209 protein-coding genes, 4 tRNA genes, 3 pseudogenes and 2 riboswitches (1 of these 218 cut by a window edge) are annotated in these 214,808 nt (G+C 68.5%); of the genes and pseudogenes, 99 read left to right on the forward strand and 117 right to left on the reverse strand.

The window, feature by feature from the left end:
* The 5 genes from LCL87_RS02415 to LCL87_RS02435 all read right to left on the reverse strand — a co-directional run.
* Positions 1-920, reverse strand: the 5' portion of a protein-coding gene (locus LCL87_RS02415; protein ID WP_225016266.1) for a long-chain-fatty-acid--CoA ligase. Its footprint begins 625 nt before the window's first position; only the first 920 of its 1,545 coding nucleotides appear in the window; its start codon is at positions 918-920; its stop codon lies off the left edge, out of view.
* A 35-nt stretch (positions 921-955) separates the two neighbouring features.
* Positions 956-1,549, reverse strand: coding sequence for an alpha/beta fold hydrolase (locus LCL87_RS02420; RefSeq protein WP_225016268.1), 594 nt, complete (start codon positions 1,547-1,549; stop codon positions 956-958).
* Between the two features lie 102 nt (positions 1,550-1,651).
* The gene (locus LCL87_RS02425) at positions 1,652-2,707 is read right to left on the reverse strand and encodes a beta-keto acid cleavage family enzyme (RefSeq protein ID WP_225016270.1); all 1,056 of its coding nucleotides are present in this window, start codon (positions 2,705-2,707) and stop codon (positions 1,652-1,654) included.
* A gap of 43 nt (positions 2,708-2,750) precedes the next feature.
* Complete coding sequence (locus LCL87_RS02430; protein ID WP_225016682.1) at positions 2,751-3,599, reverse strand: TauD/TfdA family dioxygenase; 849 nt, start codon at positions 3,597-3,599, stop codon at positions 2,751-2,753.
* 83 nt (positions 3,600-3,682) lie between these two features.
* Complete coding sequence (locus tag LCL87_RS02435; RefSeq protein WP_225016272.1) at positions 3,683-4,660, reverse strand: quinone oxidoreductase family protein; 978 nt, start codon at positions 4,658-4,660, stop codon at positions 3,683-3,685.
* Positions 4,661-5,016: 356 nt separating this feature from the next.
* Between LCL87_RS02435 and LCL87_RS02440 the strand changes: the two genes are divergently transcribed.
* From LCL87_RS02440 to LCL87_RS02460, 5 genes are all read left to right on the forward strand, one after another.
* Positions 5,017-6,045: an AraC family transcriptional regulator gene (locus tag LCL87_RS02440; RefSeq protein ID WP_225016274.1), complete on the forward strand. Its 1,029-nt coding sequence runs from the start codon at positions 5,017-5,019 to the stop codon at positions 6,043-6,045.
* Between the two features lie 182 nt (positions 6,046-6,227).
* Positions 6,228-6,611 (forward strand): carboxymuconolactone decarboxylase family protein, encoded by a 384-nt coding sequence (locus LCL87_RS02445; RefSeq protein ID WP_225016277.1) that lies wholly within the window; start codon positions 6,228-6,230, stop codon positions 6,609-6,611.
* Positions 6,612-6,674: 63 nt separating this feature from the next.
* Positions 6,675-8,039, forward strand: a complete 1,365-nt coding sequence (locus LCL87_RS02450) for an MFS transporter (RefSeq protein WP_225016279.1) — start codon at positions 6,675-6,677, stop codon at positions 8,037-8,039.
* Between the two features lie 40 nt (positions 8,040-8,079).
* Complete coding sequence (locus LCL87_RS02455) at positions 8,080-8,844, forward strand: CoA transferase subunit A (RefSeq protein ID WP_225016281.1); 765 nt, start codon at positions 8,080-8,082, stop codon at positions 8,842-8,844.
* Complete coding sequence (locus LCL87_RS02460) at positions 8,841-9,488, forward strand: CoA transferase subunit B (RefSeq protein WP_225016283.1); 648 nt, start codon at positions 8,841-8,843, stop codon at positions 9,486-9,488. Before LCL87_RS02455 ends, LCL87_RS02460 begins: the two co-directional genes overlap by 4 nt.
* Positions 9,489-9,531: 43 nt before the next feature.
* On the opposite strand, the gene LCL87_RS02465 is transcribed toward LCL87_RS02460, so the two are convergent.
* The 4 genes from LCL87_RS02465 to LCL87_RS02480 all read right to left on the reverse strand — a co-directional run bounded on the left by LCL87_RS02465 (position 9,532) and on the right by LCL87_RS02480 (position 13,762).
* The gene (locus LCL87_RS02465) at positions 9,532-11,166 is read right to left on the reverse strand and encodes a substrate-binding domain-containing protein (RefSeq protein WP_225016285.1); all 1,635 of its coding nucleotides are present in this window, start codon (positions 11,164-11,166) and stop codon (positions 9,532-9,534) included.
* A 69-nt stretch (positions 11,167-11,235) separates the two neighbouring features.
* Complete coding sequence (locus LCL87_RS02470; RefSeq protein WP_225016287.1) at positions 11,236-11,667, reverse strand: type II toxin-antitoxin system Rv0910 family toxin; 432 nt, start codon at positions 11,665-11,667, stop codon at positions 11,236-11,238.
* Positions 11,668-11,762: 95 nt separating this feature from the next.
* Entirely contained in the window at positions 11,763-13,403 is a 1,641-nt protein-coding gene (locus LCL87_RS02475; RefSeq protein ID WP_225016289.1) for a monocarboxylic acid transporter, read from the reverse strand.
* The gene (locus tag LCL87_RS02480; RefSeq protein WP_225016291.1) at positions 13,400-13,762 is read right to left on the reverse strand and encodes a DUF485 domain-containing protein; all 363 of its coding nucleotides are present in this window, start codon (positions 13,760-13,762) and stop codon (positions 13,400-13,402) included. The genes LCL87_RS02475 and LCL87_RS02480 overlap by 4 nt, the downstream gene beginning before the upstream one ends.
* A gap of 355 nt (positions 13,763-14,117) precedes the next feature.
* Here LCL87_RS02480 and LCL87_RS02485 point away from each other — a divergent pair, with 355 nt between their 5' ends.
* Both LCL87_RS02485 and LCL87_RS02490 read left to right on the forward strand, forming a co-directional pair.
* Positions 14,118-15,404, forward strand: coding sequence for a YncE family protein (locus LCL87_RS02485; RefSeq protein WP_225016293.1), 1,287 nt, complete (start codon positions 14,118-14,120; stop codon positions 15,402-15,404).
* A 241-nt stretch (positions 15,405-15,645) separates the two neighbouring features.
* On the forward strand, positions 15,646-17,382 hold the full coding sequence (locus LCL87_RS02490; protein ID WP_225016295.1) for an amidohydrolase family protein: 1,737 nt from the start codon (positions 15,646-15,648) through the stop codon (positions 17,380-17,382).
* A 29-nt stretch (positions 17,383-17,411) separates the two neighbouring features.
* Here the strand turns inward: LCL87_RS02490 and LCL87_RS02495 are convergent, their stop codons facing one another.
* From LCL87_RS02495 to LCL87_RS02545, 11 genes are all read right to left on the reverse strand, one after another.
* The gene (locus tag LCL87_RS02495) at positions 17,412-17,774 is read right to left on the reverse strand and encodes a Rieske 2Fe-2S domain-containing protein (protein WP_225016297.1); all 363 of its coding nucleotides are present in this window, start codon (positions 17,772-17,774) and stop codon (positions 17,412-17,414) included.
* A 109-nt stretch (positions 17,775-17,883) separates the two neighbouring features.
* On the reverse strand, positions 17,884-19,638 hold the full coding sequence (locus LCL87_RS02500) for a sodium/solute symporter (protein WP_225016299.1): 1,755 nt from the start codon (positions 19,636-19,638) through the stop codon (positions 17,884-17,886).
* A 10-nt stretch (positions 19,639-19,648) separates the two neighbouring features.
* Positions 19,649-19,954 carry a hypothetical protein gene (locus LCL87_RS02505; protein ID WP_237691668.1) on the reverse strand — a complete coding sequence of 102 codons (306 nt, stop codon included), beginning with the start codon at positions 19,952-19,954 and terminating at the stop codon, positions 19,649-19,651.
* Positions 19,955-20,019: 65 nt separating this feature from the next.
* A complete protein-coding gene (locus LCL87_RS02510; protein ID WP_225016302.1) occupies positions 20,020-20,817 on the reverse strand; it encodes a LytR/AlgR family response regulator transcription factor in 798 nt (265 codons plus the stop codon).
* A gap of 61 nt (positions 20,818-20,878) precedes the next feature.
* A complete protein-coding gene (locus LCL87_RS02515; protein ID WP_225016684.1) occupies positions 20,879-22,024 on the reverse strand; it encodes a histidine kinase in 1,146 nt (381 codons plus the stop codon).
* Positions 22,025-22,083: 59 nt separating this feature from the next.
* Positions 22,084-23,286, reverse strand: coding sequence for a lipase family protein (locus LCL87_RS02520; protein ID WP_225016304.1), 1,203 nt, complete (start codon positions 23,284-23,286; stop codon positions 22,084-22,086).
* 29 nt (positions 23,287-23,315) lie between these two features.
* Entirely contained in the window at positions 23,316-24,926 is a 1,611-nt protein-coding gene (locus LCL87_RS02525; protein ID WP_237691671.1) for a Na+/H+ antiporter, read from the reverse strand.
* Between the two features lie 90 nt (positions 24,927-25,016).
* A complete protein-coding gene (locus LCL87_RS02530; protein ID WP_225016307.1) occupies positions 25,017-25,208 on the reverse strand; it encodes an antitoxin in 192 nt (63 codons plus the stop codon).
* 40 nt (positions 25,209-25,248) lie between these two features.
* Entirely contained in the window at positions 25,249-25,935 is a 687-nt protein-coding gene (locus tag LCL87_RS02535; protein ID WP_225016309.1) for a PaaI family thioesterase, read from the reverse strand.
* A 68-nt stretch (positions 25,936-26,003) separates the two neighbouring features.
* Positions 26,004-26,654, reverse strand: a complete 651-nt coding sequence (locus LCL87_RS02540; protein ID WP_225016311.1) for a ScbR family autoregulator-binding transcription factor — start codon at positions 26,652-26,654, stop codon at positions 26,004-26,006.
* 106 nt (positions 26,655-26,760) lie between these two features.
* Positions 26,761-29,226 carry an HAD-IC family P-type ATPase gene (locus LCL87_RS02545; RefSeq protein ID WP_225016313.1) on the reverse strand — a complete coding sequence of 822 codons (2,466 nt, stop codon included), beginning with the start codon at positions 29,224-29,226 and terminating at the stop codon, positions 26,761-26,763.
* 79 nt (positions 29,227-29,305) lie between these two features.
* On the opposite strand from LCL87_RS02545, the gene LCL87_RS02550 reads away from it, so the two are divergent.
* Positions 29,306-31,681 carry a glycoside hydrolase family 3 C-terminal domain-containing protein gene (locus LCL87_RS02550; protein ID WP_225016316.1) on the forward strand — a complete coding sequence of 792 codons (2,376 nt, stop codon included), beginning with the start codon at positions 29,306-29,308 and terminating at the stop codon, positions 31,679-31,681.
* A gap of 18 nt (positions 31,682-31,699) precedes the next feature.
* Here LCL87_RS02550 and LCL87_RS02555 read toward each other — a convergent pair whose 3' ends face one another.
* Together LCL87_RS02555 and LCL87_RS02560 are read right to left on the reverse strand one after the other, a co-directional pair.
* Positions 31,700-32,797 carry an MBL fold metallo-hydrolase gene (locus LCL87_RS02555; RefSeq protein ID WP_225016318.1) on the reverse strand — a complete coding sequence of 366 codons (1,098 nt, stop codon included), beginning with the start codon at positions 32,795-32,797 and terminating at the stop codon, positions 31,700-31,702.
* A gap of 16 nt (positions 32,798-32,813) precedes the next feature.
* A complete protein-coding gene (locus LCL87_RS02560) occupies positions 32,814-33,545 on the reverse strand; it encodes an enoyl-CoA hydratase (protein WP_225016320.1) in 732 nt (243 codons plus the stop codon).
* 170 nt (positions 33,546-33,715) lie between these two features.
* On the opposite strand from LCL87_RS02560, the gene LCL87_RS02565 reads away from it, so the two are divergent.
* Positions 33,716-34,786: an NAD(P)-binding domain-containing protein gene (locus tag LCL87_RS02565; RefSeq protein WP_225016322.1), complete on the forward strand. Its 1,071-nt coding sequence runs from the start codon at positions 33,716-33,718 to the stop codon at positions 34,784-34,786.
* A 22-nt stretch (positions 34,787-34,808) separates the two neighbouring features.
* Here LCL87_RS02565 and LCL87_RS02570 read toward each other — a convergent pair whose 3' ends face one another.
* A complete protein-coding gene (locus LCL87_RS02570; RefSeq protein ID WP_225016324.1) occupies positions 34,809-36,188 on the reverse strand; it encodes a DUF1254 domain-containing protein in 1,380 nt (459 codons plus the stop codon).
* A 68-nt stretch (positions 36,189-36,256) separates the two neighbouring features.
* Between LCL87_RS02570 and LCL87_RS02575 the strand changes: the two genes are divergently transcribed.
* Positions 36,257-36,736 carry a cupin domain-containing protein gene (locus LCL87_RS02575; RefSeq protein WP_225016326.1) on the forward strand — a complete coding sequence of 160 codons (480 nt, stop codon included), beginning with the start codon at positions 36,257-36,259 and terminating at the stop codon, positions 36,734-36,736.
* A gap of 84 nt (positions 36,737-36,820) precedes the next feature.
* On the opposite strand, the gene LCL87_RS02580 is transcribed toward LCL87_RS02575, so the two are convergent.
* From LCL87_RS02580 to LCL87_RS02600, 5 genes are read right to left on the reverse strand one after another with little or no spacing between them, the layout of a single operon-like run.
* Complete coding sequence (locus LCL87_RS02580; protein ID WP_225016334.1) at positions 36,821-37,408, reverse strand: HD domain-containing protein; 588 nt, start codon at positions 37,406-37,408, stop codon at positions 36,821-36,823.
* Position 37,409: 1 nt separating this feature from the next.
* Positions 37,410-38,879, reverse strand: a complete 1,470-nt coding sequence (locus LCL87_RS02585) for an MFS transporter (RefSeq protein WP_225016336.1) — start codon at positions 38,877-38,879, stop codon at positions 37,410-37,412.
* Positions 38,876-39,757 carry a VOC family protein gene (locus LCL87_RS02590; RefSeq protein WP_225016338.1) on the reverse strand — a complete coding sequence of 294 codons (882 nt, stop codon included), beginning with the start codon at positions 39,755-39,757 and terminating at the stop codon, positions 38,876-38,878. The genes LCL87_RS02585 and LCL87_RS02590 overlap by 4 nt, the downstream gene beginning before the upstream one ends.
* Before the next feature lie 14 nt (positions 39,758-39,771).
* On the reverse strand, positions 39,772-40,935 hold the full coding sequence (locus tag LCL87_RS02595) for an acyl-CoA dehydrogenase family protein (RefSeq protein ID WP_225016339.1): 1,164 nt from the start codon (positions 40,933-40,935) through the stop codon (positions 39,772-39,774).
* Between the two features lie 33 nt (positions 40,936-40,968).
* A complete protein-coding gene (locus LCL87_RS02600) occupies positions 40,969-41,808 on the reverse strand; it encodes an alpha/beta fold hydrolase (protein WP_225016341.1) in 840 nt (279 codons plus the stop codon).
* Positions 41,809-42,076: 268 nt separating this feature from the next.
* Between LCL87_RS02600 and LCL87_RS02605 the strand changes: the two genes are divergently transcribed.
* The 4 genes and pseudogenes from LCL87_RS02605 to LCL87_RS02620 all read left to right on the forward strand — a co-directional run bounded on the left by LCL87_RS02605 (position 42,077) and on the right by LCL87_RS02620 (position 45,373).
* Complete coding sequence (locus tag LCL87_RS02605; RefSeq protein WP_225016343.1) at positions 42,077-42,838, forward strand: TetR/AcrR family transcriptional regulator; 762 nt, start codon at positions 42,077-42,079, stop codon at positions 42,836-42,838.
* Positions 42,839-42,849: 11 nt separating this feature from the next.
* The gene (locus LCL87_RS02610; RefSeq protein ID WP_225016345.1) at positions 42,850-43,263 is read left to right on the forward strand and encodes a hypothetical protein; all 414 of its coding nucleotides are present in this window, start codon (positions 42,850-42,852) and stop codon (positions 43,261-43,263) included.
* Positions 43,264-43,284: 21 nt separating this feature from the next.
* Positions 43,285-44,028, forward strand: a pseudogene (locus LCL87_RS02615) (nitronate monooxygenase); the annotation flags it as partial.
* A gap of 43 nt (positions 44,029-44,071) precedes the next feature.
* A complete protein-coding gene (locus LCL87_RS02620) occupies positions 44,072-45,373 on the forward strand; it encodes an HNH endonuclease signature motif containing protein (RefSeq protein WP_225016346.1) in 1,302 nt (433 codons plus the stop codon).
* Positions 45,374-45,453: 80 nt separating this feature from the next.
* On the opposite strand, the gene LCL87_RS02625 is transcribed toward LCL87_RS02620, so the two are convergent.
* Positions 45,454-46,044 carry a TetR/AcrR family transcriptional regulator gene (locus LCL87_RS02625; RefSeq protein WP_225016348.1) on the reverse strand — a complete coding sequence of 197 codons (591 nt, stop codon included), beginning with the start codon at positions 46,042-46,044 and terminating at the stop codon, positions 45,454-45,456.
* Positions 46,045-46,084: 40 nt separating this feature from the next.
* Between LCL87_RS02625 and zapE the strand changes: the two genes are divergently transcribed.
* On the forward strand, positions 46,085-47,104 hold the full coding sequence (gene zapE / locus LCL87_RS02630) for a cell division protein ZapE (RefSeq protein ID WP_225016350.1): 1,020 nt from the start codon (positions 46,085-46,087) through the stop codon (positions 47,102-47,104).
* Between the two features lie 63 nt (positions 47,105-47,167).
* On the opposite strand, the gene LCL87_RS02635 is transcribed toward zapE, so the two are convergent.
* The 3 genes from LCL87_RS02635 to LCL87_RS02645 form a co-directional block, all read right to left on the reverse strand.
* The gene (locus LCL87_RS02635) at positions 47,168-48,667 is read right to left on the reverse strand and encodes a DHA2 family efflux MFS transporter permease subunit (RefSeq protein ID WP_225016352.1); all 1,500 of its coding nucleotides are present in this window, start codon (positions 48,665-48,667) and stop codon (positions 47,168-47,170) included.
* On the reverse strand, positions 48,664-49,272 hold the full coding sequence (locus LCL87_RS02640; protein ID WP_225016362.1) for a helix-turn-helix transcriptional regulator: 609 nt from the start codon (positions 49,270-49,272) through the stop codon (positions 48,664-48,666). The genes LCL87_RS02635 and LCL87_RS02640 overlap by 4 nt, the downstream gene beginning before the upstream one ends.
* Before the next feature lie 123 nt (positions 49,273-49,395).
* On the reverse strand, positions 49,396-50,232 hold the full coding sequence (locus LCL87_RS02645) for an aldo/keto reductase (RefSeq protein ID WP_225016364.1): 837 nt from the start codon (positions 50,230-50,232) through the stop codon (positions 49,396-49,398).
* A 136-nt stretch (positions 50,233-50,368) separates the two neighbouring features.
* Here LCL87_RS02645 and LCL87_RS02650 point away from each other — a divergent pair, with 136 nt between their 5' ends.
* The gene (locus LCL87_RS02650) at positions 50,369-50,971 is read left to right on the forward strand and encodes a class I SAM-dependent methyltransferase (RefSeq protein WP_225016366.1); all 603 of its coding nucleotides are present in this window, start codon (positions 50,369-50,371) and stop codon (positions 50,969-50,971) included.
* Positions 50,972-51,052: 81 nt separating this feature from the next.
* On the opposite strand, the gene LCL87_RS02655 is transcribed toward LCL87_RS02650, so the two are convergent.
* Entirely contained in the window at positions 51,053-52,759 is a 1,707-nt protein-coding gene (locus tag LCL87_RS02655; protein ID WP_225016373.1) for a 3-ketosteroid-delta-1-dehydrogenase, read from the reverse strand.
* Positions 52,760-52,992: 233 nt separating this feature from the next.
* Here LCL87_RS02655 and LCL87_RS02660 point away from each other — a divergent pair, with 233 nt between their 5' ends.
* Positions 52,993-53,790 (forward strand): SDR family NAD(P)-dependent oxidoreductase, encoded by a 798-nt coding sequence (locus LCL87_RS02660; protein ID WP_225016376.1) that lies wholly within the window; start codon positions 52,993-52,995, stop codon positions 53,788-53,790.
* A 61-nt stretch (positions 53,791-53,851) separates the two neighbouring features.
* Entirely contained in the window at positions 53,852-54,649 is a 798-nt protein-coding gene (locus tag LCL87_RS02665) for an SDR family NAD(P)-dependent oxidoreductase (RefSeq protein ID WP_225016378.1), read from the forward strand.
* A gap of 80 nt (positions 54,650-54,729) precedes the next feature.
* On the opposite strand, the gene LCL87_RS02670 is transcribed toward LCL87_RS02665, so the two are convergent.
* Genes LCL87_RS02670 through LCL87_RS02685 form a run of 4 tightly spaced genes read right to left on the reverse strand, consistent with a single transcriptional unit; the run spans position 54,730 to position 58,089 of the window.
* Positions 54,730-55,653 carry an SDR family NAD(P)-dependent oxidoreductase gene (locus tag LCL87_RS02670; RefSeq protein ID WP_225016380.1) on the reverse strand — a complete coding sequence of 308 codons (924 nt, stop codon included), beginning with the start codon at positions 55,651-55,653 and terminating at the stop codon, positions 54,730-54,732.
* Positions 55,650-56,462 (reverse strand): enoyl-CoA hydratase-related protein, encoded by an 813-nt coding sequence (locus tag LCL87_RS02675; RefSeq protein WP_225016382.1) that lies wholly within the window; start codon positions 56,460-56,462, stop codon positions 55,650-55,652. The genes LCL87_RS02670 and LCL87_RS02675 overlap by 4 nt, the downstream gene beginning before the upstream one ends.
* On the reverse strand, positions 56,459-57,475 hold the full coding sequence (locus LCL87_RS02680) for a TIGR03617 family F420-dependent LLM class oxidoreductase (RefSeq protein WP_225016383.1): 1,017 nt from the start codon (positions 57,473-57,475) through the stop codon (positions 56,459-56,461). Before LCL87_RS02680 ends, LCL87_RS02675 begins: the two co-directional genes overlap by 4 nt.
* Entirely contained in the window at positions 57,472-58,089 is a 618-nt protein-coding gene (locus tag LCL87_RS02685; protein WP_225016385.1) for a TetR/AcrR family transcriptional regulator, read from the reverse strand. The genes LCL87_RS02680 and LCL87_RS02685 overlap by 4 nt, the downstream gene beginning before the upstream one ends.
* A 115-nt stretch (positions 58,090-58,204) precedes the next feature.
* Between LCL87_RS02685 and LCL87_RS02690 the strand changes: the two genes are divergently transcribed.
* Positions 58,205-59,842: an ABC-F family ATP-binding cassette domain-containing protein gene (locus tag LCL87_RS02690; protein ID WP_225016387.1), complete on the forward strand. Its 1,638-nt coding sequence runs from the start codon at positions 58,205-58,207 to the stop codon at positions 59,840-59,842.
* 17 nt (positions 59,843-59,859) lie between these two features.
* Here LCL87_RS02690 and LCL87_RS02695 read toward each other — a convergent pair whose 3' ends face one another.
* From LCL87_RS02695 to LCL87_RS02705, 3 genes are all read right to left on the reverse strand, one after another.
* On the reverse strand, positions 59,860-61,053 hold the full coding sequence (locus LCL87_RS02695) for a Dyp-type peroxidase (protein ID WP_225016389.1): 1,194 nt from the start codon (positions 61,051-61,053) through the stop codon (positions 59,860-59,862).
* Positions 61,046-61,561, reverse strand: a complete 516-nt coding sequence (locus tag LCL87_RS02700) for a copper chaperone PCu(A)C (RefSeq protein WP_225016391.1) — start codon at positions 61,559-61,561, stop codon at positions 61,046-61,048. Before LCL87_RS02700 ends, LCL87_RS02695 begins: the two co-directional genes overlap by 8 nt.
* 116 nt (positions 61,562-61,677) lie before the next feature.
* Positions 61,678-62,220, reverse strand: a complete 543-nt coding sequence (locus tag LCL87_RS02705) for a hypothetical protein (protein ID WP_225016392.1) — start codon at positions 62,218-62,220, stop codon at positions 61,678-61,680.
* Positions 62,221-62,320: 100 nt separating this feature from the next.
* On the opposite strand from LCL87_RS02705, the gene LCL87_RS02710 reads away from it, so the two are divergent.
* The 5 genes from LCL87_RS02710 (at position 62,321) to LCL87_RS02730 (ending at position 66,831) form a co-directional block, all read left to right on the forward strand.
* Entirely contained in the window at positions 62,321-62,611 is a 291-nt protein-coding gene (locus tag LCL87_RS02710; protein WP_225016686.1) for a helix-turn-helix transcriptional regulator, read from the forward strand.
* Positions 62,604-63,155: a hypothetical protein gene (locus tag LCL87_RS02715; protein ID WP_225016394.1), complete on the forward strand. Its 552-nt coding sequence runs from the start codon at positions 62,604-62,606 to the stop codon at positions 63,153-63,155. Before LCL87_RS02710 ends, LCL87_RS02715 begins: the two co-directional genes overlap by 8 nt.
* Positions 63,152-64,051 (forward strand): ATP-binding cassette domain-containing protein, encoded by a 900-nt coding sequence (locus LCL87_RS02720; RefSeq protein ID WP_225016396.1) that lies wholly within the window; start codon positions 63,152-63,154, stop codon positions 64,049-64,051. The genes LCL87_RS02715 and LCL87_RS02720 overlap by 4 nt, the downstream gene beginning before the upstream one ends.
* Positions 64,048-65,250 (forward strand): ABC transporter permease, encoded by a 1,203-nt coding sequence (locus LCL87_RS02725; RefSeq protein WP_225016398.1) that lies wholly within the window; start codon positions 64,048-64,050, stop codon positions 65,248-65,250. The genes LCL87_RS02720 and LCL87_RS02725 overlap by 4 nt, the downstream gene beginning before the upstream one ends.
* Positions 65,251-65,325: 75 nt before the next feature.
* The gene (locus LCL87_RS02730) at positions 65,326-66,831 is read left to right on the forward strand and encodes a carboxyl transferase domain-containing protein (protein ID WP_225016399.1); all 1,506 of its coding nucleotides are present in this window, start codon (positions 65,326-65,328) and stop codon (positions 66,829-66,831) included.
* 34 nt (positions 66,832-66,865) lie between these two features.
* Here LCL87_RS02730 and LCL87_RS02735 read toward each other — a convergent pair whose 3' ends face one another.
* The gene (locus LCL87_RS02735; RefSeq protein WP_225016401.1) at positions 66,866-67,477 is read right to left on the reverse strand and encodes a TetR/AcrR family transcriptional regulator; all 612 of its coding nucleotides are present in this window, start codon (positions 67,475-67,477) and stop codon (positions 66,866-66,868) included.
* A gap of 79 nt (positions 67,478-67,556) precedes the next feature.
* Here LCL87_RS02735 and LCL87_RS02740 point away from each other — a divergent pair, with 79 nt between their 5' ends.
* The 3 genes from LCL87_RS02740 to LCL87_RS02750 all read left to right on the forward strand — a co-directional run bounded on the left by LCL87_RS02740 (position 67,557) and on the right by LCL87_RS02750 (position 70,333).
* A complete protein-coding gene (locus tag LCL87_RS02740; RefSeq protein WP_225016402.1) occupies positions 67,557-67,943 on the forward strand; it encodes a DUF1304 domain-containing protein in 387 nt (128 codons plus the stop codon).
* A 26-nt stretch (positions 67,944-67,969) separates the two neighbouring features.
* Positions 67,970-68,974, forward strand: a complete 1,005-nt coding sequence (locus tag LCL87_RS02745; protein WP_225016404.1) for an MDR family NADP-dependent oxidoreductase — start codon at positions 67,970-67,972, stop codon at positions 68,972-68,974.
* A gap of 312 nt (positions 68,975-69,286) precedes the next feature.
* Positions 69,287-70,333: a beta-propeller fold lactonase family protein gene (locus LCL87_RS02750; RefSeq protein WP_225016406.1), complete on the forward strand. Its 1,047-nt coding sequence runs from the start codon at positions 69,287-69,289 to the stop codon at positions 70,331-70,333.
* Positions 70,334-70,397: 64 nt separating this feature from the next.
* Here LCL87_RS02750 and LCL87_RS02755 read toward each other — a convergent pair whose 3' ends face one another.
* A complete protein-coding gene (locus tag LCL87_RS02755; protein WP_225016408.1) occupies positions 70,398-71,078 on the reverse strand; it encodes a GOLPH3/VPS74 family protein in 681 nt (226 codons plus the stop codon).
* A gap of 24 nt (positions 71,079-71,102) precedes the next feature.
* The gene (locus LCL87_RS02760) at positions 71,103-71,456 is read right to left on the reverse strand and encodes a hypothetical protein (protein ID WP_225016410.1); all 354 of its coding nucleotides are present in this window, start codon (positions 71,454-71,456) and stop codon (positions 71,103-71,105) included.
* 307 nt (positions 71,457-71,763) lie between these two features.
* On the opposite strand from LCL87_RS02760, the gene LCL87_RS02765 reads away from it, so the two are divergent.
* The 5 genes from LCL87_RS02765 (at position 71,764) to LCL87_RS02785 (ending at position 77,108) form a co-directional block, all read left to right on the forward strand.
* Positions 71,764-72,324 carry a sigma-70 family RNA polymerase sigma factor gene (locus tag LCL87_RS02765; protein ID WP_225016412.1) on the forward strand — a complete coding sequence of 187 codons (561 nt, stop codon included), beginning with the start codon at positions 71,764-71,766 and terminating at the stop codon, positions 72,322-72,324.
* 99 nt (positions 72,325-72,423) lie between these two features.
* Positions 72,424-73,197, forward strand: coding sequence for a GAF and ANTAR domain-containing protein (locus LCL87_RS02770; RefSeq protein WP_225016688.1), 774 nt, complete (start codon positions 72,424-72,426; stop codon positions 73,195-73,197).
* Entirely contained in the window at positions 73,194-73,955 is a 762-nt protein-coding gene (locus LCL87_RS02775; RefSeq protein WP_225016414.1) for a DNA alkylation repair protein, read from the forward strand. The genes LCL87_RS02770 and LCL87_RS02775 overlap by 4 nt, the downstream gene beginning before the upstream one ends.
* A gap of 164 nt (positions 73,956-74,119) precedes the next feature.
* Positions 74,120-76,033, forward strand: a complete 1,914-nt coding sequence (locus LCL87_RS02780) for a propionyl-CoA synthetase (RefSeq protein ID WP_225016416.1) — start codon at positions 74,120-74,122, stop codon at positions 76,031-76,033.
* A 235-nt stretch (positions 76,034-76,268) separates the two neighbouring features.
* Entirely contained in the window at positions 76,269-77,108 is an 840-nt protein-coding gene (locus LCL87_RS02785) for a hypothetical protein (RefSeq protein ID WP_225016418.1), read from the forward strand.
* Between the two features lie 26 nt (positions 77,109-77,134).
* Here LCL87_RS02785 and LCL87_RS02790 read toward each other — a convergent pair whose 3' ends face one another.
* Positions 77,135-78,334, reverse strand: coding sequence for an NADH:flavin oxidoreductase (locus LCL87_RS02790; RefSeq protein WP_225016420.1), 1,200 nt, complete (start codon positions 78,332-78,334; stop codon positions 77,135-77,137).
* A 95-nt stretch (positions 78,335-78,429) separates the two neighbouring features.
* Positions 78,430-78,786, reverse strand: a complete 357-nt coding sequence (locus tag LCL87_RS02795) for a hypothetical protein (protein ID WP_225016422.1) — start codon at positions 78,784-78,786, stop codon at positions 78,430-78,432.
* A 150-nt stretch (positions 78,787-78,936) separates the two neighbouring features.
* Here LCL87_RS02795 and LCL87_RS02800 point away from each other — a divergent pair, with 150 nt between their 5' ends.
* Positions 78,937-80,337 carry a DUF1254 domain-containing protein gene (locus tag LCL87_RS02800; RefSeq protein ID WP_225016424.1) on the forward strand — a complete coding sequence of 467 codons (1,401 nt, stop codon included), beginning with the start codon at positions 78,937-78,939 and terminating at the stop codon, positions 80,335-80,337.
* On the opposite strand, the gene LCL87_RS02805 is transcribed toward LCL87_RS02800, so the two are convergent.
* Together LCL87_RS02805 and LCL87_RS02810 are read right to left on the reverse strand one after the other, a co-directional pair.
* Positions 80,330-81,661 (reverse strand): cryptochrome/photolyase family protein, encoded by a 1,332-nt coding sequence (locus LCL87_RS02805; protein ID WP_225016426.1) that lies wholly within the window; start codon positions 81,659-81,661, stop codon positions 80,330-80,332. The two genes, LCL87_RS02800 and LCL87_RS02805, sit on opposite strands and share 8 nt — an antisense overlap.
* The gene (locus LCL87_RS02810; protein WP_225016427.1) at positions 81,654-82,328 is read right to left on the reverse strand and encodes a GntR family transcriptional regulator; all 675 of its coding nucleotides are present in this window, start codon (positions 82,326-82,328) and stop codon (positions 81,654-81,656) included. The genes LCL87_RS02805 and LCL87_RS02810 overlap by 8 nt, the downstream gene beginning before the upstream one ends.
* Before the next feature lie 124 nt (positions 82,329-82,452).
* Here LCL87_RS02810 and LCL87_RS02815 point away from each other — a divergent pair, with 124 nt between their 5' ends.
* The 8 genes from LCL87_RS02815 to LCL87_RS02850 all read left to right on the forward strand — a co-directional run bounded on the left by LCL87_RS02815 (position 82,453) and on the right by LCL87_RS02850 (position 91,475).
* A complete protein-coding gene (locus LCL87_RS02815) occupies positions 82,453-83,298 on the forward strand; it encodes a fumarylacetoacetate hydrolase family protein (RefSeq protein ID WP_225016429.1) in 846 nt (281 codons plus the stop codon).
* Positions 83,299-83,403: 105 nt separating this feature from the next.
* The gene (locus LCL87_RS02820) at positions 83,404-84,732 is read left to right on the forward strand and encodes a DUF1214 domain-containing protein (RefSeq protein WP_225016430.1); all 1,329 of its coding nucleotides are present in this window, start codon (positions 83,404-83,406) and stop codon (positions 84,730-84,732) included.
* A 34-nt stretch (positions 84,733-84,766) separates the two neighbouring features.
* Positions 84,767-85,219, forward strand: coding sequence for a MarR family transcriptional regulator (locus LCL87_RS02825; RefSeq protein ID WP_225016432.1), 453 nt, complete (start codon positions 84,767-84,769; stop codon positions 85,217-85,219).
* Positions 85,220-85,224: 5 nt separating this feature from the next.
* Positions 85,225-85,965 carry a response regulator transcription factor gene (locus LCL87_RS02830; protein WP_225016434.1) on the forward strand — a complete coding sequence of 247 codons (741 nt, stop codon included), beginning with the start codon at positions 85,225-85,227 and terminating at the stop codon, positions 85,963-85,965.
* Entirely contained in the window at positions 85,962-87,266 is a 1,305-nt protein-coding gene (locus tag LCL87_RS02835) for a sensor histidine kinase (protein ID WP_225016437.1), read from the forward strand. Before LCL87_RS02830 ends, LCL87_RS02835 begins: the two co-directional genes overlap by 4 nt.
* The gene (locus LCL87_RS02840; protein WP_225016439.1) at positions 87,256-89,646 is read left to right on the forward strand and encodes a lysylphosphatidylglycerol synthase transmembrane domain-containing protein; all 2,391 of its coding nucleotides are present in this window, start codon (positions 87,256-87,258) and stop codon (positions 89,644-89,646) included. The genes LCL87_RS02835 and LCL87_RS02840 overlap by 11 nt, the downstream gene beginning before the upstream one ends.
* 152 nt (positions 89,647-89,798) lie before the next feature.
* Positions 89,799-90,887 (forward strand): alpha/beta hydrolase, encoded by a 1,089-nt coding sequence (locus LCL87_RS02845; protein WP_225016441.1) that lies wholly within the window; start codon positions 89,799-89,801, stop codon positions 90,885-90,887.
* A 129-nt stretch (positions 90,888-91,016) separates the two neighbouring features.
* Complete coding sequence (locus tag LCL87_RS02850; protein ID WP_225016442.1) at positions 91,017-91,475, forward strand: nitroreductase/quinone reductase family protein; 459 nt, start codon at positions 91,017-91,019, stop codon at positions 91,473-91,475.
* A gap of 35 nt (positions 91,476-91,510) precedes the next feature.
* Here LCL87_RS02850 and LCL87_RS02855 read toward each other — a convergent pair whose 3' ends face one another.
* From LCL87_RS02855 to pdxH, 6 genes and pseudogenes are all read right to left on the reverse strand, one after another.
* Positions 91,511-91,876 (reverse strand): FKBP-type peptidyl-prolyl cis-trans isomerase, encoded by a 366-nt coding sequence (locus tag LCL87_RS02855; RefSeq protein ID WP_510850685.1) that lies wholly within the window; start codon positions 91,874-91,876, stop codon positions 91,511-91,513.
* Between the two features lie 9 nt (positions 91,877-91,885).
* Positions 91,886-92,236: pseudogene (locus tag LCL87_RS02860) on the reverse strand (FKBP-type peptidyl-prolyl cis-trans isomerase); the annotation flags it as partial.
* A 37-nt stretch (positions 92,237-92,273) separates the two neighbouring features.
* Positions 92,274-93,572, reverse strand: coding sequence for a citrate synthase (locus tag LCL87_RS02865; RefSeq protein ID WP_225016450.1), 1,299 nt, complete (start codon positions 93,570-93,572; stop codon positions 92,274-92,276).
* A 57-nt stretch (positions 93,573-93,629) separates the two neighbouring features.
* Positions 93,630-94,550 carry a carbohydrate kinase family protein gene (locus tag LCL87_RS02870; RefSeq protein ID WP_225016452.1) on the reverse strand — a complete coding sequence of 307 codons (921 nt, stop codon included), beginning with the start codon at positions 94,548-94,550 and terminating at the stop codon, positions 93,630-93,632.
* The gene (locus LCL87_RS02875) at positions 94,543-95,823 is read right to left on the reverse strand and encodes an MFS transporter (protein WP_225016692.1); all 1,281 of its coding nucleotides are present in this window, start codon (positions 95,821-95,823) and stop codon (positions 94,543-94,545) included. Before LCL87_RS02875 ends, LCL87_RS02870 begins: the two co-directional genes overlap by 8 nt.
* Complete coding sequence (pdxH, locus tag LCL87_RS02880) at positions 95,823-96,473, reverse strand: pyridoxamine 5'-phosphate oxidase (RefSeq protein ID WP_225016454.1); 651 nt, start codon at positions 96,471-96,473, stop codon at positions 95,823-95,825. Before pdxH ends, LCL87_RS02875 begins: the two co-directional genes overlap by 1 nt.
* A gap of 227 nt (positions 96,474-96,700) precedes the next feature.
* On the opposite strand from pdxH, the gene LCL87_RS02885 reads away from it, so the two are divergent.
* The 4 genes from LCL87_RS02885 (at position 96,701) to LCL87_RS02900 (ending at position 100,882) form a co-directional block, all read left to right on the forward strand.
* Positions 96,701-97,828 (forward strand): citrate synthase 2, encoded by a 1,128-nt coding sequence (locus LCL87_RS02885; RefSeq protein WP_225016468.1) that lies wholly within the window; start codon positions 96,701-96,703, stop codon positions 97,826-97,828.
* A 44-nt stretch (positions 97,829-97,872) separates the two neighbouring features.
* Complete coding sequence (serC, locus tag LCL87_RS02890; protein WP_225016470.1) at positions 97,873-98,991, forward strand: phosphoserine transaminase; 1,119 nt, start codon at positions 97,873-97,875, stop codon at positions 98,989-98,991.
* 275 nt (positions 98,992-99,266) lie between these two features.
* Positions 99,267-100,136: a septation protein SepH gene (sepH, locus tag LCL87_RS02895; protein ID WP_225016472.1), complete on the forward strand. Its 870-nt coding sequence runs from the start codon at positions 99,267-99,269 to the stop codon at positions 100,134-100,136.
* Positions 100,137-100,141: 5 nt separating this feature from the next.
* Positions 100,142-100,882: a DUF6928 family protein gene (locus LCL87_RS02900; RefSeq protein ID WP_225016474.1), complete on the forward strand. Its 741-nt coding sequence runs from the start codon at positions 100,142-100,144 to the stop codon at positions 100,880-100,882.
* Between the two features lie 6 nt (positions 100,883-100,888).
* Here LCL87_RS02900 and LCL87_RS02905 read toward each other — a convergent pair whose 3' ends face one another.
* The 3 genes from LCL87_RS02905 to LCL87_RS02915 are packed head-to-tail and all read right to left on the reverse strand — an operon-like array spanning position 100,889 to position 102,604.
* The gene (locus tag LCL87_RS02905) at positions 100,889-101,161 is read right to left on the reverse strand and encodes a DUF2537 domain-containing protein (protein WP_225016476.1); all 273 of its coding nucleotides are present in this window, start codon (positions 101,159-101,161) and stop codon (positions 100,889-100,891) included.
* Entirely contained in the window at positions 101,158-101,964 is an 807-nt protein-coding gene (locus tag LCL87_RS02910; protein WP_225016479.1) for a TrmH family RNA methyltransferase, read from the reverse strand. Before LCL87_RS02910 ends, LCL87_RS02905 begins: the two co-directional genes overlap by 4 nt.
* A gap of 34 nt (positions 101,965-101,998) precedes the next feature.
* Entirely contained in the window at positions 101,999-102,604 is a 606-nt protein-coding gene (locus LCL87_RS02915; RefSeq protein WP_225016481.1) for a TetR/AcrR family transcriptional regulator, read from the reverse strand.
* Positions 102,605-102,673: 69 nt separating this feature from the next.
* Here LCL87_RS02915 and LCL87_RS02920 point away from each other — a divergent pair, with 69 nt between their 5' ends.
* Positions 102,674-103,225 carry a hypothetical protein gene (locus LCL87_RS02920; RefSeq protein WP_225016482.1) on the forward strand — a complete coding sequence of 184 codons (552 nt, stop codon included), beginning with the start codon at positions 102,674-102,676 and terminating at the stop codon, positions 103,223-103,225.
* Here the strand turns inward: LCL87_RS02920 and LCL87_RS02925 are convergent.
* The 3 genes from LCL87_RS02925 to LCL87_RS02935 form a co-directional block, all read right to left on the reverse strand.
* Entirely contained in the window at positions 103,177-104,394 is a 1,218-nt protein-coding gene (locus LCL87_RS02925) for an MFS transporter (protein ID WP_225016694.1), read from the reverse strand. The genes LCL87_RS02920 and LCL87_RS02925 overlap by 49 nt on opposite strands.
* A 94-nt stretch (positions 104,395-104,488) precedes the next feature.
* Positions 104,489-104,920 carry an Rv0880 family HTH-type transcriptional regulator gene (locus tag LCL87_RS02930; protein WP_225016483.1) on the reverse strand — a complete coding sequence of 144 codons (432 nt, stop codon included), beginning with the start codon at positions 104,918-104,920 and terminating at the stop codon, positions 104,489-104,491.
* Positions 104,921-104,955: 35 nt separating this feature from the next.
* On the reverse strand, positions 104,956-106,446 hold the full coding sequence (locus LCL87_RS02935) for an NCS2 family permease (protein WP_225016486.1): 1,491 nt from the start codon (positions 106,444-106,446) through the stop codon (positions 104,956-104,958).
* Between the two features lie 81 nt (positions 106,447-106,527).
* Between LCL87_RS02935 and LCL87_RS02940 the strand changes: the two genes are divergently transcribed.
* Entirely contained in the window at positions 106,528-106,776 is a 249-nt protein-coding gene (locus tag LCL87_RS02940) for a DUF2530 domain-containing protein (RefSeq protein ID WP_225016488.1), read from the forward strand.
* A gap of 46 nt (positions 106,777-106,822) precedes the next feature.
* Here LCL87_RS02940 and LCL87_RS02945 read toward each other — a convergent pair whose 3' ends face one another.
* The 3 genes from LCL87_RS02945 to LCL87_RS02955 are packed head-to-tail and all read right to left on the reverse strand — an operon-like array spanning position 106,823 to position 110,954.
* Complete coding sequence (locus LCL87_RS02945) at positions 106,823-107,380, reverse strand: phosphatase PAP2 family protein (protein ID WP_225016490.1); 558 nt, start codon at positions 107,378-107,380, stop codon at positions 106,823-106,825.
* Positions 107,377-110,130 (reverse strand): sacsin N-terminal ATP-binding-like domain-containing protein, encoded by a 2,754-nt coding sequence (locus LCL87_RS02950; protein WP_225016492.1) that lies wholly within the window; start codon positions 110,128-110,130, stop codon positions 107,377-107,379. Before LCL87_RS02950 ends, LCL87_RS02945 begins: the two co-directional genes overlap by 4 nt.
* Positions 110,127-110,954, reverse strand: coding sequence for a DUF3027 domain-containing protein (locus LCL87_RS02955; RefSeq protein ID WP_225016696.1), 828 nt, complete (start codon positions 110,952-110,954; stop codon positions 110,127-110,129). The genes LCL87_RS02950 and LCL87_RS02955 overlap by 4 nt, the downstream gene beginning before the upstream one ends.
* Positions 110,955-111,005: 51 nt before the next feature.
* Between LCL87_RS02955 and LCL87_RS02960 the strand changes: the two genes are divergently transcribed.
* From LCL87_RS02960 to LCL87_RS02970, 3 genes are all read left to right on the forward strand, one after another.
* Positions 111,006-111,815 (forward strand): glutaminyl-peptide cyclotransferase, encoded by an 810-nt coding sequence (locus LCL87_RS02960; protein WP_225016494.1) that lies wholly within the window; start codon positions 111,006-111,008, stop codon positions 111,813-111,815.
* Positions 111,816-111,905: 90 nt separating this feature from the next.
* A complete protein-coding gene (locus tag LCL87_RS02965) occupies positions 111,906-113,627 on the forward strand; it encodes an MFS transporter (protein WP_225016495.1) in 1,722 nt (573 codons plus the stop codon).
* A 15-nt stretch (positions 113,628-113,642) separates the two neighbouring features.
* The gene (locus tag LCL87_RS02970) at positions 113,643-114,152 is read left to right on the forward strand and encodes a DUF2771 family protein (RefSeq protein WP_225016498.1); all 510 of its coding nucleotides are present in this window, start codon (positions 113,643-113,645) and stop codon (positions 114,150-114,152) included.
* Positions 114,153-114,225: 73 nt separating this feature from the next.
* Here the strand turns inward: LCL87_RS02970 and LCL87_RS02975 are convergent, their stop codons facing one another.
* Positions 114,226-114,639 (reverse strand): cold-shock protein, encoded by a 414-nt coding sequence (locus tag LCL87_RS02975; protein WP_225016697.1) that lies wholly within the window; start codon positions 114,637-114,639, stop codon positions 114,226-114,228.
* Between the two features lie 245 nt (positions 114,640-114,884).
* On the opposite strand from LCL87_RS02975, the gene LCL87_RS02980 reads away from it, so the two are divergent.
* The 3 genes from LCL87_RS02980 (at position 114,885) to LCL87_RS02990 (ending at position 118,344) form a co-directional block, all read left to right on the forward strand.
* On the forward strand, positions 114,885-115,787 hold the full coding sequence (locus LCL87_RS02980) for a homoserine O-succinyltransferase (protein WP_510850686.1): 903 nt from the start codon (positions 114,885-114,887) through the stop codon (positions 115,785-115,787).
* 128 nt (positions 115,788-115,915) lie between these two features.
* Entirely contained in the window at positions 115,916-116,692 is a 777-nt protein-coding gene (locus tag LCL87_RS02985; protein ID WP_225016501.1) for a cyclase family protein, read from the forward strand.
* On the forward strand, positions 116,689-118,344 hold the full coding sequence (locus LCL87_RS02990) for a thiamine pyrophosphate-binding protein (protein ID WP_225016503.1): 1,656 nt from the start codon (positions 116,689-116,691) through the stop codon (positions 118,342-118,344). The genes LCL87_RS02985 and LCL87_RS02990 overlap by 4 nt, the downstream gene beginning before the upstream one ends.
* A gap of 150 nt (positions 118,345-118,494) precedes the next feature.
* Here the strand turns inward: LCL87_RS02990 and LCL87_RS02995 are convergent, their stop codons facing one another.
* The 6 genes from LCL87_RS02995 to LCL87_RS03020 are packed head-to-tail and all read right to left on the reverse strand — an operon-like array spanning position 118,495 to position 122,507.
* The gene (locus tag LCL87_RS02995) at positions 118,495-119,493 is read right to left on the reverse strand and encodes a hypothetical protein (RefSeq protein ID WP_225016506.1); all 999 of its coding nucleotides are present in this window, start codon (positions 119,491-119,493) and stop codon (positions 118,495-118,497) included.
* Positions 119,486-120,097 (reverse strand): signal peptidase I, encoded by a 612-nt coding sequence (locus LCL87_RS03000; protein WP_225016508.1) that lies wholly within the window; start codon positions 120,095-120,097, stop codon positions 119,486-119,488. The genes LCL87_RS02995 and LCL87_RS03000 overlap by 8 nt, the downstream gene beginning before the upstream one ends.
* Positions 120,098-120,099: 2 nt before the next feature.
* Positions 120,100-120,687 carry a SipW-dependent-type signal peptide-containing protein gene (locus LCL87_RS03005; protein ID WP_225016510.1) on the reverse strand — a complete coding sequence of 196 codons (588 nt, stop codon included), beginning with the start codon at positions 120,685-120,687 and terminating at the stop codon, positions 120,100-120,102.
* Between the two features lie 45 nt (positions 120,688-120,732).
* Entirely contained in the window at positions 120,733-121,425 is a 693-nt protein-coding gene (locus LCL87_RS03010; RefSeq protein ID WP_225016512.1) for a signal peptidase I, read from the reverse strand.
* Positions 121,422-121,970: a hypothetical protein gene (locus LCL87_RS03015; RefSeq protein WP_225016514.1), complete on the reverse strand. Its 549-nt coding sequence runs from the start codon at positions 121,968-121,970 to the stop codon at positions 121,422-121,424. The genes LCL87_RS03010 and LCL87_RS03015 overlap by 4 nt, the downstream gene beginning before the upstream one ends.
* A gap of 9 nt (positions 121,971-121,979) precedes the next feature.
* On the reverse strand, positions 121,980-122,507 hold the full coding sequence (locus LCL87_RS03020; RefSeq protein WP_225016516.1) for an alternate-type signal peptide domain-containing protein: 528 nt from the start codon (positions 122,505-122,507) through the stop codon (positions 121,980-121,982).
* Positions 122,508-123,366: 859 nt separating this feature from the next.
* On the opposite strand from LCL87_RS03020, the gene LCL87_RS03025 reads away from it, so the two are divergent.
* Entirely contained in the window at positions 123,367-123,960 is a 594-nt protein-coding gene (locus tag LCL87_RS03025) for an alternate-type signal peptide domain-containing protein (protein ID WP_225016519.1), read from the forward strand.
* A gap of 311 nt (positions 123,961-124,271) precedes the next feature.
* Here the strand turns inward: LCL87_RS03025 and LCL87_RS03030 are convergent, their stop codons facing one another.
* Complete coding sequence (locus tag LCL87_RS03030; protein ID WP_225016520.1) at positions 124,272-124,901, reverse strand: hypothetical protein; 630 nt, start codon at positions 124,899-124,901, stop codon at positions 124,272-124,274.
* Between the two features lie 115 nt (positions 124,902-125,016).
* Between LCL87_RS03030 and LCL87_RS03035 the strand changes: the two genes are divergently transcribed.
* The 3 genes from LCL87_RS03035 to LCL87_RS03045 all read left to right on the forward strand — a co-directional run bounded on the left by LCL87_RS03035 (position 125,017) and on the right by LCL87_RS03045 (position 126,812).
* A complete protein-coding gene (locus tag LCL87_RS03035; protein WP_225016521.1) occupies positions 125,017-125,256 on the forward strand; it encodes a hypothetical protein in 240 nt (79 codons plus the stop codon).
* An 11-nt stretch (positions 125,257-125,267) separates the two neighbouring features.
* Positions 125,268-125,672: a YccF domain-containing protein gene (locus tag LCL87_RS03040; protein WP_225016522.1), complete on the forward strand. Its 405-nt coding sequence runs from the start codon at positions 125,268-125,270 to the stop codon at positions 125,670-125,672.
* Between the two features lie 330 nt (positions 125,673-126,002).
* A riboswitch (cyclic di-AMP (ydaO/yuaA leader) is annotated at positions 126,003-126,175 on the forward strand.
* A gap of 7 nt (positions 126,176-126,182) precedes the next feature.
* Positions 126,183-126,812 (forward strand): resuscitation-promoting factor Rpf1 domain-containing protein, encoded by a 630-nt coding sequence (locus LCL87_RS03045; protein WP_225016523.1) that lies wholly within the window; start codon positions 126,183-126,185, stop codon positions 126,810-126,812.
* A gap of 69 nt (positions 126,813-126,881) precedes the next feature.
* Here the strand turns inward: LCL87_RS03045 and LCL87_RS03050 are convergent, their stop codons facing one another.
* The gene (locus LCL87_RS03050; protein ID WP_031937314.1) at positions 126,882-127,070 is read right to left on the reverse strand and encodes a hypothetical protein; all 189 of its coding nucleotides are present in this window, start codon (positions 127,068-127,070) and stop codon (positions 126,882-126,884) included.
* Positions 127,071-127,130: 60 nt separating this feature from the next.
* Here LCL87_RS03050 and LCL87_RS03055 point away from each other — a divergent pair, with 60 nt between their 5' ends.
* The 5 genes from LCL87_RS03055 (at position 127,131) to LCL87_RS03075 (ending at position 131,659) form a co-directional block, all read left to right on the forward strand.
* Complete coding sequence (locus LCL87_RS03055) at positions 127,131-129,431, forward strand: helicase-associated domain-containing protein (protein ID WP_225016524.1); 2,301 nt, start codon at positions 127,131-127,133, stop codon at positions 129,429-129,431.
* A 230-nt stretch (positions 129,432-129,661) separates the two neighbouring features.
* Positions 129,662-130,999: a putative Ig domain-containing protein gene (locus tag LCL87_RS03060; RefSeq protein ID WP_225016525.1), complete on the forward strand. Its 1,338-nt coding sequence runs from the start codon at positions 129,662-129,664 to the stop codon at positions 130,997-130,999.
* Positions 131,000-131,044: 45 nt separating this feature from the next.
* Entirely contained in the window at positions 131,045-131,269 is a 225-nt protein-coding gene (locus tag LCL87_RS03065; RefSeq protein ID WP_225016715.1) for a hypothetical protein, read from the forward strand.
* An 11-nt stretch (positions 131,270-131,280) separates the two neighbouring features.
* A complete protein-coding gene (locus tag LCL87_RS03070; RefSeq protein ID WP_225016526.1) occupies positions 131,281-131,493 on the forward strand; it encodes a hypothetical protein in 213 nt (70 codons plus the stop codon).
* Between the two features lies 1 nt (position 131,494).
* A complete protein-coding gene (locus LCL87_RS03075; protein WP_225016527.1) occupies positions 131,495-131,659 on the forward strand; it encodes a hypothetical protein in 165 nt (54 codons plus the stop codon).
* Between the two features lie 48 nt (positions 131,660-131,707).
* Here LCL87_RS03075 and LCL87_RS03080 read toward each other — a convergent pair whose 3' ends face one another.
* Genes LCL87_RS03080 through LCL87_RS03090 form a run of 3 tightly spaced genes read right to left on the reverse strand, consistent with a single transcriptional unit; the run spans position 131,708 to position 134,058 of the window.
* On the reverse strand, positions 131,708-132,268 hold the full coding sequence (locus tag LCL87_RS03080; protein ID WP_225016528.1) for a TetR/AcrR family transcriptional regulator: 561 nt from the start codon (positions 132,266-132,268) through the stop codon (positions 131,708-131,710).
* Entirely contained in the window at positions 132,265-133,089 is an 825-nt protein-coding gene (locus LCL87_RS03085; protein ID WP_225016529.1) for an ABC transporter permease, read from the reverse strand. The genes LCL87_RS03080 and LCL87_RS03085 overlap by 4 nt, the downstream gene beginning before the upstream one ends.
* A 33-nt stretch (positions 133,090-133,122) precedes the next feature.
* Positions 133,123-134,058, reverse strand: a complete 936-nt coding sequence (locus LCL87_RS03090; protein ID WP_225016530.1) for an ABC transporter ATP-binding protein — start codon at positions 134,056-134,058, stop codon at positions 133,123-133,125.
* Positions 134,059-134,170: 112 nt separating this feature from the next.
* Here LCL87_RS03090 and LCL87_RS03095 point away from each other — a divergent pair, with 112 nt between their 5' ends.
* Positions 134,171-135,829: a DNA repair helicase XPB gene (locus LCL87_RS03095; RefSeq protein ID WP_225016531.1), complete on the forward strand. Its 1,659-nt coding sequence runs from the start codon at positions 134,171-134,173 to the stop codon at positions 135,827-135,829.
* 12 nt (positions 135,830-135,841) lie between these two features.
* The gene (locus LCL87_RS03100; protein WP_225016532.1) at positions 135,842-136,510 is read left to right on the forward strand and encodes a DUF3239 domain-containing protein; all 669 of its coding nucleotides are present in this window, start codon (positions 135,842-135,844) and stop codon (positions 136,508-136,510) included.
* A gap of 59 nt (positions 136,511-136,569) precedes the next feature.
* On the opposite strand, the gene LCL87_RS03105 is transcribed toward LCL87_RS03100, so the two are convergent.
* Positions 136,570-136,746: a hypothetical protein gene (locus LCL87_RS03105; RefSeq protein WP_225016533.1), complete on the reverse strand. Its 177-nt coding sequence runs from the start codon at positions 136,744-136,746 to the stop codon at positions 136,570-136,572.
* 264 nt (positions 136,747-137,010) lie between these two features.
* Positions 137,011-138,261: an MCE family protein gene (locus LCL87_RS03110; protein WP_225016699.1), complete on the reverse strand. Its 1,251-nt coding sequence runs from the start codon at positions 138,259-138,261 to the stop codon at positions 137,011-137,013.
* A gap of 279 nt (positions 138,262-138,540) precedes the next feature.
* On the opposite strand from LCL87_RS03110, the gene LCL87_RS03115 reads away from it, so the two are divergent.
* Positions 138,541-139,512 carry a sigma-70 family RNA polymerase sigma factor gene (locus tag LCL87_RS03115; protein ID WP_225016534.1) on the forward strand — a complete coding sequence of 324 codons (972 nt, stop codon included), beginning with the start codon at positions 138,541-138,543 and terminating at the stop codon, positions 139,510-139,512.
* Here the strand turns inward: LCL87_RS03115 and LCL87_RS03120 are convergent.
* Positions 139,439-140,041 carry a carboxymuconolactone decarboxylase family protein gene (locus tag LCL87_RS03120; RefSeq protein WP_225016535.1) on the reverse strand — a complete coding sequence of 201 codons (603 nt, stop codon included), beginning with the start codon at positions 140,039-140,041 and terminating at the stop codon, positions 139,439-139,441. The genes LCL87_RS03115 and LCL87_RS03120 overlap by 74 nt on opposite strands.
* Before the next feature lie 120 nt (positions 140,042-140,161).
* Here LCL87_RS03120 and LCL87_RS03125 point away from each other — a divergent pair, with 120 nt between their 5' ends.
* Together LCL87_RS03125 and LCL87_RS03130 are read left to right on the forward strand one after the other, a co-directional pair.
* On the forward strand, positions 140,162-141,346 hold the full coding sequence (locus tag LCL87_RS03125; protein WP_225016536.1) for a pyridoxal phosphate-dependent aminotransferase: 1,185 nt from the start codon (positions 140,162-140,164) through the stop codon (positions 141,344-141,346).
* Complete coding sequence (locus LCL87_RS03130) at positions 141,343-142,359, forward strand: AraC family transcriptional regulator (RefSeq protein ID WP_225016538.1); 1,017 nt, start codon at positions 141,343-141,345, stop codon at positions 142,357-142,359. The genes LCL87_RS03125 and LCL87_RS03130 overlap by 4 nt, the downstream gene beginning before the upstream one ends.
* On the opposite strand, the gene LCL87_RS03135 is transcribed toward LCL87_RS03130, so the two are convergent.
* The 3 genes from LCL87_RS03135 to LCL87_RS03145 all read right to left on the reverse strand — a co-directional run bounded on the left by LCL87_RS03135 (position 142,356) and on the right by LCL87_RS03145 (position 144,628).
* Entirely contained in the window at positions 142,356-142,637 is a 282-nt protein-coding gene (locus LCL87_RS03135) for a WhiB family transcriptional regulator (RefSeq protein ID WP_225016540.1), read from the reverse strand. The genes LCL87_RS03130 and LCL87_RS03135 overlap by 4 nt on opposite strands.
* A gap of 153 nt (positions 142,638-142,790) precedes the next feature.
* Positions 142,791-144,206, reverse strand: a complete 1,416-nt coding sequence (locus tag LCL87_RS03140) for a beta-propeller fold lactonase family protein (protein ID WP_225016542.1) — start codon at positions 144,204-144,206, stop codon at positions 142,791-142,793.
* A gap of 14 nt (positions 144,207-144,220) precedes the next feature.
* Positions 144,221-144,628: a hypothetical protein gene (locus LCL87_RS03145; RefSeq protein WP_225016544.1), complete on the reverse strand. Its 408-nt coding sequence runs from the start codon at positions 144,626-144,628 to the stop codon at positions 144,221-144,223.
* A 239-nt stretch (positions 144,629-144,867) separates the two neighbouring features.
* Between LCL87_RS03145 and LCL87_RS03150 the strand changes: the two genes are divergently transcribed.
* From LCL87_RS03150 to LCL87_RS03170, 5 genes are read left to right on the forward strand one after another with little or no spacing between them, the layout of a single operon-like run.
* Positions 144,868-145,017 carry a hypothetical protein gene (locus tag LCL87_RS03150; protein WP_225016546.1) on the forward strand — a complete coding sequence of 50 codons (150 nt, stop codon included), beginning with the start codon at positions 144,868-144,870 and terminating at the stop codon, positions 145,015-145,017.
* Positions 145,018-145,054: 37 nt separating this feature from the next.
* The gene (locus LCL87_RS03155; RefSeq protein ID WP_225016548.1) at positions 145,055-145,420 is read left to right on the forward strand and encodes an anti-sigma factor antagonist; all 366 of its coding nucleotides are present in this window, start codon (positions 145,055-145,057) and stop codon (positions 145,418-145,420) included.
* Positions 145,421-145,425: 5 nt separating this feature from the next.
* Positions 145,426-145,917 carry an ATP-binding protein gene (locus LCL87_RS03160; RefSeq protein WP_225016557.1) on the forward strand — a complete coding sequence of 164 codons (492 nt, stop codon included), beginning with the start codon at positions 145,426-145,428 and terminating at the stop codon, positions 145,915-145,917.
* A gap of 6 nt (positions 145,918-145,923) precedes the next feature.
* Entirely contained in the window at positions 145,924-146,355 is a 432-nt protein-coding gene (locus tag LCL87_RS03165; RefSeq protein ID WP_225016559.1) for an ATP-binding protein, read from the forward strand.
* Positions 146,356-146,358: 3 nt separating this feature from the next.
* Positions 146,359-147,144, forward strand: coding sequence for an RNA polymerase sigma factor SigF (locus LCL87_RS03170; RefSeq protein WP_225016561.1), 786 nt, complete (start codon positions 146,359-146,361; stop codon positions 147,142-147,144).
* Between the two features lie 7 nt (positions 147,145-147,151).
* Here the strand turns inward: LCL87_RS03170 and LCL87_RS03175 are convergent, their stop codons facing one another.
* Positions 147,152-148,801 (reverse strand): phospholipase D-like domain-containing protein, encoded by a 1,650-nt coding sequence (locus LCL87_RS03175; RefSeq protein ID WP_225016563.1) that lies wholly within the window; start codon positions 148,799-148,801, stop codon positions 147,152-147,154.
* Positions 148,802-148,944: 143 nt separating this feature from the next.
* On the opposite strand from LCL87_RS03175, the gene LCL87_RS03180 reads away from it, so the two are divergent.
* On the forward strand, positions 148,945-149,373 hold the full coding sequence (locus LCL87_RS03180; protein ID WP_225016565.1) for an ATP-binding protein: 429 nt from the start codon (positions 148,945-148,947) through the stop codon (positions 149,371-149,373).
* A 24-nt stretch (positions 149,374-149,397) separates the two neighbouring features.
* Here the strand turns inward: LCL87_RS03180 and LCL87_RS03185 are convergent, their stop codons facing one another.
* The 4 genes from LCL87_RS03185 to LCL87_RS03200 all read right to left on the reverse strand — a co-directional run bounded on the left by LCL87_RS03185 (position 149,398) and on the right by LCL87_RS03200 (position 153,384).
* Positions 149,398-149,841, reverse strand: coding sequence for a response regulator (locus LCL87_RS03185; RefSeq protein ID WP_225016567.1), 444 nt, complete (start codon positions 149,839-149,841; stop codon positions 149,398-149,400).
* The gene (locus LCL87_RS03190) at positions 149,838-151,460 is read right to left on the reverse strand and encodes a sensor histidine kinase (protein ID WP_225016569.1); all 1,623 of its coding nucleotides are present in this window, start codon (positions 151,458-151,460) and stop codon (positions 149,838-149,840) included. The genes LCL87_RS03185 and LCL87_RS03190 overlap by 4 nt, the downstream gene beginning before the upstream one ends.
* On the reverse strand, positions 151,457-152,638 hold the full coding sequence (locus LCL87_RS03195) for a fused response regulator/phosphatase (protein ID WP_225016701.1): 1,182 nt from the start codon (positions 152,636-152,638) through the stop codon (positions 151,457-151,459). Before LCL87_RS03195 ends, LCL87_RS03190 begins: the two co-directional genes overlap by 4 nt.
* 170 nt (positions 152,639-152,808) lie before the next feature.
* Positions 152,809-153,384 (reverse strand): TetR/AcrR family transcriptional regulator, encoded by a 576-nt coding sequence (locus LCL87_RS03200; RefSeq protein WP_225016571.1) that lies wholly within the window; start codon positions 153,382-153,384, stop codon positions 152,809-152,811.
* 231 nt (positions 153,385-153,615) lie between these two features.
* On the opposite strand from LCL87_RS03200, the gene LCL87_RS03205 reads away from it, so the two are divergent.
* Positions 153,616-154,722 carry an alpha/beta hydrolase gene (locus LCL87_RS03205; RefSeq protein ID WP_510850682.1) on the forward strand — a complete coding sequence of 369 codons (1,107 nt, stop codon included), beginning with the start codon at positions 153,616-153,618 and terminating at the stop codon, positions 154,720-154,722.
* Between the two features lie 4 nt (positions 154,723-154,726).
* Here LCL87_RS03205 and LCL87_RS03210 read toward each other — a convergent pair whose 3' ends face one another.
* The 3 genes from LCL87_RS03210 to LCL87_RS03220 all read right to left on the reverse strand — a co-directional run bounded on the left by LCL87_RS03210 (position 154,727) and on the right by LCL87_RS03220 (position 157,350).
* Positions 154,727-155,152, reverse strand: a complete 426-nt coding sequence (locus LCL87_RS03210; protein ID WP_225016573.1) for a VOC family protein — start codon at positions 155,150-155,152, stop codon at positions 154,727-154,729.
* A 111-nt stretch (positions 155,153-155,263) separates the two neighbouring features.
* Positions 155,264-155,911: an SdrD B-like domain-containing protein gene (locus LCL87_RS03215; RefSeq protein ID WP_225016575.1), complete on the reverse strand. Its 648-nt coding sequence runs from the start codon at positions 155,909-155,911 to the stop codon at positions 155,264-155,266.
* Between the two features lie 362 nt (positions 155,912-156,273).
* Entirely contained in the window at positions 156,274-157,350 is a 1,077-nt protein-coding gene (locus LCL87_RS03220) for a 3-deoxy-7-phosphoheptulonate synthase (protein ID WP_225016577.1), read from the reverse strand.
* A gap of 303 nt (positions 157,351-157,653) precedes the next feature.
* Between LCL87_RS03220 and LCL87_RS03225 the strand changes: the two genes are divergently transcribed.
* From LCL87_RS03225 to LCL87_RS03255, 7 genes and pseudogenes are all read left to right on the forward strand, one after another.
* Positions 157,654-157,995 (forward strand): ArsR/SmtB family transcription factor, encoded by a 342-nt coding sequence (locus tag LCL87_RS03225; RefSeq protein ID WP_225016579.1) that lies wholly within the window; start codon positions 157,654-157,656, stop codon positions 157,993-157,995.
* 3 nt (positions 157,996-157,998) lie between these two features.
* A pseudogene (locus LCL87_RS03230) lies at positions 157,999-158,483 on the forward strand (SRPBCC family protein).
* Between the two features lie 120 nt (positions 158,484-158,603).
* The gene (locus tag LCL87_RS03235; RefSeq protein ID WP_225016581.1) at positions 158,604-159,287 is read left to right on the forward strand and encodes a nitroreductase; all 684 of its coding nucleotides are present in this window, start codon (positions 158,604-158,606) and stop codon (positions 159,285-159,287) included.
* Between the two features lie 94 nt (positions 159,288-159,381).
* Positions 159,382-160,326 (forward strand): ABC transporter ATP-binding protein, encoded by a 945-nt coding sequence (locus tag LCL87_RS03240; RefSeq protein ID WP_225016583.1) that lies wholly within the window; start codon positions 159,382-159,384, stop codon positions 160,324-160,326.
* A complete protein-coding gene (locus LCL87_RS03245) occupies positions 160,323-161,099 on the forward strand; it encodes an ABC transporter permease (protein WP_225016585.1) in 777 nt (258 codons plus the stop codon). The genes LCL87_RS03240 and LCL87_RS03245 overlap by 4 nt, the downstream gene beginning before the upstream one ends.
* A 10-nt stretch (positions 161,100-161,109) precedes the next feature.
* Complete coding sequence (locus tag LCL87_RS25710; protein ID WP_225016587.1) at positions 161,110-162,225, forward strand: histidine kinase; 1,116 nt, start codon at positions 161,110-161,112, stop codon at positions 162,223-162,225.
* Positions 162,222-162,830 (forward strand): response regulator transcription factor, encoded by a 609-nt coding sequence (locus LCL87_RS03255; RefSeq protein WP_225016589.1) that lies wholly within the window; start codon positions 162,222-162,224, stop codon positions 162,828-162,830. The genes LCL87_RS25710 and LCL87_RS03255 overlap by 4 nt, the downstream gene beginning before the upstream one ends.
* On the opposite strand, the gene LCL87_RS03260 is transcribed toward LCL87_RS03255, so the two are convergent.
* Complete coding sequence (locus tag LCL87_RS03260) at positions 162,827-163,465, reverse strand: TetR family transcriptional regulator (RefSeq protein WP_225016591.1); 639 nt, start codon at positions 163,463-163,465, stop codon at positions 162,827-162,829. The two genes, LCL87_RS03255 and LCL87_RS03260, sit on opposite strands and share 4 nt — an antisense overlap.
* A gap of 165 nt (positions 163,466-163,630) precedes the next feature.
* Between LCL87_RS03260 and LCL87_RS03265 the strand changes: the two genes are divergently transcribed.
* The 7 genes from LCL87_RS03265 to LCL87_RS03295 all read left to right on the forward strand — a co-directional run bounded on the left by LCL87_RS03265 (position 163,631) and on the right by LCL87_RS03295 (position 173,889).
* Positions 163,631-164,866 carry a cytochrome P450 gene (locus LCL87_RS03265; RefSeq protein ID WP_225016593.1) on the forward strand — a complete coding sequence of 412 codons (1,236 nt, stop codon included), beginning with the start codon at positions 163,631-163,633 and terminating at the stop codon, positions 164,864-164,866.
* A gap of 29 nt (positions 164,867-164,895) precedes the next feature.
* The gene (locus LCL87_RS03270; RefSeq protein ID WP_225016595.1) at positions 164,896-166,041 is read left to right on the forward strand and encodes a phosphotransferase family protein; all 1,146 of its coding nucleotides are present in this window, start codon (positions 164,896-164,898) and stop codon (positions 166,039-166,041) included.
* Positions 166,026-167,138: an Rv3169 family protein gene (locus LCL87_RS03275; protein WP_225016597.1), complete on the forward strand. Its 1,113-nt coding sequence runs from the start codon at positions 166,026-166,028 to the stop codon at positions 167,136-167,138. Before LCL87_RS03270 ends, LCL87_RS03275 begins: the two co-directional genes overlap by 16 nt.
* Before the next feature lie 46 nt (positions 167,139-167,184).
* Positions 167,185-168,798, forward strand: a complete 1,614-nt coding sequence (locus LCL87_RS03280) for an ABC transporter substrate-binding protein (RefSeq protein WP_225016599.1) — start codon at positions 167,185-167,187, stop codon at positions 168,796-168,798.
* A 177-nt stretch (positions 168,799-168,975) separates the two neighbouring features.
* Positions 168,976-171,237 (forward strand): 5-methyltetrahydropteroyltriglutamate--homocysteine S-methyltransferase, encoded by a 2,262-nt coding sequence (gene metE / locus LCL87_RS03285; protein ID WP_225016601.1) that lies wholly within the window; start codon positions 168,976-168,978, stop codon positions 171,235-171,237.
* A 192-nt stretch (positions 171,238-171,429) separates the two neighbouring features.
* Entirely contained in the window at positions 171,430-172,881 is a 1,452-nt protein-coding gene (locus tag LCL87_RS03290; RefSeq protein WP_225016603.1) for an Ig-like domain repeat protein, read from the forward strand.
* A gap of 162 nt (positions 172,882-173,043) precedes the next feature.
* Positions 173,044-173,889 carry a siderophore-interacting protein gene (locus tag LCL87_RS03295; protein WP_225016605.1) on the forward strand — a complete coding sequence of 282 codons (846 nt, stop codon included), beginning with the start codon at positions 173,044-173,046 and terminating at the stop codon, positions 173,887-173,889.
* Between the two features lie 3 nt (positions 173,890-173,892).
* Here the strand turns inward: LCL87_RS03295 and LCL87_RS03300 are convergent, their stop codons facing one another.
* On the reverse strand, positions 173,893-174,816 hold the full coding sequence (locus LCL87_RS03300; protein ID WP_225016711.1) for an NAD(P)-dependent oxidoreductase: 924 nt from the start codon (positions 174,814-174,816) through the stop codon (positions 173,893-173,895).
* 82 nt (positions 174,817-174,898) lie between these two features.
* Between LCL87_RS03300 and LCL87_RS03305 the strand changes: the two genes are divergently transcribed.
* Positions 174,899-176,296, forward strand: coding sequence for an outer membrane protein assembly factor BamB family protein (locus LCL87_RS03305; RefSeq protein WP_225016607.1), 1,398 nt, complete (start codon positions 174,899-174,901; stop codon positions 176,294-176,296).
* A gap of 6 nt (positions 176,297-176,302) precedes the next feature.
* Here LCL87_RS03305 and LCL87_RS03310 read toward each other — a convergent pair whose 3' ends face one another.
* Entirely contained in the window at positions 176,303-177,727 is a 1,425-nt protein-coding gene (locus LCL87_RS03310; protein ID WP_225016609.1) for a short-chain fatty acyl-CoA regulator family protein, read from the reverse strand.
* Positions 177,728-177,898: 171 nt separating this feature from the next.
* Between LCL87_RS03310 and prpD the strand changes: the two genes are divergently transcribed.
* Genes prpD through LCL87_RS03325 form a run of 3 tightly spaced genes read left to right on the forward strand, consistent with a single transcriptional unit; the run spans position 177,899 to position 181,459 of the window.
* On the forward strand, positions 177,899-179,401 hold the full coding sequence (prpD, locus tag LCL87_RS03315; protein WP_225016611.1) for a 2-methylcitrate dehydratase PrpD: 1,503 nt from the start codon (positions 177,899-177,901) through the stop codon (positions 179,399-179,401).
* A 1-nt stretch (position 179,402) separates the two neighbouring features.
* Positions 179,403-180,341, forward strand: a complete 939-nt coding sequence (gene prpB, locus LCL87_RS03320; protein ID WP_225016613.1) for a methylisocitrate lyase — start codon at positions 179,403-179,405, stop codon at positions 180,339-180,341.
* Entirely contained in the window at positions 180,338-181,459 is a 1,122-nt protein-coding gene (locus LCL87_RS03325) for a bifunctional 2-methylcitrate synthase/citrate synthase (RefSeq protein WP_225016615.1), read from the forward strand. The genes prpB and LCL87_RS03325 overlap by 4 nt, the downstream gene beginning before the upstream one ends.
* Positions 181,460-181,689: 230 nt before the next feature.
* On the opposite strand, the gene LCL87_RS03330 is transcribed toward LCL87_RS03325, so the two are convergent.
* The 9 genes from LCL87_RS03330 to LCL87_RS03370 all read right to left on the reverse strand — a co-directional run bounded on the left by LCL87_RS03330 (position 181,690) and on the right by LCL87_RS03370 (position 191,530).
* Positions 181,690-182,715 carry a methionine synthase gene (locus LCL87_RS03330; protein WP_225016617.1) on the reverse strand — a complete coding sequence of 342 codons (1,026 nt, stop codon included), beginning with the start codon at positions 182,713-182,715 and terminating at the stop codon, positions 181,690-181,692.
* Positions 182,716-182,741: 26 nt separating this feature from the next.
* Positions 182,742-183,713 carry a putative oxygenase MesX gene (locus LCL87_RS03335; protein WP_510850687.1) on the reverse strand — a complete coding sequence of 324 codons (972 nt, stop codon included), beginning with the start codon at positions 183,711-183,713 and terminating at the stop codon, positions 182,742-182,744.
* A gap of 232 nt (positions 183,714-183,945) precedes the next feature.
* Positions 183,946-184,899 (reverse strand): LysR family transcriptional regulator, encoded by a 954-nt coding sequence (locus LCL87_RS03340; RefSeq protein ID WP_225016621.1) that lies wholly within the window; start codon positions 184,897-184,899, stop codon positions 183,946-183,948.
* Between the two features lie 175 nt (positions 184,900-185,074).
* Positions 185,075-185,872 (reverse strand): ABC transporter ATP-binding protein, encoded by a 798-nt coding sequence (locus tag LCL87_RS03345; protein WP_225016623.1) that lies wholly within the window; start codon positions 185,870-185,872, stop codon positions 185,075-185,077.
* Positions 185,869-186,909 (reverse strand): iron chelate uptake ABC transporter family permease subunit, encoded by a 1,041-nt coding sequence (locus LCL87_RS03350; RefSeq protein ID WP_225016625.1) that lies wholly within the window; start codon positions 186,907-186,909, stop codon positions 185,869-185,871. Before LCL87_RS03350 ends, LCL87_RS03345 begins: the two co-directional genes overlap by 4 nt.
* On the reverse strand, positions 186,906-187,958 hold the full coding sequence (locus LCL87_RS03355) for an ABC transporter substrate-binding protein (protein ID WP_225016627.1): 1,053 nt from the start codon (positions 187,956-187,958) through the stop codon (positions 186,906-186,908). Before LCL87_RS03355 ends, LCL87_RS03350 begins: the two co-directional genes overlap by 4 nt.
* Positions 187,959-188,029: 71 nt before the next feature.
* The gene (locus LCL87_RS03360) at positions 188,030-188,785 is read right to left on the reverse strand and encodes a class I SAM-dependent methyltransferase (protein WP_225016629.1); all 756 of its coding nucleotides are present in this window, start codon (positions 188,783-188,785) and stop codon (positions 188,030-188,032) included.
* Positions 188,782-189,738, reverse strand: a complete 957-nt coding sequence (locus LCL87_RS03365; RefSeq protein ID WP_225016631.1) for an ABC transporter substrate-binding protein — start codon at positions 189,736-189,738, stop codon at positions 188,782-188,784. The genes LCL87_RS03360 and LCL87_RS03365 overlap by 4 nt, the downstream gene beginning before the upstream one ends.
* Before the next feature lie 92 nt (positions 189,739-189,830).
* A riboswitch (cobalamin riboswitch) is annotated at positions 189,831-189,978 on the reverse strand.
* A gap of 106 nt (positions 189,979-190,084) precedes the next feature.
* A complete protein-coding gene (locus LCL87_RS03370) occupies positions 190,085-191,530 on the reverse strand; it encodes an MFS transporter (RefSeq protein WP_225016632.1) in 1,446 nt (481 codons plus the stop codon).
* A gap of 329 nt (positions 191,531-191,859) precedes the next feature.
* Here LCL87_RS03370 and LCL87_RS03375 point away from each other — a divergent pair, with 329 nt between their 5' ends.
* Together LCL87_RS03375 and LCL87_RS03380 are read left to right on the forward strand one after the other, a co-directional pair.
* A complete protein-coding gene (locus tag LCL87_RS03375; RefSeq protein ID WP_225016634.1) occupies positions 191,860-193,338 on the forward strand; it encodes an MFS transporter in 1,479 nt (492 codons plus the stop codon).
* A gap of 197 nt (positions 193,339-193,535) precedes the next feature.
* Positions 193,536-194,306, forward strand: a complete 771-nt coding sequence (locus LCL87_RS03380) for an IclR family transcriptional regulator (protein WP_225016636.1) — start codon at positions 193,536-193,538, stop codon at positions 194,304-194,306.
* A gap of 177 nt (positions 194,307-194,483) precedes the next feature.
* On the opposite strand, the gene LCL87_RS03385 is transcribed toward LCL87_RS03380, so the two are convergent.
* The 3 genes from LCL87_RS03385 to LCL87_RS03395 all read right to left on the reverse strand — a co-directional run bounded on the left by LCL87_RS03385 (position 194,484) and on the right by LCL87_RS03395 (position 196,862).
* Positions 194,484-195,644, reverse strand: coding sequence for a 3-ketosteroid-9-alpha-monooxygenase, oxygenase component (locus LCL87_RS03385; RefSeq protein ID WP_225016638.1), 1,161 nt, complete (start codon positions 195,642-195,644; stop codon positions 194,484-194,486).
* Between the two features lie 88 nt (positions 195,645-195,732).
* Positions 195,733-196,005, reverse strand: coding sequence for a hypothetical protein (locus LCL87_RS03390; protein ID WP_225016640.1), 273 nt, complete (start codon positions 196,003-196,005; stop codon positions 195,733-195,735).
* A gap of 101 nt (positions 196,006-196,106) precedes the next feature.
* Positions 196,107-196,862, reverse strand: coding sequence for an SDR family oxidoreductase (locus tag LCL87_RS03395; protein WP_225016642.1), 756 nt, complete (start codon positions 196,860-196,862; stop codon positions 196,107-196,109).
* A 189-nt stretch (positions 196,863-197,051) separates the two neighbouring features.
* On the opposite strand from LCL87_RS03395, the gene LCL87_RS03400 reads away from it, so the two are divergent.
* Entirely contained in the window at positions 197,052-197,633 is a 582-nt protein-coding gene (locus LCL87_RS03400) for a TetR/AcrR family transcriptional regulator (protein WP_225016644.1), read from the forward strand.
* Positions 197,634-197,704: 71 nt separating this feature from the next.
* On the opposite strand, the gene LCL87_RS03405 is transcribed toward LCL87_RS03400, so the two are convergent.
* On the reverse strand, positions 197,705-200,137 hold the full coding sequence (locus LCL87_RS03405) for an ATP-dependent Clp protease ATP-binding subunit (protein WP_225016646.1): 2,433 nt from the start codon (positions 200,135-200,137) through the stop codon (positions 197,705-197,707).
* A 253-nt stretch (positions 200,138-200,390) separates the two neighbouring features.
* Here LCL87_RS03405 and LCL87_RS03410 point away from each other — a divergent pair, with 253 nt between their 5' ends.
* Positions 200,391-201,836: an MFS transporter gene (locus LCL87_RS03410; protein ID WP_225016649.1), complete on the forward strand. Its 1,446-nt coding sequence runs from the start codon at positions 200,391-200,393 to the stop codon at positions 201,834-201,836.
* Between the two features lies 1 nt (position 201,837).
* Here LCL87_RS03410 and LCL87_RS03415 read toward each other — a convergent pair whose 3' ends face one another.
* Genes LCL87_RS03415 through LCL87_RS03425 form a run of 3 tightly spaced genes read right to left on the reverse strand, consistent with a single transcriptional unit; the run spans position 201,838 to position 204,309 of the window.
* Entirely contained in the window at positions 201,838-202,377 is a 540-nt protein-coding gene (locus tag LCL87_RS03415; protein ID WP_225016651.1) for a VOC family protein, read from the reverse strand.
* A 5-nt stretch (positions 202,378-202,382) separates the two neighbouring features.
* Positions 202,383-203,264 (reverse strand): oxidoreductase, encoded by an 882-nt coding sequence (locus tag LCL87_RS03420; RefSeq protein ID WP_225016653.1) that lies wholly within the window; start codon positions 203,262-203,264, stop codon positions 202,383-202,385.
* 55 nt (positions 203,265-203,319) lie between these two features.
* Positions 203,320-204,309 carry an alpha/beta hydrolase gene (locus tag LCL87_RS03425; RefSeq protein WP_225016655.1) on the reverse strand — a complete coding sequence of 330 codons (990 nt, stop codon included), beginning with the start codon at positions 204,307-204,309 and terminating at the stop codon, positions 203,320-203,322.
* A 497-nt stretch (positions 204,310-204,806) separates the two neighbouring features.
* On the opposite strand from LCL87_RS03425, the gene LCL87_RS03430 reads away from it, so the two are divergent.
* Together LCL87_RS03430 and LCL87_RS03435 are read left to right on the forward strand one after the other, a co-directional pair.
* Positions 204,807-205,700, forward strand: a complete 894-nt coding sequence (locus LCL87_RS03430) for a pseudouridine synthase (RefSeq protein ID WP_225016657.1) — start codon at positions 204,807-204,809, stop codon at positions 205,698-205,700.
* A gap of 112 nt (positions 205,701-205,812) precedes the next feature.
* Positions 205,813-206,589: an SDR family oxidoreductase gene (locus tag LCL87_RS03435; protein ID WP_225016659.1), complete on the forward strand. Its 777-nt coding sequence runs from the start codon at positions 205,813-205,815 to the stop codon at positions 206,587-206,589.
* A gap of 22 nt (positions 206,590-206,611) precedes the next feature.
* On the opposite strand, the gene LCL87_RS03440 is transcribed toward LCL87_RS03435, so the two are convergent.
* The 4 genes from LCL87_RS03440 to LCL87_RS03455 form a co-directional block, all read right to left on the reverse strand.
* Complete coding sequence (locus LCL87_RS03440; protein WP_225016660.1) at positions 206,612-207,178, reverse strand: TetR/AcrR family transcriptional regulator; 567 nt, start codon at positions 207,176-207,178, stop codon at positions 206,612-206,614.
* Positions 207,179-207,189: 11 nt separating this feature from the next.
* A complete protein-coding gene (locus tag LCL87_RS03445; RefSeq protein WP_225016662.1) occupies positions 207,190-208,809 on the reverse strand; it encodes an FAD-binding protein in 1,620 nt (539 codons plus the stop codon).
* Positions 208,810-208,844: 35 nt separating this feature from the next.
* Positions 208,845-210,020 (reverse strand): 3-hydroxy-9,10-secoandrosta-1,3,5(10)-triene-9,17-dione monooxygenase oxygenase subunit, encoded by a 1,176-nt coding sequence (gene hsaA, locus LCL87_RS03450; RefSeq protein WP_225016664.1) that lies wholly within the window; start codon positions 210,018-210,020, stop codon positions 208,845-208,847.
* 200 nt (positions 210,021-210,220) lie between these two features.
* On the reverse strand, positions 210,221-210,823 hold the full coding sequence (locus tag LCL87_RS03455) for a TetR family transcriptional regulator (protein ID WP_225016713.1): 603 nt from the start codon (positions 210,821-210,823) through the stop codon (positions 210,221-210,223).
* Between the two features lie 235 nt (positions 210,824-211,058).
* On the opposite strand from LCL87_RS03455, the gene LCL87_RS03460 reads away from it, so the two are divergent.
* Positions 211,059-211,817: a helix-turn-helix domain-containing protein gene (locus LCL87_RS03460; protein WP_225016666.1), complete on the forward strand. Its 759-nt coding sequence runs from the start codon at positions 211,059-211,061 to the stop codon at positions 211,815-211,817.
* 127 nt (positions 211,818-211,944) lie between these two features.
* Here the strand turns inward: LCL87_RS03460 and LCL87_RS03465 are convergent.
* The 6 genes from LCL87_RS03465 to LCL87_RS03490 all read right to left on the reverse strand — a co-directional run bounded on the left by LCL87_RS03465 (position 211,945) and on the right by LCL87_RS03490 (position 214,468).
* Positions 211,945-212,018 (reverse strand) — tRNA-Asp (locus tag LCL87_RS03465).
* 57 nt (positions 212,019-212,075) lie between these two features.
* Positions 212,076-212,152 (reverse strand) — tRNA-Phe (locus tag LCL87_RS03470).
* A gap of 54 nt (positions 212,153-212,206) precedes the next feature.
* A tRNA-Asp gene (locus LCL87_RS03475) sits at positions 212,207-212,280 on the reverse strand.
* A gap of 49 nt (positions 212,281-212,329) precedes the next feature.
* A tRNA-Glu gene (locus tag LCL87_RS03480) sits at positions 212,330-212,402 on the reverse strand.
* 117 nt (positions 212,403-212,519) lie between these two features.
* Positions 212,520-213,176 carry a TetR/AcrR family transcriptional regulator gene (locus tag LCL87_RS03485; RefSeq protein WP_225016668.1) on the reverse strand — a complete coding sequence of 219 codons (657 nt, stop codon included), beginning with the start codon at positions 213,174-213,176 and terminating at the stop codon, positions 212,520-212,522.
* Between the two features lie 239 nt (positions 213,177-213,415).
* Entirely contained in the window at positions 213,416-214,468 is a 1,053-nt protein-coding gene (locus tag LCL87_RS03490; protein ID WP_225016670.1) for a magnesium transporter CorA family protein, read from the reverse strand.
* Between the last annotated feature and the right edge of the window lie 340 nt (positions 214,469-214,808).

Raw genomic sequence — 214,808 nt, forward strand, 5'->3', positions numbered from 1 at the left:
AAACGCTCGAGGATCTCGACGGGCAGCGCGGCACCCCCGGAGATCGCCTTGCGGAGATTTCCGGCGATCCGCTCGACGTCCACCGAATCGTCGACGGCACCGAGCAGACCCCAGTACATCGTCGGCACGCCCGCGAACATCGTGATCGACTCGCGCTCCATGATCTCCAGCGCCGCGCCGGCGTCGAAGCGTGGCAACAGCACCAGAGTCGCACCCACCGAGAAGCCGGCGTTCATGTTGATCGTCTGCCCGAAGGAATGGAACAGCGGCAGGGTGAGCAGATGGGTGTCCGGCAGGCTCGGTGTGCTGTCGAACAACCGGTCGGCGGCGATCGCGTTCATCACCATGTTCGAGTGGGTGAGCTCCGCACCCTTGGGCTGACCTGTGGTTCCGCTCGTGTAGAGGATCACCGCGGTGTCGGTCGCCTCGCACGCCGCCGCCTCGAACGTCGTCGGCTGTGCGGGAAGCACGTCCGACAGCGAGGTGACGCCGTCCCCGGCGAGGACCGCCGAGCCGTCGATGACGAACATCGTGCGGCACGATCCGGCGGCCCGGAAGCCCTCCCGCCCGTACTCCCCGATCGGCAACTCCGGCCCACCCTCGAAGCAGAAGTACGCCGCCGCCCCGCAGTCCTGCAGGTGGTACGCGATCTCGCGACCCTTCAGCAGAACGTTGAGCGGCACGACGACCGCACCGGCCTTGAGGATCCCGTAGTAGACGATCGGGAACCACGGGAGGTTCGGACACGAGATCGCGACCCGGTCGCCGGGCTCGATCCCGGACGCGACGAGGAGGTTCGCGATCTGGTTCGCGAGGCCATCGGTCTCGGCGTAGGTGAACCGGGCATCCCCCAGCACCAGCGCGTCGCGGTTCGGGTACTTGCGGGCCGAGTCTTCCAGGAACATGGACAGATTGAGCATCGAAGCGTTCTTCTCTCGGGCGGCGATCGTGACGGTCAGTGGCTCGGCGCGGGCGCGGCGCCGATCGTGGTGAGCAGTTCGTCGAGAAGTTCGCCGGCGCGCGGCCATTCGCCGTAGCCGGAGGCCGGGTTGAGGTGCCCGACCTCACCGAGGTCGACGAGCCTGCTGCCCCACGCGTGTGCCATATCGACCACGGCGGTGAACTCGGCGAGCGGATCGTTGCGGCTGGCGGCGACAATGCTCGGGAACGGCAACATGCTGCGCGGGACCGGGTTCCATCCGTTCGCGTCGAGATCCGACAGCGTCGGATAGCCGGCAGGCAGCGGCGTGGAGAAGTCCGGCGGGGTGGCCAGGATCGCGCCCGCGACCGGGCGGTCGTGTCGGGCGGCCCAGTGCACGGTGATCATCACCCCGGCGCTGTGCGCAACCAGCACGACGGGGCCGTCGATGTCGGTCAGGACGGCGTCCAGCGCGGCCACGCGTGCGTCCAGGCCGAGCCTGTCGTGCTCGAGTGTCGGGACGATGCGGACGCTGTCCAGGCCGGCGGCCAACAGGGTCTGCCAGTGATCCTCGACGTGATCGCGCAGTCCGGGAACGATCACGACGGTCGGGGAAACGGAGCTGCTCAAGGCATGCCCTCCAGGAGAAATCGATGCGGACGGACGGGGCGGGGACACCTGTGGGCGTCCCCGCCCCACCGAGGGGTGCTGTCGCAGACGGGTGACAGCGGGTCAGGCGTGCTGGGTGAAGCCGACCTGGCCGGGCTGACGGTTCGGCGCGTAGCCGAGCTTGGCGAGGGTCTCGTCGGCGTCGGCGTACGTGGTGCCGATCCTGTAGATGTCGCGGGCCTCCTTGCCGGTAGCCACCTCGCGGCCGAGTTCCTTGGCGACGCGTACCAGCTGTCGGACCTGCTCGGCGGAGGTGATCTTGACCTCGCCGTTCGGTTCCCACAGGTTGTCCTCGTTGCCGCAGCGGGTGTGCAGACCCATCGCCATCGCCATCGTGTTGACCGGGAGCACGCTGCGCATCAGCGTCTCGAGGGTCAGGCACGCGCCGTCCGGGACCCGGTCGATGAACTGCATCATGTTGTACGGGTTGGGGCCGTCGAAGCCACCGCCGATCGCAACCCACGTCAGGTTCAACGGCCCGGTGTAGACGCCGCGGCGGATCAACCGTTCGACCGTCTCGAGCTGCGGGATGGACGAGAGCTGGAAGTGCGGCTGGATGCCGGCGGCCTGCAGACGACGCAGGTGCTCCTCGACCCACTCGGGTCCGGCGGGAACGGTCATCTCGCGGTAGGTCGCGGCGAGGTCGGCGTTCTCCAGCGAGGTGCCCTTGATGTCACCCGGCGTCATCAGCTCCATGATGTTCATCTGGCTGGTGTTGATCGCGATCGTGACCTGGTCCGGCTTCGGGTCCAGTTCGGCGAGCATGTGACGGACGTTGTCCGGCAGCCACTTCGCGTCGGCTCCGTCACCTTCCGGTGCGAACGAGATGGAGCCGCCGACCTGCAGGATCATGTCCGGCACAGCCTCCCGCAAACGGCCGAGGAGCTCGTTGAACTTCGACAGCCGCTTCGAACCCTTGCCGTCCTCCTCGCGGACGTGGATGTGCAGCACGGTCGCGCCGGCCTCGTAGCAGTCGACGGCCTGCTGGACATGCTCGTCCATCGTCAGCGGCAGGTCCTCGGGGAAGTCCTCCACCGCCCATTCCGGGCCGTACGGCGCGACGGTGATGACCAGCTTGTCCTGGTTCTCGGGGAAGAGTGCATCGTCATGGAAATGCATTGCGTAACTCCGTTTCTGAATAGGTGTGCGGCTGAAGCAAGACTCAGAAGGGACGGTCGCCGACGATCCCGGCACGCTCCATCTTTCGAACCGCCGGCCAGTAGTCCTGGACCGCGTAGTGCTGCGTCGAACGGTTGTCCCAGATCGCGACGCTGTTCCGGGTCCAGCGCCAGCGCACCTGGTATTCCGGGATGGTGGCCTGACTCTGCAGGTACCGCAGCAGCTCGCCGGCGCCGGGCGCGTAATCGATTCCGCACCTGACGTTCTCGGCGGTGTGGAAGTTCGTCAGGTGCGTCGTGAAGCTGTTGACGAACAGGATCTTCTCCCCTGTCTCCGGGTGGATGCGGACCACCGGGTGCTCCGCGTCCGGGAAGCGGTCCTTGAGTTCGAGGCGCTTGTCCATCGGCAGCCGGGCACCGAACGACGCTTCGATGCTGTGCCGCGCCCGCAGACCCTCGATCTTCTCCTTGACGTCCTGGGGCAGTCGCTCGTACGCCAGGGCCATGTTGACCCAGATCGTGTCGCCACCGACGGCGGGACCCTCGACGCACCGCAGCACGCATCCCATCGGCGGGTTCGCGCGCCACGTCGCATCGCAGTGGTAGGCGTTCTCGAACGCCTCGGGGGCGCTGTCGAGATCCTTGTAGATCCGGACCAGACCGGGATGGTCCGGATCGCTCCCGACGACGGGGTGGTCCTCGAGCGCACCGAACCGCTGTGCGAGCGCCACATGCTCGTCGCGGCTCATGTCCTGGTCGCGGAAGAACAGCACCTTGTGCTCGAGCAGACGCGACTTCAGTTCCGCGAAGAGGTCGTCGTCACGGGCGACGTCCGCGAGATCGACACCGTGAACTTCCGCACCGATACTGCAGGTCAGGGGGCGTGCGTCCATCGACGCGAGGGGCGTCGGACGAGCGTGCGCGAGGCTTTCGACGATGGTCATCGACTCTCTCCTGTTCATGCTCGGAAGAAGGATCAGAACGAGAAGACGGACGAGCCGATGCTGATGCCCGACTCCAGGTCTCGGTGAGCCTGTTCGGCCTCCTCGAGCGCGTAGTGCTGGTTGATCTCGATCCGGATGCGGCCGGCCGCGACGTGGCCGAACAGTTCGCCCGCGAGTTCGGCGCGTTCGGCCGGATCGGCGATGTAGTCGGCGAGCGCCGGGCGGGTCACGAAGAGAGAGCCCTTGACCGCGAGCTCCATGGCGTTGATCGGCGGGATCGGACCGGACGCCGTCCCGAACGCCACGAGCAGGCCGCGGCGCGCCAGCGAGTCGATCGACGACTGGTAAGTGGTCGCGCCGATGCTGTCGTAGACGACGGGCACACCGGCGCCGTCGGTGAGTTCACGGACCCGCTCGGCGACGTTCTCCCGCTTGTAGACGATGACCTCACCGCAGCCGTGGGCGCGGGCCACCTCGGCCTTCTCGTCGCTGGATACGGTGCCGATGACGTTGATCCCCAGCAGCTTTGCCCACTGACAGAAGATCAGACCGACACCGCCGGCGGCGGCGTGCAGCAGCACGGTGTCGCCCGCCTTCAGTGAAGGAGCGATCCGGCGCAACAGGTACGACGTGGTGAGCCCGCGCATCGTCATCGCGGCCGCGGTCTCGAACGCGATGCCGTCCGGCAGCGCGATCAGGTGTTCGGCGGGCATCACGCGCTCGGTGCTGTATGCGCCCAGTGGGCTGCCGGTGTAGGTGACCCGGTCGCCCTCCGCGAAGCCCTCCACCCCGACGCCGACCGCCTCGACGACGCCCGCCGCCTCGACGCCCATTCCCGCAGGCAGCGGGGCCGGGTAGAGCCCGGTGCGGAAGTACGTGTCGGCGAAGTTCAGCCCGACCGCCTCGTGCCGGACCCGGACCTCGCCCGGACCTGGATCGCCGACGTCCACGGCTTCCCACTTCAGGACTTCCGGTCCACCGGTCTCGTAGAAGCGGATCGCTTTTGCCATTGCCTTCTCCTTGATCTCGAATCGACGCCGAGCGGGCCGGCTCACCTGCGCGACTGTGCGGAACAATCCGCGCAGCAACCCCTTTCGAGTCTCGACGCCCACCGAACCGGATCCCGCGAACTCGCCTCGACCGAGAACGGCCGGCGAATCGCGGGACAACGCCGGTGTGACTCATCTGACACGACACTATCGATCCGTGACGCACCACACATGCCCTCACGGGACATATTTCTTTCCTTTTCGGGACACCAGTGTGATCCAGGCAATATGCCCGCCGACACACTCTCGACTCGACTGTGCCCGGTCGCACACTTACCCTCGGGGGACATCACGACCATCCCGAGGAGGTGGTGCGGGTGGCCAAGCCTCTCGCGCGGTACGCCGCCCTGACCGGATACATCGAGGTCAGCCGCACGCTGGGCATCGATCCGGTACAGCTGCTGCGAACGGTCGGCCTCGACCCGTCGAGCCTGGATCTCCAGGATCGATGGATCCCCGCCGCGTCCGTGGCGCGACTGCTCGAACTGTCGTCGGCAGCCTCCGGCCGTCCCGACTTCGCACTCAAGCTCGCCGAGCACCGGCGTCTGTCCACCCTGGGGCCGCTCAGCGTGAGCATCCGCGAGGAACCGGACGCGCGGAGCGCACTCCGGATGCTGATCCGGTACCAGCACATGTACAACGAGGCCCTGCACATCCGCATGACCGAGAGGGACGGACTGTCCGCGATCCAGGTCAGCATCGAACCCGGCGAACCGATGCCGGTCCGGCAGTCGATCGAGCTCGCCGTGACGGTCGTTCACCAACTGCTCCGCAACCTGCTCGGGGAGCGATGGCACCCGGTCTCCGTCTGCTTCGAGCACGGCCGGCCCGCGGACGATTCCACGCATCGCCGCATGTTCGGCACACCGCCGACCTTCGACAGCGACTTCAGCGGGATCGTCACCTACACAGGCGATCTGAACGAGCCGAATCGCCTGTCGGATCCCGGACTGCGCTCGTACGCCAAGCAGTTCCTCGACACGTTGTCGGAGCCCGCACAGCCCACGATCGAGGGACGCGTCCGCGAACTGGTCGAACTACTGCTTCCGACGGGCCGGTGCTCCATCGACCAGGTGGCCCGCAGCCTCGGGGTCGACCGGCGCACGGTCCATCGTCATCTCGCGAAGTCGGGTCAGACGTTCACCGGCGTCCTCGACACGACGCGTGCCGAACTCGCGAACCGGATGGTGCGCGGGACCCGGTACTCGTTCACGGAGATCTCCGAGATGCTCGCCTTCTCGACACCGAGCAGCTTCTCGCGCTGGTTCCACCAGCAGTTCGGCACCAGTCCGCGGGAGTGGCGCAAGCAGGCCGCGGCGAGCGGCGCCGCCAGGGTCGGCGCCTGACCGACCGGCACCCCCGGAAACGGGCATCGAGCGCACACAGGTGTCCCGAGATGCACAGAATGACGTCCCAGAGGGGTAATTAATGTGAACAGAGTCGATATAGCGTGATGTGCGCCACTTCTCATCGCGCGCTGTAGCGCGCACCACATCCGCATTCGACTTTCGGTGAAACGAGCGCTGCCATGACCATGAGCCCAGAGCCGACACCCACCCCGACGATCGACCGCATGCAGCAAGAGGGAAACTGGAATCCACTGTGGGACAGACTCTCCCAGTGGGATCCCGAATGGACCGAACAGTTCATGGCGATGAACGCCACGCCGATTCGACGCGGGGTGTTTCCGCCGGAGTTCGTCGAACTGCTCAGTATCGCGATCGACGCCGCGGCCACGCACCTGTACGCCCCCGGCGTTCGCCGGCACATCCGAGCGGCACTCGAACTCGGTGTCACCCGCGAGCAGATTCTCACGGTGCTCCAGATGGTCAGCGTCCTCGGGATCCACGCCTGCAACCTCGGGGTGCCGATCCTCGAGGAGGAACTCGCCGCGTTCGAAGCCCGGCCGTAGCGCCGCGCGCCGCCGCGAACCGCCTCTCCCTCTCCCCCAGTCCATCCGCCTTCAGGAGCAACCATGGGACTGCCTCTCACCTCGACCGACCAGCACGCCGGTACCACCGACGCCGACGACACCGGCCAGGCGGTCACCGCCGCGCCCCTCCGCCCCCGATCCCGGCTCTATCCGTGGATCGTCGCCGCTCTGGCGTTCGCGCTGCTGCTGTCGGACTACATGTCCCGCCAGGTCCTCAGCGCGGTCTTCCCGATGCTCAAGGCCGAGTGGGCGCTGTCCGATTCCCAGTTGGCATCGCTCACCAGCGTCGTCGCACTGATGGTCGGCCTGTTGACGTTCCCACTGTCCCTGCTCGCCGACAGGTGGGGTCGGGTCCGCAGTCTGGTCCTCATGGCCGTGATGTGGAGCCTCGCAACGCTGTGCTGTGCGATCGCGTCCAACTACGAACAGATGTTGGCGGCGCGGTTCTTCGTGGGCGTCGGCGAGGCCGCGTACGGCAGTGTCGGCATCGCCGTGGTGCTGAGCGTGTTCTCCCCCCGGCTGCACTCGTCGCTCAGCGGCGCCTTCATGGCCGGCGGATCCTTCGGTTCCGTGGTCGGAGTCTCGCTCGGTGGCGTGATCGCCGTGAACGTCGGATGGCGGTGGTCGTTCACCGCGATGGCGGTACTGGGACTGATCCTCGCCGCACTGTTCCGGGCCGTGGTCACCGAGTCCCGGCTCGCGAGGTACGCCGTGCACGACGATCCCGTCGCCCCGTCCGACGCCTCCGCCCCGACCGCACCGGTCATCCGCGTCCCTGTGTCGACCCTGTTCACGAATCGTGCCGTGTGGTGCGCCTACCTCGCCGGCGGCTTCCAGATGTTCACCGCGGCCGTCCTGTTGTCGTGGACACCCAGCTTCTTCAACCGGTACTACGGCATGGCACCGGACAAGGCCGGCGGGGTCGCCGCGCTGTTCGTCCTGTTGGTCGGCACGGGAATGGTGGTGTGCGGCATGATCACCGACCGCGTGAGCCGCACCGATCCGGCCCGCAAGTGGATGGCCGCCGTCGCGTACTGCACGATCGCCCTGCTGTCACTCGGCATCGGGCTCCAGCTCGGTACCGGCGCACCCCAGCTGATCCTCCTCGGGATCGGCGCCTTCTTCTCGGCCGGGTGCTCGGGTCCGACGGCCGCCATGGTCGCCGGCCTCACCCACGAATCGGTCCGTTCGTCGGCTCTGGGTACACTCACCATCGCCAACAATGTTCTCGGTTTGGCGTTGGGCCCCTTCGTCATCGGCATCCTCGCCGATCGACTGGGACTTCTCGAGTCGCTGCAGCTCGCGCCTCTCTTCTACGTCCTCGCCATCGTCGTGCTGCTCGTCGGCAAGCGCGTCTACCCTGCGGGACTGCGCAAGCTCGCATCGCAGAGCACTGCCTCCGCCTGACCCCACGATCGCCGAGACAGTCGGAGACGGAAAGGTATTCATGAGCAAGATCTATGCATCGGCCGCTGCGGCGGTCGCGGACATCCCGTCCGGAGCGTCCCTCGCCGTCGGAGGGTTCGGGCTGTGCGGCATCCCCGACATCCTGATCGCCGCCCTCGCGGCCGGCCCGGAGACGGACTTCGAGGTGTTCTCGAACAACTGCGGCACCGACGGGCACGGCCTCGGAATCCTGCTCGAGGACGGCAGGATTCGCCGGGTCACGGCGTCCTACGTCGGGGAGAACAAGGAGTTCGCGCGCCGGTACCTGTCGGGCGAACTCGAGGTGGAGTTGACCCCGCAGGGCACACTCGCAGAGAAGATGCGGGCGGGCGGGGCCGGGATCCCGGCGTTCTTCACGCCGTCGGGCGTCGGCACCCCCATCTCGGAGGGCGGACTGCCGTGGCGCTATGCCCCGGACGGTTCGGTGGCACTCGCGTCGCCGCCCAAGGAGGTGCGGGCGTTCGGCGGTCGCGACTACGTGTTGGAGGAGGCGATCACCGCCGACTTCTCGCTGGTGCACGCCATGGTCGGCGACACCGAGGGAAACCTGGTCTTCAACAAGGCCGCGATGAACTTCAACCCGCTCGCCGCGATGGCCGGCCGGGTGTGCATCGCCCAGGTCGAGGTGATCGTCGAGGCCGGGGAACTCGATCCCGAGCAGGTGCATCTGCCGGGCATCTTCGTCGACAGGATCGTCCACATCGGACAGCAGGACAAGAAGATCGAGAAGCGGACCGTCTCGGCCGCGAAGGAGGGCACCCGATGACCGCGGTGGTGGAGACCGTCGGCTGGACGCGCGAGCAGATGGCCGCGCGGGCCGCACGCGAACTCGTGTCCGGCGAGTACGTCAACCTCGGAATCGGCTTGCCCACAATGATTCCGAACCATCTGCCCGACGGCGTCGCGGTGACGCTGCACAGCGAGAACGGCATCCTCGGCACCGGCCCCTACCCCACCGAGGCCGAGGTGGACCCGGACCTGATCAACGCCGGCAAGGAGACCGTGACCGTCGACGCCGGAGCGTCGTTCTTCGACTCCGCCACCAGTTTCGGGATGATCCGCGGCGGCCACATCGACACCGCGGTGCTCGGCGGCATGCAGGTCTCCGCGACCGGCGACCTCGCCAACTGGATGGTGCCGGGGAGGATGGTCAAGGGCATGGGCGGGGCGATGGACCTGGTGCACGGTGCCCGCCGGGTCATCGTGCTCATGGAACACACCGACAAGACCGGGGCCTCGAAGGTCGTCGGACGCTGCACGCTGCCGCTCACCGGACGCGCCGTGGTCGACCGCATCATCACCGACCTTGCGGTGATCGACGTGACCGATGCCGGCCTCGTCCTCCGCGAGTGCGCTCCGGGGGTGACCGAGGACGCGGTCCGCGCGGCCACCGACACCGTCCTGATCTGACGGCATCCGGGTGGGCTGCGCACGGGGGCAGCCCACCCGAATGTCAGCTGGTGGCCCGGCTGCGCATCGCGTCGACGAACACACCGGGGATCTCGGCGGGCGTGCGCGCAACGTGGCTGGTTCCGCCGGTGGCGGCCGAGATCTTCTGCAGGACAGCCGCGTCGGCGTCCTCGGTGATGCCGATCGTGACGATGATGACCGGACGTGCCGGGTCCTGCTCCCGCTTCAGGGTCGCGAGCAGTTCGTCGAGCGAGATCGTCGACGGGTCCTCGTTGGCGCCGTCGGTGAGCAGGATGACGCTGTTGATCGCGGCCGGGTCGTAGCCCTCCTTGACCTTTCGGAACGCGGCGAGCGTCGTGTCGTACAGCCCGGTGCCGCCCTTGACGAGCGTGGGCAGCGTGCGGACCGCGTCGGTCAGGCGCTGCCGGTGGCTGACGCCGTCGACCGTCTCGTCCAGACGGCGGATCGGGGCCAGTTCCTTGTAGTCCTGTCCTCCCCCGCCCAGCCCGATCGAGAACGCCCACAGCCCCAGCTGTGCGTTGTCCGGGAACAGCCGGGCGCCGGTCTCGCTGGCCTGGACCGTCAGCGCGATCCGGGTCTCGGGACCGGCCTGCTCGGCCATCGAACCCGAGACGTCCTCCACCACGAGCGCGCGGGACGGCAACGCCAGCACCGCGTACCGGCGCAACACCTTCGCCGTCTCCGTCGGGTCCGCGACCGTCAGCACCGCGACGTCTCCGACACCGCGACCGGCGTCGAGCGGCGCCCGGTCCGGTTCACGGAACCCGCGCTGCGTCAGGGCGGCCCGGCCCGAATCGGATCCCATCGCCTCGGCCAGCGCGACGCCGGCCTTGCGGGCGTCGTCGTGCTCGGACCCGGCTGCGGTCGCCACGACCGGGTAGTCGAGGAACACCGCTCCCGAGTTCGGCGTCGTCATCTCGAGCCGAACGGTCGAGTCACCCGCGTTCTGCCCCACCACCTGCTGCTCGGTAGCGATGGCGATGCCGCCGTCCGATGCGACGGCCGCGAGCCGCGCCGCGGGATCGGTCTGGTGCATGTTGGCGGCCTGAGCCTGGGCGAGCGGGACGAGCGCCCCGGGCACCGCGTCGGCGGCGATGGTGCCCGCGTCGGCCTCCGACAGGGCGCCGACGATGGGGGCGCCCGAGATGCTGCTGGTGAGCGGGTCACCGATCTTCAGGCCCTGCAACTGCAGTGCGCTCAGCCATGTCGCGAAGAACGGCATGTCACCCTCGCGGGACGCGATGACGACCGGTGTCGCGGCGATCGACGGGGCCGCGACGTCGAAGAGGGTGCCCGTGCCGCTGCTGGCCTTCGCGACCCACTGGGTCGAATCCGGAATCCACAGGTCCGGGCCGGCCTGCTGCCCGGGCTCGCCGAGCGCGTCCATCCCGGAGGCGGCCTCGATCCGGAAGCTGCGGCAGCCGAGATCCTCGGCCGACGCCGACGAGGTGACTTCGGTGAGGACCGGCGAGATCGACGGGTCCGCGGCCACCACGTACTCGGTCACCGAATCGCACCCGCCGCCCATCCGGTCGACGACGAAATACGCGCCGACGCCCACGACGACCACCGCCGCGAGGCCGATCGCCCCGTACTTCACGAGCGGCGACGTCGCCGCCGCGGATTTCGCGCGCGGCGCGCTGTGACGACCGGCCATGTCTTCGAGACCTCCGTAGGGATCGCGTTCCGGCCGGGCCGCCGGTCGCGTTGTGCGGGTTCCGCCGGATCAGGCGTAGAGGGTGACGAACTTCTGCAGCGAGCCTTCGATGTCGCCGCGCAGCGCCTTCGCCACGCCCGACCCGATGGGGCCGAACAGCGGCGCGCCGCCGAGATCGATGTCGAGCGCGACGACCGCGCCGACCGCGGACGGCTCGACGCTGAGCACCAGGCCGAGCTTCACGCCGCCCTTGCCGTCCCCCTTCAGGACCAGGCTTCGCGGCGGGTTGTACTGCTTCAATGTCCACTTCACACGGTTACGCAGGCCCTTGACGGAGACGACCGAGCTGACGACGGTCCCGGCGCGCAGTTCCTCGGGGAGATCGCTGCGCCAGCCCTCGTGAATGCTGAGCCACTGTTCGAACTCGCTCAGATCCGACGCCCGATTCCACGCGTCCTCCGGACTCAGCGGCACGTCGACGGACACCTTCAGCTTGGCCATTGTCGGATCGTAACCAAAAGGTGACGTAGGCGACAGTGCGCCCCGCGACGCGACTGCGTCACGGGGCACACCAGAGGCTGGTGGGGCCGACGAGGCTAGTGGGACACGGCCTTCTCGACGCCGACACCGGTGAGCGAGCGGACCTCCATCTCGGCCTGCTTGAACGGATCCTCGAGCTTGTTCCGGCCCACCCAGGTGCCGACGATGCCGAGCACGAACGCCAGCGGGATCGACACGATGCCGGGGTTGGCCAGCGGGAACCAGGCGAAGTCGACGTTCGGGAACATCGACGTCTTGGCGCCCGAGACGGCCGGCGAGAAGACGATCAGCACGAGGCAGGAGATCAGGCCGCCGTAGATGCTGAACAGCGCGCCGGTGGTGTTGAACTTCTTCCAGAACAGCGAGTACAGCAGCGTCGGCAGGTTCGCCGACGCGGCGACCGCGAAGGCGAGTGCGACCAGGAACGCGATGTTCTGCCCCATCGCGAGGATGCCGAGGACGATCGCGACGATGCCGATGACGACCACGGTGATCCGCGAGACCCGGACCTGCTCCTCCTCCGACGCCTTGCCGCGCTTGATGACGCTGGCGTAGATGTCGTGGGCGAACGACGCCGACGCGGTGATCGCCAGGCCGGCGACGACCGCGAGGATCGTCGCGAACGCGACCGCCGAGATGATGCCGAGGAAGATCGTGCCGCCGAGTTCGAACGCGAGCAGCGGGGCCGCCGAGTTCTCCTTGCCGGGAGCGGCCAGGATCTTGTCCGGGCCGACCATCTTCGCCGCGCCGTAGCCGAGGACGAGCGTGAACAGGTAGAAGGCGCCGATCAGTCCGATCGCCCACGTCACCGAGCGGCGGGCCTCCTTCGCGGTGGGCACCGTGTAGAAGCGCATCAGTACGTGCGGCAGACCGGCGGTGCCGAGCACCAGCGCGATGCCGAGCGAGACGAAGTCCAGCCGCGACATGTCGCTGATGCCGTACTTGGCGCCCGGCGCCAGCACGTCGCGTCCGGCGACGGCCTCGTTGGCGGAACCGTTCACCATGGTCTGCGCGTCCGCCAGCAACTGCGAGAAGTTGCCCTTCACCGCGAACAGTACGAGGACGAACATGATTCCGGCGCCGGCGATGAGCAGGACGGCCTTGACCATCTGGACGTAGGTGGTGCCCTTCATGCCACCGATCAGCACGTACACGATCATCAGCACGCCGACGACCGCGACGACGATCGCCTGGCCCGCAAAGTCCTTGATGTTCAACAGGAGAGCGACCAGGCCGCCCGCACCGGCCATCTGTGCGAGCAGGTAGAACAGCGACACGACGAGCGTCGACAGCGCCGCCGCCATGCGGACCGGACGCTGCTTCAGCCGGAAGCTCAGGACGTCGGCCATCGTGAATCGTCCTGTGTTGCGAAGCAGTTCGGCCACCAGCAGCAGCGCGACGAGCCACGCGACGAGGAAGCCGATCGAGTACAGGAAGCCGTCGTAGCCGTAGACCGCGATCGCGCCGGCGATACCGAGGAACGACGCCGCCGACAGGTAGTCGCCGGCGATGGCGAAACCGTTCTGCGGGCCGGAGAACTGGCCGCCGCCGGTGTAGAAGTCCGATGCCTTCTTGGTCGACTTGCTGGCGCGGATCACCAGGGTCATGGTGCCGACGACGAACGCGACGAAGATCGCGATGTTGAACAGCGGATTGCCGACGTCGGTCGCAGACTCCTGCGCGAGCGTGGTGATCACTGTGCCGGTCCTTCCAGTTCCTCGCGGATCGCCGACGACCGCGGATCCAGCTCACGGTTCGCGAACTTCACGTACAGCGCCGTGATCACGAACGTCGTGACGAACTGACCCAGCCCGAGCACGATTCCGAGGTTGACGTTGCCGAACACCTTGGTGGCCATGAAGTCCGACGCATACGTCGCGAGCAGGACGTAGACGCCGTACCACGTCAGGAAGAACGCGGTCATCGGAAAGACGAAGCGCCGCAGACGGTGCCGGAGTTCCTGGAACTCCGGACTGGCCTGCATGTCGACGAAGGCCTGCGCGTCGGGAGCCGGCCGCTGCGGCGGCGCTCCCGAACCGAGGTCGGTGGTGGTCATGAGCGGGGCTCCTCCGATGGCGGGCGACCTGCGTCGCGGGGTATGCCAAGCGACGCTAGTGAGAGCCAGGTCACAGGAGAAGCATGTGGCGCCAGTCACACGCCGAGCTGTCGGCGCGTGCGCCGAACGGTCGGTCGGCCGCGACGAGCGGTTCGTGCGTGGGAATTGCAGCTAGGGCCACTGCCAGCACCAGTAGTCGACAGCACTGCCGCCTGGCGGGCATTGCTGATGTCGGACGCTGGAGGGCGCGGGTATTTCTGGACGGATGTCCGTTATGTTCTTTCCCGGTGCCCGCGTCGTCTGTGGGCTACTGCGCGCCCCGGGGCGCGGAACGCTCCGGAAGGGAACATCCTCTATGGCCATCCTCGATCGGCCACGCCCGCGGCGGCTGGCTCGCGGCGCGGCGGCACTCAGCGCCGGCGCGCTGACGATCGCCGCGGTCCTGACCACCACCGTTGCCGGTCCGGCCGGCGCGGACACCGTCACCGCGACCGTCCCGGTCGGCGCGTCTCCGTCCGGGGTGGCGGTCAGCGGCGACCGCGCCTACGTCACCAACCGGGGCAGCGGCACGGTGTCGGTGATCGACACCGCCACCAACACGGTCATCGGCGACCCCATCCGGGTCGGCGCGGGGCCGTCCGGGGTGGCGGTCAGCGGCGACCGCGCCTACGTCACCAATCTGGGCAGCGGGGGCTCGGTGTCGGTGATCGACACCGCCACCAACACGGTCATCGGCGACCCCATCCGGGTCGGCGCGGGGCCGTCCGGGGTGGCCGTCATCGGCGACCGCGCCTACGTCACCAATCTGGGCAGCGGCACGGTGTCGGTGATCGACACCGCCGCCACCACGGTCATCGACACCGTCGCGGTCGGCGCGCAGCCGTGGGGGGTGGCGGTCAGCGACGGTCGCGCCTACGTCACCAACTGGGGCAGTGGCACGGTCTCGGTGATCGACACCGCCACCAACACGGTCGCCGACACCGTCACGGTCGGCGCGGGGCCGTTCGGGGTGGCGGTCAGCGGTGGTCGCGCCTACGTCACCAACCAGAACAGTGGCACGGTGTCGGTGATCGACACCGCCACCACCACGGTCGCCGACACCGTCACGGTCGGCGCGTTGCCGGTCGGGGTGGCGGTCAGCGGTGGTCGCGCCTACGTCACCGACTGGGGCAGTGGCACGGTGTCGGTGATCGACACCGCCACCACCACGGTCATCGACACCGTCACGGTCGGCGCGTGGCCGTACGGGGTGGCGGTCAGCGACGACCGTGCCTATGTCACCAACCAGAACAGCGGCACGGTGTCGGTGATCGCGATCGAGCAGGCGCCCGCCCTCGCCGGAACCCCCATCCCGGGAACGGTAGGCCAGCCCTACAACTACGCGTTCACCGTCACCGGGCGGCCCGCCCCCATCGTGACCGCCGCCCCCGGCGCCCTGCCCGACGGCCTCACCCTCTCGCAAGACGGGGTGCTGACCGGAACCCCCACCACCGCCGGACGATTCGAATTCACCCTCACCGCATCGAACGGCATCGGCGAACCCGCCGACCTGCCCGTGGTCCTCGAAATCACCGACACCCCGACCCCGGCCGGATCCCTCGGCTCGTTCGGATCCTTCGGATCGGCGACCTGGACCTCCTGACACCGGCACCACCACACACCTAGTGGCCGCCCACCCCCATCGACGGGGTGGGCGGCCACCGGCGTTCGACCGTCGAATGCGCACCACTTCACAATCCACCGAGCAGCCCACTTCTCGAATCGACAGGCGCCGAACAAACGAACGGCCCGAAATCGCAACTCACTGACACGGTGTCCAGTTAGTCTGACGACTGTCATCGAGATGGACGACATAGCCGGTCGACGGTCAGCGAGGAGTGGAAATGGCTTTCTCTCTTGTGATCTCCAACGGGACAGTGGTGGACGGGACCGGCGGCGAACCCTACGTCGCCGACATCGGCGTCCGGGACGGCCTCATCGTGGCCGTCGCGGCGGGCGGCGAGTTGAGCGGCGCGGACGCCGACGAGGTCATCGACGCGACGGGACTGCTGGTCACCCCGGGATTCGTGGACATCCACACCCACTACGACGGCCAGGTCACCTGGGACCCGATGCTCACGCCGAGTTGCTGGCACGGTGTCACCACCGCGGTGATGGGCAACTGCGGCGTGGGTTTCGCGCCGGTGGCCGACACCGACCGTGAGTGGCTGATCGGCCTGATGGAGGGTGTCGAGGACATCCCGGGCGCCGCGCTGTCCGCCGGGATCCGGTGGGGCTGGCAGTCGTTCCCGCAGTACCTCGACGCACTCGACCGGCTGCCGCTGGCCATCGACGTGGGCACCCACGTCCCGCACGGGGCCGTACGGGCGTACGTGATGGGTGCGCGCGGTGCCCGCAACGAGGCCGCGTCGACCGAGGACATCGCGTTGATGGCCAAGCTGGTCCGCGAGGGCCTCGAGGCCGGCGCGCTCGGGTTCTCGACGTCGCGGACCATCGTGCACCGGGCGATCGACGGGGAGCCGGTGCCGGGAACCTTCGCGGCCGAGGACGAGCTGTTCGGCATCGGGCAGGCGATGGCCGCCGCCGGCACCGGGGTGTTCGAACTGGCACCGGCGGGCATCATGGGCGAGGACCTCGCCGCCCCCGACCGGGAACTCGACTGGATGCTGCGGCTGGCCGAACTGACCGGCCGGACAGTGTGTTTCGGCCTGATGCAGCACGACAACGTGCCGAACGACTGGAAGCGACTGCTCGACGCGGCCGCCGCCGCGTACGAGTCCGGCATTCCGCTCCGGCCGCAGGTCCCGGCGCGCCCACTGGGCCTGCTGACCGGGCTGCAGTCGTTCAACGCGTTCAACACCCGGCCGAGCTACGTCGCGGCCGCCGCGCGCGCCGGCGGCGACCTGGACGCGCTGGTGGCGGCGCTGCGGGACCCGGCAACCCGCAGGGCGATCCTCGACGAATCCGATTCTCCCGACAACCGGATGCCGTACCTGAGCAGGCTCGACCGGACATTCGACCTCGGTCACCCACCGCAGTACGAGCCCGATCCCGACACCAGCCTCGCCCGCGAGGCCGAGCGCGCCGGGAAGGATCCGTTCGAGTACGCCTACGACCTGATGCTCTCGGACGAGGGCCGCGCGCTGTTCTTCCGTCCGCTGCTGGGCTACTCGGACTTCACGCTCGATCCGACCCGGGAGATGCTGATGCACCCCGCGACCGCGATCGGACTCGGCGACGGCGGCGCGCACGTGGGCGCGATCTGCGACGCGTCGAACACCACGTTCATGCTCACGCACTGGGCCCGCGACCGCAGCCGCGGCGACCTGATACCGCTGGCGACCGCGGTCCGGAAGATGACCCTCGACACCGCGACGATCTACGGGCTCGGCGATCGCGGCGTGATCGCCGAGGGCAAGAAGGCCGACCTCAACGTGATCGACTTCGAACGGCTGCAACTGCAGTCGCCGACGATGGTGCACGATCTGCCCGGCGGGGCCCGGCGCCTGCTGCAGGGGGCCGACGGCTACCGGGCCACCATCGTGTCCGGTCAGGTGGTGCTCCGCGACGGCGTCGACACCGGGGCCCGTCCCGGCGCCCTGATCCGCGGGGCACGCTGAGGACCGCGCTCACACAGTGAGCCGTCGGCTCACCACCAGGCGTTGGCGGCTCTCATCGGCCGACCGGTGGGCGGGGCGTCGGACTGCTGCAGGTACAGCAGTCCGTCCCGCTCCTCGGTCGTCCACGAGCGGATCGGGAGGAGCTTGGGCGAGCCGCCGACGCACTTCCCGTGCCCGTTCCAGCGCCACCGGTGCGCCGGGCAGTCGATGGTGTCGCCGACGACCCGGCCCTTGCTCAGGTCGGCGCCCATGTGCGGGCAGCGGGAGTCGAGGATGTGGATGACGCCGGCGCGGTCGGAGTAGGCGACGAGGTCGGTGTCGAACGCCCGCACGGCGTGCGGTTTGCCGTCTCGGTAGTCGTCGGCGGTTCCGAGGCAGTGCCAGTCCGACACAGGCTCTCCTTCTTCCGGGGCGTGCACACCGGAAGCACACGCAGACTGGTCACGTTCGCCGATACCCGCGACGGGCGTCAATCGCGAGACCCACCCACCGGAACCCGAATCACGTCGACCGCAGGTCGCCCTCGCGGTCGCGGCCCATGCCGAGGCGTTCCGGCGCGTGCATGCGCGTGAAGATGCGGCCCACGTCGCGCGGGATCTGCCGTCGGGTCGCGAGGCTGACGAACACCATCGCCGCGAACGACAGCGGGACACTGACCACCGCCGGATACCCGATGAGCACCGACGGCCAACCGTTCCACAGGGTTTCGGACGGCACACCGAGCACCGCGAGCAGCGCCGCTCCCCCGCCCGTCACCAGCCCGACGACCAGTCCGGCCGTCGCGCCCGCCGCGGTGAGCCCGCGCCACCAGATCCCGAGGACCAGCAGCGGGCACAGCGTCGACGCCGCGACCGCGAACACCAGACCCACCGAGCGGGACAGGTCGAGTGACGCGGCGCCGAGCGCGAGGGCCAGCGGCACCGTTCCGGCGAGCACCGCGGCGATCCGGAAGTCCCGGACCCGGCCGCGCAGCACGTCGGTGCTCAGCACGCCGGCGATGCTCACCAGCAGCCCGGACGACGTGGACAGGAACGCCGCGATCGCACCGGCCGCCACGAGCGCCGCGAGCAGTTGGCCGCCCCATCCGGAGAACACCGCGACCGGCAGCAACAGCACCGCCGCGTCCGACGTCCCGGTGATGAGCAACTGCGGGACGTACAGCCGCGCGAAGACCCCCAACAGCACCGGGAACAGGTAGAACACGCCCACGAGCGCGATCACGACCAGCGACGTCAACCGGGCGGCGCGCCCGTCCGGGTTGGTGTAGAACCGCACCAGCACGTGCGGCAGGCCCATCGCGCCGAGGAACGTGGCGAGGATCAGCGAGTACACCTGGACCATCGGGTGCGGGCCGCCGAAACCACCGCCCGGATCGGCCCACCCGGCGCCGTCGGCGGGCGCCCCGGCGACCACCGGAACCGCCGATCCCGCGGGCAGCACCAGCGTCGTCCCCTTGCCGAGTTCGTGCCGGCCGACGCCGAGTCGGAGGTCGCCGGACACCGCTCGTCCGTCGAGTTCGCCGTTCACCGTCACGTCGGTCGTGGTGGCCACCTGCACGACGACGTCGGTGGTGATGTCCACCGACGTCTGCGCCGCGACGGTGGGCGGGGCGGGCGCGCCGACCGGCCGTTCGTCGGCGAAGAAGTGCCCGGCCAGCACCAGCGCCGGGACCGCGACGGCGGTGAGTTTGAGCCAGTACTGGAACCCCTGGACGAACGTGATGGACCGCATGCCGCCGCCCACGACGTTGCCGATCACGATCACCCCGACCACCACGACACCCACCCAACCGGGCACGCCCAGCAGGATGTTCAGCGTCAGGCCGGCGCCCTGGAACTGCGGCACCATGTACAGCCCGCACACCAGCGCCACCACCACCATCGCGACGCGGCGCACCCGCACCGAGCCGAGCCGGAACTCCGCGAAGTCCGGCACCGTGTACGCGCCGGAGCGGCGCAGCGGTGCCGCGACGAACAGCAGCAGCCCGAGGTAGCCGGCGGTGAACCCGATCGGGTACCACAGCGCGTCCGCACCGTACTTGGCGATGAGCCCGGCGACGCCGAGAAATGATGCCGCCGAAAGGTATTCACCGGAGATCGCCGCCGCGTTCCACCGCGGCCCGACGCTGCGGGACGCCACCAGGAAGTCGGACGTGGTCCGCGCCAGGCGCACCCCGTAGATGCCGATGCCGACGGTGGCGACGGCGGCGGCGACGAGCGCGAGCACCGTCAGGAGGGGTATCGGCTGTCCGGTCATCGGTGCCGCCTCAGTCGTCGACCAGGTCGGCGAAGTCCTGTTCGTTGCGCTCCGCGGCGCGGATGTAGAACCAGCCCGCCCCCAGCAGCACCGGGAGCGGGACGATCGCGGCCAGCAACCACGGCAGGCGGACCCCGAACACCACGACGTCCGCGACGCCGGGGAACACGAGCAGCAGGACGGGCACCACGCCGAAGAGCAGTCCGACCGCTGCCGCGACCCGCGCGGCCAGACTGAGCTGGGCGCGGACGAGCCCGCGGATCATCGCGTCGCCGACCTCGGTCTGCTCCTGCACCTCGACCCGGGTCCGCACCATCCGGGCGCCGCGCCGCTTCGCGAGCACCACCCGCTCGCGGGCGGGTGGGACGGCGCCCGGCGACGTCACCTCGACGTCCAGTTCTGCCGCGGACCGCGGATGAGTTTGTCCTTCAGTTCCCGGGTGTGCCGACGGCTCACCGGCAGTTCCACCGAGGGCGCGGCGCCCTGCGGACGCAGGCACACCACCAGGCCCGAGCCGACGCTGCGGATGCCGGTCACCTCGCCGAGCGACACCAGGTACGAGCGGTGCACGCGCAGGAACCCGGCGTCCGCCCAGCGACTCTCGAGCGACGAGATGGGGATGCGGACGAGATGCGATCCGGTGGCGGTGTGCAGGCGGGCGTAGTCGCCGTCGGCCTCCACCCACTTGACCGTCGACCGCGGCACGAGCGTGGTGACGCCGCCGAGCTCGACGGGGATCACCTCGTCGGCCGACGACTCGTCGTCGGTGGCGTCGACGGTGCGGCGCCGACGCTCGACGATCCGGCGCACCGACTCGGCGAGGCGCTCCTCGCGCAGCGGCTTGAGCAGGTAGTCGACGGCCCCGAGGTCGAACGCCGCCACGGCCCGGTCCTCGTGCGCGGTCACGAACACCACCGACGGCGGGTTCGCGAACTGGGTCAGGATCCCGGCCAGCTCGAGCCCGTCGAGTCCGGGCATGTTGATGTCGAGGAAGACGGCGTCGACGCCGCCGTCCCGCAGGATGCGCAGCGCGGTGGTTGCGTCCCCCGCGGTGAGGATCCCCCCGATCTCGTCGCGGGCACGGAGTAGGAAGGCCAGCTCGTCGAGGGCAGGTCGCTCGTCGTCGACTGCCAGCACGGTCAGGAGGCCGTCGGTGGGCCCGTCAGAGATCTCGTTCACAACGGATCCATCGTGCCATGTTGCGCGGCCGGTTCGGACGAGGCGGGGCGAACGCTCGGGATCAGGCCCGGATGCCCGGCCGGAACTTGGGGACCCGCATGCTGACCTTGGTTCCGGCGCCGGGGGCCGTCTCGACCACCAGGCCGTAGTCGTTGCCGAACGCGGCCCGCAGCCGGTCGTCGACGTTGGCCAGGCCCACGTGCGCGGCCTCCGACGCGCTCGGTCCACCGGTGCCGGACGCGACGGCGTCGAGTTCCCCGGACCGGAGCAGCTCCGGATCCATCCCCACCCCGTCGTCCTCGACGCTGATCACGCAGTCCGGCCCCGCATCCGACGCCACGATCGAGACGGTGCCCCCGGCAGACTTGCCGGACAGCCCGTGCCGCACCGCGTTCTCCACCAGCGGCTGCAGCGCCAGGAACGGCAGCACGACGCTGAGCACCTCGGGCGCCACCTGCAGCCGCACCTGCAGGTTGTCGCCGAAACGCGCACGTTCGAGCGTCAGGTAGCGGTCGATGTTGCGCAGTTCGTCCGCGAGCACGGTGTACTCGCCGGCGGACCGGAACGAGTAGCGCGTGAAGTCGGCGAACTCGAGCACCAGTTCCCGCGCCCGCTCCGGGTCGGTCCGCACGAACGACGCGATGGTGCCGAGCGCGTTGTAGATGAAGTGCGGGCTGATCTGCGCGCGCAGCGCACGCACCTCGGCGCGGTCGAGCCGGGCCCGCGACGAGTCGAGGTCGGCGAGCTCGAGCTGACCGCACGCGTACCGCGCGACCTCGGTGAGCGCGCCGAGCATCGCCGGGCCGGGCTCGGTGGTGGTGACGACGACCAGGGCTCCGACGACGCCGGTGCCCTCGATCAGCAGCGGCTGCGCGACGAGGGCGCGCACGTCGTGCTCGCCGGCGCCGCGTTCGAGGTCGGCGTGCCCGACGAGGACGCGCCGGCCGCCGTCGATCGCGCGTCCGGCCGCGGCCGTCACCTGCGCCGACAGCGCGTCGTGCGGTCCCGTCCACGCCAGCAGACCGCCGTCCGGTCCCAGGATCGCGAGCGACTGCGCCCCGGTCAGCACCCGCAGGTGCGGCGCCGCCTCCCGCGCCGACGTCTCGTCGAGGCCGCGGCGCAGCGGCCTCGCGGCCAACGACGCGGTGTGCAGGGTGTCGTGCACGGCGCGCTCGGCGGGCGTGGTGAGCACGCGGCGCGTCCGCATCGCGACGTAGGTGAGCGACACCGCGACCGCGACGACGATCGCGGTCCAGACGAGCGCGCTCACCGCGGCGCCTGCCCGACGCAGGTCGACACCGCGGGGACCCCGGCGAACCGGTCCGCGATCCAGTCCACTGCCCCGGGCAGCGCCTTGGAGTCGGCGTGCACGTCGTCGGCGCGGTAGCGCAGTTCGACGACGTCGCCCTGCCCGCAGGCATGGCCGACCGCCGTGGTGGTCCAGTCGGGTCGGATGAGGTTGTCGCGCCCGGCGACGACCACGAGCAGCGGACCGGACGCCGGTTGCTGCGGTAGCGCGTCCTCGGTGAGCCACTCCCGCATCTGCACGACGTCACTCTCGCTGCGCGGCAACGTGTCCGCCGGTGTGAGGTTCAGCGCGACCGACAGCTTGCGCGATGCGAGCGCGCCGGTACACGACCGGATCACGTCGCGGTTCTCGGCGAGCGGGCCGCGGATGTAGGCGCTGGCATCGAGGTTGGGGTGCGACACGGTGAGCCCGTCGAGCAGCATCGGCAGGAAGATCTGTTGCGGGATGTCGAGCGTGACCGGGCCGCCGGACACGATCGGGGTGAGGTCGGCGGGCGGCGACAGGCTCGCGGCGCCGACGAACTCGAGTCCGTCGCCGTACTGTCCCGCGCGTTCGGCGGCGGCCCACGACGCCTGCCCGCCCTGCGACACCCCGATCGCCGCCCAGCGGGTGGAGGCGTCGGGCACGAGCGTCCGCGCGGCCCGGACCGCGTCGATCAGGTTGTAGGCCGCGGTGATCGGTTCGAGGTAGGGGTGCGGGCCGTCGGTGCCGAGGCCCTCGTAGTCGGTGACCGCGACGACGTATCCGCGGGCCAGCAGGTCCTGTACCAACCCGGCGGAGCCCAGCAGGTTGCCGTGCCGCGAGGGCGCGCACTCGTCGAGCAGACCGGTCGTGGGATGGCCGACGGTGACGACCGGCCACCCGCCCGGCGGTGCCTGGCCGGGCGGTGCGAACACCGTGCCCGACACCTCGGTGCCGCGCCCGTCGATCCCGGACGTCGACCGGTACAGGATCTTCTGCCCCGCCAACCCCTCCCCGGTGAACGGCTCGGCGGAGGCCACCACGCCGCGCTCGGCGGGGTCGGGCGAAGTCACGGTCTGCGAGGTCTGTGAGTTCTGCGTCGCCGTGGTCCGCGGCGTCTGGTCGTCGGCGGTGGCCGAGCAGCCCACCAGGGCCGCCGTGCACAGCAGCACGGCGAGCAGGGCACCGATTCGGGTCACGGATCGATTGTGCCCGTCAGGACCCCGTCTCAGCCACGACGCCTGCGCACCCGCTGTTCGGCGGCCGCTTCCTCGATGTCGCGGGACTCGAGTTCGGCGCGCAGCACCTCGTCGTCGAGGACGCCCTCGTCGCGGGCGGCGATCAGCGCGCTGCGTTGAGCCTGCAGGACCCGACGGCGCACCGAGTCGAACAGTGCGCCCGCCTGCTTGAGCTTGGTGTCGTTGCCGTCGTCGTCGCCCTCGGCCTCCTCGACCCGGGCCTGTGCGCGAACCGACATCCGCACCCGGTTGAGTGCCCGCACGAACTGGTCCGGGTCGACGCCGGCGGGCGGACCGGCCGCGACCTCGGCGAGCGCCCGGTCCGCGGCGTCGCCGGCGATCCGGCGGGCGAGCAGCGTCTGCTGATGGGTCCGCTCGAGTTCCGCGGGATCGGCGACGTCGAGGCGGCGGATCATGAACGGGATGGTCGCGCCCTGGATCAGCAACGTGCCGACCGCGACCACGAACGCGATCGCCTGGATGACGCCGCGGCCGGGGAACGGATCGCCCGACGCGGTGAGCACCGGGATACCGCCCGCGGCCGCGAGGGTGACCACGCCGCGCATGCCCGCCCACGACACCACCACCTTCTGGCGCCAGTTCAGGATGGGCTGCGTCGACCGGGAGCGGCGCGGGGAGAGCCGCAGATGCACCCGGCCCCAGTTGAGGAACACCCACACCGGCCGGACCAGGATCACCACCAGCAGCACCGCGAACCCGTACGCGAAGATGTGGTGGACCGGCAGGCCCTCGTCCGCGACGTCCTCGATCACGAACTTGAGCTGCAGCCCCATGTAGGCGAACACGAACATCTCGAGCAGCAGGTCGAGGGTCTCCCACAGCGACCGCTCCTGCAGCCGGGTGGGGATCGAGACGTTGGTCGCGTGATGCCCCATCACGAACCCGGCGACGACGACCGCGAGCACCCCCGAGGTGTCCAGCGACTCGGCCGCGAGATACGCCGCGAACGGCAACACCAGTCCCAGAACGGTTTCCAGCGGGGAGTCGTACATGCGGGCGCGCACCCACCGCACGACGGTGGCCATCACGACGCCGACGCCCACGCCACCGGCCACCTCGTACAGGAAGAACAGCACGGGCTGCTCGACGACGACGCGGGTGCCCGCGACGGCGGCGACGCTCACCGTGAACAGCGTCAGCGCGGTCGCGTCGTTGAGCAGTCCCTCACCGGTGAGGATCGCGAGGACGCGTTTCGGCAGTCCGAGTTTGCGGCCCACGCTGACGGCGCTGACGGCGTCGGTCGGTGAGACCACCGCGCCGAGGACGAGCGCTGCGCCGAGCGTGAACTCGGGCACCAGCCAGTTCGCGAAGAATCCGACGGCGAACGCCGTCACCAGGACCAGGCCCACGCCGAGCCGGAGGATCGAGGCGAAGTTGCGGCGCAGGCTGGCCATCGAGAAGTCGAGCGCCGCCGAGTACAGCAGCGGCGGCAGCACGACACCGAGGATGATCTCGGGATCGAGTTCGAGCCGCGGCATCCCCGGAATGAAGGACGCCGCGGACCCGAACGCGACCAGTACGAGCGGGACCTGCAGGTCCCGACGTTTCGCCAGACTCGTCACCGCGATGGCCACGATCATGACGAGCAGTACGAGTGTCAGGTGCACCCGTCGATTGTGCCGGTGGTCACACCGCGGATCGCACGCGGCTCACGGTCCGGCCGTCACCGGCTACTCCTTGGGCGGCACGACCTTCTTCGCAGCCTCGGCCGCCTTGTCGATCTTGTCGCTGTACTTGCCACCGGTCTTGTCGTCGGCGAGGTCCGCGGCCTTGTCGATCACGTCCTGCACCTTGTCCGAGTGCTCGGCAGCGAGTTCCTGCCCCTTGTTGACCAGGCCCTTGACCGAATCCATGAATCCCATGAACACATTCTCCCCTATCGGCGCGGGGGCGACCCGAGCGTCAGGCCGGACCGGGGACCGGCAGCGCGCCCGAACCGTCGGTGGCCCGTGCCCAGCGCGGCAGGATGAAGATGCCCTCGGCCTCGATGCACACGCCGTCGGGGCCGGAGATGTGGCCGGTGACGAACGTCTTGACGCCCTCGATGCGGTCGACGCAGGCCTCCACGTGCAGCCGGCCCAGCGGGGTCGGCTGCCGGTAGCGCAGGGTCAGCGTCGCGGTCATGCCCGGTGCGCCGCCGTGCTCGGCCGCCTCGCCGAGAACCTGATCGAGCAGCAGCGCGGAGATGCCGCCGTGGGTGAGCCCGGCCGGCCCCTCGTACTGCATGCCGAGTTCGACGTCTGCCCACACGCGCCCGTCCGGTTCACGCTGGATCCGCAACGGCGGCGCGACCGCGTTGCGCAGACCGACCACGGCATTGCCCCACGCCCGCCGGCTTCCCGACGCGTTCCAGCGCACCCCGTACGGATGCGGTCGAGTCTTCTTGGCCAGCAGAGCCTTCGCGGCCTCGAGGTGTTCGCGCGCCTGCCGGATGTCGTCGTCGTCGGACTCCGTGGCCAGCGCGAGTTCGACCAGATCCCGGACGCTCCCGGTGAGGTCGCCGTAGAACTCGGCCTCCCGCGCGATCTCCTCGTCCGTCAGGTCCTCGAAGACATAGAGACCCTGCTTGCTGTCGACCGATTCCGTCACCAACGCCTCATTCCCGCATGCACTCGATGTGCATCATGCACGTGACGTGGACAATACCGAGGTCTGCGTCACACCGTCTCGGCGCACCAGCGTGCGGAACTGGCCGACGGGATCCGGTCGTGGCGACCGGCCGGAACGATGCCCGGGAGCAGCACCAGCCACATCTCGTCGACGCGCCGGTCCACGTCCGAGAACCAGCTGCGCACCCGCGACACCAGTTGCGCGCCGGTGACGGCACCGATCAGGTGCCGAGCGAGGACCGGGGGCGACACGGTCTCGACGATGTCCCCCTGCTCGACGGCCCGCGTCACCACGCACGTCGCCCAGTCCGTCCACGGCAGGTACGGGTCCGGCGGTGCGTCGCCGAGGGCATCGGTCGCGCCGAGCTCGACGGTCAGGCGGATCCCGGCGCGCACGAGCGGATCGCTCGTCTGCCGCGCCATCTCGTGGCACAGCATCACCATCTGCTCGAGCGCCGACGCGTCGGTGGCGGCGATGGCCTCGAGCGACCGCACCGCGAGGCGGTTCTGCTCACGGATGATGTGCCGGGCGAGGCCGTCCTTGGAGCCGAAGTGGAAGTAGAGCGCGCCCTTGGTGATTCGTGCGCTCTCGACGATCTCCTCCACCCGGGCCCCGTAGTAGCCGACCCGGTCGAAGACCTCGGACGCGCGGAGCACGATCTGCTGCTGGGTCGCGACGGCACGCGCCTGTCGTGCCACTACGCACCTCCGCAGAGTCCCCGGGAGCCGACGGGTGATCGGTTGCCGGGACCGTACCACCCGACACCTGTCCACGCACCTGCCCACCCCACCGGGCGGGACGCCGTCAGTGCACCCCCGGGAGATCGTCGCTCGACGCGAACAGACGCCGGTGTTCCCCGTGGATCCGGCCGGTCACCCACCACGCGATCTCCACCAGCACGACACCCACCAGACCGATCAGGAGAGCCCCGGTCGTCGCGGCGACGTTCGACGGATCGAGCTTGAAGAACTCGCGCGTGAAGGAGAACCCGAAGAGGATGACGTACCCGAGGACCGAGCCCACGATCAGCACGATCTTCCACCACGTGTACGGACGGGCGACCACCGCGAGCACCCACAGCGCGATCATGATGAGGGTGATGAGCGCGGTCGTGCCGGCCTGCTCCACCTGCTGTTCGGTGGCCTCGGGACCCGCGTACGCGAGCAGGTACGACACGTACGTCGCGATGCCGATGATGACGCCGGACGGGATCGCCAGCCGCATGACGCGGGAGACGAACCCGGTGCGCGCCCGTTCGTTGTTCGGGGCGAGCGACAGGATGAACGCCGGGATACCGATCGTGAACCAGGCCGCGATCGTCACGTGCCGCGGCAGGAACGGGTACGGCACCGGATCGAATCCGAAGATCTGTGCGCCGACCCCGGAGATGCCGATGAGGAACGCCAGCAGCACCGAGTACACGGTCTTGGTGAGGAACAGATTCGACACCCGCTCGATGTTGCCGATCACGCGCCGGCCCTCGCCGACGACGTACGGCAGGGTCGCGAACTTGTTGTCCAGCAGCACGATCTGCGCCACGGCGCGCGTCGCGGGGCTGCCCGAGCCCATCGCGACTCCGATGTCGGCGTCCTTGAGCGCCAGCACGTCGTTGACGCCGTCGCCGGTCATCGCGACGGTGTGCCCGCGGGACTGCAGCGCACCGACCATCGCCCGCTTCTGATCCGGGCGCACCCGGCCGAACGTGGTGGACTCGTCGAGGGTGTCGGCCAGCTCCTCGGGGTCCTCCGGCAGCTTGCGGGCATCGATCGCGTGATCGCCGCCGGGCAGTCCGAGCGACGTCGCGACGGCACCCACCGAGACCGCGTTGTCACCGGAGATGACCTTGACGTCCACCTTCTGGCTCGCGAAGTACTCGAGCGTCTCGCGGGCGTCGGGGCGCACCTTCTGGTCGAGGATCACCAGCGCGCGCGGCGTCACGGTGCCGGGGGCGTCGGGTGCGTCGACGGGGCGGTCGCTGCTGCCGAGCAGCAGCACGCGCAGCCCCTGGGCGCCGACCTCCTCGGCCTGGCGGGCCATGTCGCTGTCCGGGTCGAGCAGGACGTCGGGGGCGCCGAGCAGCCAGTTGCCGTTGTTGCCGTACGACTGGCCGCTCCACTTCTTCGCGGACGAGAACGGCGCCACCGCGGTGGGCTCCCACGCGGGATCGTCGGACAGTGCCTCGCGGATCGCGAGCATGCTCGCGTTGGGCCGCGGATCGTCGGCGGCCATCGCGGCGAGCGCGCGGGCGGCCTGCGCGTCGTCGGGCTTGGCGGTACGCAGCTCGGCGAGCTTCATGCCGTTCTCGGTGAGGGTGCCGGTCTTGTCGGCGCACACGACGTCGACGCGGGCCAGTCCCTCGATCGCGGGCAGCTCCTGCACGAGGCACTGGCGCTTGCCGAGCCGGACGACACCGACCGCGAACGCGATCGAGGTCATCAGCACGAGGCCCTCGGGGACCATCGGCACCAGCGCCGCCACCATGCCGTTGAGGGCCGGACCGAGCGCCTGGCCGCTCGAGAACAGCTGGTTGTAGATGATCAGCAGACCCGCCGGGATCATCAGGTAGGTGATGAACTTGAGGATCTTGTCGATGCCGGAGCGCAGCTCGGAGTGCACCAGCGTGAACTTGCTGGCTTCCTCCGCGAGCTTGGCGGCGTACGCCTCGCGGCCCACCTTGGTCGCCCGGTAGGCGCCGCTGCCGGCGACGACGTAGCTGCCCGACAGCACCTGCGCGCCCACCGGCTTGTGCACCGCGTCGGCCTCACCGGTGAGCAGCGACTCGTCCACCTCGAGCGCCGACGCCTCCACGACGATGCCGTCGACCACGATCTGGTCGCCGGGACCGAGCTCGATGATGTCGTCGAGCACCACGTCCTTGGGCGCGACGGGTGCAGCCGTGCCGTCGCGGCGGACGACGGGCTTGGCCTGGCTGACGATCGCGAGCTGATCGAGTGTTCGTTTGGCGCGGATCTCCTGGATGATGCCGATCCCGCTGTTGGCGATGATCAGCAGACCGAACATCCCGTCGATGATCGATCCGGTCGACAGCACGATGATCAGCAGCACACCGAGAATCGCATTGATCCGGGTGAACACGTTTCCCCGGACGATGTCCTTGACCGAGCGGCTGGCCCGGTCGGGGACGTCGTTGGTCTGCCCGTTCGCGACCCGCTGCGCCACCTCGTCGGCGGTGAGGCCGTTCTCGATGTGCCGGGGATCGGTGTCCAGAGTGCCGACTGCGCCGCCGTCGACCGGATCGTCCGTTGCCATGACACGAAGGCTATTCCAACTGCCCGACGAGACGTCGGAAGGTCCGCGGTCCGGCCGCGTGCCGGGGCATGCTGTCCCCATGACGATGCGCGAGCAGGTGTCACTCACGTCCGGCGCCGACTTCTGGCACACGCACACCCCGCCGGTGGCAGGACTGCCGGCGATCATGCTCACCGACGGCCCGCACGGCGTCCGGAAGCAGGCGACGGCCGCGTCCGGGTACTCCCCCGAGTCGGTGCCCGCGACGTGCTTCCCGACGGCCTCGGCGCTCGCCGCGACGTGGGACGTCGAACTGCTCGAGGAGGTGGGCGTCGCGCTCGGCACCGAGGCGCGCACCGAGGGGGTGAGCGTGCTGCTGGGCCCGGGCGCGAACATCAAGCGCAGCGCGCTGTGCGGGCGCAACTTCGAGTACTTCTCCGAGGATCCGTTCCTGTCGTCCCGGATGGCGGCGGCGTGGATCCGCGGTGTGCAGTCCACCGGCGTCGGGGCGTCGCTCAAACACTTCGCGGTCAACAACCAGGAGTTCCGGCGCTACAGCGTCGACGCCGTCGTCGACGCCCGCGCGCTGCGGGAGATCTACCTCGCGAGCTTCGAGCACGCCGTGATCGACGCCGGTCCCGCCACCGTGATGGCCGCGTACAACCGGGTGAACGGCACCCACTGCGCCGAGAACCACTGGTTGCTCACGACGGTGCTGCGCGAGCAGTGGGGATTCGACGGGCTGGTCGTCTCCGACTGGGGTGCGGTCACCCGGCGCTCCCGCTGCCTCGCGGCCGGCCTCGATCTGGAGATGCCGGGCTACGGCGGGCGCGGCGACGACAACGTGCTCGCGGCGGTGCACGCCGGCGAACTGGATCCGGCCTCCGTCACCCGTGCTGCCGACGCCGTGACGCGCCTGATCGAACGGACCGAGACCGCGCGGGCGGCAGCACCCGGCTACGACGCGGCCGCCCACCACACGCTCGCGCGCTGGGCGGCCGAGGCCGGCACGGTGCTGCTCAGGAACGACGGCGTCCTGCCGCTGGCGGCGTCGTCGAGGATCGCGGTCGTCGGCGAGTTCGCGAAGCAGCCCCGCTACCAGGGCGCGGGCAGTTCCGGCATCACCCCGCACCGTCTCGACGACGCGTGGACCGATCTGACCGAACGGCTCGGCACCGATCGCCTCACGTACGCCCCGGGCTATCGGCGCGGGTCCGGGCGGACCGACCCGGCACTGCTCGACGGGGCGCGCGCCGTCGCCCGGGACGCCGACGTCACGGTGGTCTTCGCGGGGCTGCCCGACAGCTACGAGACCGAGGGCGTCGACCGCGCGGACCTGAGCCTGCCGGAGGGCCACGACGCGCTGATCGCCGCGGTGACCGAGGTGTGCCCGCGGGTGGTCGTGGTGCTCGCGAACGGGGCGCCGGTGACGATGCCGTGGCACGACGACGTCGCCGCGATCGTCGAGTGCTACCTGGGCGGGCAGGCCGCGGGCAGCGCGATCTCCCGCATCCTCACGGGCGACGCCGAACCCGGCGGCCGTCTCGCGGAGACGTTCCCACTGCGCACGTCGGACAATCCGGTGCACGTGTGGCCCGCCGGTCCGTCGGTGGTCGAGTACCGCGAGAGCATCTATGTCGGCTACCGCTACTACGACGCCGCGGGCCTCGACGTCCGCTACCCGTTCGGGCACGGGCTGAGCTACACGACGTTCGTGTGGTCCGAACTCGGGATCGCCGAGGTGGAGAACGACGATGCGTCCGAGCAGCGTTTCGACGTCTCGGTGCGCATCACCAACACCGGCGACCGTCCGGGCAGCGAGGTGGTGCAGGTGTACGTGCGGGACGTCGAGTCCACGGTGTTCCGGCCCGAGCAGGAACTGGCCGCGTTCGCGAAGGTCTTCCTCGTGGCCGGGGAGTCCCGCCGGCTCACGATCCAGGTGGATCGTCGCGCGTTCTCGTTCTGGGACAACACGATCGACGACTGGTCGATCGAGTCGGGGGACTTCGAGATCCGGGTCGGCGCATCGTCGCGCGACATCCGTATGGCCGCGACCGTGACACTCGAGTCGGACCGCGGCGGCTTCGACCCCGGCCCGGCCGCGTACCACGGCTCACCGGTGTTCGAGCGCACCGCGTTCGCGGAATTGTACGGAAAACCGCTGCCCGGCAACGTCGTCGATTCGCCCGGCCATTACACGGTGGACACCCCGATCGCCGACATCCGGCATCCCGCGGCGACCCTGCTGACCCGGGTGATGCGACGCCGGGTCGCGGCGATGGCGCCGACACTCGACGAGGACGACCCGCTGTCGCTGCTGTTCGAACGGTCGCTGCAGGAGCTACCGCCGCGGATGCTGCCGATGCTCACGCAGGGCGCGGTCACCCCCGATGCGGTGCAGGCCTTCGTCGACATCTGCAACGGGCACGGCCTGCGAGGTGCCCGCGCACTGGTGACGGCGCTGCGCCGGCGGTGATCTCGCCCGCGGCTCAGCTCAGCCCAGCGCTTCCCACCACTGCTTCTGCTCCGGCGGGCGCAGTCCGTCGACCCGCTGGCCCACCATCGGAATCGCCATGGGCACCTCCGCGGCGGCGGCCGCGTCGAGCAGTCGGGTGATCGGCTCGCCCCACGGATGGAACGCGAGGTTGAACGTGGCCCAGTGGATCGGGATCAACAGCGTGCCACGAATATCCAGATGGGTGCGGACCGCTTCCTCGGGGTTCATGTGGATGTCGGGCCAGCGCTCGTCGTAGGCGCCCACCGGCAGCAGCGTGATGTCGAACGGTCCGTACCGGTTGCCGAGGTCCGCGAAACGCGGTGTGTATCCGGAGTCGCCGCCGAAGAACACCCGGTGCCGGGGTCCGGCGATCACCCACGACGACCACAGCGTCGTGTCGCGGGCCAGTCCGCGGCCCGAGAAGTGCCGGGCCTCGGTGCAGGTGAGGGACAGCCCGTTCACCTCGGCCGTCTCGTCCCAGTCCAGTTCGACGATGCGATCGTCCGGCACGTTCCACCGCCTCAGGTGGGCGCCGACCCCGATCGGCACCACGAACACCGCGTCCTGCGTGCGCGCGAGTCCGGTGACGGTCGCCTGGTCGAGGTGGTCGTAGTGATCGTGCGAGATCACGACGGCGTCGATCGGTGGGAGGTCGGCCAGCGCCATCGGCACCGGGTGCATCCGGGCCGGGCCGACGACGGCGGACGGCGAGACCCGTTCGCTCCACACAGGATCCGCGAGCACCCGTCGGCCGTCCACCTCGAGCAGCACGCTCGAATGGCCGAACCACGTCACCGCCAGTTCGCCGGCCTCGGCGGGAGCCAGAGGCGTCGCGAGCGGAATCGACCGGCGCGGACGACCGGTGCTGCCGCGCGTGAGTAGCGCCTTCGCGAGCCCGGACTGGGAGCCGGCCGGCAACGACGAGCTGGGGTCGGAGTTGTGAAAACGGCTGTCGCGGTAGCGCGGTGAGCCCTCCGCGTACGGTTCGATCGCGGCGCGTGACGCCCCGAGCGCGGGCAACGTCCCCCACGCGGCGCGGGCCACCCAGCCGGCCCCGGCGGCGGCCGCCGCGACGAGCACTCCCCTGCCGATCATCGTCCGCCCCACTTCCCTATCGGCCCCGGAATTCGGGTGCCCGCTTCTCGAGCCGCGCCGCCCGCGCCTCCTGCGCGTCGTCGCTTCCCCACGCCGCATACAGCGCGGTGAGCTGCTCCTCGGTCTGCGGTTCGCGGGTGCCGTCGTCGTTGAAGACGAGCTTGAGGTGACGCAGCGACAGCGGCGCGAGTTCCGAGATGGTGCGCGCCCATTCCTGTGCGGTCACGAGATCACCGAACTTGTTGGCCAGCCCGCGCGCGAATGCCTCTTCCGCCGAGATGGTCTCGGCGCCGAGCATCATCGTCCGGGCGGGACCGCCGCCGACGAGGGACACCAGTCGGCGCACCGTCCACTTGTCGACCGTGATGCCGAGCTTTGCCGCGGGAACCCCGAACCGCGCCTCGGGGGCGACCACCCGCAGGTCGGCGGCCAACGCCAACTGGGTACCGGCACCGATCGCGGGCCCGTTGACGGCCGCGATCACGGGAACGGGAATCGAGTCGATCGTGTGCAGCATGCCGAGCAGGTGGTCGGTGAAGCCCTCGGCGTAGACGTCGCCGGACAGATCGGCGCCGGCGCAGAACGCAGTGCCCTGCCCGGTCAGCACGATCACGCGCGCCTCGTCCGCGACCGCCTTCTCGAGGGCCTCCCGCAGCTCGATGCACAACGCGGCACTGAGAGCGTTGCGCCGCTCCGGGCGCTGCAGCTCGAGCGTGACTACGTGGCCGTCACGGCTGGTCCCGATCATGTGGGTCCACTCGCTTTCTCGGGTGCGGGCCCCGTCCCTGCTGACGAGCCCCGGCGGGTGCGATCCGAACAGTACCTGTAACGCAACATCCACAGACACGCCGAGTTCGGTGGAACAACCGATACGTCGGCAGCGTTGCGGCAGATTCAGGCTATACAGATCGGAGCAGCATGGACACCGAGCTCGACGTCGTGGTCATCGGGGCCGGGCAAGCCGGGCTGTCCGCGGCGTACCACCTGCGCCGATCGGGCCTCGCGCCGGAACGCGAGTTCGTGGTGCTCGACCACGCCCCCGGCCCGGGCGGTGCGTGGCAGTTCCGCTGGCCGTCGCTCACCCTGCAGACCGTCAACGGTGTCCACGACCTCCCGGGGATGCCCTTCGCCGAGACGCTCGGGCCGGACGTCGACGCCGTGCAGGCCGCGGATGCCGTCCCGCACTACTACGGGCTCTACGAGAAGCAGTTCGAGTTGCCGGTCCACCGTCCGGTGCACGTGCCGGTGGTGTGCGAGCGCGGCGACCGGCTCGCGGTGGAGACTGCGGACGGAACCTATCTGACGCGCGGTCTCGTCAACGCGACCGGAACCTGGGAGCGACCGTTCGTCCCGTCGGTGCCCGGCGCCGAACGGTTCACGGGGCGCCAACTGCACACCCGCGACTACCGTAGCGCCCGGGACTTCGAGGGCGAGCACGTGATCGTCGTCGGCGGCGGCATCTCGGCGGTGCAGCTGCTCGACGAGATCTCGTGCGTCACGACCACCACGTGGGTGACGCGCCGCGAGCCGCAGTTCCGGGAGGAACCGTTCACTCCCGAGATCGGGCGCGCCGCCGTCGCGCTCGTCGAGGATCGGGTCCGACGCGGGCTGCCGCCGGGCTCGGTCGTCTCGGTGACCGGGCTTCCCGTGACGCCCGCCATCCGCGCTGCCCGGGAACGCGGTGTCCTGCACCGGCTCCCGATGTTCTCCGAGATCACCGAAACCGGCGTCCGGTGGGCCGACGGGACCGAGCAGCGTGCCGACGTCATCCTGTGGTGCACGGGTTTTCGCTCATCGCTCGATCATCTCGCGCCGCTGCGGCTGCGGGGCCCCGGCGGCGGCATCACGATGACGGGCCGCCTGGCGACGCAGGTCGCGGCCGATCCGCGGGTGCATCTCGTCGGGTACGGCCCGTCGGCGTCGACGATCGGCGCCAACCGTGCCGGCCGCGCCGCCGCCCGGGAGCTGATGCAGTTTCTGAAGCGGTGACGGCGGATCGGCTCTCGCCGTCTCAGTCCTCGCCTGCGACCTTCACGATCGGCGGCATCTCGTAACTGCCGTCCAACACCGCCTTGTCCGGGATGTACATCCGCAGCAGCGGCCGGAACGGCCCGGCCGGCGTCGGCAGCCAGTTGGCGCGGGCCACCGGATCCGCGGGCTCGGTGGCACTCAGAGTCAGTGTCAGCGAACCATTGTCACCGTAGACGAGACCCGGTGTGCGGTCACCGATCGAGTACCGCTCGATCGGGTTCGACACCAGGTAGAAGTGCGGCATGCTGTACATCGTGATCGACCAGAATGCCTCGACCGGCGGCGGCGAGGCGAACGTGATCGCATAGGTGTGCTCGCCGGTGAGCTGGGCACCCGTCGTGTCGGTGTAGATCTGGCTGTAGGCGGCCTCATACCCGTGGTTGCCCCACAACCCACCCATCGCGGCGGCCGCTCGAATGCCGATCGCCGTGGCCCGGTCCGAGATTCGCCACTCCGGGCTGTCGACGGTGCCGATCTCGAAGAAGTCGTCGTTGTAGTCGAAGATGTGGAACGCCTGGTGCCAGCCGTTGACGACGGTCGTGTCCGAACCCGACTTCAACGCCTGCTCCACCCGTGCCTTCCCCTGCTCAGCGCCCTCGACGAGCAGCTTCTTCAGCGCGGGATCGGGATCCACGTACGGCGACGCCCCGGACTCGAGCAACCCGAGCGGCGCGAAGGCCTGCTGCAGCGCGACGTCCCGGGGGGCCGGCGGAAACGCCTGCAGGTAGAGCCGGAGCTTCTCCCAGAACACCAGTTCCTCGGGCACCGCCGGGTCCGGCTCCGGCAGACCTTCCGGGTCCTTCGTGGCAAGAGGCGTCAGCGAGATCTCCTCCTGCAGAGCGCGAACCCGGTCGACATCGTCGGGTCCGTCGCACGCCCACCGGCCGACGATCGACACGATGCGCGTCGAACAGTGCACCGCGGTGGCGTCCGAGGGCAGCTCACCCGGCCAGCCCGGTGGAACCAGAACGTAGCGACCGGCTTTCGTCCCGGTTGCCCGCTTTCCGATATAAGCGAAATTGTTCGTCCAGGCGTCCACGAACTGCAGTACGAAATACGCGTCCGCAGTGTCGGGAACGTCGAGGATGAGCGGTCCGACACTCAAATCCAGCTGAGCCATCGAATAGATGGTGTCGTTGTTGATCGAGACGAACGTGTCGTCGGGGCCCGCGAGCCCGGCCGCATGGCTGAACGAATTGAACGGCGCAGCGGAGTTCGCTCCGACTCCTGTGGTCACGAACCGCTCGACCTGGGACAGATTGAAGACCGGAGCGAATCCGTAAACGAACGCGCTCACGACCGATTCGACACTCGCTGCCGAATTCGAACCAACTGCCGAATCCTCACTCGGGTGGGCCATGTGGCCATCTCACCATCACGAACCGGCCTGCGCTCGCGATACGGAAAGATTCGGTTCATCATGGTCTCGTGACCGATTTTCCCGAGTGGGCATCCACCCTCGATCTCGCCCCTCACCCCGAGGGCGGCTGGTATTGCGAAACCTGGCGGAGCGATATCGAGTTGCCCGGCGTGGCACTGCCGAACATGTTCGGCGGGGCACGCTCGGCGGGGACCGCGATCCTGTTCCTGCTCGAACCCGGACAGCAGTCCGCGTGGCACACGGTGCGCGGCACCGAGATCTGGCTGTACCACCGCGGCAGCCCGATCCTGCTCGAGATCGGCGGCGACGGCGACAGCCCCGATGCGATCACCACACATGTAGTCGGACCGGATATTTCGTCCGGGCAGAGCCCTCAGGTGATCGTGCCGCCCTGCGCGTGGCAGCGGGCACGGCCGATCGGCGACGAGGCGGGCCTCGTCAGTTGCATCGTGGTCCCCGGCTTCGACTTCGCCGACTTCCGCGTCGAGGGGCAGGAGTACCCCATGCCGTCGCCGGCGCAGTTCTGACGAACTCCCGTGGCGAGCGGATCCGGGGCCGTCACCGTCGTCGGTACCGACCCCGGATTCCCGCAGATACCGCGTTCCGGGCAGTCACTCGGTGCGGTATCCCGTCGCCGGCCTCGAGAACACCTCGCGCAGTGCCGGAACGAAGGACTCCAGTGGCATCGTCGGATAGTCCGGGTCGAAGGAGACTTGGTCCCACGAGCCGCAGAAGTGCGCCGTCGCGTCGAAGAAGGGGTTCTTGCGGTGACGCTCACGCGCGTTCGGGTCCAACCCGATCTTGTCGAAGTAGTGGTAGCCCTGGAACAAGCCGTGATGCTCGACCACCCAGACGGATTCCTCGTCCAGGTACGGCCTCAGGATCGACGCTGCCAACTCGGCGTGGTTCGCCGGCGCCATCGCGTCGCCCACGTCGTGCAGAAGTGCCGCCACGACCATGTCGACCCGCGCATCTTCACGAAATGCGCGCGAAGCGGTCTGCAACGAATGCTCGTAGCGATCGACGCGGTACCCGAGCGTGGGACCCTTCAGGTGTTCGAGAAGGTCGACCATCGTCTCGACCAACTTCTCGTTCAGGTGCTTCTTCGAAAGCTCGACGATGAGCGACAGTTCCTCGGGTGTCGCGTCGTCCATACGGATGAACGACACCTGGGGTTCCGGTGTGCTGATTGCGTTCACGTCACTCCTTGCTCTGTTGTGGCTGAGATTGGCCCAGTCGACTCGGGAGGAAGATCGCGCAGATTCCCCCGACGAGGGCACATGCGGCGATCAGCCCGAAGGCCCACATGAATCCGACACCGGCATAGACCGGCGCTCCTTGGATCAGTGTCTGGACGTTGGCGTTCAACACCACGAACACGACCGTCGTTCCGACGCCGGCCATGAGGGTGCGACTGACCTCCGCGATACTCGAACTCACCACCTGGGAGTCGGCCGGAACGGCTGCGATAACGAGGTTCGGAATGGCGGCGCCGGCCAGTCCCACGCCGAGGTGCACCACGCCGGTGGCGATCAACACCACGACCTCCTCGCCGCGTCCCACCCCCATCACGAGGACACCGATCGCGATGACGCCGGCCGCCGCAACCATGTGCAGTTTTGCCCCGGTTCGGCTGACGGTCAGTCCGACGATCAACCCGCCCAGAACGATTCCGACGCCGTTGATCACGCCGAAGATCGCGTATTCGCTGGCGGTCATCCCGAATCCGTAGTCTCCGCCTGCTTCGCGTGGCGTCATCGCCATGATCGCGAGAATCGAACTGGTGGTGGTACCCACGCCGTACACGAGACCCGACGAGAGCACGGTGAACAGCAGAGCCGGCCGCCGCAGCTGCCGCACGTTGATCAGCGGTTCCGGTGTGCGACCGGCCTGTACGAGCCAGGCGGCGAACAACGCGCATCCGAGAAGCGCCAGACCCAACGTTCCTGCGCTGGACCAACCCCACGCCGGACCGTTGCTCACCGCGACCAGGACCGCCGCGACCGAGCCACCGAGCAGGACCGCGCCCAGCAGGTCCGGGCGAGAGTCCCCCGAGCGCACCGGAGACTCCGGAACGATCACGAGCGAGGCCACCGCCAACACTGCGGTGAGCACGGCAATGAACCAGAACGCGCCCGCGACACCATGGTTGTCGATCAGCCAGCCGGCGAGGAAGGGCTGGAGGACGACCACGACGCCGGTGCCGGTGATCGTGACACTGACTGCGAACGGAACGATTCTGGGCGGGAACACGTCCCGGACCAGCGAGTAGCACAGAAACGCAACCGAGAAGATTGCGCCCTGCAGCGCGCGTCCGATCAGGAACACCGAGAAGTTCGGCGCCATTGCCGACAGCACGGAGCCGACGACCGTCACCGCGAGCACGATCATCAGCAGACGCTTCTTGCCGTACATGTCAGCGAGCTTGCCCACCAAAGGCATCGCGATACTGGCGGTCAGGAACGCGATCGTCATCGCCCAGCCCGCCTGAGTGGTCGCGTACTCCGCCGCGATGGCGGGCAGCGCGGTCCCGGCGAGGACCGCCGAGACCGGGATGATCTCGGAGACCAGGATCAGCACGACCAGGATGGAGACCAGTCTCGGTGTCCACTGGTGTGTTTCGCCGACGGATGCGGCCGCCGGAGTCCTGCCGCCGAGCACGCCCGTCATTGCGGAAGACCTTTGGCACCGGCCGGCGGCGGCGTGTACCGGTGACCCCACACAGCGCCTTCGGTGATTCGGTACGTCGGCGCGGCGCCGACGATCTGCTCTCCGCCCCAGCCGAACTCGGTCGCATGCCCCTCCGGGGAATAGACGTAGAACGACAGCATGCGGTCGTTCGTGTGCTTACCGAGCGACTGCATCATCGGCACCCCGAGGTCGGCGGCGCGATCGAGGGCCTTGCCGATGTCGTCGATATCCTGCGCCTCGACCATGAAGTGCATCAGCGCGGGCGCCTTCGCGGGGCTGAGTCCGAACGTGTGCTGGCGCGGGTTGCAGCCCAGGAAGTAGCTGATGCCGCCGGGCAGGGCAAGTGAATTGCGTTCGACGAATCCCAGGACATCCACGTAGAAGTCGTAGGCTTCTTCGGTGTCGAGCACGTTCACGATGACGTGGCCCATGCCCTGGTCACCCGTGACGAAGCCGGAGACACCGTTGAGCTCCACCGGGCGGTGACTGAGAACAGGACCGTAGAAGAGTTCGATTCGGTTCCCGGACGGATCGTCGAAGCCGGCGAAGCCCGTGACCTGGCGCAGCTCGCACTCCGCCTGATCACCGATGTGGACCTTGACACCTGCGGCTTCGACCCGCCCGACCAGCTCCTTCAGGTCCCCTCGGTCGAGAACCTCGAATCCGATGGATTCGAGTCCCGGCGTGAGGGATTCGGCGACAACGAGACGCGGCGGATAGTCGTCCATCCGATAGTGCAACGCGTCGGGCAGAGGGCCGTCGACCTGCATCATGCCCAGGAAGTCACCGGCGAACGTCCGCCACGGCTCGGTGGACTCGACACGCAGCCGCAAGTAGCCAAGCGAGAGGATCGGCATGGAATCTCCTTGAATCAGTAGAGGCCCTGGAGAGCGCCGGTGAGCAGATACTCGCCGTACTCGTGGTTGACCTTGTCCGGCAAATTGATCGCGTGGTGCTGACCGGCGTGGACATCTCGCCAGACCGCTTGGAGCGCGCACGACGACGCGATGGAACGCGGGCCGCCGACCTGGTAGGCCTTGTCTGCTGCCGAGACGGCCAGCCCCACCGCGGCGATATGATCACGCTTGCTGCGTTGGCGCATCGGCATCGTGACTTCTTCACCGCGGGCCACCGCCGCGTAGGCGTCGGCCAGGTTGGCCTGCAGGATTCGATAGGCGGTGTCGACCTCGAAATCGGCCTCGGTCAGACGTGCCAGCGTCGCCGGATGCGGCAACTTCGTCGCATCACCGGCAAGCCGGGACCGGTGGATCCCCTCCGCCTCGTCGAGGACCCGGCGGGACATCCCGACGAGCGGCACCACGACCGCATTGATGAACACCGTGTACCACGGCAGACGGAACAGAGGCCCGGAGTTGACGTCGTTGCCGGGGTAACGGCCGCCGTACAGATCCGCGACGTCGTGCACACGATGTTCGGGCACGAAGGCGCCGTCGACGACGATGTCGTTGCTGCCGGTGCCGGCCAGGCCCGCGGTGAACCAGACGTCGTCGATCGTGTAGTCCGCGCGCGGAAGCAGAAGGTGCACCACTTGTCCGGTACGACTCCCGTCCTCGTCCGCGACCATCGCGCCGACGAACACCCAGTCGCAGTGATCACTGCCGGAAGAGAAGCCCCACCGACCGGTCAACTCGTATCCGCCCGGCACGATCCTGGCGGTGCCGGCAGGGCTGTACGACGAGCTGATCCACGCATCCGGGTCCTGCCCCCAGACGTCCTGCTGCGCGCGGTCGGGGAAGAGCCCGAGATGCCAAGAGTGAACGCCGACAACACCTGTCACCCAACCGGCCGAACTCGACAGGCGCGCGATCTCGTACATCGCGGCATTGAAGACGCCGGGATCCGCCTCGAAACCGCCGTAGCGCTTCGGCTGGATCAGCCGCATGATGCCGGCGTCGCGCAGGATCTTGGCCGATTCGTCGGCGAGCCTGCGCTGTTGCGTGGACTCGGCTTCGAGCTCGCGCATCCGGTCGCCCACCGCGAGGACCATGTCGATGGCTTCGTGCTGAAAGAGCATGGTGTGGTTCCTTTCCCTTCGGAGATGGTGTCGCTAGCGAGTGAGGAACGCCGTGACGAGCGATTCGAAGTCGTGCTTGCGCTCGACCTGCGCCCAATGGCCGCACTCGCCGAGGATGTGCAGGTCCGCCTTCGGCATTCGGCGCAACGCGAAGAAGGCGCCGTCCGGCGGAAGCATCCGGTCGTCACGGCCCCAGGTGACCAGCGTTTCGTGCGGAATCTCGTCCGTGCGGGTCCACAGCGGCGCCTTGCCGGGCAAGGCGAGGGACGCCATCACCGCCCGCATGCGCTCGATCGCACGCGGCGCGGTGGCGTTCTGCCAGCGTTCGTCGAGCAGCTGCGGTGTGATGGTCTTCTGGTCGTAGACCATGGAGTCGACCCACGCTTCGAGGCTCTGGCGGCTCGGTTCCACCAGGAACTCGTTGAGGCGTCGGGCTCCTTCGCTCATCATCGGGCCGAGCAGAGGAGCGTACAGCCCACCCGGGCCCATCAGGACCATACGTTCGACGCGTTCCGGGGCGAGTGCGGCCGTTTCGAGTGAGACCCATCCGCCCATCGAATTGCCTAGCAGATGCGCCTTCTCGATGCCGAGATCGTCGAGAAGCGTGACGATCGCGCGGGCCGCGATCTCCGGGTAGGGGCGGTCGTACTCCATGTCGGGACTGGCACCGAAACCGGGCATGTCGACGACGATCGTACGGAAGTTGCGTGCGAAGACGGGCAGATTCTTCGAGAAGTTCGACCAGCCGGAGACGCCCGGCCCGGAGCCGTGCAGCAGCACGAGCGGATGTCCCTCGCCCGCCTCGTGGAAGTGCAGCCGGTCGGTAGCGGAGGGGCCGCGCGTGGTCTCGGTGTAATCGCTCAAAAGGGTCACAGATCTCCGATCTTCGATCTCGATGAAAGTTCCTCGCCGAGCTGGCCGGACCTGCGTCACGTCTGGATCGGCTCGCGGTCCATCGTGACCGGCGTCACTCCAGTTGTCAATCAATTGATTGGGTTCCACTCAATCGATTGATTGCCCATCCTCCATGGCCTACCTTTACCTGTATCCGAGGCAGCCCGGCCGGTCGTTCCGCGAAAGCGTTCGAACCCATGGGTTCACTGACCGCTCGACTGCGAAACTTGGACAGGAGGATTGAGTTGTGGCTTCACCGAGTCGACGTACCGGGATCCTGACCGAATCCGCACGATTGTTTGCCGAACGAGGAGTCGCTGCGACGTCCATCCGAGAGATCGGCGACGCGGTCGGGCTGAACTCCGGAACGCTCTACCACTACTTCAGCTCCAAGGATGCGATCGTCATCGAGATCCTCGTGAGCTTCCTGTCAGACCTGGTGAATCGGTACGACGCGGTTGTGGCGGAATCAGCGACGGCCGGCGAGCAGGTTCGGCGCATCGTGCGAACCTCGTTCGAAGTCGCCGATGCGCACCCGTACGCGACCGAGGTCTACCAGAACGAATTCTCGAATCTGCGTGCACTCCCCCGCTACACGCAGATCGCCACCGCCGTCACCGCCGCCCACAACGCCTGGTATCGGGTGGTCGAGGGCGGCGTCCACAGCGGCGAATTCAACTCGGGGGTAGACATTTTCGAGTTCCAGCGCATGATGCGCGAATGCGTCTTCATGTCGGTGCGGTGGCACCGCACCACCCTGCGTCGGGACATCGAATCGCTCACCGACACCCTCACCACCGTCTTCCTCAACGGATTTGCCGGACCACCGACCTCCGGCGTCACTCCGCGATCGCCCGCAACCGATCGCGACTCCGCCGCCGCGCGAACACCCACCGCGCCTTGGTCTTCGCGCTCGCCCTCGCGTCATTCCGACGAGGCAATGACCGACATCCAGGCGGAACTCGATTCGCTCCGTGCCGAGATGCGCGAGATCCGCGAACTGCTCTGACGGGCAGCAGGATGCCTGCGGAGCACGTCAACCGGGATAGTCCGCAGCAAGGTTTCGCTTCGGCAATATCAGTGGAAACCTTCGAGCAGTGGGCCTACGTTGATGGAGTTGAAGATCCCACGTCCGAACGAGGTGCATTTGATGACGGCGCCGGCGACAAGAACGACTTCCTCATCCTTCCGGAGCTGATCGAGCGATTCGGCGATCTCGGGTACGACGTCGTGGAAATGGTGCTGGCCGATCAGGACAGCCGGGACCGGTACCCGGCGGCGCAGTGGCTCAACCTCCGCCGCTGGCTCGACGACAATCCTGACGACGAATTGGCCGCCGAGGTCCGCGCCGAACTCACCACCGAGCCCGCCCGCTACACGCGATACCAACGTGAGCACCTCGGCTGGGGAGTCTTCGCACTGATGCGCCGGTAGCGGTCCGACAAACAGTCGGGCGCGAGCGCTGCGCATCGAGCCAGGCTACGCAGTGCCGAGGCTCGAACCACCGTGCTCACCCGGCTGTTCTCCGGGCGCACGGCCCGAGGAATTGCCAATCGCTTCACGCGTGAGATGGCCGAGTTCGAGGCCACCGTTCCCAGCTATCCCGCACAGAACGCCCTCATGGCAACGACGTTTACCGCCGGCCTTCGCCGTCGCCCATCCGCGATACGCGACGCGTGCCGCGCCGGTGAAGGATCTTCACGGACGTGGCTCAACGACCAGCCACTGCACCGTGCCCCCTACGTTCCACACTGCGCCCGGGTTGCCGAGAGCAGCCAGATACGCGGCCCCGGCTTGCGCGCCGGCGATCTCACCACTCGTCCCGGACGGTGGACTTGGCACGAGGAACTCGGAGGGGTCCGGTCCTGGCCATACAGGTACGTCATCAGGGGAGATGTCGGTGTCGATGAAGGCTGGTCGATGCACGACCACCCGATCGGGAATGGGCTTGGCCTCCGCCGCTTCGGTGATGCCCGTTCCCCCGACAACTTCATTGCCTCCGCTGCTGCAACCCACCACCGCAAGCGCGAGACCTGCCACCGCCAAACCCACGACCGAACCACTTGCGCGCACCGTTGCCCCCCTCTACCCCCTTGGCGGACGATCCCCGCCACCCTGCAGGCATTCTCCCCCGGAAGCCTCGATCGCGGTCGCCAATCAGGACAGACCGCAGAAGTTTTCGCGCCTTCATCCCGGTGAGCTCTCCATTGACTCGAACATCAGTTCGAACTAGAATCGAGGCGTGAATCCGGGGGGACTCAATAATTCGGGCACCGCAGTCACCACGCTGCGGCCTGAGGACATGGGCACGCTGCCCGAGATCTTTCTGCTGCAGACCGCGCTCGACATCTGCCACGCGATGGAGCAACTCGAAGCCCTGCGGGCGGCTGCCGTTGCCGAAATCGACGAGCGCGCAGTCTCGTTCGACACCCTCGGGTTCCGCAGCGTCAAGCAGTGGCTGGCCGCCAACACCCTGATGGAAGTATCGACCGCGGGACGAATCCTGACCTTGGGACGGATGCTGAGCCGGCAACCCGAGATCGCCGACGCCTACAACGCGGGCAACATCTCGGCCGAGCACGCTGCGTTGATCGGGAAGTTCTGCGAGACCCCACCCCGCGGGATGCCGAACGAGGCACTCGATGCGTGCCGGAAGGTGCTGCTGGACAGCGCCACCGGACCCACCGCCACCACCACGACGGTTCAGACCTGCATCAGCAGGCTCGAGCGGATCTTCGAATCCGACGAACTCCCACCCAGCGAGGACACCGAGCGCAACGAGTTCCACGCCTCCAAAACCCTGAATGGGCGCGTCGCCGTGAAAGGTGACCTCGACGCCGTCACCGGCGAGATGCTCCTGACCGCCCTGTCCGCGTTGACCAAGCCACGGAACCCAATGGACGACCCGACCATCCCTCGCACGCCGGCGCGGCAGCGCGCGGACGCGTTCGCCGAGATCCTGCGCCGCTACCTCGACTCCGGAGACACACCCATCGAGGGCGGAGAACGACCACACCTGTCCCTGCACGTGAACGCGCAAGACCTCGCGCGATCCCAGTCGGACCACGAGTGGGCGGGCGCGGACGGCGATCCGGACCTGTTCGGCGACAAAGACGTTGCCCGCATGCCGCACATGGGGCCACTCTCGATCGCCACCGCCCGACGACTGGCCTGCGACTGCCACCTCACGCCGATCGTCATGGACGACGGAGTACCGATCAACCTAGGGCGCACCAGCAGGACCGTGTCCAAGAAGCAGCGCCGAGCGTTGATCGCCCGCGACCACGGCTGCGCCTTCCCCGGATGCGGCGCACCACCCGCCCACTGCGAAGGCCATCACGTCATCCATTGGGCCGACGGTGGACCCACGGACCTCGACAACCTCGTGCTGCTCTGCCGCTACCACCACACGCTGCTACACCACTCCCACTGGGAAGTGAAGATCGGCGGCGATGGACACCCGTGGTTCACTCCACCAAGCACCGTCGACCCCTACAAGAAACCCATCCCCGCCCACAATCGGGCAGGACCACAGGCCGCATGACGCTGCAGCCGGCACCCACGGGAAGAGTGCCGGCCACAGCGGGGTGCACGTCAGGTCTCGGCAGCTCAGTACAACGCCAGTCAGGATTCGGCGAGCGCAGCCAGCCACAACAGGACCGTCGAACGAAGTCGAGCGGCAGCAGGCGCGGGGTCGCCGCCGAGCAGCGATCGGGACCCGTACACCGCGTCGAAGACCAAGCCCTCCAGCAAGCTGATCAGGTCGTGCGCCGCCACACCCGGGTCGCTCGCACCGAGCGCCTCCATCAACCCCGTCGCCCTCTCCACCGAGAAGAGACAGCCGGCGAGGGCCGGCCGAAGCTCGTCGTCCCCGGCGGCATCCACAGCGAGTGCACAGCGCGCCAACACGTCCCGGCGCCGATCCGTCAACAGCAGCACCACCTGACCTGCGATCAGATCGGCCGCATCGTCGACCGAGGGAGCCGAATCGGCAACGTACGCCTCGACGAACGCCGCACGAGACCGCTCGGCCAGGCGTCGAACCGCGGCGCCCACCAGCGCATCACGCGTCCGGAAGTAGTACGACGTCGAGCCCTTCGCGAGTCCCAGACGCCTGTCGATCGCCTGGTGTGTGACGCCGTGGTTACCGCCCTCGGCGGCGAGGTCGAGGGCTGCCTCGCAGATGGCTTCGCGACGGGACGGACGGTGACTCATGTCTCCATCCTCTCAGACTCTACGATGCTAGAGTCCGAGCATGCGATGGCCAAGGCGCGTGTCCCGCCCGGTTCTGTCGGTGCCCGTCGAGGTGTTCGACGACGCGGCGCGAGCGCAGGGGTACACGATCGATCACGCTCAGCGGCAGGCGATCTCGCAGCTGTGCGAGACGGCCGGCCGGGGCGTCTACCTGTGGGGTCCCGTCGGCCGCGGTAAGAGCTGGCTCATGTCGACGTATTTCACGGCGCTACCCACCGAGCGCAAACGACGCGTGCACTTCCACGAGTTCTTCCACGAACTGCACGGTGAGATCCGGCGGCATCGCAACGATCTGGACGCAGCGCTCGACGGCCTGCTCGACGGCGTCCACGTCCTGTGCTTCGACGAGTTCCACGTCCACGACATCGCCGATGCGAAGTTCGTCGAACGGCTCCTTCCGGCGCTGTTCGCCAGGCACGTCAGCCTCGTCGTCACGTCGAACTATCCCCCGCACCGCCTGCTGCCGAATCCCCTTTTCCACGAGACATTCCTGCCGACGATCGAGCTGATCGAACAGTCGCTGGAGGTCGTCGTGGTCGACGGGCCACGGGACTACCGGACCACATCGGAGCACGCGGCGGGATTCGCGTCGGGCCTGTGGGTGACGCGCGGCGATGCCGATCAACTGGCCGGACTCGGACTCGAGCCTCCCGAGCCGGGCGAACGCCGCACGCTCGCACCGTGCGGCCACCCGATCGTCGCACTGCGCGCGGAACCGGACTGCCTGTGGCTCGACTTCGCGGACGTGTGCGAGGACACGACGGCGCCGTCGGACTACCTGGCGCTGACCGCGCAGTTCGACCGTTGGGTCGTGAGCGGGATTCCTGATCTGGGGCACGCGGAACGCGAACCGGCACAACGGTTCGCGAACCTCGTCGACGTCCTGTACGACAGGGACGTCCCGACCGTATTCGTGGCCGCTCGGTCCCTCGACTCTCTCGCGTCCGGCGAACGACCTCCCACCGACATCGACCGGATCCTGAGCAGACTCGGGCAGTTACAGCCCGTACCGGTGGCCTGACCCGCAGGAAAAGCAAAGAGGCGCAGCCGACCGATGCCGGCTGCGCCTCCTACGAGACTCTCGTTAGTGTCCGGTACGCACCGACGCGTCCTCGGCGCCCGCGGGAACCTCCTGCACCGTCGCGCCCTTACGCGGATTGACGAAGAACAGCACCGCCGCGAAGCCGAGCATCAGCGCGGCGGCCGGCAGCATTGCCGACTGGGCCATCGCCGTCGAGAAGGGCTCACGGACGATCTCCGGCAGCTGACCGATGTGGGAGCCCTCGCCCACCGTCGCTCCGCCGGCGATGCCGATGGTGGACAGTTCGGCGGTGATCCGCGACGTCATGAGTGCGCCCATCGCGGCGCTACCGAGCACGGCACCGACCTGACGGGTGGTGTTGTAGACACCCGAACCCGCGCCGACGTGTGCAGGCGGCAGGTTCCGGGTCGCGGTCGCGGCCAGCGGCGCCCAGATGAATGCGTTGGACGCACCGATCAGCGCCATCGGCAGCAGGATCTGCCAGACCGGCGTGGACGGGGAGAGGTTGGTGGCCAGCCACGCGGTGGCGAGCGCGAACACCAGGAAGCCCGGTCCCGCGATCATCCGCGGATGCGCCTTGTCGACGAGGCGTCCCACGAACGGCGCGAGGATGCCGGTGACGACCGCCATCGGGGCCATCAGCAGCGCGGACCGTGTCGGCGACAGCCCGGTCACGCTCTGCGCGTAGAACATGAACGGCAGCATCACGCCAGTGATCGAGAAGCCCATCGTCGCGATGCCGACGTTGGCCACCGAGAAGTTGCGGTCCTTGAACAACCCGAGCGGCACCAGCGGCTCGTTGCGGTTGGCCTTCTGCCACCACACGAACGCACCCATGATGACGACACCGGCGCCGATCAGGCCCCACGTGCGAGCGTCCCAGTCGTACGAGTTGCCTTCCTGCAGACCGAACACGATGCAGAACAGGCCGATCGCGCTGAGGGCGACACCGATCATGTCGAACTTGTGGTTGTTCGTCGGCAGCGACGGGACCAGACGCCATGCGAGGACGAAGCCGACGACGCCGACCGGGACGTTGACGAAGAAGATCCACTGCCAGCCGAGGTTGTCGAGGAGCACACCGCCGAGGATCGGTCCGACCAGCGTCGCGACGCCGGCCACCGAACCCCACAGGCCCATCGCCGTTCCGCGCTTGTCGGGCGGGAAGATTCGCGTGATGACGGCCATCGTCTGCGGCGTCATCATGGCCGCACCGAGGCCCTGGAAGACGCGGGCGACGATGAGCATTTCGACGCCGCCGGACAGACCACACCACAGCGACGCGAGCGTGAACACGACCAGACCGATCAGGTACATGTTCTTGGGGCCGAACCGGTCACCGAGGCGTCCGGTGACGAGCAGTGGCACCGCGTACGCGAGCAGGTAGGCGCTCGTGACCCAGATGACCGCGTTGACGTCGGCGTTCAGCTCCGCGGTGATGACCGGGTTCGCGACGGCGACGATGGTGCTGTCGACGAGGATCATGAAGAAGCCCAGGCAGAGGGCCCACAGGGCCGGCCAGGGCCTTACTTCGGTTTTCATGCGTTGCCCTTCTCATATGCGAGCCGTGCGGATTCGAGGTGTTCTTCGGTGACCCAGGGAATCTCGCCGCGGCGGACGCGGTCGACGAAGGTGCGCAGCCAGTCGAGTTCGGCCTGCGTCATCGCCCGGGTGTAGGAGAACGGGATGGTGAACAGTTCCGGCACCTCGCGCGCGAACTCCGCCAGGTCGTCGAGTGCCGCCAGTTCGGCGACGAGCGTTTCGATGCGCCGATCCAGCAACGCGAGTGCGTCGGCGGATGCCAGGTTGTGCAACTCGGCGAGGCCGAGGGTGAAGCGCGGGTACTCCGGAGTGGGAGCGGAAACCGTGTCCGAGACCCACTGCCGCACCGCTGCGCGACCCGAGGGCGTGATCTCGTACGTGGTCCGTTCGGGTCGATTGCCCTGCCGGTCGGTGCCCGACGCGACCACCAGTCCGTCACGGTCGAGGCGCTCGACCGCGTGGTAGAGCGACCCGGGGCGGACCTTGACGACCCGGTCCTTGCGCCGGGTGATCAGCAACTGACACATCTCGTACGGGTGCATCGGTCGCTCGAACAGCAGGGCGAGCACCGAGACGCCCAACGGTGTGACGGAACGTGGCAGCATCCCTCACCCCCACTTCCACGCCGTATATTCCACGTGGAATATACGGCCGGGGCGACCGGGCGGGCAATGCCGTTCAGCGCATGTGACGAGCGACACCGGCACGTCGACCGAACGCCCCGAAGGTCAGCCGAACGTCGCCGGATCCGGGCCGAGGCGCCCGTCCGGGGAATCGAGCGATCCGATCGCGAACATGTCGTCGGCGGACAGTTCGAAGTCGAAGACGTCGAAGTTGCTCGCGATCCGCTCGGGCGTCACCGACTTGGGGATCACGACGTTGCCCAGCTGGACGTGCCAGCGCAGGATCACCTGCGCGGGAGTGCGGCCGCCCGCGTCGGCAATCGCGCGGATCGTCGGGTTCGTGATCGTCGTCCCCTGCCCCAGCGGGCTCCACGCCTCGGTGACGATTCCCATGTCGGCGTGCACGGAACGCAGGTGCGCCTGCGCGAACCCCGGGTGCAGTTCGATCTGGTTGAGCACGGGCGCCTCGCCGACCGCCTCGACCAGGCGTTCGAGGTTCTCGGCGGTGAAGTTGGAGACGCCGATCGACCGGATCCGGCCGTCCGCCTTCAACTGCTGGAACGCCTTGAAGGTCTCGACGTAGCGGTCCTGCGTGGGCGCCGGCCAGTGGATCAGATAGAGGTCGAGGTAATCGAGGCCGAGGCGGGCGAGACTGTCGTCGAACGCACGCAGCGTCGAGTCGTAGCCCTGATCGGCGTTCCACAGCTTGGTGGTGACGAACAGGTCGTCGCGGGCGATCCCCGAGTCGGCGAGCGCGCGACCGGTGCCGGACTCGTTGTCGTAGATGCGGGCGGTGTCGATGCTGCGGTAGCCGACGCGCAGCGCCTCACCGACGGCGTCGTACGCCTGCTCGTCCGGCACCTGGAACACCCCGAAGCCCAGTTGCGGAATCGTGTTGCCGTCGTTGAGTTCGACGGCCGGTACGGAACTGATGGAGGTCATCTTCAGGGCAACCGCGGCGACGCCCCGACATGTTCCCGCCGTCCCAGAACGTGGACCCCGCGGTGTTCGTTGCGCTGGGTGCGGACGCGGGCCTACGTTCGTTCCAGGTGGTCTGATCTCCCGGAAGGGGCGGGCAATGAACCTCGGGTACCGGATGGCGTATCGGCTCGGCTTCACGCCGTGGGAGAGCGCGGGACGCACCATCTTCGCGGAGCAGTTGAGCCACCTGCTCGACGCCGGCCCGGCCCCCGGCGACGACGCCAAAGCCCTCGACCTCGGCTGCGGGACCGGCGACCATTCGATCGAACTGGCGATCCGCGGGTGGTCGGTCACCGCGGTGGACTCGGTCCCACTCGCGGTCGAACGGGCCCGCGCGAAGCTGCCGATCGCCGGCGCCGACGTGACGTTCGTGCTCGGCGACGTCACCAATCTGCCCGCGTACGTCGATCAGGGCTACGCCTTCGCGCTCGACGTCGGCTGCTTCCACGGCCTCACCGACGAGCAGCGCACCGCGTACGGCAACGGTCTGACGGCGGTGGCCGCGCCCGGCGCCCAGCTGCTGATGTTCTCGTTCTCCCCCGGTCGGCGCGGCCCGCTACCGCGGGGTGCGTCCCGCGGGGACGTCGAACGCGCCCTCGGCGGATGGACGGTGGTCGGCGACGACCTCATGGACACCAGTGGCGCTCCGGGCATTCTGGCGAAGGCCGAGCCGCGGTTCTTCCGACTCGCCCGCGACTGACCTGGTTCGCAACCGACGAAACGGCCCACCACATCGTCGATGTGGTGGGCCGCCTCGAAACGAGCCGTCGTCAGGCGGGGATCAGTCCTGGATCGTCCGCTCCGCAGCGTCACGCGCCGCGATGTAGCCGAACACGAGACCCTGGCCGATGGTCGCGCCGGCACCCGGGTAGGTGTGTCCGAACGCGTTGGCCGCGGTGTTACCGATCGCGTACAGGCCCTCGACCGGGCTGCCGTCCTCACGCACGACGCGTGCCCGCTCGTCGGCCTGGACACCACCGCAGGTGCCGAGGTCGCTGAGCGTCATCTTCACCGCGAACAGCGATCCGCCCGTCAGCGGCCGCAGGTTGGGGTTCGGCTGCTGGGTGGGGTCACCGTAGTAGCGGTCGTACGCACTCTGGCCGCGCTGGAACTCGCTGTCGGTTCCGGTGGCCGCGTCCTCGTTGAACTTGCGGAACGTCTCGGTGAACGCGTCCTCGGGAAGACCGGCCTTGCGGGCCAGCTCGGCCGGAGTCGACGCCTGGTGGGCGATGCCGGCCTTGTACCAGGACTCCGGCAGCGGCTGACGCGGGAACAGTCCGGCCGCGAAGATGTAGCTGTTGCGGTACTTCTGGTCGAAGACGATCCACTGCGACTCGATCGGGTCACCGGCGCGCTCGCGCTCGAGAACCTTCTGGCCGTAGGACATGTAGTCGATGGACTCGTTGATGAACCGGCGACCGGTGTGGTCGACGATGAACGAGCCGGGCAGCGAACGCTCGGCGAGCATCACCGTCGGCGGACGACCCGGCAGGGCCGCGACGGCGGGGAACCACCACGACTGGTCCATCAGGTCGGTCGTCGCACCGACTTCCTGCGCGATGCGGATCGCGTCGCCGGTGTTGCCCTCCGCGCCGAGGCTCTCGTGGTCACCGAGCGACTCGGACTGGTACTTGTGCCGCATGGCCATGTCGTGGTCGAAACCGCCGGCCGCGAGCACGACACCGCGGCGCGCGGTCACGGTGACCTCACGGTCGCCCTGCGTGACGACGGCACCCGTGACGCGATCGCCCTCGGTGACCAGACGAACCAGCGAGGTCTCGGTCCAGACCGGGATCCCGGCACGGACGACGCCGGCGAACAGGCCCGCCGCCAGCGCCTGGCCACCGGCCATGTACTCGCGGCGCAGCGCGAGACCGCCGACGCCCTGCGCGAGACGCTTGACGATGCGCGGGATGCCCTTCTGGGGCACGCGCGCCATGAGGTTCATCCACTTGTAGTCGGCGCCCGTGGTGGGCATCGGCATCGGGGCCTCCATCAGACCCGGACGCAGGCGCGGGCGCTCCGCCCCGAGGACCGAGGCGTCGAACGGGCGGCACTCGCAGGTGCGGCCGATCGCCGATCCGCCCGGCAGCTCGGGGTGGTAGTCCGAGTAGCCCTCGGCCCAGAAGAACTTCATCGGCGTCGTGCGCTGCAGCAGCTCCACGGTGGCAGACGAGTTGTCCACGAACGCCTTGCCACGTTCGGCCGGTGCGGTACCACCGACGACGGCGCTGACGTAGGTCTGCGCCCGCTCGTGCGAGTCACCCGCGTTCGCGTCACGCAGGATCGGGTTGTCGGGCAGCCAGAAGGCGCCGCCCGAGCGGGCCGTCGATCCGCCCACGTACTTCGTCTTCTCGACGATGAGCGTGGACAGTCCCAGCTCCTTCGCCGCCAGGGCGGCGGCCATGCCGGTGCCGGCGCCGACGACGAGTAGGTCGACGGTGATGTCTTTTGCGGTGGGCGTCCCCGCTGCAGGGCTGGTGGCCATGATCACTCCTTCGCGCGTTTTGCGTGCACGCTAGGGAGGGCCGACACGTACCGAAAGCCGCAATCCCACTCGCTGGAATCGGCGTGGAATCACCCCCGGCGAGAAACCGGTCCCGGCCAGTGGAATCAGCGCGGCGCTGCGATCCACGTCACACCATACTCGGGTACCTGACTGAGCGGACGACCGATCAGCAGTTCCCGAATGTCGGGATCGAAAAGCGAAGGGACCGATACATGATCGACGCAGCCAAGTACGGGCCATGGGCCGTCATCGCAGGCGGATCCGAGGGTGTCGGCGAGGAATTCGCCGTCCAGCTCGCAGAGGCCGGCCTGAACCTGGTGCTCCTGGCCCGCAAGCCGGAGCCCCTCGAGGTGGCTGCCGAGAAGGCCCGCGCGAAGGGCGTCGAGGTCCGGACGCTGTCCGTCGATCTCACCGCGGCGGACATGCTCGACAAGATCCGGAGTGTCACCGACGGTCTCGAGGTCGGCCTGCTGGTCTACAACGCGGGCGCCAACACCTACGGCCACGAGTTCGTCACCGGCGACCTCGATCGCTTCCAGCAGGTCATCGACCTCAACATCACCGGTCAGCTCAAGCTGATCCAGCACTTCGGCGCGCCGATGAAGGAGCGCCGTCGCGGCGGCCTGCTGCTCGTCGGCTCGATGGCCGGATTCCTCGGCGCCGCCCAGATCAGCATCTACGCGGGCGTGAAGTCGTTCTGCCGCACCTTCGCCGAAGGCCTGTGGCTCGAGATGCGCGAGTACGACGTCGACGTCCTCGAGATGGTCCTCGGCGTCACCCGCACTCCCGCGATGGCCCGCGCCGGACTGAACATGGACATCCCCGGCCTCAATGTCTCGGAGCCCGCGGACGTCGCGGCGCAGGCGCTCGCCAACCTGGGCAACGGTCCCGTCGTCGTGGCGAAGGGCAACGAGCCGGCCGTCGAGAAGCGCAGCGGCGGCAACCGCGCCGAGCTGCTGCTGGCCGCCCAGGCCGCGTCGAAGGCGATGCTCCCTCCCGCCAACAAGTAGCCGACCGCAGTACGAAAAGCACCTGCGCCAGCGCAGATTCGAACGACGAGGGGATCGAATCATGATCGACATCGCCAAGCACGGGCCGTGGGCCGTCATCGCAGGCGGCTCGGAGGGCGTCGGCGCGGAACTCGCCGTCCAGCTCGCAGAGGCCGGGCTGAACCTGGTGCTTCTGGCCCGCAAGCCCGAACCGCTCGAGGCGACCGCGGAGCGGGCACGCGCCAACGGTGTCGAGGTGCGCACGCTGTCCGTCGATCTCACCGAGGCCGACGTGCTCGACAAGATCCGCACCGTCACCGACGATCTCGAGGTAGGCCTGCTGGTCTACAACGCGGGCGCCAACACCTACGGCCACGAGTTCGTCACCGGCGACCTGGACCGGTTCCAGAAGGTCATCGATCTCAACATCACCACCCAGCTGAAGCTGATCCAGCACTTCGGCGCGCCGATGAAGGAGCGCCGTCGGGGTGGCCTGATGCTGATGGGCTCGATGCAGGGCATGTCGGGGTCGGTGCGGATCAGCATCTACGCGGGCGTGAAGTCGTTCTGCCGCACCTTCGCCGAGGGCCTGTGGCTCGAGATGCGCGAGTACGACGTCGACGTCCTCGAGATGGTGCTCGGTGTCACCCGCACGCCCGCGATGGACCGGGCCGGGCTGAACATGGACATCGACGGCCTGCACGTCTCCGAGCCGGCCGACGTGGCCGCGCAGGCCGTGGCGAACATCGGGAACGGTCCGGTGTTCATCACGAAGGGCAACGAGGAGAAGGCCGAGCGCCGCAGCGGCGGCGATCGGATCCAGATCCTGCTCGACGCGCACAACGAGGCGCTGCAGATGCTGCCACCGGAAACGGTTTAGCCTCAGCTCCTTCCGGGGTCGACCACGGCGACGTGGTCGGCCCCGGATTGCGTTTGAGTGCCTGCCGCTTCCTGAGCCCGTCAGCCGCCGACGAGTTGCTCGGACAGCTCCCACAGCTTCTCGGCGGTCACCGGATCCACGGCATGCCGCGATGCCCTGCCGACGGCGCAGTCGGCGAGGTAGACACCGCCCGCGGACTCGAGTTCCGCGGCGGTCGCCGCCCACACCGACGTCGCGGCCGCGGCCGGGATCGACTTGAGATTGCTGAGCAGGCCCGGCTTCCCGGCGCTCATGGCCTTCATCTCGGCGAAGTCGTCACGGGACATGTACCGCGACAGCCCCGTCGCGCACACTCCGGGATGCACGGCATACGAATTGATCCCACCGTCCGCGTATCGCGTCTGCAACTCGACGGTCATGAGGACGTTGGCCGCCTTGGACTGCGCGTACGCCACGAACTTGTCGTACGGTCGGTCCAGGAAGTTCGGATCGGCGAGATCGACGGCGTGCGCACGGTGCGCGTCCGACGACACCGTGACCACCCGGGACGCCGTCGCCGACCGCTGCGCCGCCGCCGAGAGGTTCGGCAGCAGCAGCGTGGTGAGCAGGAAGTGGCCCAGATGGTTGGTGCCGAACTGCAATTCGAAGCCGTCGGCCGTGCGCTCGAACGGGGTGTACATCACGCCGGCGTTGTTGATCAGCAGGTCGATCGGCTGCCCACCCAGGCTCTCGGCGGCCACGCGGATGCTCGACAGGTTCGCCAGATCCAAGGCCGTGACGAGGAGTTCGGCGCCGGGCACGACTTCGCGAATGCCGTCGGCCACGACCGCGGCGGCGTCGCCGTCCCGGGCCGTGAGGATCACCGTCGCACCGGACGCGGCCAGAGCGCGGGCGGTTTCGCCGCCGAGTCCGCTCGTCACCCCGGTCACCAGCGCGGTCCGTCCGGTCAGATCGACGCCGTCGAGCACATCATCGGTGGTGGTGTCAGGGCCGAAAGCGTTCATTGCCAAGGTAGTTCCTTCCAATCGGCGGATACCCGCGCGGTCCAGTCCGGGTCACGGCGGTCGAGGAAGGCACGCACGCCCTCCGCCGCGTCGGCGGTGCCCATGACCCGATGGTGCAGTTCGGTCTCGTGCGCGGCCACCTCGCGGGGCGTGAACCCACTCCTCGCGCTGTCCCACAGCAGCCGCTTGCTCAGCGCCGCCGACATCGGCGCGACGTTGGTCGCGATGTCCCGGGCCGTCGCGAGCGCGGCGGGCAGGACCGCGTCGGCGGGCAGCGACCGGCTCGCGAGCCCCAACCGGACCGCCTCGGGGCCGTCGAAGGTGCGGCCGGTGAGCAGGATGTCCGCGGCCACCGCGATACCGGCGACGCGCGCCACCGTCCAGTGCGACATCATGTCCGGCACCACGCCGCGCCGCACCTGCGGAATTGCATACTTGGCGTCGTCGGCGACGATGCGGATGTCGGCCTGCATCGCGAGTGTCAGTCCGATGCCGATCGCATGCCCGTTGACGGCCGCGATCACCGGCTTGCGGATCTCGAAAGCGGCCGGGCTCACCGGCGACGCGGTGAACCCGGTGTCCGTCGGGGAGGCGAAGGTCTCGTCTCTCGGAGTGAGGTCGGCGCCCGCGCAGAATGCCGGCGGCGTCCCGGTGAGCACGACGACGCGGACCGTGTCGTCGGCATCGAGTTCGCCGTACAGATCGCCGAGACGACGGCCCATCTCGCCGGTGAACGCGTTGCGCTTCTCGGGCCGGTTGAGCGTGAGAACGGCTACGCCGCGGTCGATCTCGACGAGCACGTCGGTCACGACGTCAGCTCCTTCACGGCCGCGACCAGATCGGCGATGTGCTCGTCCCGCACCGGGTAGCCCGGGAAGTAGCAGCACACTCGGTCGCTGTATCCGCCGAAACGCTCGACGATCTCGGCCGCGCACTCCTCGGGTGTTCCGTGCACCGCGAGGGTGGCGAGCATCTTGTCGTCGATCAGATCCGCCATCGCGGCGTACCCCCCGATCTTGGAGAGCGCGTTGAGTTCCGGTTGCAGGTCACCCCAGCCCTCGACGTCGAGGACGGGATGGTAGGCGGGCGTGGATCCGTAGAACGCGAGCAGGCCCCGCACGCCGCGCGATGCGGCAGCCAGCTCCTCCGGCGTGCGGCCCGTCCCCACGATGACCTGCGGGTAGATCGCGAGATCCGCGGCCTGACGGCCGGACCGCGCGAGCCCCTCCTCGATCGCCGGCAGCGTGCGCTCACGGTAGTGCCGAACGCTGTTGAACGGCATGACGAGCAGCCCGTCCGCCACCTCTGCGGCCGTGCGGGTCATCACCGGCCCGAGCGCGCCGAGGCAGATCGGCGGCGGGCCGTACGGATTGGGGCCCGGATCGAACGTGGGCGGCATCAGCGTGTGTGTCGTGAACTCGCCCTCGAAGCGCAGGCGCGAATTGCCCTCCCACGCATCGAAGATCGCCTTGATCGCGAGGACGATCTCACGCATCCGGGCGGCCGGGCGCGACCACTCGGTGCCGTAGCGCTTCTCGATGTGCGGCCGGATCTGCGACCCGAGCCCCAGTCGGAACCGGCCGCGGCTGAGCGTCTGCAGGTCGTACGCGGTGTGCGCGAGGTGCATCGGGCTGCGCGGCAACGCGATCGCGACGTTCGTCATGAGATCGGCGTCGACGGCGCCCGCGGCTGCCACCAACGGGAGGAAGACGTCGTGCGGTCCCTCGAAGGTGAACAGTCCGTCCACACCGAGGTCGGCGAGTTCCCGCGCCCGCGCCGCCGCGTTCTCCGGGCGTCCGTCGAGTTGGACATCGATCTTCACGATCCGCTCCCCTTCACCTCTGCCGCCATTTCGTCGCCGTGCACAGCCAGCACGTACAGCGCAGCGGCGAGTGCGCTCACGAAACTGTCGGCGCCGGCACCGCCCTGGGTGAGTCCCCGGATCGATGTCGTGCCGGTGAGGATCTCGAACAGTGTCCCCGCATCCACGGGACCCCGGACCTCTCCCCTCTCCACCGCGAGATCGATTCGCGCGCAGAAGGCGTCGTGAATCGGCTCCTGCAGCGAGAGCAACCGCGCACGATCGGCGTCCGACCGGATGTCCCCCAGTAGCCCCGGAACACCCGCTCGGGCAGCGGGGCTCGCCGAACGGAGCAGGAAGATTCGCACCCACGTGGCCAGGTCCGCGCGCAGATCGTCGGTGGCCGCCGGCAGGTCGTGGGCACCCGGTCCGTGGACCGCGTCCTCGAGGAGCGCCTCCCGGGTGGGCCACCGTCGGTAGATCGCCGGCGCACTCACGTTGGCGCGGCGCGCGATCGCCGAGATCGTCGTCTGCTGGTAGCCGACCTCGCGGAGTAGTCGCCGGGCCGCGACGAGGACCGCATGGTCCTTTCCGGGATCACGCGGGCGGCCGAGTCGGGGCGAGGTCTCCGTCATTACGTTTCACGTTAATACGTTATGTTTCGGCCCGGGCCCGATTCGCGATACTCCCAGCGCCCCTGACCTGCGACCGCCTCGGGTGTGCCGACGCAGACCTGGGACAATGGACCCCGTGACTGCAACACTGCGTATCTCCGGCCTCTCCGCGTCCCGGGGCGAGCGCACGCTCTTCTCCGACCTCGACCTGACCGTCGCGCCCGGCGACGTGATCGGCCTGGTCGGCGCCAACGGTGCCGGGAAGTCGACGCTGCTCACGACGCTCGCCGGCGTCGGGAGCGCGGACGTCGAGGGCACGGTCACGCTCAGCCCGCCCGACGCGACCGTCGGCTACCTCGCGCAGGAACCCGACCGGATCCCGGGTGAGACGGTGCTGGCGTTCCTCGGCCGCCGGACCGGCGTCACCGCCGCCGAGACCGCGATGAACGCCGCGGCCGAGTCCCTCGCGGACGGTGGCGAGGATCTCTACTCCCCCGCCCTGGACCGGTGGCTCGCGCTCGGCGGCGCCGATCTCGTCGAGCGCGCCGAGAAGGTCCTCGCCGACCTCGGCCTCGACGTGACCGGCGACGCCCACATGACGGATCTGTCCGGCGGGCAGGCCGCGCGGGCGGGCCTGGCGTCGCTACTGCTGTCGCGCTACGACGTCCTGCTGCTCGACGAGCCCACCAACGACCTCGACCTGCCCGGACTCGAGCAGCTCGAGCAGTTCGTCGCCGAGACCCGCACCGCACTGGTGGTCGTGAGCCACGACCGGGAGTTCCTGGCGCGCACCGTAACCGGGATCGTCGAGCTCGATCTCGCACAGCAGCAGATCGCGGTGTACGACGGCGGGTACGAGTCGTACCTCGCCGAGCGGGAGGTGGCCCGGCGGCACGCACGCGAGGCCTACGACGAGTACGCGGGCAACCTCTCGGCGCTCGAGGATCGCGCGCAGATGCAGCGCAACTGGCTCGAGCACGGTGTTCGCAACGCGCGCCGCAAGGCCAAGGGCGGGGACTCGGACAAGATGGGCCGCAAGGCGCGTGCCGAGTCCACCGAGAAGCAGGCCGCGAAGGCCCGTCAGACGCAGCGCCGGATCGAGCGGCTCGACGTGGTCGAGGAGCCCCGCAAGGAGTGGGAGCTGCGAATGGAGATCGCCGCGGCGCCCCGCAGCGGCGCCGTCGTGTCCACGGTCAGCGGCGCCGTGGTCCGCCGCGACGGCTTCACGTTCGGCCCTGTGACCGCTCAGATCGATTGGGGCGACAGGATTCTCGTGACCGGCCCGAACGGGTCCGGCAAGTCGACACTGCTGAAGGTCCTGCTCGGCAAGCTGCCGCCGGACGAGGGCACCGCGACCCTCGGTTCGGGCGTCGCCGTGGGCGAGATCGACCAGACACGTGGCCTTTTCGAGGGCGACGAGCCGCTGTCGGACGCGTTCGGCGCGCAGATCCCGGACTGGCCCGAGGCGGACGTCCGCACACTGTTGGCGAAGTTCGGGCTCAAGGGTCACCACGTGCTGCGGCCCGCGTCGTCGCTGTCGCCGGGCGAACGCACCCGCGCGGCCCTGGCGCTGCTGCAGGCCCGCGGGGTCAACCTGCTGGTTCTCGACGAGCCCACCAACCACCTCGACCTGCCGGCCATCGAGCAGCTCGAGCAGGCGATGGAGTCGTTCACCGGCACGCTGCTGCTGGTCACCCACGACCGCCGGATGCTGGGCACCATGCGGCACACCCGGCGCTGGCGGATGGAGGACGGCCGGCTCAGCGAGAGCTGAGCGACCGCCCTCCGACGTCAGCCGAGCAGTCCCTGACCCAGGTACTCGCCCTTGCGGCAACCCGGCAGGATCGCGAACACCGCGGAGCCGATCGGCGTCGACCACCGGTTGAACATGTCGCCCTCGGCGAGACGCTGCTGTACCGGCACGTACTGGGCATCGACGTCGGCCTGGTAGGCGACGAAGATCAGCCCCGAGTCGGACACCCCTACGCCGTCGGGGGCCTCGTCGTAGTTGTACGCCCGCCGCTGGAACCGCTCCCGCGGCGCCATCGGCCGAGCCCGCGCGACGTGCGAGAACTCGGGAATGATCCGCAGCCCGCCGGGCCCGGTCGCCTCGAAATCCGGTGCGTCGTGCTCGGATTCGCCGGTCAGCGGAGCGCCGTCCGACATCCGCCGGCCCATCACCTCGTCCCGGCCGGGCCGGTCGAGTTCGTCCCACCCGTCGAGGTCGAGGTGGATGCGGCGGATCACCACAGAGGTGCCGCCCGCGAACCACGGCTGCTCGGCGCCGTCGTTCCACACCACCTGTGCGAAGTCGTCGCTGCCGGACGTCGGGTTGACGGTGCCGTCCACCTGACCCATGAGGTTCCGCATCGTGGTGCCCTCGGGTTCGCTCCCCCGGGCCCGGCGGAACCCGCGCTGCACCCAGCGCACCGTCGCAGTGCCCCGCGCGGCCTTGAGCAGCACCCGCAGCGCGTGCGCCACGGTGACCGGGTCGTCCGAACCGACGTGCAGCAGCAGGTCGCCGTCGTTCCAGCGGTCCTCGAGCTTGTCGATCTCGAACGGCGGCAACGGCCTGCACCACGACGGCCGCTTGTCGTCGAGGCCCGCGGCCCGGAACGCACCCGGCCCGAAGCCGACGGTGACGGTGAGCCGCGCCGGTGCGGTCGCGAGGTCGGGTTCGGTGTCGGCGAGAGCGCCGCGCCCCTCGGTGAGGCGCGCGGCGTCGTCGGTCCACACCCGCATCAGCCGGACGAGGGCCGCCCGGTCGACGCCGGGACGCAGGTCCAGGCCCACGAACGTGGCGTGTGCCTGCGGGGTGGTCTCGATCCCGGCCTGGTGTTCGCCGTGGAACGGGACAGTCTCCGCGACGACGTCGGCCTTCGCGGGGCGCGCGGCCACCGTGCCGGCGCCCAGGCCGAGGCCGACGCCGCCGACAGCGGCGGCGGCACCGACCCCGAACAGTCGACGACGGCTGAGATCAGCCACCGTGCGCCTCGCCGCTGTAGTCCTCACGAGCGCCGGTGAAGTCGCGGACCTGCGCCGTGAACTGCGCGGTGGCGCCGTCGGAGAACGTGAACGTGAACGGGACGTCGCTGCCGGCCTGGACCGGGGCCGGCAGGTCGAACAGCATGATGTGGTCGCCGCCCGGCGCCAGCTCGTACGAGCTGTTCGCCTTGACGACCACGCCGCCGTCCTTCTCTCGCATCTTCATCGCACCGGTGCCGTCGGGGGCCATCTCGTGCAGTTCGACGCGCGGCGAGACACCGGTGGTGACCGAGGTGAGGGTGACGTCGGAGCCCGAGTCGTTGACGATCGTGCCGAACATCGCGGTCATGCCGGTGTCGGCGGCCTTGACCCAGGAATCCTCGAACGAGATCGCCGAGGTGTCGGTGGTCGATCCCGATTCCTCGGAGTTGCTGCAGCCGGTGAGGACGAGCGCGGTGGCCGCGGTCACGCCGATCGCGAGGGTGCGGGCGCGGGTGAATGCCTTCATGTACGTGTGCCTTTCGAGAGCGGGCGCGCGACAGCCGTCGAGGGCGCGCAGCCCGCAGGGTGTGGGGGGACGCGCGTCGGCGACCGCAATGCGGCCGGACGCGGTGAAGTGGGGAATCAGTAGCAGGCGGGTGGACCGCGGCGCGCGATGGGCCCGGCCCACACGGACGAGCGCGCAGGGCGGATATCCGCGACGACGTGCGGCAGCGCCGGTTCCAGGTGGACCGGCAGGATCGCGAGGATGCGCGGCAGGATCCGGCGCAGCGCGGCGGCGGCGCGGGGACCGACGAGTTCGGCGCCGGCGATCAGGACGGCGCACGCGACGACGGCGGCCGAGTGGGCGATCAGCATCGGCACCGTCAGGTGTGAACCCGAGTGCATCGCGCCGTGCGCGTCGCCGAGGGACAGCGCGGTGTGCGAGAGCACCTGCCCTGTCGCGAGCACGGGAACGAGCCATCGACGTCGGGTGGCGAGGGCGGGCACCGCGATCACGGCGGCGGCAAGGACCGCGGCCACACCGCCGAGCAGCAGCAGGGTCGTCCCCTGCGGGGCACCTCCACCGGCCAGTCCGTGCGCACCGATCGCGAGAGCGACGACGGATGCGGCGACGGCGAGGCCACGCACCTCGCGTGCGAGCTCCTCACCTGGGCCGATCCGCATGCCCCGAGGTTACTACAGGCCGTCGTACGGACCTTGTGTGAGCATCGCCGAACATTTGCCCAATTTGACAGATTGTTGGGTTTTTACAACGATCGATTGCATGAGCCCGGTGCGTCGTGGGGTGAGTCTCCCCATCTTCAATCGCATCGCCGTGCTGCGCGCCGAACGCAAGATGAGTCGCGCGCAGCTCGCCGAGCTGATCGAAGTGAATCCACAGACCGTCGGCGCGCTCGAACGTGGCGACCACTACCCCAGCCTCGACCTCGCGCTGCGGATCTGCGCGGTGTTCGAACTGCCGGTGGAGGCCGTGTTCTCCCGCACCGAGTTCGGACCGCTCAGTACCGAGTTGTACCGATCCGACCGATTACGAGGAGTCGACGACGATGGCTGACCCGGGCCTACTCGAGCGGTACCAGGATTTCCGAACCCGGCGGTTCCTGAAGAACGAGGAGCAGTTCAAGCACTGGCTGCCCAGGTGGCGGACACGGGCACGACGCCGCGTCCTCGTCGTCACCCTGGCAGTGGTTCTGGGATGCATGGTCGCCGTCGGCGCCGTCTGTCTGACGAACATGCGGATCGGCCCACTGTTGTGGGTGCCCGCCTGCCTCGCCTTCATGGCGGCCTGGACCGTCCTGCAGATCGTCTCGGGCCGCCAGGGTGACGCGCCTCGCGACGCGCTCGACGAGTGGGAGGTCCAGCAACGCGACAGCGCACGCTCCATCGGACTCACCGTCACCCAGGTCCTGACCTTCGTCCCAGCGATGTTCCTGATCATCGGCGGCTCACTGGACGTCGATATCGACCGGTCCAACCTCGCCTACTCAGCCGGACTGTTCGTCCTCACCACGCTGATCATCGGCGCATGCTCGCCCGCGATGATCCTGGCGTGGACCCGCCCAGACCCCGACACCGACGACCACGAGGAGACCCAATGACCGGCCAGACCCTCACCTTCGACGGGATCGCCAAACGCTACGGCGACGTCGTCGCGCTCGAGAGCCTGAGTTTCGACGTCCGCCCCGGCGAGATCTTCGGCTTCGTCGGCAGCAACGGCGCCGGCAAGACCACCGCGATGCGCATCGCTCTCGGGGTGCTCGCCGCCGACAGCGGCGAGGTGCGCCTCGGCGGCAAGCCCGTCGACCTCGAGGTCCGCCGCTCGATCGGCTACATGCCCGAGGAACGCGGCCTCTACCCCAAGATGAAGGTCGGCCGGCAGCTCACGTATCTGGCGGAACTGCACGGGCTTTCGCGGGCCGAAGCGGCCGACGCCGCAAGCCGGTGGACCGAGCGTCTCGGCATCGCCGCGCGGGTGAACGACGCCGTCGACGCGCTCAGCCTGGGCAACCAGCAACGCGTGCAGCTCGCGGCGGCACTGGTGCACGACCCGGCCGTCCTCATCCTCGACGAGCCGTTCTCGGGCCTCGACCCGGTGGCGGTCGACGTCATGAGTGACGTGCTGGTGGAGAAGGCGAACTCGGGTGTGCCCGTGATCTTCTCGAGTCATCAGCTCGACCTGGTGCAGCGTCTGTGCGACCGGGTCGGGATCATCGCGAAGGGCCGGATGAACTCCATCGGCACCGTCGACGAACTCCGCGGCAGCGGCGACGTTCTCCTCGACGTCCACGCCCCGGCCGCGCCGGCCGGGTGGGCCGACCACCTGTTCGGGGTGCGGACCGTCAGCCACGCCGACGGCCGCACGGTGCTCTCGCTCGGCGCGGGCGCCGACGACCAGGCCGTCCTGCACGCCGCACTGAAGACCGGACCCGTGCACGAGTTCGCGGTCCGCAAGCCGTCCCTGACCGAACTGTTCCGAGAGGTGGTGTCCGCGTGAGCGAGCGCAGCGGGCTGAACCCGACCCGCGCCATCGCCCTGGTGGCCCGGCGCGAATTCCTGACCCAGGTGCAGAAGAAGAGCTTCCTGGTCAGCAACGTGATCGTTCTGATCGCGATCATCGGCGGCATCGTCGCCGCGTCGATCTTCTCCGGGATGGACGACGACTCCCGCTCCAAGGTTGGGCTCGTCGGCGACCAGTCGCTGAGCGCGGTCCTCGTCGCGACCGGTGTCGCGGCCGGCAACCCGGTCGAGGTGACCGAGATCGCGGACGAGCAGACCGCCCGCACCCAGGTCGAGAACGGCGACCTCGACGTCGCCGTGGTGCCGGGCAACGGCGGCGCCGTCACCGCGATCACGAAGTCGGAGATCGACACCTCGCTCCGCGTGGTGCTCGACGGCGCAGTGGCCGCGCAGGCCCAGAGCGCCGCGCTGGCCGCGCAGGGCGTCGACGCCGCACAGCTAGCCGAGAACACCAAGTCGGCCGTGGTCACCGTCGACGCGATCGACCCGCCGGATCCCGAACGCGGACAGCGCATCGCGCTCTCCACCGCCGTCGTGATCCTGCTGTACATGCAGATCCTGGCGTTCGGCATGTACGTCGCGATGGGTGTCGTCGAGGAGAAGTCGTCCCGCGTCGTCGAGCTGCTGCTGTCGACGCTGCGTCCGCTGCAGCTGCTGTGGGGCAAGGTGATCGGCATCGGTGCGGTCGGTCTCGCGCAGCTGACCGTGTACGGCGTGGTCGGCGTCGGCGCCGGTGTCGCGACCGGCGTGCTCACCCTGGGCGGCACCGCGTGGGGCACCCTGGTCGGCACGCTCGGCTGGTTCATCCTCGGCTTCGCGTTCTTCGCGGTGCTCTACGCCGCGACCGGATCGATGGTCTCGCGTCAGGAGGACGTCAACTCCACCGCGATGCCGCTGACCATCCTGATCATGGCGATGTTCTTCGCGGCGTTCAGCGCCGTGCAGAACCCGGAGGGCACGCTGTCCAACGTGCTCAGCTGGATCCCGCCGTTCTCGGCGATCCTCATGCCGCTGCGCATCGCGGCGGGTGTCGCGAGCGTGACGCAGATCGTCGCCACCGTCGTGCTGATGCTGGTCGTCACCATCGCGATGTCCGCGATCGCGGCCCGCATCTACCAGCGCTCGATCCTGCGGATGGGCAAGACGGTCTCGTGGCGTGAGGCGCTCGCGCGGTAACTAGGCTGGAGCCGTGCCGGCCGCCGTCGTCTCCGGACGACGGCGGCCTTTCGGTAGAGAAGTGGAGGAAGGCCCGTGCCCGCGAAGAAGGTTTCGGCTCGCGAACTGATCGGTCAGGTGTTCGACGCCGACAGCTTCGTCTCGTGGGACACCGAGCCGCTCGAGATCGGCCCCGACCCGAAGTACCGGGCGGAACTCGATGCGGCCGCCGCGAAGTCGGGCGTCGACGAGTCCGTGCTCACCGGCACCGCACTGCTCGGCGGCCGCCGCGTCGCCGTCATCGCGTGCGAGTTCTCCTTCCTCGCCGGCTCCATCGGGGTGGCCGCCGCCGAGCGGATCGTCACCGCGATCGAGCGCGCCACCGCCGAGGGGCTGCCCCTGCTCGCCTCGCCCACCTCCGGCGGCACCCGCATGCAGGAGGGCACCGTCGCGTTCGTGCAGATGGTGAAGATCGCCGCCGCGATCGCCGCCCACAAGTCCGCCCACCTGCCGTACCTGGTGTACCTGCGCAACCCCACCACCGGCGGCGTGTTCGCGTCGTGGGGATCGCTCGGCCACGTCACGATCGCCGAGCCCGGCGCGCTCGTCGGCTTCCTCGGCCCGCGCGTGTACGAGGCGCTCTACGGCGACAAGTTCCCCGAGGGCGTGCAGACGTCCGAGAACCTGTACCGCAACGGCGTGATCGACGGGGTGGCGTCGACGGCGCAGCTGCGCGACCTGGTCGACCGGGCACTCCACGTGCTCGTCGATCCCGCGGGTGACGACACCTCGATTCCGGAAGCGGCTGATGTGCAGGACATTCCGGACGTTCCGGCCTGGCAGTCGGTGATCACGTCGCGGCGCGACGACCGTCCCGGCGTCCGCGAACTCGTCCGGCACGCGTCGTCGACCCGGGTGCCCCTCAGCGGCACCGGTCAGGGCGAGGTGGACTCCACCGTGCTGCTCTCGCTGGCTCGGTTCCACGGTCAGCCGTGCGTGCTGTTCGGTCAGGATCGCGCCGGCCAGTCGGCCCTCAACACGATGGGGCCGGCCGCGCTGCGGGAGGCCCGGCGCGGCATGCGGATGGCCGCCGAACTCCGGCTTCCGCTCGTGCTGGTGATCGACACCCTCGGGGCGGCACTGTCCAAGGAGGCCGAGGAACGCGGCCTGGCCCCCGAGATCGCCCGCTGCATCTCCGACCTCGTCACGCTGCGCACCCCGACGGTGTCGGTGCTGCTCGGTCAGGGTACCGGCGGCGGCGCGCTGGCGCTGCTGCCGGCCGACCGCGTCCTGGCCGCCCAGAACGGCTGGCTCGCACCGCTTCCGCCGGAGGGCGCCAGCGCCATCGTGCACCGCGACACCAGCCACGCACCCGAAATGGCGGCGGCGCAGGGCATCCAGTCGCTCGACCTTCTGCGCGACGGCGTCGTCGACGCCGTCATTCCCGAAATGCCCGACGCGGCGATCGAGCCCGTCGATTTCTCCCGACGCGTCGGTGCGGCCATCGCGCGCGAGCTGGTCGGGCTGCAAGGGCTGTCCGGCGACGACCGGATGACCGCGCGTCTGGCGCGCTACCGGACCCTGGGGTTGCCCGCGCACTGACCCGCGGCGGAGCGCACTCGTTATCGAGGCGTGATCACGTGGTGGTTCGCTGATTCCTGGCGGCGGACCACTCCGCCAACTGGTCCAGCGCGGTTCGTGCGAGGGCCGCGGCCTCGTCCCGGTTGACGCGGGACAGCAGCAGCGCACTGATCGACAGCGACGTCAGGAGACGGGTGCGATGGACGATCCGGTCGGCCGAGGTCTCGGGGTCGAGGGCCCGCAGCGCGTGTGCGAGCGCCGCCGCCAACTCCGATCGGTACGCGTCGACCGCGGCGCGCTGGACGTCGTCGTGCGCCGCGAAGCCGGCCGCGCTGTTGAGGAGCAGGCAGCCGCGGCCCGGATAGTCGGCGGGGAGCGACTCGATCGCCTCGAGGACACCGCGGTAGTAGCGCATTGCGGCATCGGGCGCGGTGGGCTCATCGGTGAGGATCCGCAGTCGCGGGCGCACCACACGGTCCAGGTAGTCCTGGACGGCGGCGTCGAACAGTCCGCGCTTGCTACCGAAGGCGTTGTACAGGCTGGACCGGTTCAACCCCGTCGCACGCTCGAGGTCCGGGACGGACGTCGCCTCGAACCCGCGGTCCCAGAAGAGATCCCGGGCATGGCCCACCACGGCGTCGGTGTCGAACTCCTGCACTCGTGGCATGACGGCCCTCACTTCTCGTTGTGGAACGACCATTGCAGTATATATTGAAACGATCAGTTCAAAATGAGGAGGAGTGACCATGGTCGTCGCGGGACTGATCTTCGCCGCACTCGCCGGCGTGCTGCACGTCTACATCTTCTTCCTCGAATCCCTGGCCTGGACCGCACCGCGCACCCGCGCGACGTTCGGCACCAGCGCCGAGGAGGCTGCAGCAACCAGGGAACTGGCCTTCAACCAGGGCTTCTACAACCTCTTCCTGGCGATCGTCACGGCCGCGGGCATCATCGGCGTCGCGATCGGCGCGACCGCGGTCGGGTCGGCACTGGTGTTCGCCGGCGCCGGATCGATGGTCCTCGCGGCGCTCGTGCTGCTGCTGTCGTCGCCGGACAAGGCCCGGGCGGCCCTCACCCAGGGCACGCTTCCCCTCGTCGCCGTCGTCCTCCTCGCACTCGGACTGATCTTCTGAACCCCGCACCCCCGAAGGGACGAACCATGTCGACCAGCACCCAGATCCAGCTCACCGCCCGCCCGGTGGGTTGGCCCACGCCCGACAACTTCCGCACCGTCACCGTCGACCTGCCCGATCTCGCACCCAACCAGGTCCGGGTGGCCAACGAATTCGTCTCCGTCGACCCCTACATGCGCGGCCGGATGAACGACGTGAAGTCGTACGTGCCGCCGTTCGTCCTCGGCGAGACCATGACCGGAGGCGCGGTGGGCCGGATCGTCGAGTCGACCTCGCCCTCCCACCCTGTCGGCGCCGTCGTCGTGCACGATTTCGGATGGCGCGACGTCGCGCAGGGTGATGCCGCGAGCTTCCGTGTGGTGGAGGAGATTCCGGGCGTGCCGGTCTCCGCGTACCTCGGCATTCTCGGCCTCACCGGACTGACCGCGTACGTCGGGCTGATGCACATCGCCCAGCTGAAGCCGGGCGAGTCCGTGTTCATCTCCGGCGCCGCAGGTGCGGTGGGTACGGCCGCCGGACAAATCGCCCGACTCGAGGGCGCCGCCCGGATCATCGGTTCCGCCGGGACCGCCGAGAAGGTGGAACTGCTCACCGACCGCTACGGGTACAGCGCGGCATTCGACTACAAGCAGGCCCCCGTGCGGACGCAACTGCGGGCGATCGCCGGCGACGGCATCGACGTCTACTTCGACAACGTCGGCGGCGACCATCTCGAGGCCGCCCTGGACGTGATGCGGGACGGCGGCCGGGCCGCGCTGTGCGGAGCCATCGCCGCCTACAACGCGACCGAGCGCACCCCCGGCCCTGACAACATGGCCAACATCATCACCCGCGGACTGACGCTGAAGGGCTTCACGCTCGGCCACTACACGCACTTCTTCCCCGAGTTCGCCGCCAAGATGGGCCCGTGGCTCGCGTCCGGCGATGTGGTGTACGACGAGACGATCGTCGACGGCATCGACAACTCCGTCGACGCCTTCCTCCAGCTCATGCGCGGTGGCAACGTCGGGAAGATGCTCGTCCGGATCTGAATCGTCCTGCTTGACCGAATGTCACATGCGTCCAGTTCGACTGGACGCATGTGACATTCGGCCGGGTTGCGATTTTCCTGCACCCGGGGAGTGCTTGCCTGTAACCTGCCTGTCACGTCACCGATGCAGTCGACGGGCTACGAATTCCACTTCGTGGTGAGGGATTTCGGATCCCGGGGACGGTGACGACTTCGCGCAGAAACCTGTCTGTCTTCGGAATGTCGGGGTTGCCCGGTCCGTACCCGCTCGTCACGGCTGGGTGAATCGTTCTGTCCTCGAACATGGCTCGCCCACTCGGACAAAGGACCTCTCATGCAACCGAATGCACGTATCACCACTCGCAGATTCGCCTCCCGCGCCGGCGCCGTCTGTCTGGCCGCACTCGCCGCCACCCTCGTCGCGGCTCCACCGTCCGGCGCCGACGTCGTGATCCGCACGGTCGGTGCGGGAGACCGTCCGCACGAGGTGGCGTTCACGCCGGACGGCTCGCGCGCCTACGTCACCGGTAGCGAGAGCTTCAACGTGATTCCCATCGACACAACTTTCGCCGACGAACCGCACGGCATCAACCTGGATCAGAAGCCCTACGGTCTGGCGATCACCCCGAACGGCACTCGCGCATACGTAGCGCAGATGTTCGGCGGCAGCGTCGCGGTGATCGACACCGACACCGACACCGTGATCACCACAGTCGACGTCGGCGAGGAGTCCGGTCCGATTTCCGTGGCCGCCGCCCCGGACGGCTCCCATGTCTACGTCGCCAACCGGAGCAGTGACGAGATCGCGGTAATCAGCACAGCGACGAACACCGTGACGGGCACGATCCCGGTGGGCGACGGCCCGTTCGCGATCGCGTTCACGCCGGACGGCAGCCGCGCCTACGTGGCTCATCAGCTCGACGGAACCGTCAAGGTGGTCGACACGTCGAACAACTCGGTCGTGGCATCGATCCCGGCGGGCACAGCGATGGTCGGAATCGCGATCGCACCGGATGGCAAGCACGCCTACGTTTCCGACAACGAGACCGACGCCGTGCTCGTCATCGACACCTCCAGCAATACGGTCACCAAGACCGTCCCTGTCGGAGAGGGACCGGCCGGCCTCGCCGTCACCCCCGACGGACGCCGTGTCTACGTGGCGATCAGCGGCGAAGCGAGGCTGGCGTCGATCGAAACGGCCGACGACACCCTCGGCCCCGCCGTCGCGGTCGGACTCCTCCCGGTAGGCGTCGCGATCAAGCCCGACGGCAGCGAGGCCTGGGTGACGGGCACCAACAGCGGCACGGTGTCGGTCGTCCGGATCGACTACCCCACGCCGGCAGGCTCGCTCGGCTCGCTCGGAAGCCTCTTCGGCAGCTGATGCCCGTGGCCGAATGTCACACACGTTCAGTCGAACTGAACGTGTGTGACATTCGGCCGGTCCGTCAGGAACTCCCGGCCGCCACCGCCGGAACCATCACGGCCACGAAGACGGCGGTGTTGATCGCGTCGACCGCCTTCCGTACCGCGGCGCCGGCCCACTCCCCCTCCGCGATGTCCTTGGCACGCTTGCGGATCGCCTTGCGGTCGGCCTCGGGGAAGGCCTTCGCAGCGGCGTCCACCGCGGACAGCAGGGAGATCAGGGCCGCGGCGCGCGGGGCCGGGGCGAGCCCCTCGATCAGCACACCGGACAGTTCGTGGCGCACCTCGCGCTCGTGGCTCTCGTCGACCGGCGGCCACGTCTTCGCCGGGAAGATGCCGAGCACCTTGCGTCGGCTCTCGCGCACCCAGCCGCGGTCGATCACCCGCTCGAAGACCGCGGTCCGCAGCTCGCTGTCGAGCTTCTCGATCACGGCCTCGGGCTTCATCGGCCGGCGGGCATCGCGGATCACGTCGAGGGTGCGGGCGAGGATGGGGTCGTCGGGCGTCCCGTCGAGTCGCACCACGAGCCGACCCTTCTTGACGTCCTCGCCCTCGTCGGCCGGTGTCACGTACCCGTCGAGCGCCAGTTCGAGCAGCACGGCGCCGGCCAACACTCGGGGCAGTTTGGTGCCGTCCGTGAGGGGATCCCCGGACTCGTCGTCGAGCAGCAACAACAGCAGGTCTTCAGCGATGAGTGGAGCCATGTCCTCAACCGTACGGGCGGGACGTCAGGAGTTCGAGGGCGTGAACTCTCCGAACAGGGTCCCGCCGTCCGTCCACCAGTCCGAGGATCGCAGCGTGGCGATCACCGCGTCGAACGCATCGACGAGCCACTCGCCGTCGGCCTCGGCAAGCACTTCGCCACTGCGGCCGCACAATCGGACGGTCCAGCTGCCGTCGCCGCCGTCGGTCGACAGATCGCCGCCGTCGTTGGTGGCCAGCAGGTGTCGCCCCAGTTCGAACTCGACGCGGATCGCGTACGTCTCACCCAGGTTGACGATGTTCGCGGGACGATGCGTAGCGGCGGCCAGCGCGACGAGAGCGTCGGCGTAGCGCCGGGTGTGTTCACCAGTCAGCGGCACGATGCACCCACCAGTAACGAGGCTCCGGCATCGACCCCTCGAACGATGCTGCGCACCTGATCGATTGGCGTGCCTATCGGCCTTTTCCCAACGCTCTCACCTTCTCACGAAACCGACGCTGTGTACCTGCTCTCCCACACCGTTAGACGGTTCGAGATCACCGAACCGAACACCCGATTGCTGTGATGTGCCGCACACCTGAGCGCTGTTGCGCCGGCGCCCTGCGGATTGGCCGGACGGGGAGAGACTCGGTGTACAGTCTGCGTGCCTCACTCCCGCGACGGCTTCGACGGGAGGAGTGTATTCAGTGACCGAACGGGCCGTGGGCGTGCCGCCGAGGCCTGCCCATGCCGCGCGCCGGGCCGATCACCCCGACGCCACTTTCGCGGGATTCGTGGACCGCTACGGCCCCGAACTGCGCCGATACTGCCGGTCGCTGACCTCCGACGAGGACACCGCCGACGACGTCGTGCAGGAGACGTTCATCGCCGCCTGGCACCAGTTGGGCTCGTTCCGCGGCGACGCGTCGATCGGCACGTGGCTGTATGCGATCTGCAACCGCAAGATCTTCGACCTGCACCGCCGCCGCCGGCCCGACGTCGTGGACGACGAGATCCTGCACGGGGTACCCGAGCGACCGGCGCTGGAACCCCACGTGGCGGTCTCGAGCAGCGCCTTCCTGACCGCCCTCGACCGGGCGTTACGTGAACTTCCGGCACGTCAGCGCGCATCATGGGTGATGAGAGAGGTGGACGCGATGACGTATCCCGAGATCGGCGCGGCGCTGGGCCTGAGCCCGGACGCCGCCCGAGGGCAGCATCGTCGCGCCACCGCGGCACTGGCGACGCGACTGCAGGAGTGGCGATGAGTTCGACGTACCTGCCGCGAACCGAAGGAGGTCGGCAAGTTGTCCCAGAGTGAGCAGTGGCCCGACGACGGAGCCTTCGACGGCGCGGCACCCGCCCCACTGCACGACGTCGCCGACGTCGTGGCGGTCGCCGAGCAGTCCGATCTGTCGCCGACCGCGCTGGCGTCGCTGCTGTTGTCGCTGGGCGAGAGCATCACCGACGAGGACGACCTGGCCGACCTGCTGCAGCGGGTGACGGAGGTGGCCCACGACGTCATCGACGGCGCGGACAGCACCGGCGTGACGGTGGACTTCGGCGGGCGTACCTACACCGCCGCGTACACGGACGGCCGCACCCTGCGAGTCGACCACGAGCAGTACGCCGCCGGCGAGGGTCCGTGTCTGGAGGCGTCCCGAACCCGCGAGACGGTCCTGGTGGACCTCGACGAGGCGACGGACCGGTGGCCCGCGTTCACGGAATCGGCTCGTGCGCAGGGAATTCGCAGTTTCCTGGCCGCTCCCCTGTTCGTCGACGACCACACCCTCGGCGCGCTCAACCTGTACGGCCGCGGGCCCGCGGCCTTCGACGAGGTGGACGCCGACGTCCTCGAGTTGCTCACCGGCACCGTCTCCCGCGCGATCGGCGAGTTCGCGCGGTTCAAGTCCGCGCGCGACGCCGCGGACGCCCTGCAACGCGCACTGGAGACCCGGGCGCCCATCGAGCAGGCGAAGGGCATGCTGATGGCACTCCACCGAATCGACGCGCACCAGGCCTTCCAACTGCTGCGCAGGCAGTCGCAGACGACCAACACGCGCCTTCGTGACGTCGCCGTCGACCTCGTCGAACGACTCAGCGCAGCAAACGGATCCGCGTCCGACGAGACCGCATCGTGAGGTCTGTCGGCGCCGCGGAGGAGGTGATCGCCGCGTTGACGGAGGTCGCCGACGCGGACGACGCCGAGCACCTCCAGCGGTTCTTCAAGACCGGTCCTGGCGAGTACGGCGAGGGCGACGTGTTCGTCGGCGTCCGGGTACCGGCGACCCGCGCGATCGCCAAGCGGTTCGCGGCGTTGCCGCTCGACGACGTCGACGCACTGCTCGACAGCCCGGTGCACGAGCATCGCCTCGCCGGCCTGCTGATCCTCGTCGACCAGTTCGCCAGGGCGAGTCGCGCACGGAACCGCGACGACGACGCCCGCAAGCAGATCGCCGACCACTATCTCGCGGCCGTCCTCCGCGGCCGGGTGAACAACTGGGACCTGGTGGATCTGTCCGCGCTGTACATCCTCGGCGACTGGCTGTTCGACAGGCCGCGGGATCTCGTGTTCGAACTCGGCGCCGACGACGACCTGTGGCGGCGGCGCGTCGCGCTGCTCACGACGTTCGGGTTCATCCGGCGCGGCGACGCGTCCACGACGCTGGAGCTGGCGGCCGGCGTCCTCGACGACCGGCGCGACCTGACGCAGAAGGCGACCGGCTGGATGCTCCGCGAGGTCGGCAAGCGGGTGGACCGCGCGCTGCTGCTCGGCTTTCTCGACCGCCACGCCGCCGAGATGGGCGCGACCGCGCTGAGCTACGCCACCGAACACCTCGACGCGGACACCCGCGCGACCTACCGGCTACTGCGCGGTAACCGGACAAGGAGCCGATGAGCGCCGTTCATCGACCGGCAGGCGCCGTCCGTCGCACAGACGCGCGGCGACCGGTCCACTGCGACGGCGGGGGCCAGGTCGTCCAATAAGGTGTTGTGCATCACAGCTGCAAGGTCACGCGTGCGTCTCCGACGCAGTGTCAGGACCCGAGAGGACACGAATCGATGAGCACCGCCGAGCACGCAACCGGCGCCTACGCCGAGGCCTTCCGTCAGAGCGTGGACGATCCGGACGGCTTCTGGCTCGCGGCCGCCGACGCCGTCGAGTGGGACACCGCGCCGACGCGCGCGCTGGACGATTCGAACGCCCCGATGTACCGCTGGTTCCCCGACGCCACCCTCAACACGTGCTTCAACGCGCTCGACCGGCACGTCCGCGACGGCCGCGGCGACCAGGCCGCGCTGATCTGGGACTCGGCGATGGTGCCCGCGCAGCGGACGTACACGTACGCCGAACTGCTCGCGGAGGTCGCCCGGTTCGCGGGTGTGCTGTCCGAGCAGGGCGTCGTCGCCGGCGACCGCGTCGTGATCTACATGCCGATGATCCCCGAGGCCGCGATCGCGATGCTCGCGTGCGCCCGCATCGGCGCCGTGCACTCGGTGGTGTTCGGTGGCTTCGCCGCCAAGGAACTCGCCACCCGCATCGACGACGCGCAGCCCGTCGTGCTGGTCACCGCGTCGGGCGGTCTCGAGCCCGGACGCACCATCGAGTACCTGCCGATGGTCGACCAGGCGCTCGACCTGTCGGCCACCCCGCCGCACACCGTGATCGTGAAGAACCGCGAGACCATCCCCGGCTCCGCCGCCGACTACCGCGACCGCGGCGCCGCGTGGTTCGACTGGGACGAGCTGGCCGCCGACGCGCAGGACGCGGCCCCGGTCTCGGTGGCCGCGACCGATCCGCTGTACATCCTGTACACCTCGGGCACCACCGGGAAGCCGAAGGGCGTGGTCCGCGACAACGGCGGTCACGCCGTCGCGCTGACGTGGTCGATGCGCAACATCTACGACCTCGGCCCCGGCCAGGTCATGTGGACCGCGTCGGACGTCGGCTGGGTCGTGGGCCACTCGTACATCGTGTACGCGCCGCTGCTCGCGGGCGCGACCACGGTGATGTACGAGGGCAAGCCGGTGGGCACGCCCGACGCGGGCGCGTTCTGGCGAGTGATCCAGGAACACAACGTCTCCGCGCTGTTCACCGCACCCACCGCGATCCGCGCGATCCGCAAGGCGGACCCGGAGGCCGCCGAACTCGCGAAGTACGACATCTCGTCGATGACGACGCTGTTCGCCGCGGGCGAGCGCCTCGACCCCGACACCTATGTGTGGGCCACCGAGAAGCTCGGCGTCCCGGTGATCGACCATTGGTGGCAGACGGAGACCGGCTGGGCCATCTGCGCGAATCTGCGTGGGCTGGAACCCATGCCGATCAAGGCCGGCTCCCCCACCGTCCCCGTGCCCGGCTACCGCGTCGACATCGTCGACGGCGAGGGCACTCCGGTCGAGGCGGGCACCGAGGGCAACATCGTGATCGCGCTGCCGCTGCCGCCCGGCACCCTGGCCGGGCTGTGGCGCGACGAGGACCGGTACACGAAGTCCTACCTGTCGACGTTCGACGGCTACTACCTCACCGGCGACTCCGGCTACATCGACGAGGACGGCTACGTGTTCGTCCTGGGCCGCAGCGACGACGTCATCAACGTTGCCGGACACCGGCTTTCGACCGGAAGCATGGAGGCGGTCGTCGCGTCGCACACCGCGGTCGCCGAGTGCGCGGTGATCGGCATCCACGACGAACTCAAGGGCCAGCGCCCGAGCGGCTACGTGGTGCTCAAGGCCGGCGTCGAGATCGAGGACGACGTCCTCCGCAAGGAACTGATCGCGATGGTGCGTGAGCAGATCGGCGCGGTCGCCACGTTCCGCGACGTGACCGTCGTGCAGGCCCTCCCGAAGACGCGCTCGGGCAAGATCCTGCGCAAGACGATGCGCCAGATCGCCGACAACGACGAGTACACCGTGCCGTCGACCATCGAGGACCCGTCCGTCATCGACGCCCTCGAGAAGCTGCTGCGCGGATAGCGGGCACCCACCGGAAAGGCCCCGCCCCGCACAGGGTCGGGGCCTTTCTTTTCGGATAAATCGGATATTCGGCACTAACTAGTACCAAACGACAATTTAGCTTAAACATCCAAAAGGGCAGGTCAGACCCACATAAGGGTTGACCATCACGGTTCGATCACGGTATGTTTACGAACAGGATCCAAGCGATCATCGGATTCGACACCATCAATTCGCAATCGCCCGAGGGGGAGAATTGTCCGTAGTCGCCACGCCATCCGTCCACGCTCTTCTGCGCGATCTCGTCGCGAACTGCACGCGACGCCATTTCCTGCACGACCCGGAGGGCATCGAACTCTCGAACCAGGCCGCCCTCATGCGTGAGGTCGTCGTCACCGTGCAGGCCTGCCTGGCCCCCGACCTGGACGCGACCCGGGAGGCCGAGCGCCGGGACGCGGCGGCGGACCCGTTCTGGTCCGACAGCCCCGGACTGCGCCTGATCGCCGCGATCGCGCAGTACGAGGAGATCCTGTCGACGCTGCTCGACGCGGCCGCACTGATCGAGTCCGGACGGATGAGCACCGCCTGGACACTGCTCGGATCGGCGGCGGACCGCCTCCGGATCCTCGGAGCCCTCGAATCACCTGCCGGCGACGACGTCGCCCGGCAGGTGGCCGCCACGTCGGCGCACGCCCGCGCGCGATTCACGGCCGCGGCCGAAGCCGACGGCGTCGACCTCGGGCTGCCCGCGCCGATCGAGTCGGCGGCGAACGTGGTGACGGCACCCGCCGCGCTCACACTGCCCGAACCGGCACCGGCGATCGCCCAGGTGCTCGAGCTCGCCACCCTGGGCGCCGCGACCAGCCGCGACGGTGGACCGCTCGACACGGCATCGCTGCACCACTCCCCGCAGCAGACCGACTACGGCCACCTCGCGACCGTCGGCGGCTACCAGTTCCACCTCGTACTCGACATCGTCCGCGCCGCAACCGATTCCCTGTGCGGCGTCGCCGGTCTCCTCACCGCCGAGCAGGTCTGGGCGGAGTGGGCCGACGACGTCCGCGAGGCGATCGAATTCGCCTGGGACTGCATCTAGGACGCAACATCCAGGACGCGACGGCGTCAGCCGCCGATGCGCACCGGCCCCGGGTCGACCAGCACGCAGCGGGCGCCCGAGAAGATCGTCGGCATGCACTTGTTGCAGTGGATGCACAGCGACCGCGTGCGGGACTCGGCCTGGATCCGGTTGATCAGGTCGGGCTCCCGCAGCAGCGCGCGGGCCATCGCGACGAACTCGAACCCCTCCTCCATCGCGGTGTCCATGCCGGCCTTGTCGGTGACACCGCCGAGCAGCACCAGCGGCATCTTCACGGCCGCGCGGATCTGTCGGGCCTCCTCGAGCATGAACAGCGGCTCGTAGGGGTAGGTCTTGATGAACGCCTTGCCGACCAACTGCACACCGAGCTTGACCGGCTGCGGCATCGCGGCCGCGAAGTCGCGGACCGGGGCGTCGCCCTTGAACAGGTACATCGGGTTGAGCAGCGAGCTACCCATGGTCAGTTCGAGCGCGTCGAGGCTGCCGTCGGCCTCGAGCCACTGCGCCACCTGGATCGCCTCGTCCACCCAGAATCCGCCGGGCACGCCGTCGTCCATGTTGAGCTTGGCGAGGATCGCGATCCGGTCGCCGACCGCCTCCCGCACGGCGCGCGCCGTCTCCAGCACGATGCGGGCCCGGTTCGCGAGCGATCCGCCGTAGTTGTCCTTGCGCTTGTTCAGCTTGGGGCTCAGGAAAGAACTCGCGAAGTAGTTGTGGCCGAAGTGGATCTCGACGGCGTCGAAGCCGCCCTCGATCGCGAACGTGGCCGCGTCGGCGTGCGCCTGCGTGATCCGGGCGATGTCGGCGGCGGTCGCGGCATGGATCTTCTTCATGCTCATCGGGTTGAACGACATCGACGGTGCCAGGGCAGGCAGCCCGTTCGACTTCTCGTTCGCGACGGGACCGGCGTGCCCGATCTGCGCCGACGCCGCCGCACCCTCGGCGTGGATCGCATCGGTGAGCTTCCGGAGGCCGGGCACCACCTCGGGCCGCATCCACAGCTGACCGCGCTCGGTGCGCCCCTCGGGCTGCACGGCGCAGTACGCAACGGTGGTCATGCCGACACCGCCGGCCGCGGGCTGACGGTGGAACTCGATCAATTCGTCCGTGACCAGTGCCTTAGGGGTGCGCCCCTCGAACGTCGCGGACTTGATGATCCGATTGCGCAGCGTGATCGGGCCGAGCTTGGCAGGCGCGAACACATCAAGGGGAGTGATCTGGGACACTGCGAATCCTTCCGTCGGGAGCGGCCCGAGGGTATACCGATGCCAGCGGTCTCGAAAGTGGGGGTGTCCACTGGGTGGGACGTTCGAATCCGTGCTCACCCGGCCACGCTGCGCACCGCAATGCCCAGATACACGAGCATCAGGACGAACAGAAACCAGCCCGCTGCCTGCCAGACCGGCCACGTCCCGTTGCGCCGCCACACACGGTAGGCCTGGACGAAAGCAACGATTCCGCCGAGCAGCAGCAGAGCCGACGGCACCACCACCACGACGATGCGTGCGCTGTCGGTGCACAGTCGTCCCTCGTCGGGAGTGCAGTCCCCCGCCCCGGACCCCACCGAGATCGTGACGGCCATCGCGATCAGGGCGAGAACAATCGTGGCCGCGTCGAACAGCGCCGCCCGCCGAAAGGTCTCCGGGTCCGACCACCGCTTCTCCACGTCGCGCGTCATGTGCCTCCTTCCACGTCACTTCTTCCGCTCATCTACCCGAACCCGAGCGGAACGAAACCGACCCTCACCCTCTACGGATGAGGCCGGCGGCGCGGCGGTGCGGTTCATTCGTGAGACACGACCGAACGCCCGCCGAGCGAAGGATCTGCGATGACGACTCCGGACCCGACGACCGATGCCCCGTACGACCTCCCCGGCGGGTACCCGACGGCGGAGTCCGCTGCCCGCGCACGGGACGACGCCGACTTCCAGCGGGCGGTGACGGCCTACCGGTTCTGGTACCCCACGGTGTCCGTCGAGGGGATCTTCAACGGCAACCGGGAGATCGGCATCGCCGACAACGAGGCGGTGGGGATCGCGTCGACCGGACCGCTGCAGGTCGGTTTCACGCTCAACTCCGACACGCCGTACGGTGCCGCCGCCCTCGATCTGACGGACGGGCCGATGGTGATCGAACTCCCGGCCGGCCCGTACATCGGCCTGGTCGACGATCACCACCAGCGGTGGATCATGGACATGGGCATCCCCGGCCCCGACGAGGGGAAGGGCGGACGGCACGTGGTGCTGCCCCCGGGGTACGACGGCGACGTCCCGTCCGGTCACCACATCGGCCGGTCCAACTCGTTCACGGTGTTGATGGCACTGCGTGCGCTGCCGGTCGGCGGGGACATCGCCGGTGCGCTGAAAGCGTTGCGCGAGGTGAAGATCCATCGCCTGGGCGCCGACACCGAGTGCCTCGACTTCGTCGACTTCACCGAGAAGGCCCTCGACAGCACGTGCCTGCGCTGGGAGGACAGCATCGAGTTCTGGAAGGTGCTGCACGGCATCCTCGACCGGGAACCGGTGGTGGACGAGTTCCGGCCCATGTACGGATTGCTCGGCGCACTCGGGATCCGGAAGGGCGAGCCGTTCGCACCCGACGCGCGAACCACCCGGATCCTCGAACGCGCGGCCCGGGCCGGCCGGGATCAGATGCTGGTCTCCGCCTTCGCCGGCACCCGCCCCGACCGGATCGCGTGGCCGGACCGTGCGTGGGAATGGGTGGGATTGGTCCCGGACAACGCCGACTTCGAGACGCCCACCGGACTCGATCTCGAGGCCCGCGACCGCTGGTTCGCGCAGGCGATCGTCGCGTCCCCGGCGATGTTCCGAAGGCAGGTCGGGGGCGGTTCCCTGTACTGGCTCGGGACACGGGACTCGCGAGGCGACTACCTCGACGGCGGCGCCGAATACACGCTGACGGTGCCCACCCCCGTTCCCGCCGCCCTGTTCTGGTCGATCACCGTCTACGACGCCCAGACCCGGTCACAGGTACAGGCTCCGCTGGGCCGGGCTGCCCTGCGCTCGCTCTTCGAACTGCCACAGGACGACTCGGGCTCGATCGACCTGTACTTCGGCCCGAATGCCCCGGTCGGCGTGGAGAACCTGTGGGTCGAGACGCTCCCCGGCCGCTCCTGGTTCGCGTACCTGCGGATCTACGGTCCGCAGGAGAGCGCATTCGACGGCACGTGGCGGCCGGGTGATTTCGTCCGGATGCCCCCGCTCAGCTGAGCTCGCCGTACCGTGCCAGCGCCTCGCGCCGCTCCTCGGCGTGGTCGACGATCGGGTCCGGATACGCCTCCGGCCGAGCGTCTTTCAGGGTGTGCACCGCCTTGCCGCTCACCCCGCGCAACTCCGGCACCCAGCGCCGCACGTAATCGCCGGTGGGGTCGAACTTCTCGCCCTGCCCGGTCGGGTTGAACACCCGGAAGTACGGTGCGGCGTCGGTGCCGGATCCGGCCGTCCACTGCCAGCCGTGCTGGTTCGACGCCAGATCACCGTCGACCAGGTGCTGCATGAAGAACCGCGCCCCGCGCCACCACGGCAGGTGCAGGTCCTTCACGAGGAACGACGCGACGATCATCCGCACCCGGTTGTGCATCCAGCCCTCGGCCGCCAACTGCCGCATGCCGGCGTCGACGATCGGAAAGCCGGTGCGGCCCTCGCACCACGCCGCGAACAGCGCGTCGGCGTCGCGTCCGGTGTCGTGGCGGATCGCGTCGAACTTGGCGTCGTAGTTGCGTCGGGCGCTGTCCGGACGCTGGAACAGGATGTCGGCGTAGAAGTCTCGCCACGCCACCTGCCGCCGGTACTGCTCGGCGCCGTGACTGCGCTTGCGGGCCAGATCGGCGAGCATCGTGCGCGGGTGGATGTTGCCGAACTTGAGATACACCGACATCCGACTGGTGGTGTCCAGGTCCGGGCGGTCGCGTTCGTCGTCGTAGCGGATCAGGTCGTCGCCGCAGAACTCGCGCCAGCGTCCCAGCGCCGCATCCTCACCCGCCGGGAGACCGGGCCCGTCGGGGTCGGGAATCACGGTGCGCGCCTTCGACACGTCGACGTCGTCGGGGTCGATCCAGTCGAGCGTGTCCGCGCCGGTGCGGGCCGGTCCGCGCCACCCGTGGTCGAGCCAGCGCTTGAACCACGGCGTGAACACCTTGTACGGGCTGCCGTCGTCCTTCGTCACCCGGCCCGGTGCGATCGCGTACGGCGAACCGGTGGCCACCAGATCGACATGTTCCGCGACGGCCGCGTCGCGCTCGACCCCGTACGGTCCGTAGTCCGCACTCACGTGCACTTCCCGCGCGTCGACCGCTTTCGCGACCCGGGGCACCACCTCGACCGGATCCCCGCGCACCACCAGCAGGCGGCCACCGAGTTGCTCGTCGAGCGCGGACAGGCTGCGGTACAGGAAGTCTCGTCGCGGGCCGCCCGACGGGCCGAGCAGCCGGTCGTCGAGCACGAACAGCCCCAGCGCCCGCTCCCCCGCCGCGCTCAGCGTCGGCAGATCCCCCACGCGCAGATCACGCCGGAACCAGACCAACGACTCAGGCATCGCGGGTCGCCCCCTGCCCGGCGATCAGCAACTCCGTCGTCAGTTCGATGTGCCGCCGCAGCTCGTCCACCGCGCGGTCGGCGTCCCGGTCCACGGTGGCCGCGGCGATGCGGTCGTGCTCGGCGCCGACGTCGCGGGCCGTGGACTCGGGGCTGCGCACGCTCCAGCAGCGGTACACCTCCGAGACGTCCCGCAGCGATTCGGCGATGTGCACGAGCCGGGTGTTGGGGCAGGCCTGCAGCAGGGTGCCGTGGAAGGCGCTGTGCGCCGCGAGCCACGCCTCGGAGACCCGGCCGTCGGCGTCCACGGACGCGGTCCGCGACAGCCGGTGCCGCGCCGCGAGAACCGCCGACTCCCATTCGACGTCGCCGTGCGCGATCGACCGGCGCAGCGCCTCGGACTCGACGAACACGCGGGTGTCGGTCAGCTCCACCAGGTCCGGCACCGACACCGGGACCACCCGGAACCCCAACTGCGCCTCCGACACCGCGAGTCCCTGCTCGACCAGCCGGGGCAGCACCTCGCGCAGCACGCCGGTGCTGACGTCGTAGCGGGCCTGCAGTTGTCCGAAGGCGAGCTTCTCCCCCGGCGCGAGGACGCCGCCGAGGATGTCGGCGCGCAGCCGCGCGTGGATCTCGTCGGCGCGGGTACCGGTCGCTCTGGCCATGCCGCCAGTACAGGCCGTTCCGAATCGAGAGTCAAGTTTCGAAATTATATTGCGTTTCCGATATTTCTCGGGTCTACTGGGCCTCGCTTCTCCTATTACTCATCCACAGACAGGAACGACCGTCATGCGCGTGGCCAACCTCTCCGGACGCACCGTCCTGATCGATGGCGACCGGGCCGTCGACGTCCACACCGCCAGTTCCGGCCGCTTCGGCCCCGCCCCGGCGGCGGTCTACGCCGAGTGGGCGGCGTTCACCGACTGGGCCCGCACGCTGCCCGGCACCACCGGCGAGACGTTCGACCGCCGCGACCTCGGCGCCCCGTCCCCGGCGCCGAGCCAGGTGTTCGCGATCGGCCTCAACTACCGCGACCACGCGGCCGAGACCGGGCTGGACGCGCCGGACGCGCCGCCCACGTTCACCAAGTTCGCGAGCTGCCTCACCGGTCCCGAGACCGATCTGACGCTGCCCACCGACACCGTCGACTGGGAGGTGGAACTGGTGGCCGTCATCGGCCGCGAGGCGACGAACGTCGCGGCCGCCGACGCGTGGTCGTACGTCGCGGGACTGACCGTGGGACAGGACTTCTCGGAGCGGACGTCGCAGATGGCCGGGCCGGCGCCGCAGTTCTCGCTGGCCAAGTCGTTCCCCGGCTTCGGCGCGACCGGGCCGTGGCTGGTGACGCCCGACGAGTTCGCCGACCGGAACGACCTCGCGATCGAGTGCGACATCGACGGCGAGACGGTCCAGTCCGGCCGCACCGCGCAGATGATGTTCCCCGTTGCCGAACTGATCGCGCACCTGTCTGCGGTGTGCACACTGCGGCCGGGCGACCTGATCTTCACGGGCACCCCGGCCGGGGTGGGCGTCGGCCGCAGCCCGCAACGCTTCCTGATCCCCGGCAACGTCGTGACCAGCAGCATCGAGGGCATCGGATCGCTCGTCCAGCGCTGCGTGGCCGGGGCGAAGTAGGCAGGAAGTAGGCAATTCGCGTAAACCTCCGCACGGCCGGGAACCGAAAACTAGAATTATTTCCAATTCTGGACTGTTCCGGTTCCCGGCCGACAGGAGTTGCCCGTGAGTGATCGTCCCCTGTTCGCCGTCGCCGGCCTGCCGTCCAACGCCCCGGGCGGGGTGCTCGACACCGCACAGCAGATCGTCTTCGAGACCGCGGTCAACGAGGTTGTCGCCCTGCCCGCCGTGCAGGCCGCGCGCCGGGACGTCGTCGAGATGTACCGGGCCGATCCGCAGGGACGCACCGCCGCCGGCGCCGCGACCCTCGAGGCCGCGGCCGACGCGATCACCGTGGCCGCGGCCCAGATGATCGTCAACGACGACCCCTCCCGGCCGCAGTTCTCGTGGGAGGCGAACGCCGCCCACCAGTGGCACGCGCTCGACGTCCCCGCCTCCGGCTATGGGATCGACAACCCCGACAACGTGCACCGGCACGCCGCGGTCGACGGCGCGTCCACCTACGTGGTGCACGGCCGGATGCCCGCAGGCAGCCCGTCCCAGCTGTCGTTCGTCCTGTACGGCGAGATCCCCGGCACCGGCGCGGTCACCAGGGAGGGCGCGCCGATCCTCGGGTTCCTCACCAGCGACCGCATGCACATCGAGCCCGACGGCTCCTTCACGATCACGGTTTCCCCCGAACCCGCCGACGGCGGCGCCAACCACATCCGGACCGCCGCCGGCGCCCGACTGCTCATCGCGCGCGATTCGCTCGACGACTGGTCGGCGCAGACGCCGTCGGAGTTGTCGATCGAACGAATCGCCGGCCCGCCGCTCGACGCGCCGCGCAGCACCGAGGACCTGGCCGACCGCACCGCCGACCTGCTGCGCCGGGTCGGGCGCTACTGGCTCGACTACGACAACGCGTTCGTCTACGCCAAGCCCGCGAACACCGTGCAGCCCCCGCCCGGGCTGCGGGCGTCCGGTTTCGGCTTCGCGACGAGCGGGCACTTCGCGCTCGGGCCGGGGCAGGCCCTGGTCGTCACCCTCGACCCGGTCGGCGCGAAGTACCTGGGCTTCGAACTCACCGACCCGTGGGGCGTCGCGCGCGAGTACGTGCGCCGGACCGGGAGCCTCAATCAGGCCCAGGCCGAACCCAATCCCGACGGCACCATCACCTACGTCGTGGCCGCCGAGGATCCCGGTACCGCGAACTGGCTCGACACCGACGGCATCGACGCCGGGCTGTTCGCCATCCGCTGGCAGTCGGTGCCCGCCGGCGCCGACGTGAGCGGCGCGGTCGGAGCGGTGGACCTGGTGGCCGTCGTGGACCTGCCCACAGAACTCGCCGCACGCGGCGCGCTCGTCGGCGCGGTGACGCCCACCCAGCGGAGCGCCCGACTGGACCGCCGGGTCATGGACTACCTGCAGCGACTGTCGAGCCCGCCGATTTAGTGAACAGCATTCACAATGAACTAGCATCACCGCCGTGCCCGACCACCACGACGCCGCCGACGCGCTCGGTCGCGCCTACGTGCTCGCGGAGAATCTGTCGGCATCGCTGCAGTCGGGTACCCGCGATTTCGGGCTGACGACCGCGCGGACCCGCGCCCTGCTGTGCGTCCTCGAGAATCCGCCGATGACGCAGCGCGATCTCGCGGGCGCGCTGCGCTGCAGCACCCGACAGGTGACCGCGCTGGTCGATGCTCTCGAGAAGTCCGGGCACCTGCGCCGGGACCCGCACCCGACGGATCGGCGCGCCCATCTCGTCGCGCTCACCGACCGCGGTCTCCGCGACGCCGACCGGGTCCGGCACCTGCGGGCGAGCACCGCGCAGCACCTGTTCGACGGCGTCGACCCACACGATCTCGACGCGTTCGTCCGGGTCGCCGACACCCTGATCGCACGTTCCGACCGAGTGCGCCCGCGGCCGGAGGAGTGACGAAGATGAGGGGAAACGCCGCGGCCGCCGGGCACAATGCTCAGGTGACCGCCACTGCAACCGTCCTGGTCGTCGACGACGACCCGGACGTGCTCGCCTCGCTCGAGCGTGGGCTCCGCCTGTCCGGCTTCACCGTCCTCACCGCGTCGGACGGGGCGATCGCCCTGAAGGTGGTCGCGACCGCGGCACCCGACGCCGTCGTGCTCGACATGAACATGCCCGTGCTCGACGGCACCGGTGTGGTCACCGCGCTGCGCCGGGAGGGCAACGAGGTCCCGATCTGTGTGCTCAGCGCCCGCAGTTCGGTCGATGACCGCATCGCCGGCCTCGAGTCCGGCGCCGACGACTACCTCGTCAAGCCGTTCGTGCTCGCCGAACTCGTCGCCCGGATCCGGGCGATGCTGCGCCGCCGCTCGGCGGCCGTCGCCGCGGCCGACACCGATCCCCCGATCACCGTCGGCCCCCTGGCGGTCGACGTCGCGGGCCGACGCGTCTGGCTGAACGACACCGAACTCACCCTCACCAAGCGGGAATTCGAGCTGACCGAGGTGCTGGCCCGCAACGCCGGGGTGGTGCTGAGCCGGGAACGACTGCTGGATCTGGTGTGGGGCTACGACTTCGTCGCCGACACCAACGTGGTCGACGTGTTCGTCGGGTATCTGCGCCGCAAGTTCGAGATCGACGGCACCCCGCGGCTCGTGCACACCGTGCGCGGAGTGGGATTCGTGCTGCGGGAACCGACGTGAGGCCGCAGTCGCTGCGGGCGCGCGTCGCCGCGGCCACCGCACTCGGGGCGACGATCATCGTCGCCGCGGTCGGCGTGTATCTGGCCCTCGCGATCGCCCGCAACAACCTGCAGCAACTCGACCGGCGGCTCGAGACCGCGTCGCGGGTGCTGATCGTCAATGCCGGTGCCGCGGCGCCGTTCCTGAACGTCCTCGGTGACGGCGGCGCGTTCGCGGTGACGATCCGGTCGGGCGACAAGGTCGTCTCGAGCACGTCCAGTCGGCTGCCCGAACTCGATCTCGGATCGCACACCGTCGATGTCGCCGGCACCCCGTTCCGTGCGTTCACCGCGCCGCTGAGTCCCGGCTCCACGTCCCTGCTGTCGGTGGCCGTCCCGCTCGCCGAGGCGAAGGACCCCACCACCGATCAGCAGCAGCAGGTCGCGCTCGTCGGTGTAGGCGCGATCGTCGCCGCCACCGGCCTCGGCTGGGTGTTCGGCGGCCGGGCCGTCCGCCCGCTCGTCGAGCTCACCCAGCGTGTCGGCCGCCGCGACCGCGACCTCGCCACCGCGGCGTCCGGGGTCCGCGAGGCCGACGAACTCGCCGCCGCGGCCGGCGCCATGCTGCAGGACGTCTCCGACGCGCAGGAACGCACCGCGGCCGCACTCGACACCGCCCGCGACTTCGCGGCCGCGTCCGCGCACGAACTGCGGACCCCGCTCACCGCGATGCGCACCGACCTCGAGGTCCTCACGACCCTCGACCTGTCCGACGCCCAGCGCGCCGAGATCCTCGCCGACCTCGCCCGCACGCAGGGCCGGCTCGAGGCCACCCTCACCGCGCTGGAACGGCTCGCATCCGGTGAACTGTCCAGCGAGAAGGACCACGTCGACCTCGATCTGACGGAACTGTGCGACCTCGCCGCCGAGGACGCGCAGCGCCTGCACCCGGGCCTCACCGTCACCGTCGACGCCCCGCCCGGACTCGTCGTGCGCGGCCTGCCGGTGGGCCTGCGGCTCTCGATCGACAACGCGATCAGCAACGCCGTCCGGCACGGCGGCGCACGGCACGTGTCCGTCGGTGCACGCCGCGACGACGCCGGGACCGTCACGGTCACCGTCGACGACGACGGCGACGGCATCCCGCACGAGGAGAGGGTCGCGGTGTTCGAGCGCTTCCGGCGCGGCAGCAGTGCCGCCAAGGGCGGCTCCGGGCTGGGGCTGGCGCTCGTGGCGCAGCAGGCCGGACTGCACGGGGGCACGGCCCACATCGCGGACAGTCCCCTCGGCGGTGCCCGACTGGTGGTGACCCTTGAAAGTTGACGGACGCGAGATCCCGGTCAGCGGCAGCCTGCTGCCGCCGCTGATCCGACGCACCAGCGACATCCTGCGGGTCGTCGTCGCGCTGATCCTGCTCGGCGCGGTCATCGCCGGCTCGGTGATCACCCGCAGCGAGTGGGACGCCCTCGAGACCTCGGTGTCCGACATCGTCGGCATCCTGTCGCCGGGCGTCTCGGACACCGTCTACCTGCTGTACGGCGTCGCTATCCTCGCGCTGCCGTTCGCGATCCTGATCCAGCTGATCGTGGGCCGCCGCTGGAAGCTGCTCGCCGGGTACGCGGCCGCCGGTCTCATCGCCGGCGTGGCGCTGTCGTTCACCGGATCCGGGCTGGCGGCCCCGCGCTGGCACCTCGACGTCTCCGACCGCCTCAACACGTTCCTGTCGCAGTTCCTCGACGATCCACGCTGGATCGCGATGCTCGCGGCAGTCCTGACGGTGTCCGGACCGTGGCTACCGAAGCGCTGGCGACGCCTGTGGTGGGCACTGCTGCTGCTGTTCGCACCGATCCATCTGGTCGTCAGCTCGATCGTGCCGGCCCGCTCGATGCTCGGCCTGGCCGTCGGCTATCTCGTCGGCGCGGTCATCGTGCTGGTGGTGGGCACCCCCGCGCTGGAGGTGCCGCTCGAGTCCGCGGTGGAGGCGCTGCAGCGCCTGGGCCACCGGATCACCGCGTTCCGGGTCATCACCACGGCGGGCAGCGGACCGCTGATCCTCGGCGCGTCCCGCGACGGCGAGCCCGAGATGATCGTCGAAATGTACGGGCAGAACCAGCGCAGCAGCGGCGCGATCCGCCAGGTGTCCAAGTGGCTCACCCTCCGCAGCAGCGAGAGCGCGCCCGCGCACGCCTCGTTGGCGCGGGCCGTCGAGCATCGGGCGCTGATGGGGATCGCCGTCGCCGACCTGGGGCTCGCGGCATCCAAGCCGATGGCCGTCACCACCCTGGACCGCGGTTGGCAGCTCTACGCCCGGCCGCTCTCGCACGGTGCCCCCGTCGCGACGCTCCGCACGGACAACCCGCATCCCCGCGACACGCTGCTCGAGATGCTGTGGGACTCGCTCGGCGAACTGCACGCCCGTCAGATCACGCACGGCGACCTGCGGGCGTCGGAGATCCGGATCGACGACGGCCAGGCCCTGTTCGATGGCTTCACCTACGCCGAACTCGGGTCGTCGGAGGCGCAGATCCAGTCCGACACCGCACAGCTCCTCCTGACCACCGCGGCGCTGTTCGGGGAGGAGCCGGCGGTCCGCGCCGCGCTCACCGCGCGCGGCCGCGACCGGATCCTCGCCGCGTCGGGCCGGCTCACGAAGTCGGCGATGCCGTCGCGGCTGCGCAAACAGGCTCCCGACTCGTCCGCGCTGCTCGGCGCGATCCGCGACGAGGTGAGCAACCAGACCGACATCGAGAAGATCGCGCCGGAACAGGTCACCCGGTTCACCCGGAACCAGATCATCCAGCTGGTGCTGCTGATCGGTCTGGTCTACGTGGCCTACCCGTTCATCAGCCAGGTCCCCACGTTCGTCACCGAACTGAAGACGGCGAACTGGTGGTGGGCGCTGGCCGGCCTGATCGTCTCCGCGCTCACGTACTTCGGCGCCGCGGCCTCGCTGTGGGCGTGCGCCTCCGAGCTGGTGCGCTATCGGCACCTGGTGATCATGCAGGTCGCCAACACGTTCGCCGCCACCACCACCCCGGCCGGCGTCGGCGGCCTCGCGCTGAGCGTGCGGTTCCTCCAGAAGGGCGGTCTCGGCACCGTCCGGGCGACGGCCGCGGTGGCCCTGCAGCAGACCGTGCAGGTGGTCACCCACGTGGCGCTGCTGATCTTCTTCAGCGTCGCGGCCGGACGCGACGCCGATCTGTCGCACTTCGTCCCCAAGGGCACGACGCTCTATCTCATCGCGGGCATCGCGTTGGGCGCGATCGGCACCTTCACGTTCCTCCCCAAGGCCAGGCGGTGGCTGAACAACGAAGTCCGGCCGCAGCTGACCGAGGTGCTCGGATCCCTCGCGCAACTGGCCCGCAACCCGGGCCGCTTCATGCTGATCGTCCTCGGCAGCGCCGGCACCACCTTGGGGGCCGCGCTCGCGCTGTGGGCGAGCATCGAGGCGTTCGGCGGCGGCACCACGTTCGTCACGGTCACGATCGTCACGATGATCGGCGGCACCCTCGCGTCGGCCGCGCCCACCCCCGGTGGTGTGGGCGCGGTGGAGGCCGCCCTCATCGGTGGCCTGACCGCCTTCGGGCTGCCGGTGGGCATCGCGGTACCGTCGGTGCTGCTGTACCGCGTCCTGACCTGCTGGCTGCCGGTGTTCTGCGGCTGGCCGACCTTGCGCTGGTTGCAGAAAAACGACATGGTCTGATGGTTTGTGACCGATAATTCTGGAACGCCGGAAGAATTTTCCGGCAACCAGTAGCAAATCGAGACGTAGTCCCGATAGCGAAAGTGATATACACCTGTTCAGAACCGCGGAGCTGATCCTTGCTCCCGGCCGACCACCGAAGCGGAGAAAGCATGCGCGTAACCCAGAAGTCCCGCCGGCTCAAAGCACTGATCGGCGCCACGACTGCGGCGGTCGCCGCACTGCCCGTCTTCGTCGGAGCCGGAGTGGCCACCGCCGCGACACCGGGTGCGACGGACGCCGCGAACGTCCAGTCCGCGGCCCGCGCGAACGGCGGCACCAAGCTCGTCTCGGCGACGTCGACCGGCCCGAACAAGCTCCGCCTGGTGGTCCGCTCGGAGTCGATGGGGCGCGACATCCCGCTCGACGTCATCCGCCCGGCCGACACGTCCAAGGCCGCCCCCACGCTGTACCTGCTCAACGGTGCCGGCGGCGGCGAGGACTCGGCGTCGTGGCAGAAGCAGGCCGACATCGGCACCTTCTTCCAGGGCAAGCAGGTCAACGTGGTCACCCCGATGCAGGGCGCGTTCACCTACTACACCGACTGGCAGAAGGCCGACGACGCCCTGCACGGCGTCAACAAGTGGGAGACGTTCCTGACGCAGGAACTGCCGCCGGTCGTCGACTCCGCGCTCGGCACCACCAAGGTCAACTCGCTGGCCGGCATCTCGACGTCGGGCACCTCGGTGTTCAACCTCGCGCTCAAGGATCCGCAGCTGTACAAGGCCGTCGGCGCGTACAGCGGCTGCGCGGACACCGTGACCCCGATGGGCCAGACCTACATCCAGATCGTCATCGCGGCCCGCGGCTCGGCTGACGTCGAGAACATGTGGGGCCCGGTCGGCAGCCCGGACTGGCAGGCACACGACCCGATCTACAACATCGGCAAGCTCAAGGGCGGCCCGAAGCTGTACGTCGCCAACGCGTCCGGCCTGCCGGGCCCGCACGACACGCTCGACAGCCAGGGCATCAACGGCAATGTCGGGACGCTGGCCAACCAGATCATCGTCGGCGGCATCATCGAGGCGGCCACCAACGAGTGCACCCACCGACTGTTCGACGCCGTCAACTTCAACGGCATGGGCGACCAGGCGCACTTCGACTTCAAGCCGGCCGGCACCCACTCGTGGGGCTACTGGCGTGACGACCTGAACAACTCGTGGCCGATGCTGGCCGACGCCATGGGCACCCCCCGGGGATAGTCCGGCACCAGCAGCACCACGCTGAGCAGAGGGCGCTCCGACTTCGGTCGGGGCGCCCTTTCTCGTCCCGCAACTCCCTGAGGCGGCTCATACTGTTGACGTCGGAAGCCGACGACGACGGGACCGGTCATGACCTTCAGCAATCCCCAGGGCACTCGCGGACCGAAACCCCCGCACGGGCGGATGGTGCGCTGGGTCAACAAGTTCGCGATGGGCCGCGTCCGCCGTGGCGGCAAGTTCATGGGCATGGACACCCTCGTGCTCACCACCGTCGGCCGCAAGAGCGGGGAGCCTCGCTCCACGCCGGTCGGCTGGTTCGCGGGACCGGACGGCACGTGGTTCATCGTGGCGTCGGCGGCCGGTGCCCGCGCCAATCCGGCCTGGTATCTCAATCTGGCCGCGCACCCCGACCAGGTGACGATCGAGGTGGGCGGTGACTCGATTCCGGTGACGGCCCGCGAACTCCACGACACCGAGCGCGCCGACGCCTGGGCGACGATCACGGCGGCGGCCCCGCAGTTCACCAAGTACGAACAGAAGACCGACCGGGAGTTGCCGGTGATAGAACTCAGGCCCCGCACCGACTGAACGGTGCAGGGCCTGAGTTCTGTTGCTCTACAGGACTACTGGGTACCCAGCAGGTCGATGATGAACACCAGCGTCTTGCCCGACAGCTGGTGGCCGCCACCGGCCGGACCGTACGCGAGCTCCGGCGGAACCGTGAGCTTGCGGCGGCCGCCGACCTTCATGCCGGGGATGCCTTCCTGCCAGCCCGGGATCAGCCGGTTGAGCGGGAAAGCGACGGACTCGCCACGCAGGAACGACGAGTCGAACACCTCGTTCGAGTCGTACTCGACACCGTGGTAGTGCACATCCACGACGCCGCCCGGCTGGGCCTCCGCGCCGTCGCCGACCGTGATGTCCTCGATGACCAGCTCGGCCGGGGCCGGGCCATCGGCGGGCTCGATGACCGGCGGCTTCGGCGGCACGACGACGTCGAGCAGGTCGATGACGAACACGAGGGTCTTGCCGGACAGCTGGTGACCGCTGCCGGCCGGACCGTACGCAAGCTCCGGCGGGATGGTCAGCTGACGCCGGCCGCCCACCTTCATGCCCGGGATGCCTTCCTGCCAGCCTGCGATCAGGCCCTGCAGCGGAAAGGTGATGGACTCGCCGCGGCCCCACGAGGAGTCGAACTCCTCGCCGGAGTCGAACTCGACGCCCACGTAGTGGACCTCGACCTTGGCGCCGGGGGTGGCCTCCGGGCCGTCACCGACGACGATGTCCTTGATGACGAGTTCGGTGGGCGCGGGGCCTTCCTGGAACTCGATCTCGGGCTTGGTGCTCATGATGTTGTCCGATCAGTAGTAGTCGGGCAGAAACAGGTCAGCGTGCGGACAGGTCCACGTAGTCGCGCTGCGTGTAGCCGGTGTAGATCTGACGCGGACGACCGATCTTGGTGGCCGGATCCTCGTGCATCTCACGCCAGTGCGCGATCCAGCCGGGCAGCCGACCCATCGCGAACAGCACGGTGAACATCCGGGTCGGGAAGCCCATCGCGCGGTAGATCAGGCCCGTGTAGAAGTCCACGTTCGGGTACAGCTTGCGCTCGATGAAGTACTCATCGGTGAGCGCGGCTTCCTCGAGCGACTTCGCGATCTGGAGCAGCTCGTCGTCGCCGCCGAGCTTGCCGAGGATCGTGTCCGCGGCCTTCTTGGCGATCGCAGCGCGCGGATCGTAGTTGCGGTAGACGCGGTGCCCGAAGCCCATGAGCTTCACGCCGTCTTCCTTGTTCTTGACCTTGCGGACGAACTCCTTGACGTCGCCGCCGCCGGCCTTGATCTCGTCGAGCATCTCGAGCACGGCCTGGTTGGCGCCGCCGTGCAGCGGGCCCCACAGCGCGTTGATACCGGCGGAGACCGACGTGAACAGGTTCGCGTCCGACGAGCCGACCATGCGGACGGTCGACGTCGAGCAGTTCTGCTCGTGGTCGGCGTGCAGGATCAGCAGCATGTCGAGCGCCTTGGCGACCTCGGGATCGACCTCGTACGGCTCGGCCGGGAAGCCGAACGTCATCCGGAGGAAGTTCTCGACCAGCGAGAGCGAGTTGTCCGGGTACAGGAACGGCTGTCCGACGGACTTCTTGTACGCGTACGCCGCGATGGTCGGCATCTTCGCCAGCAGGCGGGTGGTGGACAGCTCGACCTGCTCCGGATCATCCGGGTCCAGCGAGTCCTGGTAGTACGCGGACAGCGCGTTGACCGCGGAGGAGAGCACCGGCATCGGGTGCGCGTTGCGCGGGAAGCCGTCGAAGAACCGCTTGAGGTCCTCGTGCAGGAGGGTGTGGCGACGGATCTTGTCCGTGAACACCTCGAGCTGGGCTTCGGTGGGCAGCTCCCCGTAGATCAGCAGGTAGCTGACCTCGATGAACGTCGAGCGCTCCGCGAGCTCCTCGATCGGGTACCCGCGGTAACGCAGGATGCCCTTGTCGCCGTCGATGTAGGTAATAGCGGAACTGGTGGACGCGGTATTGACGAAGCCCGGGTCGAGCGTCGTGTAACCAGTGTTGGCAAGGAGCTTGCCCAGCTCGATGCCGTCGTTGCCTTCAGTCGCCTTGGCGATGGACATCGTGTGCTCGCCACCGGGGTAGCTGAGTGTGGGTTTGTTGTCATTCTCAGCGGGCACGGAAGGATCCCTCTCAAACTCAGACCAGTGAGTAACTTCGTAACATTCAAGTAGAAACTAGCCGCCCGTCAGGCGCGCTGCCCACGGAGGGTCCGCACCGGCCCGCGAAACGGTGATCGCCGCCGCGCGTGCCGCGAATTCCAGGGCGTCCTGCCATTGTCCCCCGTCGAGCCCCGTTACCGAATTCCGACCGAGGAGTCCACGGCGGTCGAGCCGGTGGAGAAGCGCCGCCTGAACGGTGTCACCTGCACCGATGGTGTCGACGACGGAAACCGGAACGCCCGGCACGCGCACGGTCAGCGACCGCGTCCGCACGCTCAGCCCGTCCGCCCCGTGTGTGGTGACGACGGCGGCCACTCCCCGGTCGAGCCACTGCTCCGGCGTCGTGCCGTCCACACCGCGTCCCAGCCACTGGACATCGTCGTCGGAGACCTTCACGACATCGACCCACGGCAGCAGTTCGGTGAAACGGCGGCGATAGTCGTCGGGAAAGACGGCCGGACGGATATTGGGGTCGAGGACCGTCAGCCGCCCCTCGTCGTGGCAGCGGCGGAGCAGATCCGTGTAGACGCTCGCGCCGGGTTCGAACACGAGCGACAGCGTCCCGAAGGACGCCGCCGCGACCGAGTCCGGGAGACGGCCGGGATCTTCGACGAGCCGGTCGGCGGTGCCGTCGGCGTAGAAGGTGTAGCGCGCACCGCCGTCCGGTCCGATGCCCGCGACCGCGAGGGTGGTGGGCTCGGGCCCGCGCTGGACGGTCCCGGTGTCGACGCCCGACGCGGTGAGCGCCGCGAGCAACCGGTCGCCGAACGCGTCGGTGGAGAGACGCGAACAGAACGCCACCGGACTGCCGAGACGTCCGAGCGCGACGGCGACGTTGAACGGCCCGCCGCCGAGCCGTGCGTCGAACGACTCGGCGCCGGCCGGGACGAGGTCGACGAGCGCCTCGCCGCACACCAGGATTCGCGGGTCAGACATGTTCGGGCTGTCCCGTCCGGCTGACCCGGTATCGCATGAATGCCGGGAAGGCCACGATCGAGGCGACGACGCCGACCACCACCAGGATTCCGCCGCCGGCCGACGCGACGGCCGTGCCGAAGTAGTACGCCGCGGCGCCGTGCAGGACGTCGCCGATTCGCGGCCCGCCAGCCACGACGACGGTGAACACACCCTGCAGTCGTCCGCGCATGTCGTCGGTGGCCACCTGCTGCAGCATCGTGCTGCGCAGCGCCGCGGAGACCATGTCGACGGCGCCGCCGAACGCGAGGAACGCGAGCGCGAGCCACAACAGGAACGCCGGACTGTCCGGGTTCGCGACGCCGATGACCACACCGAACCCGACCATCGCCAGGCCCCACAGCACGATGCAGATCACGACGGCGCGCCCCTGGAACCGGATCCGGGGCAGCCACCCGGAGAACACCCCACCGAGCACGGCGCCCGCCGACATCGCCGCGAACAGCAGGCCGAGGGCGACACCGCCGTCGAGCGGGTCGCCGAACGATTCGTGCGCGATCTCCGGGAACAGCGCCCGCGGCATACCGAACACCATCGCGATGATGTCGACGACGAACGACGCCAGCAGCACCTTCTGGGTGGCGAGGTACGCGAAGCCCTCCCCCACGGCTCGCAGTCCGGCGCGGCGGGCGGGACCGGTCGGCGGCAGCGCCGGCAGCTTGATCACCGCCCACAGCGTCGCGAGCAGCGCGATCGAGTCGAGCAGGTACACCGTGGACAGCCCGGCCGCGGGGATGAGGACGCCCGCGAGCAGCGGCCCGGCGATGGCGCCGAACTGCATCACCGTCATGTTGAGCGAGTTCGCCGCGGGCAGGTCGTTCATCGGCAGCAGGCGCGGGATGATCGCGCTGCGGGTGGGCGAGTTCACCGCGAAGAACACCTGTTGCAGCGAGAACAGGCATAGCAGCAGCCACACGTTGTTCGTGTTCGCGGCGGCCTGCAGCCACAGCAGCAGCGACGTGCCGATCATGCCCAGCGTCGTGATGATGATCAGCTTGCGGCGATCCATGACGTCCGCGAGCGCACCGCCCCACAGCCCGAACACCACCAGCGGCACGAGCCCGAAGATGCCGGCGAGTCCGACGTAGGCCGAGTTCTGGGTGATCGCGAAGATCTGCAGCGGCACCGCGACGACGGTGAGCTGGCCTCCGATGACGGTGACGATGCCGCTGGTCCACAGGCGCCGGTAGTCCTGGTTTCGGAGCGGGGTGACGTCGGCGAGCAGTCCTCTCATCACGGCTGCAGACGCTCGACGGTCCAGGCGCCGTCGACGAAACGCGTACGGATCCGGTTGTGCATGCGGTTGGGCCGCCCCTGCCAGAACTCGACCGATTCGGGCCGGATCCGGAAACCGCCCCAGTGCGGAGGCAGCGGAATGTCGCCGTCGACGCCGAAACGTCGCCCCGCGTCGACGAGTTGAGCTTCGAGGTCCGCGCGCGTGTCGATCGGACGGGACTGGTTCGACGCCCACGCGCCGAGCCGGGAGCCTCGCGGACGGCTGTTCCAGTACTCGGTCGTCGTGTTCTCGCTGGTTTTCTCCACGGGGCCGCGAACCGTGAGCTGGTGCGCCAGCGGCATCCACGTGAACGTCACCGACGCGTACGGCGTGGCCGCAAGCTGGCGGCCCTTGTCGGAGTCGTAGTTGGTGAAGAACTGAACGCCGTCCGCGTCGAATCCCTTGCACAGCACCGTCCGGGTGCACGGGTGCCCATCCGCGTCTACGGTGCCGAGCACCATCGCGTTCGGCTCCGGCAGTCCGGCCTCGACGGCCTCCTCGACCCACCGTCGTGCCAATGCGACCCATCCGTCGTCGAGCCAGGACGGTTCCAGATCGGGTTCGACGACGGGTCGCTGCGGCCCGATTTCGCCGTAGCTCACCCTCATCGCGGAGAGATCGGAATTCCGGGGATCCCGGCGGCGGGAATCTGACGACACAGCCCCTGACGCTACCCCTGGGTAGTCGCTGGCCGGGTGACCGGTGACACCGGCTAGAGTTTGATTAGCACCAGGCCCGACGGAGTATCTCGACCCCCCATTACGCAGTAGTCGAAGGCTGACATAGGCAGTGCAGCTCGCACGGGCGGCACTCGGATGAGGAGAGTCCAGGAGCAATGGCACCCAGCGCTGTAGTACCCGAGGATTTCGTCAGCGGCCTCGAAGGCGTCGTCGCCTTCACCACCGACATCGCCGAGCCCGACAAGGACGGCGGCGCGCTGCGCTACCGCGGTGTCGACATCGAGGACCTGGTCGCCCGCCGCGTCACGTTCGGCAACGTGTGGGCGCTGCTCGTGGACGGCCGTTTCGGCCCCGGTCTGCCGCCGGCCGAGCCGTTCCCGCTGCCCATCCACACCGGCGACGTCCGCGTCGACGTGCAGGCCGGCCTCGCGATGCTCGCCCCGATCTGGGGCTACCAGCCGCTGCTCGACATCGACGACGAGACCGCCCGCGAGAACCTTGCGCGTGCCTCGGTGATGGCGCTGTCGTACGTCGCGCAGTCCGCGCGCGGCATCTACCAGCCGGCCGTGCCGCAGAAGCTCATCGACGAATGCCCCACCGTCACCTCCCGTTTCATGACGCGCTGGAAGGGTGACCCGGACCCGGCGCACGTCGAGGCCATCGACGCGTACTGGGTGTCGGCGGCCGAGCACGGCATGAACGCCTCCACCTTCACCGCCCGCGTCATCGCCTCCACGGGCGCCGACGTCGCGGCGTCGCTGTCCGGCGCGATCGGCGCGATGTCCGGCCCGCTGCACGGCGGCGCCCCCGCCCGCGTCCTGCCGATGATCGAGGAGACCGAGCGCACCGGCGATGCCCGCGCGCTGGTCAAGGGCATCCTCGACCGCAAGGAAAAGCTCATGGGCTTCGGGCACCGGGTGTACCGGGCCGAGGACCCGCGGGCCCGGGTGCTTCGCGCTACTGCCAAGCGCCTCAACGCTCCTCGCTTCGAGGTCGCCGCGGCGCTCGAGCAGGCCGCGCTCGCCGAACTCCGTGAGCGTCGCCCCGATCGTGCGATCGAGACGAACGTCGAGTTCTGGGCGGCGGTGATCCTCGATTTCGCCGAGGTTCCCGCGCACATGATGCCCGCGATGTTCACGTGTGGCCGCACCGCCGGCTGGTGCGCGCACATCATGGAGCAGAAGCGGCTGGACAAGCTCGTCCGCCCCGCCGCGATCTACACCGGCCCCGCACCCCGCACCCCCGAGTCGGTCGAGGGCTGGGACCAGATTTCGCACAGCTAGAAACAGCTGGACATCACCACAACCGAGAAGGACACCTCGCACCGATGAGCACTCCGATCATCCCCGCCGACCTCAAGCCCGTCGACGGCCGCTTCGGTTGCGGACCCTCGAAGGTCCGCCCGGAGCAGCTGCAGTCCCTGGTCGACGTCGGCGCCTCGGTGTTCGGCACCAGCCACCGGCAGAAGCCCGTCAAGGACGTCGTCGCGCGCGTGCGTTCGGGTCTGCGCGACCTGTTCTCGCTGCCCGAGGGCTACGAGGTCGTCCTCGGCAACGGCGGCTCCACCGCGTTCTGGGATGCGGCCGCGTTCGGTCTGATCCGTGAGCGCTCGCAGCACTTCACGTACGGCGAGTTCTCGTCGAAGTTCGCGTCGGTCGCCAAGGGCAACCCGTTCATCGGCGACCCGATCGTCGTGTCGAGCGATCCGGGCACCGCGCCGGCGATCGTCGCCGACGGTTCCGTCGACCTCATCGGCTGGGCGCACAACGAGACCTCGACGGGTGTCGCCGTGCCGGTCACTCGCCCGGCGGGCTCGGAGAACGCGCTCATCGCGATCGACGCCACCTCGGGTGCCGGCGGTCTGCCGGTCAACGCCGCCGACGCGGACGTCTACTACTTCGCGCCGCAGAAGTGCTTCGCCGCCGACGGTGGCCTGTGGATCGCGCTGATGAGCCCGGCCGCGCTCGAGCGCGTCGCCGAGATCAAGGCGTCGGGCCGCTGGACCCCGGAGTTCCTGTCGCTGCCCATCGCGGTCGACAACTCCACCAAGGACCAGACGTACAACACCCCGGCGCTCGCAACGCTGCTCATGTTCGAGAACCAGATCGCGTGGATGAACTCCAACGGCGGCCTGGACTGGACCACCGCGCGCACCAAGGATTCGTCGGATCGCCTGTACTCGTGGGCCGAGGCCTCGGAGTACGCGACGCCGTTCGTCACCGATCCGGCCAACCGCTCGCAGGTCGTCGGCACCATCGACTTCGCCGACTCGGTCGACGCGGCCGCGGTCGCGAAGATCCTGCGCGCCAACGGCATCGTCGACACCGAGCCGTACCGCAAGCTGGGCCGCAACCAGCTGCGCATCGGCATGTTCCCGGCGATCGATCCCGAGGACATCTCGCAGCTGACCAAGAGCATCGACTGGGTCGTCTCGCAGCTCGGCTGATTTCCGCCGGGTCGTAGGGCTTTCCGCTGACGAGGGCGGGCACGCGCAAGCGTGCCCGCCCTCTCCGCATCTCGCCTCTGCATCTCCCCCGGTCCACCCCGCCTCCCGCGCTTTGCGCACTTGTCGCGCTCATCACACCCGCGACGCGTCGATAAGTGCGCAAAACGCCCGGGGAGAGTGATATACGGCGCGCGTGTCTTTCCTGCGCGCGGGTCACGGATGAATTACAGTCGATCTTGACGTGATCGCGAGTCGGCGCGATGAGGAGGACGAACGTGCGGGAGCTGCGAGTAATTGGTCTCGAGCCTGGCGGCGCGCACGTGGTGTGTTCTGATCCAGACACCGGCGAGAAGTTCCGGCTACCAGCCGATGACAAGCTCCGCGCGGCCTCCCGCGGGGACATCGCTCGACTCGGCCAGATTGAGATCGAAATGGACAGTCAGCTCCGCCCCCGTGAGATCCAGGCCCGCATCCGTGCCGGCGCGTCCGTCGAACAGGTCGCCGAGCAGGCGGGTATCCCACACGCCAAGGTGGACCGATTCGCGTACCCCGTGCTGCTCGAGCGCGCGCGGGCCGCGGAGATGGCGCAGGCCGGACATCCGGTGCGCCCGGACGGCCCCGCCGTCCACACCCTTTCGGAGATCGTGACGCTGGCGTTCAAGGCCCGCGGCCACGAGAACAGCGCCATCGCGTGGGACGCGTGGAAGGACGAGGACGGCTTCTGGGTCGCCCAACTGCAGTGGCAGACCGGCCGCACGACCAACACTGCGCACTGGCGGTACCAGCCGGACGCGCACGGCGGCACCATCACCGCGCTCGACGACACCGCGGTCCAGCTCGTCGACCCCGATTTCGGTCGACGCGGGCTCGCGCCGGTGCCGACCAACCCGGTCTACGGGCCGGCGGATTTCGAGCAGGATCACGAGCACGAGACCGCAGAGCAGTCCGTGCAGTCCGTGGAGCCCCCGATCACGTTGGCGGACAACGAGTCCGACGACGTCGAAGTTGTTGTCGCGGACGAGGCCGAGCACGATCATCCCAAGGTTGCGCCGCAGCAGACGCCGGGTAAGGACAAGCGCGGCAAGCCCGCCCTGCCGTCCTGGGACGACGTTCTGCTGGGCGTGCGGAGCAACGGGCGCGGCTGACGCCGGTGCTGGGGGTCACCTCCTCGACGATCTGGTACGTCGACGCCACCGAACCCGTCGCGGTAGTGCGCGGGACGACGCCGGACCGGGAGGCCGCCCGCGAACTCGCCGCGGCGCTCCACCCGGGACTCGACATCGCCTACCTCGGCGACGAGCAACTGTCCGACGCCGTGAAACCCGAACCCGGCGAGGTGGTCGTCGGCTGCTATCCGGGCGTCGCCGTGGTTCGCACGGGCGAGGCATTGCCGCCGACGCCGTCGACGCTCGTCGAGCACTGGATCCGTCCGACGGGGGCCGCGCACACGTACCTGAGTTCGTCGACCACGCACATGGCGGCCGGGTCGTGGGGTGCGTTCGCGCACTGGGAGAACGACGAACTCAAGCGTTCGTTCAGCGCGACCCCGGTGCACATCATCGAGGATCTCGGTCTGCCGCAGGTGTGGGAGCGACCGTACTGGGCCGGCGAGCATCCGGCACCGCCGATGATGGACGTGTTGCCGGATCCGCAGACGCTGCCGTTCGATCCGGGCGCGTTCGCGGAGGCGGCACCGGCCGCGTGGCTCGGGGACGCCCTGGACCTGTCGTCGATCACGGTGTGCCGCTTCGCCGTCCACCCGCCCGGTCAGGTTCCGGAATCGGTGCGGCGGGTGCAGGAGAAGCTACGCGCCGAGCAGGCACGGGCCGAGCAGGCGGCCCGGCCGCCGCGGCGATCGCTGTTCGCGCGACTGTTCCGACGCGAGAGCTGACGCCCGCTAGAGGATCTCGAAAAGCAGTGTGATCCAACCGGATACGACACCAGCAGTTACCCCGTACACCACCCAGCGCCACACCGGCAGGTTCCGCCACCGCCACACGGTGGGTGCGGCGCCGCCGACCGCCACCAGGTTGAACCCCACCGTGAGCAGCGGATGGATGTGCGCGAGGGTGACGCCGAACGCCACCACCCCGACCAGCGTCACGACCGCGGCGAACGCACTGACCAGCAGACCCGTCGCCCACGGGGTCGGATCCACGGACGCCGTCACGATCCGGCCCGGATGCGCTCGTAGAACGCCATCGCCGCCGCAGTCGCCACGTTGAGCGAGTCGGTGCCCCGGGCCATCGGGATGCGGGCGCGAACGTCGGTGGCGCGCATGGCCTCCTCCGTCAGGCCAGGCCCCTCGGCGCCGAGCAGCAGGGCAACCTTGTCGCCCGTCATCGCCTCCGCGAGTGTCGGCGCGGACGGGTTGGGGGTGAGCGATACCAGCTGGAAGCCCCTGTCGCGCAGAATGTTCAACCCGCGTGGCCATTCCGGGATCTGCGCGAACGGCACCCGCAGCGCATGCCCCATCGACACCCGCACCGCGCGCCGGTACAGCGGGTCGGCGACGGATGCCCCGAACAGAATGGCGTCCACCCCGAGGCCGGCCGCGTTGCGGAACATCGAGCCGATGTTCTCGTGGTCGTTGACGCCCTCGAGCACCGCGACGGTGCGGGCGCCGCGCAGCACGTCCTCGACATCAAGCTCGGGCGGGCGGTTCGCGGCGGCGAGCACACCGCGGTTGAGGTGGAAGCCCACCACCTGCGCCATGACGTCGGCGGTGGTCCGGTAGAACGGCACGTCCACGCCCGCGAGGTCCGCCGACAGCTCCCCCAACCGGCGATCGACACCCAGCAGGCTGTTCGGCGCGAAGCGGGAGCCGAGCATGCGCTGGACCACCAGCACGCCCTCCGCGATGACCAGCCCCTTGCCGCCGGGCAGGTCAGGGCGGCGATCCGACGAGTTCAGATCGCGGTAGTCGCCCAACCGCGGGTCGTCGGGGTCTGCAATGTCGATGACGTGAACCACGGATCCATCGTGCCGTACCGGACCCGACGTTCGGCTACACGGTGCCCCGACCCCCGAAAAGCGCCGCGAAATGGGCGTCGAGGACGGCATGGATGCGGTCGGCGTTCATCCGGCGGGGGTGGTTGACGCCGTGCGCGGCGAGACCGTCGACCAGGGCGTGCAACCGCATCGCCTCCACCTCCGCCGACGCACCCGGCACGAGCAGCCCCGCGTCCTGCAGCGGGCCCACGATCCGCAGGAACCCCTCGTACATCTCCCGGTCGGTGCGGTCGCGCACCTCGGCGAGGGCGGGATCCGTCCGCGCCGCCACCACGAACGCCTGCCAGACGTCCATCTCGCCGCGCCGGTCGTCGTCGAGCGGGACGAACTGTTCGGCCAGTAGTCGGGCGTCGGCGCGCAGGTCTCCGGTGAACCCGATCGCGGCGAGGCGTTCGTAGACCCGTTTGGTGATCAGTTCCATGGCGAACAGCAGCAGGTCGGACTGGGTTCCGAAGAAGTGCCGCAGCGAACCGGTGGACAACCCGGCCTCGTCGGCGATCGTCCGCACGCTGGCGGCGCCGATGCCGTCGCGGCGGATCACCCGAAGGACCGCGTCGGCTATCTCCTCGCGCCGGGCCTCGGTACTGGTTCGCTTCACCACATCGCCAAACTAACACAGTCGTGCTAGTTTCGAACCGACTAACACAGTCGTACTAGAAATGGGGCGGACATGATCGTGCAGCTGATCGTCGCGTGCGAGATCCTCTTCTGGGTGTTCCTCGGCGCCGGCCTGACGGCCCGCTACCTCCTGCGCCGCCCCACGCTCGGCGCGGTACTGCTCGTCGGCGCTCCCCTGGTGGACGTGGTGCTGCTGGTTGCCACCACGATCGACCTGCGCGGCGGGGCCGAGGCGTCGTGGAGCCACGGCCTGGCCGCCGCGTACATCGGCTTCTCGGTCGCGTTCGGGCACAGCATCATCCGCTGGGCCGACGCCCGCTTCGCCCACCGCTTCGCGGGCGGGCCCGCACCGGTACGTCCACCGCGCCACGGGAAGGCGCGGGCGATCCGCGAGTGGCGCGAATTCGGCAAGGCCCTGGTGGCGTGGGGCATCGCGAGCGGTCTACTGCTCGGCGCGATCGCGATGGTCGGCGATCCGGCCCGCACCGCGGCGCTGTCCGACTGGATCCGCACGCTCACCGCCGTGCTCGGCATCTGGGGCGTGATCGCGCTCAGTTACACGCTGTTTCCCGCCCGCCCGAAGGTGGCCGAGCGCCGCACGTAGACCGCGGCGGCCAGGCCCGCGACCAGCGAGACGACGCCGCCGATCACCAGCGGGGCGCGGGGGTCGACGGCGTCGGCGAGCCAGCCCAGCACCGGACTGCCCAGCGGGGTGCCGCCGAGGAACGCGAGCATGTACATGCCCATCACCCGGCCCCGCATCTCGGCGGGCACCGACATCTGCAGGATGCTCATCGCGGCCGTCGAGAACGTGAGGACGAGCGCGCCGGTGGGCACCAGCAGCACGATGACCGCGACGTACGACGGCACCAGGCCGATGGCGGTCTCGAGGACGCCGAATCCGACGGCGGCGCCGAGACACCAGCCGACGGTGGGGGTCGACGCCCGCCGCGCGGCGAGGGTGGCGCCGGCGAGCATGCCGACCGCCAGCATCGTCGAGAGCAGGCCGAAGGCGTCGGCGCCCTTGTCGAAGGTGTTGCGGGCCAGGACCGCCAGCGTGAGCGAGAAGTTGAGCCCGAACGTGGAGACCACGAACACGGTGAGGAGGACGACGGTGAGGTCCGCTCTGCCGCGGACGTACTGGAAACCTTCACGCACCTGGCCTTTGGCGCGCGGCGCGGGCGCGGACCGGGTGAGTTCGTCCACCCGCATCCACAGCAACGACGCGAAGACGGCGACGAACGACACGGAGTTCACGAGGAACACCGGGCCGGTGCCGATCAGCGTGATGAGCACGCCGGCGATCGCCGGCCCGACGATGCGGGCGGCGTTGAACATCATGGAGTTCAACGCGATTGCGTTGGCCAATCGGTCGGGGCCGACCATCTCGATCGTGAACGACTGGCGCACCGGGGTTTCGAGGGCCGTGACGCAGCCGAGCGCGAACGCCAGCACGTACACGTGCCACAACTGCACCACACCGCCGACGTCGAGGAGTCCGAGGATCAACCCGAACGACGCCATCGCGACCAGCGAGATCATCAGGATGCGCCGCTTGTCGTAGCGGTCGGCGAGCACCCCGCCGTACATCGACAGGAACAGCGTCGGCCCGAACTGCAGGGCCATCACGACGCCCACCGCGAAACCGTCTCCGCCGGAGAGGGTCAGGACCAGCCAGTCCTGCGCGATCCGCTGCATCCAGGTCCCGACGAGGGACACGATCTGACCGGCCGTCCAGTACCGGTAGTTGCGGGAGCGCAGCGCGGCGAACATCGACGGCGCGAGATCGGTTGGCACCCCGCGATCTTGCACACGCGAAACCGGTCAGCGGGGAATACATCCCGCTGACCGGTTTCGGGTGGAGAGGTCAGTCGTTCTCGGAGACCAGGGAACTGATGATCGTGACGGCGTCGCGCAGGGTGTCCAGCTGGGCGGCATCGAGGCCGGACAGCTTCTCGGTCATCCACGCCTCACGGGCCTGGGTCTCGCCCTCGATGAGGGCGTGCCCGGCATCCGACAGCGACACGATGATCTGCCGGCCGTCGGTGGGATGCGGTGTGCGGTCGACCAGTCCGACGTCCGCGAGGGAGGCGATGACCCGGGTCATCGACGGCGGCTGGACCTTCTCCCGGGCCGCGAGGGCGCCCGGGGTCATGGGGCCTTCGGCGCTGAGCGTGACGAGCGCGGACAGCTGCGTCAGCGTCACCTGTGCGTCCGCCCGCCGTCCCCGTAGGTGGCGCGTGAGGCGCACCACCGCTAGGGAAAGGTCGCTGGCAAGGGCGCGAGTATCCGTTGTCACAACTTCGAACAATACGGGAACTCGCGCCCCGCCAATCACGTAACGGCGTCAGTGATGGGGCCGACCGCGAAGTATGCGACGAACAGTGCGGCGACGATCCACAGCAGCGGATGGATCTTCTTGGCGTTGCCACCCGCGGCCGCGAGGACGACGTAGGAGATGAAGCCGATGCCGATGCCGTTGGCGATCGAGTAGGTGAACGGCATCGTGACGACGGTGAGGAACGCCGGCAGGGCGATCGAGAACTTGCTGAAGTCGATCTCGCGCAGCTGACCGATCATCAACGCGCCCACCACGACCAGGGCCGGTGCGGCCGCCTCGATCGGGACCACCGAGTACAGCGGGGTCAGGAACATCGCGGCCAGGAACAGCGTGCCGGTGACGACGTTGGCGAGGCCGGTGCGAGCGCCCTCGGCGATGCCGGACGCGGACTCGACGAACACCGTGTTGGACGACGCGGACGCGCCACCACCGACGACGGCGCCGGCGCCCTCGACGATCAGGGCCTTGCCGATACCGGGCAGGTTGCCGTCCTTGTCGGCCAGCTTCGCTTCCTTGCCGAGGCCGGTCATGGTGCCCATGGCGTCGAAGAAGTTGGCGAGCACCAGCGTGAACACGAGCAGGCTGGCGGCGATGACACCGATGCGGGTGAACGCGCCGAACAGGCTGACATCGCCGACCAGGCTCAGGTCGGGCATCTGCGCGAAGACGTCGGGCATCGTGGGAACGCTGAGGTTCCAGCCCTGGGGGTCGACGCCCTTCGAGGCGCCGATGTCGAAGACGGCCTCGAGGATCGCGGCGAGCACGGTGGTGACGACGATGCCGATCAGCAGACCGCCGCGGACCTTGCGCACGACGAGGATGCCCATGAGCAGGACGCCGAAGATGAACACGACCGTCGGCCACGCCGAGATCGAGCCGTTGATGCCGAGGCCGACGGGGACCGTGGTGCCGGCGGCGTCGGGGATGCGGCGGACGAAACCGGCGTCGACGAGGCCGATGAAGGCGATGAACATGCCGATGCCGGCGGCGATCGCGGCCTTGAGTTCACGCGGGATCGCGTTGAACACCGCGGTGCGGAAGCCGGTCGCGGCCAGCGCGACGATGATGATGCCGTCGATGACGACCAGACCCATCGCCTCGGGCCACGTCACCTGCGGGGCGATCGTGACGGCGAGCAGGCTGTTGATGCCGAGGCCCGCGGCGATACCGAACGGATAGTTCGCGATGATGCCGAAGGCGATGCTCATCAGGCCCGCGACGAGCGCGGTGACGGCGGCGACCTGGCTGACGGGAAGGATGTTGCCGAGCACGTCGGTCTTGGCGACGGCGTCGTCGGCCGAGAAGCTACCGAGGATCAGCGGGTTGAGGACCACGATGTAGGCCATGGCCACGAACGTGACCAGGCCGCCGCGGACCTCGGTGCTGATGGTCGAGCCCCGCTCGCTGATCTTGAAATAGGTGTCGAGCATCCGCGAGGGTGCCGACGGCCGCGTGGGCTCGGTGGTTTTGTCGGTAACCGCCATGTCGTGTTTCGGTCCAATCGCCGGGAAGTGGGGTTTCGCACCTGGCAGATTAGGGCACCGACGCACGGGTAACTTAATCGTGTGACCGAAATCCATAGCACGCCGACGCTCGTGGAGCGCCTGTCCGACCCGCGCCCGGTACTGGCGGTGGGAACCCTCGCGTGGATCGTGGCGACCGTCGTGGTGCTCGCGGCCGGCGACCGATGGAGTGCAGCGCTACCGGTCTGTTATGCCGGAATCGCGCTGGGCCTCCTCGGATTCGGCTTGTTCCTCGTCCAACGCGGCGCGGCACGGCGCGGCCGGCGTGGCGCGCAGCAGGGACTCGTCTGACCGGCCGGGCCCGTTCTGCCGCAACCTGTTTACCCGGTGACTGATCTCACAGGGCATCCGCGCGTGTCCGGCCGCGGCTGCGGCGGCTGATCGCCCAGATCCACAGCGCGGCCCACGCGATCCCGAACGCCCATCCGGCCAGCACATCGGTGAGCCAGTGCGCGGCCAGGTAGACGCGGGAAAGTCCGACGGCGAGCGTGTAGCAGCCGAGCAGCACGAGCAGTCCGATCCGCCGGACGCCGGGCGCGACGAGACGCACGACGACGGCGCCGAGCACGCACGCGAGGATCGCCGACATCATCGCGTGCCCCGACGGGAACGAGTAGCTGTCGAGTTCGACGAGACGCTCCGGCACCGGCGGACGTTCACGCCCGAACAATAGTTTGAGCAGGCTCATCGCCGCCCACCCGGACAGCATCGCGCCCGCGACCATCACCGCCTCCGCGGTGTACCGGCGGAGCAGCAGCGCGACCGTCACGACCGTCGAGATCACGAACGCGGCGACGGTGCCGCCGCTGTGGGTGATCACGGTGACCACGTCCGTCAGGCCGGGGGTGCGGATGTCGAGCATCCAGTTCAGTACCGACTGGTCCATGTCCGTCATCGCCGCTCCCCCGCCGGCCGGCGCCGGAAGTGGGCGCGGCCGTCGTCGTCGATCCAGAACGGCACCGCGACGTCGCCGTCGAGCGCGCCGCCCAGCCGCACCACGAGATCGTCGTGCACCACGACGTCACCGGTCGGCAGCGGCAGGCCCAGCGCCGTGCACGCGAGCACCGCGCCGGGCTCCCGGTCCCACGTGCTCGGCCGGCCGTCGCCGACGACGCGCGCCTCGAGCGCGGCCGACGCGAGCGGCAGGTCGAGCAGGTCGGCGAGGGCCGCGGCGGTGTCGAGCGCGCCGAGCACCAGCCGCTCCGGCGGGACGACGGCCGCGAGGTGCGCGCGGTCGAGCACGAGCGCGACGTCGGGGTCGACGACGGCGCCGGTGAGGCTGCGGACCTGCGCGGGCAGGTCCAGGTCGTCGAGGTCGAGCACGCCGCGCCCGGCGGCGTCGGCGAGCAGGCGGTGGGCGCGGGTCGTGACGTCGGGGGTGGGCGTGCGGGCGGCGTCGGCGAGGCGGTCGAGCAGGACTACGGCGAGCGCGTTGTCGTCGACTGTCCGCGGGGCCAGCGCGGCCGCCAGGGCCGGGGCGTCGGGATGGTCGAGGACGTCGAGCAGCCCGGCGAAGGTGTCGTCGTCGGCGGCGCGGAGCAGTCCCAGCGGACGGCCGTCGATCTCGGCGTGGGTGCGCAGCCACCACGCGGTGTAGCCGGCACGGTCGGTGAGCGCGGCCGCGGTGTCGGGCTCCGCGGCGAGCAAGGTCAGCGCCCTCGGCCAGCGGTCCGGGTCGACCAGGTCGAGGTCACGGACCGCGATCAGGGTCTCGGGGTCGTCGGCGAGGGTGTCCCACCAGGCGTCCTCGTCGTCGAGGTCGTGTTCGGGTCCGGTGGGCAGTTCGGCGCGCAGCACCGTGAAACCCCAGCCGACGCCCACGGCGCGCAGCGCCTCCGCGCCCACCCGGTCGACGAGCGCGGCGTCGACGGTCGCGAACGGCGAGTCGTCGTCCAGCACGTCGGCCAGCGGCGCGCCGGGCAGCAGCAGTTGGTCGGCCGGCACCAGTTCGCCGTCGGCGTCGGGCAGCGGCAGTTCGCCGAGCCACGGCGGCCGGGCGTCGGGCGCGGTGAGCGTCACGAGCGCGAGCACGGCCGACGCGAGTTCGGTTGTCTCGCCGGGATCGTCGTAGTCGAGGTCCTCGATCCGGGCCTGCAGCGCGGGATCCGACAGCAGGTCGCCGGCGGTGGCGCGCTGCGCGCCCAACCGGTTCAGCAGCGGGTGCGCGGCGTCCGGGTGCACCAACCGCACCCAGTCCAGGGCGGACGCGGCATCGCCCAGCGCGTGCCCCAGGTCGGTGCCGGTGACGACGGTGCGCGGGCCGGTGACGGTGCGGCCGTCCGCGAGCGGAACGGGAACGGCGGCAAGCTCTTCCACCGCCAGCGCGTCCACCACCAGCGGCTCGAGCGCGTCGTAGACGGCGTGCCACCACGACGGTTCGCGGCTGTGCCCGCCGAGCAGTTCCGCGATGCGCGCCAGCCCGAAGCGGTGCACGTCGACCGCGGCCAGCGCCGCAGCGTGCCGCGGGCCGGACAGGTCCGGATCCACCAGGCCGGGCACGACGTCGGCGAGCGCGTCGGCCAGTTCCCGGGTGAGCCCGGACAGCACGCTCGCCCGATTGGGAACGAGATCCTTTGCATCGGAGCCGGTTTCGGCGGGCGGCACCCACGGCTGGGTCCGCAGATCGGCCAGCACTGCCTCCCGCAGGGCCGCGTCGGCCTCGCTGCGGGCGAACCCGGGCAGCGGCACCAGATCCAGACGCTGGTCGCGGGGCAGCGCGGCGACGAACCGCGCGTAGCCGTCCGCGACGCGGGCGAGCGGCGCACCGGGCAGCAGGCGTCGGCGGTCGGGCTGCATCGGGACGTCGGCGATGAGCAGCGCGGGCAGCGACAGTTCCTCGTCGGACCGGGTGGGCGCGCGCAGCACGTCCTCGGCGACGGGGCGGACGCGGCCGTCCACCACGGGCACCAGCCAGCGCGCGGTGTCGGTGGCGTACTGCCACCAGGTGCGGTCGCCGACGGTGACCTCGGTGAGTCCGCCGTCGAGATCGCGGCTCGTGCGGTGCAGCGTGCGCTCACCCACCGTGATCGTCTCGAGCGCGGGCAGTTCCAGCAGCAGGTCGAGCGCCTCGGCGGCGAAGCCGGACAGCAACGCGGCGCCGTCGACGTCGGGGCGTAGGTGCAGCACCACCTCGGAGTCGAACCCGGCGGCCGGGGTCTCGTCGGTGGCCCACACCAGGCGCAGCACCGGGATGCCCGACGTCGGCGGCTCCAGGCCCGCCTCGGCGATCTCGGCGCGGGTGCGTACGGCGGAGAACTGCAGCGACCCGCTGGTGGAGCGGAGTTCGATCTCGTCGCTCACCGAGCGGACGGCGGTGAAGCCGACGCCGAACCGTCCCACCCCGGTGGACTTCCCGGAGGCCCGCAACGCGGCGAGCGCCTGCACGCCTTCGACGTCGAGGGGGGCGCCGGTGTTCGCGATCCGCAGCACGTCGCCGTGCAGTTCGACGCGCAGCGTCCCGGGCACGCCGGCCCGGGCGGCCGCGTCGGCGGCGTTCTGCGCGAGTTCGGTCAGCAGCCGGTCGCGGTATCCGGCCCGGACGAGGTCTGCCTCCGCGGCGGCATCCTCACGCAGCCGCGTCGGGGAGTTGCGCCACGCGAGGAGCGTGCCCTCGCGCAGCGCGTCGGTACCGAAGGGGTCGGTCAATCGGTTGAGGTCGTGTCCGAGGGAGCGTCCGAAGACTCGGCGGCCTCGACGGCCGGCTCGACACGCTCGATCTGCACCATCTCGACGGCGCCGTCGTCGTAGGCGTCGTAGCGCGGGGACCCGGCGCCGGTGGGCAGCGTGGTGTCGGAGTGCGCGCCGCAGCCGTGCGCGGCGTGCACGACGTGCCCGTCGGCGGCCATCTCGTTGCCGCACACGCCGAACGCGGCGTGCAGCGAACCGGACAGCGGCAGGTAGAAGCCGCACAGGTCGCACGTCGAGGGCGCGGCCTTGGCCATCTCGGAGTCGGGGCCGAAGTCGCCGTCGTGCCAGCGGGCAGCGCAGTCGAGGCGGCCCTCGCGGCTCATGACCTGCTTGCGTCCCAGGCCCACCTCGAACGCGACGTCGTCGATCTCGGGGTCGCCGGTGGCGACGTAGCCGGGCACCAGCCGCGGGTCGTTCTCCCGCGGCGCCAGCAGGTCGCCGGGAGAGAGATCGCCGGGGCGGATCCGCTCGTCCCACGGCAGCCACTCGGGCGCGACGAGCGCGTCCGGCCCGGGCAGCAGCGCGAGTTCGCTGACGGTGACGTGATCGGAGTCCGGCACCGCGGCCACCACCACGGCCCACTGCCAGCCGCGGTAGCCGGGAAGTTCGGCGTCGAAGCGGTGAGTGGCGGCGCAGTCGTCCTCGGCGGTCACGCCGAGGTATCTGCCCACTCCTCCCTCTCCGAGGTCGACCAGTGCCGTGCGAGCAAGCTCGACGGCATCGGCGAGGACGGGGCGCACGACGGCGCTCTCGGGAGACGACGTAACACTCACGGTGTCCATCTTGCCGCACTCGGTCCCGTCTGTGCTCGTGTGGGCTGCCATGCTGGGCGAGTGAATCTGCGTAGCACCCCCGCCCGGGCCGCGATTGCGGTGTCCGCGGCGGCCGTCGCTCTGCTCACCGGGTGCTCGGGCAGCACCCCGCCGGCGGGCGCGACGATCGCCGAACGGATGCATCCGGAGATCGTCCGGGAACTCCCGCACGATCCGTCCGCGTTCACGCAAGGCCTGGAGATCTCCGACGGCACGCTGTTCGAGAGCACCGGGCGGGTGGGGCAGTCGTGGGTGCGGGCGACCGCGCTCGACACCGGCGCCGAGCAGGCCCGCGCCGACCTCCCGCGGCCGATGTTCGGCGAGGGCATCACCGTCGTCGGCGACACGGTGTGGCAGATCACGTGGAAGGACGGGGTGGCGATCGAGCGCGACCGCGACACCCTCGCGCAGCGCCGGACCGTCGACTACGACGGCGAGGGCTGGGGGCTGTGCACGCAGCCCGACCGGCTGGTGATGAGCAACGGTTCCGACGCGCTCACCTTCCGTGACCCCGAGACGTTCGCGGAGATCGGTTCGGTCGACGTCACGCTCGACGGCCGGCCGATCGACAAGCTCAACGAACTCGAGTGCGCGAGCGACGGTTCGGTGTACGCGAACGTGTGGACCACCGACACCATCGTGCGGATCGACCCGGCGACCGGCATCGTGACCGGCCGGATCGATGCGGCGGCGTTGAAGGACGCACTGCCGTCCGGCGAGCGGGGCGGCATCGACGTGCTCAACGGCATCGCGCAGATCCCCGGCACCGACCGGTTCCTCGTGACGGGGAAGCTGTGGCCGCGGATGTTCGAGGTCCGCTTCGTCGGCTGAGTGCGTCTCGCCGGGCTCCGACACGTCCGAGCGAGCAGGAACGGACCGCCCGTGTCGTGCAATGTCCGGGGACTAGGACAGAATTGAGGGGTGACCGGACCCCGCGACCCCCACGACGCCTCTCGGCGTGGGCCTCACCCGCAGGATCCTTCGCCGCGACGTCACCCCGGCTTCGAGAACTATCCGCCGTCGCAGCGGGTCAACGGGCGTAAGGCGCCGTTGCCGCCGCTGCACCCGGTGGACCGGTCGGCGCGCACCGAACGCATCGAGCAGCCCACCGAGCGTTTCGCGTCGCGGCCGGCGGAGGAGACCCGCCGGATCGACGCCGAGGCGGACGGCGCGGGCCCCGAACGTCCTGAGTCCCCCGAGGCCGACGCCCCCAAGCCGCGCCCCATGCCGCGCAAGCTGACGGTCACCCGGGTGGCCGCGATGCGGGGCCGCGAGCTCACCAACAAGGGCATCGCCACGTTCCGGCGGGCCGCGACCGCGGACGGCGCCGACAAGTCGGGGCTGACCGCGATGACGTACGCGGTGATGGCGAACTTCGCGACCGACGCGACCGTCGCGGTCGCGCTCGCGAACACCCTCTTCTTCTCCGCGGCGACGGGCGAGGACAAGACCAAGGTTGCGCTGTACCTCCTGATCACGATCGCGCCGTTCGCGGTGATCGCGCCGCTGATCGGGCCGGCGCTCGACCGTCTGCAGCGGGGCCGCCGGATCGCGCTGGCGTCGTCGTTCGCGCTGCGGACCCAGCTGGCGATCGTGCTGATCTTCAACTTCGACAGCTGGGCGTTGTACCCGTGTGCGCTGGGCATGATGGTGCTCAGCAAGTCGTTCGCCGTACTCAAGAGCGCGGTGACGCCACGCGTGCTACCACCGGAGATCGACCTGGTGCGAGTCAATTCGCGGCTGACGGTGTTCGGCCTGATCGGCGGCACCATCGGTGCCGGCGCGCTGGCGGGCGCGCTCGCGTTCCTCACCGGTTCCACGGGCGCTCTGTGCCTGACCGCCGTGATCACCGTGTTCGGCGCCTACCTGAGCATGCGGATCCCGGCGTGGGTCGAGGTCACCGAGGGCGAGGTGCCGGCCAAACTCGCCTTCCACGGGGACGACTCCCCCACCGAACTGATCGACGCCGCCGCCGTCGCGGGCGTCAAACCCGACAAGCGCCGCCAACCCCTCGGCCGCACGGTCGTCACCGGGCTGTGGGGCAACGGCACCATCCGGGTGCTCACCGGCTTCCTCACGCTCTACATCGCGTTCGTCGCCAAGGCCAACACCGAACACGAGGCGATCATGCAGGCCGCGATGCTGGGTCTGGTCGGCGCCGCCGCCGGCATCGGCAACTTCGCCGGCAACGCCGCCGGCGCCCGCCTCGAACTGGGCCGACCGGCGATGATGGTCGTGCGGTGCACCATCGCCGTCACGGTCGTCGCGATCCTCGCCGCGATCACCGGCAACCTGCTCACCGCGGCGCTGGCCGCGCTGGTGGCGTCCGCGGCCAGCGCGCTCGCGAAGGTCTCGCTCGACGCGTCGCTGCAGCAGGACCTGCCCGAGGAGTCCATCGCGTCCGGCTTCGGCCGGTCCGAGACCGTGCTGCAGCTCAGCTGGGTCATCGGCGGCGCGATGGGCGTCCTGCTGCCCACCGAACTGTGGATCGGTTTCACCGTCGTCTCGGTGGTGCTTACGATCGGGCTGGTGCAGACCGTGCTGACGTATCGCGGTGGCTCGCTGCTGCCCGGCCTCGGCGGCAAGCGTCCCGAGCACGTGAACCAGGAGACCACCGTCGGCCACAGCCCTCGTGCCGACTGATACACCGAACGAGAAATGGATTTCATGATGCAGGACCGGACGAAGAAGATTCTTGCGCTGATCGCCGCGGTGGTGATCGTGGCGGCTGCAGGTCTGGCCGGAGTCGTGGCATACCTCGTCGGACAGTCGGAGGAGAAGCTGCCGACCATCACCGCGTACTCCAAGCAGGAGACCGTCAGCGTGGCGCCCGGTTTCTGCGACCCGTCGCTGCAGTGCGAGGGCCTCGAGATCGTCGAACTGCACGTGCCCGAGGGCTACCCGCTGCAGCTGTCGCTGCCCAAGGAGATCGCCGACTCGGATTGGCGCCTGAACGTGCAGATCGGCAACCCGAAGACCGGTGAGATCTACGAGGGCTACCGCGACTACAAGCCCGGCGACGCCTGGGCCGTGACCGTGCCCGGCGCCCCCGGCGAGCAGCTGATCAGCGCCATCATCCAGCTTCCCGCGCAGGGCGGGCTGGCCCCGGTGTGGGCGCTGCAGACGATGCCGCTGCCCGGTGGCGGTGTGGTCGCTCCCGCTTCCTGATTCGACGCAACGACCGAAACGGGCGCCCTCCGGTGATCTTCACCGGAGGGCGCCCGTTTCGTGTCGTGGTCGACTAGCTGTCGAGCTCGCGCGCGACGGCGCGTACCACCTCGGAGATCCGCTGCGCGGTCTTGCGGTCCGGGTACTTGCCCTTGCGCAGGTCCGGCTGGATCTTGGCCTCGAGCAGCGTGATCATGTCCTCGACCATGCCGTGCAGCTCGTCGGGCGAGTGCTTGCGGGCCACGGCCTCCTTGCGGGCGCCGCCGCCCTGACGCAGCGTCGGGGCCGGCTCGAGCACCTGGACCTTGAGCGCCTGCGGGCCGCGGCGGCCGGCGGCCATGTCGAACTCGACGCGCTGGCCGGCCTTGAGTCCCTCGACGTCGCCGGGCAGCGCGGACGCGCGGACGTAGACGTCCTCGCCCTCGTCCTGGGACAGGAAGCCGAAGCCCTTCTCGACGTCGTACCACTTCACCTTGCCGCTAGGCACCGTGTTCACCTGCTCATCTGCCTGCCGCGCTCCTCGTTGAGCGCGCGCGTGTATCTATGCAAAACAACGCGCCCCACTCGGAGTGCGGGACGCGTGAATGCCCGAGTGTACCCGTCTGGCCCGGTCACAGGCATCCTCGTTTCCCGCCGCGTGACGCGTAGCCGATGTCGGTTTCAGCAGTCGTGAAGCTCCGGGCCCTGCAGGCAACTGGACGCGGACTATGCTGCTGGGCGATGCCTGTCACCATGCCGCGCGATCTTCCCGCCAGGGCCATCCTGGAGGCGGAGCGAGTCTTCGTAATGTCCGACGAGCGTGCCGGACATCAGGATATTCGCCCTATGCGGATCGCCATCTTGAATCTGATGCCGACGAAGGTCAGCACCGAGACGCAGCTGCTGCGGTTGCTCAGCAATAGTCCGCTGCAGATCGAGATCACCCTGCTGCACATGGCCAGCCATGTCTCGCGTAACACCTCTGCAGAGCATCTCGAAGCGTTCTACTCGACTTTCGATGACGTGGCCCACATGCACTTCGACGGCCTCATCATCACCGGGGCGCCCATCGAGAAGCTCGACTTCGAGGACGTCGACTACTGGCCGGAGATGACCAAGATCCTCGACTGGGCCCGCAGCGCCGTGCAGTCGACCCTGCACGTCTGTTGGGGTGCGCAGGCAGCCCTCTACCACCACTACGGTGTCCGCAAACACGAAGTCCCACAGAAGATCTCCGGCGTTTTCTCCCATCGGCTCACCGGGGCGCCATCTCCGATCGTCACCGGGTTCGACGACGAGTTCCTGGCGCCGCACTCACGGCACACCGATATCCACGCCGCCGACATCGAGGCCACCGGCAAGGTCGACGTGTTGGCGGTGAGCGAGGAGGCCGGGGTCTACCTGGCAGCCACCGCGGACGGCCGCCAGGTCTTCGTGACCGGCCACCCGGAGTACGACGCGGACACCCTGGCGCGTGAATACCTCCGCGACAGCGAGCAGGGACTGCCGGTCCCACCGCCGGCGCACTACTTCCCCGGCGACGACCCCGCCGCCGCCCCGCTCAACCGATGGCGCGGCCACGGACACCTGCTGTACTCCAACTGGCTGAACTACTGCGTCTACCAGGAGACACCGTTCATTCCGGACCAGGTCTGACCGGCTGAGCCGGTCCCGTCGACAAGGAAGCAGTCCTACCCGTAGTTCTTGCGACCAGGCGGTCGGTCCGTGCGCGGCGTGCCCGATACTGGTGCGCACGGACTTTCGACGACAGTGAGGACCACGCCGTGACGACGCTGAACGACCTGCTCACCAAGATCGGCTCCAAGAGCATCGAGGTGCTCGACCTCACCGCGCCGCTGAGCTCGGAGACGCCCGTGCTGCATCTGCCGGAGCCGTTCGCGAACACCATTCCGGCACGGCTGGAGACGGTCAGCAACTTCGACGACGACGGCCCGGCGTGGGCGTGGAACAACCTGCACACCGGCGAGCACACCGGCACCCACCTGGATGCGCCGACGCACTGGATCACCGGACGCGACGGCGCCAGCGTCGACCAGATCCCGCCGGAGCGGCTGATCGGCCCGGTCGCGGTCGTCGACGTCACCGCCGAGGTGGAGGCGAACCCGGACTTCGTGCTCGAGGTGGAGCACCTGGAGGCATGGCAGGCGGAGAACGGGCCGCTGCCGGACGGCGCCTGGCTGATCCTGCGCACCGGGTGGGCCGAGCGCGGCAGCGATCCGGTGCGGTTCGCGAACGCCGACGCCGACGGCCCGCACACCCCCGGCGTCTCGGCGGCGGCCGCGAAGTGGCTGGCCGAGCAGAGCCCCATCACCGGTCTCGGGGTGGAGACGGTGGGCATCGACGCGGGCATCGCGGGCGGCTTCGACCCAATGTTCCCGGCGCACTACTACCTGCTCGGCAACGACAAGTACGGCCTGACGCAGCTGCGCAACGTCGACAAGCTGCCGACGCTGGGCGCGGTGCTGGTGGCGTCGCCGCTGCCGATCGTCGGCGGCACCGGCAGCCCGGCCCGCGTGTTCGCACTGGTCGAACAGGCATGAGTTCCACTGCTTCCAGATTCACCGTCGCGCAGCTGGTCGGCGCCACCCTCGCCGAGCTCGGCGTCGGGCACGCGTTCGGGGTGGTGGGCAGCGGCAACTTCGCGGTCACCAACGCGCTGATCGCGGCCGGGGTGCCGTTCGTCGCGGCCCGGCACGAGGGCGGCGCGGCGACGATGGCCGACGCCTACTCGCGGCTGTCGGCACTGCCGGCGGTGGTCACCACCCATCAGGGCTGCGGGCTCACCAACGCGATCACCGGCATCGGCGAGGCCGCGAAGAGCCGCACCCCGCTGATCGTGCTCACCGCGGACACCGCGGGTTCGGCGGTGCGGTCGAACTTCCGGATCGACCAGGATGCGTTGGCACGCAGCGTCGGTGCGGTGGCCGAGCGGGTGCATTCGGCGGCGTCGGCGGTGGCCGACACCGTCCGCGCCTACCGCACCGCGGTGCGCGAGCGGCGGACGGTCGTTCTGAGTCTGCCGCTGGACGTGCAGGAGCAGGCCGTCCCCGACTCGTGGGCGGTGCCGCTGCTGCCACCGATCCAGCGGGTGCGCCCGGACGCGGGCGCACTGACGTCACTGGTGGCGCTGCTCGAGCGCGCCGAGCGGCCGGTGTTCGTGGCCGGTCGCGGTGCCCGCGACGCGGGCCCGCAGCTCGCGGCGCTGGCCGAGCGCACCGGCGCGCTGGTGGCGACGTCGGCGGTGGCCAACGGTTTGTTCGAGGGGAATCCGTTCTCACTGGGCATCTCCGGCGGCTTCTCCTGCCCGCTCACGGCGGAGCTGATCGCCGGCGCCGACCTGATCGTCGGCTGGGGCTGCGCGCTGAACATGTGGACGATGCGGCACGGCTGGCTGATCGGCGCCGACGCCACCGTCGTGCAGGTGGACGTCGAGGACGAGGCGCTGGGCGCGAACCGGCCAATCGACCTGGGTGTGCTCGGCGACTGCCGCGAGACCGCGGTCGCGGCGCTCGACGCCGTCGGCCCCGCGCGGGCCGGCTACCGCAGCGATGAGGTGCGGGGCCGCATTGCGGCGCAGGGCCGTTGGAACGACGTTGCTTTCGACGATCTGTCGACGGAGACGACGATCGACCCGCGCCTGCTCTCCCGGGAGCTGGACGCGATCCTGCCGCGGGAGCGGACCGTGTCGGTGGACTCGGGCAACTTCATGGGCTACCCCAGCGCGTACCTGGGCGTGCCGGACGAGTTCGGCTTCAACTTCACCCAGGCGTTCCAGTCGATCGGGCTGGGCCTGGCGACGGCGATCGGAACCGCGCTGGCGCAACCGGATCGGCTGCCGGTCGCGGCGCTGGGCGACGGCGGGTTCCTGATGGGGATCTCCGAGCTGGAGACCGTCGTGAGGCTGGGTCTGCCGATGGTGCTGGTGGTCTACAACGACAGCGCGTACGGCGCGGAGGTCCACCACTTCGACGCCCCCGGCACCGATCATTCGGCAGTCACGTTCCCGGACACCGACATTGCGGCGATAGCCCGGGGGTACGGAGCCGAGGCCGTCACGGTACGCTCGGTCGCCGACCTTGATGCCGCGCGCGCGTGGGTCGCGGGTCCGAGGGTTCGGCCGTTGCTCATCGATGCGAAGGTGAGCTCCGACGGGGGCGCGTGGTGGCTGGCGGAGGCGTTCAAGGGGCACTGACTCGACGATCCGTCTTGTTCTCGGCTGAAGAATGCGCAACAGCGAGACAAGCGGCATCGGCTGACCTGCTCGACTTCCACATCAGCCGAACAGATTCGGGCGGATTCCAGTGACCGTGAGGTGCACCGGAATCCGCCTGAAGAGGTTTGGTCAGCTGATCGCGCAGTTGGCGGTGTCGACGTAGCGGACACCGTCGTCGCTGCCGCCAACAGCGATTCTGCCGTCGCCGTGGTCGGCGATCTTCTCCGCGCCACTAACGCTCGCACTGCACTGTTCCAAACCGGCAGCGAGGATGACGAGATTGCCGTCGATCAGCTTCGCCGACAGTCCATCGCCCAAATCGATCGTGCTTGCAGCCGGACGAGGTTGCGCCGTCGTGGTGGTCGGCGCTGCTGTCGTACTCAGCGTGGTTGTCAGCTCCGTCGTTGTAGATTCCGTCGTTGCAGATTCCGTCGTTGTCGGAGTTGATGTCGTGGGCGGCGCAGCCGTCGTCGATTCCGTCGTTGTCGGAGTTGATGTCGTGGTCGGCGCAGCCGTCGTCGATTCCGCCGTTGTGGGCGCGCCCCGGTCGAAGTTGACCATCTCGCTAGCGCTGGTCACTCCAGGCGGCAATCCCGTACCGGAAGTAGCCGAACCACTGCAATTGACTCGATAAACAGTTGGCTGGTGCAAAGTCCAGCCAATCCAGTCCGCTGACATCTCACCGCTAATTCGATTCACCGCATAAATTCGGACATAGTAGTTCTTATTGGTGCGTCGACCAACAGTATTTCCACTCACTCCGTCGAAATAGATTCGAGTGCCCACACTGAGTCCCGATGTATCCTTGTTGGCCTGCGTCTGCGCAACTGAGCCGTCATATAGCACGTACATCCTATAGTTGAACGCCTGATTGATGTGCGTCAAACTCACCTGCGAATCATAATTGTCGAGCAAGGCATGTGTGCCGTTCTTGTAGGTGTCGCACCATGCCTCTGTGGCCCGGGGTAGCACGTTCGCGGCCGCGGACAGCGATCCCGATGTCGCGTTCACCGTATCGGTGCTGGCAGCGCTTGTTTCCACCGCTTGTGAGACGCCAAGGACTGTCAGGGCGGCCGCGCATCCGACGAGAATCGTGCGCACGGGACGACGCTTGAAATGGTCAGACATGGCTGCCCTCCTGTGGCGGCGAGAGTTCATCGGCCGCGGCATCGCCGGCCGGCATTTCATCGTTGGTCGCTTGCGTTGTATCGCTGATAGATCGGTTCGGGCCGAACGCGAGCATCATCAAGACACCCGCCAGAACCCCTCCGATAAAGATCGCCACTCGACTGGACATCCACGACACGACGTAGCCCAGCGTCGGAACATGGACGAACACCTTCTTGACTTCGGTGATCGAGTACGGCAGTGGGTCCGCTTGCATGTTGGCGTCACCTTTGAGGATCACCGTCGCGGCATCATCGCCCGAGGGATCGATCGAAACCACACGGTGTGTGATCGACACTCCTTCTGCGTTCTCGACACTGATGATGTCGCCCTCCTGAACATCCGAGGCAGGGACTGTCTTCGCAAAGGCAAGGGCACCAGTGCCGATCGTCGGCGACATCGACCCAGAGCGGAAGATCAGTGGCGTGATACCGAAGAAGATCGATACCGCGGCCAGGACAATGCACACGACGCCGGCAGCGGCGCCAAAATTCAGTGCGATCTCACGCCAACCCCGCCGACGCAGGGGCGCGCCAGGCACATCGTGGTTCGACGTCGAGGACATGACTACGTACCGATCGCGTTGAACTCGATGATGGCGGTGGCCGACTTACCGTTGGTGGCCTTGGTGACTCCACCGGAAAGTTGGATCTGGAAGCACAGCGTTTCCGATGGTGCGCTTCCGCCGAGCGCACGCGCGGTCGTGATCAGCGGCTTCGAGGTACCGACGGCCAGGGTGGTCGAGCCGATGTTCGAACCGTTCGAGCAGGTCTTCGCGTTGCCCGTTCCGGCCACGGTTGCACCACTGAAAGCGGTCAGCGTGAGGAACCCGGCCATACCCGCGTCGCCCGTCGCTGAGGCCTTGGCGGTGTATGTGAAACTGCCTGGCCCGGTGTTCTTTACGACGAGGGTTGCCGCCGTCGTCTCCAGGGGCATCAGTCCCGTTGCAGCAAGCGTGGTGAACGCTGCATTGGGACGATCATCGTTCACCTTCATCTCGATCGGGATGGAACCAACGCTGAAAACGCCAGTCGTCGCGGTCGCACTGCTCGACCATGCCGCCATCGTGCCGACCGCGCCGAGGCCGAAAACCATGCCTAGGGACAGCACCGCGCGCGTGCGAGTCCACGCGGACTTCCCCATCCGCAGACTCATCCGCGCTCCCCTCCGTTGGTCCTGCTGTCGAGACATTGTGCTGCCCTATTTCGTTTCTGTGGTTGATGTCAGGCCCGGGTCCGCGGGACCGTCCGCCGGACCGCCGTTGCCGCTACTGCTGTCGCCGCTGCCCGCGGGGCGGCTATTCCGGTCTCTGAACGAGCCGCCGAACATCCAGAGTGCATAGCCCGCCAGCGCCACCCCGACGACCGTGACAAGCACCGAGCGGGACTTGCCGCTCAGCAGTGAGTTCACCCGCCCCAGTTGCGGCACCGAGTACCAGACGCGGCCGCGAACCTGTTCCGGCACAAGCACCCAATCGTCAGCAACATTGTTGGCGTCGCCCTTGGTGTAGATCCGCATCTGGCTCTGCGCGTCGTAGTAGATCCCTTCGACGCGATGGGTGACCACCGCCGGGTTCCCCGAGTACGGCTGGAATGTGATGACATCGCCGGCGCTCAAGTCCGCTGCCGGAGTCGGCTTTACGACCACCAGCGTGCCTGGCGGCAGGCCGGGCTCCATCGAACCGGTGAGCACCGTGTAGGGGGTTGCCCCCGACAGTCGCGGTACGACCACCATCGCCAGCAGCACGGCCCCCACCGCCAGCAACAACACCCACGAGACGATGTTGCGCACCCACCACCACACCGAGGTCGCGTCCGAATCTCCGGACGCCACCTTCTCGAGAGCATGGCGGGCGCCGTCTGAAGTGGGATCGGCTGCTTCGACGGACGTCATCGATCTACTACCGCTCCGAACGTGAACTTGGCGGTGGCGCTCTGGCCGCTGGTCGCAGTCGAACCCAGCGTGGCCCGCAGGCAGAGTACCTCGGACGCACCCGACGCCACCTGTCTCTGTGGTGTCGTGGCGCCGCTCATGGCTCCGGTCTCGTAAAGCGTGGTACCCGTGAGAGTTCCCGAACTGCACGCAGCCGCCGACGCGACCTTGACGATCTTCAGGTCGATCGGGGGTGCAGTCTTTGTCGGCGATGGCGTGACAACCACCGACTGCAACTTGTAGCCCATCTGCACGTTGCCGGTGTTGAACACCTCAAGGGGCTTCGAGACGCTCTCGCCAGGCTGCTTGTCCTGCAGCTTGAAGTCGGACAGATCGAACGCCTTGTCGTTGATCTGGCCGGCCGAGATATCTAGTCTGCCGGTGTGAATCGTGGTGGGCGCAGTTGTCTTGGAATCACTCCAGGCGGCGCCGGTCGCCTGCACTGAGGCGAACCCCAGAGCCAGGACCGACGCCGCCGCGAGCGCCCACTTGTAGTGAGACTTCACAGGGTTCCTTTACGGAGTAGCAGCCGCCGGAGCCGTCTGCTTCAGGGTGACCGCAACATCGCTGATGTCAATCGTCTTGTTCATCGAACCGGTCTCGGTCCCAGCGAAAGTGAGCGTTCCGGTGACGGTGACCTCGGTGCCATCGTCTTCCTCGTCGAGACCAGTCAGGTTCCCTGCGGAACCGTCGGTGCTGAAAGTAAGGCCAGAGGGCAGCGCGCCGCCGCTCAAAGTACCGACAGTGAGATTGGCCGTAAGGTTCGTACCCTCAATACCGAGAACGTAGGTCCCCGTGTAGGTCACGGAGTCGCCGGGGACGAGAGTCTGCGTCGCGGGATCGAAGGTGCCGGTCTTACCCGGGGTGCTCCACTCCCATCCCGCAGTCGTTCCGGACTTCTGCGTGACGGTCAGGTGGCCGGACTTGATGTCGGCTCCAGTCACGGACTCGGAAGCCGTCCACGCCGCCATCGTGCCCGCACCACCAGCAAGGAGCACGGCGGCAGCACCGGCCGCGATTGCGCCCTTGGTCTTCTTGTTCATGTCGCACGTTCTTTCTGTCGAGACACCGCCCCGCCGCGTGTCAGGTTGTCGCACCGCCACAGTGTGGCTGTTCGTAGCCGACTGTTTGTTTCGCACAGCCGTTTTGGCGCGCAGAGGCACACCCCCTGCGTTAACCGAGTGTCGAACTTCGGCACCCACCCCACACTCCGCCTGACCAGGCCATGGGCATGGACAACGCCGCGAGCAGAACTGGTGGATCCCGCATTTCCACGGCACCCCGACACCAACCGACGAGTCGGACGTCCGTTCAGGAAGGAAGATATGGCACCAACTGCACCCCTGTCCAAGGATTGGCCAAATCTCCGTTAATTCTTCAACCGGACGGTCGCCACTTTAGCGACACGACTGCCATCCACCCGACGCCCACCCTGCCGCCGGACCCAGCAATGCCACACCGCGCCACCTTCGTTCAACGCCGATCGTGCCGGCGAAGCTGAACAGCCACGCGCCGAGATCAATTCGCCACCACCGACCCCAACAGCCAGCTCCGAGCCGAAGGGTTCATCCGAATATGGACGATTGACCAGTTCTTGTTACAGATGAGCCGCTCGGGTGCTAGAAATAGCTGCGCAAGAACCGGAGGGTTCGGACAGCGGTCGGCCAAGCGCGCCTACACAGCGACCGCAGCGCGCGCCAAGCATGACCCAACGTGTAGGACTTCATCGACAACATTCGGCCGCCATCGTCCTGCGGTGCGGTCCGCAATGTTTGTCGGTACCAGAGGGGGAGCTCGACAGGTGACGCAAGCGCCAGCAGGCGGGCGAGACTCTCACCGAGAACCCGACCGATCCAATCGAATCAGCGGCGAGTGCCTGAACCGAGACAACTGAGAGAACCGATGCAGACATACAAGAAGGCCCTGGCTGCCGGTGTTGCGATCAGCGCCGCGCTGTTGACCTCCGCGTGCGATCCGACCGGCAGCCTCGGCAGCGGAAGTGCCGGTGGCGCAACCACCACCACGCCGGCCGGACCCACTACGACGGCACCCCCGACGACGATCGGTGGAGGCGGCAACGGGTCGGGCTCGCTCTCGATCACACAGGTCACCGCACCCACGTGGAGCGATCAGAACGGCCCGATCAACATTTCGACTTTCCGCATCGTTCCCGGTGACGTCCTCACATACAAGGGCAGCTACCGGATCAACCTCTCCGGGACCGACCTGAAGGCGAAGCTCACCGTCGACGACATCACTTTCACCGGCGGCGGCCAGCTCAAGGGCAAGCTGCAGCCCCAGGTGACCGCGACCATCGGCGGCAACGTCGTCCCCGGCGGGCCCACGGGCATCGTCGTCACCCCCACCCAGAACAACGCGATCGTCGACGTGGCAGCCAAGTTCACGTTCGATCCGCAGACCTCCGGCATTGTCGGACAGGCCGACTCGGCGAACTTCGCGGACTTCCGCGTCCGACTCGAGCAGGTCATCTCCTAGTTCCCGAACAGACTCGAGGCCACCGGCGGACCCCCTCCCAGCCGGTGGCCTCAATTCTCATTCCCGCGCCCTCCCGATCCGGCACCGGAGTCGGGTGAACGACGTTGCGCGGGAATGGGCCGCGTGCGCGCCCCTGTCGCACGCCACGCAGCGCCGGTTCATCACCCCCCATGAACCGGCGCTGCGTCATATCCGCCTTGCCGAGACACCGAACCTGCCTAGCCGACCCGAAAATGGCGAACGGGCGGTTGTCCGGCTATCGGCCGAGGGCCGTGCCGAACAACCGCCCGTTCAGGGTCGGTAGGACGAAATTAAGACGCGAGGCTGCCCGAGCTACCTGCGCCGGCGAAGAGGCAGGACAGCGAGCCCAAGGAACCGCTCGGGACACAGCCCGGATCGGGCAGTTCTTCAGGGGTGAAGCCGACGGCCCACATCGGGTTGGCATGACCGTTCTGGGTGCCGTTGTTGGCGTCGGCCGGCATGCCGACGACGAGGTCGATGTTCGCAGTGGCACCGGGCTCGAGATGGACCGAGCGGACCTCCGCACCCGGCGCCACGGCGCCACCGTCGGTCAGCGTCACCGACGTTCCGGCGTTCCCGTCGACGTCCACCCGCACGCTGGCGATCATCCCGGGCGACACCGTGTACTTGCCCACCGCGAAACCGACCCAGCCCGCGACACCGGAGGCGTTGCGCACCTGGAAGGTGGTCTTCAGCTCCTCGCCGGGCACCAGCAGGCCGTTGTTCCACGAGATCTTCTCGGTGCCGCCCCACGTGGCGCCGTTGTCGGACGAGTACTCGACCGTCGCGGGCTCGTCGGCGCGCGCGACGGACGGCACGGCGATCACGGCGAGGGCCGAGAGGAACAGCGCAAGCAGCAAGGCGCCCAGGAGCTTGCCCGGCAGCGACAGCGCCCCGGACACACGGGTGATAGCGGTCATTTCGCGGAGCCTAGAGCAGCAAACCTGGCCAAGCGTCCAATTCGGCGATATTGGATGCGTCACGCGAGTCGAACTGGCGTGCACCGCCCCGCCACGAGTGGCCTACCGTGGTGTTGTGACGAAAGAATCGAACCGCAACACCGCCGGCGCCTCCACCGAGCCCGGCAAGGGACTGTTTTATGCGGCAGTCGTCAGCTTCCTGATCGGTATCGCGGCCATCGTCGCCATCTTCTTCGTCCACTCGCTCTCCGAGGGCGACCCCGGTCTGGTTCTCTACTTCATGACGCTGGCGTGCCCGCTCGGCTTCGTGCTCGCCATCGCATACGCCCTCCGCTCCGGCCGCCGGAGTCACTGAAAGGAACGACCATGAGGATCCTGCTGAACATCATCTGGCTGATCTTCGGCGGCCTGTGGCTGGCGCTGGGCTACTTCCTGGCCGGCGTCGTCATGTGCATCCTCATCATCACGATCCCATTCGGTATCGCGGCGTTCCGCATCGGCGTCTACGCGCTGTGGCCGTTCGGCAAGACCGTCGTCGACAAGCCGACCGCGGGCGTGGGCTCGCTCATCGGCAACGTCATCTGGCTGATCCTCGCGGGCATCTGGCTCGCGATCGGCCACATCGTGTCCGCCATCGCGATGGCCATCACGATCATCGGCATCCCGTTGGCGATCGCGAACCTCAAGATGATCCCGATCTCGCTGATGCCGCTCGGCAAGGAGATCGTCGACGTCGGGTCCCGCGATCAGGCGCAGTGGTCCCCCGCCTGATCCGCCCCGAACCGTTCCGGATCCGTTCCGGATTCTGAGACAGACCACCCTGTATACCTGTGATCTCGATCACATTACGCGTCGATAACGGAGCGGTGTCGACCCGTGACCATCCGAACCCCGGCGCGACTAGCTGGGGATAAGCCGTCTTAGTCGAATCCCGCACGCGAACAACACAAGACGCGCCGCGTTATCAACCAGTGACGTTCGGCGGCGGATTCTCGTACCGTCGTTTTCGGCCGCAACCTCGGCCACACCGGGCCCGCCGCGCCAAACCCCGTCCAGTGGGCCCGGAAGCACCCACGAACCATCCATGGACGGGGACGGGGGACCCAAGGTCCTCCGGGGAAACAAGTCCCGAACGAGGGACTACCCCGCAGGCATCGGGAGAGCAATCTCCCTGGGGGTGAAGCCAGACCCGCTCCAACCAGGAGTGGCGAGGCCGGGCGACCTCTCAGTCCGAACCCGACAGCTGACCTCGCAGGCGCGTGCGGAGAGGAAACGACCGACATGAGCGGACGCCATCGCAAGCCGACTACCACCGGCCGTACCGTCGCCAAGGTCGCCGTCACCGGCGCCATCATGGGCGTGGGCGGCGTTGCCTTCGCCGGCACCGCCAACGCGGCCCCCGATTCCGACTGGGATCGCCTGGCGCAGTGCGAGGCCAGCGGCAACTGGGGCATCAACACCGGCAACGGCTACCAGGGCGGGCTGCAGTTCTCGCCCAGCACCTGGACCGGCCACGGCGGCGGCCAGTTCGCCTCCACCGCGGACAAGGCCACCCGTGAGCAGCAGATCGTCGTCGCCGAGCGTGTGCTCGCGTCGCAGGGCTGGGGCGCCTGGCCGTCCTGCTCCTCCAAGCTCGGCCTGAGCAGCGCGCCGTCGCAGCGCAGCGTCCCGGCCACCCCCGCGCCGGCCCCGGTCGCCCCGGCCCCCGTCGCCGCCGCCCCGGCTCCGGCCGCACCGTCGGCCGTGCAGGCCGCGTTCGCCGGTATCGACGCGCTGATCGACGCCGCCGAGGACAACGGCATCGTCATCCACCAGGACGTGCTCAACGCCTACGACGCGGCGAAGTCGTTCGACTTCAACCAGGCGGCCATGCAGAACATCGCCGGTGTCGCGAACCAGTCGCAGAGCTGATCGCCCCACCCGGAACAGCAAACGGGCCCCTCGCCATCGGCGAGGGGCCCGTTTCGTTGTGTGTGCGCGTCAGCGGTTGATCACGGTGTGCGGGTGCACGTAGGGCAGAGAATCCACCGGAAGGGGGAACTCCGTCTCCTCGCCGAACGGCGAGAGGTTGCCTGCACGGCTGGAAGACAACTCGGTAACCGCGTGATCTCCATCCGCAGTTTCCGGCCACCCTGGATCGACATAGCGCTTCTTCGAATTGTTAGCCACGCGCCCATTTTGACAGGAGTGCGAAGCGCGGTACAGCCCAGGTCACTAATCTCATACTCGATGACCCCCACGCCAGGCACCGAGGGCGCCGCCCAGACCGCGTCGACCGCACCGACACCGACCCTGACCAGCTGGTTGGGCGACCGCAAGGATGCGGCGCTCACCGAGCTGCTGCGGCTGCGTCCCGACCTCGCGGTGCCCCCGCCCGCCACCTCCGCCGTCCTCGCCGCCCGCGCCGAGCAGCGCGCGTCGGTCATGCGGGCCGCCGACCTGCTCGATTCCCTCGAGTTCACGATCCTCGAGATCCTTGCGCTCGAGCAGGCCGACCAGATGCCGGTGGCCCGGCAGCACGTCGACGAGGCGCTGGCGGGCCGGGTACCGCAGCGCACGCTGGACCGGGCGCTGACCCGGCTGCGCGCGCTGGCGCTGGTGTGGGGCGACGACGAGCACCTGCGCATCGTGCGCGCCGCGGTGGAGGCGATCCCGTGGCGGGTGGGCCGGATCAACGCCGAACCCGACGAGCTGAGCGAGGACGAGATCCGCGCCGCGCTCGACGCCAGCGAACCGAACGAGCGCGACCTGCTGACCACGCTGGCCCGGTCGTCGCCGATCGGACGCACCCGCGACGCCGCGCCCGGCACGTCCCCGGACCGGCCCGTGCAGCGGCTGCTGTCCCGCGGACTACTGCGCTGGATCGACGCCGAGACCGTGGAGCTGCCGTCCGGGGTGGGCCAGGTGCTGCGCGGCGAGGCCGTGTTCGACCCGTCCTCCCCCACCCCGCCGCCGCTGTCCGGCCGCAAACGCAAGCCCGCCGACGTCAACGCCGCCGCGGCCGGTGAGGCCCTCGAGCTCGTCCGGCACTGCGAGGACCTCGTCGCCGCGCTCGGCGACGCCCCCGCACCGGCCCTCAAGGCCGGCGGGGTGGGCGTGCGCGAGGTGCGCCGGCTGTCCAAGGCCACCGGCGTCGACGAGGCCCGCGTCGGCCTGCTGCTCGAACTGCTCGCCGCGGCCGGCCTGATCGCGCGCGGCATCCCCGATCCGGCGCCGCTCACCGACGTCGACGACTACTGGGCGCCCACCGTCGCCGTCGACGGCTGGCTCACCGCCGGCACCGCCCGCCGCTGGGCCACCGTCGCCGGCGCGTGGCTGACGCTGCCGCGGCGGCCCTGGATCATCGGCAGCCGCGACGCCACCGACAAGCCGATCTCGGCGCTCTCGGAGGAGGTGCGCGCGCCCGGCGCCGCGCACGAACGCCGGCTGCTGCTCGAGCTGCTCGCCGAGACCGGCGGCAAGGAGGTCTCCGCGACCGAGGCCGCCCGCCTGCTCGCCTGGCGGCGCCCCCGCTGGGCCGGGCGGCTGGGCCCGCACGTCGTCGAACGCACGCTCGGCGAGGCCCGCACGCTCGGACTGGTGGCGCACGGCGCGCTCAGCTCCCCCGGCAAGGCGCTGCTGCACGGCGGCGACCCGGAGGCCGAGATGGACGCGGCCCTGCCCGAGCCCATCGACTACGTGCTGGTGCAGGCCGACCTCACCGTGGTCGCCCCCGGGCCGCTGATCCCGGAACTGCTCGAGCAGATCACGCTCGTCGCCGACATCGAGTCGGCCGGCGCCGCGACGATGTACCGGATCAGCGAGGCCAGCATCCGACGCGCGCTCGACGCCGGACTCACCGCGTCCGAGCTGCAGACGCTGTTCGCGACCCGCTCCAAGACCCCGGTACCGCAGTCGCTGACCTACCTGATCGACGACGTCGCCCGCCGGCACGGCCGCCTCCGGGCCGGGGTCGCCGCGTCGTTCATCCGCTGCGAGGACCCGGCGCTGCTCGCCGAGGTGCTGTCCTCGCCGGTGGCCGAGCACCTGGCACTGCGCGCGCTCGCCCCCACCGTCGTGATCTCGCAGGCACCGCTCAAGGAGGTGCTCACCGAACTGCGCGGCGCCGGGTTCGCGCCGGCCGGAGAGGACTCGAGCGGCGCGATCGTCGACCTGCGCCCGCGCGGGGCCCGCGTGTCCGCCGCCCGGGCCGCGCGCACGCGTGTCCCGGCGGTGCCCACCGACGAACAGCTCGCGGCGCTGGTGCGGTCGCTGCGCTCCGGCGACAAGGCGGCGGCGTCGTCCGGGCTGGGGCTGCGCAGCGACGGCACCCGCGCCTCCACGGCCGCGACCATGACGCTGCTGCAGACCGCCGCGCAGGTGCGGCGGTCGGTCACCATCGGCTACGTCGATGCGCAGGGCGTCGCGTCGCACCGGATCGTGCAGCCCGTCAGCGTGGGCGGCGGACAACTGGACGCACTCGATCAGGCGTCCGGCGAGGTGCGCCGGTTCACCCTGCACCGGATCACGTCCGTCGCGTTCGCAGACTGAACAGGGCTCGCCTCCAACGGCATTGGTGCCGGTATCCGTGCTCGGACACGCTCACGCCGCTCTGCGACATTTGAGCTGAACCACCCGTTTCGGTCGCTAGTGTTCCGCAGTGAAGTGCCCGGGGTCGGTGCCGCCGCCGAGCCCAGGGAGTCGGGGCTTCCGCGGCGATTCCGTGCCGGGGCTGTCCGACGACGTGTCGAGGCGGTCCAGTCCCGGAAGGAAATTCGCACATGGTTCTGTTCCACCCGCCCGGCTCACGGCGCGACACGCGCCGTCGGACCGGCCGATTCCACACCGCCCTCGCGGCACTCGCTGCGGCGGGGATCGTCCTGTCGGGTGCCGCGACCGCGGCCGCGGCACCCGTCGGCGTCCCGGTCCCGCCCGGCGGAGAGGTGGCCGCCTGGGGATCCGACGGCTACGGCCAGACCGCCGTGCCGGCACCGCCCGCCGGACAGTCCTACACCGCTGTCGCCGCGGGCACCCACCATTCGCTGGCGCTGACCTCCGACGGGCAGATCGTCGCCTGGGGTGCCGACCGGTACGGACAGAGCCAGGTTCCGGTCCCGCCCACCGGCCAGACCTACACCGCCGTCTCGGCCGGTGAAGCCCATTCGCTCGCACTGACTTCGGCCGGACGGGTCGTCGCCTGGGGCGACAACCGGGACGGGCAGACCGAGGTCCCTGCGGCGCCTGCCGGGCAGACCTACACCGCGGTCTCCGCCGGCTTCAACTATTCGCTGGCGCTGACCTCCGCCGGGCAGATCGTCGCGTGGGGATCCAACGGCTTCGGGCAGGCCGACGTCCCCGAACCGCCTGCGGGACAGACATTCACCGCCGTCGCCGGCGGTGAACACCATGCGCTGGCGCTGACCTCCGCCGGACAGATCGTCGGCTGGGGCGACAGCGACTACGAGAAGCTCGATGTGCCCGCGCTGCCGACCGGGCAGACGTACACCGCCGTCGCCGCGGGCCGTGGTCACTCGCTGGCGCTGACCTCCGCCGGACAGGTCGTCGCCTGGGGATCGAACAGCGACGGCCAGACCGACGCGCTGCCGCCGCCGTCCGGGCAGACCTACACCGCGATCGCCGCCGGCTACTACCACTCGCTGGCGCTGACCTCCGCCGGGCAGATCGTCGCCTGGGGATACAACGGCGACGGGCAGATCGACGTGCCGACGTTGCCCGCGTGGCAGTCCTACGCCGCCGTCGCCGCCGGCGCCTCCCATTCACTCGCCCTCGTGACGCCGCCGGGGCAGGCCCCTTCGATCACCGGCACCGCCCCGGCCGCCGTCACCGGCCGGCCCTACACCCACGTGTTCACCGTCACCGGCACCCCCGCCCCCACCGCGGCCGTATCCGCCGGCGAGTTGCCCGACGGGCTGACGCTGTCCTCGGACGGGATCCTGTCGGGCACGCCCACCGCCGCCGGGCAGTTCGGCTTCACCGTGACCGTGTCCAACGGCATCGGTGACCCCGCGGACCTGTCGGTCGTCCTTCAGGTCACCGACCCGGAGCCGAGCGCCACGGGATCGATCGGGAGCCTCGGTTCCCTGAATTGGACCTCCTGACCCGTCGACTCCGCTACGAGTGGTCATGCGGGCCACGCCGCCCACATGACCACTCGTAGAGCCCCGAACTGCACGACTGGCTTTTTCCTGGAAAACGGCTATGGTCTCGGTCAAGTGATTGCCACTTCGAATTCAGGAGCGACAATGGCAGACCGAAAACCCGGTAAGAGTCTGAAAAAGTCCGGACAGTCCATCAAGGAAAAGCGGGCGGAAAAGCGCGAGCGCGCCGCTGATGCCGGTGAGTTGATCAAAAAGCGGAAGCGCCACTGACGGATCTCGCCATGACCCGCGAGGCCCCGGCGCCCGACGCGCCGGACGTCCTGGACCACCTGCACCGGAAACTGGACCTGCTGCTGGGCGACGACGCCCCCGGGCAACCCCGCCCGACCGGCTTCCGGTCCGCGATCGCGTCGGCGAAATTGTTCGTCCTCGACGAACGTGCACAAAATTCTGGTTTTCACAAATTTGCCGACGCCGAAAAAAGAGGATCCTGACGTGAAGCGGACCCTGCTCGCCCTGGACAGAATTCAGACGCGACTGGAAAACGAACTCGACACCACCGAAGTCCGCTCCGAACGGGACGCCGGATATCGCGCCGGAATTTCCGAGGCGCTGGTGCAGGTGATGGAGACAAGAAAAACGCTCACCGCCGAACGCTGACCCGATCGTGAAGGATTTCCGTCGGCTACCGACGGAAATCCTTCACGATCATCGCGGGCGGGCGCCGTCGAGGAACAGCGCGACGATCCGGCGCATGTCGTCCGGCGCGGACGCCAGATCGCCGGCACGCACCAGGTGGAGGAACGCGTTCATCAGGAACTGCGGATCGCCCGCGATGTCTCCCTCGGCGACCGCGGCCGCGAACAGCGCCGCGACAGGGTCGAGGATCTCGGCCACGTACAGCCGCGAGATGCGATCCTTCGTCTCGGCACCGACGTGATCGAGCGCGTCGTAGACCCGCTGCTCGAACGAGATCGTCGCCCCACCGTGCTCGGCGGCGGCCGTCGCCAACGCGACCAGCCGCTCCTCGAGCGTGCCGCCGTGCACGAGCGCCTGCCCGATCCCGTCGTGCAGCGTGTCGATGTAGCGCACCGCGACCGCGGCGTACAGGTCCTCCTTGCCACCCGGAAAGTGGTGGTAGATCGACGGTTTCCGGATCCCGACCGTGCGGGCCACCTCGACGAGCGAGATGCCCGGATAGCCCGTGGCCGACAGCTGGTCGCCGAACGCGTCCATGATCTGCGTCCGGGTGTCTGCCCCAGCGGTCATCGGTTCCTCCGTGCGTGGTCGAGCGCGACGGCACAGGCGGTCAGCCCGGCCGCGACGAGCGTAACGAGGACGACGGCGGCGACCGGTGCCGCGTCGAGCGCACTGCCGCTCTCGAGTTGACGCGCGACGTCGACGACGTAGGTGAGCGGATTGACGGTGGCGACCGCACCCATCCATCCGGAGAGTTTGTCGACGGGCGCGAAGACGCCGGTGAAGAACGACAGGCCGAACACGACCAGCGTCACGACGTTCACCGTCGACTCGGACGCCGCCCGCAGCGCGACCGCGATGCTGACGAGCGCGACGGCGACGCCCAGGACCAGCAGCACTGCGAGCATGCCGGCGGTGCCCGCCCAGGTGGTCGGCCGGTAGCCGAACAGCACCGCGCCGCCGACCGTGGCGACCAGCAGCAGTGTCATCCCGAGGAGGGTCGCGACGAGCGCCCCGACGAGGAACGGCGTGGTGGTGCCGTGCGCCATGCGGAGCCGGTCGAGATAGCCGCTGGTGGCGTCCCGGAACACGAGGGTGCCCGCCGACCCGGCGCCGGTGGCGACGGCGGTCAGCAGGATCAGCGGCAGGATGAAGGCGATGAAACTGCCGCCGGACAGGTAGGACGCACCGACGTTGCCGAGCTGCCCGTTGTAGACGAGCAGGAAGAACAGCGACTGCGCGAGCGGGCTGAGCAGCAGTGCCGGCGACCGCAACACCGTGCGGGTCGATCGGCGCATCGCGGCGACGGTGACGGCGAGCGCGGGCGTCCGGGACGAGGTCGGGCGGGTTGGGGTCGGGCGGGGCGTGGCGGTCAGGGTTCGTGTGGTCACGGCGGGATTCCTTTCCATGTCGGGGTGGCCGGGTCAGGCGGTGGCCAGGGCGACGAAGACGTCGTCGAGGGACGGCTCGGTGAGCCGGATCTCCTCGACGTCGCGTGCGACGGCGCCGATCTCACGCAGGGCCGCCTCGAGCGCCGCCGACTCGCGGGGCAGCGCCAGCCGGACGGTGCCGGACGCGTCGGGCACGGCGTGGAATCCGGCGCGGGTGCCGGCGACCAGCCGGTCTGCGGCCGCCGCGTCCGCCAGGCCCAGCGTCAGGGTGCGGTCGCCGACCCGGCGTTTGAGGGTGTCCGGCGCGTCGTGGGCCGCGACCCGACCGGCCCGCAGCACCACGATGTCGGTGGCGAGCACCTCGGCCTCGTGCAGATCCTGCGTCGAGATCAGCAGCGTCCGGCCGTCGTCGTTGAGTCGCTTCAGCTCGTCCCAGAACTCCATCCGGCTCAGCGGGTCGAGGCCCGTGGTCGGTTCGTCGAGGATGACGACGGGCGGCTCCCCGACCAGCGCGACGGCCAGGTCGACCTTGCGGCGGGTGCCGCCGGACAGCTTGTCGATGCGGGTGTTCCGGTGCTCGCCGAGGCCGAACAGTTCCACCAGTTCGCGGGTGCGGGTCCGCGCCGCGGCCCGGCCCGCGCCCAGCGCCGCGGCCTGGAAGTCGAGGACCTCGACCGGGGTGGCCATGGGATCGAGGGCGTTCGACTGCGGGGTCAGCCCAATCAGGCGGCGCACGTCCCGGCCGTGGACGGCGGCGTCGAGGCCGTCTACCCGGACGGTGCCCGACGTCGGCGTCCGCAGTGTGCAGATGACCTCGAGCAGGGTGGACTTCCCGGCGCCGTTGGGCCCGAGCACGAGCGTCCGGCTCCCCCGGCGCACCGACAGCGAGACATCGTCGAGCACCCGCCGGTCGCCGTAGGACTTCGTCAGAGCGGTCACCTCGACCGCGAGATTCGTGTTCGTGCGCATTTCCTCAGCCTACCTACCGGTAGGGCGGCCCGCGTAAGGGGGCGCCACATGGCGGGACGACGCCGACGTCTGGACAATGGTCTGGTTACCGTTCCGCTGCTAGGAGGCGCACGTGACCGACGGCCCGCTGATCGTCCAGTCCGACAAGACCCTGTTGCTCGAGGTCGACCACGAGCGCGCGAACGACGCACGGCAGGCGATCGCACCGTTCGCGGAACTGGAGCGCGCCCCCGAGCACGTGCACACCTACCGGATCACCCCGCTCGCGCTGTGGAACGCGCGCGCGGCCGGGCACGACGCCGAGCAGGTCGTCGACGCGCTGGTCTCGTTCTCCCGGTTCGCGGTGCCGCAGCCGCTGCTGGTCGACATCGTCGACACGATGGCCCGCTACGGCCGCCTGCAGCTGGTGAAGAGCCCGGTGCACGGGTTGACGCTGGTCAGCCTGGACCGCGCGGTGCTCACCGAGGTGATGCGGCACAAGAAGATCGCCCCCATGCTCGGCGCCAAGGTCGACGACGACACCGTGATCGTGCACCCCAGCGAGCGCGGACACCTCAAGCAGATGCTGCTCAAGATCGGCTGGCCGGCCGAGGACCTCGCCGGCTACGTCGACGGCGAGGCGCACCCGATCGACCTCGCGTTCGAGGAGGGCCACTGGCACCTGCGCGACTACCAGGAGATGGCGGCCGACTCGTTCTGGGCCGGCGGGTCCGGCGTCGTCGTGCTGCCCTGCGGCGCCGGTAAGACGATGGTCGGCGCGGCCGCGATGGCGAAGGCCAAGGCGACGACGCTGATCCTGGTCACCAACACCGTCGCCGGACGGCAGTGGAAGCGCGAGCTGATCGCGCGCACGTCGCTCACCGAGGAGGAGATCGGCGAGTACTCGGGCGAGAAGAAGGAGATCCGCCCGGTCACCATCGCCACCTATCAGGTGATCACCCGCAAGTCGAAGGGCGAGTACAAGCACCTCGAGCTGTTCGACTCCCGCGACTGGGGCCTGGTGATCTACGACGAGGTGCACCTGCTGCCCGCGCCGGTGTTCCGGATGACCGCCGACCTGCAGTCCCGCCGCCGCCTCGGGCTCACCGCCACGCTGGTCCGCGAGGACGGCCGCGAGGGCGACGTGTTCTCGCTGATCGGCCCCAAGCGCTACGACGCGCCGTGGAAGGACATCGAGGCGCAGGGCTGGATCGCGCCCGCCGACTGCGTCGAGGTGCGGGTGACGCTCACCGACGCCGAGCGGATGGCGTACGCGACGGCCGAACCGGAGGAGCGCTACAAGCTGTGCTCGACGGCCCGGACCAAGCACGCCGTGGTGAAGTCGATCCTGGACAAGCACCCCGGCGCGCCGACGCTGGTGATCGGCGCCTACCTGGACCAGCTCGAGGAACTCGGCGAGGAACTGGGCGCCCCCGTCATCCAGGGTTCCACGCGAAACAAGGAACGTGAGCTGCTCTTCGACCAGTTCCGCAACGGCGAGATCCAGACCCTCGTGGTCAGCAAGGTCGCGAACTTCTCGATCGACCTGCCCGAGGCGTCGGTGGCGGTCCAGGTGTCCGGCACCTTCGGCTCCCGGCAGGAGGAGGCGCAGCGTCTGGGCCGACTCCTGCGTCCCAAGCACGACGGCGGTCAGGCACACTTCTACTCGGTGGTCGCTCGGGACACGCTCGACGCCGAGTACGCCGCCCACCGTCAACGCTTCCTCGCCGAACAGGGCTACGCGTACCGGATCACGGACGCCGACGACCTGCTCGGCCCGGCCATCGGATAGGACCCCTCACCCGTGCGACGCTTCGAGTTCCCGGTCGACAAACTTCACGCCAAGGCCGTCAACGAGACCCTCGGCGACCTGCGGCGGCTGCAGTGGTCGGCCGCGCTGATGGCGGTCCTCCTCGGCGCCGGCGCGGCCTGGATGTTCGTGCTGGCCCATCCGTGGTCGTACATCCTCGGCGTGGTGCTGGCGATCTGCGCGCTGACCTCGCTGTTCATGGTCGTGTGGACGCCCCGCAAGGTGGGCAGCATCGAGGACCTGTACGCGAAGGGCGACCTGGTGCCGGCGGTGGTGTCCGAGGTGCATCCGCGCGGCTACACGCTGCTGTCGCTGGTCGACATCGCCAAGCCCGGAGCGACCAGGCCGCACTACGCGCTGGCCGCCCGCACCGTGCGCACGCTGCCCGGCAAGGCCTACGCGGTGGGCGCGAAGCTGCCGTCGGTGTCGGTGCTCGGTGACCGGGGTTCGCGCTCCGACGGCGAGACGTGGCAGATGGTCAGCTTCATGCCGGTCTCCTGGGGCACCCGCGACAGCAAGGTGCTCACCAAGGCGTCGGCCGCGATCGGCGACGCCGAGTGGAAACTGCTGAACAAGAGCATCGCGAAGTCGGAGAAGGTGCGCGGATCGGAAGGTCAGTTCGTGCTGCTCGATCCGGCGGATCTGCCCGACGAACTGCGCTGACGCACAGCGAATTACAACGACGGGATTCACCCCGGTCCCACTCCCCTGGGGCCGGGGTGTCAGATCATCAGGGCCGCAAGGCCGACGCCACCGACCGCGACGAGCGCGATCGTGAGGGCGAGGGTGACGGACCCCATCAGCACCACTGTCGCGAGGGCCGGCACGGCCGCGACCATGATCAGCAGGGCGACCCACCACAGCGCCGTCCCGACGGAATTGGATCTGTCGAATTCCAAGTCTTGCAACATGTTCGGCCGGACAGCGCCGGTCATCGGCCGGGGAAAGGACCCGTTGGTTCGGAGTTCCATAGAGGTGACCTCCTTCAGGGGGTCAGCTCAGTCTCTCGCACTTCGGTCGATTTCGCAGCCGTGTCGGCAGACCGATCGACATTGACCACTGTGTCGCGTTCGCTTGAACGCGTTCCGGGCCACCGAACCTGTTGAACGCTGAACGTTTTTCGGATGAACGTCAATTGAACTGAAGTGCAGCAACTTCGATGATCAACGCACCGGAAGCAGCCCCATCACCGCCGCGAGTTGCGTCGCAATCGGGTTGAGGTTCAACGCATCCGGGGCCACCTTCGGCTTGCCGTCCCACGGCTGCGCGACGCTCGGATCGGCCAGCGCCGCACGCTCGGCACTGCGCACACCGGTGACGCTGCCCTGCGGCGCGAGGCACCGGACGTCGGACGCGAACGGGAAGTCGTCGCGGGTGTCGTCGAAGTCGGGGTCGCGTCGCTTCATCTCGGCCAGGATCTCGTGCGTGCTCTCGTAGCCGATCGTGCACGCGGGCGGATTGTTGGTCTCGAGGATGATCCCGAAGTGGATGGTGCCGTCGCCGGGCGCGACGGCCCGGGCCGCCACCGGCAACGCGGGCAGCAGTTGCAGCATCGAGCGCAGGTAGGGCTCACGGCCGGGCGCCAGCGACGTGACCTGCTGCGTGTTCGCCAGCACCTCGGTGAGGTCGGCGCCGCTCTCCCGGACCAGCGCACCCACCTGGTCGCTCGCCGCCGCGCCCGTGCCGATCAGCTTGCGGACGTCCGGGTCGCTGGACCGCAGCTGGGCGGCGAGCGCGTCGAGGTCGGTGCTGAACGAGCGGATCGACGACGCCTGGTCGGCCTGGCTGTCGAGCACGGTGCGACCGTCGCCGATCAGGTCCAGGGTTTGCGGCAGCGCGGCGGCCGCCTCGCGAGTGAAGGCATTGAGCGAGTCGACGACGGTCTGCAGGTTGTCGCCCTGCCCGTCGAAGGCCCTGCCGAGTTCGGTCGCGACGGTGTGCAGCCCGTCGGCGGGCACGGACCGGGCGAACGCGTCCACCGAGGCCACGAGGTCCTCGACCGGGGTCGGGACGGCCGTGTTCTTCCGGTCGATGACCGACCCCTCCGCCAGGTACGGCCCGTCGTCGGCGGTGGGCTGCAGGTCGACGTACTGCTCGCCGATCGCCGACCGGTTCGCGACGATGGCCGCCGCGGACGCCGGCACCTGCGGGCCGCCGTCGTCGAGGCGCAGTTCCACGCGGACGCCGTCGGCGGTGAGCTGCAGGTCCCCCACCCGCCCCACCGGAACACCCCGGTAGGTGACCTCGGCGTTGGTGAAGATGCCGCCCGAGGTCGGCAGGTCGACGAACACCGAGTACTGCCCGAAGCCGAGGAGGTTGTCGATGCGGGCATACTTGCCGCCGACGAAGACGATGCTCAGGACGGCCAGGATCAGAAAGGCCGCGATCTGGCCCTTCGCCAGCTTCGAGATCATGTTCATCGCCGCCGGTCCTCCATGCTCGCCCCGAAGAGAATGTCGGCGAGATCACCCGAACCGCCCCACTGTTACGCAGGCAACACGCTACAGCTATCCGTTACCTGGGGTCACATTCATGTGATCGGGGTTACAAAGTGGACAAATGTCCGGCCGGCGCTGCCCCTTCCCCTCCCGCGTTTTGCGCACTTATCGCGGGGATCCGGGGGCCCGGAGTCGCGATAAGTGCGCAAAGCGCGAGGGGAGGCCGGGCGGGAGGGGGCGTCGTAGGATCGCGGCATGAGCGCTCCGACTCTCGCGGACTCGTTCGAATCCCATCGCGGCCACCTGCTGTCGGCGGCGTATCGCCTCACCGGCAGCGTCAGCGACGCCGAGGACGCCGTGCAGGAGGCGTGGCTGCGTCTCGCGGGCGCCGACGCCGACCGGATCGACGACCTGCGGGCGTGGCTCACCACCGTCGTCGGACGCCTCTGCCTCGACCGCCTGCGCTCGGCGACGGCCCGCCGCGAGCGCTACGTCGGCCAGTGGCTGCCCGAGCCGATCGTCACGGACCTGACGCCGTCGGCGATGCCCGACCCGCTGGAGTCGGTGGTCCGGCAGGAGGACAACCGCCTGGCCGCGCTGATCGTGCTCGACACCCTCACCCCCGACCAGCGGGTGGCGTTCGTGCTGCACGACGGGTTCGGGGTGCCGTTCGGGGAGATCGCCGGCGTGCTGTCGGTGAGTGTCACCTCCGCCCGTCAGCTCGCGTCCCGGGCCCGACACGCCGTCGCCGACGCCCCGCCGCCGGTGCCGGACGCCGAGCACACCGAGGCGGTCACTCGTTTGATGGCCGCGATGGCCCGCGGCGACCTGGACGCCGTCCTGGACGCGCTGCACCCGGACGCGATCACCATCGGCGACGCGAACGGCACCACCCGCACCGCCGTCAACGTCATCACCGGCGCCGACCACACCGCCCGGTTCTTCCTCGGGCTGGCGCACAAGTACGGTCTCGAGGAGTTCCTGGCCGCCGCGCAACCGGCGCTGGTCAACGGCCAGCTCGGCTTCGTCAGCCACGGCTCCCCCGGCGACGACACCCACCCCGGCTTCCCGGGGCGGGTCACCGGCTTCACCGTCCGCGACGGCCGGGTGTGGGCCGCCTACGACATCGCCAACCCCGAGAAGCACGGCGGGATCAGGCTTTCCGCTCCTCCTGCGTCCCCGACTCCTCCGTCGCCCACGGCACCCGGCACGCGTCGCCCGAGTTGAAGCCCTGGTCGTGGATGCCGAGCGCCGAGTTCATCCGCGAGCGCATGTTCTCCAGCGCGATCTGGTAGGTCAGCTCGACGACGCCGTCGCGGCCGAACCGCCGCTCGAGGTCGGTCACTTGTTCGTCCGTGGCGGTCGTGGGTGTCTCGGTCATCGCGTCCGCGTAGGCGATCGCGGCCCGCTCGTCGTCGCTGTACAGCGGCGAGGTGTCGTAGTCGCCGATGTGCTGCAGCCGGTCGATGTCGAGGCCCTCGAGTCGCTGCAGCATGGTGCCGAAGTCGACGCACCACGAGCATCCGACGGTCCACGCGACGCGGTAGACGGCGATGTCGCGGACGTTCGGCGGCAGCACCGTCGACGCCTTCTGCGCGCCCATCTCGTGCCGCGCCGACACCGTGAACAGCCTGCGGTGGTTGGCCAGCACCGCGAACGGTTCCGGTACCTCGCCGAACCGGCGACCGGCGTACCAGTAGGCGGCCTTCACCAACGGACCGGCCTCCTGCGGTGTCACTGCGTGAATGCGAGCCATGAGGTCCTCCTGCTCGTCGGGGCGCCGTTTTGCGCCCGTTCACCCTGTGGACGAGACAGCGCCCGCAAACGTGACACGGCCGGGTTCGGACGACGGCGCCCACGCCGCTACGCTGGACAAATGCCCGCAGCGCCACGATCCCGCACCGTCTCGCGACTGCAACCGTTCGCGTCCACGATCTTCGCCGAGATGACGGCGCTGGCCACCGAGCACGACGCGATCAACCTGGGCCAGGGCTTTCCCGACACCGACGGTCCCGCGGCGATGCTCGAGGTCGCGCGGCAGGCGATCGCGGACGGCCTCAACCAGTACCCGCCGGGGCCGGGCATGCCGGTGCTGCGGCAGGCGATCGTGACCGATCGCGCGCTGCGCTACGGGATCTCGCACGACCCCAACTCGGAGGTCCTGGTCACCGTCGGCGCCACCGAGGCGATCAGCGCGGCGATCCTCGGCCTGGTCGAGCCCGGCGAGGAGGTGGTGCTGATCGAGCCGTACTACGACTCGTACGCCGCCGCCGTCGCGCTGGCCGGCGCGGTCCGGCGCACGGTACCGCTGGTACGCGACGGTGACCGGTTCGCCCTGGACCTCGACGGTCTGCGGGCCGCGATCACCCCGAACACCAAGATGCTCGTGGTCAACTCGCCGCACAACCCCACCGGCACGGTGTTCACCGAGGCCGAACTGCTGGCGGTCGCCGAACTGGCGTGCGAACACGATCTGCTGGTGCTCAGCGACGAGGTGTACGAGCACCTGGTGTTCGACGGCCTCAGCCACACCCCGCTCGCGGCGCTGCCCGGCATGTACGAGCGCACGATCACCGTGTCGAGTGCGGCCAAGACGTTCAACGTCACCGGATGGAAGACCGGATGGGCTTGCGGCCCTGCGGAACTGGTCGACGCCGTCCGCGCCGCGAAGCAGTTCATGTCGTTCGTGGCGGGCGGCCCGTTCCAGCCCGCCGTCGCGCACGCCCTCGAACACGAGCAGCCGTGGGTGCAGCAGATGCGAAACGAGTTGCAGGGCAAGCGGGATCTGCTCGCAACGGCGCTGCGGGACGCGGGGTTCGACGTCTACTCCGGCGGCGGCACGTACTTCCTGCTCGCCGACATCTCCGCGTTCGGCACGCGGGACGGCATCGAGTTCTGCCGGCGCCTGCCCCGGGAGGTCGGGGTGGCTGCGGTGCCGGTGAGTGTGTTCACCGACCACCCGGAGCAGTGGAATCATCTGGTGCGCTTCGCGTTCTGCAAGCGTGACGAGATCCTCGCGGAGGCGGCGTCCCGGCTGAGGCGACTGGGGGTGCCCGGGTGAGCCTGGCGACGGTCCCCGCCGACTTCCTCAAGCGGGCGCTGCGACTGGCCGAGACCGCCGGCGCGGACCTGGCGTCGACGCTCGAGGCGTCGGGCATCGACGTCGAGTCGCTCGACGATCCCCGCGCCCGGCTCACCCCCGAGCAGGTCACCGCGTTCACGCAGGCCACGTGGCAGCTCACCGACGACGAACTGTTCGGCATCGGTGCGTCCCCGGTCCCGCGCGGGACGTTCCGGCTGATCTGCCTGTCGCTGATCCATCGCCCGGATCTCGGCAGCGCGCTCGAGCGGATGGCCGACGTCACCCGCGCGCTGCCGGTGCCGCCGCTCACGCTGATCCAAGGCGAGCGGTCGACACGGCTCGAGGTGCGGGTCGACGTCCGCGACGACGCCTACTCCCCCGAGTTCGTCGACGAGGCGTTCCGTCTGGTCACCGATTTCGAGCTGATCCTGTTGCACCGCTTCGCCGCCTGGCTGGTGGGCCGCCGGGTCAGACTGCAGGCGGTGCTCATCCCGTACCCGGAGCCCGAGGCCCGGTTCGCCAAGCACTACGACGCCATCTTCGGTGTCCCGGTCACCTTCGGGGCGAGCGTGGCGACGCTCGAGTTCGACAACGCGATCCTGCGGGCACCGATCATCCAGAACGAGGGCACCCTCGCCGAGTACCTGCGCGAGTCTCCGAATCTTCTTCTCTCCGAACGTGATTACGACAGCACCGCCGCGGCCCAGGTGCGCCGGGTGCTCGAGATGGGCGCGCGCGGACGCACCTGCACCGCCGACGAGATCGCCGAGATGCTCTCGATCAGCGTGCCGCACCTGCGCCGACTGCTGCGACAGGAGGGCACCTCGCTCAATGCGCTCCGCGAGGAGGTGCTGCGCGACGCCGCCGTCGCCGCACTCCGCCGGGGCGAACCGGTGGACGAACTGTCCGCCCGACTGGGGTTCTCCGAGGCGAGCGCCTTCCGGCGCGCGTTCAAACGGTGGACCGGCGCGACGCCCGGGGCGTATCGCTAGGACACCACCGCCCGGCAGGACCCCGCCGTCGAGCGGGGCCGCCCCCTCAGACGCTTCCGGGCGACGACGACGCCGCGGTGCAGGATCTCGCCACCCCACACGCCCCACGGCTCGGCCCGTTCCAGCGCCTCGGCCAGACAGCGCGACCGGATCGGGCACCCGCCGCACTGCCGTTTGGCGCGTTCGAGGTCGGCGGGGACGGGTGAGAACCACAGCTCAGGGTCGCCGGTGCGGCACGGCGTCGTCTGTTCCTCGATGACTCTCACGCAGCCCGACATCCCGATGGCCCCCTCGTCTCCCCGTGGCCGAGCGAATCCCGCGCCATGAGTACAGACCCGAGTCGGGTCGAAAACTCATCGCACGATCGTGAACGGGATCGCACCGGTCGAAGGGGTGGGCGGCCACCGGGCCGCTCTGGTGCCCTTGGCGGGTCAGGAGGTCCAGGTCAGCGAGCCGAGGCTGCCGAGCGATCCGAGGGAACCGGTTGCGGGTGGGGTGACCTCGAGGATCACCGGGAGGACCGCGTCATTGCCGATGCCGTTCGACGCGGTGAGGGTGAACTCGAATCGCCCAGCGGTGGTGGGGGTTCCGGACAGCACCCCACCCGTCGAAAGGGTGAGGCCGTCGGGCAGGACACCGGCGGCAGTCACCGTGGGGGCAGGTTTGCCGGTGACGGTGAAGGCGTAGGTGTAGGACTGGCCCACGGCCCCCGCGGCAGGGGCTCCGGTGAGGGTCGGCGCGTTCGTTCCGATCGCGATCACCGACACCGAGTCGCTACCCCAGTTGGTGATGTAGGCGTGAGCGCCGTCCGGGGTGATCGCCAACTCTTCCGGCTGCGAGCCGACCGTCACGGGTGCGCCGACCGTGTTCGTGGCGGTGTCGATCACCGACACCGAGTCGCTGTCGTGGTTGGTGACGTAGGCGCGGGCGCCGTCCGGGGTGATCGCCACCGCGATCGGTTCCGAGCCGACCGTCACGGGTGCGCCGACGACGGTGTTCGTGGCGGTGTCGATCACCGACACCGAGCCGCTGCCGTGGTTGGTGACGTAGACGCGGGACCCGTCCGGGGCGATCGCCACCCCGATCGGCACCGAGCCGACCGCCGCGGTCCCGGCGACCGTGTTCGTGACGGTGTCGATCACCGACACCGAGTCGCTGCCGACGTTGGTGACATAGACGCGGGACCCGTCCCGGGTGATCGCCACCCCGACCGGATTCACGCCGACCCTCACTGGTGCGCCGACGACAGTGTCGGTCGCGGTCTCGATCACCGACACCGAGTCGCTGCCCCGGTTGGCGACGTAGACGCGGGAGCCGTCCGGGGCGATCGCCACCCCGGACGGATTCTTGCCGACCGTGATCGGGTCGCCGACGACGGTATCGGTCGCGGTCTCGATCACCGACACCGTGCCGCCGCCCCAGTTGGTGACGTAGACACGGGACCCGTCCGGCGTGATCGCCACCCCGGACGGATTCTTGCCGACCGTGATGGGGTCGCCGACGACGGTGTTCGTGGCGGTCTCGATCACCGACACCGAGTCGCTCATCTGGTTGGCGACGTAGGCGTGGGCGCCGTCCGGGGTGATCGCCACCGCGATCGGTTCCGAGCCGACCGGGACGGTCGCGGTGACGGTGTCCGCCGATGCCGGGCCGGCCGCAGTGAAGAGGGTCGTGACCGCGACCGCGGCCGCGCCGACACTCGCGAACAGTCGAGCGCGGCGCGTCGGCGGGTGCGATCGGTCGAGGATGATCATGAGAAGTGCGCCTTCCGGGGTGCAGTCCGCACCCTCCCCGGGGCGCGCAGCAGCCACGGGGAAGCAGCCACCGCACCAGAACATAACGGACATTCGTCCAAAAGTGGCTACATCGTGCAGCGATCCGGCACCGCGAAGATTTGCGCCCCTCGAGCGGCGCCGGCAGAGGGCAGGACCACCGCGGAGCATGTGCGATGCGGTCGGGGCGTCGCCCGAACTGCGTCGAACACGAGGTCGAGCGCGTCGACCAACCACTCGTCCGTGGCCTCGGCGAGCACGCCCGCCGACGGGTCCAGCTCGTCGTGGACGGTCACGGTCCACCGTCCGCTGGCGTCGGGATCGGTGGTGACGCCGGTGTCGTCGTTCCTCGCGAGAAGGTACCGCCCGAACTCGAAGTCCACCCGGACCACGTGGCGGCCCTGGTGCAGGACGACACGGACGGGACGGTGGGTCGCCGCAGCCAGCACCGTGACGGCATCGGTGTAGCGCTGATCCGGCGTGTCCAGCCATCCCATGCTGAGGTCCTTTCCCGACAACTTCTCCGCCGACGGCAGCTGCCGACAACGCACTTCTCCGCTCTTACCCCAGGACGACGGCGGCTATACCTCCGATGTCACACACGTCACCGAAATCTTCCGAATCGGCCGGACGGACACCGATCGACCAGGTATTTCGAATTCGGAGGTATAGGCCGTCGGGAGTGTGGGTACAGACCTGGAGATCGCATCGAAATCTCTCACCGGGAGTTCCACTCATGTCGTTGTTCTCGAGGACCGCCGTTCGCGTCACCTGCGTCAAGAGCGTCTACTCGTGGTGCGGCGTGCCGTACTTCGGCGCGCGCAGTGATCGCACAGTCCGCACCTCCCCGACCCCGTTGTCGGTGCTGTCGGCGGCACGGGCGTAGGGCCCGCCGAGTGAGCACCGACCGTATATTCACACCCATGGAGATGTCCGGATCTGCCGCCGAACCCGCCCTGTCGCTCGACGTCGAACTGATCGAGGGCGTCGTCGTCCTGCGTGCCCGCGGCGAGATCGATGTCCTCACCGCGCAGATGTTCGAGGACGCGCTCGACGACGCCGTGTCGCGTCTGGACGGCTCGGTACTGATCGCGGACCTGTCCGGCGTGACGTTCCTCGCGTCGGCCGGCCTGGCCGTGCTGGTCCGGTGCAGCGACGACGTCCCCGACGGCAACAGGTTCATCGTGGTAGCCCACGGCCCCACCACGATCCGACCACTCGAGCTGACCGGACTGACCGAGGTGCTCGAGGTGCATCCGTCCGTCGAAGCGGCCCTGTCGACGGTGTGATCCTCGTGGCCGACAGAACGGTGATGCCGGCCTCCCCGGCACAGGAACCGGTCGCCGACGCGACGCGGGGCGACGACAGGTTGTCGCTGATCGAACTCCGCGCCGAACCGGCAGTGCTCGCCCCCGCTCGCAACGCGCTCGCAGAATTCCTGCGGCAGAACAGGTTTCCCGACGACCGGGCTTACGACGTGCTGTTGGCCTGCTACGAGGCGATGGCGAATACCGTCGAGCACGCATACCCCAGCGGAACCGACGGCACCTTCGACCTGTCGGCGACGTGCGACCGCACCGGAACCCTCACGGTGACGATCACCGATCGTGGCGAATGGAAGACCGGCGGACCGGATCCCGCGTCGCGTCGGGGCCGCGGTCTGCAATTGGTCCGCGCGTGCGCCGACCGATCCGAGGTCGTCTCCGGTGACACCGGGACGCGGGTACACCTCCAGTGGCTCGGCGCTCCGAGCAGCGCCGCGCCGTACGACGAACAGGGTGGCTAGAACACGATGCAGACCGACCCCACTCCCGAAGTCTCCCAACGACAGAGCGACACCGCTCCCGCCGTCACGGTGTCCGTGGCTGCACGGCACGACCAGCTCCCCATCCTGCGGATGCTGACCGAGGTCGTGGCGATGCGCAACAACTGCACGCTCGACCAGTCGGCCGATCTCAAGTTGGCCGTCGACCAGATCTGCACCCTGCTGATCTCTTCCGCCGCCCCGGACACCGAGGTGACCTGTCGGTACACCACGGTGGACGACACGTTCCGCATCGTGCTGACCGCGTTCACGGTCGCCGAGTGGTACCCCGAACGCGGCAGCCTCGAGTGGCGCATCCTCAGTGCACTGGCCGATTCGATCGCGATCGACCAGCAGCCCGACGCCTCCGGCCACACCACCGAATCGACCGTCACGATCTGCACCCGAAAGCTGGTGTGACGGGTGGTTGCTCAGGCCGACACCCCGTCGTCGCAGTCCTCGGGCGACCTCGACGGGGTGGCCGAGCTCTTCGCCGAGCTGGCGGAGTGCGACCCCGGTGACGACCGGGGCAACGCGCTCCGCGACCGGATCGTCGCACAATCACTTCCTCTGGCGCGCAACATCGCTCGACGATTCGCCAGCCGCGGCGAGGAGATGGACGACCTCTACCAGGTCGCCTGTGTCGGGCTCATCAACGCCGTCGACCGTTTCGACCCCGCGCAGGGGAACTTCGCCGCCTACGCGATCCCGACCATCATGGGCGAGGTCCGACGCTACTTCCGCGATCATGTGTGGGCGGCGCGGGTTCCGCGCCGAGTCAAGGATCTGACGCTCGACGTCGGCAAGGCCACCGAGACACTGTCACAGCGCCTCGGACGCTCCCCCACCGCAACCGAACTGGCCGTCGAACTCGGCACCGACCCGGACTCGGTCATCGAGGCGATCGCCGCCGCCGGTGCGTACCAGACGCATTCGCTCGACAGCCCCGTCGGCCGGGACGGTGAGAGCGCGACCCTCGCAGACACCCTCGCGACCGACGACGCGGAACTCGAGCAGACCGAACTCCAGCTCGCGTTGAAGCCCGTCATCGACCAGCTCGAGCCGCGCGAGAAGCGCATCGTCGTGATGCGCTTCTTCGAGGAGAAGACCCAGACCGAGATCGCGCGTGAGATCGGCGTCTCGCAGGTCCAGATCTCCCGACTGCTGTCGAAGATCCTCACCCGGATCCGCACGAACCTGGGCGAGTGAGACGGGCTCAGTAGGCGCGTCGCAACCGCATGCGGAAGGGCCTGCCATCGGGGTCGACGACGAGTCGATAGACGAGGGCGGCGGCGCGCTGCTGCCACAGCGGCGGCACGTCGATGTGGTGTCGCCGCAACCGACCCGCCGGCCTGGTACCGGCCGAGGGAGCCTCGTGCCACCGGTCCAACTCGTCGACACTGCTTCTGACCGCATCGAAGAAGCGCTCCGGGTCGATCAGGTCGGCGTCGTCACCGTCACGCCTCCCGAGGTGTTCCCGGGCCAGTTCGAGTCGTAGGTCGCGCGCGAAGCGGCGAGCCCCGTCGCCCAACCCGGCAGGGTCGACCGGCGCACGAACATCGCGTTCGGTGTCCACCACCGCGGCGGTCAACTCCGAATCATGGGTCCAGGAACGCCGATTGAAGTTGTCGCTGCCGACAGCCGCCCACGTGTCGTCGACGACACACACCTTCGAGTGCACGTACACGGGAATGCCGCGATCATTCTCGAGGTCGAGCACCAGCACCCGATCGCCACCGGCGTCGCGGATCGTCTCCAGCGCCGACGAATGACCGAGCAGCGCGGACGGGATGGTGATCGGACTGTCGTCGTCGAGGTACTTCGGCACGACCGCGACCAGTCGCAGCCGGGGTTCGCGGCGTAGCGCTTCCGCGAACACACGCGCGACGTCCACCGACCACAGGTACTGATCCTCGACGTACACCAGGGTTCTCGCTCGATGCAGGACCTTTGCGTAGGCCTTGGCAGCACTCCGTTCCCCTTCCCGCGCAAAGGGGTACGCAGGCCGGCGCCGCGGGTAGGTTCGCAGCAATTGCACCGAACACGTACCGCAGGCCGCGGGTGGTGGTGTGGGAGAGGGCAGTTCGGACGGAGATCGAGTCAGGCCCCGCAGAATGTCCGGCAAGGCGTGCCACGGCAGCCGGGACAGGGCCGACGGGTCTTCCCACCGCTCCCGGAACACGTCCTCGACGTCGCGGACGGCGGGGCCGCGAATCTGCAACTGCGCGTCGTGCCAGGCCGGGGTCTCACCGTATTCGGGCGGGAACGGCCGGCTGCGCGGATCACCGAAGTGGTCGGCGTCGTCGCGCCGGGCGCGTGCGAGATCGATACCGCCGACGAATGCGACGTCTGCGATGGACGGGTCGGCGTAACGCACCACGACGAACTTCTGATGATGGCTGCCGAGTGCGGGTACCCGCTGATCGAGGATCACCTCGCCGCCCGCGGCCTCGAGAGCCTCCGCGAGTCTGCGGTTGCGGCGTCCGGGGAAGCCCAGCGTCTCGATGTGCGAGCGCCACATCATGCCCTTGACTGTCGCTCCCCGACGGGCCGCGCCGGCGAACGCGTCGGCCACCGTCACGCCGTCGACGAGCTGTTGATCGGCATCACCGCGCCAATCCGTGAACAGCACGAGGTCGTTCGCTCCGGCGCGGGCCAACGCCTCGGCCAACGCCGCGAAGTAGACCTTGCCGTGGATCAGCGGCGTGATGTCGTTGCCGTCGGTCCAATCCCGGATCCGGGTGTCGCTGTTGCCTCGTTCGTCGCTGCTGAGGAACCAGGGATGTGCCGGATCGAACTGCTCCCGGCGCCCCGTCAGCGCGAGACTGGATCGTCCGAACAGCGACGACGCCCGCCCGGCGAACACACGACACCGACACACCACGGTTGCGACCAACGTTCGAATCCGCTTCGGGAACACACCGCGATGATCCCAGTAGGTATATCCATCGGGCGTGCGGGGTATGTGACTGGGGATCGCGTCACCGTATCGAGCTGGGGAGAGAAGCCATGTCACGGCCGCCGAGACAGCGCCCGACCGACGGCGGCCTGTCGCTGACGGGCATCCGCGCCGTCCCTGCCGAGCTGGCACCGGCCCGCGCCAGCCTGTCGTCGTACATGCGCGGTCTCGGCCTATCCGCGATCCAGGCGCAGGACGCGGTGCTGGCCGGCTACGAGGCGATGGCGAACAGCGTCGAACACGCCTACCCGCCCGGCGGCGCAGGAACATTCGACCTGCACGCGACCCACGGACGCGACGGAGTCCTCACCGTCACGGTCACCGACCACGGGACGTGGAAGAGCGCCGGCACGGATCCGCACGCCAAGCGGGGACGAGGTCTGCAGTTGATGAACGCGTGCAGCGACCGCACCGAAGTAGTCGGCAGCCGCAACGGGACGCGGGTCCGGTTGCAGTGGACGACTCTTACCGCGGCATGACCGCCACGGAACCGAACAGCGGGCTCAGCGCCGTCCGGGGAGACGGACCACCTGCACCCAGAAGTCGTCGATCTGCCGAACGGCAGCGATGAACTGATCCAGATCCACGGGCTTGGTGACGTACGCGTTGGCGTGCAGCTTGTAACTGCGCACGATGTCCTCCTCGGCGCCCGACGTCGTCAGGATCACCACGGGGATGTCGGCCAGGTCCTGATCGGACTTGATCGTCTCGAGGACCTGGCGCCCGTCGTACTTGGGCAGGTTGAGGTCGAGCAGGATCAGGTCGGGCCGGATCGCGTCCGCGTACTCCCCGCGCCGGTAGAGGAAGTCCAGCGCCTGCTCGCCGTCCCGGACGACGTGCAGATTGTTGCCGACCTTGTTGAACTCGAACGCTTCCCGCGTCATCAGCTCGTCGCCGGGATCGTCCTCGACGAGGAGGACGTCGATTGCCTTGCCTGCAGCGCTCATGTGAGGGCTCCCTCTCTGGTGTCGGCGCCGGCGCCGGCACCCCTGTCTGCTTCACCTGTCACGGGCAACGTGAACTCGAACCGGGCCCCGCCGGTGTAGGTCGTGTCGAGCCAGATCTGTCCGCCGTGGTACTCGACGATCTTCTTGCACAGCGCGAGCCCGATCCCGGTACCTGTGTACTCGTCGCGGGCGTGCAGGCGCTGGAAGATGACGAAGATCTTGTCGGCGAACTGTTCGCCGATTCCGATCCCGTTGTCCTGCACGCTCACCAGCCACATGCCGTCGGGCCGGTGCTCGACACTGATCGAGATCTCGGGTGCCGTGTCGGGGCGCGCAAACTTGATTGCGTTGCCGATCAGGTTCTGCCACAGCATCGTCAGCAACGTCGAATCGCCCTCGACGTCGGGCAGCCGGTCCGGCCGGTCGATCCGCACACCCGATTCGTCGACAGAGGCCGCCAGATTCGACAACGCCTTGTCGACCGCGTGGTCCAGCGGCACCGGGCCGAAGCCGTCGCTCATCCGGCCGACCCGGGAGAACGTGAGCAGGTCGTTGATCAGGACCTGCATCCGCTTCGCGCCGTCGACCGCGAAGTCGATGTACTGAAGACCGCGCTCGTCGAGCACGTCCCCGTACCGCTTCTCGAGAAGCTGACAGAAGGAGGCGACCTTGCGCAGGGGCTCCTGCAGATCGTGCGACGTCACATAGGCGAACTGTTCGAGTTCGGCGTTGGAGCGTCGCAGCTCCACCGTCTGGGCGTCGAGCTTGGCGGTCTGCACCTCGAGCCGGGACTGCCGGTCCCGCACGATCTCGAGTTCCGCGACGATCCGTCGCCGCATACCCTCGATGTCCTCGGCGAGAGCCCGGATGTCGGCCGGCCCGTTGCCCGCGTCGACCTGCTGCCCGAAGTTGCCCTGCACCACACGCCGCGACGATGCCGACAGCCGCCGCAGAGGGTTGATGATCGCCTTGCGGATCAGCACCGCGATGACGACACACGCCGCCAGCAGCACGAAGAACAACGAGGAGAAGACGATCGAACGCATCGTCCGCGCATGCGCGAGGGTTTCCCGGGCGTCGGCACCGGCCTGGGCGAGGTGCTGATCGAGCGCGCCGAGGTCGGCACGCAACTCGTCGAAGGCGTTCTTGCCGCGATCGAAGACGACCGGGTCCAGGGGGCGGCCCCCGGTGTCGGGTGTGACGGCGAGGATCGGCTCGACGAAGACCGCGTGCCAGTCGGCAGCGCCCTGCTCGATGCCGTCGAGGTCCGCAATCAAATCGGACCGCGGGCTGATGAGCCCGCGTAGCTCCGCGGTGGCCTCCTCCTGCAGCTGCAGGCCTGCGGTGTACGGCTCGAGCGCCGCGTCGTCACCGCTGAGTGCGTAACCGCGAACGCCGGTCTCCTGATTGAGGAATGCGGCCCGGAGCTGGGACGCCGCAGCGTCGGCCGGCGACAGCCGGTCGATCAGGTCGTCGGTGGCAGTCTGGGTCCGGTTCAACGACACGGCCGCAGTCACCCCACCGGCACAGATCAGAACCACCAGGACTGCCAGGATCACGTTGAACCAGGCCTGGACCGTCAGGCCCTTGCCGAGGGTCCGTCGTGATTGCGAGCTCATCGACGAGCACCTTCCTTCGTCATCCGTACGTGTACGACGGCGATGTCGTCGGTGAGGCCGCCGTGGTCGGCCGCGAGACTCTCCGCGTGGCCGATCAACGCGTCGACGAAGTCGTCCGGGGACGCATCGCCGCGCGTGCGCGCGTATTCCAGCAGGCGTTCCTCGCCCAACCGTTCGGTCGTACCGATGCGGCTCTCGAACAGTCCGTCGGTGAAGAGCACGATCGAGGTCCGGTCGTCGACGGCCAGCTCCTGGACCGTCCAGTTTCCCGGTTCCCGGCGCAGCCCCAGCGCGGGGCCGCCCGGAACCTCGAGCCACTGCACCTCGGAACCGCTGCGCAGCATCATTCCGGGGTGTCCGGCGCGGATCACGCGCATCGTGGACCGATCGGGGGCGAGCACGACGCAGGTCATCGTCGCGAAGATGTGGCGCCGGGGCCGCTCCGCGATCAGGATCTCCTCGAGCGTCCGCATCGCGGATTCGGTGGGTACGCCGCCGACCACCAGCGTGCGCCAGGCGATCCTGAGGCTCACCCCGAGGGCGGCCTCGTCCGGGCCGTGCCCGCAGATGTCACCGATGAGGATGTGCACCGCGCCGTCACAAGACTCGACGACGTCGTAGAAGTCGCCTCCGAGCAGGCCGTGTTCACGTCCGGCGCGGTAGCGCGCAACCACCTCGACATGGTCACCGCGCAGCAGCGGGATCGGCAGCAGGCCCCGCTCGAGCCGGGCGTTCTCGCGAGAGCGCTGCTCGCTGGCCTGCAACGCCGCCGCGTTGTTCTCGGTCCGCTTGCGCTCTACTGCGTACAGCACCGAACGGGTCAGCAGGTCGGCGTCGACGCGCCCCTTGACCAGATAGTCCTGAGCGCCTGCCGCCACAGCAGCGAGTCCGGTCCGGTCCTCGGCGAGCCCCGTCATCACCACGACGGGCACGCCGTTCGCGCAGCGTTGCACGGTCGCGAGCGCGTCGAGGCCCTGGGCGTCCGGCAGGTGCAGATCCAGCAGAATGCAATCCGGCCTGTCGGTTTCGAGTAGCGCCTGTGCCTGGCTGAGCGACTTGGTCCAGACGAGCTCGAACTCGGACATCGACTCGAGGGCCATCTCCTCCACGAGGAGGGCGTCGCCCGGGTCGTCCTCGATCAGCAGGATCGACAGTCTGCCCCCGCCCACACTTTCCATACCGGTGGGAACCGACTCGATGCCGTTCACGCCCGGCGGGCCGGCGACTCTGCCGACAGGGTCATGACCGACTCCCATCACGTAAGGGCAGTAGATCTGCCGACCACAACCCTAACGGACGCTTGGACCACAGTTCACACGCTGTGAGCGCACGCACGCGCTGTCGTTCCCTATGCGGCAGCCACCGGGACGGCGACGGCGAGCCCGGCGAACATCTTCGAGAACGACCCGAGTGACGCCTCCACCTCGTCGGCCCGCCCGTCGGCGAGCCAACCGAGGATGAGGCCGTCGATGGCCGTGGTGACCATGCGGCTGAGCACCGGGATCGGCACGGTCCATTCGATTCCGGCCGTCTCGGCCAGCCGGGTCAGGAACTGGCCGGTGGAGGCGTAGTACTCGCGGTACTGCCACTCGGCGATGTCGCTGCGTTCGGGCGCGCGCAGCGCCCCGACCGTCAGTTCGTAGAAGACCAATTGCTTCTCGGGTTGGACGCGGACGGTGTCCCACAGCGTCATGAGCCCCTTGAAGATCGACTGCTCGACATCAGCCCCGGGAGTCAGGCTGCCCACCGCCTTCTCGACGAACCCCGCGACCACCTCGCGGGTAAGTTCGCGCAGCAACTCCTCCTTGGAACTGAAGCAGTAGTGGAAGACGCTCTGTTGCACTCCGGCCTCGGCGCAGATCGCCCGCGTGCTCGCTGCTGCGAGTCCCACCTCGGAGCTCACCCGGATGGCTGCATCGAGCAAGTCCCTGCGTCGTTGTTCCGCCGAAACGTAAGGCATTGCAACCTTTCCCGAACATCACCCCAGTGTTGTCGGCAGCGTAGTGTGCGGCCGCGCCGGTGACCAGGGTTAAACGCAGTGAATGTACCGCGGTGCACGATGTCCGATTTCACCCTTGTTTCCAAGCTGGTCGGTTGACAAACTTCGGGGACCCGGCGGCGCGACGCTCGGGTCCCGCGGCGAGAGGACGAACCGATGAGAACGACGCTGGAATCGATGCTCGAGTCGGTGGTGCGGACTGCGGCCACGATCGCCGGATCGCTGCCGACCCCGATCCAGCGGGCACTCGGCGGCAGGCCGGTCCGCGTCGACGGGCAGGAACTGAACACCGAGATCCAGTTGATGCTGCGCATGCTGGCTCTGCTGCCGGACTCCGACTTCGAACAACTCCCGATCGCGAAGTCGCGGGCGCAGATCGACATGGAGGCCCGCCTGGTGAGCGGACGCCCGATTCCGATGGCATCGGTCGAGTCGCTGGCGATTCCGGGGCCGGCCGGCACGATCCCGGCGCGACTGTTCCGCCCCGAGAGCCTGCCGGCGACCGCCCCGCTGCTCGTCTACTTCCACGGCGGCGGTTTCGTGCTCGGCAGCCTCGACAGCCACGACTCGCTGTGTCGGTTCCTCGCCCGGCACGCCGAGGTGGCGGTGCTGGCAGTGGACTACCGGCTCGCACCCGAGCACGCGTTCCCCGCCGCGGCGGACGACGCGGTCGCCGCGTTCCACTACGCCGTCGCGAATGCCGCGTCACTCGGCATCGATCCGGATCGGGTGGCCGTCGCCGGAGACAGCGCGGGCGGCAACCTCGCCGCGGTCGTCTCGCAGCTCACCCGGGACGGCGGCCCGCGTCCCGCGTTCCAGATGTTGTTCTTCCCGTGGCTCGACATGACCGCGAAACGCCGCTCGTATCAGCTGTTCAGCGACGGCTTCTTCCTCACCGAGGCCCAGATGGACTGGTACACCAACCATTACGTGCCGGCCGCCGAGGATCGCACCGACCCGCGGGCATCCCCGATCCTCGCTGAGGATCTCACCGGTCTGCCACCGGCCTACGTCGCGATCTCCGGATTCGACGTGCTGCGCGACGAGGGCATCGAGTATGCCGAGCGCCTACGGGCCGCGGGCGTCCCGACGACGCTGCGCGTCCACGACGACCTGGTGCATGCATTCGTGAACCTCACCGGTTACGGACGGGCCGGTGTCGATGCGCTACTCGAGGCCGTGGGCGCACTGCGCGTGGGACTTTCGTTCGCGCCCCGCTGCGTGTCCGAGCCGGGACTCGAGATCGCCGAACGGGCGGAGTGACCGCTCAGCCCACGCAGAACTCGTTGCCCTCGGGGTCGGTCATCGTGATCCAGATGCTGGGCCCCTGCTGCCCACGATGCAGAATCGTGGCGCCCGCGGCGACGAGGTCGGCGGCCACCTCCTCACGACGATCCCCCACCCGGACGTCGAAGTGCAGCCGGTTCTTGACGACCTTTTCTTCGGGCACCAACTGGAAGAGCACTCTGGGGCTCTGCGGATGCTCGGGGTCCCGGATGGCCGCCCCCTCCCGCCAGACGAGGACGCCCTCGAACACCAGGGTGTCCGATTCCTGGGCGTGCCCCGCTGCGACGAGACCCCGGATGAACTGTTCGTCGCTGGGCTCCATCTCCCAGCCCAGGGCCTGCGCCCACCACTTCGCCTGCAGGTGAGGATTCTTCGCGTCGACGGTGATCTGAATTTCGTATCCCATGTGCCGACGCTACTGCCGGACACCGACAGGTCCCGTGCGCATTCAGAAATGGTGCGGCCCCGCGGTTACTGCACCGCGGGGCCGCACCCGAGAGCTTCCGGTGACACGGAGTCAGCTGCCCACCGATCCGGACGACGAGCCGAGCGAACCGAATACGTGCTCGATCGACCCGCTCACCGAGCCGAACACGTGCTCGAGCGACCCACCGATCGAGCCCAGCGAGCCCGACGACTCCGGCGTGAGTGCGAAGTTCACGTCGTTCGCATCACCGGTGCTCAGGTCCACCGTCTGGGTCAGCGGATCACCGGTGCAGCCTTGCGGCGGCATTACCTCGACGACGTATCCGGACTGCGCGGGCTTCCACTGGAAGAAGTACCAGCCGTTGGGGTTGGTCGTGGTCGTTGCGATCACGGCGTTCGTGTTGTCCCTGAGATTGACGGTGACGTCCTCGGTGGGGGCATCGGCGTCCGCAGGACACCCGGTGACGAAGCCGAAGATGCTGAACACCTTGACCATGGCGAAGCTGAGCCCTGTGACGGGATTCCCGCTGGTCGTGTCGGCCGGAAGTTTGCCGGGCACGGAGCCGCAACCCGCCGGCGGATACAGATTGACGGAGTAGTTTCCGGGCTCGATGTTCTGGAATTCGAAAACTCCACCCGGCCCGGTGGTCACCGAGGCCACGCCCGCATTTGTGACGGCATCGTGAAGTTCGACCCAGGCACCGACCGGATTCCCGTCGTCGGCGCAGGTGTTGGTCATCGTTCCCGAAATTACCGGGAACGGATCTGCACTTGCCACTCCAGGAAGACCGATCACGGCGAGCATTAGTCCTGCGAACAACGTTACTGCAGCTGAAAGCCTTCGTTTCACGTCGAACCCCCTAGGTTCCGCGGACATTTACCGAGGGGATGGTAAGCACACTCATTAGAGGGACTCGCCGCATTCGAATCAATTCGGCGTCATTTACAACCTTTGTCAGAATCTATTCTACGTCATCCAAACAATAGCAATGTCGTAATACCAAAGGATGTAATTCAACTAAAATGTACTGCAGTACATTTTCGGCCCCGGCGGGGGCGTGCCGCCCCGAGGTGAGGACACGCCCCGCCGGCCGACGTCGGTCAGCCGCGGCGAGTGGCGACCGCAGCGGCGAGACGATCGAGCGTCGCAGCGGTGGTCTCCCAGTCGATGCAGGCGTCGGTGATCGACTGGCCGTAGGTCAGCTCGTCGGACTTGCCCAGCGTCAGATCCTGACGTCCCGCCTCGATGAAGCTCTCGAGCATGATGCCGACGATGCCCTTCTCGCCGCCCTCGATGCGCGCGGCGATGTCGGTGACCACGTCGACCTGCTTGTTGTGGTCCTTGCGGCTGTTGCCGTGACTCGCGTCGACGACGACCCGCTCCGGCAGACCCGACTTCGCAAGGCGCGCAAGGGTGTCGGAGACAGTCTCGGCGTCGTAGTTCGGCCCGTCGGTGCCGCCGCGCAGGATCACGTGGCAGTCCGGGTTACCGACCGTGTGGATCAGCGCGGCCTGGCCCTCGAGGTCGGTGCCCGGGAAGACGTGGCTCGCGGCGGCGGCGCGGGTGCCGTCGACCGCCACCTGGACGTCGCCCTCGGTGGAGTTCTTGATGCCCACCGGCATCGACAGCGCGCTGCACAGCTGACGGTGCACCTGGCTCGCGGCGGTGCGGGCGCCGATCGCGCCGTAGGTGACCAGGTCGGCGATGTACTGCGGGATTATCGGGTCGAGGAACTCGCAACCGACCGGGAGGCCGAGGCGCGAGATGTCGAGCAGCAGCTTGCGACCCATCCGCAGACCGGTGTTGATGTCGTAGGTGCCGTCGAGGTGCGGGTCGTTGAGCAGACCCTTCCAGCCCAGCGTCGTGCGCGGCTTCTCGAAGTAGACGCGCATGACGATCTGCAGGTCGTCGCGCAGTTCCTCGGCCTTGGCGGCGAGACGACGCGCGTAGTCCATGGCAGCCTCGGGATCGTGGACCGAGCACGGGCCGACCACGACGACGAGACGGTCGTCGTCGCCATTGAGGATGTTCACGGTGTCGGCACGACCCGAGCGGACGGTGGCCGCGGCCACCTCGTCGGGGGTGTGCTCGGCGCGCACGACGGACGGCGCCACCAGCGGGCTGATGCTGACCGTGCGCTGCTCGTCGAGGCGCTGGTCGTTTGCGATAGCGGTCATGGGGTTCGGTTTCCTGTTCTCAGGCCGACCCTCGAAGACTGAAGAATCCCAGTGAGCCGGTCTGTCATCCGGCTCTGGGGTGGAAGATTGTCAGCGCGTGGTTACGCTGACCGACCCACCCGGGGCCGGCCTGCTAAACCAGAAATAGGTCGCTGACACGCCGACCAGAGTAGCGCGGACCGCACGGTCGCGCAGCAGTGCCCCCGCGAACGAGACGACGATCACACCGCGGACACCCGGCCCTCCACCTGGATCGACGCGCCGAACCTTGACGTACAACCAATTGGTTGTACGTTTGTAGACGTGAGTGGAGACGACGAGGACCGGGCAGACGCCCTGTTCCACGCGCTCGCCGACCGCACCCGGCGCGACATCATGCGCCGCGTACTGGCAGGCGAGCACTCGGTCTCCGCGCTCGCGGAGAAGTACGACATGAGCTTCGCCGCGGTGCAGAAGCACGTCTCCGTGCTGGAGAACGCGGGTCTGCTCACCAAGCGGCGCAGCGGCCGGGAACAGCTGGCCAGCGGCGACGTGGCCGCGGTGCGGTCGGTGGCATCCATGCTCACCGAGTTGGAGCAGGTATGGCGCGGGCGCATCGCACGGATCGACGATCTCATCGCACTCGACTCGACCAAGGAGGACTGAGCAATGCCTGTCACCGATGTGAAGCACGATCTCGAGACTCGCACCCTGACGATCACCGCCGAGTTCGCGGCGCCGGTGGAGCGGATCTGGCAGGTCTACGCCGACCCGCGTCAACTGGAGAAGGTGTGGGGTCCGCCCGAATGCCCCGCGACGGTGGTCGACCACGAGCTCACGCGGGTGGACGCGTCACGTACTTCATGACCGGCCCGGACGGCGAGAAGTACGCCGGCTACTGGGAGGTCACGACCGTCGACGAGCCGCGGAGCTTCTCGTTCTCCGACGGCTTCGCCGATGAGGACTTCAATCCGAATCCCGAACTGCCGGTGTCGAAGAACGTCTACACCTTCACCGAGCACGACGGAGGTACACGGGCCACCTACACCAGCACCTTCGAGTCCGCGGAGGGACTGCAGAAGGTCCTGGACATGGGCGTGATCGAGGGGGCGACGGCGGCAATCAACCAGATCGACGAGTTTCTCGCGCCCTGACCTCACCCGGCCGGGCGGAGCCGCCTCTGGCAAAACTGAAATCAATTCCATAATGTGTGACGCGCGACACCCGCGCGACGGGCGCCGCCCCGCCCGTCCGCCGTCGTCAGGAGTGCCAACGTGACCGAATCGCCCACCTCGAACGCCGATCTGCGCTCTCTGCTCGACACCCGCAGCAGTTGCCGCGCGTTCCGGCCGGATCCCGTGCCGCGCGCGACGATCGAGCAGATCCTCGAGACGGCACAGCGCACGCCGTCGTGGTGCAACACCCAGCCGTGGCAGGTCGCGATCACCGAGGGCGAGGGCACCGAGCGCTTCCGAAAGGGCCTCGTCGAGGCGGTGCGCACCTCGCCGCACGAGCCGGACTTCGCCTTCCCCACCGAGTACCGGGGCGCCTACCAGGAACGCCGCAAGGAATGCGCGATGCAGTTGTACGCGAGCGTGGGCATCGCGCCCGGCGATCGGCAGGCGTCGGCCCAGCAGACGATGAAGAACTTCGACCTGTTCGGCGCGCCCCACGTCGCGATCGTCACCACCGACGCCGCGCTCGGCGTCTACGGCGCCGTGGACTGCGGCCTCTACGTCAACACCTTCCTGCTCGCCGCGCAGAGCCTCGGCGTCGCGGCGATCCCGCAGGCTGCACTGGCCGGCAGTGCCGCGTACCTCCGCAGCTTCTTCGACCTGCCCGAGGACCGGAAGGTGGTGTGCGCCATCTCGTTCGGTTACGCCGACGAGTCCCATCCCGCGAACGGCTTCCGCACCACGCGTGCCGACATCGGTACCGTCGCCACCTGGGTGTCCTGAGCCCAAGCCCCATCCGAAACCCCTGACAAATGTCACGGCAGGTTCGTGACGGACGTGTGAGGGCCGAGCGGGTTCGCCCGGGCAGATTGGGGGTATGACCACAGCGCAGCCCCTCCCCTCGCTCCGGCAGGACCCGTCCACCGGCGACGCGGTGCGCCTGACCGGCGTGCACAAGCACTTCGGTCGGGTGCACGCCGTCCGCGGCCTGGATCTGACGATCCGCGCCGGCGAAGTGGTGGCGTTCCTCGGCCCCAACGGCGCCGGCAAGACCACCACCGTGGACCTGATCCTCGGTCTCTCGCAGCCCGGTTCGGGCGCCGTCGAGGTGTTCGGGATGCCCCCGCGCGATGCCATCGCGCGGGGGCTGGTGTCGGCGGTGATGCAGACCGGTGGGCTGCTCCCCGAACTGACGGTGGGTGAGACCGTCCAACTCACCGCGAGCCTGTACCCGCGGTCACGGCCCGTCGACGAGGTGCTCACCCGCGCCGGTATCCGCGAGATCGCCGATCGCCCGGTCCGCAAGTGTTCGGGCGGACAACAGCAGCGCCTACGGTTCGCGATGGCGCTGCTCCCGGACCCGGCGCTGCTCCTGCTCGACGAACCGACCGCGGGCATGGACGTCGAGGGACGACGCGAGTTCTGGTCGGCCATCCGCGCCGACGCCGCCGCAGGTCGAACCGTCGTGTTCGCGACCCACTATCTCGAAGAGGCAGACGCCTACGCCGACCGCGTCGTACTGGTCCGCCACGGACAGGTCGTGGCCGACGGCACCGCCGCCGAGGTCAAGGCGACGGCCACCGGTCGCACCCTGCGCGCCACCGTGCCCGGAGCGGACGCCGCACTGCTGCAGTCCATTCCGCACGCCGACGCCGTCGAACTGCGCGGCGAGACGCTCGTCGTGCATTCGTCGGACACCGACGCTGTGGCCCGCCACCTGCTCACCCACACCGGCGCACGGGACCTCGAAATCGTCTCGCGTGGACTCGAAGATGCCTTCATCGCGCTCACCACCGACCACATCGAAGGACAGGCCCGATGACCACACTCATGCCTTCCCACGCGACCGTCCGCCTCACCGGATTCAACGCCACACTGCTCCGACTGGAACTGCGCCGACTGCTCCGCAACCGGCGGACCGCGATCTTCACGCTCGTGATGCCCGCGGTGTTCTTCCTCGTCTTCGGTCTCGGCCAGGGCTACGCCGACGAGAGCGCCGGCCGTGGCAACGTCACCGCGTACGTCATGATCAGCATGGCGCTGTACGGCGCGATGATCGCGACCACGAGCACCGGGGCTGCGGTATCTGTCGAGCGGGCGTCCGGGTGGAGCCGGCAACTGCGGCTCACCCCACTGTCACCGCTCGCGTACATCGCGGTGAAGTTGGTCGTCGCGATGACGCTCGGCCTCGCCGCGCTGGTGGTCGTGTACACCGTCGGCGCGTTCACGTCCGCGGACATGGACGGATCACTGTGGGTGAGCACCGCGGTCATCGCGTGGCTCGGGTCCTCGATCTTCGCAGCCTTCGGCCTGTTCATGGGATACCTGCTGCCCAGCGAGAACGTCATGCAGGTCCTCGGACCCGGGCTGGCGCTGCTGGCGTTCGGCGGCGGACTGTTCGTCCCGCTGCAGGACGGCTCGGTGTGGGCCACGATCGCGCAGTTCACCCCCACGTACGGCATCGGGAACCTCGTGCACGCGCCGCTCACCGGTGACGCCGTCCAATGGACCTGGATCGTGAACGTCGTGGTGTGGCTCGCGATCTTCGTCGGCGGCGCCGTGTGGCGGTTCCGGCGCGACACCGCGCGCGTCTAACGTGGTCGCCGTGAGCACTCCCGAACGCCCCACCGTCGTGCAGCGGTGGGGCCGGTTCGGCATCGTCTTCGCCGCCGTGTGGCTGGTGTTCCTCGTCGAACCCCTCCAGCACGGGTGGGACGAGCGCGACCGACCGAGCGCCTGGATCGGAATCGCCGCCACGCTCGCGTTCGGCGTCGTGTTCCTGTGGGTGTTCTCGGATTCGCGGCGCGCCCGCCTCCAGCGGCGTGAGACCCGGCCGCCACTCCCCCGAGCGTTCCTCGAACTCGGCGCCCTCACCGGACTCGCGGTCGTGATGACTGTGACGCTCGGCGAATCCGGCCTCGCCGCGTCCGTGTTCCTGGCCGTCGCCGGGGTGACCCTGTTGCCATTGATCGCCGGCGGCACGTTCGCGCTCGCCGTCGCGGGCGTCGTGGAGTTGCTCGCGACCCGCGCCGGGTGGAACGTGTCGAGCCTGCCGCTCGCGGTGTGCGCGGCGGCCTTCGCGATGGCCGGTGTCATCGCGCTGATGAACCGCAACATCGCACTGCTCGACCGCCGGGAGGAGGACGAGCGGCGTGCCGTCCAGGAGGAACGCGGCCGCATCGCGCGCGATCTCCACGACATCCTCGGCCACTCCCTCACCGTCATCACGGTCAAGGCCCAGCTCGCGAACCGACTTGTCGACGTCGACACCGACCGGGCCCGAGGCGAGCTCGACGATCTCGAGCGACTGTCCCGGGATGCCCTCGCCGATGTCCGCTCGGCCGTCGAGGGGTTCCGCGGCGTCTCCCTGCCGGTCGAGATCGCCCGCGCCCGAGAGGCGCTGCGCGCCGCCGGCATCGAGGCCGACCTGCCGAACAGTACCGACACCGTCCCCACCCGGCTGCGCGAGCTGTTCGCCTGGTCGGTGCGGGAGGGCGTCACGAACGTCGTGCGGCACAGCCGGGCCCGGCACTGCACCGTGACGGTCGACGATCGGCAGGTGTCCGTGGTCGACGACGGCGTCGGCACCGATGCACTGCAGGCGGGCAACGGCCTCACCGGTCTGCGCGAGCGGGCGGCGGCGGCCGGCGCCCGAGTGGTCGTCACCCATCCACGCCCACAAGGATTCTCGTTGCAGGTGATCGCGGAGGGGACGGCATGACGATCCGGCTACTGCTCGCGGACGATCAGGCACTGGTCCGTGGCGCGCTCGCCGCGCTGCTCGATCTCGAAGCGGACCTCCAGGTGGTGGCCGAGGTAGGCCGCGGCGACGAGGTGGTGGCGGCCGCGCTCGAACACCGCCCGGACGTCGCGCTGCTCGATGTGGAAATGCCCGGCCTGGACGGCATCTCGGCCACCGCGGCACTACGGGAGGCTGCGCCGTCCATCCGCGTGCTGATCGTGACGACCTTCGGCCGTCCCGGATACCTGCGCCGCGCGCTGCAGGCCGGTGCGTCCGGGTTCGTCGTGAAGGACACTCCCGCAAGACAACTGGCCGATGCCGTCCGCCGGGTCCAGCAGGGACTGCGCGTGGTCGATCCCACCCTGGCCGCGGACAGCCTCGTCAGCGGCGAATCCCCGCTCACCGAGCGGGAGACCGACGTGCTGCGCGCGGCGCGGGACGGCGCCTCGGTCGCGACCATCGCCGCGACCCTGTTCCTGTCGGCCGGCACCGTCCGCAACCATCTGTCGTCGGCGATCGGCAAGACCGGCGCGGAGAACCGGACGGAAGCCGTGCGGATCGCGGAGTCGAACGGCTGGCTCTAGAAGGAATCCAGCGTCGTCACCGACAATTCGGCCAGGCTCCCGAGTGTCCCCATCTCGATGAGATTGACGACGAAGGTGTCGTGGTCGAGCGGGAGTTCGCCACCACCGTCGACGGACCGTGCCCGCGATGCCAGTGCCGAGACGAGAAAATTGGTCGTCAGCCGGATCCGCTCCTCCCGGAGCGCTTCACTCATGCCCGACATGGATTGACGGACCACATCCTTCGCAACCGCACTCGCGGGCGAGTACTGGGCGTCGGCAAGGCCGCCGTACCGCTCGTACACCTCCGACATGATCTGCACGAAGTCCCGTCCACGCTCGTCGAGCAACTTCTCCGCCAGCGGAATCGTCATCGCGGCGATGGCATCGCGGAGCGCCTCGCGCGACGGCTCCCGCCCCACACACAGTCGCCGGACGAGTTCGTCCATGCGCGTACTGACGTCGACCATGTGCTGCACGACGATGGCCTCGAGCAGCCCCTCGCGGGACCCGAAGTAGTAGTGCACCGCCGAGTCGTTCCGCACCTCGGCCATCGCGTTGAGATCACGGATCCGCACTCGCGCAATTCCTTCGCGCGCGAACAGGTACTCCCCCGCCCGCAGCAATCGCTCCCTCGCGGGGAGATTCGCCACCATGGCTTGACAGCCTAACAAACATGATTAATGTGTTCCGCATCACTATTAACGACCCTCGTTAACTGTTTCTTTCTTTACGGATCGCGGCCTCACGTGCGCCCCGGTCCGAGCTGGACACTGCCCGGTGTCAGGACTGCCGGATCCCGATGTGCGGAGGGAATTTCCATGGCTGTACCCGAAGGAATCGACGTCACCGACGCCTCGACATTCGAGGACGGGATCCCCCACGAGCTCTTCGCCGAGTTGCGGCGAACCGCTCCGATCTGGTGGAACCCGCAGCGGCGCGGCGCCGCCGGCTACGACGACGAGGGCTTCTGGGTGGTGTCGACGCACGAACTCGTGCAGGAGGTCTCCCGGCGCAGCGATGTGTTCTCCTCGTGGGAGAACACCGTGATGGTGCGTAACGCGGACGACGCGCCGCGCGAGCAGATCGAGGCCCAACGAGCGACGATGCTCAACAAGGACGAGCCGGAACACACGGCACTGCGCCGCATCGTCACGATGGGTTTCACGCCCCGAGCCGTCAACGGACTGCGTTCGGCACTGGCCGAACGGGCCCAGGACATCGCCCGGAGTGCGGCCGCCCGGGGCCGCGGCGACTTCGTCGACGAGGCCGCGTGCGAACTGCCTCTCCAGGCGATCGCCGATCTCCTCGGTGTACCGCAGGAGGATCGGCGCAAACTCTTCGACTGGTCCAACCGAATGACCAGCCGGGACGAAACCGACGTCCAGGATGATCCGCTCGTCGCGGTCGGCGAGATCATGGGTTACGCGTACGCCATGGCGACCGAGCGCCGCACGTGCCCCGCCGACGACATCGTGACGAAACTGGTGCAGGCACAGGTGGGGGACGGCGCGCTCAGCCCCGAAGAGTTCGCCTACTTCGTGATCCTGCTGGTCGTGGCCGGCAGCGAAACCACGCGGAACTCGATAACGCACGGGCTGATCGCCTTCCACGACCACCCCGACCAGTGGGAGCTGTACAAGCGCGAACGGCCGACCACCGCGGTCGACGAGATCATCCGCTGGGCGAGCCCGGTCCTTTCGTTCCAACGAACCGCGATCTGCGACACCGAACTCGGTGGCGTGACGGTACGCAAGGGCGATCGGGTCGTGATGCTCTACGCGTCGGCGAACTTCGACGAGAACGTCTTCGACGAACCACAGCGGTTCGACATCACCCGATCGCCCAATCCGCACCTGGCGTTCGGGGGTACCGGAGCGCACTACTGCCTCGGTGCCAACCTCGCACGCCTCGAGATCGACCTGATGTTCGGGGCGATCGCCGACCACCTCCCCGACATCACGATCCTCGGACCTCCTGTCCGGTCGCGGTCGGCGTGGCTCAACAGCATCAAGGCACTCCCGGTCGACTACGGAATGTGCCCCGTCTCCCACTGACAGCTACCCACCACGGCAGAAGGAAGGCGATGACCACCAGTTCCGCTGTGCCACATGGAGTGAACACCGACGTCACGACCACCGCCACCGACGTCACGACCCTCCACGACAACCTCGAGCACTGGATCCGCACCCGGCTCGCGGCGCCGATGGCGCAGGTCTCCGACCTGCGCAAACCGTCTGAGTCCGGGATGTCGAGCATCTCGGTGCTGTTCACCGTCGAATGGGACGAGGGCGGGACGTCACACCGGGCCGACCTCGTCGCGCGGCTGGCACCCGAGACCAGCGCACTCCCCGTGTTTCCCGGCTACGATCTCGAACGCCAGGCTGCCGTCATGCGTGCCGTGGCCGCCCACAGCACGGTGCCGGTGCCCCGAGTCCGATGGATCGAACCGTCACCCGATGTCCTGGGGCGACCGTTCGTCGTGATGGACCGGGTCGAGCGCCTGGTCCCGGTCGACAATCCCCCGTACGTGTTCGGCGGCTGGATGCACGAGGCCACCCCGGGGCAGCAGGATGCCCTGCAACGCGGCTCCGTGGAGGCGCTGGCGGGTATCCATTCAATTCCCGATCCGCTGGCGCTGCTGCCGGAACTGGGTGGCGGTACAGCCGGCGATGCGCTGCGCCGCCACGTCGACAACGAGCGCGCGTACTACGAGTGGACGAGGCAGGAGGACGGGCTGCGGATCCCGTTGCTGGAGCGAGGGTTCGAGTGGCTCGAGGATCACTGGCCGGACGCCCCTTCGGAGCCCGTGCTGTGCTGGGGCGACTCCCGCATCGGCAACATCATGTTCCGCGACTTCGTCCCCGCCGCGGTCCTCGACTGGGAGCTCGCGGCACTCGCTCCCCGCGAAGTGGACGTCGGTTGGTTCATCTTCTTCCACAGGATGTTCCAGGACATGGCGGAACAATTCGACCAGCCGGGGCTGCCCCACTGGTTCCGCCGTGAGGACGTGGTGGCCCGGTACGAGGCGTCGACCGGCGTGGAACTGCGCGATCTCGACTTCTACCTCGTGTACGCGGCGGTCCGCCACGGCATCATCATGTCCCGCATCAAGCGCCGGTCCATCCACTTCGGTGACAGCGCGGCCCCGGCCGATCCCGACGAGTACGTCCTGCACCATCACATGCTCCGCAGCTTGATAGATGGCGAATACTCATGGGAGGCAAAGTGAACCCGGATCCGCTCGACGAGTACCCCATCCACCAGTCGCCGCTGTCCATGGCGCGCGTCGCCAGCAGTGACCGGAACTTCTACGACCGGTACTACTTCAACGGACACGATCGCACCGGCGACATCTTCCTGGTCAGCGGGTTCGGCGTATACCCGAACCTCGGGGTGCGCGACGCGTTCGTCACCGTGCGGCGTGGCCGGAGCCAGCGGTCCGTGCGGTTCTCGGATGCCCTCGACGCCCGCTCCTTCGATGTCGCAGTGGGCGGGTACCGGCTCGAAGTCGTCAAGCCGCTGCAGACGCTCCGCTTGATCTGCGACCACCCGGATCTGTCGGCCGACCTCGTATGGGAGGGCGCTTTCCCGTCGGTCCTCGAGGAACACCACGAACTGATGGCCGGCCCACGACCCTCGCTCGACGCGAGTCGTTTCGCCCAGGTCGGCAGCTGGTCCGGAACCCTGAGCGTCGACGGCACGGAGTTCGCTGTCGACCCCGCGGTGTGGACGGGCGCCCGGGACCGGTCGTGGGGAATCCGCCCCGTGGGTGAGCGCGAACCGCTCGGGCGGATGGCCGACGAACCGGTCGGCGGATTCTGGTGGGCCTACGTCCCGCTGAGGTTCGACGACTACGCGCTGATGATCATCGCCCAGGAGGGCCCGGACGGTCACCGGACGCTCAACCACGCGACCCGCACCTTCTCCGACGGCCGGGTCGAGCAGCTCGGCTGGCCGCGGTTCGAGATCACATACCGCAGCGGAACCCGCACCCCCGAAGCGATTCGCATCCACCTGACCACCGCAACCGGTGATCCGCTCGTGGTCGACATCGAACCGCGCGGTTTCGTCGTCCTGCAGATCGGATCGGGCTACGGCAGCGATCCGGACTGGAATCACGGGCAGTGGAAGGGGCGGGGATGGAGCGCCTCCTCGCTCTACGACCTGACCGATCCCGCACTCGCACCCCGGATTCCGCACGGAACCGTCGAGCACATCGCCCGAGCGACGTGCAACGGCGACGAAGGGTGGGGCATGTTCGAGCACGGCGTCGCCGGCCGTCACGATCCGTCCGGCTTCACCGACGGACGGGCGATGGCGCCGTAGTACCACTTCCCCCAATCACACAGTCTCGGAACGGAAGAAGGATCGAATGACACGATCGTCACTTGCCCGGTTCGGCAGAGTATTCACAGCGCTGGCCGCGGCGACGGTGCTGGTTGCCGGATGCGCGGGCGAGAGCTCCACCTCGGCGACCGACGCCTCCGACGTCACGACGGGCCTGGTCGGCGAGCAGGCCGACGGCGGCGACGCCGTGTCCGGTGGCACGCTGTCGTATGCGACGTACAACGCGGTGAGCAGCCTGGACCCGGCCGATCGGCAGGACGGCGGCGCGACCGGCGGCACCGAGATGGCGGCGATCTACGACGTGCTGATGCGCTACGACACCGCGACCAAGGAGTACCAGCCGCAGCTGGCGCAGTCGCTGACACCCAGCGGCGACAACACCGTCTGGACGCTGAAGCTGCGCGACGGGGTGAAGTTCAGCGACGGCACCGCGGTGGACGCGGCTGCGGTGCGCTGGAGCATCGACCACTACCTCGAGAAGAAGGGCACCCACACGCAGGTGTGGAAGGTCTCCGTCGACAAGGTGGAATCACCCGATCCGTCCACGCTGGTGTTCACGCTGAAGCAGCCGTGGAACGAGTTCCCGATCATGTTCACCACCGGACCGGGCATGATCGTGGCCCCGTCGTCGATGGCGAGCGGCACCTTCGCACCCATCGGCGCCGGCCCGTTCACGGTGGAGAAGTTCGCTTCCCAGAACGAACTCTTGTTGGCAGCCAACCCGAACTACTGGGACGGGAAGCCGAACCTGGACAAGCTGCGGTTCCCGGCGATCGTCGGCGAGCAGGCCAAGCTCGACGCGCTGCACAGTGGCGGCATCCAGGCCGCCTACCTGCGTGCCGCGGACGTCGTCAACAACGCCCTCGAAGCCGGGGACGTCGGCTACGTCTACACCGCCAGCATGGGCAGCGTGCAGGCACTGAATCAGCGTGAGGGACGGGCCGCGTCGGATCCGCGGGTGCGCGAGGCCATCGTCAAGTCGTTGAATCCCCAGACGTTCACCGATCGCGGTGAGGGCGGGTTCGGTATGCCCGGCACCGACATGTTCCAGTCGTGGTCGCAGTGGCACGGTGACGTGGCCGGACCGGGATTCGACCCCGAGGCGGCCAAGAAGCTGCTGGCCGAGGCCAAGGCCGACGGCTACGACGGCAAGCTCACCTACGCCGGATTGAACGAGCCCGGCGCCCAACGACGAGCGCTCGCGATCCAGTCGATGCTGCAGGCCGTCGGCTTCAGCGTCGACATCGTCTACAACAGCGGCATCAACGACCTCGTCAAGATGATGTACGCCAAGCACGACTTCGACCTGGGCGAGTCCGGATTCAACGTCCTCGACGAATCGCCGTTCATGCGCATGTACGGCAACCTGGCGAGCACCTCGACGTCCAACGTCCTCGGCTACCAGAACCCCGAGATGGACGTCCTGCTCGGCAAGCTGCAGTCCGCGTCGAGCGACGACGACCGCCGCAAGGTCCTCGAGGACATCCAGACCCTCGTGAACGAGACGAACCCGATGATGGTCCTGGGCGCCGGCAAGTACTTCATCCCGTGGAGCAAGAACGCGCACGGCATCACCCCCAACGCCGACGGCATCATGCTGTTCGGAAATGCTTGGCTCACTCCGGATTCGGCGTCGTAGAACCGGCCGAACCCGAGCTCACTCGATCCTCGATCGGGCGGACCCCACCGCAGGGTCCGCCCGATCGGCGTTTCCGAGGGGCCTATGCTGGACGGTGGGCGGGCGCACACCCAGGGCTCGTTTACGTTCTCGTCTGCCGGCGGTGACCATCCGCGCTGTGAGCAACTGGAGAACGACGTGACATTCGTTTTCACCGCAACCGTGCTGGGCTCCCCGCGCATCGGGCCCCGCCGCGAGCTGAAGAGGGCCGTCGAGGCCTACTGGGCCGGGAACCTCGACGCCGCCGCACTCGAGGCGGTCGGCAAGGAGCTGCGCCGGCAGACCTGGGCCGAACTGACCTCGGCCGGGATCGATTCCGTTCCGGTCAACACCTTCTCGTACTACGACCAGATGCTCGACACCGCCGTCATGCTGGGCGCACTGCCCGAGCGGGTCGCCGGGATCGGGAACGACCTGGACCGCTACTTCGCGGCCGCCCGCGGCACCGCCGACGTGACGCCGCTCGAGATGACGAAGTGGTTCGACACCAACTACCACTACTTGGTCCCCGAGATCACCGCCGCGACGACGTTCGCGCTGAACCCGGCGAAGGTGCTGGCCGAGGTCGCGGAGGCCCGCGCCCTCGGTGTCCCGGCCCGCCCGGTGGTGATCGGGCCGGTCACCTTCCTGCTGCTGTCGAAGTTCGACGACGGCGCGCCCCTGGATCGCCTGGACGGGATCGTGCCGCTGTACGCGGATCTGCTCGCCCAACTCGCCGACGCGGGCGTCGAATGGGTGCAGATCGACGAACCGGCACTGGTCGCCGACCGCACCGATGCCGAACTGGCGGCGACGCGGTCGGTGTACGACCGCCTGGCCGCGCTGAACCACCGCCCGGCGATCCTGGCCGCGTCGTACTTCGGCGACCTCGGCCCGGCACTGCCGGTGCTCACCTCGACCGGAGTCGAGGGCATCGCCGTCGACCTGGTCGCGGGCAGTCTCGACAACGTCGTCGCGACACCGGGCATCGAGCGCAAGCACGTCGTCGCCGGTGTGGTCGACGGCCGCAACATCTGGCGCAACGGGCTCGACCGTTCGCTCGACTCCCTCGAAACCCTGAGGGAGCGTGCGGGTTCGGTGGCGGTGTCGACGTCGTGCTCGCTGCTGCATGTCCCGTACACGCTCGACGGCGAGGACGGAATCGACCGCGCGCTGGGCTCGTGGCTGGCGTTCGGTTCCGAGAAGATCGGCGAGGTCGCCACCCTCGCGACCGGCCTGCGTGCGGCACGCGACGCGATCGCCGCCGAGCTGTCCGAGACACGCGCGGCAGCGGCCAGCCGCGCCGCGGACCCGCGCCTGCACGACGACGCGATTCGTGACCGCCTCGCGGCCCTGACCGCAGCCGACCGCACGCGTATCCCCGCCGCGGAGCGTCGCGTCGTACAGGCGAACGAGCTGCACCTGCCGCCGCTGCCGACCACCACGATCGGCTCGTACCCACAGACCACCGCGATCCGGGTGGCCCGCGCCGCGCTGCGCAAGGGCGAGATCGACCAGGCCGAGTACACCCGCCGCATGCGCGCCGAAATCGCCGATGTCGTTGCACTGCAGGAGGAGCTGGGCATCGACGTACTGGTCCACGGCGAGCCCGAACGCAACGACATGGTGCAGTACTTCGCCGAGCAGCTGGACGGTTTCGTCGCCACCGCGAACGGCTGGGTGCAGTCGTACGGCTCCCGCTGCGTCCGTCCGCCGATCCTGTTCGGCGACGTGCGCCGAACGAAGCCTATGACGGTCGAATGGTTCTCGTACGCACAGTCGCTCACCGACAGGCCGGTCAAGGGCATGCTCACCGGACCGGTCACGATCCTGGCGTGGTCGTTCGTGCGTGACGACCAGCCGCTCGCCGAGTCGGCCGATCAGGTCGCGCTCGCGATCCGGGACGAGACGATCGATCTGGAGGCCGCCGGCGCGAAGATCATCCAGGTGGACGAGCCGGCGCTGCGCGAGCTGCTGCCGCTGCGTAAGGCCGACCAGCCGGCGTACCTGGACTGGGCGGTGGGCGCCTTCCGGCTGTCGACGTCGGGCATCGCCGACTCCACCGCGATCCACACTCACCTGTGCTACTCCGAGTTCGGTGAGGTGATCGGGGCGATCGCCGGGCTGGACGCCGACGTGACGTCGATCGAGGCGGCCCGTTCGCACATGGAGGTGCTCGACGACCTGAACGCCGTCGGCTTCGACCTCGGTGTCGGGCCGGGTGTCTACGACATCCACTCGCCGCGGGTGCCGTCCGTCGACGAGATCGCCACGTCGCTGCGCGCGGCCCTGAAGGCCGTTCCCTCCGAGCGACTCTGGGTCAACCCGGACTGCGGCCTCAAGACCCGCGGCCCGGTCGAGGTGGAGGCGTCGCTGCGCAACCTCGTCGAGGCGGCCCGCGGGGTGCGTGCGGAGATCTAGGAGACCGAGTCCGGTATCGCGGCCGTTGTCGGGCCGGGATACCGGACTTCGCCCCCGATCCGAGCGGTTCGTCGGGCGAATTTCGAGCGAATTCGGGTCCGTATCCGAGTCTGATGCCGTAGCGTCGGCCGAGATCTCGTCTTGGATATGTGTCCACCTGACGGCCCGGGGTATCTGAGAAGGAGTTCGACAGTGTCGAGGAACAACACCTTACGACGACTGGCAGCGGGCGCCGGCACCGCGCTGCTCGGCATCGGCTTCGCCGCCGCGTTCGGAGTCACCACCGCCCAGGCGGCACCGGTCAGCAAGTCGACGAACTCCGGCGACTGGACGTTCAATCGAACGATCAGCAACGGCACCCCGGCCCCGGGCGAGACGATCACCGTCACCAATGACATCCGCTGGAACGGTGGCCTCGCCCCCACCATCAGCGCACTCAAGGACATCCACCCCGCCTGCCTGACCTACGTCCCCAACTCCTCACGAGTCGAAGGCAAGGGCACCGGAACCACCACCCCCAACGCGACCACGGTGAGCATGAACGGATCCTGGATCCGCAGCGCCGTCGACCGCAACATCAGCTACACCGTCCAGTACACCGTCGGCGCGGACTGTGCCCGCGACACCGCCCTGATCACCGGCGCCGGAGTGAACTCCAACCAGGGCCTCGGCTCGACCAACACCAACACCGGACCCAACGTGTCGGTGACCAAGGACGCGACCCAGACCACCGTCGCGGTCGCACCCGCGCCCCAGGCGACTCGGGCCTCCACCCTGACGGCGACCGTGTCGAACAACGCGACCGGCGCAGTCGAGTTCTACAACAACGGTGCCGTTGTCGGTACCAGCAACGTGGCGAACGGCACCGCCGTCTACTCCTGGATTCCCGCAGCCGGCCAGGGCGGGGAGGCCTACTCGATCACCGCCAAGTACCTCGGCGACGCCACCAACGCCGTGTCGACGTCGACCGCGAAGACCGGCATCATCGCCGCTGCGCCCACTCCACCGGCCGCTCCGACGAACGTCACCGCCACCCCAGGGTCGGTCATCGCGGGCAACGAGGTCACCGTCTCCGGCAGCGCCGAACCCGGCTCGACCGTGAAGGTCACCGCGGGCGACAAGACCTGCACCGCGACGGCCAACCAGTCCGGGGCATTCCACTGCAACATCATCACCACCACTGTCGGCACCATGAGCATCACTGCGGTGGCGACCAACGCCGTCGGCCCGTCCCCCGCCTCGGCTGCGGCGACGGTGACGGTCACCGCTCCGCCGGTCGGCAATTCGGCCCTCGTCGTCGACCCGATCTCGCCGACTGCGGGTACCCCCGCGACGATCTCCGTCGTCGGTGCCGACGCCAACTCTCATGTGGTGATCAAGAACGGCGGCGACACCGTCTGCACCGCGACCGCCGATGCGCACGGGACGGCCAGCTGCACCTGGACACCGACCGAGGGCACCCACACCCTGACCGCCGAGACGACCAGCAACAGCGTCTCGACCACCATCACGAAGACTGTCACCGTCGGTGCCCCGTCCAACCCGGGCGGCCCCGATGACGGAGGCAACGGCCCCGACGACGGCGGGAACGGCCCCTCGAGCGGTTCACTCGGTTCGCTGTCCGGCCTCTTCGGATCTCTCTGACCCCAGGACCCGCGCGAAGCGAGCCCCCACCGAGACACATCTCGGTGGGGGCTCCGCTCGTTCGCAAGGGTCTGCACCTCCGGCCCATGAGGCCGGGGTGCGATCGAACCGTTTGTTATGGCAGGCTCACCTAATCAGTTCTGTCCGTTCGGGAGGAGTGCCATGACCGCGCCACTGGAGTTCCAGCTCGTCGAGGTGAAGTCGACGCGCCTGATCACGCCGCACATGGCCCGCATCACCTTCGTCGGCCCCGACCTCCACCGCTTCGTGTCGGTCTCCCCCGACCAGCAGGTCAAGCTCTTCTTCTCCCGCACCGACGACGCCCCGGAGGTCCCGCCGCGCCCCGAGGACGGCGACATCATGACGTGGCACCGCGCCTACCTCGCGATGCCCGACGACATCCGACCGTGGCTGCGCGCCTACACGATCCGCGCCCACCGCCCCGACGTCGCCGAGATCGACATCGACTTCGTCCTGCACGGTGACGAGGGCCCGGCGTCGGCGTGGGCGGGGCAGGCACGGCCCGGACAGCTGATCGGCATGCTCGGGCCGTCGCCCAGCCACTACGCGACCGTCGGCGAACACGACTGGCAGTTGCTGGTCGGCGACGAGACGGCACTCCCGGCAATCGCAGCGAATCTCGAGGCGCTGCCGGACGGTGCGCGCGCCCTCGCTTACATCGTGGTCCCGAACGCCGACGAGGAGCAGGACCTCGTCACCTCCGCCGGCATCCGGGTGCGGTGGATCCACCGCGACAACCAGGGGTCGGACGCGCTGCTCGACGCGCTGCGGGCCTCGGACCTGCCCGACGGGCGGGCCTTCGCCTGGATCGCGGGCGAGGCCGGGATGGTCCGGGAGGTCCGCCGGCACCTGGTGAACGAGCGCGGCATCGACAAGAAGGCCATCGCCTTCACCGGGTACTGGCGCCGCGACCTCACCCAGGACGCCGCCCCGACCGCGGACGACGTGGCCGACGTGCAGGAGGCCCAGGCCGCGGCCGTGGGCTGACGGCTACTCCCCGGCCAGTCCGGCCCGCCGCCGGGTGGCCTCGGTGATCGCGGACCAGTCCTGGTCGGCCTGCCCGTGGGCGAGCGCGTCGAGGAACAGGTCCTCGAGCACGCTGCCGAACGGCAGGCCGACGTTCGCGTCGTGCGCCTGCGCCAGCGCGAGCCGGACGTCCTTGAGTCCCAGCGGAAGCCGGAAACCGGCGGGCTCGTAGCGGCGCTGCGCGATCATCTTGCCGTAGCCCTGGTAAACACCTCCGGGGAACAGGCTGTCGTTCATGATCTCCATCAACAGTTCGGGTGAACCGCCGACCTTCTCGGCCACCGTCGTGGCCTCTGCCATCGCCTGGATTGCGTTGGCGATCAGATAGTTTCCGAGAATCTTGACGACGTTGGCCTGCTTGGGGTCGTCACCGATCCGCCACGTGCGACGCCCGATCACCTCGAGCAGCGGCGCCACCCCGTCGACCGCGCCCGGGTCCCCCGCGGCGAGCACGGTCAGTTGTCCGGCCTCCGCCACCTCCGCCCGCCCGAACACCGGGGCGGCAACGTAGAAGATGCCGCGCTCGCTCAGCGCCGCCTCCGCCTGTCCGGACATTCCGGGGCTGACCGTGGCCAGATTGACATGCACCGAGCCGGGTTTCGCGGCCTGCAGCGACGGCGCCGACAGCACCGAGTCCGCGAAGGCGCGGTCATCGGCCAGCGAACTGAACACGACGGACCGGTGCAGCACACCTGCGAGGTCGGACGCCTCGGACGCCCCGTAGTCGACGACGTCGGCCGCCTTGCCCGGACTGCGATTCCACACCGTCACGTTGTAGCCGGCGCGGGCGAGATTGCGCGCCATCGGGCGCCCCATCGTGCCCATGCCCAGAAATCCGATGTCCACGTCAGGCTCCTCGCGGTCGGGAACGCGGTCACACGGTTCGATCCACTGTAACGCGCTGCCACCGGCATGAACGCGCCGTGACGCGTTTGACCGACAATCCCGGTTTGTCGGTTACGGTCGACCGATGCTGCCTCGCCTGAAGGAACACTGGAAGCTCGTGGCGCTCGGGGTCGCACTGTCCGTCGCGCTCGGGACGATCGCGGCCAGCGTTCTCGTGAACCGTTCGAGCACAGAGCCTTCCGAGCACGAGCAGAACACGGTCGACATGTCATTGAAGGAGCGGCCCGAGCCCGCATGGGCGCTCGACATCCCTCGACTCACCGGCAACCCCGGCGACGTGCTGCTCGCGATACCGCAGACCCTCGACTCCTACTACGGCTATGGCGGACTGTTCGATGCCGGAGACATCCTGCTCGCGGCGACCGCCTACCCACTCCCCGCCGAGGAAGGGCGTTCCGGCCGCCCCGTCGGCGCGGTCACATTGACAGGGCTCGATCCGGTGACTGGTTCCGCCAGATGGAGTACCCGAGTCGGCAACGTCGGACAGTGTCTCCAGGAGACGGGGCAACCTGTCATCGCCTGCTGGGAACGGCGGCGGGTCACCTTCGTGGACATCGCCACCGGCACTCTGTTGTCCGAGATCGGGACAGATTTCGATCTGGGCGGCGCCCGGGTGTACGGGGAGACCGTCTATGTGTCGGGTTCCACCACGGTTGGCGGGGCGACGACATCGGTACTGACCAGTGGAACCGTCACCGACATCTCGGCGAACTTCCGGCGCACATTCGATGTTCACGGTGACGGCGGGACTGCCTACGCGACCCCGGACACCGGCACGATCATCACACTCGAGCGCGGACGTCCGGGAGACGCCCAGTACACATACACGGTCTACGACCTCGAATCCGGCACAGAGCGATTCGCATTCGCAGGGGACTCACTACAGCAAGTAGGTGACGGGCTCTTCCTGACCAGTACGGGCGCGCGTTCCGGGACGGTAGGCACGCAGGAACTCCGCGCCGCCGACGGAACCGTGATCCGTGCAGTCCCCATTCCGGTGTACGTTCCGTCCGACTACCCGAGCAAGACGTCGGCGACGCTGCCGCTCTTCCTCGGCGACGGCGCGTACGACCCCGCCACCGGTGCGGAACTGTGGCGTAATCGGGCTCTCGTCGACGAGGGGTCCGTCCAACGGAGTTCCACGCTGTCCGCCGTTGTCGGGCACACCGTGGTGGTCACCTCGGCGGACTCACGCACGATCACGGGACTCGATCTGGAATCCGGCCGACAACTGTGGCAGACCCCGTGGCAGGACGCGTACTGGGTGCGGGGCGGGACAACCGACGGTGAGTACTTCGTCTTCGGCGACAACACCGGCACGCACTCGATCCGGTCGAGCGACGGAAAGATCATGTGGTCCATGCCGCTGCCCGAAGGCGCAGACCCGCGGGAAGTCGTCGTGTCGAATGCCGCAGGGAGCCTGATGGTGTCGTGGCGCGACCAGTTCACGATCTGGCGATGACTGCCGTCACGACGCCGGCGGATACGGCAGCCGACTGCTGAAGTCGACGTCCACGCGGACCGGGCGGCCGATCTGCGGAAATGCCCGCTGCGCGCAGGTCGTCCGCTCGCAGATCTTGCACCCGGCGCCGATGGGCACCGGGGACATCTGCTCATCGAGACGGAGGCCGCGCGAGTAGACGAGTCGATCGGCATGGGTGATGTCGCAACCGAGACCGATAGCGAAGCTACGTTCCGGCGTCCCGTACGGGCGGGCGCCGTCGTCGGTGGTGCGGGCGATCCACAGGTAGGTGCGGCCGTCCGGCATCTGCGCCACCTGGGTGACGATGCGCCCCGGGGTGCCGAAGGCGTCGTGCACCACCCACAGCGGGCAGCTGCCGCCGACGCGGGAGAAGTGGAATGCCGTGGCGGACTGCCGCTTCGAGATGTTCCCCGCCCGATCGGTACGGACGAGGAAGAACGGCACCCCGCGCCGGTTCGGACGCTGCAGCGTCGAGAGCCGGTGGCAGACCGTCTCGAAGCCCACCTCGAACTGCAACGCGAGCATCTCGATGTCGTAGTGCAACCGCTCCGCCGCATCGAGGAACTCGGTGTACGGCAGCAGCAGCGCCCCCGCGAAGTAGTTCGCCAGGCCGATCTTCGCCAGTTCCCGCGCGTTCTCGCTGAGCCCGGTCGCCGCCTCGAGCTGCCGCTCGATCACCGCCGACTGTGTGAGAAACGCCAACTGCGTGGCGATCTGGAAGGCGCGCTGCCCCGGCGACAGGTGCCGCGACAGCGTGAGGACCCGATCGGTCGCGTCGTACACCCGTTTGGGCCCGGGCCGGTCCGGCGGATCGGTGCGCAACCGGACGACGATGTCGTGCTCGGATTCGAGCAGCGCGGTCAACTGCGCGTCCAGCGAACCGACGCGAAGACCGCCCTCGACGAACAGCCGCTCCGCGGCGTCGTCCAGCTCCGCGATGTGATTGTGCTTGTCGTAGAAGAAGTCTCGCACCTCCTCGAACGGCATCGGCGTCCCGTCGCCGACGCCCGCAGCCGCGGGTGTCGCCAGGTGGGCGCTGAACTGCTCGAGCTGCTCGGTCGCGGCCTGCAGCCTGCGGTGGACGCCGACCAGCGCGTGCCCGATTTCCGGCATGCGGGCGACGAACTCCTCGATGGTCGACGCGGACGGCGTCGGAGTGCCGAGGGTCGTCAACACGTCCTGCAGGTCGGCTGCCAGGCGCGCATCGGACTCCGCGGCGAAGAAGTGGGCGTCGAGGTCGAATGTCGTATTGAGCTTGAGCAGCACGGGCACCGTCAACGGCCGCTGGTCGTTCTCGAGCTGATTCACGTAGCTCGCCGACAGATCCAGGATGCGTGCGAGCGCGAGCTGCGTCAGACCACGCTCCTCACGTAGCCGGCGCAAGCGCGGACCGCCGTAGATCTTCTGCACCCTCGTGTCCTTCCACTCGTCCCCACTCAAGCACAGCCGACGCCATTCGCACCATTCGCAAACCGGGCCGATTCACACCACAAAAGTACGCATATTCAGGCTCTTTACCGTCGATACGGGCGTGCATACGCTGCGAACACAGCAGCACCGGCTACATCGGAGGACACAGCGTTGAAGACACATCCCGTTCGTACCCGCCTCTCTGCGGAGAACTTCCCCAAGCACGAACACCTCGCGTGGAAGATCGCCGAGATCGCGACCGACCCGGTCGAGGTGCCGGCCGACACCTCGGAGATGATCGTCAACCGGATCATCGACAACGCGGCCGTCGCGGCCGCGTCGGTGACCCGTCGTCCCGTCGCGAACGCCCGCGCCCAGGCGCTGGCTCACCCGTACGGCCCGGGTTCGACGGTATTCGGTGTCGGTGGCACCTACTCGCCCGAGTGGGCTGCGTGGGCCAACGGTGTCGCCGTCCGCGAGCTCGACTTCCACGACACGTTCCTCGCCGCCGAGTACTCGCATCCGGGTGACAACATCCCGTCGATCCTCGCGGTCGCGCAGCACACCGGCCGCGGCGGCGCCGACCTGATCCGCGGTCTGGCCACCGGCTACGAGGTCCAGGTGGACCTGGTGCGCGCAATCTGCCTGCACGAGCACAAGATCGACCACGTCGCCCACCTCGGCCCGTCCGCAGCGGCCGGCATCGGCACGCTGCTCGGCCTCGACACCGAGACGGTCTACCAGGCCATCGGTCAGGCTCTGCACACCACCACGGCGACGCGTCAGTCCCGCAAGGGCGAGATCTCCAGCTGGAAGGCGTACGCACCGGCGTTCGCGGGCAAGATGGCCGTCGAGGCCGTGGACCGCGCGATGCGCGGCGAGGGCGCTCCGTCCCCCATCTGGGAGGGCGAGGACGGCGTCATCGCGTGGCTGCTCGGCGGCCCGAACGCGGAATACGCTGTGCCGCTTCCCGGCCCGGGCGAAGCGAAGCGTGCGATCCTCGACACCTACACCAAGGAGCACTCCGCGGAGTACCAGAGCCAGGCTCCCATCGACCTGGCCCGCCGGATGCGCGAGCGCATCGGCGACCTGGACCAGATCGCGTCGATCGTGCTGCACACCAGCCACCACACCCACGTCGTGATCGGCACCGGCTCGAACGACCCGCAGAAGTTCGATCCGTCCGCAAGCCGTGAGACGCTCGACCACTCGGTGATGTACATCTTCGCCGTCGCGCTGCAGGACGGCACGTGGCACCACGAGCGCTCGTACGCCCCGGAACGCGCGCAGCGCCCCGACACGATCGAGCTGTGGAAGAAGATCTCCACCGCCGAGGACCCGGAGTGGACCCGCCGCTACCACTCGACCGACCCGGACGAGAAGGCGTTCGGTGCCCGCGCCGAGGTCACCCTGAAAAACGGCGAGGTGATCGTCGACGAGCTCGCGATCGCCGACGCCCACCCGCTCGGTGCCCGGCCCTTCGCTCGCGACCAGTACATCGCGAAGTTCCGCACCCTCGCCGAGGGCGTCGTCGCCCAGGCCGAGCAGGACCGCTTCCTCGACGCGGCACAGCGCACCCCCGAGCTGAAGGCCGGCGAGCTGAACCAGCTGACCTTCACGGTTTCGGACGACGTTCTCGCCCGCTCCCCCAAGTCGCCGAAGGGACTGTTCTGACATGACCGGTCTCATCGCCGCTTCCACCTCCGCAGCCGACAAGCGCATCGCTTTCCGCGCGGGCCTGTCGTCGGGCAAGATCCAGCGCCTGCCCGGTGCGATCAACCCGTTGACAGCCAAGCTGATCCAGGAGATCGGTTTCGAGGGCGTCTACGTATCCGGTGGCGCGTTCTCCGCCGGTCTGGGACTGCCCGACATCGGACTGACCACGCTCACCGAGGTCGTCTCCCACAGCCGGCAGATCGCCGGCGTCACCGACCTGCCGGTACTCATCGACGCCGACACCGGTTTCGGTGAGCCCATGTCGGCGGCCCGCACCGTCCTGGCCGCCGAGGACGCCGGCATCGCCGGTCTGCACCTCGAGGACCAGGTCAACCCCAAGCGCTGCGGCCACCTCGACGGCAAGGCGATCGTGCCGACCGACGAGATGGTCCGTCGCCTGCGCGCCGCCGTGACGGCTCGGCGGGACCCGAACTTCGTGATCTGCGCCCGCACCGACGCCGCCGGTATCGGTGACATTGATGCCTCCGGCAAGGTCGGCATCGACGCTGCGATCGAGCGGGCCAAGGCCTACGCGGACGCCGGTGCCGACATGATCTTCACCGAAGCCCTGCACACCGAGGCGGACTTCGCGAAGTTCCGCGCCGCCGTCGACATCCCGCTGCTCGCGAACATGACCGAGTTCGGCAAGTCCCAGCTGATTCCCGCGCAGACGCTCGAGGAGATCGGCTACAACGCGGTGATCTACCCGGTCACCACGCTGCGGCTGGCGATGGGTGCAATCGAGCGCGGTCTGCGCGAGATCCACGAGACGGGCACGCAGGAGGGTCAGCTCGACCAGATGCAGACCCGCTCGCGGCTGTACGAACTGCTCGAGTACGAGCGCTACAACGAGTTCGATTCCGGAGTCTTCAATTTCACGCTCGGAGGGAACCAATGACCAATGCAGTCCCGACGATCTACAAGGGCCTGGCCGGCGTCGTCGTCGATACCACCGCGATCTCGAAGGTCGTCCCCGAGACCAACTCGCTGACCTACCGCGGCTACGCGGTCCAGGACCTGGCGGCGAACTGTAGCTTCGAGCAGGTCGCGTACCTTCTGTGGAACGGCGAACTGCCCTCGGACGCACAGCTCGAGCTCTTCTGCCAGCGTGAGCGGGCCGGCCGCCGTGCGGACCGGTCGTTGCTCTCGCTGGTGGCGAAGATGCCGGACAACTGCCATCCGATGGACGTGGTCCGCACCGCGATCAGCTTCCTCGGCGCCGAGGATCCCGAGGAGGCGAACAACTCTCCGAAGGCCAACCGCGAGAAGGCGCTTCGAATGATGTCGGTGCTACCGACGATCGTCGCCGCCGATCATCGCCGACGCCACGGCCTGGACCCCATCGCGCCGCACAGCCACCTCGGGTTCGCCGAGAACTTCCTGAACATGTGCTTCGGCGAGATCCCTGATCCGGAGATCGTCAAGGCCTTCGAGGTGTCGCTGATCCTGTACGCGGAGCACAGCTTCAACGCATCCACCTTCGCCGCCCGCGTGGTGACCTCGACGCTGTCGGACATCTACAGCGCCGTCACCGCCGCAATCGGAACCCTCAAGGGACCGCTGCACGGCGGCGCCAACGAGGCGGTCATGCACGACATGATCGAGATCGGCGAACCCGAGCGCGCCGAGTCCTGGATGAAGGACAAACTGGCCCGGAAGGAAAAGGTGATGGGCTTCGGGCACCGGGTCTACAAGAACGGCGACTCGCGCGTCCCGACGATGCGCCAGGCCTTCTTCGACGTCGCCGCGAAGACCGGTGGCGAGAAGTGGGTCCGGATGTACGAGATCCTCGAGCGCACCATGAACGAGGCCACGGGCATCAAGCCCAACCTCGACTTCCCCACCGGGCCCGCGTACTACCTGATGGGCTTCGACATCGAGGTCTTCACACCCATCTTCGTGATGAGCCGCATCACCGGATGGACCGCGCACATCATCGAACAGGGCGAGTCCAACGCCCTGATCCGACCGCTCAGCGAGTACACCGGAGTGCCCCAGCGCTCGGTGGTGGCCTGAGCCCACGATCAGCGCCCCGGGGTTTGGTCATTGGCATCACCGTCTCCTGCACCCCGGGGCGCTCCCCTTTCTGAATCACCCGACAGTGCGGTTCACAGTGCTGTCCCGCGGGTGGCGTAGCCGAGATTGGTGAACACCTCAGGGGGTCACTCACGACTTTTCCGGGCCCGGGGATAACCCCGCAGTGGCGATGTCACACGTTCCCGGGTGCCGCCGAGGCGGCGCAGTCGCTAGGACAACTCACTTCGCAGAAGTTCGGCCCCAGCAGCGAGCGCGACCATCTTGTCTCGTGCGACGCGTCGGCCCAGCGGCGCCATACCGCAATTGGTACTCGGGTAGAGCTTGTCGGAGTCAACGAACGGGAGAGCGCGACGAAGGGTTGCGGCGACCTCTTCGGGCGTTTCGATGGCGTCGCTCGCCACATCGATCGCTCCCAGCATGACCTTCTTGCCCCGAAGCAGTTCGATCAGGTCGCCAGGTACCCGCGAATTGTGACTCTCCAGCGACACGATGTCGATCGACGACTGCTGCAGCAGTGGAAACGACTCTTCGTACTGGCGCCACTCGGCCCCGAGCGTTGCCTTCCAGTCGGTGTTGGCTTTGATGCCGTAGCCGTAACAGATGTGGACGGCAGTTTCGCAGCTCAGCCCTTCGGTCGCACGCTCGAGCGCCGCCACGCCCCAGTCCTTCAGTTCGTCGAAGAACACGTTGAACGCGGGCTCATCGATCTGGATGATGTCGACGCCGGCCGCTTCCAAGTCCTTTGCTTCTTGGTTCAGGATGGTCGCGAACTCCCATGCGAGCTTTTCGCGACTCTTGTAGTGGTCGTCGTAGAGGGTGTCGATCATCGTCATTGGGCCCGGGAGGGCCCATTTGATCGGCTGGTCGGTCGCTGCTCGAAGGCGCGTCGCATCTGCTGCGAACACTGACTTTTCGCGGCTCACCGCGCCGACAACCGTAGGGACACTCGCGTCATAGCGGTCACGAATTCGGACCGTCTCGCGCCGGTCGAAGTCGACGCCGCTGAGGTGCTCGATGAACGTGGTCACGAAATGCTGACGCGTCTGTTCACCGTCGCTGATGATGTCGAGCCCGGCACGACGCTGCTCATGTGCTGCGAGCGTCTGGGCGTCGAGCTTCCCTTCGCGTAGTTCGTCGTCTCGCAACTTCCACGGAGACCAGAGCTTCTCTGGCTCCGAGAGCCACGAGGGCTTGGGCAGGCTACCGACAATCGAGGTGGGCAGGAGTGTGTTCATCTCTGGAACCTTTCGGTCTCGTACGGTCAGGCGGATTGCTTGGTAGCCCACTGTTCGAGAACAGCGCCATACGGTTTCAAGAGATTCACCTCGGTGAACTTTCCCTGTGTGGTCGCGAGTTGTGTGCGTTCAACACGGTCGTAGCTCACCTGCGGAAGTGAGTAGTTGCCGTTGTCGAGACTCGGCTGGTACACCTCCGACGCCCCAGTGTTCGCGTTGTAGATCTCGGGACGATAGATCTTCTGAAACGTCTCCATCGTCGCGATCGTTCCCGCGAGAGCGAGGAACGAATAGTCGTTGAGCAAGTCACCGCGGTGGTAGAAGGCCAATGGAGCGACGGATCCCCGAGGCATGAAATAGCGAACCCTGAGCCCCATCTTCCCGAAGTACTGATCGGTGAGCGACTTCTCATCCGCCACGTACTCCACCCCTAGAATCGGGTGGAAATTCGTGAGCCGGCGGTACGTCCTGGACGTCGAAACACTGATGCAGATCACTGGTGGCTGCGAGAAGCGTTCGCGATACTCGTCCGATTCAACGAAACGCTGAAAGACCTGTCCGTGCAGATCGCCGAAGTCGCTGGGGATTCCCGTCGCTTGATGCCCCGGGAGTCGAACGCTGAAATCGTAGTCGCGAATGTACGAGGAGAAGTTGTTTCCGACGATGCCCTCCGTGCGGGCGCCCGTGGTGGTGTCGACGATGTCGACGTCGAGCACCTCGATCACCGGGAACGCGGCATCTTCCCCGACCGACGCGAGATGCAGGTCCACAGAGACGATGTCGAGTTCGAGTGCGTAGCGGTCACCACGCGGATTGTCCCAGTGCACCAACTCGTTGACACGGGTGTTCATCATCGTCACCGCGTTGCGCAGATTCTGCCGGCGATCCTCGCCGCGTGCGAGATTCGCGAAGTTCGTCGTGCTGCGCGAATTGGTTGACGGGGTGTAGTCCTCATCAAAGCGCGTCGTGTCAATGCTGAAGACACAGTCGTTCGTCATGCTGACAGTTGCCCCAATCATGTGCGGTGAGTGCAGCGACGAGCGCGTCACCGCGCGGTTCACTGCCTGAGTTCTCGCAGCACTTCGGGCCGAATATCCCGATGGTCCACGGCCGATCTTTCAGGCCGAGAACACCCGGGAGGCGATTATCCGAAGTGGCGTGGAAGTCAGTGTAAGTAGACCCGCAGCCATAGCCTAATTACCTAATTTGATGGCTGGACATAGCCACTGCCTATGCCAGCAGATCGACTCCGAACCCCGAAACGACGTCGCGCATCTCCGCCACGAATCGCTGAGCCTGGGCGGTCAAGGGCGTCGAGGCATGACCGATCCAACCGATCTCGATGCGCTCGTCCACGTCGAGCGGCACAGCGACGATGGACGGATCGAGATCGTCCGAGATGATGCCGGTAGAGATGGTGTACCCGCCCAGACCGATCATGAGGTTGAAGATGGTCGCTCGATCGCTCACCCGAATGTCCTGCTTCGACGACCGGGTGGAGAGGATCTCTTCAGCGAGGTAGAAGGAGTTGTTCACGCCCTGGTCGAACGTGAGCCGGGGCAAGTCTTCAAGATCACTCAGCGTCACACTCTTTCGCCCTGCGAGAGGGTTCGTGCGGGCGATGAAGATGTGCGGCGACGCCAGGAACAGCGGCGTGAAGACCAACCCTGCTTCGCGAATCAGCTTGTTGATCACATTTGCGTTGAACTCGTTGCGATAGAGCACACCGAGCTCACTTCGCAGCGTGCGAACATCCTCGATGATGTCCCACGTGCGGGTCTCTCGAAGACTGAACGCATACTCCGCGGCCTCGGACCCCTTCACCATGCGGGCGAAGGCGTCGACGACGAATGAGTAGTGCTGAGTTGACACGGCCAGGAGCCGGCGCGAGGGCCCGCGGCCCAGATACCGCTGTTCCAGGAGTTCTGCTTGCTCGACCACCTGGCGCGCGTAGCCCAGAAATTCCACCCCGTCTTCGGTGAGCGTCACCCCCCGGGTCGAGCGAACGAAGAGCGTTCGTCCCAAGCGACTTTCGAGGTCCTTCAGCGCGGCCGACAGGGTCGGTTGCGCGACATAGAGCAGGTCCGCCGCGGCACTGATGGATCCTTCGGCGGCCACCTCCACGAAGTATCGCAACTGCTGAATGGTGATTCCCCGCACCGTTCCCGCGATGTCCCGTGCCATTGCAAAAACCTATCGCATTTGTACACCTCGCCGACGCTGCGGATGACAGAACCCGCTCCGACTTTCAGTCGATCCGAGCGGCACCCCGCGGACGTGCTCATCCACGAAGCCCCGCGGAGATGCCACGAGAGCACGCGGCCGGCTGGTGCTTACCGGTGAACCGAGTGCGAGACCGTCACGTCGTCCGTCCGCGCGAGGCCGCGAGATGCCCAGGACTCCTGTGGAACTGGACGGACGGCACTCGGTCCGGCCCCGCGGAGACCGTGGCGTGGACGTTGTAGACGTCACTCACGAGATCCTCGGTGAGGACGTCCACCGGCCTGCCTGCCGCGACGATCCGCCCCGCCTGCAGCACCACCAGCCGATCGCAATACATCCCGGCGAGATTGAGGTCGTGCAGCGCGATGTAGCTCGTCATCGGCAGCCCAGCAACAAGTTCCAGGATCTCGAGCTGGTGCTGGATGTCGAGGTGATTGGTCGGTTCGTCGAGCAGTAGGTGTTCGGGTTCCTGCGCGAGCGCTCGGGCGATCTGCGCGCGCTGACGCTCGCCTCCGGAGAGCGTGTGCCACGCGCGACGACGCTTCCCGAGCATGCCCGTGCCGGCCAACGCCTTCTCGATCGCCGCGTCGTCGGAGGCCGGATCGGATCCGAATACTCCGCGATGAGGAATCCGGCCGAGCCGGACCACGTCGAGTACCGTGACGTCGACATCGGTGTGGGCGTGTTGATCGACCATCGCAACTCGGCGGGCGACGTGCCGGCGTCGCACGGCTCGGATGTCCGCATCATCGAGGGTCACCCTGCCGGCATCCGGCGTCGCGATCCCCGCGAGAAGACGCAGCAGCGACGACTTGCCCGATCCGTTGGGGCCGAGGAGCCCGATGGTCTCCCCGGGTTCCGCGACGACGGTGACGCCGTCCAGCACGAGGTTGCCACCCCGACTCCAGCCGACATCTCTCGCGGACAGAGTCATTCGGTTCTCCTCATCCGGAACAGGATCAACGCGAAGGCCGGAACGCCGATCAGCGCGGTCACCACGCCGACCGGAATCTCCTGCGGCGCGAACAGTGTGCGAGCAATCGCATCCACCCACACCATGAAGATCGCACCGATGAGCGCTGTCGCCGGAAGAAGGCGACTGTGCCTGGGGCCAACCAGGAATCGTGCCGCGTGCGGAAGGACGAGCCCGACGAATCCGATCGCTCCGGCCGCACTCACCAGCGCCGCCGTGATCAACGCCGTCACGGTCAACAGCAGTATGCGAACGCGGCGTACCGAGATGCCCAGTGTCGCTGCGGAGTCGTTCCCGAAGGTGAACGCATCCAGCGCTGGGGCGTGGAACAGACACACGACGACGCCGATCAGACACGCTGCCGAACACAGCAGCACGTCGGTCCAACCGACACCGCTGAGAGAACCCAGCAGCCAGAACAGCACACCCCGTGTCTGCTCGGCATCGGCCGACGAGATGACTATGAACGAGGTCAGCGCCGAGAACAGCTGCGTCCCGGCCACACCCGCCAGTACGACCCGCGCGGTACCGCCGCCGGCACCTGCCGCCAGCAGCATCACCAGCGCGAACGACACGACCGCGCCGAGGAACGCACCCGCCGACAGCGAGACGATGCCGCCGCCGATGCCGAGAACCACGACCGACACCGCGCCGGTCGAGGCACCCGAGGAGATACCGAGCACAAAAGGGTCGGCCAACGGATTGCGCAGCAGCGACTGCATGATCGCGCCGCACAGTGCGAGACCCGCACCGCACACCGCGGCCAACACCGTGCGCGGAAGCCTCAGTTCCCACACGATGCCGTCCTTGATCCGGCTCAGCCCCGACTCGCCGATTCCCCAGTGCTCGAACACGACTGCATACACGTCACGCACGGAGAGATCGGCGGGGCCCAGCGTGATCGCGAGGGCGATCGACAGTGCCAACACCACCACCCCGGCGCCGTAGACGGCGCCGAGGAGTGGACGGGAATCGAGCCGGGCCGTCCGGGCCGTCAATTGGTCAGACCCCAACCGCGTAGCGCGTTCGAGACCTTCTCGATGCCGTCGACCGTGCGGATCGACGGATTCATGTCGGCGCCGTTGACCACGATGTACCGTTGGTCGCGCACCGCATCGGTGTTCCGGGTGACAGGGTTCGACTCGAGGAATGCGATCTTGCTGTCGAGGGCGTCGCCGTCGATGCTGCGTCGGCTCAGGTCGCCGAGTACGAGCGCCGTCGGATTGCGGTCTGCGACCGACTCCCAACTCACCTGCGGCCATTCGTCGGTCGTGTCGGCGAAGACGTTGGTCGCCCCGACCGCGCCGGAGATGATGCCCGACGATCCACAGCACCCCGCCATGTACGGCGTCTGGGTGTCGGCGAACCAGAACGCGAGCGAGACACCCGACGCCTTCACATCGGCGGACGCCTCGTCGAAGCGCTGCTGTAGTTCCGCAACGAAAGCCTCGCCACGTTCCCGGACGTCGAAGATCGCGGCCAGGTCCCGGATTTCCTGGTAGATCGATTCGATCTTCAGCGGCTCGGTGCGGGCACCATCCGCGTTGGACGCCGACGACGCGGCGCCGTCACAGCCGTTGTCGGTGGGAGAGAGATAGGTGGGCACGCCGAGGGTCTCGAACCTGTCGCGTCCCGCATCGCCGCCGTCGGCGAACGTCGAGGCGAAGGACGCTGAAACGAAGTCGGGTTCGGCATCGAGCACGACCTCGAGTGACGGCTTGTTGTCGGCCAGACGCGGGACCTTCGCGTTGTCGGCGGCGAGGTTCTCGCGGACGGGATCGGTCCAGGTGGCGGTGCCGACCATCCGGTGGGCGAGACCGAGCGACAGCAGGATCTCGGTGGACCCCTGGTTGAGGGATACCGCGCGCTGCGGGGGCGCGTCGATCGTCACCTCGCGGCCGCAGTTCTCGATCGTCAACGGGAAGGTGGACGCCGTGGACGCCGATTCCGTGGACGCGATGCTGTCGGTGGGTGAGGTACAACCGGCGAGGGCAATCGTGCCGACGGCAGCGAGGGCGGCGCCGATGCACCGAACGGTGGAACGCATGAAGAGACGAAACTCCTAGCTCGAGGCTCGCATTCGTGCGAACCGAGGATTCACGGGAACACGTGGTCCCGTCAGACGACGCCGTAGACGACGTAGTCGTCGAAGAGTTGCCACACGGTGCCGGACTCGGTGAACCCAGCCTGTCGGAGCGCTGCCAACTGGAACTCCACGGTGGTCGTGGGTGACGCGTCCCGCCCGGCGAACCGACGATCCCGCTCTTCCCGCAGGGAACCGATGTGCGGATGCGAGTCCAGCAGAGCCCACCAGGCGTCCCACTCGTCGGCGCCCTCGGTGAAACTGCGCTGCTGCGTTGCACTGTCGTGCCGCTTCGACCAGGAGGCGATGTGCCGCGTGCGTTCGTCGAACCGGAAGTGGTCGCCGTTGAGCAGGACGCCGCCCGGGGCCAGGAGGGACTTGGCCTGGCCGTACACGTCGACCAGTTCGGAGGGCGCGAGCCAGTGCAGCGCGGTCGTCGAGACCACCGCCTGAGGACGCTCGTCGAGGTGGTCGGCGACCCGGGTGGTCCACTGTGGGTCGACGAGGTCCGCGTCGACGAACCTGACCCGGTCGCCGTGCACGGCAAGGTGTTCGCGTGCGAGCGCGAGCAGCATCGGGTCGTAGTCGAGCGCCACGACACGGGCGTCCGGGAACCGCGACAGTATCCGCGCAGCGAGAGAGCCTGGGCCGCACGCGAGGTCGACAACAGTGAAGGCTGTTCCGACCGCGAGTTCGAGTGCGTCGAGTATCGCCGCGAACCTGCCCTCGCGGTGCGCGATGTAGGCAGCCTGTTGACGATCCCAACGCTCGACCAGTTCGGTGTGGTTCATCGGACCACGCCCAGGTCACGAAGCCCCGCGGCGAGCTGCTCGACCCCCTGGATGTTCCTGATCGAGGGATCCATCGCGGTACCGCCGATGACGATGTAGCGCTTGTTGCGGACGGCAGTCAACCGGCTCGCCACCGGGTCGGATTCGAGGAACCTGATCTTCTCCTCGGCGCTGTCACCATCGCCACCACGGCCTAGATCCGCGAGTACCAGCACCGTCGGATCACGGTCGAGCACACTCTCCCAACCTATTTCGGGCCACAGCTGACGATTGTCCGCGAAAGCATTCTGTGCTCCGATCTCCCGGGTCATGATCCCGGGCGCACCACAGCACCCCGCAATGTACGGAGTCTTGGTGCCTGCATACCACCACGCCAACGTCACGTTCGACGCGTCGAGTCCACCGGCCGCCGTCTGCGCACGCCCTCGCAGCTCCGCGATCAGATCGTCACCGCGGTCTTGCACGTCGAAGAGGGTCGAGACGTCTTCGATCTCCTCGTACAGATCGTCGAGGGTCAACTCGGCCGCCTGGACGGCGTCTTGGCCTCCGCATTCGCTCGGGGACTGATAGGTCGCGATACCCATGTCGGTGAACCGCTTCCGGTCGGCAATCCCCTCACCGGTGAAGGTGTAGTCGAACGTGCTGTAGACGAAATCGGGCTCACGGTCGAGAACTGCTTCGAACGACGGGAACTCGACGTCGAATCTGTGCACCCGCGACGCTGCCTGTTCCAGTTCGGGAAGCACGGAATCGTCGCTGTAGGCGAGGCCCGCCATCCGATCCTCGAGCCCCAGGCTCAGCAGCAGCTCCACGGCAGGTTGATTCACGGCGATGGCCCGCTGGATCGGCTCGTCGACGGTCACCGTCGTCTCACAGTTGGTCAGGCCCACGGGCGCCTGCGTCGAGTGCTGTGCCTCGACATCCGACCCGCCGCATCCTGCGGCGCCGAACACGGCCAATACCGCTGTCGCTCCGGCGATTCTCCGGACACGTCTATGCATCACACATCAGCTTCCTGCGGACGCTGCACGCGAGCGGTCCGCACGATCATGCCGGGGACGAAGCGTCTCCCAGCCCAGCAGGTCGTCGGACTCGAGGCGATGCTGCCTCATACCGTTGCGCGTCAGTTCCGGATTCGCACCGGATTCCACCTGATCCCGATTGTCGGGATTGCCTGGTAGCGCGAAAATCTAGCAGTACTTTTCGGAGTCGCGAAAGCCGGGTCCGGGCTACCGAAACGCCTCGGGGCCTGCACCGGATCACGGTGCAGGCCCCGAGGCGTCGAATTATGGTGCGGGACTATCCCTCGCCGCGGCGTCCGACGGTGATGCCGAAGGCCAGGACGGCGCCCACCAGGGCGGCACCGGCGGCCACCATGAAGCCGACGAAGAAGCCGTCCGAGCTGTAGACGGGGCCGGCCGGGCCCACCGACATGATGTGCTGCGCCAGCAGCGCGAAGCCCACCGAGGACAGCATGCCGCCGAACATCGACTGCGACAGACCCGTGAAGTTGGCGCCGATCGCGCGCTGATCCTCGGGCAGCGCCATCATCACCAGGTTCGGGATCGCGGCGTAGATCATCGAGCCGAAGCCGATGAGGCCGTACGCGCACACGACCTGCCAGGCCTCGGCCGGCGTCGTCGCCAGCCACGCGGCACCCAGTGCGATCAGGACCGCGCCGAGGATCAGGTGCTGACGGAAGCCGATCCGCCTCGACGTCGCACCGACGAAGACGCCGCCGAGGACGATCAGGATGCCGCCGGGGAGCATCCACAGGGCCATGTCGGTGACCGTGAGGCCGAAGCCGTAGTCGGCCGCTTCCTTCGGGGTCTGCAGCAGCATCGGGATCAGCGTCGCGGTGAGCGTCGTCGCGCCGTAGGCGATACCGCCGGCGAGCAGCGTGATGCCGACCTTGCGGCTGGCGAGGACGTCGATGCTGATGAGCGGTTCGGGAACGCGACGTTCCCAGACGACCCAGGCGACCGCGAAGATCACGGTGACGGCCAGCGTGCCGAGCGTCTTGCCGCTCAGCCAGCCCCAGCCGGCACCCATCGACAGCGCGAGCATGACGGTGAACAGTGCGACGGTCAGCAGGAAGGCGCCCAGCCAGTCGACGGAAACCTTCGCGCGCACAGGCGTCTCGGGAACGAAGAACAGGGTCAGCAGGCCGCCGACTGCGCACAGGCCGAACGAGAACCAGAACACCGACGAGACACCGGTGTGATCGAGCATGTAACCCGAGATCAGCGGAGCGATGACGGTGACGACACCGACGCCGGTGTTCGCGATCGAGATCGACATGGCCTGCAGGCGTGCCGGGAACACGTCACGGATCAACGAGTAGCCGAGCGCGGTGAAGGCGAAGCCGACACCGGACAGGAAGCGGCCGACCAGAAGGATCGAAAAGGTCGGCGCGACCGCGGAGATGAGCGCACCGAGGCTCGCGATCGCGGCGGTGATCACCAGGATGCGCTTCTTGCCGTAGACGTCGGCCAGCTTGCCGAGGATCGGCGATGCGATCGCGGCGGCCAGGACGAGCGCCGTCATGACCCAGACCACCTGGGTGGTCTTGTACTCGGCGGCGATCTTCGGGAGCGCGGGCGTGAAGAGGGCAAATGCCAGCGCCGCCTGCTCGGTGAGCAGAACGAGGATCAACAGGACGCGGATCCAGTACCCGGTCGAGCCGCCGGCATCGCCGGCACCCCGCACGGGGGCTGCGTCGCCCTGAGAGACGGTGACTGCCATTTCCTACCTACACATTCCGGTCATGGGTCGAACAGTGACCGGACGCACATTAGGAGGTGAGACGCGACTCACCTTCATCGTTTCCCGATGAGCGGAAAGATGCTTCGAACCGAAAGACGCACCTCCGGGCCCCCGCCGCGCCGACGACACCCGGCGCACCCGCCGCCGATTCCAATCCGCGGTAATCCAATTGCGGCATAACAGCTTTCACAGTCGGGGCGAATTGTTCCGCTGAGCTGAAGCCGGTTGCACGGTTCCCCGACCCCTGCCATGTAATGGGCGCCACAGTGGGGGCTGGATGGATGCGTGAATCACAGAGAGGCATGACGATGTCGGAACTCACAGGCGGCGGCGCGAAGGCGACCGACTCCGGATGGACACCGAGACTGGCGATGTCGTTGATCGCGATGACCCTGGTTCTCGAGGTCATTTCGATCAGCTCGTACATGACCGGCACCGCGCTCATGCCGATCGGCGAGCATTTCAAGACCGACCAGCTCGCGTGGGTGATGACCGCCTTCCTGCTCGTAGGGGCAATCGCATCCCCGCTGGCCGGGAAACTCGCCGACGTCTACGGCAAGCGACGACTCTTCCTGTCCTGCTTGACCATCGCGATCGTCGGCGCACTCATGTCCGCGCTCGCACCGACCTACTTGGTACTGGTCATCGGCCGAGGCCTGTTCGGATGCCTGATCCCGTGCATGTTCCTGGCCTACTCGCTGATGCGCGACATCTTCCCGCCGTCGACGCTCGCCCTCGCGGTCAGCATCACCGCGGCCGGGATGGGCCTGATGTCCGTGCCGTCGCCGTTCATCGCCGGCATGCTGCTCGACGCGTTCTCGTTCCGCAGCCTGTTCTGGTTCTACGGAATCACCCTGATCATCCTGCTGCCGCTGATCCTGCTCACGACCGCCGAGTCGCCCGTACGGACCCCGGCCCGTGTCGATTTCGCCGGCGCGATCCTGCTGGGCGCCGGACTGGCGGCCGTGCTGATGGGCGTCAGCTTCGGACCGACGTGGGGTTGGGGTGCGGCCAGCACGCTCGCACTGCTCGTCGGCGGCGTCGCCGCACTGGCCGTCTGGGTAGTGTCCAGCCTGCGCAGCCGCGAACCGCTGATCGATCTCCGCTTCTTCCGTGACGGCCCGATGCTGAAGATCTGCTCGGCAGCAGGCATGGGCTACGGCACGATGACGCTGTACACGACGATGCTCCCGATCATGTGCATGGCGCCCGCGACGCTCGCACTGGGTTACGGATTCGGCATCGACGCGAAGGAGTTCGCAATCCTGCAGGCCCCCATCGGGGTCGGCAGCGTTATCGGCGGTCTCGCCGTCGGTCGCCTGATCCGCACCGTCAACCCGGCTCTGACCAAGATCACCGGCGTCTCTCTCATGCTGGCGGCCTCGATCCTCACCGCGTTCTGGCACACCGACAAGGCACCTCTACTGGCCTGGGTCCTGATCTTCGGCCTCGGCATGGGCACGTTCACCGCGTCGATCCCCAACCTGGTGATCGCGTCCGTCCCGGCATCGGTGCAGGCGTCGATGTCGTCGATGGTCCAGGTGTCGCAGTCACTGATCTCGTCGGTGTTCCCGGTCGTCGCGTTCGCGATGCTCAACTCGCACGTCGCGACGGTCGTCGAGGGCTACGCCTTCTACACCGACGGCGGGATCACCCTGTCGTTCCTGCTGGCCGCGGCGGGCGCGGTGGTGTCGATCCTGGTCGCCACGACGCTGCTGCGCCGTCGCCGCACCGGATCGTCGGACTCCGCCGTCACCACTCCCTCTCAGGACGTCATCTCGGTCTGATCTGCACGAATGCCACTAGGAGGCCGGGTCGCGAGTCCGCGAACCCGGCCTCCTCGCGTCCGAAGCGGACACCGAAATCGAAACGAATCCTCAGTGCTGGTGGAGCGACGCGGCTCACGCTGATACAGTTCGCACCACTTGATTGAACGCTTGCTCAATCAGCCTGGAATGCGAGCACCCTGGAGGTTCAGAACGTCATGACGACGACAGACGCTAGCTCCCCCATCGCAGTCATCGACCGCGTCGCGGTCCTGCTGGACGCATTCCGGGAAGCCGAACGGCTGACCCTGTCGGAGCTGTCCCGACGCACCGGGTTCCCCCGGTCGTCCACGCACCGCATGCTGCTGCAGCTCGTCCGAATCGGCTGGATCCGGCGGCACGGCCACGCCTACGAACTCGGCATGAAGATGCTCGAGCTCGGCTCGCTCGCACAGCACCACGACCGCGTGCACCAGGCGGCCCTGCCCGTGATGCACGAACTGCACAACGCCACCGGCCTCGTCGTCCACCTCGCGGTCCTCGACGGACCCGACGTGCTGTACCTGGAGAAGATCGGCGGCCGCTTCACGCTGTCGGTCCCGTCCCGCGTCGGCGGTCGCCAGCCGGCCCACCGCACCGCGATCGGCAAGGCGCTGCTCGCCAGCTCCCGGATCGACGCCGAAACCGTTATGCCGCAGCCGGTCGCGGGCCCCACCCCGAACTCGATCGGCGATCCGTCGCGACTGCGGGTCGAGCTGGCCCGCATCCGCGACCAGAGCATCGCGCACGACCGGGACGAGACGACCGTCGGCGTCTCCTGCGTCGCGGCCGCGATCGGCGACGGCAAGAACACGGTCGGCGCCATCTCCGTGTGCGGACCGACCAAGAGCATGAACAGCTCGGCGCTGGTCGCGCCGGTCCGGATGGCCGCGCTCGCGACGTGGCGGCACATGACGAGTAGCCGCACGCTGCGCCCCATCCCCGCCTGACACCGGTACGAACGACAAGAGGTGGCCCCGCCGATCGGCGGGGCCACCTCTTGTCGTTGCGCGCCCGATCGCATTCGCGCCCGATCGCATTGCTCGTGCGAGGAGCGAAAACACTTGACAGACAACTGTGCCCCTGCCGAATCATCGGCAGGGGCACAGTCGGTGCAGTCTGAGGACTTAGACGTCCGCAACCAGCTCGACGGGCTTGACACCCTTCGCCACGTTGTCCGCGACGATGCCGCGCCAGTTCTCCTGGGCGCGGGTCGTGTCGACCTCGAACTCGAAGCGCTTGGTCATGTCCTCCGTGACGTCAGCGACGTCGACGTAGAACTGCTGGTACCAGCGACGCAGCTGGTAGACCGGGCCGTCTTCCTCGGTCAGCAGCGGGTTCTCGATCCGGCTCTTGTGGTTCCAGATCGCGATGTCCTGCTTGAACTGGTGCTCGACACCCTCGGTGAACTGATCCGCCATCGCCTTGGCGTCCTCGTCCGACAGACCCTCGGTCCGCTTGACGATGGTGCCCCACTGCAGGACGAACGAGTTGTTCGTGATCGGGTAGTGGCAGTTGGCCAGGTTGGTCTCGACCTTGATGTCACCCGCGACCGTGTAGACGGTGTCGAGCATGAAGGACGGACCGAAGTACGACGCGTCCGAGATCGTCTCGGCCTCCGCCATACCCAGCTGAACGCCGGTCTGGATGTCGTCACGACCACCCGAGCGCATCACCTGGGTCGCGACGTGACCCTCGAAGACGTTCTTGAAGTAGGTCGGGATCTGGAAGTGCACGTAGAAGAAGTGCGCCATGTCCACCACGTTGTCGACGATCTCGCGGCAGTGCGAGCCCTCGACGACGTAGGTGTTCCAGCTCCACTCGCTCCAGCCACCCTCGTCGTAGCCCTCGATCTGCGGGATCGTGACGTCGGCCGGCGGCGGGTTGCCCTCCGGGTCGTTGTAGACGAAGAACAGGCCGTTGCGCTCGAGCTTGACCCATGCCTTGGTCTTGGCGACCGGGGGAACACGACGAGCGTAGGGAATCTCGGTGCACTTGCCCTTGCCGTTCCAGCGCCAGTCGTGGAACGGGCAGGCGATGGTGTCGCCCTTGATCTCGCCCATCGCGAGGTTGCCACCCATGTGACGACAGAACGCGTCGAGGACCTGCAGCTCACCCTTGCTGTCCTCGAACACGACCAGGTCGGTGCCGAAGATCTTGACCTGGTGCGGCTTTCCGTCACGGAAGTCCTGCGCACGGCCGATGCAGTGCCAGCCACGAGCGAAGCGGTCGGGGTTGGCGCCCGCCACGATCTCCCGGACCTCGACGTCGTCGGAAATCTCGGTCATCTTGCCTCCTTCGAAGAAAGAAACGCTTCCCGCCCAAGTGCGAGCAGCGTCGAAAAATTCGGAACTCCAGAGAATCTGGTTCCGGTGCTTATGAGTAGGGACGAACTTCCTCAGTCGACCCCGAGACCGGCACGGTCCGGTACGACTCGCCCAGTCGCCCCTCCGCGACGGCCTCGTCGATGCTCTTGTTCAGGGCGCCACACGTCCGCACGTACATGCTGTGCGTCCCGTTGGCCGCGGCCTCACGGAACTCGGCGCATGCCGTCTCCGCATCCTCGACCCACTGAGTGCTGGTGTGCGTCGAGCTGTACTTCTCGACGAGTACGCGGTTACCGCACGCTCCGCATTCGACCGGCTGCATTGCGCGATCCTTCCGTAGGAACTGTATTCGTCCAGCGTACGAGCAGCGAGCTTGCTCTTTGCTGTCGATTTCCGTTGAGCGGTAAAGAATTCGGGGCCCGACTACCTCAGGAAAGCCTGTCCTCCGTCGACCGGCAGCGAATGACCGGTTATGTACCGCGCGGCGGGGCTGCACAGGAACACCACGGCCGGTCCGATGTCCGACTCGGCATCGCCGAGGCGTCCGAGCGGCACGCTCCGCAGGTACTCCCCGTACGCCTCCGGATTGAGTTCGGCCCATTCGTCCATCAGCGGCGTCGACGCCAGCGGCAGGACCGCGTTCACGCGGATCCCGTCGGCGCCCCACTCGCAGGCCGCGGTGCGCGTGAGCACCCGCACGGCCTCCTTGGCGGCGGCATAGGCGCCCGTACCCGTCGGGTCCCACTTGAGCCCGGCCGCGGAACCGAGGTTGACGATCGAACCATTGCTCTTCAGGTGCGGGTGGCACGCGCGCATCAGGCGGAGCGTCGCCAGCGGGCCGGAATCCATGCTGCCCTGATAGTCGTCCTCGCTGACATCCAGGAGCATGCCGTGAGCGGGGGTCTGCGCGTTGTTCACCAGGATCGACAGGCTGCCGTAGCGCTCGACCACCTCGGCGACCACGGCGTCGATCCGGGCGGGGTCGGTCACGTCGCACTGCAGCGCGACGGCTTCGCCGCCCCGACGGACGATCTCGTCGGCGGTGTCGACGACCTTCGACAGCGTGCGCCCGACGACCGCGACGCGCGCGCCCTCGGCAGCCAGCGCCAACGCGATTCCACGTCCGATCCCCTGGCCGGCACCCGTCACCAGCGCGACGTCGCCCTCGAGTACACCCATTTACTGCTCCCCACTTCTGATCTCTCGGCCACAACTCGGGGACCATTGTGATCCAAGCCACCAGATTGAGCAAACGATCAATCAATGTAGGATTGCCTTGCCAGGTTGGGCGGGAGCTGTGCGGCCGCAGGTAGCATTGGGCGCCTCGACCGACAACTGATCGACCCAGTTACAGGGGGAACAACCGCGATGGATCCGCAGGAACGTCGGCGCCAGATACTCGACCGTTCCGGCGAGATCTTCGCGACCAAGGGCATCTCCGCCACGACGGTCCGGGAGATCGCCGACGCCTGTGGCGTCTACTCGGGCACGCTCTACCACTACTTCCCATCCAAGGACGCGATCGTCACCGAGATCATTCGGGTCTACGTCGAGGAGCTGTACGAAAAGTGCAGCGAGGTAATCCTTCGGGCCCTGCCGCCGATCGAACGGCTGGAAGCACTCGTGCTCGTCGCGATCGAGTCGGCCGAGAATCACCGCCACGCGACCGCGATCTGGCAGGTCGAGACGGACTACATGCGAAGCCAGATGCTCGAGGCGAGCCTCGAGGAGAAGGGCGACTTCCCGGCCACCCTGTGGACGCAATGCATCGAAGAGGCACAGGAGTCGGGCGAACTGCGCAGCGACGTCGACTCGGCCACCTTCTACCAGCTGATGCGGGACTCGGTGTGGCTCACCAGCCGGTGGTTCCGTGCGTCACCGCAGAAGTCCAACGCCGACTTCGCACGCGAGATCACGTCGATCTACATCGACGGACTCCGCATTCGCTGACGCCACGCACCTCGATACGCCGAAGGGCGGGACAGGTTTTCACCTGTCCCGCCCTTCTCGTTCGCTACCGGTCAGCTGACGACGAGGTCCAGTTCGTCGTCGGTGACCCTGACCATGATCCGGCCGCCCGCGTCCAGGACGTCGTCGAGCAGCAGATCGGCGATCCGGTCGTCGACCTCACGCGCGATGGTTCGGCGCAGTGGCCGCGCCCCGAACTCGGGCTGGTGCCCGTGCTCGGCGATCCAGTCCACCGCATCGGGAGTGAACTCGATGTCGATGTCCTGCGCGCGCAGCCGGTCCCGGCTCTCGCTCAGCAGCAGATCGGTGATCCGGTGCAGCTGCTCGGCCTCGAGCTTGCGGAAGATCACGATCTCGTCGATCCGGTTGAGGAACTCCGGCCGGAACGACTCCCGCAGACGGCCCATCACCCTGTCGCGCAACGGCTTCTCGGCCGCCGTGGCGTCACCGGTGGTGAAGCCCAGCGCCCCGCCCTTGCTCGAGATGATGTCCGACCCGAGGTTGCTGGTCATGATCAGCACGGTGTTCTTGAAGTCCACCGTTCGGCCCTGACCGTCGGTCAACCGGCCGTCGTCGAGCACCTGCAGCAGCACGTTGAACACGTCCGGGTGTGCCTTCTCGATCTCGTCGAGCAGGATCACCGAGTACGGGTGTCGCCGCACCTGTTCGGTGAGCTGACCGGCCTCGCCGTAGCCGACGTAACCCGGGGGCGCCCCGACCAGCCGGCTCGCGGTGTGCCGCTCGCCGAACTCACTCATGTCGAGCCGCAGCATCTTGCTCTCGTCACCGAACAGCGACTGCGCCAACGCCTTCGCCAGTTCCGTCTTGCCGACACCGGTCGGTCCGAGGAACAGGAAGCTGCCGACCGGGCGACGGGGGTCACCCATGCCGGTCCGGCTCCGCCGCACCGCTCGTGCGATCGCCTTGACCGCGTCCTCCTGGCCGACGACCCGCTGGTGCAGTTCGTCCTCCAGCCGGCGCAGACGCTCCTTGTCCTTCTGCGTCATCTGGCTGGCCGGGATCCCCGTGGACCGCGCGACGATCTCCGCGATGTCCTCGGCGGTCACCGACGGCGTCTCCACGACCGCGGGTTCACCCGCGCGAGCCTCGGCGAGCCGCTTCTCGGCGCCCGCGATCTCGTCCCGCAGCTGCGACGCCCGCTCGTAATCCTCCGCGGACACCGCATCCTCCTTGGCCTTCTCCAGTCGCGCGATCCGCTGCTGGAGTGCCTTGACATCCGGGCTGGATGCCCCGAGCTGCAGTCGCTTTCGCGCACCGGCCTGGTCGAGCAGGTCGATCGCCTTGTCCGGCAGGTACCGGTCGGCGATGTACCGCGACGACAGTTCGACGGCAGCAGAGATCGCCTCGTCGGTGTAGCTGACGCGGTGGTGATCCTCGTACCGCTCGCGCAGTCCACTCAGGATGGCCTTGGCGTCGTCCTGGCTGGGTTCGTTCACCGTCACCGGCTGGAACCGCCGCTCCAGCGCCGGATCCTTCTCGATGTGCTTGCGATACTCGTCGAGCGTGGTCGCACCGACGACCCGCAGGTCGCCGCGAGCCAGCTTGGGCTTGAGGATGTTTCCGGCATCCATCGCACCCTCGCCACCGGCGCCCGCACCGACGATGGTGTGGAGTTCGTCGATGAACACGATGAGTCGGCCGTCCTGCGCGACGATCTCGTCGACCGCCTTGGTCAGACGCTCCTCGAAGTCGCCGCGGTAGCGGGCGCCGGACAGCATCGCAGGGAGATCCAGCTGGACGATCTTCTTGTCCGCCAGCACCTCCGGGACGTCGCCGTCCACGATGCGCTGCGCCAGACCCTCGACGACGGCCGTCTTGCCGACGCCGGCCTCGCCGACCAGAACCGGGTTGTTCTTGGTACGGCGGGCCAGGATCTCGATGGCCTGGTCGATCTCGTCGCCACGTCCGATGACCGGGTCGACACCGCCGGAGCGGGCTCGTTCGGTCAGGTCCGTGCCGTACTTGTCGAGCGTCGGCGTGGCCGATTCCTGCTGCGGCTCGGCAGAACTCGCGTTCACCGCGGACTGCATCGACTCCGGGGTGACGCCTGCCGACGCGAGGATGCGTCCGGTCGTCGAGTCACCGTTCGAGACGAGCGATAGGAAGATGTGCTCGGGGTCGATGTAGGTCGAACCGAGTGCGCGCGCGATCTGGTGCGCGTCGAGCAGCGCCCGGCGCCCGGCGGCCGTGACCGTCGGAGAGGTCGAGACAGCCTCCCGGCCGCGGGGCAGGTGCGCCTCCGCGTCCTTCGAGATCGCCTCCGGGTCCCCACCCACTCGCTTGACCATGTCGCGCACCGGGTCCTTGACCGCGGCCACGTGCAGGATGTGCAGTGCGTCCAGGCCCGTGTCACCCCGGCCGGCCGCGAACTGCGCGGCCTCCGCCATGAGCAACTGAGTGTCGTTGCTCATGAGACGGGTGATATCGATGCGCCCGGGCCCCTCGGGCCCGAAGAATGCCGGCATTCGCAGCCTCCTCCAAAGTTGAGTCTTACTGACTCATGGAACATGCCTCGAGGAGATTCAATTCCCGACCGTCCAGGATCTTTGGACCTCCGTCGGCATCCGCCCACTACGAGCACCCCGCATACGCCCGTGACCTGGACGTCCTTCGTGCGTGACGCCCCCGAGACATGCGACTGTGACAACGGACACAGCACCGGCTGCGGGGTCCTACCGCCTTGACCTCGAGCGCACTCGAGCTTCTACCTTCGGGTCCATGACCACCCGAACCGAGGCCTCCGGCACCTGGCGTCAACTGCTGACCGGTCGGCATCTCGGCGTCGCCGCGGTGTTGGCCGGGGGCGAGGCGCTGTACGCGATCAACGTCTATCTCACGAGCAGCCTGCTGCCCACCGCGATCGCCGACATCGGCGGGCTCCGCTACTACGCCTGGACGTCGACCGTCTTCCTCGTCGCGTCGGTCATGTCCTCGATGATCGTCGGCCGGACGCTCGTCTCCCGCGGCCCCCGCGGCGCCTACCTGATCGGTCTCGCGCTCTTCGCGTTCGGGACCGCGGTGTGTGCGCTGAGCCCCACGATGGAACTACTGCTGGTCGGGCGTGCCGCGCAGGGATTCGGCGGCGGTCTGCTCGCCGGTCTCGGCTACGCGGTGATCAACTCCGCACTGCCCCGGCACCTCTGGACGCGCGCGACCGCCCTGGTCTCCACCATGTGGGGTGTCGGGATCCTGGTGGGCCCCGCCGTCGGCGGGGTGTTCGCGCAGTTCGACGCGTGGCGCTGGGCCTTCGCCGTGCTGATCGTGTGCACAGCCGCCGTCAGCGTCCTCGTACCGATGGTCCTTCCGCCGCGCACCGGCGCACGCGACCGCGTCGACGCACCGGTGCCCGTCGTCCCGCTCACCCTGCTCACTGCCGCAACCCTGCTCGTGAGCGTCGGCAGCCTGTTGTCCGACGCCAGGGTCGCCGGCGCCGCCGTGGTCGGCGCGGGGGCGCTGGTCGTGTGGTTCGTCGCGGCGGATCGGCGCAGCCCGCACGGAGTGCTGCCACCGTCGACGTTCACCCGATCACCCCTGAAGTGGGTGTACCTGACCATCGCGATCCTCGCGGCGGCGTCGACGGTCGAGATGTTCGTACCGCTGTTCGGGCAGCGACTCGCGGGGCTCGCCCCCGTGGTGGCCGGATTCCTCGGTGCCGCACTGGCACTCGGGTGGACGGCGGGCGAGGTTCCGAGCGCATCGGCCACCGCAACGCGGTCGGTCCGACGAATCGTGACCACCGGACCGATCCTCGTCGCGGGCGGACTGACGCTCATGGCAGTGGTTCTCGCCGAGCAGGCCGGCGGCGGACGCGTCGCGCTCTGGGCGGCCGGACTGATCCTCGCCGGCGCGGGCATCGGCATCGCGTGGCCACACCTCGCGGTCGGCGCCATGAACACGGTGGCCGAACCCGGCGAGGGCGCCCGCGCCGCTGCGGCGATCAACACGGTGCAGCTGATCGCCAACGCGTTCGGGGCGGCCCTGGCAGGCGTGCTGGTGAATCTCGGCGGACCGACCGAACTGCGCTCGGCACAGCTCTTGTTGTTCGGCTTCGCGGCCCTGGCGCTCGTCGGCGGCTGGACGGCACGGCGGGCGGCGACTCGAAACACCCGGAACACCCGGCAGAACCGGGTGTCCCCTCACGACGTCGAGACGCTCGCGGGCTAGCTCAGCCCCGCGCGCGGGCCGCGAACACGCGCTCCCACAGGTGCCGGTCGGTACGCGGACCGCCGTGGGTGTCGGCCCCGTAGCGGGCGATCTCCGCGGCGATGTCGAGCGGACGCGTCGGCGGCTGCGCGGGAACGAGTTCGTCGATCGCGAGCTCGTCCGGCACCAGCCAGCACACCTCGAACTCGATGCCGTCCGGGTCGGCGGCGTACAGCGCTTTGGTGGAGCAGTGGTTGCTGGCGCCGGTCAGCGCGCCGGCCGCGAGCAGCCGGTCCCGCATCTCGGCGAGCCCGGCGAGCGTGTCGACCTCCCAGGCCAGGTGGTACAGCCCGACATTGCCCGGCGTCACCCGGCTCACCGGGTTGGGGCTCTGGAACAGGCCCAGGTCGTGGTCGTTCGCCGAGTCCGGCGCCTGCAGGAACGCCGCACCGGGAAACCCACCCGGCAGTGCCTTGAACCCGAGCACATCCTGGTAGAACGCCAGGCTGCGCTGCAGGTCCGACACGAACAGGACGGCGTGGTTGAGTCGCTCGATCGCCAACGCGGTCAGCCTCCGAAGTCGTAGGTGACGCCGGTGAGTTGCTCCGACGCCGACCACAATTGTCGCGCAACGCTCCGGTCGTGCGACTTCCGGTTCGACGAAACCACTTTCGGGTAGCCCCGCGTCTCGAACATCGACGACGGACCGAGGTAGCTGCCGCCGATCGCGTCGGGCACGGTCGCGGCGTAGAGCATGGGCAGCGCGCCCATTTCCGCCGACTGCGCGATGAACGGGTTGGCCAGGGCCATGACCTTGCTCGAGATCGACTCGGTGTGCGACTGCAGGTTGGTCGCGGCGTACCCGGGATGCGACGCGAGCGCCTTCACCGTCGACCCGGCCGCGGACAGCTTGCGCTGCAACTCGTACGTGAACAACAGATTCGCGAGCTTGGATTGCCCGTACGCCGGCCAACGGCGGTACGTGCGGCGCTCCCAGTTCAGGTCGTCGAGGTCGATACTGCCGATCTTGTGCATCGTGCTCGACATCGTCACGACGCGGTCGGTGACCTTGCCCAGCAGCAGGCCGGTGAGCGCGAAGTGTCCCAGATGGTTGGTGCCGATCTGCATCTCGAAGCCGTCGGCTGTGCGACTGAGCGGCACCGCCATCACACCCGCATTGTTGACGAGCACGTCCACCGCGTCGACGGAGTCCGCGAACTCCCGCACGGACGCCAGATCCGCGAGGTCCAGGCGACGCACCTCCGCCCGCTCCCCCAGCGGAGCCGCGACGGCCTTCCCCTTGTCGACGTTGCGGCATGCCAGGATCACGTGCGCGCCGGCCTTCACGAGCGCCTTCGCCGCCTCGGCCCCGAGTCCGCTGTTCGCCCCCGTCACGACGAACGTGCGGCCCTGCTGATCGACGATGTCCCGCGCATCCCATGTGGTCATGGCCACAGACTACGGAAACCTGGTCGGCGGAAGTGTGGATGCGCGCAAGACGTCTTCACCACGCGTTCAACGCGTTCAGGATCTGTGGTCGCGCCTGCCACAGCTCGCCCGACCAGTACGGCCACGCGTGGGTGCCGGTGCCGCGGAACTGGAAGTTCGCGGGAATTCCCAGGGTGTGCAGACGAAACTCGAAGGCCCGCGTGGTGACCATCGACAGGAACTCGAGGCCCATCGCCATCGTCGTGTTCCAGTAGCCGACCAGGTCTGTGGGCCGGTCGTACATGCCAGGTATCCCGTTGCCCGCGGAAACGTACATCGACAAGCCCTGCAGTTGCGGCGCCGAGACGAACGGATCGTTCCGCATCCAGGCCGGATCCCACGGGAAACCCCACATCGAATCGGCGTTGTAGCGGCCCGCGTCGTACATCGCGATACGGATCGCTTCCCGCATGCCCGGCGCCGTCGTGTTCAGGTAGCCGGACAGCGAACCCGCGAATCGGAACTGGTCACGATGGTAGGCGGCGAGCGTCATTGCGGCCGTTCCACCCATCGACAGACCGACGACGCCGGTATTCGTCCGGTCGACGCCGAAATTAGCGAGATAGTCGGGCAGTTCCCGCGTAAGAAATGTCTCCCACCTGTAGGTGATCGGCTGAGAATTGAAATTACTCGGGTTGTACCAGTCCGAATAGAAGCTCGCCTCCCCTCCGACGGGCATCACGAGGGTGACGTTGTCGAGGGCGAACTGTTCCATCGCATTCGTCTCGAAGCTCCACGCGTTGCGATCGTTGCGTGCCCGCATACCGTCCAGCAGATACAGCGACGCGCTGCCGCCCCGCGATGCCCACTGCACCTGAACCTTGATGTCCCCCATGGAGGAAGGAACCCACAACTCCTGGTAGCCACCCCGCGGGACCTGGCGCGCAGTACCCGCAGCGGCATCCGGCGCGGTAGCGAGCACACAGCCCACGCAAGTGATCAACGCGACGAGAACAGCCACCAGTCGAAGCCGCCAGGCCCTCTCCCAATTTCCGGAGTAATACATCGAAACCGCTTCCTGCCACCTGCCGCCGAACTCGACGAACACCGAACACGATCATCAGTTGATCACCGATTCACGCTCAGCCGTTAACGTTCCGAAATGTGGCAAAACTCTCGCAACACAAATTCTTGAGAGTTCTCTGAGAGTTTCCGAGGATTCACCGAATTCGTGGTAGTCGATTTGCGGAACCCCGACGTGCGGCGCGATCAGCAGGAACGGCGACTCCGGAACGGGCAACTCGCGCCTCTCGCGCGCCGCCGGGGGTCGCATCTCGACGAGACTCCCTGCGGCGCGAGCATCCTCGCCGCGAAACGGACCACGCGCGTTGTTGACGAACCACTTCGATCGTGCGTCCGGACGAGCGAGAGAAGTAGGCAGCGCCACCACCCACCCCTCGAGAGTGGCGGACGCCGCAACTTACCGAAGGGTAAGGTAAGGGTGTCCGTACGTCAATGACCTGCGCGAAACCCTGACCCGACGTCGGCCGGTACCGTCGATGCGTGCCCGCCGCTCCCCTGCCCGTCCGCGACGGACTGAACCCCACCCGACTGCGCCTGCCCGACGACGGCGCGTGGCCCACCGCGCTCGCCTACCTGCTGGCCCGATTCCCGTCCGATGCGGCGAGACTGCGCGAGAAGGTGGACGCCGGCGAGGTGGTCGACGAGCACGGCGCCCCGATCGACGACGCCACCGCGTACCGGCCCCGGGCGTTCCTCTATCTCTACCGCGATCCGCCGATCGAGAAGCGCGTCCCGTTCGAGGTCGAGATCCTGCACCGCGACGAGAACCTGCTCGTCGTCGACAAGCCCCACTTCCTCGCGAGCACGCCGCGCGGCGCGTACGTCGTCGAATCGACGCTGGTCCGGTTGCGCCGCGACCTCGATCTGCCCGAACTCACCCCGGCGCATCGGCTGGACCGGATCACCGCCGGCGTCCTGCTGTTCACGGTCCGCCGGGAGGCGCGCCGGGCGTACCAGTCGCTGTTCGACGAACGACGGGCGACCAAGGTGTACGAGGCACTCGCCCCGCACGATCCGACGCTCGCGCTTCCGGTCACGGTGCGGAGCCGAATCATCAAGGAACGAGGCGTGTTACAGGCCCGCGAGGTGGACGGCGAGCCGAACGCCGAGAGCCGCATCGAGCTGATCGACGTGCACGACGACGTCGGCCGCTACCGACTGTTGCCGCGCACCGGAAAGACCCACCAGTTGCGACTGCACATGTGCGCGCTGGGCATCCCGATCATCGGCGACAACTTCTATCCACGGTTCTACGACGTGGCCCCCGACGACTACTCGGATCCGCTGCGCCTGCTGGCCCGCAGCCTCGAGTTCGACGATCCCTACACCGGCGTCCGCCGTCGCTTCGAGAGCCGACGCACGCTCACCGACTGAAGTTCCGAGCGGTGATTTCCCGTTGTGTGGGCCGAACCGAACCGTCCGAAACCAAGCAAGTGCTAGGTTGCCTGACATCTCGCAAGGAACGACGGAACCAGGGAGCACACCAGTGAGCAGCACATCCTCGAGTTCGACGACGACCACCGCCCTCGTCACCGGCGGCACCGGCGGGATCGGAGCCGCGATCGTCCGGCAACTCGCCGCCGAGGGACACAATGTCGTCCTGACCTACCGGTCCAACGCCGACGCCGCCGCCAAGGTGGTCGCCGAGGCCGAGGAACTCGGCGTCCGCGCCGCCGCACACGCCGTCGACCTGACCGACGCCCAGCAGTTGGCCGACCTGGTCGCGGCGGTCACCGCCGACTTCGGCGACCTGTCGATCCTGGTCCACGCGGCCGGCCCGCACGTGCCGATGGTGCACCTGTCGAAGGTCGAGCCGTCCACGTACGCAGCGCATCTCAACGACGAGGCAACCGCGTTCTTCACCGTGGTGCAGGCCTGCCTGCACGCACTCCGTGAGGCGTCGGGGTCGGTGGTCGCCGTCACCTCCGCGGCCACCGACCGCTACCCTGTCCGGGACGGACTGTCGGCCGGAACCAAGGGCGCGATCGAGGCGCTCGTTCGCGGGTTCGCCGCGGAGGAGGGCCGTTTCGGCGTCCGCTTCAACTCGGTCGGCCCCGGCATGCTCACCGACGGCATGGCCGAACGCCTCATCAGCTCCCAGAGCCTGGACCAGCGGGCGCTCGACGTCACGATGAGCCGGATCCCGCTGCAGAAGTTCGGAACCGCGGTCGACATCGCCGAGGCCGTCTGCTTCCTCGCGAGCTCCAAGGCCGGTTTCGTGACGGGCCAGAAGCTCAACGTCGACGGCGGCTACACCGTCTGAGCCGCACCCCGTCGGCTCGAGATCACGGCAGCAGCATCCGCGCCGAGATCTCGAGCCGGTCGGCGATGTGCCCGTACGAGTCGTAGCCCATACCGGCCCGCAGCAGCGCGCCCGCGTACAGCATCTCGAGCGCCTCGAGGAGATCGTCGTCGGGTTCGTCGCCCATCGCGTCGAGCAGCCGCTTGCGGATCTCGAGCCCGATGCGCGCCCGCAGGTGCACGACGTCGGGGTCGCGGCCGAGCAGCGCGGTCGTGACCGCGGCCGCCAGTTCGGGCTCGTCCGAGACCAGCAGCGCGACACTGCGCAGCACCTCGACGATGCGGGTGGTCCGGTCGTCGGAGACCGGTTCATCCGTCGGCATCACGGACAGCCTGCGCCAGAACACCTCCGCGACCAGGTGCTCCTTCGACGAGAAGTAGGTGTACGCGGTGGCGGGCGCCACCCCGGCCTGCTTCGCCACCAAACGAACGGTCAATCCGGCGAACCCGTTCTCGCGTAACACCTCCACGGCACAGCGAGTCAGCCGAGACACCGTCTCGGCCTGCTTGGTCGTCAGCCGACGACGGGTCGATTCGAAATCGCCAGACACATGTCCGGAGGCTACGCGAGCCTCCCGGCCCGTGCCACGACGGCCCCCGCCCGACGCCCCGAGTACACGCAGTCGGCGATGGACAGGCCGCTGACGTAGGACTCCGAGCACACCCCGACCGCGGTGCGCCCGGCGGCGTACAGGCCCGAGATCGGAGCGCCGTCCGCCCCGGTCACCGCCCCGGTCCACTCGTCGACCGTCAGACCGCCGAGCGTGAGCACCGGGCACGGGAACCCGGCCTGCACCCGGATCGAGCAGTCGAACGCATAGAACGGACCATCCACGAGCGGCGTGACGTGGGCAGGGTCCTTGCCCATCGCGTCGGGCGCCCCCGCCCGACGGTCCGCGTTGTACCGCTCGAGCGTCCGCGCCAGACCCGCCGGGTCGATGCCGGTGCGGCGCGCGAGCTCCTCCGCCGTCGCGCCCTTCTTGTGGCCCACGGTGTAGAGGTACGTCGTCTGCAGGCGCTGGAACCACAGCGTCTGCTCCGGAACCTGACGCTTCGCGTCGGCAAGTACCCGGGAATCGACGACCAGGTACGCCGAGACGTCGGTCTGCTCGGCGATGTGCTCGCCGACCTTCGCGCCGTAGAACAGTTCGTTGCAGATGCGCTCGCCCTCCTTGTTGACGAGCACCCCCTCGGTCATCGCGATCGGCGGATTGATGAAGCGCCACGCCGACACCCGTTCCATCCGGTCGGTGGCGCCGCCGGCCGACTGCCCCAGCCGGATACCGCTGCCGTCGTCGCCGATCGTCCCGAGCCCGGTGCCACCGAGGTAACGCGGCGCGTGCTCGCCGAGCATCTCCCGGTTGAAGACGAAGCCGCCGGCCGCGAGGATCACGCCCTTGCGCGCCCGGTACCGGCGCACCACCGAGTGCTTTTCCTCGATGCGGCGGATCGGCCCGTCCATGAGGCGGCCGATCGGACGGTAGTAGAGGTTCCACTTCCGGTTCTGCGACCCGAGCACCCGGTGCAGGAGGCGGCGCCCGCGGGCCCGCGGATCCACCTCACGACACTCGATGCCGATCACCGCGCCGGCGTCGTCGGTGATCAGCGACGTCACCGTCGTCTGGCAGCGCACGTCGATGCGACGCTTGCGGGCCGACTTCGCCATCGCGGAGAAGAACACCTTGCCCGACGTTCCCTTGCCCTTGGTCCGGTGACCGCGCGGGGCCGGTGTCGCCGCGTCCTTGTAGGGCGGCGCCAGCTCGTTGCCCGAGTAGTACAGGTAGTAGTCGTTGGTGGGGTACGACGTCTTCCGCGGCGCCATGCTGCCCTCGAACGGCACTCCCAACCGCTCGAGCCACTGCAGGTTCTCGACGCTGCGCCCACAGAAGTCCTCGAGCAGTTCGTCGGAGACCACGCCCGCCGTCTCGAGCTTCAGGTAGTCGAACATCGCCGACGTGGTGTCGTCGAAGCCGGCCTCCTTCTGCTGCGCGGTTCCGCCGCCCGCGTAGTAGATTCCGCCGCTGATCGCGGTCGCGCCGCCGCCCTGGAACCGCTCCACGACGAGCACGTCTGCGCCCAGGTCGGCCGCCTCGATCGCGGCGCTGGCACCGGCCGCACCGAACCCGACCACCACGACGTCCGCCTCGCCGTCCCACTTCTCGGATCCACCGTACGACTGCATGTTTCGCCTCCCACTACTTCTTGCGGCCTGAAGAATCACACCCACGCGTCGTGGATGTCCCGACCGAGTTCGTTGCGCCCGAACAACACCAGCGGCTGGTACGGGTCGTTGATCACGTGCGCCCGGCCCGCGTGGGCGTCGCGCCAGAAACGCTGGATGGGGGTGTCGGTGCGCAGGCCACCCCCGCCGGTGTGGTCGAACAGACGGTCGATCGCCCGGACCGCCATGCCCGACGCGCTCACCTGGTCGCGACGGGTCTTGACGCGCAACGACACCGGGATGCGGACGTCGGCGTGCGCGAAGTCCAGCATCTCGGAGAGGTTGCGCTCCAACTGCATCCCGGCCAGTTCGATGTCGCGCGCAGACTCGGCGAGCGCGGCCTGCATGAACTGGTCGTCGGTGAACCGCAGCGGACTCACGGCGGCCGTTCGCCCGGCCTGGAACGCGGTGAACGCGGAGTACGCCCCGTCGGCCATGCCGACGATGGGGGCGGTGATCGTCGTCGAGAAGACCGCGGAGAACGGCAACCGGTAGAGCGGAGCGGTGTTGACCGCCTGCCCCGGTCCGCTGCACCGGACGGTGGACGTGAAGCTCAGCGTCCGATAGTCGGGCACGAAGACGTCCTCGATCACGATGTCGTTGCTGCCGGTACCGCGCAGCCCGACGGTGTGCCACACGTCGTCGATGCGGTAGTCGCCGGCCGGGACCAGGAAGGTACGGAAATCGATGGGCTCGTCCTCGTCGTCGACGACGAGACCACCGACCAGCACCCAGTCGGCATGCGCCGACCCGGACGAGTAGCTCCATCGTCCCGAGAAGAAGAAGCCGCCGTCGGACGGGATCGCCCGTCCCATCGGGGCGTACGCAGACGACATCAGGGTGTCCGGGTTCGCGCCCCAGACGTCCTGCTGGGCCTGCAGATCGAACAGCGCCAGCTGCCAGGGATGCACACCGATCACCGACGCCACCCAGCCCGTGGACCCACACGCGCCGGCTAGAGAGCGGACCGCCGCATAGTAGTCACGGGGATCCGCCTCGAATCCACCGAAGGCGTCGGGCTGCAGGAGGCGGAAGTAGCCGATCTCGGCGAGCCTGGCGATCACCTCCGCGGAGATCTGCCGGTCCGTCTCGACCTGCCCGGCCCGCTCACGCAGCATCGGCAGCAGGTCCCTGATGTCGTCGAAGACGTCGACGACCTGACGGTCACCCATCGAACCCCTATCCGAGCCGAGGGCACCCTCCACGGCCGCATCCGAACCGACCGAACCCTCGGGCGATCACCTCCATCGCGCTGAGATTAGAACAGGGTCCATAATTTGTCGACGATTCACGACAGATGTCGAGGCCAGAATCCCGAAACGCCTGGAATTGCCAACTAGAATCTGTTCCAGTTCACGAGGCCGCCGCACGCTCAGGCATGGTCGGCCAGCACCAGACGGACCACGTCCTCGACGTTTCGCACAGCCTGCGCGTAACTGATGCGACCCGCCGTCCAGAACGACAGCGCCGCGAGCATCGTTCCGTCGACGGCCAGCATCACGACCCGGGACACCTCGTCGGGGACCCCCTCCATCAGCGCGATGGTCGCGGCATGGTTGCCCTGGGCGCGACGCTGCATCGACTGCCTGACGTAGGGATCGGACGACGCCGTCAACTCCAGGTCGAGCCGAGCGAAGTTCGGGCCCCGCTGGAACGCCCTCAACTGGCGGCGGTAGAGCGCCAGCACCCGCTCGCACACGCTGCGATCGTCGGACTCGCCGGTGACCTCGGCCTTGCTGCGTTCCGCCTCGAGTTTGCGGGACAACCTGTCGTTCCATGCCTCCATCGAGGCCGCCATCAGGTGTTCCTTCGTGGGGAAATAGCGATAAAGCGTGCCCAGCGCCACGCCGGACCGCTCGGACACCTCACGCATCTGGATCCGGTCGGGCTCCATCTCCTGCAGGAGTTCGATCACCGCCTCGGTGAGGGCCGCGCGGCGCCCACGCTGACTCGCCGTCATGTCCGCCGTCGACATCGGCGCGTCACAGTCACCTCGCATTGCGCCACGATAACTCAGGCGATCGCACGATTTGAAACACCGTTCTCACTTCTCGTGAAAGATGTACCATCGAAATAGCTTTCGAATACCCACCGTACTCATGGGTAGCTCAACGCGGCGACGGAAATCTGCGCGCTCGGCTTGTTGCGCAGCGCCGCGGTGGGTATAACGAATGGACCGGTAGTCGATCGCGCCGGGGATTGGAGGAGCCGTGACCGTCATCGACGACGAAGTGAGGACCGCGGTCGCGGACGTCCCCCCGACGATGGCCGAGCGCATCACCTTGATCCTCGACCAGTTCGACGGCGCCGGCACCCGGCTCACCGCGGAGGATCTCGTCCAGCTCACGAGCATCCCGCGATCCACCACGCACCGCATCCTCGACCAGTTGACGCAGCTGAACTGGCTACGGCACAACCGGACGGGCTACCGACTGGGATGGCGCGCGATCGCACTGGGGCGCAGCAACGAGCGCGACGAACTCCGCGCTGCCGCCGCCCCGCACCTGCACCAGCTGCACCTGCACACCCGCATGATCACGCACCTGTCGGTTCTCGACGGTCGCGACGTCGTGTGGCTGGACAAGATCGGCGGTCGCTGCGCCGACACCATCGCGACGCGGGTCGGTGGGCGCAGCCGGGCCGATCTCACCAGCGAGGGACGGGCCATGTTGTCCCTGCTTCCCCCGGAACACGTCGACGTCCTGTACGGCGACATCCTCTCGGCGGAATCGCTCCGCGATCTGCACGGGCGCATCGGCGTCATCCGCACTCGCTACGGCCGCACCTGGGAGACCGACACCCAGGGCGTGTCGTCGGTGAGCGCCGCGCTGCTCACCGGCGAATCCGATCACGTTCAGCCCAGCTGCATCTCGCTGCGCGGGCGGGTGCATCAGAATCAACTACAGGGCGCGATTCCGCTGCTGGCCGCGACGGTGCGGCGGGTGTCCGAGCGGATCGCGGAAGACTGACGGGAAGGGCCCCTCCACCCGAGGGGCTCCATGAGAGCCCGGAAAGGGCCCCGCAAAGCACGAAGTCCCTGGCACCCAAAGGTGACCAGGGACTGGATCGCACTGCATCGTCGCCGATACAGAAGAGCGACCCTGACGGGACTCGAACCCGCGACCTCCGCCGTGACAGGGCGGCGCGCTAACCAACTGCGCCACAGGGCCTTGCTGTGCTCCTTGCGGAGCGGTACTACATTTTCACCGAAGTCCGAAGACTTCATGTGGTGGCCAGAGCCGGGATCGAACCGGCGACCTTCCGCTTTTCAGGCGGACGCTCGTACCAACTGAGCTACCTGGCCGTACGGCACCCGAACCGAATGCCTATCGCGCCCCACCGTTTCCGATGGAACAAGCGACCCTGACGGGACTCGAACCCGCGACCTCCGCCGTGACAGGGCGGCGCGCTAACCAACTGCGCCACAGGGCCTTGCTGTGTAGTGCTATTCAACTGTACTTCCCCACTAGTGGGTGAAGCGTACCCCCTACGGGATTCGAACCCGCGCTACCGCCTTGAAAGGGCGGCGTCCTAGGCCGCTAGACGAAGGGGGCCCGTCGGATTGCTCCGACCAGTACCTCCAACGGCGTTCCGTTGGGAGCTTGGATAGCTTAGGGCACCGATTTCGCAATCCACAAATCGCCTGATCAAACCGCGCAAACGCCAGGTCGTCACGCCTCCGTGGACACCGGAACGTCGGCCGGCCAACCCTTGGCCCGCCACCTCGCGAGCCACGCGTCCGATGCCATCCCCGCAAGGATCACCTCGAGCGACTCCTCGAACCGGGCTCGCAGGTCCACCTCGGCCGCCGTCAGATCCGACATGTAGCGCTGCCCCGCGAGGCTGGCCGCGAGCACTCGGGTGAACTTCTCGGTGTCGGCGCCGTCCCGAACCAGACCCTCGCGCTGCGCCCGCGCGATCAGATCGCGGGCCGACGACCCCCACACCCGCGCGCCGCCGTTCTGCACATCCGAGTAGAACTCCGGCTCGATGATCAGACGGAACTCGGCCCGCACGATTGGATCCGTCAGGAACATCTGCGCCACCCGGTCGATGAGTCCGTGCAGGATCTCGAACGGATCCAGGTCGCTGCGGGACACCCACTGCTCGGTGGTCTCCTTGAATTTCTCGAGCGCGGCAGCGAGCACCGCGCGCCCGAGTTCCTCCTTCGATTCGAAGTGGAAGTACATCGCGCCCTTGGTCGCGTTGGATCCCTCCAGGATCGCGTTGACCGAAGCTGCCGCGTAACCGCGCTTCCCGAACTCGACTGCAGCCGCTTCCACGATCGCAGCGCGGGTCCGCCGCGCACGTTCCTGTTGACGTGCCATGCGCTACTCGCCTCCGAAAGCCGTAACGCTCGCCGGTCTGCCGACGAGCTGCCACCCGCCCGAAAACCAGACTAGTCCGCTTGTCGGCGGGGCCGAAACCGTAAACCCTGAACAGGCGGTTTGCGTCCTTCGTCCATAAACACACCAAGTGGTATCATTTTTCCGGCTCGGGTGTGCCGCAGGGGGTGCGCACCCGAGCCGTTCCATGTTCCGGCCGCGGGCCGGCAAGCGCGCCTCGCCTACAGCCAACCGCGCCGCTTGAAACTCACCCACAGCCCGGACGCCAAACCCACCAGCAGGACCGCGCTGAGCCAGAAGCCCAGTGGTTCGGAGTAGCCGGGGAACGGAATGTTCTGCCCGAAGTATCCGGTGACCCCGGTGGGGATCGCGATGATCGCCGCCCACGCCGTGAGCTTCTTCATGATCTCGTTGAGGGCGTTTCCCTGCATCGCCAGACTCGTCGAGAGAATCGACTCGATCGTGTCCCGCAACCCGTCGATCCGTTCGGTCGCGCGCAACGCGTGGTCGTAGACGTCCTGGTAGTACGGCACGATCTCGACCGACGTCGTGTGCACGCCGGCACGCAGCAGCGCGCTCAACGCCTGGTTCATCGGCAACACGACCCGCGACATCATCACCACGTCCTTGCGCAGCGAAAAGCTCTGCAACTGGATCGATCTGACGGGGCCGGAGCCCTCCAACAACTCGTCCTCGACCGCTTGGATTCGTTCATCGACGTCGTCGAGTGCGTCGAAGTAGCCGTCCACCAACTGGTCGAGCAGTGCGTGGACCAGGAAGCCGACTCCGTGCTCGCTGAGTGCCCCCAAGTCGTCCCACGCGTCGAGCAGCGGATCGACCGGGAACCCGTCGTCCGAACGGATCGTGATCAGCGCCCGGGCAAGGATGAACGCGGCGACCCGCGTCGACCCCAGCGCGCCGGTGTCCGGATCGACGTGGAGTGCGCGAGCGTGCAACAGGCTGTGATCGCGGTAGCGCACCAGCCGAGGCCGCTGGCTGCGCGACGCGGCGTTTTCGAGGGCCAGCGGATGCAACTCCACCTCGCCGCCGATCAGTGGGGCCAGCGCCACCAGATCGGACAGGGTCGGTGCCGCCAGATCCACCCAGATCACGGTGTCCGGGTCGGCACGGTGGGCGGCAACCTCCGTCAGCGACAGATCGGACGCGATCAGCACCCCGTTCCGATACACCCGACTCCGGTGCTTGCACGTCACCTGCACGCCCGGTTCCGCGCCCGCGATATCGCGGGCCTCCTGCTCCGCCGTCTCGTCCACGCCCTCGATCATCACCCATGTCCCGACAAGGCGCCCCAGCACAGTCGCCTTCGCTTGCCGAACGCCCTCCGGATTACCGCTCGGGCGTTTGTTTCGAATTTGCTTTCCTTTCATATCAGCCAAGTAAAAAATCGCCACACTGATCGGATAACAACGGTTTACCCACCGCCCGGTGCGGACCCCGTCCAAAGCTCGCCGGTACCGGACCGTGATCGGATACTCCCCGTCGATCACGCAATCCCGATCCAGTCTTTCGTACCTGCAATTCGCCAATAGGCGCGGGCACACAGGCAACGCCCACACAAACGATCCGTGGGGACCTGCTCGCACAGGTCCGCAC

Source organism: Prescottella equi (genome assembly GCF_020171745.1).
GTDB classification, from domain to species: Bacteria; Actinomycetota; Actinomycetes; order Mycobacteriales; family Mycobacteriaceae; genus Prescottella; species Prescottella equi_A.

Excerpts from the sequence above, each read along its gene's own strand:
- LCL87_RS03180 (WP_225016565.1), top strand. The coding sequence starts at position 148,945 with ATGTCACGGCCGCCGAGACAGCGCCCGACCGACGGCGGCCTGTCGCTG.
- LCL87_RS02505 (WP_237691668.1), bottom strand. The coding sequence starts at position 19,954 with ATGGTGCGGACCCGGGTCGAGGTGCAGGAGCAGACCGAGGTCGGCGAC.
- LCL87_RS03255 (WP_225016589.1), top strand. The coding sequence starts at position 162,222 with ATGACGATCCGGCTACTGCTCGCGGACGATCAGGCACTGGTCCGTGGC.
- LCL87_RS03340 (WP_225016621.1), bottom strand. The coding sequence starts at position 184,899 with ATGGCACGGGACATCGCGGGAACGGTGCGGGGAATCACCATTCAGCAG.
- LCL87_RS03215 (WP_225016575.1), bottom strand. The coding sequence starts at position 155,911 with ATGACCAACACCTGCGCCGACGACGGGAATCCGGTCGGTGCCTGGGTC.
- LCL87_RS02480 (WP_225016291.1), bottom strand. The coding sequence starts at position 13,762 with ATGACCACCACCGACCTCGGTTCGGGAGCGCCGCCGCAGCGGCCGGCT.
- LCL87_RS02625 (WP_225016348.1), bottom strand. The coding sequence starts at position 46,044 with ATGAGTCACCGTCCGTCCCGTCGCGAAGCCATCTGCGAGGCAGCCCTC.
- LCL87_RS02485 (WP_225016293.1), top strand. The coding sequence starts at position 14,118 with ATGGCCATCCTCGATCGGCCACGCCCGCGGCGGCTGGCTCGCGGCGCG.
- LCL87_RS02885 (WP_225016468.1), top strand. The coding sequence starts at position 96,701 with ATGGCACCCAGCGCTGTAGTACCCGAGGATTTCGTCAGCGGCCTCGAA.
- LCL87_RS03385 (WP_225016638.1), bottom strand. The coding sequence starts at position 195,644 with ATGACCGAGATTTCCGACGACGTCGAGGTCCGGGAGATCGTGGCGGGC.
- LCL87_RS03080 (WP_225016528.1), bottom strand. The coding sequence starts at position 132,268 with ATGACCGCTGGGGCAGACACCCGGACGCAGATCATGGACGCGTTCGGC.
- LCL87_RS02830 (WP_225016434.1), top strand. The coding sequence starts at position 85,225 with ATGAGGGGAAACGCCGCGGCCGCCGGGCACAATGCTCAGGTGACCGCC.
- LCL87_RS02570 (WP_225016324.1), bottom strand. The coding sequence starts at position 36,188 with ATGGCCCACCCGAGTGAGGATTCGGCAGTTGGTTCGAATTCGGCAGCG.
- LCL87_RS02565 (WP_225016322.1), top strand. The coding sequence starts at position 33,716 with ATGGACACCGAGCTCGACGTCGTGGTCATCGGGGCCGGGCAAGCCGGG.
- LCL87_RS03070 (WP_225016526.1), top strand. The coding sequence starts at position 131,281 with ATGACCCGCGAGGCCCCGGCGCCCGACGCGCCGGACGTCCTGGACCAC.
- LCL87_RS02445 (WP_225016277.1), top strand. The coding sequence starts at position 6,228 with ATGACCATGAGCCCAGAGCCGACACCCACCCCGACGATCGACCGCATG.
- LCL87_RS02970 (WP_225016498.1), top strand. The coding sequence starts at position 113,643 with ATGGATTTCATGATGCAGGACCGGACGAAGAAGATTCTTGCGCTGATC.
- LCL87_RS03165 (WP_225016559.1), top strand. The coding sequence starts at position 145,924 with ATGCAGACCGACCCCACTCCCGAAGTCTCCCAACGACAGAGCGACACC.
- LCL87_RS03195 (WP_225016701.1), bottom strand. The coding sequence starts at position 152,638 with ATGGAAAGTGTGGGCGGGGGCAGACTGTCGATCCTGCTGATCGAGGAC.
- LCL87_RS03265 (WP_225016593.1), top strand. The coding sequence starts at position 163,631 with ATGGCTGTACCCGAAGGAATCGACGTCACCGACGCCTCGACATTCGAG.
- LCL87_RS03375 (WP_225016634.1), top strand. The coding sequence starts at position 191,860 with ATGTCGGAACTCACAGGCGGCGGCGCGAAGGCGACCGACTCCGGATGG.
- LCL87_RS02710 (WP_225016686.1), top strand. The coding sequence starts at position 62,321 with ATGAGCCCGGTGCGTCGTGGGGTGAGTCTCCCCATCTTCAATCGCATC.
- serC (WP_225016470.1), top strand. The coding sequence starts at position 97,873 with ATGAGCACTCCGATCATCCCCGCCGACCTCAAGCCCGTCGACGGCCGC.
- LCL87_RS03345 (WP_225016623.1), bottom strand. The coding sequence starts at position 185,872 with ATGACTCTGTCCGCGAGAGATGTCGGCTGGAGTCGGGGTGGCAACCTC.
- LCL87_RS03275 (WP_225016597.1), top strand. The coding sequence starts at position 166,026 with ATGGGAGGCAAAGTGAACCCGGATCCGCTCGACGAGTACCCCATCCAC.
- LCL87_RS02800 (WP_225016424.1), top strand. The coding sequence starts at position 78,937 with ATGACGACTCCGGACCCGACGACCGATGCCCCGTACGACCTCCCCGGC.
- LCL87_RS02660 (WP_225016376.1), top strand. The coding sequence starts at position 52,993 with ATGATCGACGCAGCCAAGTACGGGCCATGGGCCGTCATCGCAGGCGGA.
- LCL87_RS02870 (WP_225016452.1), bottom strand. The coding sequence starts at position 94,550 with ATGTCTGACCCGCGAATCCTGGTGTGCGGCGAGGCGCTCGTCGACCTC.
- LCL87_RS02750 (WP_225016406.1), top strand. The coding sequence starts at position 69,287 with ATGCAACCGAATGCACGTATCACCACTCGCAGATTCGCCTCCCGCGCC.
- LCL87_RS02740 (WP_225016402.1), top strand. The coding sequence starts at position 67,557 with ATGGTCGTCGCGGGACTGATCTTCGCCGCACTCGCCGGCGTGCTGCAC.
- LCL87_RS03040 (WP_225016522.1), top strand. The coding sequence starts at position 125,268 with ATGAGGATCCTGCTGAACATCATCTGGCTGATCTTCGGCGGCCTGTGG.
- LCL87_RS03455 (WP_225016713.1), bottom strand. The coding sequence starts at position 210,823 with ATGTCGACGGCGGACATGACGGCGAGTCAGCGTGGGCGCCGCGCGGCC.
- LCL87_RS02550 (WP_225016316.1), top strand. The coding sequence starts at position 29,306 with ATGACGATGCGCGAGCAGGTGTCACTCACGTCCGGCGCCGACTTCTGG.
- LCL87_RS03065 (WP_225016715.1), top strand. The coding sequence starts at position 131,045 with ATGACCACTCGTAGAGCCCCGAACTGCACGACTGGCTTTTTCCTGGAA.
- LCL87_RS03220 (WP_225016577.1), bottom strand. The coding sequence starts at position 157,350 with ATGACCGCTATCGCAAACGACCAGCGCCTCGACGAGCAGCGCACGGTC.
- LCL87_RS02460 (WP_225016283.1), top strand. The coding sequence starts at position 8,841 with ATGACCGCGGTGGTGGAGACCGTCGGCTGGACGCGCGAGCAGATGGCC.
- LCL87_RS02530 (WP_225016307.1), bottom strand. The coding sequence starts at position 25,208 with ATGGGATTCATGGATTCGGTCAAGGGCCTGGTCAACAAGGGGCAGGAA.
- LCL87_RS02980 (WP_510850686.1), top strand. The coding sequence starts at position 114,885 with ATGCCGCGCGATCTTCCCGCCAGGGCCATCCTGGAGGCGGAGCGAGTC.
- LCL87_RS03025 (WP_225016519.1), top strand. The coding sequence starts at position 123,367 with ATGCAGACATACAAGAAGGCCCTGGCTGCCGGTGTTGCGATCAGCGCC.
- LCL87_RS03185 (WP_225016567.1), bottom strand. The coding sequence starts at position 149,841 with ATGAGCGCTGCAGGCAAGGCAATCGACGTCCTCCTCGTCGAGGACGAT.
- LCL87_RS02525 (WP_237691671.1), bottom strand. The coding sequence starts at position 24,926 with ATGATCGTGGCCATCGCGGTGACGAGTCTGGCGAAACGTCGGGACCTG.
- LCL87_RS02610 (WP_225016345.1), top strand. The coding sequence starts at position 42,850 with ATGCCTGCGGAGCACGTCAACCGGGATAGTCCGCAGCAAGGTTTCGCT.
- LCL87_RS02715 (WP_225016394.1), top strand. The coding sequence starts at position 62,604 with ATGGCTGACCCGGGCCTACTCGAGCGGTACCAGGATTTCCGAACCCGG.
- LCL87_RS03485 (WP_225016668.1), bottom strand. The coding sequence starts at position 213,176 with ATGGCACGTCAACAGGAACGTGCGCGGCGGACCCGCGCTGCGATCGTG.
- LCL87_RS03420 (WP_225016653.1), bottom strand. The coding sequence starts at position 203,264 with ATGACCACATGGGATGCGCGGGACATCGTCGATCAGCAGGGCCGCACG.
- LCL87_RS02945 (WP_225016490.1), bottom strand. The coding sequence starts at position 107,380 with ATGACGGACATGGACCAGTCGGTACTGAACTGGATGCTCGACATCCGC.
- LCL87_RS03110 (WP_225016699.1), bottom strand. The coding sequence starts at position 138,261 with ATGATCTCGAAGCTGGCGAAGGGCCAGATCGCGGCCTTTCTGATCCTG.
- pdxH (WP_225016454.1), bottom strand. The coding sequence starts at position 96,473 with ATGAGGGTGAGCTACGGCGAAATCGGGCCGCAGCGACCCGTCGTCGAA.
- LCL87_RS03390 (WP_225016640.1), bottom strand. The coding sequence starts at position 196,005 with ATGCAGCCGGTCGAATGCGGAGCGTGCGGTAACCGCGTACTCGTCGAG.
- LCL87_RS03360 (WP_225016629.1), bottom strand. The coding sequence starts at position 188,785 with ATGAACCACACCGAACTGGTCGAGCGTTGGGATCGTCAACAGGCTGCC.
- LCL87_RS03005 (WP_225016510.1), bottom strand. The coding sequence starts at position 120,687 with ATGAGTCTGCGGATGGGGAAGTCCGCGTGGACTCGCACGCGCGCGGTG.
- LCL87_RS03355 (WP_225016627.1), bottom strand. The coding sequence starts at position 187,958 with ATGCGTTCCACCGTTCGGTGCATCGGCGCCGCCCTCGCTGCCGTCGGC.
- LCL87_RS03090 (WP_225016530.1), bottom strand. The coding sequence starts at position 134,058 with ATGCGCACGAACACGAATCTCGCGGTCGAGGTGACCGCTCTGACGAAG.
- LCL87_RS03125 (WP_225016536.1), top strand. The coding sequence starts at position 140,162 with ATGCCCGCAGCGCCACGATCCCGCACCGTCTCGCGACTGCAACCGTTC.
- LCL87_RS02560 (WP_225016320.1), bottom strand. The coding sequence starts at position 33,545 with ATGATCGGGACCAGCCGTGACGGCCACGTAGTCACGCTCGAGCTGCAG.
- LCL87_RS03030 (WP_225016520.1), bottom strand. The coding sequence starts at position 124,901 with ATGACCGCTATCACCCGTGTGTCCGGGGCGCTGTCGCTGCCGGGCAAG.
- LCL87_RS03190 (WP_225016569.1), bottom strand. The coding sequence starts at position 151,460 with ATGAGCTCGCAATCACGACGGACCCTCGGCAAGGGCCTGACGGTCCAG.
- LCL87_RS03370 (WP_225016632.1), bottom strand. The coding sequence starts at position 191,530 with ATGGCAGTCACCGTCTCTCAGGGCGACGCAGCCCCCGTGCGGGGTGCC.
- LCL87_RS02455 (WP_225016281.1), top strand. The coding sequence starts at position 8,080 with ATGAGCAAGATCTATGCATCGGCCGCTGCGGCGGTCGCGGACATCCCG.
- LCL87_RS03295 (WP_225016605.1), top strand. The coding sequence starts at position 173,044 with ATGACCGCGCCACTGGAGTTCCAGCTCGTCGAGGTGAAGTCGACGCGC.
- LCL87_RS02435 (WP_225016272.1), bottom strand. The coding sequence starts at position 4,660 with ATGGCAAAAGCGATCCGCTTCTACGAGACCGGTGGACCGGAAGTCCTG.
- LCL87_RS02700 (WP_225016391.1), bottom strand. The coding sequence starts at position 61,561 with ATGAAGGCATTCACCCGCGCCCGCACCCTCGCGATCGGCGTGACCGCG.
- LCL87_RS03270 (WP_225016595.1), top strand. The coding sequence starts at position 164,896 with ATGACCACCAGTTCCGCTGTGCCACATGGAGTGAACACCGACGTCACG.
- LCL87_RS02500 (WP_225016299.1), bottom strand. The coding sequence starts at position 19,638 with ATGACCGGACAGCCGATACCCCTCCTGACGGTGCTCGCGCTCGTCGCC.
- LCL87_RS02450 (WP_225016279.1), top strand. The coding sequence starts at position 6,675 with ATGGGACTGCCTCTCACCTCGACCGACCAGCACGCCGGTACCACCGAC.
- LCL87_RS02545 (WP_225016313.1), bottom strand. The coding sequence starts at position 29,226 with ATGGCAACGGACGATCCGGTCGACGGCGGCGCAGTCGGCACTCTGGAC.
- LCL87_RS03210 (WP_225016573.1), bottom strand. The coding sequence starts at position 155,152 with ATGGGATACGAAATTCAGATCACCGTCGACGCGAAGAATCCTCACCTG.
- LCL87_RS02490 (WP_225016295.1), top strand. The coding sequence starts at position 15,646 with ATGGCTTTCTCTCTTGTGATCTCCAACGGGACAGTGGTGGACGGGACC.
- LCL87_RS03045 (WP_225016523.1), top strand. The coding sequence starts at position 126,183 with ATGAGCGGACGCCATCGCAAGCCGACTACCACCGGCCGTACCGTCGCC.
- LCL87_RS02555 (WP_225016318.1), bottom strand. The coding sequence starts at position 32,797 with ATGATCGGCAGGGGAGTGCTCGTCGCGGCGGCCGCCGCCGGGGCCGGC.
- LCL87_RS02585 (WP_225016336.1), bottom strand. The coding sequence starts at position 38,879 with ATGACGGGCGTGCTCGGCGGCAGGACTCCGGCGGCCGCATCCGTCGGC.
- LCL87_RS03405 (WP_225016646.1), bottom strand. The coding sequence starts at position 200,137 with ATGCCGGCATTCTTCGGGCCCGAGGGGCCCGGGCGCATCGATATCACC.
- LCL87_RS03280 (WP_225016599.1), top strand. The coding sequence starts at position 167,185 with ATGACACGATCGTCACTTGCCCGGTTCGGCAGAGTATTCACAGCGCTG.
- LCL87_RS02645 (WP_225016364.1), bottom strand. The coding sequence starts at position 50,232 with ATGACCTCCATCAGTTCCGTACCGGCCGTCGAACTCAACGACGGCAAC.
- LCL87_RS03380 (WP_225016636.1), top strand. The coding sequence starts at position 193,536 with ATGACGACGACAGACGCTAGCTCCCCCATCGCAGTCATCGACCGCGTC.
- LCL87_RS02995 (WP_225016506.1), bottom strand. The coding sequence starts at position 119,493 with ATGTCTGACCATTTCAAGCGTCGTCCCGTGCGCACGATTCTCGTCGGA.
- LCL87_RS02810 (WP_225016427.1), bottom strand. The coding sequence starts at position 82,328 with ATGGCCAGAGCGACCGGTACCCGCGCCGACGAGATCCACGCGCGGCTG.
- LCL87_RS03330 (WP_225016617.1), bottom strand. The coding sequence starts at position 182,715 with ATGAACACACTCCTGCCCACCTCGATTGTCGGTAGCCTGCCCAAGCCC.
- LCL87_RS03140 (WP_225016542.1), bottom strand. The coding sequence starts at position 144,206 with ATGTCCGTTATGTTCTGGTGCGGTGGCTGCTTCCCCGTGGCTGCTGCG.
- LCL87_RS02425 (WP_225016270.1), bottom strand. The coding sequence starts at position 2,707 with ATGCATTTCCATGACGATGCACTCTTCCCCGAGAACCAGGACAAGCTG.
- LCL87_RS02705 (WP_225016392.1), bottom strand. The coding sequence starts at position 62,220 with ATGCGGATCGGCCCAGGTGAGGAGCTCGCACGCGAGGTGCGTGGCCTC.
- LCL87_RS03410 (WP_225016649.1), top strand. The coding sequence starts at position 200,391 with ATGACCACCCGAACCGAGGCCTCCGGCACCTGGCGTCAACTGCTGACC.
- LCL87_RS03425 (WP_225016655.1), bottom strand. The coding sequence starts at position 204,309 with ATGTATTACTCCGGAAATTGGGAGAGGGCCTGGCGGCTTCGACTGGTG.
- LCL87_RS02465 (WP_225016285.1), bottom strand. The coding sequence starts at position 11,166 with ATGGCCGGTCGTCACAGCGCGCCGCGCGCGAAATCCGCGGCGGCGACG.
- LCL87_RS02955 (WP_225016696.1), bottom strand. The coding sequence starts at position 110,954 with ATGGACACCGTGAGTGTTACGTCGTCTCCCGAGAGCGCCGTCGTGCGC.
- LCL87_RS02925 (WP_225016694.1), bottom strand. The coding sequence starts at position 104,394 with ATGTTCGCCGCGCTGCGCTCCCGCAACTACCGGTACTGGACGGCCGGT.
- LCL87_RS02720 (WP_225016396.1), top strand. The coding sequence starts at position 63,152 with ATGACCGGCCAGACCCTCACCTTCGACGGGATCGCCAAACGCTACGGC.
- LCL87_RS02515 (WP_225016684.1), bottom strand. The coding sequence starts at position 22,024 with ATGCGGACGCGCCGCGTGCTCACCACGCCCGCCGAGCGCGCCGTGCAC.
- LCL87_RS03395 (WP_225016642.1), bottom strand. The coding sequence starts at position 196,862 with ATGGGTGTACTCGAGGGCGACGTCGCGCTGGTGACGGGTGCCGGCCAG.
- LCL87_RS02990 (WP_225016503.1), top strand. The coding sequence starts at position 116,689 with ATGAGTTCCACTGCTTCCAGATTCACCGTCGCGCAGCTGGTCGGCGCC.
- LCL87_RS02685 (WP_225016385.1), bottom strand. The coding sequence starts at position 58,089 with ATGACGGAGACCTCGCCCCGACTCGGCCGCCCGCGTGATCCCGGAAAG.
- LCL87_RS02595 (WP_225016339.1), bottom strand. The coding sequence starts at position 40,935 with ATGCTCTTTCAGCACGAAGCCATCGACATGGTCCTCGCGGTGGGCGAC.
- LCL87_RS02745 (WP_225016404.1), top strand. The coding sequence starts at position 67,970 with ATGTCGACCAGCACCCAGATCCAGCTCACCGCCCGCCCGGTGGGTTGG.
- LCL87_RS03145 (WP_225016544.1), bottom strand. The coding sequence starts at position 144,628 with ATGGGATGGCTGGACACGCCGGATCAGCGCTACACCGATGCCGTCACG.
- hsaA (WP_225016664.1), bottom strand. The coding sequence starts at position 210,020 with ATGGGTGACCGTCAGGTCGTCGACGTCTTCGACGACATCAGGGACCTG.
- LCL87_RS03445 (WP_225016662.1), bottom strand. The coding sequence starts at position 208,809 with ATGCAGTCGTACGGTGGATCCGAGAAGTGGGACGGCGAGGCGGACGTC.
- LCL87_RS02665 (WP_225016378.1), top strand. The coding sequence starts at position 53,852 with ATGATCGACATCGCCAAGCACGGGCCGTGGGCCGTCATCGCAGGCGGC.
- LCL87_RS02735 (WP_225016401.1), bottom strand. The coding sequence starts at position 67,477 with ATGCCACGAGTGCAGGAGTTCGACACCGACGCCGTGGTGGGCCATGCC.
- LCL87_RS02815 (WP_225016429.1), top strand. The coding sequence starts at position 82,453 with ATGCGCGTGGCCAACCTCTCCGGACGCACCGTCCTGATCGATGGCGAC.
- LCL87_RS03135 (WP_225016540.1), bottom strand. The coding sequence starts at position 142,637 with ATGTCGGGCTGCGTGAGAGTCATCGAGGAACAGACGACGCCGTGCCGC.
- LCL87_RS03305 (WP_225016607.1), top strand. The coding sequence starts at position 174,899 with ATGCTGCCTCGCCTGAAGGAACACTGGAAGCTCGTGGCGCTCGGGGTC.
- LCL87_RS02470 (WP_225016287.1), bottom strand. The coding sequence starts at position 11,667 with ATGGCCAAGCTGAAGGTGTCCGTCGACGTGCCGCTGAGTCCGGAGGAC.
- LCL87_RS02650 (WP_225016366.1), top strand. The coding sequence starts at position 50,369 with ATGAACCTCGGGTACCGGATGGCGTATCGGCTCGGCTTCACGCCGTGG.
- LCL87_RS03335 (WP_510850687.1), bottom strand. The coding sequence starts at position 183,713 with ATGACGAACGACTGTGTCTTCAGCATTGACACGACGCGCTTTGATGAG.
- LCL87_RS02850 (WP_225016442.1), top strand. The coding sequence starts at position 91,017 with ATGACCTTCAGCAATCCCCAGGGCACTCGCGGACCGAAACCCCCGCAC.
- LCL87_RS02755 (WP_225016408.1), bottom strand. The coding sequence starts at position 71,078 with ATGGCTCCACTCATCGCTGAAGACCTGCTGTTGTTGCTGCTCGACGAC.
- LCL87_RS03260 (WP_225016591.1), bottom strand. The coding sequence starts at position 163,465 with ATGGTGGCGAATCTCCCCGCGAGGGAGCGATTGCTGCGGGCGGGGGAG.
- LCL87_RS02845 (WP_225016441.1), top strand. The coding sequence starts at position 89,799 with ATGCGCGTAACCCAGAAGTCCCGCCGGCTCAAAGCACTGATCGGCGCC.
- LCL87_RS03325 (WP_225016615.1), top strand. The coding sequence starts at position 180,338 with ATGACCAATGCAGTCCCGACGATCTACAAGGGCCTGGCCGGCGTCGTC.
- LCL87_RS02635 (WP_225016352.1), bottom strand. The coding sequence starts at position 48,667 with ATGAAAACCGAAGTAAGGCCCTGGCCGGCCCTGTGGGCCCTCTGCCTG.
- LCL87_RS03205 (WP_510850682.1), top strand. The coding sequence starts at position 153,616 with ATGAGAACGACGCTGGAATCGATGCTCGAGTCGGTGGTGCGGACTGCG.
- LCL87_RS02780 (WP_225016416.1), top strand. The coding sequence starts at position 74,120 with ATGAGCACCGCCGAGCACGCAACCGGCGCCTACGCCGAGGCCTTCCGT.
- LCL87_RS02795 (WP_225016422.1), bottom strand. The coding sequence starts at position 78,786 with ATGACGCGCGACGTGGAGAAGCGGTGGTCGGACCCGGAGACCTTTCGG.
- LCL87_RS02935 (WP_225016486.1), bottom strand. The coding sequence starts at position 106,446 with ATGGCGGTTACCGACAAAACCACCGAGCCCACGCGGCCGTCGGCACCC.
- LCL87_RS03115 (WP_225016534.1), top strand. The coding sequence starts at position 138,541 with ATGAGCGCTCCGACTCTCGCGGACTCGTTCGAATCCCATCGCGGCCAC.
- zapE (WP_225016350.1), top strand. The coding sequence starts at position 46,085 with ATGCGATGGCCAAGGCGCGTGTCCCGCCCGGTTCTGTCGGTGCCCGTC.
- LCL87_RS03020 (WP_225016516.1), bottom strand. The coding sequence starts at position 122,507 with ATGAACAAGAAGACCAAGGGCGCAATCGCGGCCGGTGCTGCCGCCGTG.
- LCL87_RS02920 (WP_225016482.1), top strand. The coding sequence starts at position 102,674 with ATGATCGTGCAGCTGATCGTCGCGTGCGAGATCCTCTTCTGGGTGTTC.
- LCL87_RS02875 (WP_225016692.1), bottom strand. The coding sequence starts at position 95,823 with ATGAGAGGACTGCTCGCCGACGTCACCCCGCTCCGAAACCAGGACTAC.
- LCL87_RS02805 (WP_225016426.1), bottom strand. The coding sequence starts at position 81,661 with ATGCCTGAGTCGTTGGTCTGGTTCCGGCGTGATCTGCGCGTGGGGGAT.
- LCL87_RS02670 (WP_225016380.1), bottom strand. The coding sequence starts at position 55,653 with ATGAACGCTTTCGGCCCTGACACCACCACCGATGATGTGCTCGACGGC.
- LCL87_RS03400 (WP_225016644.1), top strand. The coding sequence starts at position 197,052 with ATGGATCCGCAGGAACGTCGGCGCCAGATACTCGACCGTTCCGGCGAG.
- LCL87_RS03120 (WP_225016535.1), bottom strand. The coding sequence starts at position 140,041 with ATGGCTCGCATTCACGCAGTGACACCGCAGGAGGCCGGTCCGTTGGTG.
- LCL87_RS03010 (WP_225016512.1), bottom strand. The coding sequence starts at position 121,425 with ATGACGTCCGTCGAAGCAGCCGATCCCACTTCAGACGGCGCCCGCCAT.
- LCL87_RS03060 (WP_225016525.1), top strand. The coding sequence starts at position 129,662 with ATGGTTCTGTTCCACCCGCCCGGCTCACGGCGCGACACGCGCCGTCGG.
- LCL87_RS03155 (WP_225016548.1), top strand. The coding sequence starts at position 145,055 with ATGGAGATGTCCGGATCTGCCGCCGAACCCGCCCTGTCGCTCGACGTC.
- prpB (WP_225016613.1), top strand. The coding sequence starts at position 179,403 with ATGACCGGTCTCATCGCCGCTTCCACCTCCGCAGCCGACAAGCGCATC.
- LCL87_RS03055 (WP_225016524.1), top strand. The coding sequence starts at position 127,131 with ATGACCCCCACGCCAGGCACCGAGGGCGCCGCCCAGACCGCGTCGACC.
- LCL87_RS02640 (WP_225016362.1), bottom strand. The coding sequence starts at position 49,272 with ATGCTGCCACGTTCCGTCACACCGTTGGGCGTCTCGGTGCTCGCCCTG.
- LCL87_RS02430 (WP_225016682.1), bottom strand. The coding sequence starts at position 3,599 with ATGGACGCACGCCCCCTGACCTGCAGTATCGGTGCGGAAGTTCACGGT.
- LCL87_RS02590 (WP_225016338.1), bottom strand. The coding sequence starts at position 39,757 with ATGCCGATCCTCTCGCTTGGCTACTTGCGGCTGCGTGTCGAGTCCACC.
- LCL87_RS03245 (WP_225016585.1), top strand. The coding sequence starts at position 160,323 with ATGACCACACTCATGCCTTCCCACGCGACCGTCCGCCTCACCGGATTC.
- LCL87_RS02655 (WP_225016373.1), bottom strand. The coding sequence starts at position 52,759 with ATGGCCACCAGCCCTGCAGCGGGGACGCCCACCGCAAAAGACATCACC.
- LCL87_RS03240 (WP_225016583.1), top strand. The coding sequence starts at position 159,382 with ATGACCACAGCGCAGCCCCTCCCCTCGCTCCGGCAGGACCCGTCCACC.
- LCL87_RS03150 (WP_225016546.1), top strand. The coding sequence starts at position 144,868 with ATGTCGTTGTTCTCGAGGACCGCCGTTCGCGTCACCTGCGTCAAGAGC.
- LCL87_RS03000 (WP_225016508.1), bottom strand. The coding sequence starts at position 120,097 with ATGTCCTCGACGTCGAACCACGATGTGCCTGGCGCGCCCCTGCGTCGG.